Origin of the sequence: Algoriphagus sp. AK58, assembly GCF_014324365.1 — a bacterium.
GTDB lineage: Bacteria > Bacteroidota > Bacteroidia > Cytophagales > Cyclobacteriaceae > Algoriphagus.
Window position 1 is genome coordinate 634,385 of record NZ_QEIG01000008.1, and the last position, 220,693, is coordinate 855,077.

Consider the following 220,693-nt stretch of genomic DNA (forward strand, 5'->3'; position numbering starts at 1 on the left):
ACCAGAAGAATGACTCTTCGTATTCAGGCTGGTTCGGGTGTATGGTGGGACTTCAAATTGATCTCAGGTCCTCCTGCCACTGCAGCAATCGTAGGAAATTGGAAAATGGAGCCTGTAGAAGGAGCTCTTTCTGTAGGCCCAAGCGCTGGCAGCAGAGAGTGGTGGTTTAACACTGCGGCAGACGTAGCTACCAGAGCATGCTTCTTTGACGACGTTTACACATTTGCGGAAAATGGAACCTTCTCTATCAACATGGGCGAACAGACCTGGCTGGAAGGCTGGCAAGGTGTAGCTGCAGATGGATGTGGAGCTCCTAAAGCCCCTCACAACGGAGCTGGCTCCTATACCTACGCCTATGATGGTGCGACTCTTCGCCTGGTAGGTCAAGGTGCACATGTCGGCCTACCTAAGGCCGTTAATGCGGGTGAACTTCCAAACGTGGCTGTGCCAAGTGATGTGACCTATCAAGTCGTAAGTATCACCGAAACTGCCGGTGTAAAACGTATGACAGTCCAAATCCAAGCCGGAACTGGCGTGTGGTGGACGTTTAAATTGATTTCGGCGTAATTTTTCCAACCTTTCCCCAGTGTTTGAAAGCACTGGGGTAATTTTAATTCTATGAAAAATCTCTTTTTATATTCTTCTCTTACTCTGCTAGGATTGTTTGGATGTGTTTCGGATGAAAATCCGGGAGGAAACAATCAGGATTTGGTGCCTATTCCTACTCAGGGAGCTACTTCTCCCACTTCTTATCTTGGGATGACACTAGCATGGGCAGATGAGTTTGACGGCAATACGCTGAATGCTGCCAATTGGACGCATGAAACAGGGAATGGAACCAACGGTTGGGGAAACAATGAACTTCAGTTTTATCGATCCCAAAACACCAGTCTTCAAAATGGCCATTTGGTCATCACTGCAAAAAAGGAGGCATTTGGAGGAAAAGAGTATACATCCTCCCGTATCATCACCAAGGGAAAACAGCAATTCCGATATGGTCGTGTGGACATCCGTGCCGTGATGCCTAAGGGTCAAGGTATCTGGCCTGCACTTTGGATGCTTGGCTCTAACTTTGACACCGTCGGTTGGCCTGCATGTGGAGAAATTGACATCATGGAGATGGTGGGAGGAAATGGAAGAGAAAACACCGTACATGGAACGGTACACTGGGAACACGACGGCTCAAGAGCTGAATTCGGAGGAAAATACACCTTAGCTTCAGGCACACTAGCTGATCAATTCCATGTCTATTCCATCGTATGGGATGCCACTTCCATCAGATGGCTAATCGATAATAAGCAATACCACGTGATAGACACTACTCCATCTCAATTGGATGAATTCAGAAGAAATTTCTTCTTCATCTTTAACATTGCCGTTGGAGGGAATTGGCCTGGATCACCGGATGCAACGTCCACTTACCCACAACATATGATTGTGGATTATGTGAGAGTTTTCCAAAACAACTAAAAAAAAGCCCTTCGGGGCTTTTTTAGTTTTTATTATGAAGCCAGTCTGCCAGCAATTGGTTGACAATTTCAGGCTTTTCAATACAGCTGCTATGACCAGCACCAGTGATTACATGAAGCTTTGCTCGAGAAATACCCATTTGGATAAATTTCGCTTTTTCAGGCATGGTCGCCACATCCTCATCCCCGACGATCACTAAGGTAGGACAGGAAATCCTTCCTAATTCATCCTCCACTCCCTTTCGATAGATCACTCCTTCCACAGGTCCGGTAATGCTTCTTTTGTTGGCCATCAATTCTTTTTTCCACCTCTTGATTGATGCCTGATTGGTTTTATCTGAAAGCCAGGATTCAGCAAACATGATTGGCATGACTTTATTGGCCACAGGGGCAATCACTCCTACCCATTTTACAATACCGTTAAGCGTCTTGTATTTGGGGAGATTTTCCACCGGTTCTGCATTGGCAGAGGTCTCAAGCAGGACAAGACTTTTCACCAAATCAGGTCTTCTGGCGGCCAATCTCATTCCTACAAATCCTCCCATAGAAAGACCTACAAAATGTACCTTGCCCAGTTGAAGCGTTTCTATCAAGGCAATCGCATCATCAGCTACGGTATCCATATCAAAAGGTGCCTTAACCTCACTTTGACCCTGTCCTCTATGATCGTAGGCAATCACTCGATAATTCTTGGAAAGAGCGGAAACCTGGGCTTCAAACATCTTATGGCTCCACAGGAGACCATGGGAGAAAACGACGATTTCTTCTCCCTTCCCGTGATCTTCATAATAAAGGTTCACACCATTGACAAAAATAAAGGCCATAATAACAGGTTCTTTTGGTAATGAGGGAAGATAAAAAAAATGAGGATGGGTACCAATCATCCCATCCTCATTTTACGATCTTACTCGTATTAAGTCTTATTACCAATCTAAACCAGGCTGGGTAATTCGGGCATTTTCTCTTGCCTTATGCTGATCTACAATAGTTCTCACATCCTGAAGAAGCTTTTTCGCATCGTAAACAATACCATCTTTCACGGTATATTTTACACCGCCAACTCTTACGGGCTCATTCTGATCACTGATCCGGATAGCTCCAGTACCATACAAGACTTTAAGGTTTTGAAGTGGATTTTCCTCCAAAATCACAAAATCCGCCAATTTCCCAACCTCCACAGTTCCGATTTCTTTCTCCATTCCCAAAGCTTCTGCGCCATACATGGTTGCAGAGCGGATAACTTCCAGGGGATGGAAACCTGCTTCTCTGAGCATTTCTAGCTCTCTGATGTAAGCAAAGCCGTAAAGCTGATAAATAAATCCCGAATCTGAACCTGCGGTCACACGGCCACCTCGGTTTTTGTATTCATTGACAAAGGTCATCCACAGACGGTAATTCTCTTTCCACTGTACCTCCTGCTCGGTAGTCCAATCAAACCAGTAGGAACCATGAGACTGTCTGTTTGGCGCATAGAATCTCCACAGTGAAGGAAGCGTGTAGACATCATGCCATTCCTGAGTACGGGCTCTCATCAAGTCCCTATTGGCCTCATAGATGTTTAAGGTAGGATCAAGGGTAAAATCAAGTTCCAGGAGCTCATTCATGACCTTGTTCCAATGCTCGGAGTATGGAGGTGCAGCCTGCTTCCACAGGTTGCCTGCTTCTGCAAATCGGTGTTGCTCATTCTGATAATTGTAATCCAATCTAAAATCCTGGATCGTACGATCAGTAAACAATGCTTCAGGAAGTCCATACCAGTGCTCCATGGTAGTCAGGCCTGCTCTGGCAGAATGGAGCACATTCCATCGAGCCACATCCATCTGCTGATGATGCATAGCTGAACCCAGTCCAATTCGCTTATTTTCTGAAATAGCAGCCTGCATCACTTCAGGCTTGGCTCCGAAAAATTTGATACCATCTGCTCCTTTTGCCTTGTTTTCATTAACCCAAGCTTTTGCCTGTTCGGCATTAGTGATAGGTGAAGTTGCTCCCTGACCAAAAGCCGTATACGCCAAGATTCTTGGAGCAGTAATCTGATTAGCAGCGGATTTCTTCTTGTGATCCAACACCCAGTTCAGCCCATTACCGGCGGATGGGTCCCTTACTGTAGTGATCCCGTGAGCCATCCAAAGTTTGAATACATATTCAGCAGGAGTTCCTTGACCGTTACCTCCGATATGACCATGCATATCCACAAATCCCGGCAACAGGTAATGACCTTCCAAATCCATCACTTTGGTTTTATCATCTGCTTTTGGACGTCGGTTTTCATTGATATCCAATCCTGGGTACCCTACGATTTGAACTTGGGTAATGCGGTTCTTTTCAACCACAATATCCACTGGGCCGATCGGAGGTGCACCTGTGCCATCAATCAAGGTGACACCTCGAATAATCAGACGATCATAGGGCCCCTCTCCCTCGGCCCTATTGGGCGAAGGCATAATTTGTGAGATAGCGGCTGCTGCAAAGGAAAATACAGCAAAACCAATTAGCGTGATTTTTTTCAACATAAGGTAGGTGGTTCTTTGGTCGGATAAGTTAGGCGAAAATCGGAAATCAAAAAACCGATTTTAGAACGTCGGAAAATGAAAAAGCCCTGAATCTCTTCAGGGCTTGATAATAGTGAAGCGGTATTATAAATCTTTAAACTTCTCCATGATTTCTTCCGAAATCCCGGTAAAGGAATATCCTCCATCGTGGAAAAGATTCTGCATCGTCACCATTCTGGTCAAATCCGAGAATAGGGTCACAATGTAATCTGCACACGAGTCCGCCGAGGCATTACCCAGTGGAGAAAGGGCTTCGGCAAAGTTGAAAAAGGAATCAAAGCCTCCGATTCCAGTTCCAGCCGTAGTCTTGGTAGGTGACTGTGAAATCGTGTTTACTCTTACCTTTTTGGCCTTACCGAAACGGTATCCATATCCTCTGGCGATGCTTTCCAAAAGTGCCTTGGCATCAGCCATATCGGTGTAGAAAGGATAGACACGCTGGGCTGCGATGTAAGAAAGTCCAATGATAGAACCCCATTCTTTCATCACGTCCATCTTTTCTGCTACTTGCATCATTTTGTGGAATGAAATTGCAGAGACATCGTAGGACTTCATCGCCCATTCATAATTAAGGTCTCCATAGGATCTCCCTTTTCTGATGTTTGGAGACATTCCGATGGAATGCAAGAGAAAGTCAAAATCTGAACCCAAAAACTCCTTAGCCTCTGCATAGAGCTTTTCGATATCTTCTACCACAGTCGCGTCTGCAGGAACCACGATGGTGTTACATTCTTCAGCAAGTTCTTTAATGGCTCCCATTCTCATGGCGATGGGTGCATTGGTCAGTACAAATCGTCCTCCCTGCTCCTTCACTTTCAGTGCAGTCTTCCAAGCTATGGAGTTTTCATCAAGAGCGCCTGTGATGATTCCAACTTTTCCTTTCAGCAAATTTTCTGGCATATAGCTATTTGATTGATTTCAAAAATTCGGGTAAAAATAGACAAAATTTAGGAGTTCAGCCCTTAATTCTGCAACAGCTCTCTAGCACTTGCCAAAGCTGAGGCAGAGGGGTTAGCTCCAGCGATCATTTTGGCCAATTCCTGTACTCTTTCCTCCTGATTGAGGAGTTTGATTTTGGAGATGGTTTTATCTGCGGAGTTGTCCTTATAAACGAAATAGTGAGCTTCTCCCTTTGCCGCTACCTGAGGCAGGTGAGTGATGCAGATGACCTGGTGATTTTTGGAAATATCTTTCATCATTCGAACCATCTGTAATGCCACTTCGCCGGAAATCCCTGTGTCGATCTCGTCAAAAATCAAAGTCGGAAGGGCTATTTTATCCGCCATCAGGTATTTGATTGCAAAGAGCAATCGGGAAAACTCCCCTCCGGAAGCCACCTTCTTTAAGGCTTGAGGGATTCCTCCTTTATTGGCAGAAAAAAGTATTTCGATCTCATCCAAGCCGGAGGTAGAAGGTGGAGTGGATTGAAGGTCCATTTTGATCTTGGCATTTTCCATCCCCAATCCGGCAAGCAACTCCTGTAAAGCCTTTTCAAAAGAAGAGAAACAGGATTTTCTTTTATCGCTTAGAATTTCCCCACACTCCATCATGAAACGCTCGGAGTCTTTGAAAACTTTTTCAGCATCGGCTAGACTTTCATCCAGGTTTTGATATTGGAAGACTTTGTCGGCCAATTGGTTTTCGATCTCCATCAATTCCTCTACGGTTTGCACTCCGTGCTTCTTTTGCAACTGGTAAATTTTGCTGAGTCGATCGCGAATTTCTTCCAGTTTCCCAAAATCCACCTCTACTTTGCTCTCCTCATCAGAAAGGCTTTCAACGATATCCTTCAGCTCAATAAAAACAGTTTGAAATCGCTCCCTGTAACTACCGAATTTGTGTGCAAGGCGGTCCAAAGCATGCAGGCCCTGCTGGATTTGACTCAGTCCGTGAATCACTCCAAATTGCTCATCCTGAAAAACGGCCAGCAATTCATTGATCTTTAGCTTAATTTCTTCCGCATTTTCGAGAATTTCCTGGGTGGATTCCAATTCCTCTTGCTCTCCGGTCACTAAGGATAGCGCACTTAACTCATCTAGCTGAAACTGATTGAAGTCAGCTTCTTTTTGAAGCTCCAGAGCCTTGTACTTTAATTCCTCAAAATTCTTTTTGGCTTTTCTAAAAGCTTTGAAAGCTTGCTGGTAAGACGACAACTCATTTTGGGTGTGTGCAAAAGCATCCACCAAACTCAACTGATAAGCTCCCTCACCCAACAATAAGGTGTCGTGCTGGGAATGCACATCCATAAGCTTAGAGCCAAGCACTTTAAGGGTATCCAAAAGGACAGGTGTATCATTGATGAAAGAGCGCGATTTGCCTCCCGGACTGATTTCCCTGCGAATAATGCAGGTCTCCTCATAATCCAACTCCAATTCCTCGAAATAAGACTTAAGACCATATTCCCGGATTTCAAACACCCCTTCCACAACACATTTCTTGTCTTCGTGAAGCAAAACTTTAGTATCTGCCCGATTGCCTAACAAAAGTCCTACCGCTCCGAGCATAATAGACTTTCCTGCCCCTGTTTCACCGGTAATCATGCTGAGCTTTGAGCTCGGCTGCATCAATAGCTGATCAATCAGGGCATAGTTGGAAATACTTAGAGACTTAAGCATGGATTAGTTTGGCTTTAGGACAAAGCTAAAAAAACTGGGCTTAGCTTCGGAGAAGCTCGTTGTACTTTCTGGCATTATTTGGATCCACCTCGAGCAGAAGCTTGACTGCCTCCTCTCGGATCTCAAATGACGCGCTTTTCAGAATTTGCGCGATCTCATCACTTTTGGCATCTACAAAACTGATAGTGAAAATCCCATTAGGCTGTAATTTGTTGGCCTCATTGACTAGGCGGATGGCTTCTAAAATATTCTTGTAAGCCACTTCAGGATCTATCTGGATCATATCCATCCCCTGCCTGTGATATAGGTAATACGCATCACGAATCTGAGAATAGACAGTAGACACATATATATCATTGATCAACCAATATCGGCTTCTCCGGTCACTGGGGTTTTGTACCCAGCCGGGACGGCCTGACTGCTGCGCATTATTGACTATATCATTGGCTACTTCGAAATACGGATTCCCCCCTCTACTTGAGAAGGTATCATAATCGATCCCCAATGCGATATGTGCGTAAAAGGCAAGCAAAGAACTGATGTTGTTCAAAAAAGTGAACCGGTTAAATTCCAGTGGTTGAGATTCGATATACTCAAAAGTCCAGTTTCGATCCGCAAAATTTAAAATCAAAGACTCATAATTTGTCCCATAAACCGGACGAACGACCTGCACCTGAACAGTAGCACTGTAGACTCCCACTTGAGGAACTTCATTGATGGTAATGAGCAGATTACCCTTGATTCGCTCTTCTGGTCTGAATTCGTCATTTGTCCAAGACCTCCCATTAAGAAATTGCTCAAAACTGGTCTTCATTTGGTTGAAGACATCGGTATTTTGAAACCGGGATCGGTCGCTGTTGATGATGACTGTAAAATTGAGTTCCTGAGCGAATAGCGCCGAACAGCTTAATAAAAATAGAAATGACAGGATGCCTCTCTTCATGCCATTAAACTAACAAAAATCTTCGGGTCAAATCCAAACGGGTACATTTTTGACTTCTCGTAGGATCAATTCAGCTATTCTAGATTTTGGTAAGAGGTCTGATTGAACCTCTTTCCCATTTCGATGAAAAATCTTCACTTTATTGGTATCATGGCGAAATCCAGCACCTTCTTCTTTTGCAGAGTTAAGTACAACGAGGTCAAAGTTTTTCTTTTCCAACTTGCCCCGCGCGTTGGCTTCGCCGTTTTCGGTTTCCAAGGCAAATCCGACATGAATTTGATTGGGGGATTTGACTTTCCCCAGTTCCAAGGCGATATCCACGTTTTTTTTGAGATGAAGGGTGAGTTCTGATTCCTGTTTCTTGATCTTTTCCTTCGCCACTTCAGCTGGAGCATAATCGGCAACTGCTGCTGCAAAAACACAGATATCCATTTGGCCATGAATGGATTTTGCTGCCTGGTACATTTCACTGGCAGAATGAACGGGATACAGGTGAAAATTCTCTGATTTCAAATCCAGACTTACCGGTCCAGAAACCACAAACACCTCAGCTCCTTGGATCTGAAACGCCTTTGCGATAGCCATACCCATTTTACCGCTCGAATGGTTGCTGATGAAGCGAACAGGATCCAAGGCTTCTTGTGTAGGCCCTAGGGTGACCATTACTTTTTTGCCTTTGAAGTCCAGCTTTGGACTAAAAAAATGATAGACATGCTCAAGGATATGCTCAGGTTCCATCATTCTCCCCTGTCCGGACAGTCCACTGGCAAGCTCCCCAGATTCAGCATCCAAAATGATATTTCCAAATGATGCCACTTTATCCAGGTTTGATGTCACTGATGGATGCTGATACATGTCCAAGTCCATGGCCGGGGCGAGCATTACTGGGCATCTAGAAGAAAGATAAGTAGCGGTCAGGAGATTGTCACAAATCCCATTGGCAAACTTAGAAAGCGTATTGGCGCTGAGGGGAGCTAGAATGAAAAGATCTGCCCATAGCCCCAACTCCACATGATTATGCCACTCACCTGAATTTTTATTTGAAAAATCAGACATAACCGGCCGCTTGGAAAGGGTAGCCAAAGTCAGAGGGGTTATAAAATCAAGAGCAGAGGCGCTCATGATAACTTGCACCTCTGCTCCGGATTTGATCAGCAATCGGGTCAAAAGAGCCGACTTGTAGGCAGCAATACTGCCAGTGACTCCAAGTATGATCCGTTTGCCCGAAAGGTTCATGGAAAATTACTCGGTTACTTCCTGATCTGGAAATCTGTGGTAAACTTTCCCTTCAGTAAATTCTTCCATTGCCAAGGTAGATGGCTTCGGCATTCTTTCATAAAACTTGGAGATCTCAATTTGCTCTTTGTTTTCAAACACCTCTTCCAGATTGTCTACTGTAGAAGCAAATTCAGAAAGCTTATTATTCAACTCTTCCTTCAGATTGGTGGAAATCTGCTTTGCACGTTGTCCCACAATATGAATAGACTCGTAGATGTTGCCGGTTTGCTCAGCTATTTTATCCAGGTCTCTTGTAATGATGGATGGATTGACCGCCATATTTTTAGATTTAAATTGATTCTGTTTTAGTTTTCTTTTTGAGTAGTCACTTCCGCTGATTGGGCAGCTAGTCGGTCTGCATACTCCTTTTTGAGTTTGGCATGAGTCTCAATTTCTTCTTTGGTTTGATTCTCATACTTTTTTACCTCTGTAGTGAATCCACTGTTGGGATACTTTCTGTAGAAGTTATTTGCAAATTTAATGGCATCATTCAGACGCTCTTCCTTCTTGTCAAAACTGCTGTTCTTGGCGTAAGAATAGGCTACTTCCACAAGCTTGTAAGCTAACTCCTCATTATGCTTACTCTCTGGGTAATCCTTTGCAAAATTTTGAAAATTGATGATACAAGCTCTGTAAAAGTCCCCAGGGAACAGGCCATCTTTAAGTCTGTAATACATTTCAGCTTCGCTGTAAGCCTTTTGCTCGAACCTATCTTCTAGATCTTTGAGCATTTCCATCGCTCTCTCGTAGCTAGCCGATGCTGGAAATCTGGTCACAAATTGCTGAATAGCAGAAACGGCTTCTCTACTACTTTGCTGATCTAAATTATAATCCGGGGCATCAAGGTAAAGCGAGTAAGCGTGCATGAAAAGAGCCTCCTCCGCCAATGGACTTCGGTTGTAGGTTCTGTAGAAATTATTGAAATATCCGGCTGCCTCAATGTACCTTTTGGTCTTGAAATGGCAGTTTGCATAATTATATTCAGCCATTTCTGCCTTTTCAGAGCCTTTGATTACGGGAAGTACCTTGTCGTAAAGAATAATGGCTTTGTTGTATTCGCCTTCTTGGTAATACTTGTTAGCGCCGTTGTAGAGCTCCTCCCAGTTGGTGCTTTTTTCCAACTTGGAAAACGGCCCGCAGGAGCTAATCAGAGCAATAAGAAGGAATAATGTAATAGAAAGAAAGCGCATATTCATTTTCAAGACCGCAAATATACGGGATAATAATTCGTATTCAAATGGATTGAGGAGGCAGGGAGAGCACTACTTTTTGACCTGTAGTTTCTTGGTTACCACATTTTTATTATCTACAATGAGTGTGTAGAAATAAACCCCAGGCTGGAATTCAGAAACATTAATGACCAAAGAGCTTCTGTCCGGATCCAATTCATATTCAGCAATCGGATTTCCAATGAAACTGTTTATGGTGATTTTAGCTTTTGCTTTTGGGTTGACGAGTTCGTAATCCAATTGCGCAATCCTGTTGCTGGGATTAGGATAAATTTCGCTCAGCTTGACATCTTTATAGGAAAAGTCAGCTTTTACTACATTTTCGACTTCGTACCTAGCTTCAACGATAAAATTCTCCCTTATATTTTCCGCATTGACGAAAAATAAATCAAAACTACCTCGAGTCTCAGCTATACCGAGTTCAAATTCCAAATAAAAGTCGGTGTATATCTCTCCAGGGGACAGCTTGATCGAAATCTTAGCAAGTTCTTTTTTGGGATCGAAGCATTGATCACCAAAACAGATCCTCATTTTTTGCGAAGAACCTATATTTCCACGGATATTTTTTAAAATATAAGTCTTCTGCTGATTGGACTCGTTTTGAAGAATGATTGTCTTCCGCTGTGAGGCACCTATAGGACCAGAAAAATCCACCACTTCACTTAACACACGTACCTGCTGCGCCCCTGCAAAAACAGGAAAAATCAGCAAAAGGAACGTCCATTTTAGAAGCAATGATTTCATGTAAAAGTTTGATCAATAAGCCTAAGATGTTGGTTTTCTAGACAATTAATATACGGACAAATTTACCCAATTGGATATGCTTAACTAAAAAAAATGGGTTAATTGTTGTTAAGCTTTATAAAATTTTTGTTGAAAAATTTCGTTTGCTTCAATTCTGAATCAAAAGGATGGTAATAATCTACAAATTACCTGTTTTGAACACCTTTTTTAGTAAGGTTATTCTGGATTTCCGCATCTGTAGGCAGAGTCAATTTTACATCAGGATCATTGAAAAGATTTTTGGCACCGGGGTCAATTTCTATTACTTTTCTCCATTCATCAATATCATTTTTCTCAGGCCTTTCCTCTATTCTCCACTGGAAGCCTTCTAGCCTACTTATCTTTTCGTCGATCTTTTGCACCGGAGTAAACTTCCCGTCGGGGCGAATTCCAAAATTTGATTTGCGGATTGCACCATCCACAAAAGTCAGCTCTATAGTAGCACTTAATATCCGATTTACTCCCTGAGTCAATGTATCTGCCTCCAAGGCATAGTATAGAGATTCTCCATTACCTTCAATGTTCAACTTTTCGATTTGTCCTTCCTTAAAATGTCCCGTCATCTTTCTCCCCTTCATCTGATTAAAATTTAAAAGAGTGTCTGTCATGATCGCAAAAGCCTTGTCCTTCATGTAGACACGATCCAACTTTTCATTTGCGATAAAAAAGACCATACTATCAGCAGAAATCTGACTTTTTCGGTTCCACATTACCGGATCTTTGAAAAGTTGAATGGAAGAATCTGAATAGTTGTAAAAAAGAGAGTCTGCTTTTCCCGAGAGATCTGATTTAACCATTTTCACCGAATGGTAAGCGAGAAGGTATTTCGCCGAATCCGCCTCATTATCATGAGAAATCAAGGTGTCTGCAGCCAAGTAAAGGGTATCGGCCTCAAAATACCTTCGTACTAATGCCTTCCCATAAATCTCACTGTATTTTTTCTCCTCCCAGTATTTGCCAACATCCCCAAAAACTTCCAGTTTTCTTTCTTTATTCAGAACACGAACATCCTTTATGCCTTCATAATAACCTCTTTGCTCATCGTAATATAATTCTTCAGCCTTTACCCGACTATCCTCTGTTTCCACAATCCCATCAAAGAACCGAAACTGCTTTTGTTGGGTATCGTAGAAACTTCCCTTTTGAGCATCAAGAGTATATCCTTCTTTGGACAAAATATTTGTCAGCCCCTGAGTTTGGGCCGTTTTTGGTATAGTGAGGTAAATCAGATCATTTGTTTTGAGTGTGTAATCCGGATTGACCAAAACCACATTCTGTTGGAAATTGATCCGCTCATAGTTGATCTCATAAATCCCTGTCTCGCTGGTAAGCACATTTACTGAGTCTACTACCTTTCCATTATTGTAATAATTGGCAATGTTGGTTTCCCTATTGTAGTCAAGGTAATCGGTGTAGAGGCTAGTTTTTTGATTGGTAAATACCACCTTGTTTCTAAGCTTGGCGACCTTGGTGTTCCCATCGTATTCAGCATAAGAACTGGTGGTCGTGATGGGATCTTCGACATCTTCAATACGTACTCTTCCAAAAAGTTGGGCTCGGTTTTGATCTCTGAAAAAATGAGCTGAATCACAAAAAATCAGGGAGTTTTGATGCTTCATTTTTACACTTCCCAAGAGACGGTCAAATCCTTTAGCTCCACGAAGCAAATCTGCACTTAGAATTTCCAAAGTGGAGGATTGCTGGGCAAAACTTTCCGTCCCCCCGACAAGCGAAACCAGAAAAAGGAGAAGGAAGGTGTAAAAACGAAAGTTCATAATTCTTTGGACGTCGGCAAAATTAGCAGAAAAAGCTATTTTTGGTCAATGCAGGAAGCCTTTATTGCCCACATAAGAAAACGTCAGCTCTTAGACCCAAACAAGGTCTACTTGTTGGCCTGTAGCGGAGGCCTCGATAGCATGGCTTTGGCCAACTTGCTTTCGGCAGCAAAGATTTCTTTTGAAATCGCACATGTCAATTTCAATCTCCGAGGTGAGGATAGCGATGCAGACCAACAGTTTGTGCAATCTTGGGCCGAAGAACGTGCGATCAAATTTCATTTGAAAACCGCAGAGACCATCGTCTATGCTCAGCGCTTGGGGATCTCCACGCAAATGGCTGCAAGAGAGATCCGATATCAATTTTTTGAAGAAATACGCTCCAAATATGGTCTCGATGGAATCCTCTTGGCACACCACGAAGACGATCAGATCGAAACGATATTTCTTAATCTACTAAGGGGAACCGGCATCGAAGGAATATACGGAATGAGCGAAAGGAAAGGTTGGCTCATTCGTCCTCTTCTTACTTTCTCCAGAGAAGAAATTGCCGATTACATGCAAACCAATAGCCATGAATGGAGAGAGGATCTGTCCAATCAAAAATCTGACTACAAGAGAAATAACCTTAGAATCAATGGCTTACCTCATATTTTTAAGCTAGAAACTGATGCAAGAAAAAACCTTCTGACTAGCTTCAATCGACTAAAAGATACAGGAAAAGCTTTTTCCGGGCTTTTTGATTTTTGGAAAGCAGAAAAAATCAGGGAAGAAGAAGGAATTCAGTATTTGGCTTATTCCGATATTTCACATCTGCCGGGCGGGGCTTCCTTACTTTATTTTTGGCTTAGACCTTACGGCTTCAATTCCGAACAAGCACTAACCATTTGGGAAAGCCTGAGTGAAATCCAGTCAGGCTCAGTATTTCACGGAAATGGCTATCAGCTTTGGTTTGATCGAAAAGAGATGATGCTCTGCCCCAAACCATCACCATTTCAAGGGTATATCCTCCAGGAACATGAAAATGAACTTATCCTTCCTGAAGGATCCTATGAAATCCGCCGTTCTTTTGAAAAATCAAATATTGATCCCAATCCCCAGAATGCCGTACTCGACCTAAGCCAGCTGGAATTTCCTCTTGAGATAAGGACTTGGAAAGATGGAGATCGATTCATACCCCTTGGAATGAATACAGAGAAAAAAATTTCCGACTTTTTGATAGACCTTAAAGTGCCTTTGGCTAAAAAACAAGACGTAAAAGTCCTAGTTTCAGGTGGGAAAATTGCTTGGGTAATTGGAATTAGAATTGCCGATTGGGCAAAACTGACTCCAGCTACCCGTCATACTTTACATTTCAAAAAACGCTAAGCCATGCGAAACCCTTTTTCAAAGACCTTCGAACCGCACGAGTTGCAAATGTTTGATTTTATGCAAGGTATTAAGTTTTTTGAAAGGCTGAGACAAAAGGAACTTTCGAGGTTTCTACCGGCTATGCATGAAAGAAAATACGTCAGGGATGAGGTGGTTTTCTTCAGCAAGGATCCCAGCCAAGCTTTATATCTTATCCGAAGGGGTCAAATAGATTTAACAATTGATGTCAGAGAAAACTTTGAAACCATCATGCAACTCAAGAGAGGAGAGGCTTTTGGGGAAAATTCGCTCTTAGAAAATGCAAAAAGAACCTACACTGCATTGGTCACTTCTGATGAGGCTGATTTGATAGTTATTCCACATTTTGCCATTCAGGAGATTTTTGACAGCAACCCAAAGATCAAGGCTAAAATGATGACCTCATTGGCCGAATATTACAACACAAACAATCAGCGTCTTTTTAGATCTTATCGAGAATCGTTTGGATTTTTCAGCCTTCGGCAAATGTTTGAATAATACATTACTCCGGTTGAAGGATTCACTTATCAAAAATCCAAAAAAGAGCAACAAACTAATCCATGGCAGGTTTCTATTCGTAAGCATTGCTTATTAACTTAGCGCCGCTTTTTAAGGCAGTTCACATAAAAAAATATAAAAAACATGAGCAAAGTAACCGTAGTTGGTGCAGGTAACGTAGGTGCCACCTGTGCCGATGTTTTAGCTTATCGCGAAGTAGCAGAAGAAATCGTATTGGTTGACATCAAGGAAGGTATCGCTGAAGGTAAAGCCCTTGACATCTGGCAAAAGGCTCCCATTAATCAGTACGATAGCCGTACCGTGGGCAGCACCAACGATTACAGCAAAACTGCCAATTCTGACGTGGTAGTCATCACTTCAGGCCTTCCAAGAAAGCCCGGCATGACCCGGGACGACCTGATCGAAACCAATGCCGGTATCGTAAAGTCAGTGACTGAAAACGTAATCAAATATTCTCCAAACGCCATCATTATTGTTGTTTCCAATCCATTGGACGTAATGACCTACCAAGCTCATTTGACTTCCGGATTGCCAAGAACCAAAGTAATGGGTATGGCTGGTATTCTGGACACCGCTAGATACAGAGCATTTCTGGCAGAAGAACTGAATGTATCCGGAAAAGAAATTCAGGCTATCCTAATGGGTGGACATGGTGATACCATGGTGCCGCTTCCAAGATACACTACCGTTGCCGGTATTCCTGTGACCGAACTGGTAGAGAAAGACAAATTGGATGCGATCATCGAAAGAACTAAGTTTGGTGGTGGGGAATTGGTGAAATTAATGGGTACTTCTGCATGGTATGCTCCAGGATCTGCAGCTGCACAAATGGTAGAAGCTATCTTGAAAAATCAGAGAAGAGTGTTCCCTGTATGTATCAAGCTGGACGGTGAATACGGAATCGATGACTGCTACCTCGGAGTTCCTGTGATCTTGGGTAAAAACGGCATCGAAAAAGTGATTGAACTGGATTTGAATGCTGAAGAAAAAGCACTATTGGAGACCTCAAGAGGTCACGTGAAGGAAGTAATGAATGTGCTGGACCGTTTGGGTAAATAATCAGTTATTCTAACTATTCTTGACCTAAGATTCTTCCGGATTGACCGGAGTTTCTTAGGTCTTTTTTTTGTATACTCAAGTTCGAATCACCTCCACTACCCCGTGAAAATCTGGAAAAGTCTTTTGGTCATTCTTCTGCTTTCCCTTTTGGGATGGGGAGGGTATGAGCTATACCAAAAGTTTATTTTATCCAGAAAAATCAACAGTCTGGAACTTATATCCAGTGACGCTGTCTTCATTTTTGAAACCGAACGGGCTGATCAAACTTGGAATGAGTTTGTTAATCAACCTGCCTGGGGAGTCTTTTCAAAGTTTCCTGCATTCCAATCCTTAGCTTCCCAACTAACCAGCTTGGACAGTATTTCAGGAGGAAACGGATTTATATCCAAAACCTTAAGAAATAAACAGGTCACAGTGAGCTATCACGCTACTGGAGTAGATAATTTCAGCCTGCTTTACACCATTAATTTTGGTTCTAGCTCACCTGCAGAACTTCTCGAAGAGCTAAAATCAAAAGTTCCATCTCAAGCCAAGTTCCAATCAAGAAAATACAGCGACCAGGAAATTCTGGAATATGTTGATGCATCCAATGCCAAACAATGGAGTATTACCGTGCTCAACAATGTGTTGCTGATTTCTTCCTCTTCCTTTGTCATCGAGGAAGCAATTCGTTTCTTCTTAAGCGACAATCCAAACCGACTTTCGGATAAACTTGGAGATCAGCTGTCGGCTGATTACGAATTTGGAAGGCTTATCCTGACTTCCAAAGGAATAGGAAAGCTGCTTAGCGGAGTGAGTTCGTCCAGAGAATCTCTTTCCATTCAGGAATTCAATCTGTCAGAGCAGATAGCCATCATGGAGCTTTCGTTTGAGGAAAATCAACTTGTTTTCAAAGGACCACTTGTTTGGGAAGAAGAAGTGAACTTTTTACCCTCAGTAAAAGCCCAATTTCCGGAATTTGAAAAACTGATTTCCAACCGCACCCAAGCGATTACACAAATCAATTTGGGAGGAATTTTTGAAGCGCAAAAACTTCAAAATCCCGGATTCGTTTCCAAGTCCACTATCAGCGGCGAAATCCAATCCCGACTGATTGATCGGGGATTTTTGGACAACTTTTCTGGAGAAATGTATTTCTTGGAGTTGGAACCCTTGGGAAATCAGCTCAAAAACCTTGCTTTACTCATCCAAACCACTCAGCCGGAGCAAACTTGGGCTTTCCTGAAAGAGTTTAGAAGCAATACAGAAATTCAGGCTGGAGATTTTTACAGGGAAAATGAAATCCTCTTTTTCCCGGAAGAAGAATTCCCTGCGCATATTTTCAATGGGAAATTTACCGGATTTGAACAGACCCATATCAGCCTAATCGGTGATATCCTCATTCTGACCAACAACGCCCCAGGGATGAAAATGGTCCTTGATGACTATTTTCAGGGAAATACCTGGAGCAGAAAATCTCCGGAAAATGGTTCAAAAGCAGTCTCTCCTTCATCCGGATTTAGTAAAACCTTCTTTATCCCTAAAATCTGGGGTAAATGGATTCAATCTTCCAACCCAACATGGAGTACCTTTCTACAAAAATATGCTTCAGAATTCCAGCATTTTCAATGGTTGAAACTTGCTATCCATCAGCAATCCTCCGGTCCTGTAGTGAGCTTAACGCTCAACTTCTTTGGAGACAAATCCCCTGAAAAAGCCGAAAAAAAATCATTTGAACTGATCGCTGGCAAGCAATTTTTGCTTCCGGAAGCTCTGGTTTACGGACCTAAATCAGTCAAAAACTTCAACGATAATTCCGAAGATCTTATCCTCCAGGATTTAAACCACCACCTTTATCTGATCAATTCTGCTGGAGAACAAGTCTTCAGCCAAACCCTTTCGGGTCCAATCATTTCTGATGTTTTCCAAATTGACTTTTATAAAAACGGGAAACTCCAGATTCTTTTTGCGACCTCAGATCGACTCTATGCGATCGATCGATTGGGCAATTTTATTCCAGGCTTTCCCTTGTCCATACCCGGTGAAAAAATTTCCCAACTCAACTTGGTCGACTATGAACAAAGCCGGGAATACCGATATTTTATCTCCACTGAAAAAGGCAACCTTTGGCTTTTGGATAAAACGGGCAAACAGTTGGAAGGATGGAACCCTCTTTCTCTTGGTGAGTCCACCCTAGGAGCTCCGTTTCATATACGGGTGCCAGGGAAAGGAGACTTTATGGTTGCCCAAGGAAATTCAGGAAAAGTGTTCTTTTTCAACCGTAGAGGAGAACATCAGCCAGGCTCTCCTTTGAGTTTAGGGGGCGCAATAACTACTCCACTGCGTATCACACAGGGAAACTCTACCTTTATCTCCGCTGTGACTCAAAATGGAGAAGTAATCGGTGCTTCTTTTTCAGGGGAAATTCTTTATCGAAATCAGTTGGTAAAAAACAACCGGGACGACCGATTTGATCTGATTTCCGACCAACTGAGACAGTCTTTTTTGATACTCGTCCGTCAATTCAACAAAACCATTGTTTTAAATGACAAAGAGGAGACTTTGATCTCGCTGCCCATCTCTGATGAGAAAGCTTGGTTTGGCTATTTTGACTTTGGTTCCAATCGAAAAATTCTTGCCGTGACCGACCCTGAACAGGGCTTTGGATATTTATATGATTTGGCAGGAAATCTTCTCACCAATACTCCCCTGGAAAGCGAAGGTGAAATTCAAATCACCCATCGACCAAGTCTCAGTCAATTGATTATTCGCACACGGTCAGGAAGCAAGGTTTTTGAATACGTCATTCCAGACTAATCCAGTTACTTGGCTACCCATTGGGTATTAGTTAACTTTGTCTGCCTAACGGCTAAAGAAACTCATGCTCAAAAAATACCTTTTTGCTTTTCTTTTTCTTCTCCTCCCCTGTTTACCTCTTTTTGCCCAGCTGATTGTTGACGAACAGGACTCTAAACCACTTCCAGAGGGAGTCAACCTGAATTCCCCCTATCATACCACGTTAAGTTTTTTTATCAATCTAGAACCCGGGAATTTTAAACCGAGCAGAGCTGCCCGAACACTCGACCGAAGAGGGGTCTCGGGAGACCCGGAAGATCTTGCTGTCAAACTGCAGCAAATCTTTGAAGGGAAAGGGGTGATCATACGAACAAGTGAGATTCCAAACGAACCAAACTATGTGGATTCCACCGCAAACCTTGAACACAAGTATTATTTTGACAAAAGCCGGCTACCTGGAATTTACCTTGAAAAACGGGGAAGCCTTTGGAGGTTTTCCTCCTTTTCAGTAAGTCAAATCAACCAACTCCATGCCGAAACCTACCCTTTTGGGACAGACCAACTGCTGAACTTGCTGCCAAAAATCGGTACCGATCAATATTTTGGACTTCAGCTTTGGCAAATTTTCGGAATGATGATTCTTATTTTGCTCACTTTTTTATCCCATTTGGTTTTCACTTTTCTGGTAGATAAAGTTCTACTCTATCTGATAAAAAGACTTGGCTATGGGTATATCGGTGAAAACTACCTTTTACCCATTGCAAAAATCACGAGCTTCTACCTTATTGTCCTTTTACTCTCCCTATTGATTCGGGTGCTACAGCTTCCTGTGGAGATATGGGCTTGGATAGTTTTGGTGTTCAATACGCTGAAGCCGTTTTTGATTACCATCATTTTCTACAAAATTGTAGATGTCGTCGCAGCCTATTTTGCAAGTCTTGCAGCCAAGACTGCCTCTACCCTCGATGACCAATTGGTTCCATTGCTTCGCAAAACACTAAAAGCATTGGTGATCATTGTGGGAACCCTTTTTATTCTCAAAGACGGGCTAGATTTAGACATCATCCCATTCTTGACAGGCTTGTCTATTGGTGGTGTAGCGATAGCTCTCGCTGCTCAGGACACGATCAAAAATTTCTTCGGATCAATCATGATCTTTATCGACAAACCTTTCCAAGTAGGTGACTGGGTAACTTCCGGAGAAATAGACGGTACTGTCGAAGAGGTAGGGTTCCGATCCACAAGAATCCGAACATTCCGAAATTCTTTGATGTATGTGCCAAACGGAAAGATTGCAGATGCAGTGGTCGACAATCATGGCCTTCGACAATACCGAAGGTTTACTACGACCCTCACCCTCACTTACTTCACACCTCCTGCTTTGATTGAGCAATTTGTGGTGGGGCTTAGAGAGATCGTCAAAAACCATCCCAAAACCCGGAAGGATCTGTATCACATCTATTTCAATAACCTATCAACCTATAGCCAAGATGTGATGTTTTACATCTTTTTTGAAGTACCAACTATTCAGGAAGAGCTACATGCCCGACACGAAATCCTAATTCAAATCGTCAAATTGGCCCAAGCGCTGGGAGTCAGGTTTGCCTTCCCAACTCAAACCTTGCATATGGAAACATTCCCCGAAAAAAAAGGAATAGTTCAAGAGCAAATGGATAGGGGAGGGTATGAAAACCTGCTAAAGGAATTTTTACGAAATGATCTGGGCCAAAAGCTGGATTGATCAGGGATTCACTTCAAAATAGGTACGCTTAATCACCGGTTTCCCCCCTTGCATGACACGTTCCCAATACACAAATACACCTTCTAAGTCAGGAGTCACTGTGTATGTCTGATTTTCACCCTTCCCCCAAAAAAGGACTGTCCGCCAATCTGGAAACCGGATGCCATCCGAAGGTTGAGTAAATTGTGTCTTATCCAATATCATCCAAGGCTGTAAACCTGAATAATCAAAAAACCTTGCCGAGGGGGCCAATGGGAAAAGGCCAAAATTATTCGAGTAACTGGAAAAGCTCAACACCCCGGGATAAGTCCGGTCATTGAGGTAAAACTCACGGTTGAGCACTTCTAACTTTTGAATAAACTTGGGGTTGAACGAAGCCAAAAGATCGGAATCAAAAACCGGCATTGCATCCACCAAAATCAGTGGATTGGCATCAAAAACACTTTTATTTGCCTCATTGAGCAGGCGAAACTCCTTCCTCTTCTCCCTAGTGCGAACTGAAGCAGTGGGCACATATTCACGGATGACCGTTTCAATATCTTCAAACCGGGTATAGTCATCCAAATTGTACGTATAATCTGCAACAAATCCGGTAACCACCTCCAAGGAGTCACGTTTGAGGTCTTCAAAATAATAGGTTTGCATTAAAGAGGCTTTGAGCAGGCGGCTTAAGAACTCTAAATCCCGCTCTTGGATGGCCAACTCCGGAAAGGCAAAGTCTTTCTTGAAGACAGTTTTGATCACAGGAGGCACCACTTCAAGACCAGGCATTTCCTGCCCATTTTCAAGCTGAAGAATCAACCGATCCCAATGCCTTAGTCCTCCGATATCGAAAATCAAAAACCCATTCTCATTGGCATGGTCAGTATAAAGTGCACTTTGTGTTCCATGTACAGAAAGAAAATAGGTCAAAGTTGAATCTGAATGAGGAACTTTAGCTTTGACCACATGTCCAAAAAGCTCCGGCAACAAATCATCTTTTACAAGTTCTTCATAAATCTCTTCTGACATCCATTGCATTTGCTCCTCGGGAAGAAACGGATTCGCAATCGAAATTCCAGAGGCAACTACGGCATTTTCCCCAGTTACCATCGAAGGAAATTCAATCTTAGAACCTTTGTTGAAAGATTTTTCAACCACCAACTCGGTTTTTGGAATATTCTGAGGAGCTCTTGGCGGTATTCTGGGATTGATCACCGTAACCAATTGCTGTGCTATTCCGCTATTCCAATCCAAATAGGGGCTGATCCTACTATAAACTCTCAATAGATAATGGTCAGAAGGAATCTGGTCCGGCAGTTTCAAAAAGTTAATCGCCTTACCTTCTCGAAGAGGTACTTTTACGTGCACAACCGAAACCGAATTACGATTCACCAACTCCGCATAAAGCACTTGAGAGGCAGCTGGCTGGTTTCCCATTAGAACCGTAGCATCAAACCATATTTTCTCCCCCGAGAAATAGAGTGTTTTAGGAGTTTGAAAACTTACGAGTTCGGGCATCTTGGAGGAAGATTGGGCATAGGCCCTCCCAAACACGAATCCAACCAAAAAGATGGAAAAAATCCACCTCAACCGAATTACCGACCTTGTTACTCTCATTTCCCTGTTCATATCCGATCAATTATCCTCCCAAAAATCAGGACGCACCGGCGAAGCATACAGGGTGCAGTCTGTGCATCTTCGCGTAGATGGGAAAAAGCCAATTATGGTAGTTCCCTCCATCAGTTCCCGTGCAGGAACTACATCCCCGTTACCAAAACTGGCCTGGTAATCCGTCCTCTGAACTGCTACTTCCCCTATCACACAATCATTAAACTCCGGATCGATAAAATTCCAAGGACTTACTTCCGAACGATTGATGTAGATTCTGATCTGGCGGATCACCCCCAGGCTTACCTGCCCAATGACGGGATTCTGATTATTGTCGAGACTTTTGATGTTGCCTCCGATTAGCGAAGGCAAAGGACTAAATATCGAACCAATATCTTCCGTATTCTTCTTCAAGATCTCCCAAAATTGCACATCCTTGGAAGCTATCCCTTTTTGTGAGATCAAAATACTGTACCGTTCCATGATCCGTTCATCCCCTTCAGGAATTTCTGTGACTGTTTTTTGAAAAATCACCTGATCCTGAAACCTCGAGCTCGTTTCCAGAACAATATCAGGGCTTGGTTCCGTCTTGAAGCAAAGTGAATTTTGTTCTGCAGCGGTTCTAAACCTCACGTCTCTCAATTGTGGGTCATAGATGTAGGAAGTCCTGATTCTAGGTCTGTAGATCCACGTTTCTTCAAAAGTCCAAAGAAAATCATCTGCATCTGAATTGCCTTGAGTAGACACAAAAACCTCCACTCCCTCCGAATCCCTTCTGAATCCTCCATCTATAATCTCAGGTGTGACAATAGGCTTCAATTCCTCTGAAGCATACCGCTCACCGGATTTAAGCACGATTTCCAAGACATAGATTTGGTTTTCATCCAAATTCCGTTCAAAAACATAAATACCATTCCCTTTTTCTGATAGGGGATAGGGTTGCCCACTCTGCCCCCGAAGAAGCACGGTAGCCCCAAGTTCAGGTACCAAAGACTCCTCCGCAGACAGAGGAACTGTCCGGCTGAGCTTTAATTCACTTTTCTTTCCATCGGTGTCCAAATAGCCTTCCACCACCAAAATCCGAAGCTCTGTGGCGGGAATTTCGGGGTCATAAGGCGTCCTACACCCACCAAAAATTCCTATCAGGAGAAAAAACCATATCCAACCTTTACCCATCAGAATCTAAAATTATATGTAATAAAAGGAATAGGTTCGGCAAAAATCGCTAACTGATAGCCCTGCAACTTGCCACCTTCCGGCACATAGTATACCGAATACGCATTATCTCTGCCCAACACATTGTATACTCCAAAAGACCAGGAAGCATGGGCGAGCTTTTTGACTTTGTGATTCCCTTCCAGATTGATGGAGAAGTCCATGCGGAAATAATCGGGCACACGGAAGGAGTTTCGGTCAGAGAAATACACCCGCTCAGCTCCTCCGTACTCAAATTTTGCGATTGGCAAAGTGACTGGCCTGCCGGTACTATACTTACTGGCCAAGGTCATATTTAACCTTCGGCTAAGCTCGTAATTCAACACCAGATTGGCATTATGCGGCTGATCAAAGTTGCTCGGATACCATTCAGACCGGTTGATCTGTTCTTTTCTTTCTGTTTGATCAGTTTGCAAAAGCGATCGGCTGTAAGTATAAGCTATGGAACCGTTGAGTTTACCTTCCAATTTTCTTAAATAAAATTCTGCCCCATATGCCTTGCCTTGCGTGACTAAAACTTCTTGCTCAATTCGGTCATTGAGTACAATTTGGGCTCCTGACCTATAATCGAGTAAGTTTTGCATGGTACGATAGTAGACCTCAGTAGAAAATTCATACATGCCTTGTTTCATATTTCGGAAGTATCCCAGAGCATATTGAATTCCCCGCTGAGGCTTAAGGAAAGGATCGCTAAGCTTCCAAGTATCGGTAGGTGTGATCACTGAAGAGTTGCTCAGCAAGTGAATGTTCTGTCGCATGGAGTTTACCCCTGCTTTGATCGAAGACCAATTGGATAACGCATAACGGGCAGAGAAGCGAAACTCAGGTCCATGGTAGGTTTGGACATTCTTACCGTTGCCGAAAGAAGTCTCTCCGGTAATATTTTCTGGCAAAAAGGGTTCTCCGGGAGCATAGACCGGCAAGGTCTGAGGACCAAGGAAGCGGTACAGATTATACCTCAATCCTCCACTCACTGTCCATTGTTCATTGACTTCAAATTCATCGCCTATGAAAACCGACCAATCCATGGCCTTTTCAGAAGCTACCTGGTCCGGAATGACAATGCTCTCCGAACCAAATGGATTGATTTTCCCTGGATTCAACTGATAATAGATCCCATGAATACCATAGGACAAAATATGCCGATCACCCTTCTCCTGACGAAACTCTGCTTTCAGGAACTGTTGTTGGATATCGAAGCGATATTGATATGCATTTAGAGGATTATCTTCACCCTCCACCAAAAAATCATAGGCATCCTGTCCGGCAGAAAAAGTGGCCTCCAAGTCTTCATTGAAATAATGGGTCCAGGATACCGCAAAATTTCTATTCGAATAACTGTAAACCGTATCCGGATCAAATTGGAATTCATCCTTACTAAAATAGCCTGATACACGAATCGCATCTTTCTCACTGAATCGATGCTCTACAGCCCCATTGAAATCCGCAAAAAATGCACGGCTCGCCCCCAAGTCAATCCGATCTTCCAAAAAATCCAGCAACCAATCCGAATAGGTCAATCGCGTGCCCAAGATAAAGGTAGTATTCGATCCTATCGGTCCATCAATACTCAATCTGCTCGTCATCGGTCCGATACCACCTGAGCCTCCGATTTTATCCGTCCTTCCTTTTTTTGGAGTCACCTGCAAGACAGAGGAAAGCCTTCCACCCAAACTGGCTGGAATTCCGGCCTTGTAAAGCTCCACCCCCTGCACCATATCGGAATTGACTGCGGAGAAAAATCCAAACAAGTGCGATGGGTTAAACAAGGTGTTTTGATCCAACAGAATCAGGTTTTGATCCGCAGCGCCTCCTCGTACATTAAAGCCTACGCTAGCCTCTCCTGCTGTATTCACACCGGGCATAGTCAAAATTCCTTTGATAATATCTACCTCTCCCATGACCGCTGGCAGTTTTCGCATTTGCTGGACAGAAAGCGACTGTACTCCCATTTCAGGACGAGACACATTCGTCAAAGCACCGGAGCGCACGACCACTTCATTGAGTGAAAAAATTCCCTCACCGATATTCAGATCAAGCGTCCCATCTCCCTGAAGGTCTAAAAGTCGCTGCTCTGTGTAGCCACCTATGTTCTGCACCAGAAGGGTTTTGTATCCTTTGGGAATACTGAGTTCATACTTCCCTTCCTGATCGGTGATGGTCTGCCGCATCGACTCTTTTTCATAGACGATCGCCCCTTGGATAGGCTGGTTGTTTTCCAGGCTTCTTACCACGCCGACCAGTTTGGCTTCAGCACCAGCGCCGGGAATTCCGATGACGTAGCGTCGATTACGCACAAATTCATCCTGGGCCACAGAACCGGTCCCCACAGACGTGGGCGCTTGGAAATAATTGGGAAGAAAATCAACTTGAAGCTTCTCACTTTTGGAAACAAATACTTCTTTCCTAGAGGAAATAGAAAACTTAAGATCTGTTTTCAGAAAAATCACACCCAACACATCTTCCAACTTATCGTTGTTCGCCTGCAGATTGACCGTCAGTCCAGTCACCTCGCTTTCTTTGAAATAGAACCGGTAGGAGGTCTCTTTCTCGACCAATTCCGTGAAGCGCTCAAAGGAAACCCCCGGAAAAAATCCTGTGATCCGATTTTCCTCCTGGGCAAACCCAATTTGAACGCACAGAAAGGAAGTAAAAAGAAAAATCAACTCTTTTGTAAATCTCTTCATCATCAATCCAGACTAGGGTGAGAAACTAGATAACTTAAAAAACCCTCTGGATTTTGTTTGAATTGAATTCCTTTGGCTTTCAGCTCTTTTTTAAAGACTTTTGGCTCCAAGCCTAAAGCCATATAAGCATCTGAAGGTCTTTTCACGGACGTAAATACGTTGTCCTTCAGAATAAAAAATTCTCCCTTTTCCAGATATTCTTCATCAAATCGAGACAGTTCTCTTAATGCCTTCGTAGTCTTGTAGCGCTTAGCAAGTGCAAATGCTTTTCCTTCTCCCACTACTTGGTAAATTCCGTTTCCATGACGGAAATAGGATTCATTGCCGGAAAAGTGCCTGAACATTTGTCCATTTGAAAGAGAGAAGCCATCGATCTTTTCAGGCTTGATCAGTATTTTCTGGTTGAAAATCGGGTGAAATGTAACTAATTGGTCCCGATAGCAGTCGTAAATCAAAGGAACTTCGGGATAGGTAATTCCATTAATCTTCAGCGTGCCGCGCTCAAATTGACGGGAGGCATAATACGGGTCTCCTTTGATCAAGGAAGAAGGCTCTGCATATTGGCCTCCCGTGATAAGTTCCTGGAAATAGGGAATCTGCTCCCGATATTCAGGAATGTAGGGTAAATTTTCACCTGCTACCTGGCCAGATAATCCGTTACTCATAAAAAAGAAAGCGGAACTCAGGAAAAATAGTATTTTTCGCATGTCGTAAAATACGATTGAAAATTCTTATTGAAACCATTTATTCAAAATATGTTTAAATGGATTCTTGAAGTTTTTAACGGATAAAAATGATGCTCTTATGACCTCACGAAGACAACTCCTCAAAACCCTGGCCCTCGCTCCGCTTGCTACTATGGCTCACACAGTACAGGCAGCTCCAGCTCCTAAGGCACCGACCCAGTTTAAATTCTCGCTCAATACCAGCACTATCCGAGGTCAAAAACTGAGTCTCCCTCAAATCATCGAATTGGCAGCCCGGGCAGGTTACGATGGATTTGAGCCCTGGATGATGGAGATCGAAGCCTATGTGAAGGAGGGGAAGACTATTGCTTCTCTGAAAAAACTTGCATCTGACGCCGGACTGGAGTTTTTTGACTGTATCGGATTTCCAACTTGGATGGCACAGGACGAAGAGAAAAGTAAAGCCGGATTTGCCCAAATGGAAAAGGAAATGGGAATCCTGGCCGAACTGGGCTGTACCCGAGTAGCAGCACCCGCCATTGGGACAGATGCGCCCTTGGATCTGTTAAAGGCTGGTGAACGCTATAAAAAGCTTTTGGAACTGGGAAGAAAAACCGGTGTCATGCCGCAGCTGGAGTTTTGGGGAGCATTTCCTTCGTTCTTTCACCTAGGTCAGGCGATGGCTGTAGCCGCCGCTGCTGACGATCCCGATGCCAAAATCCTGGCAGACGTCTATCACCTATTCCGAGGAGGTTCTGGGTTTGAAGGGATGAAATTACTGGACGGACATGCGATCGATATTTTTCACATGAATGACTTCCCCGCCGACATTCCCCGTACCGAGCAGCAGGACAAAGATCGGGTAATGCCCGGAGACGGTGCCGCTCCGATGAAAGAACTGGCAGATACATTGAAGTCGAAAGGCGGACAAATCATCCTTTCCCTTGAGCTCTTCAATCCTACCTACTATGCGATGGATGCAGGTGTGGTGGTCAAGGAAGGATTGGAAAAGATGAAGCGATTTTTTTAGAGACTGGACCAAAATCAAAAATAGCCTGAGAACATTTCCTTGTCCTCCAGCATGAGCTGGAGGCAAGACCTTGGCTGTAACCAGATTGAATAGGAATGTGGCTTTAGCCCATTCCAAAAAGTCGAACCTCAAGAGTCATCTGGCTTTCACCCAGTTTTCTCCTTACCCATCACCCGAATAAATCCGAGCTCAAATATCGGTCTCCCCGATCGCAAGTGATGCAGACGATCAGGCCTTCTTCGAGTTCTTTGGAAAGCTCGATGGCTGCATGAAGTGCTCCTCCACTGCTCATTCCGGCAAGGATTCCTTCTTCTTTGGCCATGCGTCGGGTCATCTCGGTGGCTTGTTGCTGGCTGACGTCGATCACACGATCTACCCGTTCTTTTTCAAAGATTGCCGGTAAAAATTCGGGAGACCAGCGACGGATTCCCGGAATGCTAGACCCGTCCGTCGGTTGAGTACCGACAATCTGAATAGCCGGATTCATTTCCTTCAAATACCGGGACACTCCCATGATCGTACCTGTAGTACCCATAGCAGAAACAAAGTGAGTGACCTTACCATCGGTATCTCTCCAGATTTCCGGGCCAGTAGTCTTGTAGTGTGCGAGGTAATTGTCCGGATTGCCAAACTGGTTGAGCATAAAATAACCATCCTCCTCACGCATTTGCTCTGCAAGGACACGGGAATATTCGATGGTCTTGGCAGCAGGAGTGAGAATTACTTTGGCCCCATACGCTTCCATGGAGAGCACTCGCTCCTTGGTAGAATTGTCCGGCATGATCAGGGTCATTTCCAGTTCAAGCACTTTAGCTACCATAGCCAAGGCAATCCCCGTATTTCCGCTCGTGGCTTCGACAAGTTTGTCACCAGGTTTGATTTCTCCTCGATCCAAGGCAGATCTTAGCATATTAAAAGCAGCTCGATCTTTCACACTTCCTCCCGGGTTTTGACCTTCCATTTTGCAGAGGATTTTCACCTTGGGATTGGTGGGTATGTGCTCCAACTCCACCAGAGGAGTATTGCCAATTAGTTCAAAGAGTCTCATGCCTAGGATTTGAATTTTATAGTCGCTTGGAATTCGCACACTAGAATTGTATTCACCCATTATAGCGGTGAATACAATTCTAGTGGCTCATTTCATCGAAGTCATTTTTGAATACATATCGGTCTGTCACCAAACCGTCTTCATGATGGATCTGAGTCTGATAATAGACCTTGGAATTAGCAGGAACAGACCTGGTGAGCCACACATTACCCCCAATCACGGAGTTTTTCCCGATCACGGTTTTTCCGCCCAGAATCGTGGCCCCTGCATAGATGACTACATTGTCTTCAATGGTCGGGTGACGCTTTTGGTCTGCATCAGCCTTGTCCACGCTAAGTGCTCCCAAGGTGACTCCCTGATAGATTTTGACGTGATTGCCGATGACAGTAGTCTCCCCGATCACTACTCCGGTACCATGGTCAATGCAAAAATATTGACCGATCGTAGCTCCAGGATGGATATCCACCCCTGTTCGGCTATGAGCGATCTCTGTTATCATTCTTGGAATCAATTTGATCCCTAACTCATGAAGGAGATTGGCTATCCTGTAGGCTGCAATGGCATAGAATCCGGGATAGCTTCGTAATATTTCCGTTTTGGATTTGGCGGCAGGATCACCTTCATACATGGCATCAACGTCCTGGTGAACCCAATCAAAAATTCTCTCCAATCGATCAAAAAACTCTTTTGCGAGAACTGGGCCAACTCCCGTGTGAAGATGGTGATTTCGTGAGAGTATGCTTGCCAACTGCTCTCTCAAAAGTATTAATCGGGCAGTTACTTCTTCTTCGCTTTTGGCCTTTTGTAAGGCATATTCGGGAAAAAGAAGCCCCAATAGCTCTTCAAAAAACTGCTGAATAACCTTCGGAGATGGACAATCAGAGCACTCTTGGTGAGTGCGGAATATTTTTGAGACTAGGGAGTTCATATAGGCAAGTTGGAGCTGTTATAGCACAAAACCAACCCGAATTACATAAGGTTCTGCATAGTAGGAATTTTCTCGGTCATAAAGGACATTATACAGAAAAGTAAAGTTTGCGCCTCCTCTGGATCCGAAGGGAGCGAAGTAACCTGCCCCTAAAAACAATGCGTTGGTCCAAGTCCTGCGAAAATCCTCTACGTTGAAATCATACGTTTCCCAATTGATAGATTCGTATTCTGAATGAAGGAAAATATTTGGCAGGACATTGAATCTCCCAAATAGCCTGCCCCCATAGGAACTTCCTTCAGAACCCTGAAACCTACTATCGTCATAATATTGAAAGGTAGCTCCTACCCCGCCTGATAATCGAGGGGTAATCATCACTCCTACCAAGGGAGACACATCGACAAAAGTAACTGTACCGAATTGGAGCCCAAGATTACCTCCAAAGTACATTCTATCCTTCAAGGGAGGCTTGGCTTCAGGGTCTATCTCACGCTGAGCAAAGGACTGTGTGGTTGCAAAAAACAGCCCTAACAAGAAAATGGCTAAAAACTTACTTTTCGACAACGACATAAAGATCTTCAGTTGGTTTTTTCATTAGGTATCGTTCACGGGCAAATTTTTCCAAAAGCTCCGCATTACTCATCAACTCCTCTCTCTCAGCTTTGATTTGAACTTTCTTCTGCTGGTAATATTCCTTCTGATCTTCCAAATCCCATAATTTTTGGGTCAAACGAAAATGGATAATCAAACTGTTGGAATCGATAAAGACCATCCAAAAAAGGAAGAAGAGAATAGATATCACATAAAAATTGCCCGTATACTTCAGGATTTTCTTCATAGGTAGACTACACATCCATGGTGAAGGTACAAAAATGATGCAAAAAAAAGACAGCCCACTTTTTGGGGCTGTCTATGATTTTTAGCTTTAAATCAACTTACTTAAGTCTGCCTTTGAATACGGCAGCATCACCTAATTGCTCCTCGATGCGAAGCAACTGATTATACTTAGCCATACGGTCTGAACGGGACGCAGAACCGGTCTTGATCTGTCCGCAGTTTACAGCTACTGCCAAATCGGCAATTGTGGAATCCTCTGTTTCACCGGATCTGTGAGACATTACAGCAGTAAATCCAGCCTTATGAGCCATACTGATGGCATTCAACGTTTCGGTGAGGGTTCCGATCTGATTTACTTTTACCAAAATAGAGTTAGCCGCCTTTTCTTCAATACCTCTTTTTAGAAATTTCACGTTGGTCACGAAAAGGTCATCACCTACCAACTGAACTTTATCACCTATTTTAGCAGTCAGCATCTTCCATCCTTCCCAATCTTCTTCCGCACAACCATCTTCGATCGAGTCGATTGGATATTTCTCGGTCAATTCAGCCAAATAAGCTACTTGCTCCTCACGAGATCTAACTTTTCCGGTAGGACCTTCAAACTTGGAATAGTCGTATTTTTCATCCTTGTAGAATTCGGAGGATGCGCAATCCAAGGCAATAGTCACGTCATCACCCGCCTTGTAGCCTGCTTTTGCAATAGCTTCCAAAATACAAGCCAACGCCTCCTCAGTACCTCCGGAGAAATTTGGTGCAAATCCACCTTCATCACCCACAGAGGTATTCAAGCCTTTGTCATGAAGGATTTTCTTGAGATTATGGAAAATCTCAGCTCCCATACGGATTGCTTCAGAGAAACTGCCAGCACCCACCGGGCGAACCATGAATTCCTGGAATGCAATAGGAGCATCAGAGTGAGAACCACCATTGATGATGTTGAGCATGGGAACAGGAAGTGTATTGGCATTTACTCCACCGATGTATCGATATAGCGGCTGACCAGATTCCATAGCTGCAGCCTTAGCTACAGCGAGTGATACTCCAAGGATAGCATTTGCACCCAACTTGCTTTTGGTTGGAGTACCATCCAAGTCGATCATGATCTGATCGATAGTGTTTTGTTCAAATACGTCCATTCCCACCAATTCAGGTGCGATGATGTCATTTACATTGGATACGGCTTTCAAAACGCCTTTTCCCAAATATTTGCTTTTGTCTCCGTCGCGGAGTTCTACTGCTTCATTTACACCTGTAGATGCGCCGCTTGGTACTGCCGCACGTCCAAACGCACCATTTTCAGTTACTACATCGACTTCTACAGTTGGGTTTCCTCTTGAATCGAGGATTTGTCTTGCATGAATTGATTGAATCAACGTCATAGTTTTAAAAGGTTTATTAGAATTAGTTTTGGTTAATCAGAGCAATAAAATCGTCAAACAGGTATCTCGAATCATGTGGACCAGGGGATGATTCAGGATGATATTGAACTGAGAATGCGGGCTTGTTTTTTAGACGGATACCAGCAACAGTATTATCATTTAGGTGGACATGGGTAATTTCCACGTGGGGATTCTTTTCAGTGTCCTCTCTCACTACGTTGAAACCGTGATTTTGGGAAGTAATCTCACTTTTTCCGGTAAGTAGATTTTTGATCGGATGGTTGAGACCACGGTGGCCATGGTGCATTTTATAGGTTTTAATTCCTACGGCTTCTGCTAATAGTTGATGACCAAGGCAAATTCCAAACACCGGCTTACCTGTATCAAGGATGTCTTTCACCGTATCAACGGCATATTCCATCACCGCAGGATCTCCGGGACCGTTTGAAAGAAAATAAGCCTGTGGTCCCCACTCTTCCATTTCTTTCAGTTTGGTTTTGGCCGGATACACTTTGCAGTAAACGCCACGGGAAGCAAGGTTTCTGAGAATATTTTTCTTAATCCCAAAATCTAGGCAAGCGACTTTTAAAGTGGAGTTTTCATCTCCGAAGAAATAAGGCTCTTGGGTACAAACAGTAGAAGAAAGCTCCAGTCCATTCATATCAGGGACTTTTGCCAGTTCAGCTTTAAGTCCCTCTAGGTTACCTTCATATTCAGAACTGATAATGGCGTTCATTGCACCTTTGGACCGGAGGTGTCTGACTAACTTTCTGGTGTCTATGTCGGCTATCCCGGTGATACCATACTTCACTAAGTAGTCTTGAAGAGAACCTGAAGCATCTAATCTGGAATAGACTTCAGAAAAACTATTGACTACGATTCCTGCCACACAAGGGTGATCAGACTCGATTTCATCAGGATGTACACCATAGTTACCGATATGGGAAGTGGTAGTCACTACAATTTGCCCGGTATAAGATGGGTCAGTGTATATTTCCTGATAACCTGTCATACCTGTATTGAAGCAGATTTCTCCACCGTTGGTGCCGGATTTACCGATTAGGGAGCCGTGGAATACTGTCCCGTCAGCAAGAAGAAGGGTAGCTTTTTGTTTAATCATTTCTTTGAAGATTGCCCAAAGTTAATAATTCTTGGGAAGGAGGGTATTAAGCATGGATATAAAAAAAGGATTGAACGGCTGTCCAATCCTTTTGATATTTAAGGTACTCTTTCAATTTATTTTTCTTCGTTGTCGCTTTCAGCACTAGCTTCTGAAGATGCAGAAGCAGCAGGGGCTTCAGCTGCTTTTCCTGAAGATCTTCTGGATCTTCTGGTAGTTTTCTTAGCAGGCTTCGCGTCCTTCAACATTAATTCATTGAAATCTACCAATTCGATGATACACATCTCAGCGTTGTCACCTAGTCGGAAACCAGTTTTGATAATTCTGGTATATCCACCTGGACGGGTACCTACTTTTTCAATTACCTCTCCGAAAAGTGCTTTGATAGCCTCTTTGCTTTTCAAGTAAGAGAAAGCGATACGTCTATTGTGTGTAGAATCTTCTTTAGCTCTGGTCACCAGAGGCTCAACAAACTTCTTCAATTCTTTAGCCTTGGCAAGCGTAGTGGAAATACGCTTGTGAAGAATCAGGGAAGTTGCCATGTTGGAAAGCATTGCCTTCCTGTGAGAGGCAGTCCTACCAAGGTGGTTAATTTTCTTACCGTGTCTCATTGTTTATTATTCTTCATCAAGTTTGTACTTAGAAATGTCCATCCCAAAGGTTAGACCTTTCTCTTGGATCAATTGCTCAAGCTCGGCCAAAGACTTCTTTCCGAAGTTTCGGAATTTCATCATATCTGAAATTTCAAGTTTGGCAAGGTCGCCAAGAGTTCTCACATCAGCAGCTTTAAGACAGTTGAATGCTCGAACCGAAAGGTCGAGATCACTCAAAGAAGTCTTCAACAGCTTACGCATGTGTAGGAATTCCTCATCGATAGGCTCTGGCTCTGCAACACCGGTAGAATCAAGGACCATGGTCTGGTCAGAGAACAACATAAAGTGCTGAATCAAAATTTTGGCTGATTCCTGGAGCGCCTTTTCAGGATGGATAGAACCATCTGTAGTCACTTCCAAGATCAATTTTTCGAAGTCAGTTTTCTGCTCTACTCGGGTATTTTCTACGCTATATTTCACATTTTTAATGGGCGTGAAGATAGCGTCAATAGCGATTTGTCCAAATACCTGCTCTTTTGGTTTGGATTCTTCAGCCGGCAAATAACCTCTTCCCTTTTCGATGGTCAGCTCGATCTCGAAATTCTTGGTTTCGTCAATATGACAGATTACCAATTCAGGATTCAAAACCTCAAAGGAAGAAGTGAACTTAGCAATGTCCCCTGCGGTGAAAACAGACTGATTTTTGATCTCAACAGTGATTTTTCCGTCAAATGCTTCATGCACTTTCTTGAATCGAACTTGTTTAAGGTTCAAAATGATGTCAGTCACGTCTTCTACTACACCTTCAATGGTAGAGAACTCGTGAACCACTCCCGGGATTTTGATAGAAGTGATGGCGTATCCCTCCAAAGAAGAAAGCAATATTCTTCTCAGGGCGTTACCGATGGTAACTCCATAGCCTTTTTCAAGTGGTTTGAAGGTGAACAAGCCATGAAAGTCGTCGGCTTTCTCCATCACCACTTTCTCGGGCATTTGAAATGCTAGTATGGACATATATCTCGTTCTGTTTTTTTTTAGCTGAAAATAGTAAAATATTACTTAGAGTAAAGTTCGACAATGAGCTGCTCTTTGATATTCTCAGGAATATCATCTCTGCCTGGTACACTGACGAATTTTCCTGTCAAAGAAGCATTATCCCACTCTAACCAAGGATATCTGTTTGCTCCTCTTCCAGCCAAGCTGCTAGTAATCGCCTCAAGAGATTTAGAACGTTCTCTTACGGAAATCACATCACCTGGCTTTAGGGTGTAAGAAGGAATGTTTACTACTTCACCATTTACCAGGATATGCTTGTGACCCACAAGCTGTCTAGCTCCACGACGAGTAGGAGAAATTCCCAATCTATACACGGTGTTGTCCAAACGAGCTTCTAGGAGCTGAAGGAGGTTTTCACCGGTAATACCTGACTTTCTGGAAGCAATGTCAAACATTTTAGCGAATTGTCTTTCCAATACGCCATAGATGTATTTAGCTTTCTGCTTCTCAGCAAGCTGAACAGCATATTCAGACTGCTTCTTTCTTCTACCACGTCCATGCATGCCTGGAGGGTAGTTTTTCTTTTGAAGTGCCTTGCTATGCCCTTCGATAGCTTCTCCAAATCTTCTGGAGATTTTCGCTTTAGGACCTGTATATCTTGCCATTCTGTTACTTTTTTAAAATTAAACTCTTCTACGCTTAGGAGGACGACAACCGTTGTGCGGTAGTGGAGTAACATCAATAATTGTAGTCACATCCAAACCTACATTTTGCAAAGTTCTGATCGCGGATTCACGACCAGCGCCTGGACCTTTTACGAATACTTCGATTTTTCTCAAACCGAGATCATAAGCTACCTGACCGCAATTTTGAGCAGCCATCTGAGCAGCGTAAGGAGTATTTTTCTTTGAACCTCTGAAACCCATTTTACCGGCAGAAGCCCAAGAGATCACTTGACCTGCATTATTGGTAATGGAGATAATGATATTGTTGAAGGAGGCTTTGATGTGCGCCTGACCTACAGCTTCTACCTTAACTACTCGCTTTTTACCTTTTGCTTTATCGTTTCTTTTCTGAGCCATAATCTAAATCAGGTTTTATTTAGTTGCCTTCTTCTTGTTAGCAACAGTTTTTCTCTTACCCTTCCTTGTTCTGGCGTTGTTTTTAGTGCCTTGACCACGCACAGGAAGTCCTTTTCTGTGTCTCAAACCTCTGTAACATCCGATATCCATCAGACGCTTGATGTTCAATTGGATCTCTGACTTCAATACACCTTCAGTTCTGTATTCTTCAGCGATGATGTTACGGATTGCGGTAGACTCTTCGTCATTCCACTCCCCGGCTTTTTTGTCAAAAGAGATACCGGCCTTGCTCAGGATCGCTCTGGCGGCGCTTCTACCAATACCGAAGATATAGGTAAGTCCAATTTCGCCGCGCTTATTGTCTGGTATGTCTACACCTGCAATTCTAGCCATGATTAACCTTGTCTTTGTTTATACTTAGGATTTTTCTTATTGATGACGTAAAGTTTTCCTTTTCTTCTGATCACCTTACAGTCAGCACTTCTCTTTTTAATAGATGCCTTTACTTTCATATGATTATTATTTTACTTTTCGGCCACATGTTATCTCGCATTGTAGCGTATCAGCTTCATGACAGATATCTTTTACTTGATTTCGTGTCAATCTATTTATATCGATACACTATTCTGCCTTTTGTTAAATCATAGGGAGACAATTCCAATTTGACTTTATCCCCGGGCAGGATTTTAATGTAGTTCATCCTCATTTTACCGGAAATATGTGCAATCAACTGATGCCCATTTTCCAGTTCCACTTTAAACATCGCGTTTGACAACGCTTCCGTGATGGTACCGTCTTGCTCGATTGATGTTTGTTTGGCCATATTAGAATTTAACGATCTCTTCTATGAATTTATGGGTCGTCAAGACCTCTGTTCTATCTTCAAATATTGCAACTGTATGCTCATAATGAGCTGAAGGTTTCCGATCTGCAGTTCGGATAGTCCAGCCGTCTCTTTCTTGGACAATATTTCGTGATCCAAGATTGATCATGGGCTCAATTGCAATCACCATTCCTTGCTTCAACAAGGGGCCACTGCCTTTTTTGCCATAATTAGGAACCTCAGGAGCTTCATGAAGCTTTCGACCCAAACCGTGTCCGACTAACTCTCGAACAACTGTATAGCCTTTAGCTTCAACAAATTTTTGGATCGCATGGCCAATATCACCAATACGATTGCCAGATTTAGCCTGCTCAATTCCTAAATAGAGTGAATCGCGGGTGGCTTTAAGTAATGCTAAGACAGAAGGGGCAACCTCACCGATAGGGTATGTATAAGCGGAATCGCTATGAAAACCTTGGTGAAAGACTCCACAATCTACTGAGATTATATCGCCATCTTTCAATTCATAATCACTTGGAAAACCGTGAACCACAACTTCATTCACAGAAATACAAAGTGAGGAGGGAAAACCGTTGTAACCTTTAAAGGAAGGCACTGCACCGTGATCCCTGATAAACTCTTCAGCAATTTTATCTAAGAAAGAGGTCTTTACCCCTTCTTTAACATGCTTGGCTATTTCTCCATGAGCACGGCCAAGTATGTCGGCACTTTCTTTAATTTTTAAAACTTCTTCAGAAGTCTTGTAATGAATCATGTTTAAGCTACCTGGTAATTCGAAGGATTATTCTTCACATTACCACTTTTCATCATTCCTTCGTAATGTCTCATCAACAAATAGCTCTCTATCTGCCTCAAAGTATCCATGATGACACCTACCATGATAAGCAAGGAAGTACCACCATAAAACTGAGCGAATTCACTCCCAACTCCAGCAATAATGGCCAAAGCAGGTAAAATCGCTACGCCAGCTAACAATACGGAACCTGGAAGGGTAATTTTAGAAATGATACTATCAATGAATTCAGAGGTTGGAGCACCAGGCTTGATGCCAGGTACAAATCCACCGTTTCTCTTCATGTCTTCCGCGATCTGCTCAGGATTAACCGTAATAGCGGTATAGAAGAAAGTGAAAATGATAATTAATGCAGCAAACAGGAGATTGTATTGCCAAGAAGTGAAATCGGAGAAAGTAGTTCCAATGTAATTGGCAATATCACTTTCACCGGCCCAAATCTGTGCAATCAGGGCAGGAACAAACATTAATGACTGAGCAAAAATGATAGGCATAACACCTGAAGCATTCACTTTAATCGGAATGTACTGTCGCTGTCCTCCGTATACTTTACCTCCTACAACCTGTTTTGCATATTGAACAGGAATTCTTCTGGTAGCTTCAGTCAGAGCAATCACTCCAACAACCACAAAGAAAAGAACCACTGCTTCAATAATCAGGAGTAACATCCCTGAAGAGCCTTTTTCCAAACCTTCAGCGATGATGGCGCCAGGAAATCTGGATATGATCCCGATCATGATCAGCATAGAGATACCGTTACCGATACCCTTCTCTGTAATTTTCTCGCCCAACCACATACAAAACATGGTACCGGCAGAGAGAAGAACTAGAGAGCTAAACATGAAAAGAGAGGTACTGACCATAACAGCTCCTGTAGGAAGAATAGTTGCCGTTACGTAACCGATGCCTTGCGCTACCGTGATGGCTATGGTCAATACACGAGTAATCTGATTGATTCTTTTTCTACCAGATTCACCCTCTTTTTGCATCTTTTGAAAATAGGGTACCCCGACAGTCAACAACTGCAACACGATGGAGGCAGAAATGTAAGGCATAATACCTAAACCGAAGATAGAGGCGTTGCTGAACGCTCCACCCAGAAAAGTATCAATCAATCCGAAGATCCCTTCTGGAGCACCACCAAGTTTGGATGGATCCACGCCGGGAAGTACGATGAATGAACCTAATCTGAAGATGATCAAAAACCCTATGGTATTCAGGATTCTTACTCTCAAGTCTTCGATTGAGAAAATATTCTTTACTGTCGAAATAAACTTTTTCATTTACTTAAATCTTGTTTACAGTACCACCGAGGTTTTCGATTGCTGCTACCGCAGAAGCAGAAAACTGGTGTGCAGTCACGTCTAGTTTGGCTTTCAATTCACCTCCACCAAGAATTTTTATTTTATCATTCTTTGAAGCCAATCCATGAGAAACTAAAGCTTCCATGTTGATCGCTGAAAGATTGAACTCTTCGGCAAGGGACTGCAAGGTATCCAAATTTACCGGTTTGAACTCAACCTTGTTTAAGGATTTGAAACCAAATTTAGGAACTCGTCTTTGAAGTGGCATCTGACCGCCTTCAAACCCGATTTTAGTCTTATAGCCAGATCTTGATTTGGCTCCCTTGTGACCTCTAGTAGAAGTCCCCCCTCTACCTGAACCGGTACCACGACCAATTCTCTTTCGATTTTTGGTCGAACCTTCGGCTGGAGTTAATGTATATAGTTTCATATTAAGCTTCCTCCACTTTTACAAGGTGATTCACTTTATTTACCATTCCAGCAATCTGTGGTGTATTTTCAACTACCACTGATTTGCTGATACGACCTAGGCCAAGCGCTACAATAGTAGCTTTTTGATCTTTTGGTCTATCAATCGTACTTTTTACCTGTGTGATCTTAATCTTCGCCATGATGATTATCCGTTAAAGACTTTAGACATTTTCACACCTCTCTGCTGAGAAACAGAGATTGCATCTCTTAGTTGAACCAAAGCGTCAATGGTAGCTTTTACCACATTGTGCGGGTTGGAAGAACCTTTAGATTTTGCCAAAACATCGGTAACACCTGCAGATTCCAAAACAGCACGCATTGCACCACCAGCAATAACACCGGTACCTGCAGCGGCTGGTTTGATCAATACCAAACCTCCACCAAATTTTCCAATTTGCTCGTGTGGAATAGTACCTTTCAATACCGGTACCTTCACCAAGTTCTTCTTGGCGTCTTCGATGCCCTTAGTAATAGCGTCTGTTACTTCATTGGCTTTACCCAAACCATAACCTACTACTCCTTGGCCATCACCAACCACGACAATTGCAGAGAAAGAAAATCTTCTACCACCTTTTACCACTTTGGCTACTCGGTTGATAGCAACTACTTTCTCTTTCAATTCTGTATCTGTAGCCCTAATGGGTTTTCTTCTTACTTGAGACATATTGATTAGAATTTAAGGCCTCCTTCTCTGGCACCGTCAGCCAAAGCTTTTACATTACCATGATACAAGTAGCCATTACGGTCAAATACTACTTCAGACACTCCGTTGGCAACTGCTCTTTCGGCAAGTTTCTTACCTACTTCTTTGGATACAGTTACATTCGTATTAGCCTTGGATCCAAGCTCCTTAGAAGAAGCCTGAGCCAAAGTGATGCCTTTAAGATCATCAACCAACTGTGCATAGATGCCAGTATTACTTTTGAAAACTGACAAACGAGGTCTGGAATCTGTACCAGAAATCTTTCTTCTGATACCCTGCTTGATTCTAAGTCTTCTGGAATTCTTATTAAATGCCATAACCTATTATTTTTTACCGGCAGTTTTACCAGCCTTACGTCTAACATTTTCACCAGTAAAGCGCACCCCTTTACCTTTGTAAGGTTCAACCTTACGCAAGGAACGGATCTTTGCAGCGACTTGACCGATCAATTCTTTATCGATACCTTCCAAAGTGATAACTGGGTTTTTACCTTTTGGAGTCTCTGTTTTAAGAGAGATCTCGTTAGGCAAAGCCATAAAAATGCTGTGAGAATAACCTAAACTAAGCTCAAGCACTTGACCTTGGTTGGAAGCCTTGTAACCAACACCGACCAATTCCAAGTCCTTCTTGTATCCCTGAGAAACACCGATGACCATATTGTTGATCAATGCTCTGTAGAGACCATGCATAGACTTGTGTCTTTTTGAATCAGTGGGTCTAGAGAGGACAACATCCTTGCCCTCCACTTTTACCTGAATATCGGGATTCACATCCTGAGTCAGTGTACCCTTTGGACCTTTAACAGTGACAGTTCCATGAGCTGACACGTCTACAGTAACACCGCTGGGTAGATTTATTGGTTTTTTACCTATTCTAGACATGATAGTAAATTAATATACGTAGCAAAGTACTTCGCCTCCGATACCTTCAGTACGGGCTTCTTTGTCTGTCATCACACCTTTGGAGGTGGATACGATAGCAATACCAAGGCCATTGATCACTCTTGGGAGTTCATCATGCTTGGCATACTTTCTTAAACCTGGAGTACTAACTCTTTCCAGACTCACGATGGCATTTTGCTTGGTGGTTGGGTTGTACTTCAAAGCAATTTTGATAGTGCCTTGAGGTCCATTATCTTCAAACTTATAGTTTTGAATATACCCTTTGTCGTGCAAAACTTTTGTGATCTCCTTCTTGATGTTAGAAGCAGGTATCTCAACGATTCTATGAGAGGCCTTTATGGCATTTCTCAATCTGGTCAGATAATCAGCTATTGGATCAGTCATATTAGTATAGTCTAGCACCACCCGAATTGGGCGTGCAAAGTTACGAATTGATTTTTAGAATAAAAACTACTGTCGTTATTTTACCAGCTAGACTTTGTCAGACCAGGAATCTTACCAGCAGACGCCATTTCTCTGAAGGTTACCCTGTTGATACCGAACTTTCTCATGTATCCTTTAGGACGACCGGTCAGCTTGCATCTGTTGTGAAGTCTTACCGGAGAAGCATTCTTTGGTAATTTGTCAAGGGCTTCGTAGTCACCGGCTGCCTTGAGCTCGGCTCTTTTCTTGGCATACTTGGCTACCAGTCTTTCTCTTTTTCTCTCGCGAGCTTTGATGGACTCTTTTGCCATGATTATTCTTGATTATTTTTATTTACGAATGGCATTCCGAAAGCTTTCAACAAAGCAAAAGCTTCTTCATCTGTACCGGCTGTGGTCACAAAAGTGATATCCATACCTGAAATTCTGTTTACCTTTTCGATAGAGATCTCAGGGAAAATGATCTGCTCTGTGACGCCCAAAGTGTAATTACCTCTGCCGTCAAATCCTTTATCGGAAATTCCTTTGAAGTCACGAACACGTGGAAGTGCTACAGTCATCAAACGGTCAAGGAATTCGTACATTCTTTCACCTCTCAAAGTAACTTTTGCTCCGATAGGCATTCCTTCTCTAAGCTTGAAGTTAGACACTGCAATCTTAGCCTTAGTGGCGACAGCTTTCTGACCTGTGATCAAAGAGAGCTCTTCTACACCCTGGTCAACCAATTTTTTGTCAGCTACAGCAGCTCCGATACCTTTATTAAGGACGATCTTAGTCAATTTCGGAACTTGCATTACAGAGGAGTACTGAAACTTCTCTTTCAAAGCAGGAACGATATCGTTCAAATACTTTTCTTTAATTCTTGGATTAGCCATTGATCACCTCCCCAGTTTTCTTTGAGAATCTCACTAGTTTACCATTTTCATTTACCTTACGGCCTGTTCTGGTTGCTTCACCGGTTTTTGGATCTACCAGCATCAGATTACTGATATGAAGTGAAGCTTCTTTCTTTTCGATACCTCCCTGAGGCTTAGCTGCAGTTGGTTTCACATGTTTCGTAATCATGTTGATACCTTCTACAATCGCTCTTCTCTTTTCAGTATCTACTGACAGTACCTTTCCGGTTTTTCCTTTGTCATCACCAGAGATCACTTTTACAGTGTCACCAGTTTTAATATGCAGCTTTGGCTGCTTATTGAATTTTCTTTCCATGATTAAAGTACTTCAGGTGCCAAGGAAATGATTTTCATAAACTGCTTCTCTCTGAGCTCTCTGGCAACAGGTCCGAAAATACGGGTACCTCTTGGCTCGTCGTTGTTGTTCAACAACACGGCAGCATTGTCTTCGAATCTGATATAAGAACCATCCTTTCTTCGGATTTCTTTTTTGGTTCTCACGATTACCGCTTTAGAAACGGTACCCTTTTTCATGTTGCTGGAAGATAGGGCTGACTTTACAGTCACGACTACTTTATCACCGATAGAAGCGTAACGCTTCTTAGTTCCTCCCAACACGCGGATGACCAATACCTCTTTGGCACCGGAATTATCTGCAACGCTTAGTCTGGATTCTTGCTGTATCATGATTACTTAGCCCTTTCAATAATTTCAACTAATCTCCAACGCTTGTTCTTGCTCAGCGGACGAGTTTCGCTGATTCTAACCACATCACCTGGGTTACATTCATTCTTCTCGTCATGAACCATAAATTTGGTAGTCTTGGCAACAAACTTACCGTAGATTGGATGTTTCACCTTACGTTCTACAGCTACAGTGATGGACTTGTCCATTTTGTTGCTTACGACCTTCCCAACTCTTTCTTTGCGAAGATTTCTCTCAATCGTAGCCATTTTCTTTTCTGTTAGCTAGTTATTTGGAGTGTAATGCAGTCTTCAATCTTGCGATCAGACGCTTAGACTCTCTGATTCTGTTAGGATTCTCAATTGGAGAAATCGAATGGGCAAATTTCAATTTGCCAAGATTCTCCTGCTCAGCGACAAGTCGCTCGGCGATTTCACTTGCTGAAAGTGATCTGATTTCAGTGTTTTTCATAGTTCCTGATTATTCAGCGTAGTCTCTTCTTACAACAAATCTTGTACTTACGGGTAGCTTCTGCTGCGCAAGTCTCAACGCCTCTTGAGCGGTCTCTAGGCTCACGCCTGTAGCTTCGAAAAGGATAGTACCTGGCTTGATAACGGCCACCCAATATTCAGGAGCACCTTTACCTTTACCCATACGTACCTCTGCGGGCTTCTTAGTGATAGGCTTATCAGGGAAAATTCTGATCCAAACCTGTCCTTCTCTCTTCATCGCTCTTGTCATGGCAATACGAGCTGCCTCGATCTGGCGAGAAGTAATCCATCCTGGCTCAAGGGATTTGATGCCAAAGTTGCCAAAAGAAAGCTCAGCGCCTCTCGTAGCAAGACCTTTGACACGGCCCTTGTGCATCTTCCTATATTTAGTTCTTTTCGGCTGTAACATGATTTCTCACTTAGAAAGGTGAAAATTAGTTATTTCTTTTTCTGCGTCTTGGACCATCTTTCTCCCTTCCTTTAGGAGCAGGAGTGCGCTGACCTTTTGGTTCGTTTGCTGCACCTTGGTTTGGAGAAAGGTCTCTCTTACCATAAACTTCACCTTTGAAGATCCACACTTTGATTCCGATGATTCCGTACACAGTCAGTGCCTCGGAGATCGCATAATCAATGTCGGCTCTTAGGGTATGAAGAGGAATTCTTCCCTCTTTGTACATTTCAGAACGAGCCATTTCAGCACCGCCCAGACGACCAGAAAGTTTAACTTTGATTCCTTCTGCACCTACTCTCATGGTAGCTGCAATCGCCTGCTTCATGGCACGACGGAAGGAAATTCTAGCTTGAAGCTGCTGTGCGATAGACTCACCTACCAATTTTGCATCCAGTTCAGGACGTTTGATTTCAAAGATATTGATTTGAATATCCTTGTTGGTGATCTTCTTAAGTTCTTCTTTAAGCTTGTCTACTTCGGCTCCACCTTTACCAATCACAACACCTGGTCTGGCAGTATGAATTGTTAAGGTGATTCTCTTAAGCGTACGCTCAATGATCACTTTGGCAATTCCGCCTTTTGGTATTCTGGCAAGGACGTACTTACGGATTTGTTGATCTTCGTATAATTTATCAGCAAAGTCTTTTCCACCATACCAGTTGGAATCCCAGCCTTTAATAACACCAAGTCTAAATCCTATTGGGTTAATCTTTTGTCCCATAGTCTTTTCTTAATTTGCCTTTTCGTTTGTTTCTACTACATCAGCGGTAACATCTCCGGAATTGAACGCATCAATTACCAAGGTTACATGATTGGATCTCTTGCGGATTCTATGACCGCGACCTTGAGGTGCAGGTCTTAGTCTCTTCAGTGAGCGACCCTCGTCAACCATAATGGTTTTTACATAAAGGTCAGCATCTTCGAGTTTGGCATCCGGATTTTTTGCCTGCCAGTTGGCCACAGCTGAAAGGAGAAGCTTCTCCAATTTGATTGCTCCATGGTTAGGAGTGAATTTCAAAATGCTAAGGGCCAATCCTACTCTCTTACCTCTCACGAGGTCAGCCACAAGGCGCATTTTGCGCGGGGAAGTAGGAACGTTTCTTAATCTTGCTATTGCTTCCATGATTATCTCTTTCCTTTATCTTTTTTAGCAATGTGGCCACGGAAGTTTCTGGTTGGGGCAAATTCACCCAATTTGTGACCTACCATGTTGTCAGTTACAAATACCGGGATAAACTTGTTTCCGTTATGCACAGCGAAGGTATGTCCCACGAAATCCGGAGAAATCATGGATCTTCTTGACCAAGTCTTGATGACAGATTTCTTGCCTGACTCGTTCATGGCATCTACTTTCTTCACCAGGTGGTGTTCGATATAAGGACCTTTTTTTAATGAACGTGCCATAATTACTTAGATCTTTTGCTGATGATGAATTTGTTTGAATACTTCTTAGGCGTTCTGGTTTTCTTTCCTTTCGCAAGAAGACCTTTACGTGATCTTGGATGACCACCTGAAGAACGACCTTCACCACCACCCATTGGGTGATCTACTGGGTTCATCGCCACACCTCTTGTACGAGGTCTGATACCGAGCCATCTCTTACGACCGGCCTTACCCAGCACCACGTTCATATGGTCTGCATTGGATACAGTACCTACTGTAGCCATACATGCCCCAAGGATAAGTCGCATTTCACCAGAAGGAAGTTTTACGGTCACGTATCTAGAATCTCTAGCCACGATCTGAGCGTATCCACCCGCACTTCTAGCCAATGCACCACCTTTACCTGGCTTCAATTCCACATTGTGTACGATTGTACCCATTGGGATATTTGCCATAGGCATGGCGTTGCCCACTTCTGGAGCAACTTGCTCACCGGAAATCACTGTTTGTCCTACTTGCAAACCTTCCGGAGCGATAATGTAGGCCTTAGCACCATCTGCATAGTAAAGTAGGGCAAGACGGGCTGTTCTGTTTGGATCGTACTCGATTGCCTTTACGGTAGCAGGTACACCAAACTTATTTCTTTGGAAGTCTACTATTCTGAGTCTTCTCTTATGACCGCCGCCGATGTAGCGAGCTGTCATTTTGCCTTCATTATTTCTACCGCCTGATTTCTTCGCAGGAGCGAGGAGTGACTTCTCTGGTTTTGACTTGGTAATCTCGTCAAACGCAGGAGCTACTCTGAATCGTGTTCCCGGAGTTACAGGCTTTAATTTTTTAATTGCCATGATATTGATTCAATTAAATTTCTCCGTAAAAATCAATTACTTCACCATCAGCTACTTGTACGATTGCTTTTTTATAAGCATTGGTAAAGCCTGATACGATTTTATTCTTGGTGTATCTTGTCTTATGCTTCGCAGCATATCTCATGGTACGAACAGACACTACTTTTACACCATACTTTTTCTCCACAGTGGATTTGATCTGCTCCTTGTCGGCAGTCTTTTCGACGATAAAGCCGTAAACTCCCTTTTCATTAAGTGCAGAGATCTTTTCTGTGATCAAAGGCTGCTTCAGAATATCCATTGTCTTATTTCGATAAAATGGTTTCTAACTTACTTACAGATCCTTCGCACAGTACCAAATGGTCAGCATTGAGGAGTTGGTAAGTATTCACATCATTTACAGTCACAACTTTCGCCTTTGGAAGGTTTCTGCTGGATAGAAATACATTTTTGTTGTCCTCTGGAAGTACCAACAAAGTCTTTTTATCTGACAGTGAAAGTCCATTGAGCAAAGCGATATAGTTCTTAGTCTTTGGAGCATCAAAAGCAAGATCTTCCAATACCAAGAGACTGTTTTCTTTTGCTTTATAAGAAAGCGCAGACTTACGAGCTAATTGCTTTACTTTTTTATTCAACTTGAAGGAGTAGTCTCTTGGCTTAGGACCAAATACTCTACCACCACCACGGAAGTTAGGAGCCTTCAAAGACCCAGCACGAGCACCACCGGTACCTTTTTGCTTCTTGATCTTTTTAGTAGAACCCGCTACTTCGTTTCTTTCTTTTGATTTGTGAGTACCCTGTCTCTGATTAGCCAGGTATTGCTTCACATCCAGGTAGATCGCATTGTCGTTTGGCTCGATTGCGAAAATCTCGTCAGAAAGAGTCACCTTTCTACCTGTTTCTTGTCCTTTATGATTGATTACTGCTAATTCCATGGCTTACTTCTCCAGAATAACAAATGAATTTTTAGGACCAGGCACTGAACCGGAAACCAATAGAAGGTTTTGCTCAGGGTAAACTTTCAACACTCTTAGGTTGATCACTTTCACTCTGTCTCCTCCAGTTCTTCCAGCCATTCTCATACCTTTGAATACTCTGGATGGCCAAGAACAAGCACCAATGGAACCTGGGTGTCTTTGTCTGTTGTGCTGACCGTGAGTTTGTCCACCCACACCACCAAAACCATGACGCTTCACAACACCTTGGAAGCCTTTACCTTTTGAAGTACCGATGGCATCTACGAAGTCACCTTCTACGAAAACCTCTCCTGCACTTACTGTCTTTCCGAGCTCCACTTGGCCTTCAAATTCGACCCTGAAGTCACGGAACTCAACAACTTTCTGCTTTGGCGTGGTGCCGGCCTTTTTAAAATGACCGATCAATGGCTTAGGAGTATTTTTCTCCTTTCGCTCACCGAATGCCAACTGCACTGCGTTGTACCCGTCTGTTTCAACGTTTTTTACTTGCGTCACTACGCAAGGACCAGCTTCTATTAGCGTGCATGCGACATTACGTCCATCGGCACTGAAGATGCTAGTCATTCCGACTTTTTTACCTATAATACCAGACATCTTAAATAAGATAATTTGATAATCCACAAGTGTTTATGCACTTGGGCCCTTTTTAAGGACTGCAAAGTTACTGAAATAAAATTTGGCAGCAAATCCCAACTCTAATATTTTCAAACATTTAGGAAAAAACTGAACGGTTGAGGTAAGTCCGCCTTAAATTCTCCTGATCAAATCCATCAAAAAGAAAAGACCTGCATTGAATGCAGGTCTTTTTTAATTAAGATTTATGGTCCTGTCAGACTTTGATTTCAACGTCCACTCCACTTGGAAGCTCAATTTTCATCAAAGCATCAACAGTTTTGGAAGAGTTGGAGTAGATGTCAACCAGTCTCTTGTAAGTACAAAGCTGATATTGATCTCTAGCCTTCTTATTTACGTGTGGAGATTTCAACACCGTAAATTTTTCCTTCTTAGTAGGCAAAGGAATAGGACCAACTACTACAGCGCCAGTTGCCTTTACTGCCTTCACGATCTTTTCTGATGACTTATCCACCAGGCTGTGATCGTATGATTTCAATTTTATTCTGATTTTCTGATTCATTTTGTTTTCGATTAGGCTTTATCACCTTTTACTTTAGCAATTACCGCTTCGGCAATGTTGCTTGGAACTGGCTCATAGTGAGAGAACGTCAAAGAGGCCGTTGCTCTACCTGAGGTGATGGTTCTCAAGTCCGTCACATAACCGAACAATTCGGACAAAGGAACGCTGGCCTTGACAACGGTAGAGGTACCTTTAGTATCCATACCTTTCATCAATCCTCTTCTTCTGTTCAAATCACCTGTAATAGGACCAGTATATTCATCTGGAGTTACTACGTCCACCGACATGATTGGCTCTAGCAACTGAGGCTTACACTTTTTAGCAGCTTCTTTGAAACCAATTCTTGCTGCCAATTCGAAAGAAAGTGCGTCAGAGTCCACATCGTGGTAAGAACCATGGAACAATTTCACTTTCATTGATTCGATTGGGTAACCTGCCAAAGGACCATTTTTCATAGCTTCTTGGAAACCTTTCTGAACAGGCTGGATAAATTCCTTAGGAATTACACCACCTACGATCGCATTGACAAAGTCAAGTCCAGGTTTAATTTCACCTGTTTCAGGATCTGGATCTTTAGGTCCCAATTCGAATACGATATCAGCAAATTTACCTTTACCACCCGTCTGCTTCTTGTAAACCTCTTTGTGTTCTACTGAACCAAACAAAGCTTCTTTGTAAGCCACCTGAGGAGCACCTTGGTTGATTTCAACCTTAAATTCTCTCTTCAGACGGTCAATGATGATTTCAAGGTGAAGTTCACCCATACCTCTTAAGATAGTCTGACCAGTCTCGTGGTCTGTATTAACCTGAAGGGTAGGATCTTCTTCTACAAGCTTAGAAATCGCCATTCCAAGTTTATCCACATCCGCCTGAGTTTTAGGCTCGATTGCATAACCGATAACAGGCTCAGGGAACACCATGGATTCCATTACCACTTTACGCTTTTCGTCGCAAAGGGTATCACCCGTTTTGATGTCTTTGAAACCTACCACTGCACCGATGTCACCTGCCTCCAGTCTTTCAATTTGGTTCTGCTTGTTGGCATGCATCTGGAACACTCGAGAAATACGCTCTTTATTTCCAGAACGGCTGTTGAATACATAAGAACCGGATTCCAAAGTACCTGAGTAAGCTCTTACGAAGCAAAGACGGCCCACAAATGGATCGGTAGCAATCTTGAATGCCAAGCCAACAAATGGCTCATTGAACTCAGGCTTGATCAGAATTTGCTCTTCCGTATCAAGGGTAGTGGCATACAAGTCATCCTTGTCCAATGGAGAAGGAAGCAATTCCATCACCAAGTCAAGCATGGTCTGTACACCTTTGTTTTTGAAAGAAGATCCGCACACCATAGGCACAATCTTCATGTCAATTACGGCTTGTCTCAATGCATCCAAGATCTCACGCTCAGTAATAGAGTTTGGATCATCGAAGAATTTTTCCATGAGGGACTCATCATACTCCGCAACAGCCTCGAGAAGGTATTCTCTCCACTGAGCTACGTCTTCCTTCATGTCATCAGGAATTGGAACCACTTCATAGGTCATACCCATATCTGATTCGTTCCAAACCATTCCTCTGTTGTTGATCAAGTCAACAACACCTTTGAATTTGTCTTCAGCGCCAATTGGAAGCTGCAATGGAACTGCTTTGCTTCCCAACATTTCTCTAACCTGCTTGCACACGTTAAGGAAATCAGCACCTGCACGGTCCATTTTGTTAACAAAACCGATACGCGCTACTTTATAATTATCAGCCAAACGCCAGTTGGTCTCAGACTGTGGCTCAACACCATCCACAGCACTGAACAGGAAAACAAGTCCATCAAGGATCCTCAATGAACGGTTAACTTCTACGGTGAAGTCAACGTGCCCTGGGGTGTCGATGATGTTAATTTGATATTGATTATTTCTGTAAGGCCAGAAAACGGTAGTAGCTGCAGATGTAATGGTGATACCTCTTTCCTGCTCTTGAGCCATCCAGTCCATTGTGGCGGCACCTTCGTGTACCTCTCCGATTTTATGGGACTTTCCGGAATAAAAAAGGATACGCTCCGTGGTAGTAGTCTTACCCGCATCAATGTGCGCTGCAATACCAATGTTTCTGGTAAATCTTAAATCTCTTGCCATCCTAATTAAAATCTAAAGTGTGAGAACGCTTTGTTGGCTTCGGCCATTCTGTGGGTATCATCTTTCTTCTTCACTGCGGCTCCTTCGCCTTTTGCAGCAGCGATGATCTCACCTGCAAGTCTGTCCATCATGGTTTTCTCACCTCTTTTACGAGCATAGGTGATCATCCACTTGATCCCAAGGGACATCTTTCGTTCAGGTCTTACTTCCATAGGAACCTGGAATGTAGCACCACCAACTCTACGACTCTTCACCTCTACGGATGGAGCAATATTGTTAAGCGCTTTTTTCCAAACTTCAAGACCATTCTCACCTACTTTGGATTCTACCTTTGCTACCGCATCGTAGAAAATGTTGTAAGCAATACTCTTCTTCCCGTCGATCATCAGACAGTTTACAAACTTGGTTACCAAAGTATCATTGAACTTTGGGTCAGGAAGAATATATCTCTTCTTTGGTTTCGCTTTTCTCATTTCTTCTTAAAGTGTTTTGTTATTTCTTCTTGCCTGGAGCTGCAGCAGGGGCACCCTTACCAGCTTTAGGTCTTTTAGCACCGTACTTGGAGCGACCTTGCTTACGGTCTTTAACTCCGGCAGTATCCAATGCACCGCGGATGATGTGATATCTCACACCTGGAAGATCCTTCACACGACCACCTCTGATCAATACGATGGAGTGTTCTTGAAGATTGTGACCTTCACCTGGAATGTAAGCGTTCACTTCTTTTCCATTAGTCAATCTTACCCTTGCCACCTTTCTCATAGCAGAGTTAGGCTTCTTAGGGGTCGTAGTGTATACTCTGGTACAAACTCCTCTACGCTGTGGACATGCATCCAATGCTCTAGATTTCGATTTGATTTCCAGTGTATTTCTACCTTTTCTTACTAGCTGTTGAATAGTAGGCATTAACTGATAAAATTTAGTTTTCCTGTAAACTGTTAATTTTTGGACTGCAAAGGTACAAGAAGTAATAAGAGTAACAAAATTAAGCAGTTATATTTTTGTTAGGCCTCACCGGGAGTACCGAATGAAATAGGGAAGGTAGGTGCCCCCCCGCCTTGGCTTATTTTTCCAAAAGCAGCCTCATACTTTTCAATGTTATCCTTTAATGCTGCAAGTAATCGCTTGGCATGATCTGGAGTTATGATAACTCTTGATTTAACCTTTGCCTTTGGCACTCCGGGCATTAATCGGATAAAGTCAATGACAAACTCCGAATTGGAGTGTGCAATCATGGCTAAATTTGAATAAACTCCTTCGGCGATTTCCTCAGAAAGTTCCACATTGATTTGTTGGTCGTTTTTATTTGGATCTTGCATGGTTGAGTAAGATTAAAAAAGGCCTGTACATGACATACAGGCCTTTCATTTAATATAGATTTCTACTTAGAGAATTGCCTCACTAGACTTCCTGGAAGAAGTTCTTTCCATGTTTTCAGAAAGCTTCTCATATTCTTCCTTAGAGCCTACGATCATGCTTTGGAATCTTCTCTGTCCGGTACCGGCAGGAATTAAGTGCCCAACGATAACGTTTTCTTTCAATCCCAATAGCTCATCACGCTTACCTCTGATTGCCGCTTCAGAAAGCACCTTGGTTGTTTCCTGGAAGGAGGCTGCAGAAATAAAGCTTTCAGTACCCAAAGAAGCTGCCGTGATACCTTGCAGAGTTGGAGCAGAAACAGCTGTTTCGGCATCTCTTACCTGAACAAGTTTCAAATCCTTACGCTTTAAGCTGGAATTTTCATCTCTCAGTCTTCTTGCAGAAATGATCATACCTGGCTTAAGAGTGGAAGAATCTCCTGCATCCATGACCACTTTCTTATCAAGGATGTTGTCGTTTTCCTCACGGAATGCCCACTTATCGACTACTTGGCCCTGCAAGAAGTTTGTATCACCTGCATCAAGGATCTCCACTTTTTGCATCATCTGGGATACAATTACCTCGATGTGCTTGTCGTTGATTTTTACACCCTGAAGTCGATAAACTTCCTGAATTTCGTTAACCAAGTACTCCTGAACGGCCGTCGGTCCTTTGATCGCCAGAATATCGCTTGGAGTGATGGCACCGTCGGACAATGGCTCACCGGCACGTATAAAGTCATTTTCCTGAACCAAAATGTGCTTGGACAAGGAAACCATGTATTTCTTGATCACTCCGTCCTTAGATTCGATGATGATTTCACGGTTACCTCGCTTGATACCACCATAGGTTACCACACCATCGATCTCAGAAACCACCGCAGGGTTGGATGGATTTCTGGCTTCGAACAATTCAGTAACTCGTGGAAGACCTCCAGTAATGTCTCTTGTTTTACCAACAGATCTAGGGATTTTTACCAAGATTTGTCCGGCTTTCACTTTCTCACCAGCTTCTACAGCCAGGTGCGCACCAACTGGAATATTGTATCCCTTTGAATCTTCACCATAGTTGATAACGATTGCCGGGTTTTTGGTTCTGTCCTTGGTTTCAATGATTACTTTTTCACGGAAACCAGTCTGATCATCGGCCACTTCTTTGTAGGTAATTCCTTCTACAATTGCCTCAAATTCGACCGTACCGTCAAATTCGGAAAGAATGACCGCGTTGTATGGATCCCAAGTACAGAGTGATTCACCTTTGGAAATCTTCTGTCCATCTTTCACATTAAGGATAGCACCATAAGGCACGTGGTTTGAAACCAATGTCTTTCCTGTCTTTGGATCGTTGATTTTGATTTCACCCGAACGGCCCATTACCACAGTTACAGGTTCACCATCTCTATTGGTAGTCTCGATGTACCTTAATTCTTCTTCAAACTCAACCACACCATCAAACTTAGCATTGATGCTGGCATCTACCGCCATGTTGGAAGCAGTACCACCCACGTGGAAAGTTCTCAAAGTCAACTGAGTACCAGGTTCACCGATGGATTGTGCTGCAATAACACCTACTGCCTCACCTGCCTGAACCATTTTACCAGTTGCAAGATTTCGCCCGTAACACTTAGAACAAACTCCTCTTCGAGTTTCGCAGGTCAATACAGATCTGATTTCTACCTCTTCGATGGAGGATTCATCGACACGCTTTGCGATCTCGTCTGTGATTTCTACACCGGCTGGTATGATCAACTCATCCGTAGCTAAATCATAGACATCATGCACAGAAACTCTTCCAAGGATTCTTTCAGAAAGAGGCTCAACGATTTCGTCATTGTCTTTCAATGGCTGAACAACTAAGCCTCTCAAAGTACCGCAATCCTCTTCGGTCACGATCATATCTTGGGCTACGTCAACCAGACGACGAGTCAAATAACCGGCGTCAGCAGTTTTAAGCGCAGTATCGGCAAGACCTTTACGTGCACCATGCGTAGAAATGAAGTACTCCAATACATCCAGACCTTCTTTGAAGTTGGAAAGGATTGGGTTTTCAATGATTTCACCTACTGAGCCTTGAAGGTTTTTCTGAGGCTTGGCCATCAGACCTCTCATACCACCCAGCTGTCTGATTTGCTCTCTAGAACCTCGAGCTCCTGAGTGCATCATCATGTAGATGGCATTGAATCCTTGCTTGTCCTCTTCCATCTTCTTCATCAGATTGTTAGTCAAATGAGAGTTGGTACGAGTCCAAATATCAATTACCTGATTGTAACGCTCGTTATCGGTGATCAGACCCATGAGGTAGTTATTCCAAACTTGGTCTACTTCCTCTTTCGCTTTAGCGATCATCGGCTCTTTTTCCTCAGGAATGATTACGTCATTCAAGCCCATGGAAAGTCCACCTTGGTATGCCATCTGGAAACCTAGATGCTTGATATCATCGAGGAATTGTGCAGTTCTGGCAATGCCACACACTTTTACTACCTCAGCGATGATTTGCTGAAGTTTTTTCTTGGTCAAAAGCTCGTTTACGTAACCAACCTCCTCAGGAACAAACTGATTGAAAATCAATCGACCAGCAACTGTCTCAATAATTTGTTCTTTTATCTCGCCTTCGGAAGTTCTTACTTTTACTTTACACTTGATGTTGGCATGCTTAGAAATCTTACCTTCATTCAGTGCAATTATCACTTCTTCAGTGCTGTAGAAAGTCATTCCTTCACCAGCTACTGGTTCTTCAGGTGTAGACTTCTTGCCTTTGGTCACATAATAAAGACCCAAAACCATGTCCTGAGAAGGCACCGTAATAGGAGCACCGTTGGCAGGGTTGAGGATATTATGTGCAGAAAGCATCAACGTTGAAGCTTCCAAAATCGCTTCATGACCCAGTGGTACGTGTACCGCCATCTGGTCACCGTCAAAGTCAGCGTTGAACGCGGTACATACCAACGGGTGAAGCTGAATCGCTTTTCCTTCGATCAATTTTGGCTGGAAAGCTTGGATACCCAACCTGTGAAGAGTTGGGGCACGGTTAAGGAGAACAGGGTGTCCTTTCAATACGTTTTCCAAAATATCCCAAACCACAGGATCTTTGCGATCCACAATTTTCTTGGCAGACTTTACCGTCTTTACAATGCCTCTTTCAATCAGTTTTCTGATGATAAATGGCTTGAAAAGTTCGGCTGCCATATTTTTAGGAAGACCACACTCGTGAAGCTTCAATTCAGGACCCACGACGATTACAGATCGACCGGAGTAATCCACACGCTTACCGAGCAAGTTTTGACGGAATCGACCTTGCTTACCTTTCAACATGTCCGAAAGGGACTTCAAGGCACGGTTACCATCGGATCTTACCGCATTTACTTTTCTGGAGTTATCAAAAAGTGAATCCACAGCTTCCTGCAACATTCGCTTTTCGTTTCTCAAGATCACCTCAGGAGCTTTGATATCGATCAATCTCTTAAGACGGTTATTTCTGATGATTACTCTTCTGTAGAGATCATTCAAATCGGAAGTTGCAAAACGACCTCCGTCCAAAGGAACCAATGGACGCAATTCCGGTGGAATAACAGGAACCATTCGGACTACCATCCACTCCGGACGGTTTTCGATACGGGTTCTTGCATCACGGAATGCTTCTACTACTTTCAGACGTTTTAAGGCTTCTGCCTTACGCTGCTGAGAAGTATCGGTAGCTGCTTGGTGACGTAGGGAGTACGAAAGATCATCCAAATCCAATCTTGCCAACAACATTTCCAAAGCTTCAGCGCCCATTTTGGCGATGAATTTATTTGGATCGTCATCATCAAGCATGTGGTTTTCCTTAGGAAGCTTGTCCATGATGTCCAAGTACTCATCTTCAGTCAAGAAATCGAGGTATTGAACACCTTCTTCTGCCTTGATACCTGCCTGAACTACCACATAGCGCTCATAGTACACGATCTGATCCAACTTCTTGGTAGGAAGACCTAGGAGGTAACCAATTTTATTAGGAAGAGACTTGAAGTACCAGATATGAGCTACAGGAACCACCAATTCAATGTGGCCCATACGCTCACGGCGTACTTTTTTCTCGGTCACTTCCACGCCACAACGGTCGCAGATGATGCCTTTATATCTGATTCGCTTGTACTTACCACAATGACATTCCCAATCTTTCACAGGACCGAAGATTCGCTCACAGAACAATCCACCCATTTCAGGCTTGTATGTTCGGTAGTTGATGGTCTCTGGCTGGGTTACCTCACCATTTGAGCTATCCAAAATAGATTCTGGAGAGGCCAAGCTGATGGTAACTCGGGAGAAATCGTTGTTGAGTTTTTTATTTTTTCTAAACGACATAATTTTTTGAGATATGTTCAGGGCGGTTGCCCGCCCTATGAGCCAAATTAATCGAGGGTAATTTCAAGAGCCAAGCCTCTCAACTCATGAACCAATACATTGAATGATTCAGGGATGTTTGGCTTAGGAAGGTTTTCACCTTTCACGATTGCTTCGTAAGCTTTCGCTCTACCGATTACGTCATCAGACTTCACAGTCAAGATTTCCTGAAGGACATGAGATGCACCGAATGCTTCAAGTGCCCAAACTTCCATTTCTCCGAATCGCTGACCACCAAACTGTGCTTTACCACCGAGTGGTTGCTGAGTGATGAGAGAGTATGGACCAATGGAACGAGCGTGCATCTTGTCGTCTACCAAGTGGCCAAGTTTCAACATATAAGCAACACCTACTGTCACTGGCTGATCGAATCTGTTTCCAGAAAGTCCATCATATAGGTAAGTTCTTCCATAAGCCGGAAGGCCTGCCGCTTCTAGTTCTGCTGAAACCTCTTCAAGAGACGCTCCATCAAAGATTGGAGTTGCATATTTCTTACCAAGCTTTTGACCTGCCCATGCAAGAACGGTCTCGAAAATCTGACCTATGTTCATTCGGGAAGGTACACCCAGCGGGTTCAATACAATATCCATAGGGGTACCGTCTTCAAGGAATGGCATATCCTCGTCTCTTACAATACGAGCTACGATACCTTTGTTACCGTGACGACCCGCCATTTTATCACCTACTTTAAGCTTACGCTTCTTAGCAATGTAAACTTTGGCAAGCTGAACAATACCTGCAGGCAATTCATCCCCAACTTCCAAAGTGAAGCGGTCACGCTTGAATCTACCGGAGATCTCATTTCTGGAATTGGTGTAGTTTTTCACCAACTTCACGATAAGTCCATTGGTATGTGCATCCTCTGTCCAGTCATCCAACACGATGTCTGAAATCAGGTTTGCTTCCTCAGGTACATTGTAATTTGACTCGTCTCTGTATGGGTTCTTAGCAGGGAAGAGGTTATTCTCAATGTTTTTGGCATTGAACTTCACTCCTTTGCTGATAATCTCATCACCGAACTTGTGCTTTACACCTTGTGAAGTTTTACCATCAAGCAAAGTCACCAACTTGTTGATCATTCGGGCACGGATACCCAACAAATCCTTGGAATATTTCGCCTTTAATTTCTCCACTTCAGCCTTGGACTTGGCTCTGTTGTCCTTGTCTTTCTTAGGTCTGGAGAAAAGTTTGGTTTCGATCACCACACCATTTAGAGACGGAGAAGCTTTCAAAGAAGCGTCTTTCACATCACCTGCTTTGTCACCGAAGATCGCTCTGAGGAGTTTTTCTTCAGGGGTTGGATCCGTTTCACCTTTTGGAGTGATTTTACCGATGATGATATCACCTTCTTTCACTTCAGCACCTACTCGGATAATACCGTTTTCGTCAAGGTGTTTAACAGCTTCTTCAGAAACGTTTGGAATTTCAGAAGTCAATTCTTCTTCACCACGCTTGGTGTCCCGAACTTCCAACTGGAATTCCTCTACGTGGATAGATGTAAAGATATCCTCACGAACCACTCGCTCAGAGATTACAATCGCATCCTCGAAGTTATATCCTTGCCATGGCATGTAGGCCACTTTGAGATTTTTACCGAGAGCAAGCTCACCTTTGTTAGTAGAATATCCTTCCACAAGTACCTGGCCTTTTTGAACTCGTTCTCCTTTCAGAACTAGAGGAGTCAAGTTAATGGTGGTATCTTGGTTAGTTCTTCTGAATTTAATCAAGTCGTAGGTTCTGTATTCGTCAGAGAAGTTGACCAGAAGCTCATCTGAAGTCAAGTCATACTTGATTCTGATTTTCTTCGCGTCCACATAATCTACGACACCATCAGCCTCTGCGATAATCAACGCTCGGGAATCAATAGCCGCTTTACCTTCCAGACCCGTACCAACGATTGGTGCCTCTGGCTTTAACAGAGGAACAGCCTGACGCTGCATGTTAGATCCCATCAAAGCCCGGTTAGCATCATCATGCTCCAAGAAAGGAATCAAAGAAGCTGCAACGGACACGATTTGATTTGGAGCAACGTCCATGTAAGAAATCTCACTTGGTTCCAATACCGGGAAATCACCTTCAAATCTTGCCTTTACTTTTTCATTTATAAAGGATCCACTTTCATCCAGTGGCGCGTTAGCCTGAGCAATATTGTTATTGTCTTCCTCCTCAGCGGTCAAAAACACAATATCTTCAGACTTCATACCCACTTTGCCGTTTTCCACTTTTCGATAAGGAGTCTCAAGGAATCCCATGGAATTGACTTTGGCATGGACACAAAGTGACGAAATCAGACCAATGTTTGGACCTTCGGGTGTTTCAATGGTGCAAAGACGACCATAGTGGGTATAGTGTACGTCTCGAACTTCGAAACCAGCTCTTTCTCGAGAGAGACCACCTGGACCCAAAGCTGAAAGCCTTCTCTTGTGAGTAAGTTCAGCCAGAGGGTTAGTCTGATCCATGAACTGAGAAAGCTGGTTTGTACCAAAGAATGAATTGATCACCGAAGAAAGGGTACGAGCATTGATCAAATCGACCGGCTTGAAATCTTCGTTGTCTCGAACGTTCATTCTTTCCCGGATTGTTCTTGCCATTCTGGCCAGACCCACTCCAAATTGGCTGTAGAGCTGCTCTCCTACTGTTCGAACTCGTCTGTTGGACAAGTGATCAATATCATCAACTACAGCTTTGGAGTTTATCAAACCGATCAGATATTTTACGATCGAGATGATATCTTCTTTCGTCAATACAATCTTGTCAGGCTCGATATCCAGTCCCAATTTTTTATTGATCCGATATCTACCTACCTCACCTAAATCATAACGCTTGTCTGAGAAGAACAAGCTTTGGATTACTTCACGTGCAGTAGCTTCATCCGGAGCTTCCGTATTTCGGAGTTGGCGATAGATTACTTCAACCGCCTCTTTCTCCGAATTTGAATTGTCTTTTTGTAATGTATTATAGATGATAGAGAAATCAGCCACATTCACATCTTCTCTATGGAGAATGATGGATTTGGAGCCTGAATCCAAAATCATTTCGATATCTTCTTCAGTAAGAACAGTATCACGCTCAAGCAAAACCTCATTTCTGTCGATAGACACTACCTCACCGGTATCCTCATCCACAAAGTCCTCCACCCAAGTTCTCAAAACTCTTGCGGCAAGTTTTCGCCCAGCAGCTTTTTTCAAAGCAGCTTTTGTAGCAGGAACTTCTTCTGATAGTCCAAATAGATCCAGGATATCTTTATCAGAACCATAACCAATTGCTCTTAAAAGGGTAGTAACTGGGAACTTTTTCTTACGATCGATGTAGGCATACATGACATTGTTGATATCAGTAGCAAATTCGATCCAAGAACCTTTGAAAGGAATAATTCTCGCAGAATAAAGCTTTGTACCATTTGTGTGCTTGCTTTGAGCAAAAAATACACCCGGTGAACGGTGCAACTGGGAAACAATAACTCTCTCAGCCCCATTGATCACAAATGAGCCTTTCTCGGTCATGTATGGCAGATTGCCAAGAAACACTTCTTGTTCGATAGTTTCGAAATCCTCATTGTCCTCATCATGACAAAGCAATCTCAATTTAGCCTTGAGAGGTACAGAATAGGTCAATCCACGATCGATGCACTCCTCAACACTGTATTTTGGAGGATCGACAGCATAATCAATAAATTCCAAAGTAAAGTTTTCTCTGGAATCACTGATTGGGAAGTTTTCAGCAAAAACCTTAAATAACCCGTCTGCCCGGCGCTTCTCAGCAGGAGTATCCAGCTGGAAAAAGTCTTTAAAAGACTGTAGCTGAATATCGAGAAAATCGGGATAGTCTTTGACCACCTTAATGGAGGAGAAACTTTTCCTTTCGGTTTGATTCTTGATAGCCAAGGTAGTGTATAGTTTAATAGTGAAATTAAATATTGGAAAGCGACAATTGTTGCTTGAAATAATGCAATTTTAAACCTGTGCATAAACAGGAAAAGACCTGACTAAAATAGTCAGGTCTTCGGGCTAATCCCTAACCTAAAGGCCAGAGATCAGCAAATTATTTGATCTCTACTTCAGCACCAGCTTCTTCAAGAGACTTCTTCAAAGCCTCAGCTTCGTCCTTAGCAACACCTTCTTTCAAAGGCTTTGGAGCAGCATCAACAAGATCTTTGGCTTCTTTCAGACCAAGACCAGTCAATTCTTTAACCAATTTAACTACAGCAAGCTTCTGAGCACCAGCTGATTTCAAGATAACGTCGAAAGAAGTCTTTTCCTCTTCAGCAGGAGCTTCACCAGCACCAGCACCACCAGCAGCAACTACTACAGCACCAGCTGCAGCAGGCTCGATGCCATACTGATCCTTAAGGATATCCGTCAATTCTTTAACTTCTTTTACAGTCAAGTTTACCAACTGTTCTGCAAGTTGTGTAAGATCTGCCATTGTATTAATTATTTAATTGTTTTTTGAATGATTTGATAAGATTATTTTGCCTCTCGATCAGCAAGAGTCTTAAGAACACCCGTGATGTTATTTTGACCTGACTGCAATGCAGACACGAGATTTTTAGCAGGAGACTGAAGCAATCCGATAAGATCACCCAGCAATTCTTGCTTAGATTTGAGATTAGAAAGCATCTCAAGGTTGTTCTCACCCAGAATTACATCTGAATCAATACCTGCTCCCTTGAATACTGGTCTAGTCTCTTTTTTGCCCATTTTCTTTCTGAAGTCCAAAAGGACTTTAGCAGGCAAATTGCTTGTCTCTTTAGAGAAAATAATTCCGGAGAAACCTTTCAATGCACCACCCACCAGTTTAGAGTAATCCGCATCAAGATTTTCAAGCGCCTTCGCGATCAAGGTGTTTTTGTACACTTTGTACTCCACACCTCTCTCAAAACAGGTTCTTCTAAATGCGTTAACCTCTGCTACTGTGAAACCAGATGCGTCTGTGATGTAGAAGAAAGGGTTATCTTTCAATTTCTCAGTCAGACTGTCGATAATAACTTTTTTCTCGTCTCTAGTCATGATTAAATTCCTTGAATGCTACCCTTGTCCACCGCGATACCTGGAGACATAGTACTGGATATATGAATACTTTTGAAATAAGTTCCCTTTGATGAAGAGGGCTTCAGCTTAGAGATTGTCATGATAAGTTCTTTCACATTGTCCTGAATTTGTTCAGGTGTAAAAGAAACTTTACCAACACCAGCGTGAATGATACCGAATTTATCAACTTTGAAGTCAATTTTACCGGCCTTCACTTCTCTTACTGCTTTCCCTACTTCCAGGGTAACTGTTCCGGATTTAGGATTCGGCATCAAGCCACGAGGACCCAATACTCTACCTAACCTACCAACTTTTGCCATAACGTTTGGCATGGTGATGATAACATCCACATCTGTCCAACCGCCTTCAATCTTGGCAATATAATCGTCCAAACCTACGTAGTCTGCACCTGCTTCGGTGGCTTCTGCGACTTTATCGGGAGTACAAAGCACCAATACTTTGATGTCTTTGCCTGTACCATGCGGAAGGGCTACTACCCCTCTTACCATTTGATCTGCCTTGCGAGGATCAACGCCCAAACGAACGTCTACATCAACAGAAGCATCAAACTTAGTCATGGTAATTTCCTTCACCAGTGAAGAAGCTGCCTCCAGGGAGTACACTTGGCTTGGGTCGTACTTAGAAAGAGCTTCTTTTTGCTTTTTTGTTAACTTAGCCATTGTTGTTTATTTATACTTCCCAAGGGGCTTTACCAGATACTGTGATACCCATGCTTCGTGCAGTACCAGCTACCATTTTCATGGCAGATTCTACTTTGAAAGCATTAAGGTCAGGCATTTTCGTCTCAGCAATCACTCTTACCTGATCCCAGGTAACAGATCCTACTTTCTTTCTGTTTGGTTCCGCAGAACCGCTTTTCACTTTTGCAGCTTCCAACAGCATGTTTGCAGCTGGAGGAGTTTTTACTACAAAATCAAAAGACTTGTCAGAATAAACTGTAATCAGTACAGGCAATACGGTACCCATTTTATCTTGAGTACGTGCATTGAACTGCTTACAGAACTCCATAATGTTCAAACCCTTGGAACCAAGAGCTGGACCTACTGGAGGCGACGGGTTAGCCTGGCCACCTTTCACCTGTAGTTTTACATAACCAGTGATTTCCTTAGCCATTGCTTAGTCTTGTTTTTCTACTTGTATAAAGTTTAATTCAACAGGAGTATTTCGGCCGAAAATCTTAACCATAACATTAAGCTTTTTCTTCTCCTCAAATATCTCCTCAATTGTTCCGGTAAATCCACTGAAAGGTCCGTCCATTACTTTTACGGCCTCTCCGACTATAAATGGTGTATCCTGCTTCTCGGCAAACTCATCAATCTCTTCAACCTTACCTAAAATACGGTTGACTTCAGACTGTCGTAATGGTTCAGGGGTTTTGGAAGCTCCCCCCTGGTTTGATCCAAGAAAACCGATTACTCCCGGAATACTCGTTATTACGTGATTGGCTTCACCATTGGAAAGATCTGCGTTGACCAAAACATATCCGGGGAAGAAATTCCTTTCACGCACACGCTTTTTGCCATTACGCATCTCATATACCTTCTCAGAAGGAATCAACACTTCAGGAATAAACTCATCCAACTTCTGTCTGAAGATTTCATTCTCCAGATAGGTTTTAGTCTTTTTTTCCTGACCTGCGACTACTCTGAGTACGTACCACTTATGTTCAGCCATTCTGTAATTTCAATTAGAATAAATCATAAAACCATGTCATGATGTTTTCAAATCCAAGATCCACCACACCAATGAATAGGGCGAAAATCAAGGACGCTACCAACACCAATACGGCACTGTTCTGAAGAAAAGAAAACTTAGGCCAAGTGACCTTGTTCTTCATTTCATCATAAGACTCTAGGACAAAGTTTTTAAGATTCATAGTCTATCTTCTTACTGCACGGGCAGAGAGATTCGAACTCCCATCAACGGTTTTGGAGACCGCTATTCTGCCATTGAACTATGCCCGTGTATCTAACGCTCCAAAACGGAACGCAAAATTAGGAATAAAGTCTTTAGAAACAAATGCGATCCCAAAATATTCTTCGGGATCGCATTGTATATTCTTATTTAAGGAAATTAGTCAAGAATTTCAGTAACCTGACCGGCACCTACTGTACGACCGCCTTCACGGATCGCAAATCTAAGACCTTTCTCAAGAGCTACTGCTGACAACAATGTAACTTCGATAGTTACGTTATCACCTGGCATAACCATCTCTACGTTAGCAGGAAGCTTGATTTCACCAGTTACGTCAGTTGTTCTCAAATAGAACTGAGGTCTGTACTTGTTGAAGAACGGAGTATGACGTCCACCTTCTTCCTTAGAAAGCACGTAAACTTCAGCTTTGAAGTGAGCGTGAGGCTTCACAGAACCTGGCTTACAAATGATCATACCGCGCTTGATTTGAGATTTTTCAATACCTCTCAACAACAAACCTACGTTATCACCAGCTTCACCTCTGTCAAGGATCTTACGGAACATTTCCACACCAGTAACGGTAGACTTCAGACCCTCTGCACCCATACCAATGATTTCTACTGCATCACCAGTATTAACTACACCTCTTTCAATACGTCCAGTAGCTACTGTACCACGACCAGTGATAGAGAATACGTCTTCAACAGGCATCAAGAAGTCTTTGTCGATAAGACGCTCAGGAAGCGGAATGTAAGAATCAACTGCATCCATCAATTGCATAACAGTATCAACCCACTTCTCCTCGCCGTTCAATGCACCAAGTGCAGAACCTGCGATAACTGGGATGTTGTCACCGTCGAACTCATAGAACGAAAGCAATTCTCTTACTTCCATTTCAACAAGCTCTAACAATTCAGGATCATCCACCATGTCAACCTTGTTCAAGAAAACAACAAGAGCTGGAACACCTACCTGACGAGCCAAAAGGATGTGCTCTCTGGTTTGCGGCATAGGTCCGTCAGTTGCAGCAACAACAAGGATAGCACCGTCCATTTGAGCAGCACCAGTAACCATGTTCTTCACATAGTCAGCGTGACCTGGACAGTCTACGTGAGCGTAGTGTCTTTTTTCAGTCTGATATTCTACGTGAGAGGTGTTAATGGTGATACCTCTTTCCTTCTCTTCAGGAGCGTTGTCGATAGAAGAGAAGTCTCTCAATTCAGAAAGACCTTTTTTAGCCAATACAGTAGTGATGGCGGCAGTCAAGGTAGTTTTGCCATGGTCTACGTGTCCAATCGTACCGATGTTAACGTGCGGCTTGGAACGGTCGAAGGTTGCTTTTGCCATGCGTGAAAATCCTCAGTTTAAGTTTAAAGATATGTTTAGATAATAATTTCTGTATTGAGCCAACGACGGGAATTGAACCCGTGACCCCTTCCTTACCAAGGAAGTACTCTACCCCTGAGCTACGTCGGCTTTCACTACGCAGTGTGCTTATAAAAGCACAGAGCGGGAGACGAGGCTCGAACCCGCGACCTGCAGCTTGGAAGGCTGCCGCTCTACCAACTGAGCTACTCCCGCTTGTGTCCGGCGTACCGGATTTTTTTTTGCCCTGCAAAACTAGAAAAAAATTTTACAATAAGGCAAGTATGTGGGGGAAACAGGATTCGAACCTGTGAAGACATAAGTCAACGGATTTACAGTCCGTCCCAGTTGGCCGCTTTGGTATTCCCCCAACTGCGTCAAAATCTCAGGATTTCATCCCCTAGTGACCTTAACGGATGGCAAAATTATAGCCTTTTATCAAAGTATCAAAGGTTGGTTCTGAAATTTGAAAACTTTTTCCTCTATTCACTTTCAATGTTTTCAAAATCAACCGATTAATTTTCATCTTTCAACATTTCAAGAAAATAACCAAAGTAATTTTGAAGCTGGATGGACTTTTCTCCTTGGATGGACTTTTCAATTTTTTCAAGAGTTTCTTTTTGATCGGCAAACCCCATCAAAGCCTGAAACGCTCCCATCCGGATATAATCCTTGGAACTAGTCTGCAGGAGATGAATCAAACTTTCTATTGCTCCTTCTTTGCCTTCGTTGGGAAAACGGGTGAAGTATTCGCCGTAATAGCCCAAGAAATAGTAAAGGCCCTCACCATTCAACTCATTCAATTTTGTTGCAAACCAATTCCCTTTCCCAAGAACACTCTCCATAATAAAATATTCAGCTACCGGGATCACCATTCGGTAATTTTTCTCTCCAGAATAATTTTCAACAGTACTTACATCTAACTTGGACTCACTTGCCCTAACTAAACCCATTAAAGCAGACCCTGCAATCAAATAGGATGGATGATTCGCCAATCTCTTAAAGGCATTTTGATATTTATCAGGATCCCATTCACCCAGAAGGTCAATGGCTGCTGACCTAACAGAATTTTTAGGGTCATTTTCAGCCAAATCATAAACTACCTCCTCCAAGCCTTCTATTTCGTTCCTCCATTCAGAGTCTGACTGCAAAAATCCCAAGGCATTTTCTCTCACAGACCAAAACGAATCTTTCAAAGCAAGAGGAAGAATTCTTGACAGCTCAGTCTTTGCCTCTCTGGAAATTAAACTATCCAAGGCCTCATACCGAGCTACCCCCAACTGAGATTCAATGAATTGCTGAGCGAACTCTTCATTACTTATCCCTTGAGTTCTTCTGGCCAGGAGATTTTTTCCTTCATCCACGTATACCTGACTCACAGGTTTTTCGTTTTCCAGAGCAAAAGACTGATTCGCTGAGGTTAAATGGAAGATTTTGGATCTCCGATCTTTCCCTTCATACCAACTCACCTCTACAGGCAATTGATACAATGGATTTTCTTCCAAATCCTGCAGCTGTGTCAAGGATATCAACACATTATCCGGCTGTGAATAATCCACTTCAATTTTCAATTCAGGATGCCCTTTCTCCAAAAACCACTGATTGAAAAACCAGTTCAAATCTTTTCCACTCACCTGCTCAAAAGCAAGTCTCAAATCATGAACTTCAACAGACTGAAAAGCATGCCTTTTTAGGTATTGGTTCAAACCTTGAAAAAAGGCTTCATCTCCAAGATAGGTTCTTAGCATGTGAAGAATGACACCGCCCTTATTGTAACTGTGTGCATCAAACATGTCTTCCGAATCCTGATAGTCAAATCGAATGAGATTCTCCTGCTTTACTTCGGCTTCAGCGAAATACCCTTCCATTTCAGACACCAATTTCAATGCTGCCTGATCATTACCGTAATAGAATTCATTCCATAAATACTCACTATAGTTGGCGAAGGCCTCATTAAGAGTAAGATTAGCCCATGACTCTGTAGTCACTAAGTCACCAAACCACTGATGAAAAAGCTCATGGGCTATGATGTAATCCCATTCCGAATCGATTGCCTCCCGCTCATCCATTCTCAATTCTTCCATAAAAATTGACGCCGTTGTATTTTCCATCGCACCGGAAACAAAATCTCTGACCACTATTTGATCATATTTTTGCCAGGGGAAAGGGATACCTAGCCTTTCTTCAAAAAAGGCCATCATTTTAGGAGTATTTTCAAAAACCTTTGCTGCTCCTTTTTCAAAACCCTTTTCGACAAAATAGCCCAAAGGAATTTTTCCATGGCTGGCATCCACCTTCCCGAAGTTACCCACGGCAATAGCAACCAAATATGGGGCATGGGGAAGATCCATTTCCCAGTGATCTTTTCTGAAGCCATTACCCAAACTCTCCTGCTTGACGAGTTTCCCGTTGCTGACAGACACCATGGTATCCGGCACGGTTAATTTTATCGTATGGGTAAATCGCTCGTTTGGCCGGTCAATCGTCGGAAACCACTTGCTGTTATGTTCGGTCTCCCCCTGTGTCCAAATCATGCTGGGCTTATCAGGGACAGTGTCCAAAGGGTCTATGAAATACAAACCTTTGGTATCCGTGATTGCCTTACTCCCATCACCCGAATTACGCTCTGGAAATGCTTTGTAATTAACCTCTAGCTCTACAGTATCTTTTACGGTGAGCTCTTTAGGCAAAAAAACACTTAACTCCCTTTCATTATATCTGTAGGACAATTTCTGAAGACTGTCACCGACTACCACACCTACGGTTCCCACTTCAAAATCCTTGGCATCCAATACCAGCACTTTCTGAGGATAAAAAAAAGGCTTAATCGTCAATCTTGCTTTTCCGGTTACCGTCTGGTTTTCCCAATCAAACTGAAGGTCCAAATCTGTATGGAGGATGTCAAACTCCCTTGAAGCGCTTGGTTTATAGCGCTGTATTTTCAGTTCTTTTTGCTTTCTGAGCAAATCTTGACTTTCAACAGAAAAGTTGGCCGCTTGATCTAGGGATGAATCTGAAGATGATGAATCAGTCACTACGGGTTGACCGGATTTACAGGCAATCATCAAAACAAGAAACAATAAAGCAAAAGAAATTCTTGAGAATGATTTAAAATTTCTTTTTGGGCAAGTAGGTTTTTGACTCATATTTGGGGAAATCTTTGCGGTCGTTTTTGACCCTATTTGATAAAACAAAGCCAAATTAGCAGGAATGTTTTCAGTAAACCTTCAAAATACCACATACTCAGTCGAAAAATCCAAAGACCAGACTAGAGTTAACCACAATCCTTTGAACTGGGATATCAAATGGATCGATGAAAGAAAAGTTCATCTGATTAAAGGCTCAGAGTCAATGGAAGCCGAACTGATTTCGTTGGATCATGAGACCAAAACCCTTCATATCCGCCTTGGATATCAGACTGCTACGCTTCAGCTCAAAGATCGCTTTGATCTTCTTCTGGAAAAAATGGGGATGAGTTCCTCCGGTGCAGGAAATCTGAAAGACATCAAAGCGCCCATGCCGGGACTTATTCTGGATCTAAAAGTGAAGCCTGGAGACGAGGTAAAAAAAGGAGATGTCGTCCTCATCCTTGAAGCCATGAAAATGGAAAACATCATCAAATCGCCAGGTGATGGAATCGTAAAAGACGTCAAAGTCAATCTCAAACAGAGCGTTGAAAAAAACCAGGTTTTAATCCAATTTTAAAATTAAGCGGCTTTAGGTCGCTTTTTTTCTTCCCATACAAGGAAAAACGGAGGTTCAATTTGAAAAAGCGAAAATTCAGTCCAAAAGAATAGAAGGGCATTTTTGCCAAGGATTCTGGCATTCTGAACTGAAGAAATTATATTTGTCGGATTGTTTAGACTTTACCGAGTCCATTCGATCAGGTTTTATCGGAATACTATCCCCCTTTTTTCTCCAAAAGCGGAGAAAATGACTTTAGAAACAATACACCAATCCATGAAATACAAACGCATCCTGCTCAAACTCAGTGGGGAAGCCCTCATGGGCGAAAAAAAATACGGTATTGACCCGGCCAGACTTCAGCAATACGCTGACGAAATCAAGAAAGTAAAAGAAATGGGCGTAGAAATCGCCATTGTGATCGGAGGAGGAAATATCTTCCGTGGAGTGCAGGCAGAAAAATCAGGAATTGATCGTGTGCAAGGTGATTATATGGGCATGCTCGCCACCCTGATCAATGCCATGGCTTTGCAAAGTGCTCTTGAGCAAAACGGAATGTATACACGTCTGATGTCTGGGATCAAAATCGAAAGCGTTTGTGAACCATTTATACGCAGAAGAGCCATCCGCCACCTTGAAAAAGGAAGAATCGTGATTTTCGGGGCAGGTATCGGTAATCCATACTTTACCACAGACTCCACAGCTGCTCTCCGTGCCATAGAAATCGAATCAGACGTAGTGCTGAAAGGAACAAGAGTAGATGGAGTGTACACTGCTGACCCGGAAAAAGATGCTTCTGCTACCAAATACCAGAACATTTCTTTCGACGAGGTTTACAAAAAAAATCTCAACGTCATGGATATGACAGCCTTTACCCTCTGCCAGGAAAACAACCTACCCATCATCGTATTTGACATGAATAAGGAAGGTAACCTTTCCAAATTGGTACAAGGCCAAGAAATTGGAACATTGATTACTGCATAAACTGGAATATACTCATGGAAGAAATCGAATTATTCTTAGACGAAGCTAAAGAACTGATGCAAAAAGCAGTGGACCACACTGCTGCAGAATTGGTGAAAATCCGGGCCGGTAAAGCTATGCCAAACCTACTGGATGGTATTTATGTCCAGTATTATGGATCTCCCACCCCATTGAATCAGGTCTCTTCAGTAACTACACCGGACGCTAGAACGCTTGCCATCAAGCCGTTTGAGCGAAATCTGATTTCTGAAATCGAAAAGGCCATCATCAATTCAGATTTGGGACTTGCTCCTCAAAACAACGGAGAGATTATCATCCTTACCATCCCTGCTTTAACTGAGGAGCGCCGAGTTCAGCTGGTAAAGCAGGCAAAATCTGAATGTGAAACCGGCAAAATTTCTATCCGCTCTGTCAGAAAAGACACCAATGAATCCCTGAGAAAACTTCAAAAAGAGGGCGCTTCTGAAGACGCGATCAAACGTGCCGAAGAACAGGTTCAAAAATTCACGGACAGCTACTCCGCAAAAATCGATGAGCTTCTGGTGAAAAAAGAAGCCGACATCATGAAAGTCTGATCTAGAAAGCTCTGGAGATATCCAGAGCTTTTTTCTTACAAAAGGGTCAAGGAACCAACCATTGACCTTTCCAGTCATTTGCTTTTTCAAACTGGATTCGAAGATGACCTTCTTTACTCAGTTGGAGGGCTTCGATTCGTTGAGGGCTGATTTTTAGGACGGTGAAGAATGATTTTTTCCCCAAGTCCCAGCCCGAATCCGGACTAGAAATCACCTTTCCAGGAGGAAGTGTTCCCGTGTATTCTGACCTGCGAACTTCAGGAATCCCTTTCCAATAGCGGTCTGCTAACTCATCCTGAAAATGAACCTCTGCCATTGCCTCCACTCGGACTTGAAGCATTTTTTTGGGATGATAAAATTGAAGAGCCACAAAGGGAGAATTCTGAATTTCTTTCACTTTTTCAGAACGGAAATCCGTAAAGACCAAAAAATCCAAACTCTGCGTCACCTCCCGCAAAACCACCGTGCGAACCTGCGGAAACCCTTTTCCCCTAGTTCCCAAATTCACAAACCGAAACGGATGCTTGGGATCCAAAGCTCCGCGATGGAGTTCATGCTTGATGGAATGCCAAATTTCGGATGGATTGTCTGAATGGAAAAAAAGCATTTCTGGTAGATTTTCTCTCTTAACTCCAGTAAAGTAATAGAGTTCATCAAAGTGAAAACTGACTCAATTATTGTTAATTACGCCACCTGACTAAGGGAATCAATATTAATTAAGTCAACTAGCTGACCGAATTTGCAATAATTCCGTCAGTCACTTTGTTTTTAGAGAATCGATTTGAAATTTCCCTTTGTCGAAATTAGGTCAAAAAATATTCAGGTTGACTCCCAACAACCAAAGGCTAGGATCATTCTTTGTCCCAATAAAGGTTTCTGATTTTAAACTGATCAAGGGATTGACCACAACGCTTATCCCAAATTTCGTCCTGTTATTTTCAAAATACCCCTGAATAGTATTCTTGGAAAGATACCTGCCGAAATAAGCCCTAACCGGTGTTTTCATTGTTCCAAGGTGCATTCCGGCATTGAGAAAAAAGTTTGTGTTCTCAATAAATCTCCCTTCTTCTGACCTTGAGAGAAAGGTGTAGGTTTCACCTGAAATAAAAAAACCCTTCTTTTCTTGAGTCCACTTGTTGTATCTTTTCACCCAAAAATTTACGGATAACTCCTGATTGATTGGAAAAAGATTCCCCAAGAAATTAACCCCTAAACTATAGTCAAAGCCAATTATTTTGGTTCGCTCAATATTCCGATAAGTGATTACCTGAGGACTTCCTGTTGGACTAATTTTCAGGTCTTTGTTGAAAATATTATCCTCATAATTTTCGTACCAGGCAAATTCCCTTCCTTGCTGATTGATAAGATCTGTGATGCCAGCATCTTTCAAAACAAGTAGTTCATCCATTTCTCCCAAAAAAAATCGGATTTCAAGCATTTTATTGATGTAGGTAAAAACCACCTCATGCCGTTGAACAGGAATCAACAATCCATCTATAAACTTCAACTTGGCGTCAGCACGCTCCGAAATCATAATTTCCTTGGTTCCGGGTCTATATCGGATCATGTATCCTTTGTTTTGATGATCTAGGTTTAGCCTATTGAAGATTTCAAAGAAACCATCAATTTCTTTTTCGAAGCCTTCAAACTCGGCAAGGGTCGCAATATTTAAGGCTGTATAGGTGATTTTTTTCTGCTCATTGACAAATAGATTTAAGGTATCGTTTACCCGCCTGAGCCGATTATTCTCCTCATCATAGGATCTGTCAAAAAATTTATTCTCCGCCTTTTCTTTTCGGACGAGAACCCCATCGGGAGTGACCTGAGCAAATCCTGTGTTTCCCCAAAACAACAGACAAATCATCCCTATCAATTGCTTAATTCTTCGCATAGCTATTTTTTTTAAGTGATTCAAAAACGGATCCTGTAGCATTGCCACTTGATTTGTCCAATCCTAACAGGGTTAGTTCGTTTTTTAGATTAAATTTTTCCTGAATCAAAATCTGATCGGCGATCATCTCATTTTTTGTATTAGTCAGACTTCTTTTGAGTAAAAGGGCAGCTGGACTAAGGGATTTTGCGGAAGTAACTTCTTCCGGTTTTAAAATCTTCAAAGGCTCAACGGGTAGCTTTGGTGTAGATTCAGCAATAACAGATGGAGGCGCTGGTTTTTCCAAAACTGAAGGTTCAACTTCTAGGACTTCTATTATTTTGGGAGAAACTTTCGATTTCACTTTGGGAAGTTCTTGTTTTGCAGGTGTCAAACTGCTTAAATCCAACTTAGGATCAGCAGGCACTCTAGTCAAACCAGTCACTAAATTCCGGTCATTAATTTTGACCTCTTCGGTTTTTGGTATCCAAAGAATAAGTGCCAAACAAGCCGCCACAGTAGCAATTGCTCCAAGAACCCATGGAAGAAAGATGCGTTTGGAATTCTTCTTGTCGATTTTGGACCAGACTTTTTCTTGCCGAAACTCGAGACCAGCTGGAAGATGGACCTCTTTATCGATATTTTTCCCTTTATTAAGACGCATGATGTATTCCGCTTATTGATAATTGAGATTTGATATAAGCCTTGGCTTTGCTCAGTTGAGATTTCGAGGTTCCTACCGAAATCCCCAGCTTTTCTGCTATTTCGGAATGAGAAAAACCTTCGATTTCATAGAGATTGAAAACGGTTCTATATCCCTCGGGAAGCTTTAAAATCACTTCAAACAGCTCATCCGCGCTGAGTTTTTCGAATGGGTTTTCTTCAACTGAAGGAATCAGCTCATCAGGTTCCACCATCATGGGCGCTCTGTTTTGCTTTCGCAAAAACATGAGGCACTCGTTGATCAGGATGCGCTTGAGCCAAGATTCAAAGGAAAATTGGCCCCGGACTTCAAATGAAGATAAATTTTCAAATGCCTTGATGAAACCATTACTCAACAGCTCCTCCGCGTCCTCCTGAACCCTTACATACCGCAGACAAAGTACATACATCCGTTTCCCGAATAAGTCAAAAATCGCCCGCTGCGCCTTTTGACTCCCTTTTTTTGCCTGATATATAAGTTGTTCGTCCAAAAATGATTTCGTTAAAAGCCTCTTCAATCTAATAAATGACTAAAGAATAAGAAGGGTTGTCTGGGTCTTGAAAAAAAATATTGTTTCATTTTCTAAAACTAAAAAGCCCCCGAGAATTAACTCGAGGGCTCAATTATCAATCAACCTTCAAACTTTTAAACCTCCACCGTCGCATCAATATTCTTGAAATAAACCTGCTTTTCAGCATCCAAGTCTACCAAAACAGCTGAATCATTTTTGATATAGCCTGCCAAGATCTGCTTGGAAAGTTCATTCAAGATCAACCGCTGCATGGTTCGCTTCAGCGGTCTGGCACCGAAGTTTGGATCAAAGCCCACTTCGCCCAAGTAATCCAAAACTTCTGTGGTTGCTTCAATCTCAATGTTGGATTCAGAAAGACGCTTCTGAATTTCTCTCCATTGAATATCCACGATCTTGCGAATCACCTGCTTATTCAGCGGCTCAAACATGATTGTTTCGTCGATACGGTTCAGGAATTCTGGACGGACTGATTTTTTGAGCAACTCAAATACTTCTGCTTTGGTCTTTTCCAAAATCTCCTCCTTATTCCACTCTTCCATCTCGGCAAATCGCTCCTGAATCAGGTGCGAACCGATATTGGTAGTCAATATGATGATAGTATTCTTGAAGTTGGCAATTCGGCCTTTGTTATCAGTCAAACGACCATCATCCAAGACTTGAAGAAGAATGTTGAACACGTCAGGGTGAGCCTTTTCAATTTCATCCAAAAGGATCACTGAATATGGCTTTCTTCTCACGGCCTCGGTCAACTGACCACCTTCATCATATCCCACGTAACCGGGAGGCGCTCCCACCAATCGGCTGACGGAGTGTCGCTCTTGGTACTCGGACATATCGATCCGTACCATGGCGTTATCGTCATTGAAGAGGTATTCGGCAAGGGCTTTAGCCAATTCGGTTTTACCCACACCGGTAGTACCCATGAAGATAAAGCTTCCGATAGGACGCTTGGGATCCTGTAGTCCAGCACGGCTTCGTCTCACCGCATCCGAAAGTGCGGCAATCGCTTCCCGTTGACCCGCTACTCTTCGGCCCAACTCATCTTCGAGATGCAGCAATTTTTCCCGCTCGGATTGGATCATCTTGATGACCGGAATACCTGTCCACTTGGAGACTACTGCAGCGATGTCTTCATTGTCCACTTCCTCTTTGAGAAGCGGCGAACCAGCCTGCATTTCTGCCAACTGGGATTTGAAGGATTCCAGCTTCTTCTCAGATTCCCCGATTTTTCCATATCGGATCTCAGCTACTTTCCCAAAGTCGCCTGCACGTTCTGCCTGTTCAGCTTCAAGTTTCAGCTTTTCGATGGCTTCTTTTTCCCGCTGAATGCCCATGATCACCGCTTTTTCGCTTTCCCATTTGGCTTTGACGGACTGTCTTTTTTCACCCAATTCTGCAATCTCTTTGCTCAGAATCGCTTCCTTGTCTTTGTTATTTTCTCTGCGAATCGCTTCCCGTTCGATCTCGAGCTGCATGATTCTACGATTCAGCTCGTCTAGTTCCTGAGGAAGAGAGTCGATCTCCATTCTCAGTTTGGCGGCTGCCTCATCCATCAAGTCAATGGCCTTATCCGGCAAAAAGCGGTCAGAAATGTACCGCTGCGAAAGCTCAACAGCCGCAATGACCGCATCGTCCTTGATCCGCACGCCATGGTGGAGCTCGTATTTGTCCTTGATTCCCCGAAGGATGGAAATCGCATCGGCAGCATCAGGTTCGTCCACAATAACCGCCTGGAATCGACGCTCAAGCGCCTTATCCTTCTCAATGTATTTTTGGTATTCCTTCAGCGTAGTCGCACCTATAGCATGGAGTTCACCTCTGGCCAAAGCAGGCTTCAGCAAATTAGCCGCATCCATAGCCCCTTCTCCTCCACCTCCGGCGCCGATCAAGGTGTGAATCTCATCGATAAAGAGGATGATCTCCCCATCCGAATCCGTCACTTCCTTGATTACGGCTTTCAATCGCTCCTCAAACTCCCCCTTGTACTTGGCGCCTGCCACGAGCAAGCCCATATCCAGGGAAATCAAAGTTTTTGACTTTAAGTTTTCCGGCACGTCACCGGAGACGATGCGCTGTGCCAAGCCTTCGACAATGGCAGTTTTACCCACTCCCGGTTCTCCAAGGAGAATAGGATTGTTTTTGGTACGCCTGGCGAGGATCTGTAGCACCCGTCTGATTTCTTCATCACGGCCGATGACCGGGTCGATTTTACCCTTTTTGGCCAAGTCGTTCAGGTTTTTGGAATACTTTTCCAAAGCCCTGTACTTGCTTTCTGCGTTGGGATCAGTCACTTTATTTCCTTTTCTTAGTTCCTTGATAGCTTCGATCAGTGGCTTCTCGGCCAATCGCTGATCTTTCAACAGCTGGGCAATCGAATCACTGCCAGCTAAAATCCCCAAGAGCAAATGCTCAATGGCGACGTATTCATCCCCAAAAGTCTTGAGGTAATCTTTAGCTTTTGTCAAAGCTTGATTGGTAGCTCCCGAGAGGTAAGGCTGCTGATTGGCCCCACTTACTTTCGGAAACTTGGCAAGTTGTTCATCCAACTTTTGCTCGATCAACTGCTTGTTTGCTCCGAGTTTCTTGAAGATAAAGTCGGTTACATTTTCATCTTCAGCGAAAATACCTTTGAGCAAGTGAGCCGTCTCAATGTTAGGTTGGCCTGCACTCATGGCAAGCTCAGCAGCTTTTTGGATGGCTTCTTGAGATTTGACAGTGAACTGCTTGAAGTCCATAGATAGTTGGTTAGTTAGTGGTTAAATGATCAGAAAAGAGAAGCACTTCCTCATCTATGCTCCGCGATTAAGGGCTTTCATTTTTCTTCTTTTCCTCTTTGAACAAATTAAACTCCAAGTTGAATTTTCAGCCAGAATGGCCGAATCACCGGAAAAAAACTTGGAAAAAAGGAAAATCTGTCAGGCATAAGCTTGAAAAAAGACAAAAAACAACCCCGTCAAATGACGGGGTCTTCTTCAATTTCCTTTTTTAATCCACTCACTGGCCGGAGGCGCCTTTTTGTTTTGAATTGAATTGGTATTGATGAGAGAGGGGAAAAAGATTCTCACACGATATTGCTCCTGAGAAACAAACAATGCACTCATTCCATCGGTGACTTCAAAAACAGTTTTCGGATCCTGCTGGGCAAGCCAAGCCTGATCAAAGTCATTAAACATTCTTTTCAATGTAGAGAAGGACCCATCCGTTTTTTGAATATATACCGGCTGGGTAAGTTTACCTCCTGTGACTGTAACTTTCCCCATATAACACTCACTCTGGTTGTTGTACAGAACGGAGATGACTACCTCATATTCTCCATCTTTGGGTTGAGCAGCACCTCGGTTATGGAACTCAATGTAGTAATCTGAGTAGCATCCTTGGACACCCTGCTTAAAAATACTTAACTCTTGTTGCGCTTGAACTTGATACAGGAAAAGGAACATCCCAATCAGTGTTAAATAGATTTTCATAAGTCAGCTTTTGTTTGTGATAGATTTTAAAAGTTTTGAGAAAACTCGGAAATCTATTCAAGTAAAAACATGACAAAAGTCTGTTTAGAAAATTTTTCTTCGGCTCAAAAAATCAGAATAGCCCGATTTAAATCAAACCGGACTATTCTGTTTCAACTTAATTTGATGCAGCAAAGTCCTCCACGGCTTTCCAGACTCGGAATACATTTTTGTAACAGATCTTCTCAATATCTTCTCGAGAATAACCCCTCTTTAGCAATTCTGCGATTAGGTTTGGAAACATTGAAACGTCTTTCAAGCCTGTAGGAAGGGAATCCCCTACCCCGTCGAAGTCCGACCCCAGCCCCACATAATCGATCCCAACCAATTTGACTACATGGTCAAAGTGGTCAGCCACTCGTTGAACGGTTGGAAAGGGATTGTTTTTCTCAGAATAATCTTTGATATAGGCCTGTGCAGCTGAATCAGTCCGGGAAAGATTGTTTTCGGCTAACCAATTCACGATGTGTTCCCGGACTTTGGCAGAACCCGCAGCATACGCTGAATCAATAAAAGATCCTCCGAAATTGATCATCATGACTCCCCCGTTTTTGGCCATTGCCTGAATCAGTTCATCGCTCATATTTCGTTCAAAACCCGGAGTGAATTTTCGGACAGAGGAATGAGAAGCTATGACCGGAACTTTGGTAATCGCCAAAGCATCACGGAAGGTATTGTCCGAAACGTGGCTCAAATCAACCATAATGCCCACCCGATTCATTTCAGCCACCACTTTTTCTCCAAATTCACTTAATCCTCCATGAGTAGCCGTGGTATCATAGCTTGCATCCCCGATGAGGTTGTCCTTGCCATGAGTAAGCGTGATGTATCGTATTCCTCTTTTGTAGAAATATTCCACATTGGCCAAATCATCCTCGATCCCCGCCCCGTTTTCCATTCCCATTGGGAGAGAAATCAAACCTTTAGCAAAGTTGGCCTCAATATCCGCCGGGCTGTAAGCCATCGCAAACTTATCTGGAAAAGTACTTGCCAATCGTTCAGTCATTAAAATCAAAGAATCAGCCAAAGCTTTGGATGCACCGGGAATTGCCTGATTGCCGGCAGGAATGTAAATGGACATAAAAGGAGCATCCAGTCCACCTTCTTTGGATCGGGGATAATCAAAATTACCATCCGGTGTCCTGACAGAGACATCCAAAATCTCCCGTTGAAGCGTAAATCCTCCGACTTTCATCCGATATGGCAGATCCACGTGACCATCGACCATGATGGTGGACTGGGCGATTTCTATGGCTGCTTTAAGGCGTTCTTCATCGGACATTTGAGTGTAATCCACGGCAGCTTCTGGAGCAGCACAAGCTAAAAACAACCAAACAGGTACTGAGGCAAAAAGGAGTTTCTTCATGAAATGGGCTAAATTTTATTTGGCTTAAGTTAAGGTCTATTTCGGATTTGATTCGCAAAAATCCATCAATGGCAAATGGAGTCCCTAAACTCAAAAATATCAATCGACAAAATTTTTAATGGAAAGCACCTGTTAAAAAAAATGATAAGCCTGTTTTCGGTAAACAATTCCTCAAAAAACAGATTTTATTTGGAAAGGAAAAATAACCAACTTTAATGTCAGATTATAAACCAAAACAATTCCTTTATCAACTATGAAAAATCTACTCAAGTATTCCCTTTTTGGGATCTCGGCCACCTTTCTTTTTACCAACTGCGGACCTCAAAAGACCGAGGAGGTCGTAGAAGAAGTCGTGGAAGTAAAAACCCCAACTTTAACATTGCTTTGGGAGACGTCCGACTCTTTGATGACCAACGAATCTGTTCTGTTTGATGACGCTACAGGCACCCTCTATGTGTCCAATATCGAAGGCCAAGATCCACTTCAAAAGGATGGAAAAGGATCAATTGCAATTATCTCAAAAGAGGGAAAAATCCTTAATCCAGCTTGGGTAACCGGCTTGAACGCTCCAAAAGGAATGGCTATCTCCAACGGAAAGCTTTATGTCACCGATATCGATGAACTGGTAGAAATCGACATTGCCACTGCAAAAGTTTCCAACAAATGGAAAGTGGAGGGAGCACAGTTTCTAAATGATGTAGCTGCACATGAGGGTACGGTGTATTTTACAGATATGAATACAGGTAAAGTCCATGTCTATGCAGAAGGAAAGATTTCCACAATTTCTGAAGGCAACACCAGCATCAATGGAATCGCGATTGCTGATGACGGCACCGTTTATGGGTTAGATGGATCCGGATTGAAAAAATGGAACTGGGATGGAGGAACAGAAATAATCAACTCCACTATCACAGGCGGTGATGGTTTGGTCATTTTAGGTGACGGTAACTTTATTGCTTCAAGATGGCAGGGTGAGATCTATTTTGCTAACGATTCTACCCAAACTCTGATGCTGGACACTAAATCAGCAGAATCCAACACCGCCGACATCGGATACAATGCTGCCGAGAAAATCGTATACGTTCCCACCTTCTTTAAAAACAAGGTGGCCGCCTACAAGCTAGATTACTAAAAACAACTGTTACTCAGAGCCTCCTTCGGGAGGCTTATTTGTTTCGATCAATCACACCACTCATGGAAAGTCACATGTGAATTAGAGTTTTTCTATCACATATCCGCGGATTTGTCCGTACCTTTCCAGATATTAAACAATCAACCATCCAAGAGTTTAAACCTTGGATAAATCAGTACCCTAATGAAATCAGGCGAAATCAATTACGAATTAGAAAAAAACATGGAGGTCATCTCCCAGTTGGATGATCTAGTTGGTCATGCCGTAGACAATGTGCTGGTAGATCCAGACGATTGTTGGCAGCCTTCTGATTTTTTACCAGACCTTTCCAATCCTGAGGCGTTGGAAGACATTAAACTCCTTCAACAAAGAGCGGAAGGTATTCCCGATACCGTTTTGACTTCATTGGTGGGCAATATGATAACCGAAGAGGCCTTACCATCCTACCAAACCTATTTCAACCTTTTGGAAGGAATCAATGAAGAGCGAAGCCTTCTTTCCCCTTCGGGATGGGTTCGTTGGTCAAAAGCGTGGACAGCAGAAGAAAACCGCCATGGTGACCTATTGAACAAATACCTTTACCTAACGGGTCGCGTGGACATGCGTGCAGTAGAACAAACGATTCATCGACTGATTTCCAATGGATTTGATCCAAAATCCGAATCAGATCCTTATCAGGCGATGATTTATACCTCTTTCCAAGAAAGAGCCACTAAAATTTCCCACGTCAATACTGGCAAACTGGCTGACAAAGCAGGCGATCACGTGCTTTCAAAAATCTGCAAAACCATCGCAGGAGACGAAGCCAGACACGAAAAGGCCTATAAAAGCTTTATGGCCAGAATTTTCGAAATAGATCCTAATGGTGCAATTACGGCATTTGAAAAAATGATGCGAAAACAAATAGTCATGCCTGCCGTGCTCATGGGTGAAGGTGGAAGCAGACCAAACCTTTACAAGGACTTTTCAGAAATCACCCAGAAAGTCGGGATTTACACCGGTTGGGATTATGCCAGAATAATTGAGCATTTGGTGGAGTTTTGGAAAATTGAAACTCTCACCGGATTGGACTCTATGGCAGCCAAAGCTCAGGAGTACCTCTCTAACCTGGCAGATCGCTATATGCGACTGGCTGACCGCATGAAAGCCCCTGACGAGGTCAAACTTGCCTGGTTGAAATGAAACTTTCTAAGTCCTTCCCATACGGAAGGACTTTTTTGATTACCAACAGACGATCAACTCCATGTTTGCCAAATGAAAAACTTCCTATTACCTGCTTTTCTTCTTCTCCACGTCTTTATTCTACCTGCCCAGGATATAAAAATTAACGGTGACCGACTTCATGAGACTCTTTTAACTTTGGCCACCTACGGAAAAAATGAAAAAGGAGGATCGGACCGAGTGGCTTTCTCCAAACACGACATAGAGGCAAGGAAATACATCAAAGAATTAATGGAGAAGGCAGGACTAGAGATTTCCGTTGATTTTGCAGGGAACATTATCGGGAGAAAAGCTGGAAAAAATCCTTCCCTAAAGCCTATTTCTTTTGGGTCCCATATAGATGAAGTCCCAAATGGCGGAGATTATGATGGTCCAGTAGGTTCATTGGGAGCAATTGAAGTTATTCGATCCTTATCTGAGCATGGTTACATCACCAACCATCCTCTGGAAGTGATCATTTTTACCAATGAAGAAGGGGGAGTGGTAGGAAGTAGGGCCATCGTAGGGGCTTTAACCCAAGAAGCACTTCAAGTGATGAGCAATGCCGGAGTAACTCAAGCCGAAGGAATCAAATTGCTGGGAGGAAATCCGGAGAGGATTGCTGAAATGAAAAGAAATCCCGGAGACATAGCTGCTTTCCTTGAACTTCATATCGAGCAGGGCGGAAATCTCTACAATGAAAAATTGGATATCGGTGTGGTCGAAGGTATTGTAGCTATCGAGTGGTGGGAAATTACTTTTAAGGGGAAAGCCAATCATGCCGGAACTACACCCATGAATCTGCGAAAAGATCCCATGCTGCCCGCTGCGGAATTGGTCTTGGAGGTCAATCGAATTGTAAATTCCTATGACGGAAGACAGGTAGGAACGGTAGGGAAAATTCAAGCTTTCCCTGGAGCTGGAAACGTCATTCCTGGCGAAGTCAAACTAAACCTTGAAATCCGGGATCTTTCTTCAGAAAAAATCTGGAAAATCTACAAAGAAATAGAAAGTAAGGCCAAAGAACTGGCGGAAAAGAGTGGGACAGAACTGGAGGTAAAACATATTGAAGTAGCCAGTAAACCCGCTTTAGCTGACCCTATGATCCGAGGAATCATAAAAAATCAAGCGGATAAACTGGGGCTTTCAACCAAAAGCCTACCTAGCGGAGCCGGACATGACGCCCAAGAAATGGCTCGAATCGCCCCGATGGGGATGATTTTTATCCCAAGCAAAGACGGAATCAGCCATGCCCCGGAGGAATTTTCAACCAAGGAAGATATCGCCAATGGAGCAAATGTTCTGCTACAGACAATTCTAGAACTGGATAAACGACTGAAGTAAAAAACTACTTCTCTGTAAACTTTTTTGACTGAATTTGTATTTAATGTATATACAAATAATTTGAGTTATGCGAACAATTAAACGAATCCATAAAGCCGAATACCGCCCCATTGCGGATTTGGTCACCTATAGCCCCATGCCCACCCGATCCCTCCAGCAGATCGATCCGTTTATATTCCTCAACCATCACGGCTTCCAAACCTATCCAGAACGAAATCAAGGCCTTCCCTTTGGTCCCCATCCACACCGAGGAATGGAAACGGTGACTTTCATCTTGGAAGGAGACATTATGCACAAGGACTCTTCCGGCCACGAATCGGTAATCGGTCCAGGCGGAGTACAGTATATGACTGCAGGCAGTGGATTAATCCATGCAGAAGTATCTAGCAGTGAATTCAAGAGAAAAGGCGGAGACTTGGAAATTCTGCAACTTTGGTTAAATCTGCCCGCTGCCAAAAAAATGATCACTCCAAACTATATAGGATTGCAAAAAGAGGAGATTCCGGCGTTTGAAATGGATGGAGGAAAAATTGAAGTTCAACAACTTTTTGGAGAATGGAATGGCGTCAAAGGTGCGTTTGAAGGATCTTTTCCATTGACCATGAGCACGATACACTTGAAAAAAGGCGGAAAGTTTGAAAAGGAAATCCCTTCCGAAGAGAATATTTTTTTCTATATCGTCAGAGGAGAACTAAAGGTAAACGGAGAGGAAATCCTATTCCGAAACCTGGTAGAATTCACCAATACCGGAGAAAAAATCAAAGTGGAAGCTTCAGAAAATACCATCTTAATCCTAGGACACGCCAGGCCTTTCAATGAACCGATGGTAGCACAAGGTCCTTTTGTGATGAATACCCAACAACAGATTTACGAAGCTTATCAGGATTACCAAGCCGGAAAATTCGGTTCTTGGGATCATTAACTGTCAATAATATCCTGAGAAATCAGGCGATAGATCTCAGCGAGTTGGTCATTGTATGCCAAAAATCGATGATGCTCCTCAAGAGTCTCGTAATCCTCACGAATAGCAGGCCCGGTTTGGGCCTTTTTTGCTCCTATTTGAAGACTCTTGGAGATCGTCTCGATAATCAGGGGTTTGAGCATTTCGAAATCAAGACCTTGCCTCTTCATGATTTCCTCAGCAATCCGGATCATGTGATTGGTGAAGTTACTGGCAAACACAGCCGCTACATGAACGGCCTTTCGATCCTTGGAACGAACCTGATAAACCAGCGGAGAAATGCTTTTGGCGAGTTTCTTTAGCTTTTGAAAGGTTTCTTCATCCTCTGCCTCCACCAGAAAAGGCACCTCATCCATATCCATTTTTTTGCCTTTAGTAAAAGATTGAAGCGGATAAAGAATTCCTGTATAACTGGCAGAGCTATACCCTAAAATATCCAATGGCATTGCTCCTGAGGTGTGTACCAAAATACTCTCCTCCGGCAAAATCACCTGATCCGCCAACTCAGAAATTGCCGAATCTTTGACTGCCAAAATAAAAACCTGGGCTTTACTTTCAGAAAAGTCCAAGTCGTCTTTTGGTTCTGCCGCATAGACCCTTTCTGTTATTTCCATGGCCTTTTGTATATCTCTGGAATAAACTTCCGTGATCTCATGCCCCGCGTCTTCCAAGGCTGGGGCTAGGTGCCAAGCTACATTTCCGGCACCCAAGATGGCAATTTTTAACTTCATAAGGGAATTAAGCTATTTTTCAAAGAAAAAGAAAAGCCATTCTCTCGGTGAGAATGGCTTTCTGATTTTTATCCAAAAGATTTGATTAAACGTGCAGGGCACGATTATCGGTAGCTGCCAGGCAGGCTTCCTTAAACGCCTCCGTATAGGTTGGGTGGGCATGGGACATTCTCGCGATATCTTCAGCAGAAGCTCGGAATTCCATAGCCACTACTGCTTCAGCAATCATGTCAGCGGTACGAGGACCGATCATGTGAACTCCAAGAATTTCATCCGTCTCCGCATCAGCCAATACTTTCACCAACCCATCGGTATCCATGGATGCACGAGCACGGCCGGAAGCCAAGAATGGAAATTTACCAGCTTTATATTTTCTGCCTTGCTCCTTCAGTTGCTCTTCGGTATAACCTACTGCAGCGACTTCGGGCCAAGTGTAAACCACTCCAGGAATGAGCAGGTAATTGATATGTGGTTTTTGTCCTGCAATAGTTTCAGCCACGAAAACTCCTTCTTCCTCTGCTTTGTGAGCCAACATGGCACCTTTGACCACGTCACCAATTGCATAGATATGAGAAACAGATGTTTGCAGATGGTCATTGACTTCGATCTGACCTCTCTCTGTGATCTTCACGCCAGCAGCTTCTGCATTAAGGCCATCTGTATATGGCTTACGGCCAATAGAAACCAAGACATAGTCACCTTTAATTTCTACTACTTCACCTTTTCCATTGTCTGCTTTTACAACTACTTCTTCTCCAAGATTTTCTACTGCGGTAACCTTGTGCTTGAGGTAAAACTCAAAACCCAGCTTCTTCAAGGATTTCTGAAGCTCTTTGCCCATAGTCTTGTCCATGGTCGGGATGATGGAATCCATAAATTCCACCACTGAAACTTTAGCTCCTAATCGACCATAAACCGATCCCAACTCCATTCCGATTACACCGCCGCCAATAACGATGAGGTGTTTTGGAATTTCTTTCATTTTCAGGGCTTCGGTAGAGGTAATTACTCTCTGCTTATCCAGTTTGATAAACGGCAAAGAAGCCGGCTTGGAACCTGTAGCGATGATGATGTTTTTACCTTGAATATCTGTGGTAGAGCCGTCTTCCTTGGTCACTTTCACCGTATGGGCATCCACAAAAGAACCCAATCCATGGTGCACATCGATTTTGTTCTTTTTCATCAAAAACTGAATTCCGTCCACGTTTTGCTTCACTACATCATCTTTTCGGGCAATCATTTGTGGTAAATCCACTTTCAAATCGCTCAAATTGATCCCGTGGGTTTTGAAAGTGTGAGCAGCATTGTGATAGTGCTCAGAAGAATCCAAAAGAGCCTTTGAAGGGATACAGCCCACATTGAGACAAGTTCCCCCAAGGGTTGAATATTTTTCAATGATCGCGGTTTTCATCCCGAGTTGAGCAGCGCGGATAGCTGCCACATACCCACCTGGACCAGAACCGATTACTATGACGTCGTACATGTTTTTAGATTTTAGAAGCTAGACGCAAGACAAAAGACTTGGGCCAAATTTGTTAAAAAAGGGACCGGTTCTACCCAGCCCCTCGTAAATCGTAATTCTTAAATCGAACTTATTTATACGCCAAACAACAGACGTGTTGGATCCTCAAGCAGCTGCTTTACACGGACCAAGAAGCTCACGGATTCTCTTCCATCGATGATTCTATGGTCATAAGAAAGCGCAATGTACATCATCGGACGGATGACTACCTGACCATTCTCCGCAATTGGACGCTCTACGATGTTATGCATTCCAAGGATAGCAGACTGAGGAGCATTGATGATCGGAGTGGACATCATGGATCCAAAAACCCCGCCATTGGTGATGGTAAATGTACCTCCAGTCATCTCTTCGATCGAAAGCTTGTTGTCTCTTGCCTTGCCAGCCAGTCTTACGATTTCCTTTTCGATTTGATCAAATGACATGGATTCGGCATTTCGGATCACAGGAACAACCAAACCTTTTGGAGCAGATACAGCTACTGAAATATCGCAGAAATCATGAAATACGATTTCGTTTCCATCGATCATGGCATTGACAGCAGGCCATTCTTTCAAGGCTACACAAACCGCCTTAGTAAAGAAGGACATAAAGCCCAATCCCACTCCATGCTTCTCTTTAAATTGGTCTTTGAATTTGGCTCTCAAATCCATGATTGGCTTCATGTTCACTTCATTGAAGGTGGTGAGCATGGCTGTTTCATTTTTCACAGCTACCAATCGTCGGGAAACCGTTTTTCTCAAAGAAGACATTTTCTCTCTTCTAACGTTTCTCGACCCTGGAATACTTGGAGCAGGAGCAGCTTCAGCAGGCTTTGCAGCAACTGGAGCAGGAGCAGGTGCCGGGGCTGGCTTTTGAGCACTCATAGCGTCTTCTTTTGTGATTCTACCGTCTTTTCCGGTTCCTGAAACAGCGCCAGGTTGAATTCCTTTTTCGGCTAAAATTTTGGAGGCAGCAGGAGAAGCATGTCCTGATGCATAGGTTGAAGCGCTAGATGGCGCAGATGCTACTGCAGCCGGTGCAGAAACTGGTGCTTGTGTAGCCCCACCCTCCGTGACTTCAATTCTGCATATCAGTCCGCCAATCTCCAACACATCGCCTTCCTTGGCCACATGCCTAAGGATGCCGGTTGCTTCTGCCGGAAGTTCAAAAGTAGCCTTGTCTGAATCCACTTCTGCGATGATTTCATCAAGCGTTACAAAGTCACCATCCTTTTTGATCCAATTGGCCAAGGTCACTTCTGTGATCGATTCACCAACAGTAGGGACTATCATTTCTTTTACCCCTCCAGTAGCTGCTGGCTGAGATGCTTGTGCGTTGGGCTTGGCAGATGGGGCAGGAGCTTCTGCAGATTCTTCGATCACACAGATCAGGCCACCGATTTCGACGGTATCGCCTGCTTGCGCCTTAATTCTCAATATTCCGCTTGCCTCGGCAGGAAATTCGAATGTCGCTTTATCGGATTCCAATTCGCAGAGTACTTCATCCAGCTGAACGAGATCTCCGTCTTTTTTAAACCATTGTCCTACAGTCACTTCAGAGATAGACTCTCCTACTGTAGGTACTCTCATTTCTTTGCTCATGGTTATCTATTTTTTCCCTTCGGGTTATTTTGGAAGGATGTTTTGATACTGAATTTTTCAAAAACTACTCCGAGTATTCACCCGGAGCAATATAAGATTAAAGTTTCAACGCCTGAGAAACAATAGTTTTTTGTTCTTCTACGTGTACTTTATTGTATCCGGTGGCTGGAGAAGCACTAGGTTTTCTTGCGATAACACTCATAGAAAGATCCTTGTATAACAGTCTCAACAGATAATTCCAATAACCCATATTCTCCGGTTCTTCCTGTACCCACACGACTTCAGCACCTTTGTACTGTTTGAGAGCCTCCAAAATCTGATTTTTTGGAAGTGGGTGAAGTTGTTCAACACGGATAATCGCCACATTTTTAATCTTCTCTCTTTCTCTCACTTCCTCGAGATCATAGTACACTTTACCGGTACATAAGATGACTCTCTTTACCTCTTTTGCATCTACCGTAGTATCCGGTAAAACCTCTCTGAATCTTCCTGAAGTAAACTCGGATATCGGAGAAACCACTTTAGGATGTCTCAAGAGTGATTTTGGAGACATGACCACACATGGCTTTCTGAATTCCCAAGTCAATTGTCTTCTCAAAAGATGGAAGAAGTTGGAAGGCTCGGTGATATTTGCCACCACCATATTGTATTCGGCTGATAGCTGAAGGAAACGCTCCGGACGGGCGTTGGAGTGCTCCGGTCCTTGACCTTCGTAGCCATGAGGTAACAGCATCACGATGCCGTTCATTTTCTGCCACTTGGATTCTCCGGAGGAAATAAACTGATCAATCATGGTTTGCGCACCATTGGCAAAGTCGCCGAACTGACCTTCCCAAATGGTCAACGAGTTAGGATTGGCCATGGCGTACCCATATTCAAAACCCAACACAGCATACTCAGAAAGCAGGGAGTTGTAGATATGGAATTGGCCCTTTCGGTCTTTCATCTCACGGAGAGAATTGAAAGGCTGATTGGTGTTTGCATCATGGATCACAGCGTGTCTGTGAGAGAAAGTTCCTCTTTGCACGTCCTGACCGGTAATTCGGACTGTCTTACCTTCCAAAAGTAAAGACCCATAAGCAAGCAACTCCGCAGAAGCCCAGTTCAGCTCTTTGGTCTCAAAGAACATCTCTTTTCTTTGCTTCATCTGAGCCTCGATCTGCTTGATAGGCTTGAACCCTTTTGGAATAAAAGTGATTGCCTCTGCGACTTTTTCGATCTGATCCTGTGATATAAATGTCTCAGGAGACTGTTCAAAATCTTCAGGCTTAGACCTTCTCAAGCTTCCCCATTCCCTTTCAAACTTGGTAGCCTGATAAGGAAGTGGCTTTTCTTTGACCATATTGAGACGATCCTGAAGCAATTGCCTAAACTCCTCATCCATCTGTGCAGCGATTTTCGCATCAAAATCACCACGCTCTGTCAGGCGCTTTACGTAGATTTCTCTTGGGTTAGGATGCTTGGAAATGATGTTATAGAGCTCGGGTTGAGTGAACTTTGGTTCGTCAGATTCATTGTGACCGTGTCTTCTGTAGCACACCATGTCCACAAAGATGTCCTTGCTGAATTTCTGACGGAACTCTGCCGCTAGCTTAGCTGCAAATACGACCGCCTCCGCATTGTCACCATTGACGTGAATAACTGGGGCATCGATGATTTTAGCAACATCTGTACAGTAAATAGATGTACGGGCATCGTCAAAATCAGTGGTGAAGCCTACTTGATTGTTGATCACAAAATGGATAGTACCTCCGGTGTTATATCCTTTCAGCCCTGCCATTTGGGTCACTTCATACACAATCCCCTGACCTGCCACAGCCGCGTCGCCATGGATAAGAATAGGAAGGGCCTTCTTGGCATCACCTTTATGCTCATGATCAATTTTCGCTCTTACAAATCCTTCTACCACAGGATTCACTGCCTCTAGGTGAGAAGGGTTAGGAGCAAGTTTGAGGTGAACCTTATTATTGTCAGGAGTGACGATATCAGAGGAATATCCCATGTGGTACTTCACGTCACCATCACCCATGGTCAAATCTGGCTTAGCTGTACCTTCAAATTCAGAGAAGATTTGCTCATAGGTTTTCCCCATGATGTTTGCCAAGACATTTAGACGGCCCCGGTGAGCCATACCGATCATCACTTCTTCCACTCCATTCAGCGCTGCCGTATTGATTACCGCATCCAGGAATGGGATCGTACTTTCTCCCCCTTCCAGTGAGAACCGTTTTTGACCAAGGTATTTGGTATGCAAAAAGTTTTCAAAAACTACCGCTTGGTTTAGCTTAAAAAGAATTCTTTTCTTTTCTTCAGTGGATGGGTTAAAAGCAAGCGCCTCTTTCTCAACTTTGGTCTTAAACCAATCCAGCATTTCAGGATCCCTAATATAGAGATACTCAAAGCCCATAGGGCCTTCATAGATGGTCTTTAGGGCAGCAAGGATGTCGGATAGCTTCGCATTGCCAATACCAATCTCATTACCGGCTTGAAAAACCGTATTCATATCATCCTGGCCCAATCCGAAATTTTCAGGATCGATCAAGGCTTTACGATCTCTTCTTTCTCTAACAGGGTTGGTTTTGGATCTGAGGTGAGCTCTAGAACGATGAGCATGTATCAAGGCGCGAACCTTTATCTCCTTAGGCAATTGCTCCATATCCATGATGGTGCCTGGGGTAGCTAAGGATCCACTAGGCGCAGCTTGTGAAGAAACTTTAACGGGAGCAGCCCCATTTTCTTCCTGACCATAATTTGCCAAAGCAAAGTCAAAACCGTCAAAAAACTCTTTCCAGCTTGGGTCTATTGAGGCAGGGTCGTTTTTGTAAGATGCGTAAAGCTCATCGATGTAAGACACATGAGCGTTAGCAATGTAAGAGAATTTATCCATGGTTAGTTTTTGAAAGCAAAGCAAAGCTAACAGGTTATTCCCTTAATAAAAAACCGCTTATTTGCTTTTACAAATATCTGCTTAAAATCAATATAAAAGAAAAAAGCAACGCCTAATGGCGTTGCTTTAAACTTATGATTATTATCCTTCCGGATACTATCTCAAATTAGGCCAAGGCTTACCCGCGTTGGATTTAACAGCCACTGTACCAAATTCACCATAGGTATTTACCCACTCGAAAGTCAGTACCTGAGGAGTTGAACTCTTCACGGTCATTGAATAACTATCACCGTATTTGTCAGTTCCCGACATGGTCAATCTGTTACATGCGTCATTGATTCTCACATTGCCACTACCCCATGTGTCTGGATAGCAAGCCTGCCAAGCACCAAAGGTACCGTCAGATACAGTGTAAGAACCTGGAGAAGCCGCAACTGCCGTCCAAGTAGTACTACCGGAGAAAGTTTTACCACAGAAGGTTTCCAAAGCATCAAACTGATAGGTGCCTGCCAAATCAGAAGGACATACCACAGAAACTGGATACTGGAATGGTGAAGCGTAGAATGGCGCACCTGCTACGTTAGTAGTCACATTGTTGGAAGAGAAGGTTCTTCCAAACTTATCATTCAATACCAGCCTAAATTCAAACACATCGCCCCCTTGGATTTGCGCTTGAGTCAACCCAACCGCTGCAATTGCTTCAGCAGCTGTAACTTCAAAGGAAGTTCTCAAGAATCGCGAATCCGAGTTAGGCTTGAAATCAGAGGCCTGAAGGGTCTTCACCAACACATCATTCTGTGGAGTATAACGCAAACCGACTCCTGGGATCAACCTTCTGTGACGCACACGGATTTCCACTGTCTGCACAGTTTTACCGTCTTCAATGTCAACCGCCTCAAGAGTCAGAGCAAACTTAGAGTTCGCCAAATTGAAGAAGTTGAACGAGGTGCTCGTACGTGCTATGGTTCTCAAATAAGCACCTGTGTCGAAATCCTTGTATGGAACGTTAGGTTCCACAAAATCCCTACAAGAGCTTAGAAAGATGAGCGCACTCGCCAACAAGCCGAAACTATATCTTAGCATTTTCATTTTTTCTAAATTAATTGGTTAATAAATCCAAGGTGAAGCAGGATTTTTATCCCAGAACACTTGTACCGCAAGATTTTGTTTCTGAACCGCATTGGTGTTAGTCACGATGTAGTTGTTTGGATACAAGAATGATCTAACAAACGGACCTGGATTTTCTTCCAAAGCAGGCTGAAGTCTGACAGGCTTACCAGTTCTTCTGTACAGGTTGTATGCTTCCATACCGTTCCCGAACAAGGACAACCAATATTCCCTACCAACCACATTCATTCTTGTATCATTATTCACTTGAGCGTCATATTGATTACCAACGAATGCAATGTAATTATCTCTGTTTCGCTCAAATACGGTATTAGGTTCAAAGGTAGTAATGGTAGCTCCTTCAGCACCTGCCACAGCGAATGCTCTGACATAGTTCATATGCTTACGGATACCGGAAAGAAGCAACGCCTTAGCATCACCAGTGACACCCAGCGTCAACACTGCTTCAGCCAACATAAAGTCCACATAAGCCGCCAACATAATTGGGTGAATACCTGCACCTCTCATACCCAAGTTGATGTTATTCACTGGGAGACCGGAGTTGTTATCAAAACGTCCACCGGATGGGAAAGTACCATAAGCAGTTCTTTTCAAACCATCTGGTGGAATACCGTCTGGATCCAAGTGATCTCTACCCCAAAAACCTCTGTTACCGGCAGGGTTACAATAAGGGTAGTTACCTACCAAATAGTGAGGAGGAGCAATCTGAGATATACACTCCTGCTCGTCAACACTGGTCGTATTGGTCAAAACCTGACGATAGATGTAGTATTTAGTACGAGGATCGTCAAAACCTTTTTCTACAGTCAAATGATGCATGAAATCAGTGGACTGATAGTCACCACCACCGTTGGTGTACTGACCTGCAAACTTGGGATGTCTGGAATCCGGGTCAGCATTGGTAGTACCAAATCTGAACACGAAATCATCGCCAGTTCCCAAAAGAGCATTACCAGAAACCAAGGCATTGATGGCTGTTCGAGAAGCAGCTGCATCAACCAGCTTGGTGTTCAGATAATACTTCAGCTTTAAGGTATTCACCAATCTTCCCCAACGACCGTAGTTACCACCATAATAGTAATCATTAGGAGCACCCGCGGTAGTAGTAGCAGAGAAATGAGCTGCAGCTTCATCAAGAAGAGCTAATGCCGCAGCATATACTGCCTGACCATTATCCACTTTAGGATTAAAGTTGGCAGCATCAATGGCTTCAGAGTAGGGCACATCACCATAAGTGTCTACCAAGTCCATCAAAACCATCGCCTTAATAGTCTTGGCAATTCCCATATGTCTTTGGAAGTTAGAACTTTCAGCCAAAGGCAAAAGGAAGTCAATATCAGCCAAGATATTAGCGTAAGCATTTGACCAAGTACCGTTTGTGGAAACTGGAGTATAGGCAGCTTCATACAAGGCAGAACCTTGGTTGATAATACGCGTCAATCTCGCACCACGGTCCGCAACACCGAACCACAAATCCTTGTAATCCAATTGGATTCTGTTTAAGAGGAAATCCGGAGATGCAGTCTGCGCGTTAACTGCATTTGGGTTTTCCAACAGTTCATCCAATTTATCAGCACAAGACGTAGCTAATACCATTCCGGCAGCCATCGTCAAGCCATATATAAATTTTTTCATTGTCATTTCTGTTTGGGGTTAGAAGGCAAGAGTCAACGTTCCACCCAATCTCTTAGAGCTAGGTCCTGTTACGAAATCAAATCCTAGACCGTTTCCTACCCCAGTACCCAACACGTCAACATCGAAGTTCATGTTTGGAGGGAAGTTAAGAGCCAAGAACCACAAGTTGGTACCGCTGATTGCCAAAGAAGCTCTCTTGAAAGGAGTCTTAGACATCAGTGAATTTGGCAAGGCATACGACAAGGATACTTCTCTCAAACGTACCATGGAACCATCGAATACGTTAGGCTCATCGGTTGCACCCTGATATCCAGAGAAGAAGTAATCTGATGCAGTGATTTGATAATCGTTAGGAATATATCTTGGAGTACCATCGGCATTCGTACCATCTTGTCTTACACCTGGCATGATAAAGGTCAGTTCTCTATCAGCTACTGGGTCTTTGGTCACACCACGGGCCAAAGTAGCTGTTACCGTGTTGGAGAATACTACACCCTTGTGTCTGTATTCCAACATAGCACTGAGAGTAAATCCTTTGTAAGTGAAGCTGTTTATCCAAGAACCAGTCCAAGCAGGGTTAGGATCACCAAGAACTACGGGTTCATTGGTAGGCTTGTGAACACCATTGGAAAGGATGATGGGTTGTCCATCAGGAGCACGGTCAAATCCAATACCTTTGATCACGTTAAATGGCTGACCAGGAATAGCAAAGTTACCTAGATCGGTAAAGCCGGCAACCACTACTTCTTCAAGTCCGCCTCCCAACTCAATCACCTCAGTTCTGTACTTACCCCAGTTCAAAGTGGAATTCCACTCAAAACCGGAAGCAGTTGATACTGGAGTTACAGTTGCCTGGAATTCAGCACCACGGGTTCTGATCTTACCGATGTTGATAGCCGTAGAAGTAAAACCTGTTGATGGGTCAATAGGAGCTTGAGTGATCAGGTCTCTGGTGTTTTTCTCATACAAAGAGAGATCAAATCTCAATTTGTTATTGAACATTACGCCTTCCAAACCAAACTCCAATTCGCCATGAAGCTCAGGCTTCAAGTTTGGATTTCCCAACACGTTAGATACAGAGTGAGTCGTAGTCACAGTACCATCTCGGTCGAATGCACGTGCATTTTGTACCAATACATTTCGGGTTCTATAAGGCTGAGGATAACCTGCTGAAGTACCATAACCCAATCTAATTTTCAAGTCATTCAAGGTAGATGACCTCCAATCAAATGCTGTGGTAGGAATGAAGGAAACTGAACCACCTGGGTAAAGGATGCTTCTGTTTTCCTGTTCTACGGTAGAAGTCCAGTCATTACGTGCCGAAAGGTTCAAGAACAAGTAATCGGAATAATCCAAGGTGATGTTGGTGTATACCCCATATCTTCTTTCTTCCTGAATGTAGTTAAGAGAAGCACCAGAATAGGCGTCGGAACTTGCCGAAGTTCTAAAGTTAGAATGTCTGAACAATCCAAAAGCCAACTGACCTTGAGAAGCAATACCTGACTGCTCGTAAGAGTCATATCTGGAGTTAGCTCCCAACAGGGCACTCATTCCGATTTTTTCAGAGAAATCCTTCTTCCAGTTCAAGATCAAATCCTGATTCCAGATGGTGTTGTTGATGTTTACTGTTCTGTAATAACCATTTCTCGTAGCCAAATCAGATGTAGCACCACCTCTGTTGTACATCACTTCCTGAATCTCTGAATAAGTATCCAAACCTAAACGGTAGGTCATGGAGAAGTTATCGTTGAAGTCGTAATTCAACGAAGTTGAGTTGAAGAAACGATTTACATCAGATGTATTCTTGTAATATCTCACCAACCAGTTAGGGTTAGTAATATCGTTACCACCTCTGAAATACACTGAGCTTCTGTCTACGGGATTTTCAAATGGAAGATTTTCCAAATCGATGGATCGTGGGGTAAACAGTACGTGACCAAAAACAGAAGGGATAGCACTACCAGATCCATAGGAAGCGTTGGCAGGAGGAGACTGCAAGTTGGTGATAGCGAAGGTAAAGGACGAGTTGACAGACAACTTATCGGTGATGGCTGAATTCATACCCAATCCGAAGTTGTACTTCTGAAGCTCGTTACCTGGCACAAAGCCTTCTTCGTCGGTATATCCAAAGCTTGCATTAAATCCGGTACGGTCTGAACCTCCCGACACTTGTACGGAGGTATTGGAAATCAAACCTGTTCTGAAGAATATTTCAGAAGGATCTTTGTAAGCTTTGTATTCATACTGAACTGGAGTACCACCTACAATACCATTCACCCAAAACTGAGGGAATGAATTTCGGATGGAAGCAACAGAAGAGGTTGCATACGGGTGTGCAATGGTCAATCCCTGATCCATTCTCGGACCGAAGTTAGAGAAGAAGAATCCAGGAGCCTGCTGGAAACCATTACCATAGATCTGACCATACGTCGGCAATGATGCTGCCTCATTGGTAAAGACTGACTGGTTGATGGTTACTTCAGCTGCTTTTCTCTTGGATGCACCGGACTTGGTGGTGATCAAGATTACCCCGTTTCTACCTTGGTCACCGTAAAGTACGGTTGCAGAAAGACCCTTCAACACGGACATACTCTCGATGTTGTTTGGATCGATATCCAAGAAACGGGAAGAAGTAGTAGCACCACCGGCAGTAAAGTCGTTTTGGCTGTTAGTAGAGGTGTTGAAAGGCACACCATCCACAACGAACAGCGGCTGGTTAGAACCGGTAGCCGAGGAATAACCTCTGATAACCATGTTGGTACCGGAACCAGACATACCGTTGGTTGAAGTAATGTTCACACCTGGAACCTTGCCCTGCAATACGCGAGCAACGTCAGTTTCCGGACGGTTTTCCAGCTGTGAGTTGTCCACTGAAGTTACTGCGTAACCCAGTGCTTTTTTCTCCCTTTCGATACCGATCGCTGTTACTACCACTTCGGATAGTTGTGAAGCGTCAGTTGTCAGGGTGACATTGACTACGGACCGGTTACCGATTGCCTCTTCTATGGTCTTCAGACCCACAAAAGAGAAAATCAGCACATCGGATCCCGCCGGTACGCTAATGGAGTAATTACCATCCAAATCGGTGGTAGTACCCACTGTCGTACCTTTCACGAGAACCGTTGCACCTGGCAACCCTAGACCGTCTTCCTCGGAAATTACCTTGCCGGTAATTACCCGTTGCTGCGCCGACACCTCATAACTGAGGGCCATGGTGAAAAGCGCAACAACAAAGAGTAAAGCTTTTCTCATAAGGTATTTAGTTTAGTTGATTCGTAAAGAAAATTTATTTGCCAGTAATTTCAAAAGCGGTAAAAAAATCGTTTCAATGGCTCCAAAAGCTTATTATTTGGCACAAACCGACTTTATTAACAAATATTAACTCAATGACGTGCATTTTTTAACTTTATCAAAACAATATTTTGAAAAAAGGGCAAAAATCAAAAGATCAAAAAAATTTATATTCTGAAAAAAATATTGAAATAGCCTTCAAAAGGGGATTTTTTTGCCATTTTTGATATAATTTCTAAGCTTTTTCCGATTTTACATTATAAAATTTTATAGAATTTGATTTTTCTAGAATCTGAAATCAGAAAATTTAAAAAATCAAAATATTCCCTTTCATTTTGACACGAATTCAGTCCATTTTTTGCAAAAAATCAAAAAACCGGTTGATTTTTTAACCGGTTTTTCAAAATTAGAAGGAATATCTTAATGTAAAGGATGCCTCATCCCACCAGAGCTTTGTGAAGTCCACAAAATTATAAGCCGGCTTCCAATCTAAACTTAAATAAACATTTGTGTTGTAAAAATTATATTCTAAACCTACAATAAAATCTACTCCATAAACCTTGTAATCCTCGGTTCCTTTATAAACCCAAGGGGGTTCGGCCTGAGGTTCTCTCCAAATCCCATAATGTCCTCCTCCTCCAAGGTACCATTCCATTCCTCGGAATTCACGGATCTCCATGTGATGCTCATACAACAAAGTACCACTCCAACCCTTCCATCGATTGAAAACCATCAGTTCTACCGCAGAGTGATCCGTCACAAACCTTTTTACCGATCCCCCAATCGACGTCCCTGCACGAAATCCCACCATAGTGTTGTACTCTCGCATTTGAAATTGGGCCTTGGCCTCGTTTAAAAACAAAAAGCCAATAAAAAATCCCGCCAACTTGATCCAATTCTTCATAGATGAGATTCAGGTAATTGATCTCAAAAAGTAAGAACTTTTTTGGGAGTTATACAAAAATCAAGCGCAACATCATGAGCTTCTGCATTCACCTTCTCTTCGGGCTCAAAGAAGCTTAAGCCAATTTTGATTACGTCCGGTCCAAGCTTAGCCAGAAAATGATCATAATATCCTTTGCCAAATCCAACTCGATTTCCTTGACGGTCATACGCCAATAGAGGAACAAAAATCACCTGGATTTTGCTTGGAGATACCATTATGGATTCCTGTGGCACAGGAATTCCCCACTCATCCAGAAAAAAGGCAGCATCCTTTGGCAGCTTGAGAGTATCCATATCCAAAGAATCTTTGCTTACCTGAGAAGTATAGATCACTTTGTCTTTTTGCTCCAACAGCTCCATGATGTAAAAAGTATTAACCTCATTGAAACGATCAATTGGAAAAAACAGATGGAAGTGAGTGAGGGGTTCTCTTTCCGAAAGCCATCCTTCAAACTGACTACGGATAGCGATTGACTTTTCTTTGACCTGCTCTGGGTTAAGTTTTTTTCTCAACTGCCTATAAGCTGAGCGGAGTTCCTGTTTGGTTTTCATGCAATTTCAAGCACCATCATTTGATAATCGAACGGATCAAAACAGCCCAACAGCTCTTCCAACAAGTCAGGGTGGGACAGATAAAACTGCATCATATTGACCACCCTTTCCTGAGGACTTCCCCCTGGAGCAGCATATTCCATAACTGATTGGGCTCTATTAAGCTCAATCTGTAATCTTCGCTCCTCCGCTTTTCTCAATTTTGTCCCCATCTGGTCCAGCACTTTCAAACTGCGGACTTTCCCCGCCTCAAAAGCATTGGCCAAACTCGGATCCAAAGATGATGCATCTTTTGCTTTTCTGTCAAATAAGTCATTGATAATATTTCGTTCGTCTTCCAAAGTGAAATCAAATTTGGATTCCTTTTGAACAAACTCCCTTTTCCACTTTTCAAAGTCTCTAAACAAATCCTCTCGGGTCCACCCTAACTGGGCAATTTTTTTCAAAACCGGACCATCCAAAAGCAATGCGAAGTTTCTGGGCATCAATACCGGAAAGGGAGTTTCAAACTGGTCAAACACCCCCTTAAGCTGAAGCCAATAGACCACCTCTGCCGGACCGCCCAAGTAGGCAAGATTGGGAAGTATTATTTCCTGATATAAAGGTCGAAGAACCACATTGGGACTGAATCTCTCCGGTTTAGCATCCACCAATTTCCTCATCTCCTCTTCGGTGAAGCTTAGCTCCGTATTCACTACCTGGAAACCTTGGGCGGTACGCTCAATCCGCTCCCTGACTCCTCGGTCTAAGTAGAACAAATTGATTTCTCGAGGAAAGATCTGGCTTTTGTAGCCAAAACTTTCTAACTTCTGGGTAGCCTCCTGGGCTTTTTTATAGGGGAGGTGCTCAAATAAATCAGATAGAATCACCTCCTTTAACAAACTTTTCAAAGAGGCACCATTTCCATCCACTACCACCAACCCATAGGAACCAAAAAAGTGATTTACATATTTTCTCACCGCTTCTGCCAAGGTTTTGCTAGAAGAGTAGGCCTCTTTGAAAAATGACGGAGCAAAGCTTACCGACTTTAGAAATTCTTTAAAAGATGCGTCCAATTCAAAATCCCCTACTGCGCCTGTTTGATTACACTGCCACTGATACTTCTTACCATCCAACTTGAAGTAATTGATTTCTTCAAAGTCGTGATCTTCCGTCGCCATCCAATAGACAGGGACAAACCTATATTCAGGATAAGACACCTGAAGCTTTTTTGCAAGATTGATGGTGGAGACGATTTTATAGATAAAGTAGAGGGGGCCGGTAAACAAGTTGAGCTGATGACCGGTGGTCACCGTGAAGGTCTTCTCATCCTTAAGTGCCTCAATATTCATCTCCACTTCCTCTCCAACTACAATTCCTTCATATTGCTGCTGCAAGGCACGATGTAAAACCTGCCTTTTCTCTGCTGAAAACCCTTTGGCATCGATCGCTTCCCGAAAGCTCTCCACCTTTGGCAAATGGGAGTAAAATGGTTTTAACTCTTCCTTACCTTGTATATAGTCTAAAAAAAAGGAGGAAAACTGGCCTGTTTTGCTCAGATCTACGCAGTGTTTTTTCATTGGGATGGGTGAGAAGTCTGTTTGGGAACTCTAACTTAGCGATCTGAACCAAAGTTCGGTTTTTTTTGTAAAAATCAGGACTTCTTACATCAATGGCAGGCAGACCAATTCCAAAAGAAATATCAGAGTTTGGGATCTTGGACCCTAAACAAATCCCTGCCATTTGAACTTCCTAAGAAAACAAAGCTATGCTCGACTATCACCGGTTTTTTCTTGACAACGGCATGGAAGTAATTGTCCATGAAGACCACAGCTCAAAGATTGTGGTGTTCAACCTATTATATAAGGTGGGATCACGGTTTGAGGAAAAAGGCAAGACAGGCTTGGCTCACTTCTTTGAGCACTTGATGTTTGGAAGCTCCGCCAATGTACCAGTATTTGACAGGGAACTTGAGCGAGTAGGCGGTTCCTGCAACGCCTTTACCAGCCCGGATATCACTAATTATTACATGACACTGCCCGCATCCAACATCGAAACGGCCTTCTGGCTGGAGTCGGACCGGATGCTGCAACTGACACTGAGCGAAAAAACCATCGAAACTCAACGCAAGGTCGTCATGGAGGAGTTTAAGCAGCGCTACCTCAATCAGCCTTACGGTGATGTATGGCACCAGCTGAGAGAAATAGCCTTTGAAATTCACCCTTATCAATGGCCGACCATAGGAAAAGATCTCGGAGATATCGAAGGATATACCCGTGAGGATGTATGGGATTTTTACAAAAAGCACTATCACCCTGGCAATGCAATTCTGGTTGTGGCCGGTGATGTGACCCGCTCTCAGATAGAGGCTTTGTCAAAAAGATGGTTTGAACCAATACCTGCACAAAAAGAGCGTGCCCATCTGATTCCAAGAGAACTCCCTCAAGAGGGAAAACGACTTAAAAAGGTCCAGGCCAAAGTGCCCACAGACGCACTGTATAAAACCTACAAAATGCCCGGAAAAGGTGAGCTAGGATATTTGGAGGCGGATTTGATCAGTGATTTGCTTGGATTTGGAAAGTCTTCCATCCTCGAACAGCGCCTGGTCAAAAATGGAAAGATATTTGCGTCTGTCGGCGCTTATATTACCGGCTCTGTTGACCCTGGTTTGCTGGTATTTTCGGGAAAAATGGAACAGGGTGTATCAGCCCAAGAAGCTGAAAAAGCTTTGGATGAGGTAATTGATGACTTCTTGAAGATGGAGATTTCCGAGCAAGCCCTACAAAAAATCAAAAATCAGGGAGAGGCCATGAAAACCTACGAATCGGTGCAGCTTCTCAATCGTGCCATGAACCTGGCCTACTTTGCCCATTTGGGTGATCCTGCTTTATATTGGCAGGAGTTTGACCAAAAATCACAACTCAGCCCGGACCAGATTAAATCCTGGGCAAATCGACTCTTAAAAGAAGATCAATCTTCTGTACTTTATTACCAATCCAACCACGCATGACCCCATTTAGAATAGGTTTTGGATACGATGTGCATCAGCTGAAAGAAGGCTATGACTTTTGGCTGGGAGGCATCAAAGTAGAACACTCCAAGGGAGCCGTTGGGCATTCCGATGCCGATGTTCTTATCCATGTGATCTGCGATGCACTGCTCGGTGCCGCCAATATGCGAAATATCGGCTATCACTTTTCGGACAAAGACCCCAAATACAAAGGAATTGACAGCAAGATTCTCTTAAAGGAAGTCATGAAAATGATCCGGGAGGGAGGCTATGAAGTGGGGAACCTTGATTCCACCGTCTGCCTTCAGGTCCCCAAACTCAATCCCCACATCCCCGCCATGAAATCCTGCCTGGCCGAAGTAATGAATGTAGCTGAAGAGGCTATTTCCATCAAAGCCACCACTTCGGAATGGCTGGGATTCGTGGGAAGAGAAGAAGGTGTGTCAGCTTATTGCACTGCATTGATATATAAAGTATGAGCAACCATCCAGTAAAAATCATTACTACCGAGGACGGTTCACATTCCCTCTACCACGAAGGTCTTCAGGAAACCTACCATAGTTTTCATGGGGCATATCGGGAATCGATCCATGTGTTTATGATCTATGGGTTGGATTCTTGGTTGGCGAGAAATCCGAGAAAATACCCGATACGGATTTTTGAAGTCGGGTTTGGTACCGGACTCAATGCCTGGTTGACCTTAGTATGGGCAGAGCAGAACCAGATCCCTGTCCTTTATCACACGATTGAGCCTTTTCCATTGGAAAAGGAGATTTACTCCCAGCTCAACTACATCGAACACGACCACAGCATTTGGCATTACCATAAATACTTCGAGGCTTTGCATCAGTTCCCCTGGAATGAAGGAGGACCGGTTTCGGAATATTTCAATATGAAAAAAGACAAGACTACCTTGGAGGAAGCACAGCTTTACCCTTCTGACGTGGTATTTTTTGATGCTTTTGCACCGAGCAAGCAACCGGAACTCTGGAAAAAAGAGGTCTTGAAAAAAGTGACGGATGCCATGAGACCCGGAGGAGTTTTCACCACCTATTGTGCCATGGGCCAGCTGAAGCGAGATCTCAAAGAACTTGGACTCGAAGTAGAAACTCTTCCCGGACCTCCCGGAAAAAAGGAAATGACAAGAGCCTGGAAAAACAGTGGTCAGTAGGTAGTGATCAGTAAACAGTGGTGAAAACCGTGACTGAACACTGACCACTCCTTACTGAATTGGCTTGTATTTTGCAAAAGTCAGCATAAATCGAACAGATATGCTGACTTTTATTTTTACCCTTTGGCTAAGTGTGTTCCAAGCCGACAGTACAGAGAGCGCCAAACTCCAACGGCTGATTCAGGAGCGCGACCAACTCCACTCCCAATGGAAGTCCTCTGAAAGCAAAAAAACGGGGATTTTTGGCAATCGAACCAAAAAAGACATGATCGAAACCAACGAGTGGCTGGAGCGCATTCTGGTAAAAGACAATCAGATTATGGATGAGCTGAGGATGCAGGGATCTATTGAAAAAGTCACTATTTCCCAAGAAAAAGAAGATTACAAATCCATTACCATGAAGCTCGAGAGGGAAGTACAGATTCTCAAGCGAACACTTGCTGAAAAGGAAGCCGAAGTGGAAAAGAAAATAACCGAAAGAAGAACTTTTGAATGGACGACTCTGATATTTTTTCTTAGTACCGCATTTCTAGCTTGGTGGGTCTATAGATCAAAAAAAGCCTCTTTTTAATCGAAAGAGGCTTTTTTAAATTAATTTACTCGAATATATTCTTCCAGAGGAAATGGTACGCAATCCCGATCTTCGTTAAAAACAAAGCAGTTTGGTTGAAATTGAAAGATCCTTCGATCAGAAGAAAAGGTCAAGAGACCTTCCGGTTTTCTAAAAAAATCAATTACCCCTGGCCTTAATTCCGACTTAGGAACATAGAGTGGAGCTTTTCCATCCAAATGACCAAAATAAAATAATCCATCAGAATAATAATAGGTGAAGGTATTCCCATCTAAATTATACCAAGAAGTTGTCACCAAACGATAACCTAAAGTTGGGCCAGTTTCCGTCTCTCGGACGATACTGGAAAGATCAAAAATGCTGTCATTTTTAAATTCCATGACATCTACAAACCAGAGATCTAAGGAATCTACAAACTGCCTTTTTTCCCAAGTCCCAATTAGTGGGCTGGCTGGATTTTCACTCTCAGTGCAGGAGAAAAGCGTGGAAAATACTGCCGCAATCGCTAATGGAAAAATCTTTTTCATGGGATTAAAATTTGGTTGAAGTTACAACCATTACGGATTGACTAGTCTAAATGATACATTCACATACCTTTTATTTCAATCTCGCAATCGGAGTCCTTGCACCTTTGGTCACTTGATCCATGTGGCATAGAATCTCAGCATCAAGAGGGAGATAAAGGTCTACTCGCGAACCAAACTTGATAAACCCAAACTCACCCCCTTGCTCAAGCGGAGTGCCTTCTTTGACATACCATTTGATCCGTCTTGCCAAAGCACCCGCGATCTGTCTCACCATGATTTTGTTGCCTTTGGTATCGCGGATCACCATAGAAGTACGCTCATTTTCCGTGCTTGACTTTGGATGCCATGCTACCAGGTATTTTCCGGGATGATATTTGAAGTATTCCACTATGCCTTTGACGGGAGAGCGATTCACATGCACATTGATCGGAGACATGAAGATGGAAACCTGCTTTCGCTTTTCTTTCAAATACTCATCCTCCACGGCCTCTTCAATCACGACCACTTTTCCGTCAGCAGGTGCAAAGACAATCCCATCTTCCTGAGGAGGATTAAAAACCGGATTTCTAAAAAACTGAAGCACGATGAGATAAAGTATCACACTTACCATGATAGCCACGTTCATCAACAGCCTCTCATCCGGCAAATAATAGTAAAGCAAATAATTGAGCGCCACCAGAATGATCATCATCCAGAACAAAAGCACTCTTCCTTCTTTATGAATTGTCATCATATTTTTATCAATAAAAAGGCGTGGAGAAACTCTCCCCACGCCCAAAGTTAAAATTTTTAGCCTGAACTTGTCTTAGAAACCTCCACGGAAGGTGTAGGTCTTTGCCACTTTGTCTATAGCCACGATGTATGCAGCAATTCTCATAGGTACATTGTATTTAACCGAAGCTTCATATACATGGTCGAAAGCATCTTTCATAATGCGGTCAGATCGTCTGTTGACCCGGTCAGCAGTCCACTTGTAGCCGAGTCGGTTTTGAACCCACTCAAAGTAGGAAACGGTCACCCCGCCTGCATTGGCCAAAATGTCCGGCACAGCCATAATTCCTTTTTCATTCAAAATCGCATCCGCCTTGGCTGAAGTAGGTCCATTCGCCCCTTCTACGATGAGCTTAGCCTTGATTTTATCGGCATTGGCGATTGTAATCACGTCTTCCACCGCAGCAGGCACGAGTACATCTACTTCCAAGGTCAGGAGATCGCCGGCATTTTCCATTTTATCGCCACCGGTGAAGCCTTCCAGGGTTCCGTTATTGGAATCCCTATAGGCAATAGCCTCCACAATGTTGATTCCTTTTTCATTGTAAAATGCTCCGGTATGGTCCGAAATCGCCACTACTTTCAATCCTCTCTCTTCGAGAAGTCTGGCTGCCCAGCTTCCTACGTTTCCGAAACCCTGAACAGCACAGGTAGCTTGGAATGGATTGATTTTCAGCTTTTGCATGGCAGCCAATGCCGAAACCATTACCCCACGACCGGTAGCCTCCGTTCTTCCAAGTGATCCTCCCAATACCAATGGCTTGCCTGTTACCACAGCAGGAACTGTCATTCCGTGCGCTTTGGAATATTCGTCCATCAACCAAGCCATTTCTCTTGGTCCTGTACCCATATCCGGTGCAGGAATATCTTTATCCGGGCCGAAGACGTCGATCATCGCCATGGTATAGGCACGCATCAATCGCTCGATTTCGCCTTTGGACATCTCCCTTGGGTTACATCTCACACCTCCTTTACCCCCTCCGTAAGGAATGTCCACTACTGCGCACTTCCAAGTCATCCAAGCGGCAAGTGCTCTTACTTCATCCAGGTGCACGTCCGGAGCAAATCTGATACCGCCCTTGGCTGGTCCCAGAATATTGGAATGAATCACACGAATTCCTTCGAACACTTGGATTTTGCCGTTGTCCATGGTGATCGGTAAGGAAACGATTACTTGCTTGGCAGGATTTTTAAGTACGTTGTACACCTCATCAGACAAGCCGAGTTTTTCAGCCGCGATGTTGAATCTCTCCATCATTGACTCCAATGGATTTTCTTTATCCTTGATCGGAGCCGGTTCAATGTAAGCCATATTGGGTTTTTTAATAAAGTGAAATGCGATACAAACTTAAGCAGTTTTTCAAACTGCCCGCCCTTGAATTAAAAGATTTTCAAAAAGGCGGTAATAAAGGGAGCGGAAAGTAACAATCCGTCAAAACGGTCCATAAAACCTCCATGACCGGGAAGCCCATTTCCGGAGTCTTTGATCTCAATCGAACGCTTAAACAAGGACTCGACCAAATCTCCATACGTACCCGCGATGATAATGATGCCTGCAATGACCAGCCACTTCCAATCCTCTAGAACGGTAAAATACTGAGAAATGATAAAGGCTATGGCAATGGCAGAAAAAGCCCCGCCCAAAAAGCCCTCCCAAGACTTCTTGGGAGACACACGCTCAAAAAGTTTTGTCTTGCCAAACTTGGTACCCGCAAAATAAGCCCCGGTATCGCTTGCCCATAGGATCAACAGGCACCCGATCAAAATCTCATAATGATATACCGCATCCACGGAGAATACTGCCAAATTCAAAAGAGAAAAGGGAACCGCCACATAGAAAATCCCCAAATAGGTAAAAGCCACTCCGGTAAAGGGTTTTTTGTCTGTCTTTTTATAAAGCTTAATGAAAAAAGTCAGCGAAACCAGAGGGAAAATCAAATAAAGATACTCATGAGACAGTCTTTCCTTCTCGATCATGAAGGTCAAAGTGAAAATCATCAGGCCTAGGAAAGTCCCAAAACTTTTCAACGGTAACATCCCATCCAGGCCGGAAAGCTTGTAAAACTCCATTTGAGAAAAACCCAAAATCCCAGCAAAAATCAAAAAATAGGTCCAATCGGAATAGATCGAGCCCAAAACCACGACCAAGCCACCTACCAGTGCAGTGATCGCACGCTGTGCCAGATTGCTATAATTATTGATATTAAAACTCGATCTCATTCTGTATCAATTGGAGTGCAAAAAGGGCTTGTTCGTTGGGAACCAAGACTTGGTAGGTACCATGGAGTTGGTACACCGATTCTTTTTTATTTAATACTACAGCAGGAACACCCTTCTCTTCCAACACACCTTTGACAATCTCTGCCCTAATCTGATTTTGATCCTCAAATACCCTGATCCAATTTTCCATGCTCAGTCAAGTTGACTTTTTTAAAGTAAAGGAATCCAAGTATAAGAACCAAAAGTCCAAGAATGCCTGCCGGATAAGACACCGCATCAGTGGACTCCAAATCGAAATCCACATGGCCTTGATTGGCCAAATAAACCATCAAAACTGTGAGCGAGTTATTAAAAATGTGTGCCAAAATCGGGTAAATCAAACTCCCGGAATAATGGTACATATATCCAAACAGAGCCCCTAGAAATACCCTTGGCAAAAAGCCATAAAACTGCACATGGATGGCCGAGAATACAATCGCAGTAATCCAAATCCCCCAATGGGCGGATTTGAAATAGCCCTGCATTTTGGGCTGGATCAAGCCTCTGAAAAACATCTCCTCTCCTATCCCAGCAAATACACCGATTACCAAAATACCGGTCAGAAGTTCAGGAATTGACTGGAAATCGGTCAAAAACTTGGTCAACTCCATGAGCTGGGTTTCCATCTCCTTCATCCAGTTTTCCAAACTCGACATAGAATCCGGCAGGTCCAATTGCGCGTTCCAATAAACCAAAAGACCATTGAAAAACATTCCGGCGAGGGTCATTCCCAGTACCAAACCTAAATTTTTACCATTGACTCTGGAATTTTGAATATCCCAATGCAAATCTGCCTTTTCGATAAATCGGATGATTATCCAAGCTGCCACCCAAAAGCCAATACCCGATCCTATACCCTGAACAAAAAGCATAGCCATTCGACCGTTAGGAACGTCATAGTTCCCATTGATGAGACTCATCAGGTCTTCGATAGATATCTTAAAAAGAAACGGGATAAATGCGACAGCTAAAGCTTGGAGAAGAACCAAAGCCCCAAAGGTGACTAAAACAATGACTACCAGGGACAAAAGCCAGTTCTTACGTTTGGCTATTTCGGATTGGGTTTCGTAAATCTCCATATTTGGGCTAAATTTACGCCAAATTTAGAATTGAGAAGTGGTTAAGATTGGAAATATAGAGTTGGGAGAGTTTCCGCTCCTGCTCGCCCCCATGGAAGATGTGAGTGATCCGCCCTTCCGAGCGGTATGTAAGCAAAATGGGGCAGACCTCATGTACACTGAATTCATCAGCTCCGAAGGATTGATTCGAGACGCTGCCAAAAGTGTCCAAAAGCTGGATGTGTACGACTACGAAAGACCCGTGGGAATTCAGATTTTCGGAGCAGAAATAGAATCCATGCGAGAGGCTGCTGCCATCGCTGAAGCAGCCGGGCCGGATATTTTGGACATCAACTACGGCTGCCCTGTGCACAAAGTCGCTTGTAAAGGTGCCGGAGCAGGCATTCTCCTGGATATCGACAAAATGGTCTCCATGACTGCCGAGATCGTCAAACGGGTAAATATTCCCGTCACTGTCAAGACCCGACTGGGCTGGAGTCACGACACGATCCGCATTGTGGAAGTAGCCGAAAGGCTTCAGGACGTGGGAATCCAGGCCATTTCCATTCATGCACGTACCCGTCAGCAGATGTACAAAGGCGAAGCCGACTGGTCCTACCTCAATCTGGTCAAAGATAATCCCAGACTCCATATTCCTGTCTTTGGAAACGGAGACATTGATTCGCCAGAAAAAGCTGCAGAATACCGGTCCAAATACAACGTGGATGGGATGATGATCGGACGGGCTTCGATCGGCTATCCGTGGATATTCAATGAGATCAAGCATTATTTCCAGACGGGGGAAAAACTTACCGCTCCGGATTTGGCGGAACGAATCGCTGTTACTAAAAAGCATCTGGATTTTTCCATTGAGTGGAAAGGGGAAAAGCAGGGAATTCTGGAAATGCGAAGACACTACACCAATTATTTCCGCGGAATGCCCAACTTCAAGACCTACCGGACCGAAATGGTCACCGCAGAAACTTATGCTCAGGTTTCGGAAATTCTAGACAGGGTAGCCGAAGCTTACGCTGATTATGAATTCCAAAACTGAAAATAACCGAACCTCAGAATTTTGACCTCTGAGGTTCTTTTTTTTAGCCGATTCTCTTTCAGAATTGTTTCCTTTGCACGCGAAATCACCAAGTACCCCATGAATTCAGCCACTTCCGAAAACAGTCTTAAAAATTGGGCACTCCTCGTGGTACTGACATTAATCTGGGGAAGTTCTTTTATCTTGATCAAACGGGGTCTGGAGGTCTTTTCCCCAGGTGAGGTAGGCGCGTACCGTATGGTAGCTGCAGCCAGTTTACTTTTGCCTTTGTCTCTTCCGAGAATCAAGCACCTGAACCGAACCCAAGTTAAAAACCTCCTTTTGGCAGGTTTGCTGGGAAGTTTTATTCCAGCTTTTCTTTTCCCTTTGGCACAAACCCAACTTAGCAGTTCGCTCACGGGCGTATTGAATGCGCTCACTCCTCTCTTTGTCGTATTGGTAGGAGCCATTTTCTTTAATACCCAAATTACCCGAAGAAATGCCTTCGGACTAGTGATTGCCTTTGTAGGCGTGATCATTTTGGTGACTTACAAAGAAGGCGGGGGCTGGGACTCTTTAGCAGGAATCAATGCCTACGCGCTGTTTGTAATTGCCGCCTGTATCTGCTACAGCTTCAATCTGCATGTGATCAAAACCCGATTTACAAAACTCAAATCCATCGAGATCTCCTCCATCTCACTTTTGATGATCTTGCCATTGGCTTTGATCTATTTATTTGCGGGCACCCAATTTTCTTACAAACTTGTCACCCATCCTAGGGCGTGGGAAGCTTTAGGCTATGTCACGCTCTTGGGAATGGTCGGTACAGCCACTGCCCTTATTCTATTCAACATCATGGTCAAAAGCGCCAGTCCTTTCTTTGCCAGTCTGGTCACCTACACCATTCCGATTGTGGCGATCATGTGGGGAGTGTTGGACGGGGAAGTTCTGCTTTTAGGACATTACCTGGGAATCGCTGCAGTAATTCTTGGCGTGTGGGTTGGAAATCGGAAATAGCCTATCCCAATTTTACTTGCCTTCTTGGTAAGTTTTCAATTCTTTTTTGCTCATCTCCAGCATCTTCACCTCTTCTGGATGTACTACTGAAAAAGTCACGTACTGTTTGATTTCCAAATCTCCTTTATCGCTGACAAAACTGACCGGAAATGGCTGATAGATCAATCGATCATTGTCTTTTACAGTCCTGATGTTGATCATTCGTACATGGGGGCCTTGGGAGTAATTTTCACCTCCTGAGTCCGCTAAGACATCTCCTGGGAAGACTTGTTGACCGACTTTCACTTTTTCCGAACCAGCCTTCATCACTGTCAGCTTGGTGAAGGTTCCATCCTCATGGTAGATCTCGATGAAGTTTTCCTCGGCTGCATAACTCAGGTTATTTCCCGATACATTGGCATCCATCTTCATATCGGCTATAATCCCTTTCCTCGGTGCTACAATCTGCACAGGCTGATCAAACATAAAGGAAACGCCCACATAAGAACCTTTGGCCGTTTCATCTCCTACAGTAGAAGCTAGAGGATTATTCAATACTGCCTTTACCACAGTACCCTCAGATACAGGCACGAGATAGGAAGGGTTCACTTTGGACTTGGCGTAGACATTTCCTTTTGCAAAAGTGAAGGAATACCGATAGCTAGTGCCCTGCCCTGCCAAGGTGGGTCTAAGGGTGGCTACCTTCGTCCGTCCTGGAGTAGCTACAGCTGTGGTGTTTCCTCCCGCAGGCGTAGTCATATTTTGGAGCTGGGAAAAGTTCAGAATGACTGAATAGGGAATCTCCGTGGGGTTATTGGCATAAAAATTCACGTTGTTTTCCTTGTCACGCTCGGTGTCAATGGTAATTTGTGCCTGAAGTGAAGTGAAAGATAGAAGAGAAAAGAGTGAAAAGAATGTAAAGCGAATCATTGGGTAAAGAAATTAATTTTTTAAAACTAATCTCCTTTGAGCAAAAACCAAATAATTAATCTTCCAAATTCATTCTTTTTCTCCAAGCATAGGCAAGCATGGGCAGCTGCTGATAGGAGTTGACTCCTGCTTTTACCCCTTGAGTCTTTAGGAAAATATCATTGGATTTTCTACTAAGCTCCAAGGAAAAAGGTTTAACCGCTTCACTGGCTTCCCGGATTGAATTGAGATCATTTCGGACTCCTTTGGAGAGAGTTTTCACCCAAGTCCTAAACTCATCCGGAGCCATACGGTAGTAGTCACGCATCTGGTACTGAAGCAGACGCAAATGCCCTGAATACCTCAAAAGAGGGGCCTCTGAATTGGTACAGATCACCCAAGCTATAAAATTGGCTTCCCCCTCGTCAGTCACTCCATAGCTGTGAGCCATTTCGTGTGCGATGGTGAAAGGTTGCTCCAAAGGATGTAAGGTGGGATCAATATAGCTTTCTCCGGTAAAGGGGAAATAGATCCCCAAAATTCCCATTTTACGCATAAATCCAGGAGGAGGGAACTGCTTGGTACGAGGTCTTCCAGTAAAGTTCAGACCCAAAATTTCCAAATTCTCACTCATGTTAGACCTGACCAAATGTTCCAGCTCAGGATATTCGAGAATCTCTGTTATCGCCAAGGTATCTTCTTTGATCCGACTTCGGTACTGCTCTACGAGACGTTGAGTGATTTTTATTTCAGATTCAAGCTGCTCTAGATTTAGGGATTTGGGCTTTAGTGTCAGCTGCTGAAAAATGGGGGTTCGCTGATAATTGAATCCCCAAAGGATCAAAAAGAAAAAGACCAGCGCTCCAACTCCATTGGAAGTGGCTTGAATGGTATAAACTGTTTTGGATTTCCAGCCTTGCTTTCTGACAAACCTGATTCCAAAAACTCCTATTACCAAAAACACGATCAAAACAAAAAGATAAACACTGGGGAAAGGTAAATGCCCCAGTGTCATATCAATTACGTTTCGGATTCCCGGAAAAAACTTCCTGGAATACAGCTCGTCTGTAGCTTCGGGATTTTGAATGGCAAAATACCGGATGACCAAAGCCAATATTCCAAGGAAGGCCCAGGACCAGTCTCTTTTGCCCATGATATAATCGATTTTTAAATACCTTCAGCCTGCACTTCCTTAACCTCGGGAAGCATGCGGGTGAGGAGATTTTGAATGCCGGCTTTCAGCGTGATGGTGCTGGAAGGACATCCGGAACAGGAACCCTGCAAAAGCACTTTCACTACCCCATCGGTAAAGGAATGAAATACTATGGCTCCCCCATCCTGCTCTACGGCAGGGCGGATGTATTCGTCTAAAATCCCTTTTATTTTTTTGACAATCTCTGAGTCATTCTCATCAAAAAGAGGATCCTTATCATAAGAGACCTGAACCGCTTTATGACCAGACTCCAGATATTGTTTGATATGATCGCGGATGATATTCTGGATTTCCGGCCATTCCACTTCCTCAGATTTGGTCACAGTGACAAAATTGGATGCGATAAACACCCGCTGAACTGCTGCAAAATTAAATAGTTCTTTGGCCAATTGGCTGTTGCCGGCACTTTCTGCATCTGGAAAATCAAAACTTACACCCTCATCGACCAACATAAAGTTGGCCACAAATTTCAAAGAATTGGGATTTGGATTGGCCTCCATGTAGAGGTGAACAGGACGGGCTTGAGCTTTAAGCATGGGATAATTCAATTAGGTATGCAAAGAAAAACCAAAAAAGGCCCCGGAAGTTCCGAGGCCTCTCTATTTTAGCCAATTACTTTGGTAATTTTCCTTTGGCGGCATACCAAATGCCTCCGTAGACATGCTTTAGGAAATCCGGGTCTTCCCAAACTGCATCTACGTGGCCGAGCGCAGTGTAAAACACTCGCCCCCCATCAAACTCATGATACCAAGCCATAGGGTGATTGGCTCCCATTGCTTTAGCTGGCTCATAGGTGGATTCATCTGCATTCAAGAGAACCTTGATATTGGAATTGACATTTCTGAACTCATAGAGTTCGTCCGTCCAAAGCCAGTTTTCCGGCAGATGCCAAGTTGCCGGATGGTTTTTGTCGACCACTTGAAGCCGAAGGGTCTGCTGACGTGGGTGAGCCAAAAAGTAAGCCCCGATCAGCTGATTGTACCAAGGCCATTCGTATTCGGTATCCGTGGCGGAATGAATGCCTACTACCCCTTTCCCGCTTTGAACAAACTTTTGGAATGCAGCTTTCTGCGCATCATTGAAGATCGTCCCTGTAGTGCTCATGAGTACAATAACGTCGTATTTAGCCAAATTTTCATCGGTAAAATGATTGGCATCCTCCGTGGTATGCACTGAAAAGACATGTTTCTCTCCCAATTTTTTAATGGCCATGACACCATTTGGAATAGACTGATGTCGGAATCCAGCCGTCTTGGAGAATACAAGAACTCGGAACTGTCCTCCCTGCTGAGCAAAAGAGGCAACACTGACTATCAATGCCAGAATTAAAGTAAGGAAGGTGGATTTGAGATTCATAGGTTATTGGGATTTTTGATTTCGGATTTGGAATATCGGATTTCGGATTGAAAGAAACTTATACTGACCTCCAAAATCCAGTGATGGAGTTATTTGATAAGTTGGAATTTTTCACCGGCTTCTTTTCGTGAAAATGCATTGAAATGCCACCATTCGCTACCGATTCCTGTAAATCCTGCTCCTTTCATCACTTTTCTGAGGATTTCCCGGTTGGCTACATGGGTTCTGGTGATTTTTCCTTCAGCAAGCATCTGTAGCTCCCGGTCAGGATAGGCAGGATAGCCAAAGTAATCGTAGGTTGTCCCCATATCCAATGGCTTTCCAGACTCTGTATCAAAAATGGTCAGGTCTACTGCTACGCCGAAGTTATGCAACCCTCCGATCTTCGGATCTGAGACATACAAAGGCTTGATGCTGTCCGGCTTGTCCAAGCTATCCCAAAGAATCTGCTGCACGCTAAGGGGACGAACGCCATCATACACCAACAGTGTCAAATTAGGATATTCTTTTTGTAAAGAAGCTTGGGCTTTACCCAGCATCTCAGCAACGATCGGCTGCAAGTAGCATCGCACATGGTCTCCGTACACATCCTTTCCGAAAAAATTATCGGTTGTAGAGTATTTCAGTTCTACTTTGATGCCTGGAATCACTTTTTCAATATCCACCAAACCCTGATCAATCAGCGTTTTTTCGAGTTGGGGTAACTCGTCCTTTGACTGCTCAGACTGATTTTGTTCCTTTTCAAAAAAAGACTCGCGCTGCTGCTCCGAAAAAGTCTCCTGATCACTCTTTGGTGAAGAACAGGCAAATGACAAGGAGAATACTACCAATAAGACTTTTCTCATGACTGCAGGTTCTTCTTAACCAAAGTTGCAGCAGCCTGGGCCGTTGGAAGCACCACGATATCTGCCAACACGACATGAGGAGGTCGATTCACCACAAACTCGATAATGTCTGCAATATCCTGAGCAACTAATGGCTCGTAGCCTTGATACACTGTCTCGGCACGTTTCTCATCTCCTTTGAATCTCACTAGGGAAAACTCTGTCTCCACCAATCCGGGATGAATACCGATCACTTTGATCCCAAAGGGATTCAGGTCCATCCGCATGCCCTTGGTGATCGCATCCACGGCGTGCTTGGAGCCGCAGTACACATTTCCGTTGGGATACACTTCCTTTCCTGCGATCGAACCGATATTGATGATAATCCCGGATTTGCGCTCGGTCATACCAGGGATAATCGCTTTAGAAACATACAAAAGGCCTTTCACATTGATGTCCATCATAGCATCCCAGTCGTCGAGATTTCCAGTCTGGATAGGATCTAGTCCATGGGCATTTCCGGCGTTGTTGATCAGTACACCGACTGCTGACCAATCGGCAGGAAGATTTCCGAGAATTTCCCCGACTTTTTCCCGGTCACGGACATCAAACACCAATGGGAAATAGCGGACTCCCGAGGGTAATTCCTTCTCCAATTCGTCCAATCGTTCTTTTCTTCGGCCGGTAGCGATGATATCAAAGCCCATTTTTGCCAAGGTGATGGCAGAGGCTTTTCCGATCCCGGAGGTCGCTCCCGTGATTAAGGCAATTTTATTCTTCATGGTTTAAAGATAGAAGGATTGATAAAAATAGTCACCTTGAGCGGAGTTGAAGGATTGAAAAATTGAATAGCTCTAAGGATCAATAAAAGATAGGCATTGCGAGATATTTATTTAAAATAGGCTAAAGCCATATAGGGTTCTGAGACAAATTCAAAGAATGAAGTTCTTCAGTCCCTTGTAAATCGTCAATCAAAAACTTGTGCTAAGCAAAGTCGAAGTATCGTAAATCCCCTCAGCTTCTCCACAGATAGGGAAATAAAATATAAGCGGTCACTGCGACGATGGCATTGATTGCTAAAAGGCTGAGTAGTTTATCCGCACTCACGCTCCAGTCCAATCCGTCAAGGGCATTTTTTGAAATACGAATCGCCATCAGAAGAATCGGAATAATCACCGGGAAACTCAAAATCGCCATCAATGTGGCGTTATTTCCTGCCTTGGAAGCTATCCCGCTCACCATGGTCAAGCTGGCCGAAAAACCCACCGAACCCAACACCAAATTGAGCAAAAACAAACTTTGATCCTGGACAGGATTACCCAGAATCACAGAGAACACCCCGTAGCCCAACAATGCCAAAATCAAAGTCAGCCCGGTATTGTAAAAAATCTTCGAAAGAATAATCGATTCCGGAGAAGCGATCATGTAGTAGTACAATTGGCGGCCTTGGTGCTCCTGCACAAAGCTTTTTGCTACGGCATTCACCGCCGAGAAAAGGATAATAATCCAGTACAAAGAATTCCAAGTAGGGATAGAAAGGTTGCCCATTTTGGCGCCCACACTCAGATACGTGATGAAAACTGCCGAAACCACATAAAGCAAAATCCCATTCAAGGCGTATTTCTGCCTCCACTCGAGAGTGATTTCCTTTCGGACCAAAACCGAGATTTCCTTCCACATGGCCCAAAGGTAGGTACTTTTTTTTGCCACAAAGACCCTAAGGCTCAAAAGGATTTTTTGGGATGGATTTAGAAAGTGAAAGCTTCAAAGTACTGAAAGATATTCCTAAGTCTTTGAATAGTCGTTTCCTCTAGGAGACCAAATGCATCATTTGGTTTGGAAAGGATTCTCTGATTAACTTGAGAGTCTTCAAGGCTAGATTATGATTTGGGATGATTTCTTGATTAGATGGACTAGGATTGCCAGCAATGTCACCTTTCGCTATTTCCTGATTGCAGGCACAGTATTCTTTCTTTTCTACTTTATTCTACATGGTATTTTGGCTAGCCGAAAGATGCAGGCCAAATTCCCCAAGCTCAAAGATTATTCAAGAGACATCACTTATTCCTTGATCACCATTCTGATTTTTGCCACCATGGCGGCGGTGGTTTTTGTTCTTTTAGATCCCTACACCTTGTATTACCGCGATGTGGAAAAATACGGTTGGGTCTACTTTTACCTCAGTTTTCCCTTGATGTTTTTGATCCACGATGCCTACTTCTATTGGGCTCACCGAATGATGCACCATCCCCGATTGTTCAAAGCCATCCACAAAGTTCACCACCAATCCACCAACCCTTCCCCTTGGACAGCGTATGCCTTCCATCCCTTTGAGGCTGTGGTCGAGGCCGGGATTATTCTGGTTTTGGGATTTGTGCTGCCGGTTCATCAGGCCGCATTTGGTTTATTCATGCTGTTTCAGTTTTCCTACAATGTCTATGGACACTTGGGGTATGAGCTTTATCCCAAAAACTTCCAGCGAACCCGGATCGGAAAATGGATCAATACCGGCACTGCACACAACCAACACCATCAGTATTTCCATGGCAACTACGGGCTTTACACCCTGATTTGGGATCGACTTTTCGGTACACTCCGAGAAGATTATGAAAAAAAGTTTGATCAGGTGACCCAGGCTAAAACAGACTCGAAAGCCCAAAACATGGAAAAGCACCTCGCCTGAGTTTATCGAACCTCAAAATTCACCCAAATGACCTTCCCCAAACCTCTTTATACCGTAGCCTGCCTTTTGGCTTTTGCCTGCGCTGAAAAAGCACCGGAAATCGACTACACCAATTGGTCGCATTACGGTGGCCCGGAGGACGGATCGAGGTATTCTGCCTTGACCCAAATCAACAAAGAAAACGTCGCTCAACTTGAAGTCGCTTGGACCTACCACACGGGTGACGCGACGGAGCGAAGTCAGATTCAGTGCCAACCCATCGTGGTCAATGGATTATTGTATGCCACGACACCCAAGCTGAATGTCTTTGCCTTGGATGCGGCCACCGGTGCGGAAGTCTGGAGATTTGACCCGTTTCAGATTTTGGGTGGAGAAAATTCCTGGGCCGGAACCAACCGTGGCGTCAGCTATTGGGAGGAAGGCAAAGACAAACGGATTTTGTTCACGGCAGGCAATTGGCTGATGGCGGTAAATGCCCTGACCGGAGAGCCGATTTTGAGTTTTGGGGATCAGGGAAAAGTGGATCTGAGAAAGGATCTGGATACGGACTTGGCCGATTTTCTGATCGTCTCCAATTCTCCCGGAGTCGTCTTTGAAGACAAATTGATTTTGGGGATGCGTCTTTCCGAAGGTCTGGATGCCGCTCCCGGGCATATTCGAGCTTACAATATCAAAACCGGCAAACGGGATTGGATTTTTCACACCATTCCGCAGGAAGGTCAAGCAGGCTATGAAACCTGGGACCCAAAACATATCCGACAAATCGGCGGAGCCAACAACTGGGCAGGAATGACCGTGGACTATTCCCGAGGAATTGTATATGTACCGACGGGTTCGGCAACTTATGACTTTTGGGGTGGCTTTCGCACGGGAGATAACCTGTACGCCAATTCGCTTTTGGCGCTGGATGCACGAACAGGCAAGCGGATTTGGCATTTTCAGGCGGTACACCACGATGTTTGGGATCGGGATTTTCCCGCCAATCCCAATCTGATCCGAATCCAAAAGGACGGCAAATGGATCGATGCAGTAGCTCAGATTTCCAAGCAAGGCTATACCTATGTGTTTGAGCGGGAATCGGGAAAACCCATTTGGCCAATCACTGAAACACCCGTCACTCAAAGCGTGATGCCGGGAGAGGTCAGTTCCAAAACCCAGCCGATTCCCTCTCTTCCTGAACCGTTTATGAATATGGTTTTTGAGGAGAAAGATATCCTCAATCTGACTCCAGCATGGGAAAATGACATCCGAAATCAACTCAGCAACGCCATCATCGGCGATACTTGGGCACCTCCGCATCCGGAGAAACCCATTGTGCTCTTCCCTGGAATGGACGGCGGCGGAGAATGGGGCGGAGCTTCCTTTGATCCCGAAACTCAAACGATGTACATCAATGCCAATCAAATTCCTTGGCTGATTGCCATGACACCCAATGCGAGTTTCGGCAATGTGGGCCTGTCCATTTACAGCAACTACTGTGGCAATTGCCATGGCTTGGATCGAAAAGGCAATCCTCCTGCTTTGCCGAGTTTGCTGGGCTTAAAAGACAAATACACAGCTGACTCCCTGGATCAATTGCTTCGCAAAGGTCGTGGTGCCATGCCTGCCTTTTCCCATATTTCGGCTGAGGAAAGAGGAATTCTGATCGACTACCTTCTTGGAAAAGCCGATGCCGGAGACAAAAAGGAACTGGAAGCCGAAAGCTCCAAACTTTATCCCCGCTACTACATGAAAGGCTATCAGCGACTCACTACCAAGGAAGGAATCTACGGTTCCAATCCTCCTTGGGGGCTCTTGACCGCTATCGATATGAATACGGGATTGAAAAAATGGCAAATTCCGCTAGGAACCATCGATTCCCTGAAAACGATGGGATTTGAAAATACAGGAATTGAAAACTACGGAGGCCCGGTGGCGACAGCCGGTGGAGTACTTTTCATTGCTGCCACCAAGGATGAGAAAATCCGTGCTTTCAATAAAGAAACCGGAAAACTCCTTTGGGAAGCCCAACTCCCCGCTGCTGGACATGCTACTCCGGCGGTCTATGAGAAAAATGGCAAGCAATTCCTTGTCATTGCCTGCGGTGGTGGCAAGGGCACCAAAAGCGGAGATGCTTACGTAGCTTTTGCTTTGCCTGATTAATTCAAATCATTGCGCATGAAACTGCTATACCCTATCCTTTTGCTACTTTCAACCTTTCTGATAGCCGGAGACCAGCAAAATGAAAGGGAAATCCTTGAAGACTTTAACTCCAAAAAATTGAACCATTTCCGGTATGGTTCTACTGGACGAAAATCAAAATTCAAATGGAAATCAGGGGTAAAAAGCAAGACCGGAAACGAGGTCCTTTCCCTTAAACTTGACCCCAAAGAAAGTGTGGGCCCTGGAAAAGGTCCAGAAATTATCTCCGAGTACTTTACTCACTTTGGCACTTATTCTACCCGGCTAAAAGTCCCCGACCCAAGAAAAACCCAACCCAATGAGGTGCTGTAGTTGGATACTTTACCTACCACGATGATCCTGAGCTTGGACTCAGTGAAATCGACTTTGAATGGTTGATCGCCGATCCTGAAGTTATTTATGTGGGCACTTGGACCGGTAAAAATGGAGCGTTAAAACGCGTGGGAAGGACTATCAACCTTGCCAAAGGGATTATTTACACCACAGAATATCGGGAAGACAAAACCAAAAAAAGAGAAAAACTCACCGGAGCTGAAAATTTACCTGAACAAATCCAACCCATTCCCGGATTTGATGCCTCGGCTGATTTTCACACCTACGGTTTTGATTGGGCTGCTGAGCGTATCAGGTGGTGGATGATTCATCCGATCACACAGGATACAGTGGTTCTTTGGTACTATTCAGGTGAAAGAGGCATCCCCACACATCCAAGCAAATACAGGATGAATTTTTGGCATTCAGACAATTGGTCTGTGGAGACAAATCCCAATTCTTTGGAGAGACCCAAGCATAGATTTGAACTGCAGGTAGATTGGATGAAATTCACTCCTAAAACGAAAAGTTAGCCTCCCTTTTCCCCCTTCTTCAAAGCTTCTAATTGAAGTTTGATCAGATCAAGTTTTTCCTGAGTTTCCTCCTTTTGTTTGCTCAAAATTTCCACATTACCGGCAAATTTCTTGGAGCGCTCCAGCTCCAAATCCACCAGCTTTTGTAGATCGATCAATCGGATTTGGTGAAGCATCTCTTCATTTCGATACGCTCGAAAAAGCAATAAATGGAGGATACATACTCCCAGGATTGCTGCTGAGGCCAAAATCACCACGAGGATATCGAAAGGAACAGAATCTGCCATGATCAAGGAAACCATCAAAGCTAGGAATTGGTATCTCCTCAAGGAATACGGCAAAAAACCTATTTGATCAGCAAAGCTTCATCCATTCCTCGTTGGCTTCAACCCAGAGGCCACTCCAGTTTTACCTTAGTTCCTTGTCCGAGTCCTGACTTGATTTCCACAGTTCCTCCTAATTCCTCGGCGCGCTTCTGCATGTTGTAAAGCCCATTTCCCAAAATAATTGTTCCTTGGTCAAAACCGCGTCCATTGTCATGGATGATTACCACATGGTCTTTCTTGGTGGAATGAAACTTAATCTCTACCCTGGATGCATCAGAGTATTTGACTGCATTCTGGACAGCTTCCTGAACTATTCGGAGGACCTGAATACTGTCTGAAGAATTCAAAAGTGACTGGGGATCGAGATTTTCCGAGATCACACAGTCAAAATGCATGGAAGATTTAGACTCACGGGCTTTTTGTAAATAATCCTGAATCCTCAAAATCAGGGAATCCCAAGTGACTTGACCGCTGTTCATCGCCCAAATGGTATCTCGAAGTTCGGTGATAGTCTGCTTGGTAAAATTAGCGATGCTGTCATAGCGGGCAGTCAGTTGTTCTTTGATGGGCTCGAAGTACTTCAGGTTTTCGATTGCCGAAATGATAAAAGTGAGCTGCGCACCTATATTGTCATGCAAGTCTCTGGAGATGAGCATGCGCTGTTCTTGAAGTTTGTTTTGGGTTTCCAGTTGTGCCAAAGCCGCTTTAAGTTCGCTCTCCTGCTGGAGTTGTCGGTTTTTAAGTTTTTGTTGGCTGTAGAGCAGGTATCCCACCACACCCAGAATAAAAGCCAATCCCAGGGACCCAAAAATCAACAGGTTTTGGTTTCGGATTTGGAGCTGCTGCTCAGCAATTTGCAGGTCTTTCAGCTCAGTTTGATATTTAGTTTCGAGCTCGGCGACAACCTCTCTGGACTCTTTTTCCACCTTACTTCGGAGGGTTTGTTGGTACAGGTTGGAATAATACCTCGAACTGTCAGGTTGACCCATGGAAGCATAGGCAGAGATCAATTCGAAATAAGGAAAAAGGACATCTTCTTCAGAGCCTTGTTCCTGGAAATTTTTAGCGGCAGAAAGCAAAAGCGGTTTGGCTTCACGGAACTTTCCCTGCGCATTGAGTGATGTACCCAAAGCCGTTTCTAAGGCAGCCACCTCGTACTGTGTATTAACTTTTTTTGCTACTTCTAGTCCCCTTCTAGCGATTCCTTCAAGCTGCTTCATTTCCCCCTTTTCCATCAGGAAAAAAGAATAAATCCGATAGGAAATAGCCTGATTCATCGGATCCTCGAGTTCTACGGATTTAGCAATAGCCTTTTGGAAATAAGACTCTGCCTGATCAAACTCTCCCAGGTATTTGTAGACTGTTCCCAGATTATTGTAACTACCAATCACCGAGCGAAAATCTCCTAAACGTTCCCTTATGGAAATGGCCTCTTCGTATGCTTTTTTGGCTTTTTGGTAGTCCGGTAGATTTTGATAAATCACCCCAAGGTTATTGAGCACCGCAGCAGCATTTAGCTCGGCATTTTCTTTTTGGAAGATGGGGAGTGCCTTCAGGAAATAGCTGATGGCCGAGTCTGTCTCATATTTTCTCTGGTGGATAAATCCCAGTGCATTGTATGATTTGGCCATACCCAGAGAATCCTGAATCTGAATTCGAAGTTGAAGTGATTTCAGATATAATTTTTTAGACTCATCCAAATCCCCCTTTTGCAAAATTCCGCTGCCCAAATCTGAATAGGCTTGAGCCAAAATCTTAAGATCCTTGGCTTCCTCCGCTTTTTCCACGGCCATCTTTCCAAAAAATATAGCTGAATCTAGATTGATGGCAGCATATTGCCAGCCCAGTTCTCCATACATATTGGCAAGCTGATCAGGTGGAAGTTTTTCCTGAACCCGCAACTTCAAACTATCAATAATTTGTCTTGGTGTCTGGCAAAATACAGTTGAGCCATTGCAGAACAGAACTAATAAAGCCAAAACAAATGTCAAATTCTTCACGGGCAGGAAATATTTAAGGAGCTAACAAAAACAAATATTATGAAAACCATAGAGAAAATCTAAACCAAAATATTCAGAAAAATCCTGATCCAATCAAATAATAATTGGTTTGTTCTGCATCTTGATCCCATCATCTATGGAATCGTTCGGTTTGCTCAAACCAAACTTATTCGGAATCTTACAGTTTGAATTATCAGAAATAAACCCAACTAGTAACTCATGTTTGATTTTGCACTGAATGAAAATCAGCGGATGATCGCCCAGATGATCCGTGATTTCGGAGCCAAAGAGATTACCCCTTTCCGGAAGGAATGGGATGACCAATCCCACTTCCCCATTGAAGTTTTCAAAAAACTCGGCGACCTAGGCCTGATGGGCGTACTCGTCCCCACCGAATATGGAGGTTCCGGCTTTGGCTATTTTGAGTATGTGACGGCTATCGCTGAGCTCGCCAAGCTTGATCCCTCTGTAGGCCTCTCCATGGCCGCGCATAATTCACTTTGCACCGGGCACATCCTAATGTTTGGCAATGAAGAGCAAAAGCGAAAATACCTGCCTAAACTTGCTACCTGCGAATGGCTGGGTGCATGGGGCTTGACCGAGCCTAATACAGGTTCGGATGCCGGAAATATGCGAACCGTCGCCAAAAAGGACGGGGAGTACTATGTCATCAACGGTGCCAAAAACTTTATCACGCATGGCTATTCAGGAGATGTGGCGGTAGTGATCGCTCGAACCGGAGAAGTGGGAGACAGCCATGGCATGACTGCATTTATTGTAGAGAGAGGAACTCCAGGCTTCAAAGGTGGACGGAAAGAAGACAAACTCGGCATGCGCGCTTCGGAGACAGCTGAAATGATCTTCGAAGATTGCCGAATCCACGAAAGTCAGGTGCTTGGCGAGGTCGGAGAGGGATTTATCCAATCCATGAAAATCCTCGATGGTGGTCGAATCTCCATCGCCGCGCTATCTCTAGGCATTGCAGAAGGAGCGCTTGAAGCAGCCATTCAATATTCCAAAGAGCGTCATCAGTTCAACAAACCGATCTCCAGCTTTCAGGGAATTTCCTTCAAGTTAGCAGATATGGCCACTCAGGTCGAGGCAGCAAGCCTATTGACTTTCAAGGCAGCTGACTTGAAAAACAAGGGCCAAAAAGTAACCCTAACGGGAGCGAAAGCCAAACTTTACGCTTCGGAAGTAGCTGTTTCTGTTGCCAATGAGGCAGTGCAGATTTTTGGAGGCTATGGCTTTACCAAGGATTATCCGGTGGAAAAATACTACCGTGATGCCAAGCTATGTACCATCGGAGAAGGGACTTCAGAGATTCAGAAGCTGGTAATTTCCAGAGAATTGCTTCGCTGATTTGCTTTCCTGCCAAATGACAAAAGCCCTGCAAGAACCTTTTTCTTGCAGGGCTTTTTGTTGGTTTTATTATTTAAAGCTGAGCTTGGAGTTCGATTACTCTGGCTTCGGATGCATCGCCTGCATCTTTGGTTTTGAAGCCGAATAATTTCAAAATTTCCTTAGCCTCCGCTTTCGCGCTGGCTTCATTGCCACAAATGAACATTTCCTGCTTTGAATTACGCTTGGTATTAATCATTGCGTCACTTTTGATCGTGCTAAAAGCCTTAACAAAATGAGCTTCGGGGGCAGCTTCCTGTAATAATTCCATCAGTGAAGTCTCTGGGTTGGTGAAAAAAGCAGGAAAACCAACGTTTGGCTGTTCATCAGAAAGCGGGTTCGTGGCATCTAGGATCGTTTTGCCACTAAAGCTTCGTTTTACCTGCTCTGTGACTGAAAGTGCAGCAGATCCTTTCACCGCTAATACAATCAAATCTCCAAAATCAGCTGCTTTTTCGAAACTCCCTACTCGTCCATTTACTCCTGATTGCCAATTAGCAAGCTTGGCTGGATGTCCTGTTCCCAGCATGACCGAAAACCCGAGTTTTTCGAAACCTTCAGCCAATGTCCTACCTACTGCACCTGAGCCTAATACGCCAATTTTTATCATGATTTGGGAGATTTAATGTTTAGAATTCCGATTTCGAAAAACTTTAGATACTAGTAGGACATACTTAATTGAAAATCAGTTCAATTCTCGGGATTTAAAAAATTAATATTTTTAAAAATTTCGGTTTTTGTTAATCCACTTGTGAAAAATTGAGATAATTACTTAGAAGATTTTAAGAAAGCTTTGATTAAAAACCGGAAAATTCCAGTCAAATGAACTAGTAAATGCCAATTTTTGGGATTCTTCTGTCTTCCGTCTTCGGTCTCCCAGCCCCAAATCAGGGGAATATTCGACTACTGGCAGAATAGCGTATAATCAGAATAATTTTTGAAGTCGATAAATATTCAAGTCTTTGATCCCAGTATCCACTTCCAAACTGGCATCACCTCGACTTTGACTCCATCAAACTCCAAGGAGTCGGATTCCTCGAGTGTCAGGATCAGTCCTTTTTTGACTTTTGCATAAGCGCAGGTTTTTAGAACACCTTTGATCTCTCGATCTCGGGTATGCAGCTGTTCCAAGGACCAAGCAACCTGTATGGGAAGCGGTTCTTCATTTTCTTTTAGGACCACAAAGTCACATTCGTGCGATTGATCCGAATAGTAAAATATCCGCTGCTGATAGATCGAACCGTAGAGTCTGTATAGCTGTTGGAAAACCAAATTCTCGAGCATTACCCCGTTTCTTTCCGGCTGTATCCCTATCAAGGCATTCAAGAGTCCATTGTCCAGCCAATAGGTTTTCTTGTCAGACTTCTCTGACTTTCCCGCAGAGTGATCAAATCGGCCGATTCGCTTGAAGAGATAGGCGTCCTCGGCGTGATTGAGTACATCATACAGCGTGTTTAAGCCCACGGAATAGCCCATAGACTTGAGTTGGCTGAAGTACCTTCTGACCGATACGGGCTGTCCCACGCTGCCTGCGACCAAACGGAAGAGTGATCTCAAATACTGGAAATTCGAAAGCTGATGATATTCGATGATGTCCCTCAGCAGCATGGTATTGTAGTATTCTTGGAGATAAGCGATCTGCAGGCTTGGCTCGGTCAAGCGAGTGAGTTCCGGATAGCCCCCCTGGAAAAGGTACTTTTTGAAATAGGCTTCGGTAGTGCTTTTCCCTGGGCCATACACCACAGGCTGATGATCATAAAACCGGCAAAACTCCTGAAACGAAAGTGGCAATAGTTCCAATGCGATACTTCTTCCCCGAAGTACGGTATTGACTTCGGTATGCAGAAGCCGGCTATTGCTCCCTGTAAAGCAGATTTTCTTGGTGTACATCTCGCTGATACGGTTGAGAAACTTTTCCCATCCCATAGCAGCTTGAACCTCATCAAAGAAAAAGTAACAATCTGCCAAATGAACTTCTGGATGCAATTCCTTCCAAGACTGAAGGATCAAATCGAGCTGTTCCGGTAAAAAGTGAACCCTTTCGTCCTCAAAGTTGAAATAGACGAGTCGGGAAGGGCTTATTTCTTTGGATTTTGAAAGTTCCTGCATGTACAGGTTCATAGCGGATGTTTTTCCTACCCTGCGAGGCCCCAGGACCGCTTGCATTTTGGGCAAGTCCACATACAACTTGGTATCTCTTAGCACTAATTCCTCTCGGAGTTGCCGGGTTGAATTTTCAGTAAGGATATCTTTCAGGATCTCTTTCATACTCCAAAGGTAGAAAAAGTATTTTCAGAAATGACAAATATTATAAAATTGTCTTTTTCAAAAAGACAAGTGCTTAAAAGTTGTCACTAAAAAATCCCCGACAGTGGCTCTCGGGGATTGGAATGATTAGCTCGGGTCCGCTGGCGGAGATTTTTTGGGCTCGGCTGGCTTTTCGGGATCCTCGCCTTTCAGGTAAGTAGGAAGATTCAATCCTGCCATGTTGAAAAGGTCATTCAGAGGAGGGACTGTCTTCATCATGCCGGAGACAAAGTTGGCGGTGGAATTATTCCCACCTTCATTTTGCCCGGAATCCCACACCGTGATTTTGTCGATTTTGATGTTCTTCACCGCTTCCACCTGTGTTTTCACCAATTCAGGCAGCTTTTCGATAAGAAGAAGCTGGAAAGCCTTGGTTGGATCTCCTCCGGCTGCACTGACCACATCCCGGTAACCTTCCGCCTGCTTGGTCAAGATTTCATAAAGACCTTTGGCTTCAGCTTCCATTTTGGCATAGATGGCGTCTGCTTCCCCTTTGGCCTGGACGCGGATTCGCTCGGCTTCGGCTTGTGCTTCGATGATGGCACGCTGCTTGGCGATTTCTGCCGGGATGACGATGTTGGCATTTTGAGTCGAGCGTTCTCGCTCCGCACGGGCGGTTTCGGCTTTTTGCTCGGCAAGGTATGCTTCTTCTAGAGCCTTGGCTTGTTGTACCTTTTCAGAGGCAAGCGCAATACGCAGCGCTTCGGCTTCTTTTTCTCTTCGGAGGGCATCGGATTGAGCAATGGAGATCTTGGCTTCGTTTTCTCCTTTGATCGCGATGGCATTGGCTTCGGAGGTTTTCACCCGGGTATCCCGCTGGGCTTCAGCTTTTCCGATGCTCTCTTCCTTTTGTGCTTCGGCGATGCTCACTTCCCGGTCTTTGAGCGTAATGGCGATCTTCACATCCCGATCTCGCTGCGTATCTGCGATCTGCACGTCCTTTTCCCGATCGGCGAGAGCCTTTCCGGTTTCCCCGATTTTCTCCTGCTCTGCTACGGAGATTTTTGCTTCATTGATGGCTTTTGCGGCAGCTTCTTTACCCAAAGCTTCGATGTAGCCCGATTCATCCTTGATGTCAGTGACGTTGACGTTGATGAGTTTCAGACCGATTTTCTTGAGCTCGGTGTCCACATTTTTGGAGATATTGTCCAAAAACTTATCCCGATCAGAGTTGATTTCCTCAATGGTCATCGTCGCAATTACGAGGCGAAGCTGTCCAAAAAGGATATCCTTGGCCAACTCCTGAATCTGCTCATGGGCCAATCCCAATAGACGCTCAGCGGCAGTATTCATGCTGTCTATATCTGTAGAGATGGCAATCGTAAATCGGCAGGGCACATCCACACGGATATTTTGTCGGGAGAGCGCATTGGTCAGGTTGGCCTCGATGGAGATCGGCTTCAAATCCAGGTAAGCATAATCTTGGATGACGGGCCAAATAAAGGCACCGCCGCCATGGATACACTTAGCGGAACTGCCGCCTGTTTTGCCATAGACGACGAGGATTTTGTCCGAAGGACAGCGCTTGTAACGCGATACCAAGGCGATGATGGTCACAAAAATGACAAAAGCACCGGCCAGGATTAGAATTAAAGGATCCATAAAAGAATTAGGGTTTAGATTTTTTCAACAATGAGGAGGTTACCGCCTTCCACTCCGACTACCTTGATGGCAGCGCCGGTTTCGATCCGGTCACCGGGGGTAATGGCGTTGAGTTCTTTTTGGGAACCCTTGACGCTGATGGATATTTTGCCTGTTCCGGATTTGTGAGCGGGAATGGAAAGATAAACCGAGCCGGTTTTGTGAATGGCCTGCTCCAGTTTGAAGGTATTGTCTTCAGCGAGTTTGGTGATCTGCTTGATGATGATAAAAAAGAGCCAAACAAAGCCCAAGCCCACCAAAGTGGAAAGCAGAATCAACACCGTGTAGTTAGGAATCGCACCATAAAAGGTGATTCCCGTCCAGCTGAAGCCGAGGAGGAAATTAATCAGGTTACGAAGCGTGAAAAGTTGAAAGGGGGCTTCCGCGCCTTCCAGATTTCCGTCAAAGTCCGCATTGACTCCATCTCCGGAGTCCGAACCCATAAAGGTCAGGATGGTCTGCAGCAAAAAAATCATGGATGTAGGCAAGGCGATGTACCAGAGTGCTCTGAGCGAAGGCTCCATTTCGGCTAAAAATTCCATACTGATTATAAATTAAGATTTAATTATTTCTGTTTAATAATATCCTTAATTCTTAAGAATTGCAATGTAAAAATCAGGCTGCCCATAAAAAAGATGCCTTTGATTGAAAAGTCTTTCTAAAACAAAAATCCCCCGATGAACCAACACCGAGGGATTTCGCTTTTTTTAAACTTCTGACTTCATCCTTCTCACTTTTTAGAAAGCTCTTTCTTCTAAATGTTCTCCCAATTGAAGTCTGGGAACTCCCTTGCTCATCCAATCCGGAGCAGGAAGCCCTTTCAGATGGTGATCGAAGAATTCCATCATTCGAACGCTGTAGTCTTTCCTGTTTTCGAGTTTACCGAGGCCGTGATTTTCGCCTAAATACTGAACCATGATCACCGGTTTTTTCAAACGTCGAAGGGCATTGTAGTATTCCACACCTTGCGTGAAGTCCACTGCACCGTCTTTGTCATTGTGCAATAAGAGCAGTGGTGTCTGTACATTTTTCACATGGTAGATCGGGCTGTTTCGCTCATAAGCCTCCCAATTTTCCCAGGGACCTCCAAGGAATCTGCCCTGAGAAGCTTCAAAGATGGACATATTTCCACCTCCCGTATTCCAATAGATCAAGTCATACATGGAGATCATATTGGTCAGTGGAGCTCCAGCTGCCGCTGCTTTGAAGCGGTTGGTTTGGGTGATCAGGAAGGAAGTCTGGTACCCACCCCAGCTGTGACCATGAAGTCCCATTTTGCTTTCATCGATTACCCCAGTTTTGATCGCGGCATCGACAGCTGGAAGTACTGCCCATACAGCAGACATGCCCGGATCATCCATTTTGTACACGATATCCGGGATCAGGACCGCATACCCATTGCTGGTGTAGAGCGATGGACTCCAGCCCGTACCGCTGTAGCCTGGATTGGACCAGTTGTGTAAAGTCTGAGAAAGCTTTTCGTAGTAATATACCACTGTCGGGTACTTTTGGCCTTCCACATATCCTGCGGGAAGAAATAGTGCGGCCTGCAAAGAATCACCTTTGGCAGTGACGTAATCGATCAGTTTTACTCCCGAAGACCAAGCGAATTTGCCTGCATCGGGAGCGTTTTCGGTGACTTGCTTAGCATTGGCCAAGGTGGCATCAGCCAAGAATACTTGCGTGGGCTGGTTGAATTTTTCTTTGGTAAAGGTATAGACTCCGGCTTTTTTGGCTTTGGTCAAGCCTTGGATATTGGCATCTTCCCAAAGTAAAACCCTAGCTCCTGCGGTTAAGCCCATTTTGGCTGGCGCTAAAGTAGCGATTCCGCTTTTCTTGGTGTTTTCGCCATAGGTCCGTAGGTACACCGTTTTGGTCAGGTCAATTCCCTTTTCTTCAGGATCCAGGCTGATCCGGTATTGATAGCGGATTTTATCCTTCTTGCCGTTTTGGGTCAAATTGAGCGGAATTTCTTTGGAAGACATGGGGATTTGCCAGATATCCCAGCCGTCACGCACGAGTACATAGCGGCTATCGCTGCTCCAGCCAAGTGGGTTATAGAGTGGCTTGATCACATTGTGGTCATCTTCCACATCCACCACACTCACAGGAAGCTTTTCGGTGATGTTGGTATGAGTTCTAGTTGTAATGTCATAGACATAAAAGTGACCGTCTTTGCCATACAGGAGTTTCTTTCCATCGGTAGAAGGACGAGGCATGGAGGCAAAAGAAGGCTGGTAAAACTTCTCAAAAAGCGGTGTTTTGGCTCCTGATTTCAGGTCAATGATAAAATAATCCCGATAATTTTGACCATTGAGGTTGATGTCCAATTCGTAGGTTTGTTGATCAGAACCAAGGGCAAAATGTTGGAATGGAAGAATGTTCAGATCCCTCATACTGCTGTCTTGAAGGGCGATGTGCTTTTTACCCGCTACATCGTACATGGCCCAGAAACTATAGTTTTTATCCATATTTTCCATCACCTGTTGACGGGATTGAAGGCGGTCGTCATTCCAATGCCAGATGGTCATTTCCGGCTTTTTGGCATCATTGGATTTTTTGTCGTCTGACTTGCCGGAGTTGAGTTTTCCGATTGCTTTTTGCAAATCCGAAATAGATTTAATGGTCGTATCCCCCATGATTTTAGCCAAGTTTTCAGATTCTGCTTTATTCAGGGAATCAGTATTGACTTCCTTTTTTGGGCTTTCTTTTTCCGCTAAAACCAAAGGATGAATCCCGTAGAAGAGTCGTGTCAAATCTTCGGACCACATCGGGCGGCGATTAGGGCTTATGGTATACTTCTGGTCAAAGCCGGTAGAGTCTTTTGCCGGTTCGTAGAGAGTGACTTGCGGATTAGAAAGGTTTTTCACTCCTAACACTGCCCCTTTGTCCTGCTTGTACTTTTTGTCTTTTTTCATTTTCAGGACGGCAAAGGCATCCCCTTTTTCGGTCCAGTTGATGCTCTGATAGCCTGCTTCGTCCGAATCAAGGACTTGGATGGAATTGCTCGCCATGTTCAGGAGGTAAAGACCATTTCCTTGAGAATTGGCAGCATCTACAGTGTAAGCAAGGTGAGTTCCGGCTTTGTTTACCGCTTGTTCACGCACATTGCCGAGGTTCTGGGATTTGCCGTTGGCAAGGTGATAAATCAAAAGGTCAGCACCTTTGGCTTCCCCATTTCCTTCTTTGGGCAAGTTGATAACCAAGTGAGAGGCCGCTTCTCCATTGAAAGAAAATCCTCCGACTCCTTCAAACGTCTTTTTGTCTTCGGTGCCGAGTTTGATCAGGTGGAGTTTTTCCTTTAGAGGTTTTCCCTTTGCCTTTTCGTTGGCTTGCTTTTCGGCAAACTTGGGGTATTCCTTGAAGGCGATCCACTGACTGTTGTCACTGAATTCGAAGCTCGCGAAATTGGCATTTCCTATCGGGAAAGACTTTTTGCTGGCCGGATCAGCGGTCTTTTGGAGGATCAGTTCACCATCCACTTCGATTCCGGTAAGGACATAAGCCATCCATTGACCGTCGGGAGATAGTTTATATCCCCCATTGGGCATGGATTTCCAGGTAGCCACGTCTTTCCAGGACATGGGTTTGGGTGCATCTTGGGCAATTACGACCTGAACGGTCAGGGCAAATAACCAAAGAAGGAGTAGGTGTTTTCTCATAGTGTAATGTGTTTTTTGAATTGCGATGATGACAGGGCATAAGAAATCGCAGTTTGAAAATTAGGCGATTTTTTCAGTATGAGTTTAAAATTGTGTTGAAAGGGAGTTAAATACTTGCAATAATGTTGCTTTTCTGAAATTAATGCCTTATTTACTTAAAATTTTAATCCATGAGAATCCATATTTTGCTTTTTATGTTGATTGCAACAGGGATTTTAAGTTCCTGTTGGGTTAAGTATCCCAATGGGGAATTTCCAAAAAGTCCTCAAGCTTTACCTGCAGTGAATTCCGAGTTTGATGACTACAATTCTGACCTCCGGATCATTTTTCATGAGATGTTTATCACTTTTTCCTCCAATCGAGAATCAAGAGGAAGGGAATTTGATCTTTACACCCCGCTTTTTGTCTTTTCTTGGGATCAGGAGGAAGGTGTTTTTGGTGTTTCGGAAATCAAGGATGGGAATTACATGGATGCAAAAATGACCAAAGAATGGTTTTCAAGTACAAAAACCGAATTTGATGAACTGGGCCCCTATTCCTTTGATACCGGTCAAAAAGAAGCAGGGCTCTTTTTCTCAAGAAATACAAACGGGAAGTTTTCTATTCATTACAAAAACCATTGGACAGGGACGGCCTCTTTGGAAGGTGAAAATCCAATTCGCTTGTTGGATGGGAATTCTAATGAAATGTATCCCAGTTTCTTGGATCCAAATTATTTAAGAAAAGACTGGGATCGAGTTTTGAATCCAGAAAAACTAATTTTCACTTCAGACAAGGATGGAAGGTTTGATTTGTACGAAGTGGATCTTCCAACCAAGAATGTTGTATCATTTTTAACTCAAAAGGAACTGAAGCAAGCCAAGAAAATCTCAATTAGTTCTTCTTCGAATGACCATGCCTCTTTTGTCTATGGAAACGTGTTGGTATTTGCTTCGGATAGAGCCGGAGGATTGGGTGGGTATGATTTGTACTATTCGGTTTATTCAAATGGAAACTGGTCAACTCCTCAGAATTTCGGTCCGACGATCAATTCTCCTCAAGACGAGTTCCGCCCTATTCTTTCTGACCATCCTCAATTTAAAAACAGGTTGATGATTTTCTCTTCCAATCGTCCCGGAGGAATGGGAGGATTTGATCTGTATTATGTTGGAATTCCAAAGTTTTGAGACAAAAAAACCTGTCCGATTTCGAAAACCGAACAGGTCAAATAGGGTCATTTACCAACCAAATGAGACTTGTAACCGCCTACTTATCTTATTGCCTACTGAACACTACCTTTCCCCCTACCACAGTCATCTGCACCTTGGTCCGAAGAATCTCATCCTCGGGGATTTCCATGATGTTTTTGTCGAAAACAGTGAAATCAGCTGCTTTTCCCACCTCGATAGATCCCTTGAAATTTTCCTCAAACTCGGCAAAAGCTCCATCCAAGGTGTAGGACTTCAAGGCCTGCTCACGGGTCATTTTTTGATCGCCTTCATAACCTCCCTCCGGAAGTCCCTGAAGGGTTTTTCGGGTCACCGAGGCATAGAAAGAAGGAATCGGATCTACGGGTTCCACCGGCGCGTCGGTACCGTTGGCGATGCGGGCACCGGTCTTGAACAGGCTCTGCCACACATAGGCACCATCGATGATGCGCTTTTCGCCCAAGCGATCGATCGCCCAAGGCCGGTCTGAACTCAAGTGTATCGCCTGCATCGCTGCAATTACCCCCAACTGACCAAATCTCGGAATATCATCCGGATGCAAATGCTGCGCATGCTCGATGCGGAATCGGTGGTCTTTGGCCTCGGGATTTTTGGCGAAAGCCGCTTCGTAACGATCCAGAATCTCTTGGTTCGCACGGTCCCCGATGGCATGGGAACAAACCTGAAAACCGAGCGGCAGGGCCTTTTCGGATACCTCCGTCACCACCGACATCGGAAGCGTCTCATGTCCACGATGGCCAGGCTTATCAGAATAATCTTCCAGCAACCAAGCTCCCCAAGGACCAAGAGCCCCATCGCAGTTCAGCTTGATGGAGCGCACAGTAAGGAAATGATCAGGGTCAATCATCGGGCCCTTTTTGTACCAAGCTTCTAGCAACTCCGGCTGACGACCCGTAAGCATGATGTACATGCGGGAGGTGAGTTTGCCTTCGTTTTTGAACTTTTGCACCAAGTCGATCACATCCTGACCCGAACCCGCATCGTGGAAGGAAGTAATTCCCTTCTCTGCCAATTCCTGAAGTGCCAGGGTCAAGGCTTCCTCATTTTTCTCTGGGGTAGTCTCAGGGATCAGTTTAGCCACCAAAGTCGAGGCTCGCTCCACCAAAACTCCGGTAGGATTGCCGAGTTCGTCGCGAAGGACTTCGCCTCCCTCGACTTCCTGTGTGGGTTTTTCGCTGCGCAAAGGGGTGATGCCTGCGAGTTCCATGGCCTTCTGATTGACAAAAGAAGCATGACCAGAAGCATGGGCGAGGTACACCGGATTGTTTGGTGTAACGGCGCTAAGGGCATCGTGGGTTTGGAATCCTTTGACCGTTTTCTCAGGCATTTGCAGCCATTTGTCCTGATGCCAACCACGACCGGTGATCCAGTCACCCGGCTTGGCGGTCGCAGCGGCCTCGGCTACTTTTTGGATGAGTTCATCGTAGGTTTTAACCCCCATGAGGTCGATCTCTAGCTTGTTGTACCCGATTCCCATCAGGTGAGCATGGGATTCAATAAATCCAGGAGTCATGGTTTTTCCCTGTAAGTCGATTACTTCGGTAGACTCGCCTACATAAGCTTGAATTTCTTCGGTCGAGCCTAAAGCTAAAATCAACCCATCTTTGACGGCCACGGCTTGGACTTGCGGATTAGCTTCGTCCACCGTGTAGATCGTTCCGTTGATGAAAACTTTGTCGGCGGGATTTTCAGGGCCGGATTTACATGCCCAGGCGAAAAGTGCCAAGAAAATGAGAGTGTAGATATTCTTCATGGATTGATAAATTCTGAACCGAAGCTAGATGTTTTGGGGGAGGTGGGCAAATGGGATTTTTTGGAAGGCAAAAAGATTAAATTATAAGAATGAAAAAATTCACTAAGGTTTCTTCGGTCTTCCGTCATCGGTCTTCGGTCCGAAAGCCATGTTCGTTTTCGGCAACATTAGTTTTCTTTGAGGTCAGTAGGAAAACCTAGAAGACTACCGCACCAGCACCTTCTTCACCACCACTTTCCGATCCTCGGTTTCCAAGTGCAAAAAGTAAATTCCCGGCAGAAGGGCTTGGGTTTGGATTTCGATTTCCCGGTTGGCCGGAATGGTAATTTGATCCAAAAGGATTTGTCCCAAAGAGGTGATCAGCCTTGCTTTCGCAACGGTATTGGAGACCACTTTGAACGAACCTGATGTCGGATTGGGATAGACTTTGACCAAGAGTTCTCCATCGGTTGGATTTTCTGATTTTACGGATTTCAGATAGGTAATTCCTCCGCCTCGGCTCCCCAATATCAGGTCCACATTTTCATCAAATCCCGGATTAATTACCGAGATCCACGTGTTTCTTCCCAGTCGGAATGGCAGATTTAGATCCCCGATTTTGACCAAGACCTCCTCTCGTACCTCCGAGTTCATCATGTCTTTGACCAAAAAAATCCTCCCAGTCTGATCTATGGTGTACAGATTCGGTTTGTCTTGAAACCGCACGGCTACGTTGAGATTTCGGTTGGCGGGATTGTCCTGAAAACCCAGAAAATTGGCCATTTTCAAATTAGCCGTACGAGCCTCCAAATCCACCTCGTACAGCGTCAGGCTTCCATTTTGCGCAGCGACGAGCAGATGATCTTTCCCTTGGTACGGAAAAAGGGTCAGCTGATCCCCTACCCGAAGCGCCAAGCCGGAAAATTGAAAATCTACCCAGCCGGCTCCTTGACTTCGTAAAAGCACCTGACTCGGAACACCATTGGTAGTCCTCACCCCAGAGACCAAGAGATAAGATTGGTTTTTAACACTGCCGTATTCGATCAGTTGGATCTCCAGCAGGTTTAAATTAGATAAACCGAGGTAGTCTTTATTCAACAGCTCAAATCGGTCTCCGGAGTAGCTCAGGCGATAAGCTTGGCCTTGGACAGTATTTCCATTTTTGACATTTGCAGTCAGCCAAAGTTCCCCTGCAAAGACATTTCCCTTGAAATAAGGACGGACATTTTCGCCTAAATCGAACAATTGATCTTGAAGGACGGGGCTGAATACTCCTGTACTTTTCTCCAGCTTCACTACCGAATTGGCAAAATCGATCCTAAAAGGGGCGGCGGTCTCGTTGGTATTCAGACTCACAATCAGATCCTCTTCGATCACTTGCCCCACATGAAATCGGGGAAACACAGGAAGATTTCCAAACCCTGGTACTTCGGTGGAAAATGAATTGAATTTTGGATTGCCTGAAGTACCCAAGTTGGGCATAAAATAGAGCGTATTGCACTCATCCCTTCCCAACAGCAGGTCAGGAACACCGTCTCCAGTAAAATCGCGGTACAAAATACTATGCCCACCGGCATGTAGGATTCGGGCACCCTCATCAATTCGGATGTTGGGGCTGAGTGGCCGACCATCACAGGTTTGGCTAAAACTGACCTGTGCGCAGGCGCAAAATTCAAAATTCCCCCAATGCCGAATAGGGAATGCAAAGCCATCGATATCCGGTGTTCCTTTTCGCTCCACGGAAGTATTGCGGTAAAACTCCAGAAAATCACCCACAGCAAAGTTGAAAATCACCAAATCCAAGTCCCCGTCTCCGTCCACATCCTGAAGAAGAGGAGTGTCCAAATTGTTGGCAGGTATGTTATTCGCACCTTCGAGTCTTAGGAAATTTTGAGCTATGGTCCATGAAACTTGAATCCCTGAGGAAGTATTACGAAATGCCTGGATCCCAAGTGGAGTAGAAGTAAAAAGGTCTTTTTTTCCATCTCCATCAAAATCCGCCAAGACTAAAAATCCACTGATTTCAGTCGGGAGTAAATAGGCAAGATCCGGTCTTAACCTGAAATTTTCTCCATTTTTTTCAAAAACCTGGAGCTGACGGGAGTTGATATCCCACACGACCCACTCTTCCACTCCATCTCCCGTGAGGTCGATCGTTTGGATTTGTGCGGAATTGATGCCTTGTGAAAAGCCGATGGGAACAGACTGCCCATTTACCCTAACCGATTTGCTTTGGTCCCATTCAAATACTGCCTGGGCGAATGCCTGAGAGGAGATCAACAGAAAAATCAGGACAAATATTTTTTGCATGGCCAGGGAAAATGAAACTCTAAAATAAAACGAAACGAGCTCTACAAAGATGTGGCCTTTGCGTTATTTTGTGGCAAATTTTCCCGAAAAATGAACCTCGACATCCTATACCAACTCTTTCTGAAAAGTACAGGCGTAAGCATCGATACCCGCAAGATTGATCCGGGCAACCTCTTTTTTGCATTGAAGGGACCGAATTTTAATGCGAATGACTTTGCCGCCAAAGCTTTGGAAATGGGGGCATCCGCTGTAGTGATCGATGAGGTAAAGTACTTCGTGGAGGATGATGAACGCTATTTTATCTGTGAGGATGTGTTGACCACTTTACAACATCTGGCTACGCATCATCGTCGAAAATTCACCATTCCGGTAATCGGATTGACCGGATCGAATGGAAAAACGACTTCCAAGGAACTTTTGCATGCTGTCTTGAAGCAAAAGTTTAACACCTTAGCTACCATTGGAAATCTGAACAATCATATAGGAGTGCCTTTGACTTTGCTCAGATTAAAGCCCGAACACGAAATCGCCATCATCGAAATGGGAGCCAATAAGCAGGGCGATATCGAGGAGCTCTGCGATATTGCCGAGCCAACTCATGGCTTTATCACCAATATCGGAAAGGCGCATTTGGAAGGAATGGGCGGTCCAGAAGGCGTGCTCAAAACCAAAACTGAATTGTACCAGCACTTGAGGGAAAATAAAGGGACGGTCTTCATCAACACTCAAGACCCGATCCTATCGAATATGATCAAGCGATTTGAGAATCCGGTGCTCTATCCGGCGAAAGGAGATTTCTGTGAAGTTCAGTTTCTGGGTGCGAATCCGTTTGTAAAGTTTTCGGTTGAAGGAGTCTCGGGTGAGCACTTGACCTCGCTGATTGGGGCTTATAATTTTGGAAATATCGCCAATGCCTTGACGATTGGGAAGTTTTTTGGAGTGCCCGTGGAAAAAGCGGTGGAGGGAATTGTCAATTACAAACCCGAAAACATGCGCTCTCAACTCATCGAGAAGCGCAGCAATCTGATTATCCTCGATGCTTACAATGCCAACCCATCGAGTATGGAAGTGGCGATCCGAACTTTTGGTCAGATGACCGGAAAAAAGCATAAAATGATCATCCTTGGCGACATGTTTGAGCTTGGAGAGCATGCCGAAGAAGAGCACCGAAAGTTGGGGGAAATCGTCAGTGAGTACCCGATTGACAAGGTGTGTTTTACAGGTAAGCTGATTGTCTCAGCACTGGAAAAAGCTCCTAAAGCACTTTATTTCCCTGATCCTTTTTCCTTTAGAAACTGGCTGGAAGACAGCAAGCTGGAAGATTACCTAATCCTGATCAAAGGCAGCCGCGGGATGAAGCTGGAGACGCTGGTGGATTTTATTTGAAAAGAGACAAAAATTCTTTTGGACTCACTACAGGGATCTTTGAGAGAATGTAGTCCTTTTTATTTCTTGTAATTATTGCTCGAATTTCCGGCTTTCCAATGGCTACGTGGTATTGAATCGAATCTTCAAAATCTGAAAAATCACTTTGATAGGCATTGCGGATTTCTCTTTCTCCAACTGGAAGAATCCCACAAAAAATTAAAAGACTCCCTATACTTTCAACTGCTTTCTCCTTTCCGAAAGTCTTTCGGATTATGTAAAAGACGTTAGTAACTATTATTGAGCTACAATAAAGCTTAATTTGATCAGCTCCAGAAAGTTGAAAAATCACTTTTGAATCTTCAGAATATGGGGTTCTGTCCATCAACAAATCCAATATGATGTCAGAATCCAAAAAGTATTCAGATACCATGCTTCTCTTTCAAATACTCCCAGCGGATATTTTCAACTTCTTTATCAGTCACATCTTTCAAAACACCAACTAAGCCCTCCAATCCTGGAGCTAGGGGTTCATTCCTTTCTAGGATCTTTTTAACAAGCTCGGGATTCTTGATTTTTGGCTTTTCTATAGTTGACTCAGGAATTTGATTCAATAGGGATTCAACCAGAGTTGAAAGACTTTCTCCTCGTTCCTCAGCATATTTTTTTGCCTTTTCGGCAAGTTTATCATTGATATCTAAAACCAACTTGGTTGTCATTTGAAGTGTTATTATTGAGCTAAATCTAATCAAAATTCATATTAATGAAATGAAAATCAATTCAATAAAGTTTGAGACTTGCGATATTTTTGTTTCGATCAAAAACAATGGAGGAATTATAAACCTTGAGAAGCAAATGGGTTTTATATGAAAGTCGAAAGAAAGACCTCGGGCGTAAAAACAGGGATCTGAGATTTTCGGTAATCCGCCAGATTTCGGGTTATAATTCCTTCAATTTCTGGATTTTGAATCGCTGTAAAATACTGGATAGCGTCCTCAAAGTCAGAAAATCCACTTTTCATCGCTGCAAAGATTTCCTTCTCTGTGACAGGAAGTATTTTACAAAAGCTGACTAATTCGGTTATTTTATCCAAAGCGCCCTCATTACTATAAAGCTTTCGGAAGAGATAATGAATGTTAGCCACAGTTAGAGTGGAAAAGTAAATCTGGATTTTTTTATTAAAAGCCAATCCAAAAATCCCCCTTGCAGGTATATTGAATGGTTCTCGCCTCAACAAATAATCCAGGATGACATCTGAATCCAAAAAGTAACTAGAGGCCATATTTTTCCTCTAAAGCCTTGGTAATTTCCGCTTTGTAATCAAATTCACCTTCATGCTTAAGGCAACCTTCCAACTTCAAGAAGCTTTCTGGAAGGGACTTATTTTCATTTTTCTTAGGGTCTCCCTTTTTTTCAAGAAGGAGAAGTTTAAAATAATTTTCGACCAAAGAAGATAAACTTTGCCCTTGCTTGGCTGCATATTCCTTGGCTTGTTCGATCACACCTTTTTCGATGGTGAGTGTTAATTTTGTATTCATTGCACGTGTGGATTTTCAGTTTTGAACACGTGTAATTTACTGAAAAGTTCACTCTTTCCAAACCCAAAAACCACTTCTGAGTTACCCTTTAAGATTTTCAATTTCTACCTTTAGCTTTCAAAATTCTACTTTCCTATGCGTCCTTACCTCGAGTTTCTTGCTACCCTTGCCCAAAACAACCACAAAGACTGGATGGATGCCAATAAAAAGTGGTATACGGATACGAGGGCTAAGCTGCTAGAGGATGTGGAGATTATGCTGAAAGAAATGACTGAGATCGAACCGGAACTCTCGGCTTTCAAACCCAAGGATTGTGTCTTTCGGCAAAATCGAGACGTTCGATTTTCCAACAATAAGGATCCGTATAAAACCAATTTCGGGGTTTACTTTTCTCCAGGTGGAAAAAAATCACCCGGTCCGGGGTATTACCTGCAAATCCAACCCGGAAACTCTTTTCTTGCTGGTGGTATCTGGATGCCGGAAGCTGATACACTGAAGAAAATCCGGAAAGAAATCGACTACAGCGGAGCCGAACTCGAGCGAATAGAAAATGATCCTGAATTCAAAAAACTCTTCAAAGGTATCGAAGGCGAAAAGCTCAAAACCAGTCCTCGGGATTACGAAGCAGACCATCCCTATATCGAATACCTGAAGCTGAAAAGCTTCACCGTTTCCCATCCCATTTCAGACAAGGCCGTCGATTCAGGGGCTTTTTTGACTTTTGCTTTGGATGGCTTTCGCAGAATGAAGCCTTTCAATGACTTTCTTACACAGGCGATAGAAGAAGTGGAAGATGGCTCGGGTTTACTTTGAGACTTCACCTTGAATTAATCTCTCAAACCAATCTGCTGCGCAAAATCCCCTTACCTTTGCGCCATGGTTGATTTCAAACAAATCCTTTCCGTTTCACTCATTCTGTTTTCGGTGATTGATATTCTAGGTTCCATCCCAATCATCATCAATCTCCGCAAAAATGTAGGTCACATCCAATCCGAAAAAGCTACCTTGGCAGCAGGTGTGTTGATGATTGCTTTTTTGCTGGTGGGAAAATCCATCCTGAGTCTTTTTGGCATCGGTGTGGAGGATTTTGCCATCGCAGGGGCATTGATCATTTTTGCTTTGGGTGCTGAGATGATTTTGGGAATTGAGCTATTCAAACCCGATCCTGAGGCGACTTCCAGTGCTTCCATCGTCCCAATTGCTTTTCCGTTGATTGCCGGCGCAGGTACTTTGACTACCATTCTGACGCTGAAAGCGGAATTTGAGCAGGTCAATATTGCCATCGGCATATTGCTCAACTTGATTTTTGTCTACATCGTGCTTAAAAGTACCACTTGGCTGGAGCGCAAACTAGGAAAGACAGGTGTCGATGTACTTCGAAGAATCTTCGGAATCATTCTCCTTTCCATCGCAGTGAAAATCTTCAAATCAAACGCCTTCCCAATTACCGTTGGGTAAACCTAAAGCCGGAGTCCCCGGCTTTTTTCATTTCTTTGCGTTATGATTATCATTTTTACTGACGGTGCGGCCAAAGGAAATCCAGGTCCGGGAGGCTACGGTGTAGTGCTGAAATTTGGTCAACATCGCAAAGAACTCTCTGAGGGCTTTCGACTGACGACCAACAACCGCATGGAATTGCTCGCGGTGATACGAGCGCTTCAGGAGCTCAAAACCACCGAATTCCCGGTTCAAATCTACTCAGACAGCAAGTATGTGGTCGATGCGATCGAGAAAGGCTGGCTGTGGGGCTGGCAGAAAAAGGGCTTCAAGGACAAGAAAAATCCCGATCTCTGGCTACGCTACATTCCCCTTCACCTAAAGTACAAACCCAAGTTTGTATGGGTTAAAGGCCATGCTGGCCATCCTGAAAACGAGCGCTGCGATCAGCTGGCGGTGGCAGCCTCAATGGGGCCTAATCTTCCAGCTGATACAGGATACGAGGCTAGTTTGCAGTGATCAGTCGCAGTAAGCAGACTACTTTTGCCAAATTTGAACACTAATCACAAATCATCCATAGTCACCAAAGGAACATCAGTCCTGCGAAGATCCTTTAAGGGAGTGTATTCTCGGGAAGGATAGGTCCAACCTTCGTCGGATAACTCCCAAAGCAAAGGTGCCAGGTTTTGAACAGCCGCTTTGCAGCCTTGGACGATGGCTCCCATTTTTCCGGTCTGCTTGGAAAGTACCGCTTCATTCTCAATTTCAAAGGGACCTGAAAACCCTTTTTCCTTCAAAACATTCACAAAAGCCCTCCAATCCATAGAGTCGCCAAGTCCAAATCCGGGAAGGGTAGCTTCATAATGGTGTCGATCCCAAGGATTTTTGCTGGAGCTGATACCCAGTTTTTCGGCCCATTCGGAACGGATTTGCTGCATAGGGTACATATTGCCCCAAAATGGATCCGGTATGTTTCGGGTAGATTTTACGTGAATACGCTTAAGACGCGACATATCCGTAAGCTTCATCACCTCCACCGGATCAGTATGCTGCCATACGTCATGGGAAGGGTCGTAAATTTCCCCGTGATTTTTTTCAGGGACTAGTTCGTACATGAGTTTGCGTGCAGCAAGTACACCGGTCAGGTTATTGAACGTGCCAGTAAAACCCGAACTTCTCCAGCCTTCCATGGGGCAGTTTTCGTAGAGTACAGTCACCCCAAGGCTGTTGGCATAGCGGATAATCGGTCCAAAAATCCGCTGGTATTCCAGCAGGTTTTTTTCAAAACCTCCCTCCTGATTGCCCAGTTCGTGATTGTATCCTACGAAGGTTCCAACTTTTACATCATTTTCATCACCTCCAAGCAGATAAGCCATTCGGATGAGACGCAGCAGGTGGTTTTGATTTTTGACTCTATGGATAGGATCGCCTCCAATCAGATTTTCAAACGCTCCGATAGAAAGTCGAAGTTTTGCTCCGTTGAATTGATCAATCAGTGCTTTCGCTTGGTCAGGGCCGAAGTTTTCATAATCTAGATGTGTAGCTACAAAGTCATCTCGGGTACCGTCTTTTCTAAACACGCAGAGATCTAATCCTTGAACGCCGATTTCAATTGCTTTCTCGACGGTCTGATCCAGATTAAGCTGATCAAACGCCGAAGTCATGATCCAGATAGGGTTTGCCATGATTTTTGGGTTTTTGCTAAAATAAAGGAAAGTGCTTTCCTGAGGAAACCAGACATGGATTAGCGGTAAAAAAGAATTCCAAGATTTATTTAGGCTATCTTTGAAAAATGCGAGGCGGAAAAAAAACGATTCAGGGAAGAAAATTGGAAATCATCAAAGGAATCGTAGAAATCGAGGATGTGGAGTCGATCGAATTCCTGGAGGCTTTTCTCAGGAACAAGATCAGAAGGATTTCTAAAGAGGATTTATTGGAAGGAGGTTCTTCTGCAGAAAAAGACCTCACATAAACCCAAAGAAAAGGGATTCATGATTTTCCCTCCGAATATTTTCTCCTGATTTCCACTTTTTGCTTTTGACGGTCCCAAAGGGCTTTTGCCAAATCGACAGCAACCCGGTCAGGCTCCGATTCGTGGAGGATTTGCTTCAACTTGTTTTCCGAAAGGTCTATACGGTAGCAAATTTGCAATAGACGCTCCAGGTTACGATCCATCAATTGGCTGATGGCTTTAGCCAAAATTTCAATAGCTTTTTCCTCCGAAAACGCCTCTTTGACTTCCGGAAGCTGAAAGTCCTTGGTGATAAGAGAATAAGTTTCCTGTGATATGGGTAGCTCCATGTACAAGGTTAATGAAAAAGCCCCGATTGCTCAGGGCTTCATATTATGCTTCTTTTTCAGTTTCGTTGCTTTCTTCTAGCACCTCAGGAATGTTTTTGCGAATGATCTGATACCAAGCATTTAATTTCTTGATATCGGATACATATACTCGATCTTGATCGAATTCAGGAAGAACAGACTTCAGAAAGGCTCTTAACTCCGCATCAGATGAGGATGCGTCCACACCGGTATCGCCTTTATATTCAGCCTCGATTTTCTTCATCACCGACTCTAGAGGCTCAGCACCTTCTTCTGTCATGGTATAAATGGAAATGTCACTAAGGATGGAAACTCTCATGGACATCCCTGCCACTAATTTGGCTTTTTTCTCATCCAAAGATTCCAGAATCACACCCGAACGGGTTGGTTTCAGGATTTTATACAAACCCGGCTTGCCGGCTACTGTAGCAATGTCTTTAAAATTCATAATCTTCTTAATTCAGGCTGCAAATATAGGACTCTCACTCAATTTCTACCCTCGGCTTCAAATTCGGACACTAACTCATTAAGAAATCCGCTCAGTTCCTCTTTTCCTTGAGCTTTTTCAGCAGAGGTCACAAAGTAGTCAGGAGTTTCGCCGAAGATTTCTACCAGTTTATTCAGAAAAGTTCTGACGTTTTTTTCAGTTTGGGTTTTGGATTGCTTGTCAGCTTTGGTAAAAGCAACTGCAAATGGTACTCCTTCTTCCCCGCACCAATTCAAAAATTCCAAATCGATCGTCTGAGGTTCTAGTCTACTGTCGATTAATACAATTACCCCACAAAGATTGGCTCGGGTAGTCAGGTAATCACTGATCATTTTTTCCCATTTCACCTTCTTGTCCTTGCTCACCTTGGCAAATCCATATCCAGGCAAATCCACCAAATACCAGCGATCGTCAATGGTGAAGTGGTTAATCAACTGAGTTTTACCGGGTTTTTGGGAGGTTTTGGCAAGTTCCTTGACTCCGGTCAGCATATTGATCAGTGAGCTCTTGCCCACATTTGATCGACCTATGAAAGCGATTTCGGCCCGATCAGGTTTTGGACACTTTTTTGGGTCAGTATTGCTTACTAAAAAGGCTGCTTTTCGAATCATAACTTTTCTGTTCGGGGCAAAAATACGCTTTTATTTCGGATGGGCTTTTAGCCTTTGATTTCAACAATTTTCGATTCCTCGGGTTTGTGTAGTAATATTGCGCCACCAAAGAAGATTCGTGATGTCCGTCGTACCCTACAAAGATAAGCAAGACCCCAAGAAGGCACAGGTAGCTGAAATGTTTAACAACATCAGCCCCAAATACGATTTACTCAACCATGTGCTCAGTTTGGGTATTGATATCATCTGGAGAAAAAAGGCGGTGAAAATGCTCAAAAGAGATCAACCTAAGCTCATTTTGGACATTGCTACGGGCACGGGGGATTTTGCTATCGAAGCACTTGCCTTAAATCCGGATAAAATCATCGGAGTGGATATTTCCGAGGGTATGCTTGCAGAAGGACGTAAGAAAATGATCAAACGTGGTCTTCAAGACAAAATCGAAATGCACCTCGGAGACTCAGAAGGTTTGCAGTTTGAGGATAATAAGTTTGATGCGGTCATCGTTTCATTTGGAGTCAGAAACTTCGAAAACTTGGAAAAAGGACTGGCAGATATGTATCGGGTACTAAAGCCGGGTGGGAAAACTGTAATTTTGGAGTTCAGCAAGCCTAAGGCTTTCCCCATGAAGCAGGCCTATGCGTTTTATTCCAATGCAATTCTCCCTCAGATTGGTAAGATTGTATCCAAAGACAATTCTGCCTATACTTACCTGCCAGAGTCAGTTCAGGCCTTTCCCGATGGAGAGGATTTTCTGGCAGTCTTGAAAAAAGTCGGATTTCACAGCACCGTATGCAAACCACTCACTTTTGGAATCAGCTCCATCTACGTAGGACAAAAGTAATTTTACTTTTTGTTTTCCTTCTTTGCTCGGGACTCAATGGACGTGCACAGGGGTTATTTGGGTTGACTAGCACCTCTGGGTCTGATGACAAGTTGCTATCTTATGGTTTTTTCCTTGCTCCCCATACAGCAACCTACCAGATTAAATACTCTGATCAGTACTTCAATCCCGCATCCAACCCAAATGATCAGATTTATTCAATTTACCCCAAATACAGTCCGGGGTTTTCCTTAGGATTTACAGGCATTCTTCGAATTCATGACCAGGTAAATCTCATGTTTACTCCGGGTATCTCTTTTTATGAATACAGGGTAGACATCAACTATATCAATACCCCGTCTAACACAGTGCCCTTACCCGGCTCCGGTAATACTACTGGCAACACAAACACAGATCCGGCAAACAATTTAGGGTATCGAACCGAAGAGTTGGTCAATGAGTCGACCATTGTTGCCCTACCTTTATTGTTCAAGTATCGTTCCCAGCGATTCAATAACACCAGAATGTATTTCATTGGCGGAGGTAGCTATCAGTTCAGAACTAAAACCCAAGACGAGGCAAATCTAGACCCTCTTGTTACATCGGGACAGGATTTCACTGTTGAGGCAGGGATAGGCTTCGAAGTTTATTTTAAATATTTCAAATTCGCTCCTGAGATTAGATTTTCACATGGATTGAACAATCTCTATCTACCGGAAAAAAATGATGCTCAATTCAAAGACGCGCTCTCTTCTGTCAAAAGAAAAGGGATTACGCTTTACCTGAACTTCCAATAATCTCCGAAATTGATTTCGTAAAAACTTGAAGGCATTAGCCATGTAGAACCCAACAAGGACTGGCCAAACCCTGGATATTTACTATTTTAAGCCGAACATGTTGAAAGCCTGTTCGGCTTTTCTTTTCCCAAATAACCCCAGGACCTGACTATGAATTTTAAATTATGGCATTTTCTTTCGAGCGCAGTTTTTCTGCTTTCGGTCGTCTCATTTTTGTGGATTTTCCAAGAGGGAAAAACCACTCCCGCACTGGGTTCAGTGCCTTATGTTTTTTGGATAAGCTTTGCCATCACCCTCCTGATCGTGATAGCCACATTCGCCGGCTCCAGGTTATTCCCACACAAAGAGACAACAAAACCATGACAGGCTGGCTGATCTTCTTCTTCACGCTATTCCTGGCTTCGTTGGCCTATGCTTCATACAGATCTTACAGCAAAAACCGAAGCTCAGATGATTTTATGCTCGCTGGATCCAACATCGGGGCGATTTTAGGTTTTCTCACCTTTTCGGCAGCATTGTTTAGTGCATTTACCTTCATGGGCATGCCGGATTTCTTCCGTGTTCACGGAGTAGGCGCCTGGATTTTTCTGGGCCTATCCGATGCCTTAATGGTATTCTTTCTGCTATGGTTTGGATATAAGCTTCGCAAAAGAGCCGCGGAAGTAGGATACAAAGGGGTTGCAGGATTTGTCCAAAAATGCTTTCAAAACAAGTGGGCTGGCTACCTGCTGTTTGTCAGTTCTTTCCTGTTTTTGATTCCTTATGTAGCGATTCAGATCCGTGGGATTTCGATTTTCTTGGATGCCGCTTTTCCTGATTTGATTCCAGGCTGGGGATGGTCTTCTTTATTGGTTGTTTTAATGCTGGTATACTCCGAAATAGGCGGACTTAAGGCAATCATGTACAGTGACGCCATCCAAGGATTGATCATGCTGGTAGTGATTTGGATTATTGGCTACACCTGTCTTCAAATGGCCGGTGGCTTGGAAGCTGGAATTGCGAAAGTGACGGAGTCCAATGCAGGTCTACTCAGTTTGCCGGGCCCAAAAGGATTGTTCAGCAGCCCTTTTCTGATCGCGTCAGCAATTGCGATTGTGATGATTCCGGTCTCTCAGCCTCAATTTACCACGCGACTGGTGGTGATGAAAGACCTCAAGTCAGTGCATAAAATGGCCTATGCAGTGGGCTTTTTTGCCATTTTGGTTATCCTTCCAACCGCATTTATCGGATTGTATGGTGCTGTAAAATATCCCGAGAGCTCGACCGCTGAGTTTCTTTCAGCCGCCTTGCTCTTTGATCAGGCAAGCCCGGTTGCTGCACTTGCTGTAGTCGGTCTTTTTGCGGCATGTCTCTCTACCACTAATGCTCAAATCTTTGCCTTGGGCACAGAATTGAGATCATTGCTGACAGGTTCGGACAAAAAGGTTATGCGTATTACTCAGGTTGCCATCTTTGTTTTTTCCATCATCGTATTGGTGTTTTCCACTTACATGAGCGATGAATTGGTGCTTTTGGCAAGGGTAAGTTTTGCGGGCACTTCCATGATTGCTCCGGTGGTTTTGGGAGCGGTAATGTTTAAGCATCCTCCCAAGTCGCTCCTTTTTCTATCAGCATTTGCGCTCATTTATTTTGTGCTTTCCCTAGCCGAATTGGTGCCAGCCGGATTTGCGGGATTGCCCACAGATGCGGCTATGTACCTGATCTTGATTCCTGCCACTGCGATTCTTATGCTTATTCATCATTTCAGTTCAAAATCTTCCCATGAAGCTTGATTTCAATAGTTCTTTAGAAAAAGTAAGCCAACAACTCCCCCGATTCTGGGAGCTTTCGGGTCAAAAAATCCGATCCATCGAATCCACTTTTGATACGGGCAAAGGGGCTCCTGTCTTTACCGAAAAAGGAACCTATGTCACCCGAGGCTGGACTGAATGGACACAGGGTTTTCAGTTTGGATCAGCGATTCTGCAATTTGACGCGACGGGTGAGGCAGATTTTTTGGAAATAGGGAGGAAAAATACGGTAGCCAAAATGGCCCCTCACCTGACTCACATCGGGGTACATGATCATGGATTTAACAATGTCAGTACGTATGGTAATCTTCTTCGCTTGATCTTGGAAGGGAAAATCGAGGGTTCTGACTGGGAGAAAGAATTTTATACCCTCGCGCTCAAAGTAACCGGAGCCGTGCAGGCTACCCGCTGGACCACAATTCCAAGTGGAGGATTTATTTATTCCTTCAATGGACCGCATTCCTTGTTTGTGGATACGATCCGCAGCTGTCGGGCATTAGTCGTTTCGCATCAGCTGGGCCATGTACTTCAGGCAGAAAATGACAAACGAATTTCACTCATTCAGCGTGCTGTTCAGCATTTGTTGAGTACGGTTCGCTATTCCATTTTCTATGGAAAGGGCCGCGACAGCTACGACATTTCTGGTCGAACTGCTCACGAAATTATTTTCAACACCAATGACGGCAATTACCGCTGTCCCAATTCCCAACAAGGCTATACCGGCTTCAGTACTTGGACGAGGGGCTTGGCATGGGCTATCTGTGGTTTGGGAGAGACTTTGGAGATTTTGGATCAGATCAAAGAGTCGGATTATTCCGATGTCATTTCCAAAAAAGATCTGATCGCCGAGCTTTCCCAGGCTGCCATCGCAACATCTGAGTTCTACTTGGCTAATACTCCTGTCGATGGCATTCCCTATTGGGATACCGGAGCGCCAAATCTTCACCGATTGGGGGACTACCTCAATCGACCTGCTGATCCATTCAATGAGTTCGAACCCGTGGACAGTTCTGCGGCCTGCATCGCAGCACAAGGATTGATCCGCATCGGCAACTGGCTAAAAGCTTCTGACCCTGAGCGTGCCAAAACCTATCAGCAAGCAGGGATTCAACTGGCCAGTGTTCTCTTTTCCGAACCTTATCTTTCCACTCAAGCATCTCATCAGGGTTTGATTTTGCATTCGATCTACCATCAGCCGAACGGCTGGGATTATGTCCCTGAAAAGGGCAAAGTGGCCCATGGCGAGTCCAGTATGTGGGGCGATTACCATGCCCGGGAATTAGCATTGCTCCTTCAGCGAATGGCTAATAAGGAACCTTATTACACTTACTTAAACTGCGTGCCGGCATGAGCGGAAAGTACAAACCTCAATATCCTCGAGTGGCGCAGTTGAAAACGGCTGAGCAGTTTGGGCAGTATCTGGAAAAAGAAGGAATTCAGCTGGGTTTTGACTCAGAATTGATCTCGGGGAAAAGTTCTCCTTTCGGAAAAGCACATGCCCTAAGGTCTGGTAGAACCATCGGAAATGCGATGTGCATTCTGCCGATGGAAGGTTGGGATGGCACGGAAGACGGTAGACCAACCGATCTGACCAAAAGGCGCTGGAAAAACTTTGCCCTCAGTGGTGCCAAGCTCCTCTGGGGCTGTGAAGCGGTGGCAGTCCGACACGAAGGACGCGCCAATCCCAATCAGCTCTTGCTCAATGAAGATACGTTCTCCGAGTTTGTAGAATTGTTTGACTTGGTTCAAACTACCCATCAGGAGCATTTTGGAGATACCTCAGACTTGGTAGTCGGACTTCAGCTTACCCATTCGGGGCGCTTTTGCAAACCGAATGACAAAAAGCACATGGAGCCGAGGATCCTGTATCCTCATCCGGTTTTAAATAAAAAGTTTGGACTGTCGGAAGATTATCCGCTCATGACCGATGAGGAGATCGATTCGATTATAGCGGATTACATCAAGGCTGCGGTGTTGGCACAAAAGGCCGGATTTCATTTTGTAGATATCAAGCATTGCCATGGCTACTTGGGACATGAGTTTCTCAGTGCCTATGATCGGGAAGGGAAATACGGAGGAAGCTTTGAGAACCGTACCCAATTTTTGCGGGACATCGTCAGTGGGATTCGAACGGCTGCTCCTAGTCTAGAAATTGGGGTTCGGCTGAGCATTTTTGACTGGGTTCCTTTCCAAAAAGGCCCGGAAGAAAAGGGAGTTCCGGCTATGGAAAGCCCTTATCGCTACGCTTTTGGGGGGTCGGAAAGCGGCATTGGAGAGGATTTTGAGGAATCTTCGGCTTTCTTGAACGTCTTACAGGAACTGGATATCGAGCTCCTTTGTACTACAGCTGGTAGTCCGTATTACAATCCCCATATTCAGCGCCCTGCTTTGTTTCCACCATCGGATGGCTACCTTCCACCCGAAGATCCCCTCCATGGCGTTGCCCGTCAGATCGCAGCTACGGCTCAGTTGAAAAAAGCTTTCCCGGAATTTTACGTAGTAGGTTCGGCGTATTCCTATTTGCAGGAATGGCTACCGAATGTTGGTCAAGAAGTATTGAAAACAGGAAAAGCCGATTCTATTGGTTTTGGCCGGATGGTCTTGAGCTATCCGGATATGCCTGCGGACATCCTTTCGGGTCAGGGTCTCAAGCGAGGCAAAATCTGCCGAACTTTCTCCGACTGCACTACTGCGCCGAGAAACGGCATGATTTCAGGCTGTTTTCCTTTGGATCCTTTTTACAAATCCATGCCCGAGTACGACCAACTTAAATCTCTGAAAGGCGAATGAGAAAGATTGCATTGATCACCGGAGGCACGCGGGGAATTGGGCTTGGAATTGCCAAAAAGCTGGCCCAAGAAGGAATCGACTTGGCCTTGAATGGAGTCAGGCCTGAGTCTGACGTGGAGGATATCTTAGAAGAGCTTCGCAAAACTGGAGTTCGGGTGGAGTATTTTCCTGGGAACATTGGCGAAAAGGCTGATCGGGAAATGATTCTAACTGGGATAAAGGAAAAGTTTGGATCCCTGAATTTCCTTGTCAACAATGCCGGAGTGGCTCCTCGTGTAAGGGCAGATGTACTCGAAGTAGCTGAAGAGGACTTTGACCACCTGATGGATATCAATTTACGAGGGACTTTTTTCTTGACACAGGCTATTGCCAAGTGGATGGTGGAATTGAAAAAAGCAGGTGATTCCTCTGATTTCTCCATTGTCACCATCACTTCCGTGTCTGCAAAGCTGGCTTCGACCAACCGTGCCGCTTATTGCATGGCCAAGTCTGGACTTTCGATGATGAGCCAGGTTTTTGCGGTGAGATTGGCAGAGTTCGGAATTCCGGTTTTTGAGATTCAGCCGGGAGTGATCGAGACAGACATGACCGAAAAGGTGAAGGAAATCTATCAGGAGCGAATTCAAAAAGGCTTGACGCTTGAGCCCAGATTGGGTAAACCCGAAGATATCGGTAGGATCGTGGCAGCGCTTCTCCGGGGAGATTTGAGTTATGCGACCGGACAAATCATTGCCGTGGACGGGGGAATGATGGTGGGGAGGCTTTGAGGAACTTTATTTGGGCTGAGCCGATTAAATCAATATTCTTCCTAAATTGGGTTATGCAAATCGAACGTACTGAAAAAGAAATCATTATCAGGGTTTCCTCAAAAACTGATCTCAGCGGATTGCAACGGATTCTAGATTTTATCCGAGTGAAAGAAATGGGCTCAGAAAATATGGTTTCTGACGTAGAAATTGAAGAATTGGCAAGAGAATCCAAATCGACTTGGTGGAAGGAAAATAAATCCAGATTCATGAAGTGAATATTCTCGTAGATACGAATATCATTTTTAGCGCAATACTTAATCCCAATGGGAAAATCGGAGATTTACTTCTCGATCCTCTTGACCGATTTGCTTTTTTTGCTCCAGATTTTTTGACCACGGAATTAGACCGACATCACAAAAAACAGATTTCTCTATCCAAGCTTTCCGAAAGCGATATTTTGTTTTTGAAGAAGCTGGTTTTGTCTAAAGTGAATTAGGTTGATTTGGATACCATCAGTGAAAAATCATGGATGAAGGCGTTCCAACTAGTCAAACAAATCGATGAATTTGATGCTCCTTTTGTTGCTTTGAGCTTAAACTTGAATACCTATCTCTGGTCGGGCGACAAAAGATTGAAGAACGGGCTAAAGGATTTGGGTTATGACAAAGTCATTGAGACGGATTCTCTTTTGGAAATCAGAAATGCTTTAGATTAGTGTTCATCCTTAATTTACTGATGCATCCGAAATCCCACCATCTCAAAACCGAAATCCTTGCAGGAATCTCCACTTTTCTAGCCTGCTTTTACATCATCATCGTCAATCCGGCAATTTTGGCTGAGGCGGGAATGCCGTTCTCAGCAGTGCTTACTGCTACCGTTTTGGTGTCTGCGTTTGGCAGTTTGATGATGGGATTATATGCCAAAAATCCGATTGTCGTGGCGCCTGGCATGGGAATCAATGCTTTTTTTACCTACACTGCTGTAAAAGGCTTCGGATTGAGTTTCGAAGAGGCCTTGGGAACCGTGTTTTGGTCTGGAGTGATCTTTTTGCTGCTTTCAGTTTTCAAGACCCGTGAAAAAATCATTCAGGCAATTCCTTCCGCTATCCGACACGCAGTTTCGGCAGGGATCGGATTGTTCATTTGCTTTATCGGTTTCCAAAATGCCCACTTCATCGTAGACAATCCTGCTACCTTGGTCGGGATGGCGATGTTCAAAGATCCGATTACCCTGACTTTTTTGGCTGGACTGCTGATTACAGGAGCATTAATCATCAGAAAGGTTTCAGGAGCGATCATTTTTGGAATTCTGATCACCACAGCTTTGGCCTGGCCGATCGGACGCTGGTGGGGAGATGCGTCAGCGGTCAATTTCGGGGTTTCCACCTTGGTCAATTTCACCGGATTCTTTGCTTGGCCTGACTTCAGTTTGGTGGGCAAAGCCGACATTCTGGGTTCGCTCAAGTACAGCTACATCCCCGTGATCTTTGTATTCACTTTCACCATTCTTTTTGACGGGATCAGCACCTTTGTTGGGCTGGCAGAAGCTTCAGGACTAAAAGATCCTGATGGCAATCCCCAAAACATGCGCAAATCGCTGTTGACTGATTCCTTTGCCACCTTGTTTGCAGGATTGGTGGGGAGCAGTTCGGGGACGGCTTACATTGAATCGGCAGTAGGAATCGAGGAAGGCGGACGAACTGGGGCAACTGCGGTGACAGCTGGCCTGCTGTTTCTGCCCTTTATGTTTTTTTCTCCGCTGCTGTCTATTATTCCATCGATCGCGAGCTCGATTGCTTTGGTCCTGGTCGGTTCATTTATGGTCATTCCCTTGACCAAGATCAACTGGAAAAATCCGGAGGAAGCCTTGCCTTCTTTTCTGACGATCGTTTTGATTCCCTTTACTTACAGTTTATCCATTGGAATTTCTTTTGGATTTATTTCCTGGACCGTGTTGAAGTTGGCTACGGGAAAAATAGCTGAAGTCAACCCTATTTTAGCCCTGATCAGCGTACTTTCGCTTTTCTTTTTGTGGCTATGATCAAAAAACTTCTGCTCGCCTACTTTCTGGTTTGTTCGTTTTCAGCAAATGCACAACGCATTGCCATCATGGGAGCCTTAGATCAGGAAATCGCCATTTTGCTCGACTCCATGAAGGGGAAAAAAGAGGTGGAAAGATCCGGTCTGATTTTTTACAAGGGAAAGCTGAAAGGCCAAAAAGTTGTCGTGATGAAATCGGGAGTGGGAAAAGTCAATGCCTCTTACAGCACGGCAATCTTATTGGATCGATTTCAACCCTCCCAACTGATTTTTACCGGGGTTGCAGGAGGATTACATCCAGAGACTCTACCTGGAGATATGGTTATCGGGACCGAACTGATACAGTTTGATTTTGGACAGATTGATTCGACTGGATTCCAAGTTTCTCCATTCAGAAAACTGGCGGGCGGACATCATGATGAGCTCCATATTGCAGCGGACCCCGGTTTGATATTCAAAGCGAAAAAAGCATCTGAAGAGGTTGAATTTTTACCGATCTCGGGCAGACAGCCCAAAGTCTTTTCTGGGGTAATCGTAACTGGAGACGTATTTGTAAGTCATCAGGAAACAGCCGAAAGCCTCTATCAAAATCATCAGGCGTTAGCCACCGAAATGGAAGGTGCGGCGGTAGCTCACATTTGCCGTTCATTGGGAGTTCCGTTTATAGTCATCCGTAGCCTAAGCGACAATGCCAACCAAAATGCCCGAGTGAATTTCAATCAGTTTGTGGGGCCTGCCTCCATTAATTCAGCAGGATTGGTGCTAAAACTTCTCGAAGATCTGAGGTGAAATTCCAAAGAATTAATCCTAGTTTTGAAGAATTTATCAATTGGTAAATTTCTCAAAACTTAAGAAACTCACTTCTCAAAACAACCTATGGTACTCCAACTCATTCTTCTCGCGATCGGTCTTGTTTTGTTGGTCAAAGGAGCCGATTGGCTAGTGGACGGTGCTTCTGTGCTTGCCAAGAAAAATAACGTGTCCGATTTGGCTATTGGGCTTACCATTGTGGCCTTCGGAACCTCTGCTCCTGAACTGGTGGTGAATGTGGTAGCCGCCTCAGGAAATTATCCTGATATCGTTTTTGGCAATGTAATCGGGTCCAATAATTTCAACCTGTTTGTGATTCTCGGAATTGCGGGTTTGATCGTGCCTCTTTCTGTGCAATCCAGCACCGTTTGGAAAGAAATTCCATTTTCCCTCCTGGCAGCCATTATTCTTTTCTTCTTAGCCAACAATTATTTCCTCACCCAATCAGAGGAACTCTCCCGATATGATGCAATCATCCTTTTGGTTTTGTTCTGTGCCTTTTTGTATTATGTGGCAACCCAACTGAAAAGCGATCCCGAAGCAGAAGTCGTCGCCGCCAAAGATTATTCTACCATGAAAATCTGGGGCTTGATCATCATAGGATTGGCAGGTTTGGTAGGAGGTGGAAAACTGGTCGTGGACAACGCCGTAGCGATGGCACAATCACTGGGTGTCAGTGAAAAAATCATTGGGCTCACCATCGTGGCAGCGGGAACTTCCCTCCCTGAATTGGCTACTTCCGTGGTAGCGGCCATGAAAAGAAATGCAGATATCGCAATTGGAAACATTGTCGGCTCCAATATATTCAACATCCTGCTTATCCTCGGGGCAAGTGGATTAATCAGACCACTGGCCTACACCACTTCCTTCAATACGGATATTTACATTCTTTGTGTGGGCACCATTTTCTTGTTTATGGCCATGTTTATTGGCAAAAAACACAGACTCGACAGATGGCAAGCCTTTGCCTTATTGAGTTCTTATCTCTTGTATACAGGGTATTTGGTGGGCTTGGAAATGTGATTTTGACGAAAAAATCTGATTGTTCGGATCATTGAGAAGTTCTGAATAGCCAATAAAGAAAAAAACTAAAACGGGGTTCTGACGATAAGTTAGAACCCTGTTTTTTTCCACTTGTAAAAATCAGTAGGGTAAAAAGTCATATTCATTCTAATTTACAGGAGTTTAATAAGGATTTATTCTGAATTAATCCTGCTCAGCCAAACCTATGAAGCTTCTTTTTCAAAAATACTTACTCCTATTCGGACTGGTTTCACTGACTTTTGCAGTGCTCAACCCCGTTTTTTCCCAACAAAGGGGAAGAATCAAAGGAACGATTTTGGATAAAACCAGCTCAGAACCGCTACCCTTCGCCACCATTGGAGTGTATACGGAAAAAGACAGCCTAGTGGGTGGAGGAATCTCCGATGAAAACGGGAAGTATCAAGTTGATCTCCCCTTGGGAAAATTTTACGCATTGGTGGAATTTATGGGCTATGAAGCACTCAAAACTTCATTTTTCTCCCTTACCAGGGAAAACTCAAACCTTGATCTTGGCTCCCAAAGTCTTTCAACCACTGCCTCAGATCTCAATGAAGTCGTCGTCCAAGGAGAAAAAACCATCATGGAGCTTTCACTGGACAAGCGGATTTTCAATGTGGGAAAAGACCTCGCCAATGCCGGAGGAAATGCTTCTGACATCCTGATGAACCTGCCCTCAGTGGCCGTAGATCCTGAAGGAAATGTGCGATTGAGAGGATCGAGCAACGTACGAATCCTGATCGATGGCAAACCATCGGGATTGGTCAGCTTCAAAGGCAGCAGCGGACTGAGGCAGCTTCCGGCCAATATGGTCGAACGCGTGGAGGTCATTACCAATCCCTCCGCCAGGTATGAAGCAGAAGGGATGGCTGGAGTCATCAACATCATTCTCAAAAAAGACAGCAAGCAAGGATTCAACGGATCCTTTGAGGTCATCACCGGATACCCGCTCAATTTGGGATTCACTACCAACCTAAACTACCGACATAAAAGAATCAACTGGTTTATCAACTACGGGCTGGCAACACGAAGACAACCCGGAATCAGCGAATTATACCAAGAAGTGTACAATGAAGACGGGAGCACCTCTATCCTTCTGCAAAACAACTCCTTGGATCTCAAAACACTCAATAACAACCTGAGGGGTGGTCTGGACTATTATTTCAACGAAAACAGCATCCTGACCCTTTCCTATCTCTGGAGAAGAAGTGATGCCCACCGTATTTTGGACATTCGATACGAAGATTACCTCAATTCCACTGATGATTTCCTCGGATACAGTCTGAGGAGACAGGACGAAACAGAAGACGAACCCAACAAAGAAGCCATTATCAACTACAAGCGAAACTTTGGCAAAAAAGGGCACGAGCTGACTGCCTCCTTCACCTATTTGAACTATTGGGAGCGATCAGATCAGATCTACACCGAATATTCCTTCACTCCTCAAGGCACCGCTGTTCCGGCAAAAGATCTGGTTCAAACTTCCTTGAATGATGAATATGAAAATCAATATCTACTCCAAATGGACTATGTCAAACCCTTTGCGAGTAAAGGTAAATTCGAAACCGGCTTGAGAACCAGCTTCCGTGAGATGGAAAACGATTACCTCGTGCAGGAAAAAAATGAGTCGGGGGACTTTGTGACCATTCCTGGTTTGGACAATATTTTTCTCTATGATGAAAATATCCTGGCAGCCTACGGGATTGTTGGCAACGAAACCGGCAAATGGAGCTACCAGGCCGGCTTGAGAGCAGAGCATACCGATGTCAATACCATCTTGGTAGAAACCAATGAGCAAAACCCCAGAAAGTACACCAATCTTTTTCCAAGCGCCCATCTGACCTACAATGTGACCGAGGAAAACGCCTTCCAACTGAGCTACAGCCGCAGAGTAAGAAGACCGGTTTACAATGACTTGAGCCCATACGTTACTTTTTCAGACCAGCGGAATTTCTTCAGTGGAAATCCTGATTTGGATCCGGAATTCACCGATGCTTTCGAGTTGGGACATATCAAATACTTTGAAAAGGCTACACTTTTTTCTACCGTTTACTTCCGAAACACCGTGGATAAAATCGAACGTATCCGACAGGTCAACGACGATGGATTTTCTACCACTGCACCTTATAATCTGACCGGAGAAAAATCTTATGGCGTCGAATTCAGTGGAGATTACCGGCCTACCAACTGGTGGAAACTTGACTTCAATGCCAACTTCTTCCATGCGCGTATCGACGCCAGCAACATTGGACAAACTGAATTGAGGACCACTTATTCTTGGTTATTTCGTCAGACTTCCCGCTTCACAGTCGGAGAGGGTTGGGATATCCAGGTAAGGGCCAATTACGAAGCACGTCAAAAAACGGCTCAAGGCGTTAGAAAAGGGATTTTCTTCGTGGACCTTTCTGCAAGTAAACGGATCCTCCAAGACCGGGGGACTCTGGTATTAAACATTACAGATTTGTTTAATTCGAGAATTAGCCGATACATCACAGAGGGTTATAATTTCTATACCGAAGGCGAGTCCCAGATGATCCGAAGACAAACCAATCTGACCTTTGCTTACCGAATCAAGCAATAATCACCCCATTAGAGGACTGATGCATCTCAGCCCTCTGATTTATATTTCACCCAGTATGCGTTTTCCTTTAGGCCTGATTGCCTTCTTATTCCTGTTCGGACCTGACGGTTTGGCTCAAAAAATCAATGCCGACTACCGCCTTCATATCAAAAAAGCCAGTTCCGAAATCGTAATTGACGGAGTCCTGGATGAAAAAGCCTGGGAAGAGTCAGAGGTGGCGACAGATTTTTATATGATCACTCCGATGGACACCAGTTTTGCAAAAGTCAAAACAGATGTGCGGATGACATACGACGATCAGCATCTGTACCTGATGGTCGTCAACCACCATGCGGTCGAAGGTCCTTACATGGTCGAATCGCTAAGAAGAGATTTCTCTTTTGGAAAAAATGACAACTTCCTGCTCTTTATGGATCCTTTTGATGACCTGACCAATGGCTTTTCTTTTGGGGCAAATGCGGCAGGGGCACAATGGGACGGACAGATGTACAATGGGGGCCAGGTGGATTTAAGTTGGGATAATAAGTGGGTATCCAAAGTCAAAAACTATGAGGATAAATGGGTCTTTGAGGCGGCTATCCCCTTCAAATCAATTCGTTACAAAAAAGGAATCACCGAGTGGGGGATCAACTTTTCGAGGCTAGATCTAAAAACCACTGAAAAATCAGGTTGGGCACCTGTCCCAAGACAGTTTCCTTCGGCTTCCCTAGCCTACACCGGCATCCTTGTTTGGGACAACCCTCCTCCTGATCCTGGCGCAAATATTTCCGTAATTCCCTATTTATTGGGAGGAGTAAGTAAGGACTTCCAGCAGGAAGGATCCACAATCTATAGGAAAGAGGTGGGGGTGGATGCAAAAATCGCACTTACCTCCTCCCTCAACTTGGATTTAACCGTAAATCCGGACTTTTCACAGGTAGAGGTGGACCGGCAGGTGACCAATTTAGATCGGTTTGAACTCTTTTTCCCAGAGCGAAGACAGTTCTTTTTGGAAAACGGAGACCTGTTTGCAAGCTTTGGCTACAGCACCATTCGCCCTTTCTTCTCCAGAAGAATAGGACTCAATGCTCCGATTCTGTTTGGCGCTCGACTCAGCGGAAAAATCAATAAAGATTGGAGAGTAGGAGCCATGAACATGCAAACAGGTGAAGTCTCCGAAACAGCCCTTCCCTCACAGAACTTCACCGTTATGGCACTTCAGCGTCAAGTAGGAGCGAGATCCAATATCGGAGCCATGTTTGTCAACAAACAGTCTTTGAATTATAATCCTGACCCCAATTCTGAGAATCCGGTTTATTCCCAGTTTAACCGTAACCTGGGCTTGGAATACAACCTGGCATCCCGAAATAATCTTTGGACAGGAAAAGCGCTTGTGCTAAAAAGCTTCGGCCCCGACAATTCCTCTCAAGGATTTGTACAAGCCGCCAACCTTAAATATGCCAGTGGCAACCTGACTTGGAGCTGGCAACACGAGTATGTCTCTGAGAATTATACAGCCGAAGTGGGTTATGTGCCTAGAAAAGGATTTTTCAAGATAAATCCTTTTGTGGGCTACCGCTGGTTTCCCAAAAGCCAAAAAATCCTGAGCCATGGACCGGACATCAGCACCACCCTTTTCTACAACACAAAAGGCGTTCAAACAGACAACAATTCATTCTTTTCTTACAATGTACGATTCCGAAGCCAAAGCAATCTCAGCACTTTCTTGATCTATGATTTTGTGAAACTTCAGGCTCCATTTGATCCCACCAATTCAGGTAACGAAAAACTACCCGTCGGTTCGGATCATTACGCCTACAGTTGGAGAACAGAGTATGTATCCAAACCACAAAGTCTTTTTACCTATGGCTTTATTACCAGATTTGGGGGATACTATGCAAATGGAGAATTATACACTCTGAGCACTGACCTAGGTTACCGTTTCCAGCCTTATGTCAGCTTGGCATTAAATACCACGTTTAACAAAATTATCCTTCCGGAACCTTGGGGCAATACGGACTACTGGTTGGTAGGTCCAAGAGTAGATGTCACCATGACAAACACCGTATTCTTTACCGCTTTTGTTCAGTACAACGAGCAGATCAATAATATTAACTTGAATACCCGGTTTCAATGGCGGTTCAAGCCAGCCTCTGACTTGTTCTTGGTGTACACGGACAATTACCTGCCCGCTCCATTCAATGTGAAGAATCGCTCAGTGGTGCTGAAATTTACTTATTGGTGGAATGTGTAGGCTGGGGTTTCCAATTTTATACTTTCTTCTCGCGACTAAGTAATGACTTACCCTTGGGGTGGTTGAAAGGCCAAAGTTTACTGGAAAGAGCTGATTGTTAAAAAATTGCTGACTAAATCATATATAGCCCACGATCAAAATTCACACATAAAACTACATTTCACCGATCTTCCTGATCATTTCCTTCAGGTATTTTAGCTCTTTTTCGACCTCAACTAGTTTCTTTAGGAAAATGTCAAATCGCTCCTCAGTTTGCGAGGCTTATGCTGCTGGAATTCCCGAAAAAGCCTAATATTTAGATTGTAATCTAAAAAATAGGCCTAAAATTTAGAATGTAATCAAAAAATTAGGCATTTTTGACAAAAAATTTATGGAAATGATCAAACGCAAACTTTCAGAAAAGCTAGTCCAAAGCTGCTTCAGAGGTAAAGTGATTATCCTTTTGGGAGCTCGGCAGGTCGGCAAAACCACCCTCTTGAAAGAATTGGTAAAAGTGGTCAATTCACCTTACACTTGGTTTAACGCAGATGAAGCTGATATTTTGGAAGCTTTTACTTCTGCGGTGACAAGTACCCAATTAATCCACCTGATTGGTAAAGACTCGAGATTGGTAATCATTGATGAAGCACAGCAAATTACTGATGTCGGAAAGAAATTAAAGCTAATTCATGATAGTCGGCCTGATATTCAATTAATTGTCACCGGATCTTCGGCATTTGATCTTCTAGATCAAACCTCCGAGCCGCTTACTGGTAGAAAGAGAACCTTCCATCTTTTTCCAATAAGTTATTTCGAAACAGAAAATCACACTTCTCCTTTGGAAGCCAAACGCTTACTGGACACGCGTCTGTCTTTTGGACTCTATCCTGATGTGATCAATAATCCTGGGCATGAGAAGGAAATATTAATTGAAATTGCCCAAAGTTATCTCTATAAAGATGTATTGAAAATGGATGGTATCCGCAAGCCAAGCCATCTGGAAAAACTATTAAAGGCTTTGGCATTTCAAGTGGGCAGTGAGGTAAGTTATCATGAATTAGCCCAAATCATCGGAAACATTGATACCTCAACTGTGGAGAAGTACCTAGATTTATTGGAGAAGGCATTCGTGGTTTTCAAACTTCCTGCCTTCAACCGGAATTTGAGAAATGAAATCAAGAAAGGGAAGAAATATTACTTCTATGACAATGGCATTCGTAACGTGCTGATCAATAATTTCACCTTTCCGGAGATGAGGATGGATAAAGGTGCACTTTGGGAAAATTTCCTGATCTCAGAGCGGTTGAAAGCTAATTCTTATGCTGGAAGGTTTGTCAACAGTTACTTTTGGCGGACCCACGATCAGGCTGAGATTGACTACCTTGAGGAAACTGATGGAATTATCCATGCATTTGAATTAAAATGGCAAGAAAAAAAGGTCAGATTTCCGGCCTCCTTCCTGGAGACCTATCCCAATCATCAAACCCATGTGGTAAGTCGGGGTACATTTGAGGAATTTGTCAGGTAATTTTATTTTTTGTATATCCGCAATTTTACCAGCCTAAAGTGAAAGTAGAATAAGATGTATGAAGGCGATAGTATTACAAAATTTCAAATCTCTTTCTTAAGTAGCTCCGAAGGAGCCAAACGATTCATGACCCTGTACGAAGTGCAGGGTAACTATTGAAATTTCCCTCCTTTGAGCCCTACAAGGGTGAAACTTTAACGTGTCACCCTTGCAGGCCTCCTTTTCAATTTCATTGACTTTGCCCCCGGCTACACCGAGGGCTATGAAATGTTACGATCCTTCGGATCTAAGGCTATCAAAGATTGACCTTCATTTCTACTAATTAAATTTGCCTTGTGGTTTCAATGCGGATATATATATTTTATTTTAATTGATTATTCGCTATTCTGCCAGTTGACGAATATTCCACTGATTTTGGGCTGGAAGACCGATGACCGAAGACCGAAGATTCCCAAAAATATGGCGTTAACTTGGCCTTCTGACCTTTAGAAATGCTACTGGCAAGATTCCGTATATTCATTTTTATTTTTTTGAAACTTGTTTTAGTTAAAAATATTGCCAGAAAAAGAAGGTGGAATTAAAAAATCTTACCCTAATCGTTTTAATGATCATATTTCTACAGAGTTGTGGGGAAAAAGAGAAAGCTTTTTCCTATGATTCTACTAAGATAATAGAAGTCAAGTCAGACTTTTTGAAGGGCGATTCACCAGAATTTGATTTTGAATTACTCGACTCTATAAACCTTGAGGTTCCTGGAAACCCTCCCCTTACATTAATCCAAGACTTGGTTTTTTCGCAAAACTTCTTCCTTCTTTTAGATAGAAAACAAGGCCTATTAAAATTTGACAACAATGGTATGTTTCTCTTGAAAATCGGTGAGTTTGGCGAGGGGCCAGATGAATATATTATGCCCTATGCGATTCACTTGGATGAAAAGGAAGATGTTGTCTTTGTGGCAGATTGGCAAAAAATGGTTATTCTGACATATAGCCTTGACGGAAAATTTGAATCAACAAGCAGGAAGCTTCCGGGACATCCAATCTCTTTTTATAGCGATAATGATACCCTACTCATTGTTCAGGAGACAATAAATGGGACAAAAGAGTATCCTAGAGAGGTGATGATAAGCTCAATTGAACCCAATATTCTTGAAGTTAAAAACTGGGAAAGACCACTTTACAGCTACCATTCTAATTTCACAAATATCCATCCAATCCCCAGGATAATAAGTCGGGTAGGCAGTGTTCCCCTTTTTTATATGCCAATCATTCGGGGAGATATATCATCGCATAGTGACACGGATACGATTTTTAGAAAACAGGAGGGTCGATTGACCCCAGAATACCTACTTCATTTCATTGGATTTGACACCACACTTCAATTGGGAATGTGGCAAGTGGTGATGTCAAATAGCCATGCGTTTTTACGAATTGTATATGATAATTCTTCCTATTTTATAGTAATTGATTTAGAAACCAATCGTCCCCTAATTCATTTAAGGAAATTATTTGATCAGGCGATGACAGATGAAATGATTCCAAGGCCTATTAAAGGAGATCGGTATTATTCCATTCTTAGGGATAGGGCGAATGGTTTGGAGAGAAATCCACGAATAGTGTTTTATCGTTTTCCGTTGGAAATCAATCAAAATTCACATTGAGGAAAGTGGCTATTCCAAACAAGGGAGAAGCCCTTAGAAAATCCCCATTCTCGAAGCCCGCAGCAAATTCCACCCGGAAAAAACGGAACAGATTATCCAAAGAATACCCGATCTCTGTATAATGTGGAGAGTATTCGGTTTTTAGGTAATTGATGAAAATATTTTCCCTAACCCCCGAAAACCGCAACATGGGCAATTGGGTAAACAAGAACTTTCTGAACTGATAATGCGCGATTGCAGACACATATGCTCCAGAGGTGCTGTAGCGGTAGTAGTCCATCACCCGATAATTGGAAGCTGCTCCCATATTGGAAAAAATGGTCCGGTTACCCCCAAAGTGCTTGAAATCCTGAAAATAAACCTGATCGCTGTTTAAAAATGTACCCCCAGTCACGTTGAAATCCAACTTTCCGCTGACACCAAACTTCACCGCATGCTGAATCGAGGTTTCTAATTGATCAAAATCTGCAGCAGGTCCTGAACCCACCAGGTTTGGTAATGCTTTTTGATAGGTAAATGTGACTAGTGGCGAGCGCTCGTAATTGGGTGATTTGCGCCCATTCCGAATGGTATAGGACAAGCCTGGTCGCCATTCCACCGAACCGTGAATTTTGGCAATTCGGTGATTGGAAAATGCCTCATCCCCTGCTTCCACATTTTCAGGACGGTTGGAGGTATATACTCTTTCCGGCTTATTATAAAAACTGTAGTCAGAGGTATTTTCCAAAGTCCTTCTCTCCGCATAGGTGAAATTGACCCGATAGGTCAATCCATAATTGACGCGATGAGACCAATAGGCGCGGGCAAAATCCTGCTCATAGAGTTTCATGTAATTTCTTCGAACCAAGAGCGAATAAGCAGCATTGACCTGTTCCTGAATAGGTTCCTCTGAATTGAACTGATAAATAAACCTTCCACCCTCTACTCCCCAAGTTTGCCCCGAGGTGGGCTGGGTATGAGACCACCGGAAATTGACCTTGCTGTAAAACCGCTTACTGGAGAAGCCATACCGGAGTTCCGGCTCGATATTGAAGCTCTTGCGCAGGCGATTGACTGAATCGGCAAGTTTGACTTCTTCATACTTTCGGTAGAAAAGTGCCATCCCCACCTTCCAACCTTCCACCGTATTAAACGAAAACTTGGTCCAGTTTTGCCGGAAGCCTACGGAAACCCCTTTGCCAAAACTGTAGGATGCGCCATTGAGGAAATCTAATGGTTTGTATTTACTTCTGGCTTTCTTAGCGACCGAATCCACTTCACTTACTTTGGCAACTTCGATCGTCGCCAGACTGTCGTCTCTTCGGTAACCTTCGATTTCTTTGAGGGTGAGGGGCACAGGCCTGATGCTGTCCCAATAGCTCAGATTTCTTTTTCGGGCCAAGGTATCCACACTGTAACTTCTTTCGGATACCACATCCCTTTTATCTTCTTCTATCTGTTCTTTAAGTACCTCTTTTTCATATTCATTAAGGAGCTTGCGATATTCCTTTGGGGTTTTGGGCTCCTCGCTTGCCAATTGCTCCAAAGCCGATACTGACTTTGAAAACTTCGCAGCATTATCCGGCACCTCCTGGATTTTTTCATCGATAATCTGAGGCTTGTACGCTAGATCAGGATTGAGGGTGACGTCATATTCTCTGGTAGAAGCCAAATATTGAAACTCCCCAGCGAAGCCAAAAATTTTCCCTCCAAAGGTGTACGTATGGGTCAAGGGCATCCACACGTTATCTGCTACTGGGGCATATTGTTGCTTGGCTGTAATCTGAAAGCCCAACAGTGAAGTCTTCAAATCCAGGCTGTGAATTGCCCACAGGTCTTCGATAATGTATAGGTATCCCTCAAAGACCCTTTCCCCTCGTGATCTTGGAGTCACCCGGATCTTACTCACCATGACGTTTTGGTCAAAAAAGCTTCCCTCATACTTAAATTGATAGTATTGAAAGGCATACCTGGAAAGTGGGGAGACAATCTCGTTGATCTGATCCTGATAAAATGAGGTTTGAATATAAGGTGCAGGAGAAGTCCCTTGATTATCTCCGTTGGTGCGGATGGAAATCACTTTTTCCTCCACCTTGTCAGGAAGAGTAAATGTAATTCTCGATACAGATTCTGAGGTATACGCCTCATTTAGTTTAAGCCCCTCCTCTTCTAATTTTTTCTTAAGGAAAAAAGGAGCATCGGTGAGTTGACCGGTTCCTTTGAGATAGACAGTCATAGAATACTTCTGAAGCTGAAGCCGATGGTATTTTGCTTTTGCAATAGCCTTTCTCATAATGGTGAGGGCAGGGTCTTCTGCCCCGGCACGCACCTCTACCTGACTGAGGTTATAGATTTGGGTTTCAAGAGAAAAATCCAGGTCAACCCAATCAGAACCAATTTCCACCGTTTTTATTTGGGACTTATAACCCAAATACTGGACTACCACATCATAAAATCCCGGCTTCAGTCTGAATTCATACAATCCGTTTTCATTGGTGGGCACGCCATCCTCGAGGTTTCGGATAAAAACAGAGGCAAAAGCCAAAGGTTCTCCCTCCTGGGAACTTACCTTGCCACGAATACCTTGCCCCACCGCCTGAAAGCCATTAGCGAAAAAAATCAGCAAGGAAACAAAATGTAACAGTCGGTTCATAAAAGAAAGAAATTGTTTACTTAAAGATGCGGAAAGTAACGACAAGGTTGCCTCTCTTGTTTTTAAAAAATGTTACCATCAAGAATATATAAGATATAGTAATACATATAATAAATTAAGACAAGACCTTGAACACCCAAAGGATTCAGCTTTTGGCTTTTTAGAGAAAAATCCTAAAGACAGAAGACTTTTTTAATTTTTTCATAGATGTCGAAAATGACTCAAAATCCCACTTATTTTTTTCCTCTTAATTTTCATATAATTAATAAAAATTGATTTTTTTAAGTATCAGCAAATGGAAAACGTTTTCCATTGAATTATTGATTGCATTTGGTTAGTTTACTTAGATTTTTATTAAAATATACATTATTCTGTTGGAAATAGAAATTTTCAAGGGGAAGAGAGGCAATTGTTAAGATTTGCAAAATCAAATTCCTTGAGTCACATTAGACTTGAAATTAAGTACTCATACCTATTTCGCTTTTTTAAAAACAACAAACCCTATGAGAAATTATTTACCAAAGCTCAAGTCATTGATGCTTGCAATGGCGCTCTTTATGGGCGCAATCATTGGCGTCAATGCCCAAAGTCGTACGATCACAGGAACTGTCCTGGATGCGTCGCTTGGAGACCCTGTTCCGGGTGCAACGGTACTTGTAAAAGGTACTACCCGAGGTGCTGCCACTGATTTGGACGGTAAGTTTACCCTTCAACTTCAGCCTGGAGATCAAGTGCTCGTGGTTTCATTTGTGGGATATATCACCCAAGAAATTGAAATCGGAAACCAATCTACCTTCACTATCAATCTCCAAGAGGATATTAAAAGCCTCCAGGAAGCAGTAGTAATCGGTTATGGATCTCAGGACAAAAAGGAAATCACCTCTGCGGTAGTCGGCGTAAAGCCTGAAGATTTCAACCGAGGAAACGTGGTTAACCCCGCCCAGTTGCTTCAAGGTAAGGTAGCGGGTCTTTCGATCACCAGACCGGGAGGTAACCCAAACAATGGCTTTAATATCCGCTTGAGAGGTCTTTCTACCTTCGGTGCCAACTCCCAGCCTCTGATCGTATTGGATGGTGTAATCGGTGCTTCTTTGGAAAACGTTGACCCCAACGATATCCAGTCTATTGACGTATTGAAGGACGGTTCTGCGGCCGCGATCTACGGTGCTAGAGGTTCTTCAGGTGTAATTTTGATTACTACTACCAAACAAGGTAAAAAAGAAGGCGTTACCAATGTGACCATCAACTCTTTTGGAACCTTAGATCAGGCAACCAATTTGATTCCCGTACTTTCCCCTGAGGAATTTGTGGCAAGAGGCGGTACTGACTTCGGAAGCAGAACAGACTGGAGAGAAGAATTGATCAGCGATGCACTTTCATTCACGACCAACGCTAGTGTTTCCGGCAGCTTCAACAACACTTCTTACATGGCTTCGGTCAATTATCGAGATAACAACGGTATCGTAAACGGAGTAGGAAATGAACGACTAAACACCCGCTTGAACTTGTCTCAGGGAGCATTGAACAACAAATTGAGATTCAATATCAACTTGTCATTTACCAATGTAGATTCTGAGTCTATTAATGACGCTGCTTTCCGTTACGCAACTATCTATAACCCTACAGCTCCAATCTTTGAGAACACTGAAGTTGCAAATCAAAGATTCGGCGGCTATTTCCAAAGAGACTTGTTTGACTTTTTCAACCCAGTCGCATTGGCAAGACAGCAAAAATTTGTGGGTGAAACGAAAACTGCACTTGTTTCCTACAGAGCAGAGTATGACATCCTTCCAAACCTGACTTTCTCCGCTCAATATTCTCAGGACCGTAGAAATACACTTTCAGGCGCTTTCTGGTCACTTCAGGATTACCAGGTTGGTTTCGGAGCTCAGGGTTCTGCTGAACGAACCACTTTCGACAGATCTCAAAGAATTTTCGAATCTACTTTGCGATATGAAACAGATCTTTCTGACAAATTGAATTTAACCCTCTTGGGTGGTATTGGTACTCAGTTTACTACTACTCAAGGATTCAATGCACGTGTAAGACAATTTCTTTTTGATTCAGGCTGGAACAACTTGGGCGCAGGCGCTATCCGATTGGGTAACAACACCGATTTGTTTTCTTATGCAAACCAAGATCAGTTGAACTCTGCCTTCGGTAGAGCTAATTTCAACTGGGACAATACCTTCTTCTTGTCGGCTTCTGTAAGAGCGGAAACCTATTCCGGCTTCGGTGAAAACAATCAAACAGGTTATTTCCCTGCCGTATCTTTTGGTTCGGACTTCACCCAGATTTTTGACATGGGTATTTTCAATCAGTTCAAGCCAAGAGTATCTTACGGTGTGACCGGTAACTTGCCTCCATCTCCAACCTTGGCTTTGGGTGTGTATGGTAACGGAAACCGCATTGACTTGGATGGTGATCCATTGACTCAGAATGACATTTTCGTGGGTATCGTACAGAACTCCAACCCTAACAAAGACCTCAAATGGGAAACCAAGAAAGAGTTTAACGTGGGTCTCGACTTTGGTATTTGGGATGGTAAAGTAACCGGTAGCATCGACTACTACACCAGAAATATTTCTGACCTCTTGTTCAACGTACCGGTAGCAACAGGTGCTCCTAACCCATTTGATCCGGGGCGCTTCAACACTGCGTCCTCAACTTGGGTAAACCTCGCTGATTTGAGAGCTGCAGGTTTTGAATTCGTAACCACCGTAAATCAGATCGGTAAAGGAACCTTGAAGTGGACTCCAACTTTCAACTTTACTATCTATGACAAGACTAGAATTGAGAGCTTGTCAGCAGGTGAACTTGGCTTTGAGGAATTGAGATTTGCTACCCCTGGTTCTCCGGGACAAAACAACAACCCAATCATCTACAACCGAGTTGGACAGACATTGGGTGACTTCTATGGTCCAAGATTGTTAGGTTACACCGAAGGCGGTCAGTACATCCTTTCTACCACTGACCCTAACGAATTTGAAAGATTGGGTAATGGTCTTCCAAAAGGTGAATTTGGATTTGCAAACAGCTTGACTTATGGACAGTGGTCTATGAACATCTTCCTGAGAGGTGCATGGGGACATGATCTTTACAACTCTTACAGAGGCTTCTATGAAAATGCCGACGCACCTTCCAATACTTGGAATTCTGTAATCACAGATAAGACTCCTAGCAATCCATTGGTAACCTCAACTCCAACTTTCAACAGTTCTTACATTGAGGATGCTTCTTTCATCCGATTGGACAACATGGAAGTGGGATACAACGTAAAAACAAAGTCTCCAAACCTTTCTTCTTTGAGAGTGTATTTGGCAGCACAAAACCTGTTTACACTTACCAACTATACAGGTATCGATCCTGAAGTGAGAATCAATGACTCTGAAAACACAAATGCTTTCACCACGTCACTTTCTCCAGGTATCGAGCGTAGAAATACGTACTTCCAGACTCGTTCATTCACTCTGGGTGTAACTGTAAACTTTAAATAACCAATCAAATTCTACAGATATGTTTAAATCTTTTCGTAAAATCGGTTTGATGCTACCTTTGGTATTTGCCATGGGAGCATGTCAAGAGCTGGAGCAGGAGGTGTTGGATGGAGTTACGGCCGAGGATATTGCAAATAGCAAAAATCCGAATTTGATTAATGTCCTTAAAGCATCTGCTTACTCCCGAATCGTAGGTTCATGGGGTGGCCACAATAGTATTTGGTCTATCCACGAAGTGTCCTCTGATGAGATGGCAATTCCTCAAAAAGGTGCTGACTGGGAAGACGGTGGGATGTGGCTAAGAATGCACAGACACACTTGGCAACCATCTGACGAAGCTTTCAATAACTCTTGGAACTACTGCTTCTCTGCCATCGGTGAAATCAACAACTTGTTGATCCAATATCCGGATGTTGCGGCTTTGAATGCTGAATTGAAGGTATTGAGAGCCTTGATTTATCTTTGGTTGATCGACTCTTTCGGTAATGTTCCCATCATCGAAGAAACCTCTACTGGAGGTAACCCAACCAACAATTCGAGAGCTGAGGTATTTGCATTCATCGAGAAGTCTATAAAAGACAATGCGGACCTTCTTCCTAAGGAAGACACTAAAACTACATTGAACTATTACAGCGCTCACGCTATTCTTGCCAAGCTTTACCTCAATGCTCAGGTGTACATTGGCACACCAAAGTGGGCTGAAGCAGAAGCAGCGGCGGATGTGATTATCAACAGCGGTAAATATTCTTTGACAAACAACTTCTTCGCAAACTTTGCTGAAAGAAATAACGGCTCTACCGAGAATATCCTTACCCTGCCATATGATCAGAACAATGCGCAAGGTTTCAACTTGCCTCAAATGACGCTTCACTACTCCAGCCAGGCAACTTATAACCTGCAGGAGCAGCCTTGGAATGGTTATGCTTCCCTGGAAGAGTTCTACAACAAGTTTTCTGATGCAGACGTAAGAAAGAATTCTTTCTTGGTAGGACCTCAGTTTGCAGCAGACGGTAGAAGACTTAATGATATCTCAGCTGAACCAAACGATCCAGACGGACAGCCTTTGACTTTCACACCAAACATCAACATGTTGGCTCCAAATGCCTTCAGACAGGCCGGTGTAAGAGTGGGTAAATTTGAATTTGCAAACGGTGCAGGTTCCAGCTTGAACAATGATTATCCCTTGTTCAGACTTGGTGAGATTATCCTTACCAAAGCAGAAGCTGCTTTCCGTCAGGGAAAAACTGCTGTTGCTTTGACTGCTTTCAATCAGATCAGAAGAAGAGCAGGTGTTCCTGAATTGACAACTTTGACATTGGATAATCTATACGATGAAAGAGGTTTTGAAATGTTTGCCGAAGCAAGCCGAAGAACTGACGCCATCCGTTTTGGAAAGTGGAATCTTCCTTGGTGGGAAAAGCAGGCTTCTCAGCCTTTCAGAGCCTTGTTCCCTATCCCTCAGCAAGCGATCAACGCCAATCCTAACTTGAGACAAAATCCAGGTTATTAATCTGCTTTGATTCATTCAGTAAAAGGAAGTGTGCCTTGGTACACTTCCTTTTTTTCTGAAAGGTCCACTATAGAGTTGACGTTAAACTGTGTCAAACCTGTCAGGTCTTGAAGACCTGACAGGTTTTTTCTACATCACCAGTGAAAATCAGTAACCTATTCCTCCTCGGCTTTTTAATTCTTTTTTCCTGTGGTAAAAAGGAACAGGAAACCTCTACGCTTTTTACACTTCTTGACGAAAGCCGCACGGGAATCGGATTCAGAAACGATCTTTCCTATACTGAAAAAATAAATCCCTACACCTTCCGCAACTTTTACAACGGTGCAGGAGTGGCCATCGGAGACATTAATCAAGATGGATTACCCGACCTTTTTTTCGCAGGCAATCAAACCTCAAATAAACTCTATCTCAACGAAGGCAACCTCAAATTCAAAGACATTACCGATCAGGCTGGACTCAATTCAGCCGGCTACTGGTCAACAGGTGTAAGCATGGCAGATATCAACGGTGACGGACTGTTGGACATCTATGTCTGCAAATCAGGTCCCTTGGAAGGTGAGCACAGACACAATGAACTTTTCATCAACAACGGTGACCTGACCTTTTCCGAAAAGTCCAAAGAATATGGAATTGCCGAAGAAGGTCTCAGCCAACATGCCGTATTTTTTGATTATGACAAAGACGGAGATCTGGACATGTATCTTCTGAGTAACTCAGGCCGGTCGGTCGGCTTGTATGATCTTCGTGAAGGACAACGGGAAATCCGCGATCCGGAAGGAGGAAATAAGCTCTTTAGAAATGATGGTGCCCGCTTCACGGATGTATCCGAAGAGGCGGGAATTTATGGCAGCGCCATAGGCTATGGACTAGGTGTCACGGTTGCGGATGTGAACCAGGACTCTTGGCCTGATTTGTATGTGTCCAATGACTTTTTCGAGAGGGATTACCTGTATCTAAATAAAAAGGACGGGACTTTTTCAGAAGTTCTGACTCAGGCCATGCCCGAAATCAGCATGGGTTCCATGGGAGCAGACATCGCCGACCTAGATAATGACCTTCTCCCGGATGTGATGGTAACGGAAATGCTTCCCAAGGATCTCTCCAGAGTCAAAACCAAAACCCCATTTGAAGAATGGGATAAATTTCAAGCCAACCAAAAGGCTGGTTACCATCGTCAGTTTACACGGAATACGCTTCAGAGAAATTTAGGCCTTAATCCTCTAGATAGCCTTCCTGTCTTTGTCGAGATCTCCCGATTTGCCGGAATAGAAGCTACCGACTGGAGTTGGGGAGCTTTGATTTTTGATGCAGATCTGGATGGGAAAAAGGATATTTTCATCGCTAACGGAATCGTCAAGGACCTAACTGACTTCGACTTTGTAGACTTTTATGCAAACAATCAGGAGAAAGTCGCAGGCTATCGGAAAGACTCAATACTTGTAACCAAAATGATCGATGAGTTTCCGTCCGTGCCTCAGATGAACTACTTTTTCAAAAACAGGGGAGAAATGTCCTTCGACAATATAGCAGAAACCGAGGGTTTGTCTCAACTCACGTTCAGTACCGGTGCTGCCTATGCAGACTTAGACAACGATGGTGACCTTGACTTGGTGGTCAACAATCTGAATGACCGAGCTTTTGTCTATCAAAACAATACCATTTCACCCAGTCAAGGAACTTTTCTAAAGATGGATCTGGGCAGCGCATTTGGCACCAAAGTGGAAGTTTTTGCAGGCGATCTAAAACAACAGCAGGAGTACCAGCCCGTAAAAGGATACATGTCATCCGTCGATCCAAGACTGCATTTTGGATTGGGAGGAAAGAATAAAGTAGACTCCGTTTTGATACATTGGAATTCAGGAAAAATAACGAAGCTTCAAAACTTAGCCTCCAATCAAATATTACAGGCCAAGGAATCCGATGGATCTGCGGTGCAGTACTTGACCAAAAAGACGGAACAGATTTTTACTTCAGAGCCAACAGAAAGAATTTCATTCCATCATATAGAAAGTGATTTTGTGGATTTTGACCGGGACAGGCTTCGCTTCTGGTCCATCAGCAATGAAGGTCCAAGGGCTGCTCAAGCGGATGTGAATGGAGATGGACGAATGGATTTGTTTATTCCGGCTGCAAAAGGAAAAACTTCTGCTTTACTTCTTCAACCTTCAGATGGAAAATGGGAGCAAAGTCAGCGCCCTCTCTTTGAAAAAGACAGTCTGGCAGAGGACGTGGTTGCACACTTTTTTGATGCCAATGGCGATGGTATGGCAGACTTGCTGGTAGGAAGTGGAGGAATAGAATTTTCAGATTACTCTCCATTTTACATGGACAGATTATACCTGAATGACGGTAAAGGTAAGTTTTCACACACGGCTCAACAGTTCGCTCCAACACCTACCTCTTTTATCCTCAGTCATGATCTCGATCAGGACGGAGATCTAGATCTGATTATCGGACAGCGTGTACAGCCTTTCGCTTATGGCGTTCCAGTGGGAGTTCAGTTTTGGGAAAATGACGGCAAAGCGAATTTCACCCAAATCACCTCCCGTTGGGAGGAGCTGTTTTCCCATTTGGGGATGCTGACTGACGGAGCATTGGCAGATTTGAACGGGGATGGAAATATAGAGCTAATCCTTGTCGGAGAATGGATGCCCGTAACGGTCTTTACCTTTTCAAAAGGATCTTGGACCAATTCAACCTCAGAATTTGGCTTGGAAAATACCCGCGGTTTTTGGAAGAGGATCTTGGTCAAAGACCTTAATGGAGATGGACTGCTTGATATTTTGGCAGGCAATCAAGGGCTTAACTCCCGATTGAGGACTTCCCCCAATCAGCCTTTGAAAATGGTGGTGAATGACTTTGACCAAAATGGAGCCATCGAACAGATCCTGTTCCAGACTGTGCAAAACAGAAGTATTCCATGGGTCCTTAAAAACCCGCTTCTTCGTCAAATACCTATCCTCAAAAAACAACTGCTCACCTATGATTCCTACAAGGATAAATCCTTGGAAGAACTCTTTCCTCAGTCAGTATGGGCAAATTCCCTATTTTTGCAGGCGGATGTTTTGGAGACCTCTCTTTGGATCAACCAACCTATTGGCTCATTCAAAAAGGAGTCTCTTCCGGCAGAAATTCAATACGCCCCCATTCATGCCATTACCTTGATGGAAAGACGAGGGCAGTCCCCTCTTCTCATTTTGGGAGGAAATGAAAGCCGGATCAAACCTGAAATGGGCACTCATCTTGGGAGTTACGGATGGGTGCTATCCTTTGAAAATCACAAATGGAGCATTCAAAAGCCCCAGGAAAGCGGACTCTTTATCACAGGAGAAATCAGGGATTTTCAATGGATCAATCAAGAAAACAAAACCAGCTTACTCATCTTAAGAAACAATGAAAAACCATTGGTATTTAACTATCGCTAGTATTCTTTTACTTTCCTTTACTTCCTGCCAAAGCGAGTATGAAAAAATGGAAAAGCGCGAACTGGCCTCAGGAAAGGTGGTCAACGACTTGTTTTTTGGTCTTGAGCTTGGGATGACGCAAAAGCAATTTTTTGAAACCTGCTGGAACCTAAACAAAGAGGGTGTATTGACCAATGGTCCCACAGAGCTTTCTGTGCAACACAGCTTGGTATTTCCATCCGGAAACCCCGGCAAAATGCGTTTTTATCCGAAGTTTGATGAAGGTAAAATTTATCTAATGCCAGTGGAATTTATTTACGACGGCTGGTCACCTTGGAATGAAGACCTAGCCGTTGAAAAGCTTCGTGAAGATGTAGTCAAGCTATTTGAGAAATGGTACGGAGAGGGCTTTATCGAAGTGTCCAATGAAGATAAATCCCAGATCGCCTATGTAAAAATGGACGGAAACCGACGAATACGGATTTTCAAAAAACATATTTCAGCAGTAAGAGCAGAGATCACGGATCTGCCCATTCAGCGAAAAATCAGCCAGAAAGCATCATGAAAAAACTCTTCGTCGGCCTGATACTCCTTTCTGCCCTTGCATCGTGCTCCAAGCCCGAAAAAAAGGATCCTACACTTTTTGAAGAAATCCTGCCCAATGTATCCGGGGTGGACTTCGAGAACGACCTTACTTTTGACGAAAAGTTCAACATCTTCACCTACCGCAATTACTACAATGGAGGCGGAGTAGCCATCGGAGATGTCAATAATGACGGTTTGGTGGATTTGTATTTCACTGCAAACCTTGGCCCCAATAAGCTTTACCTCAACAAGGGAGACTTCAAGTTTGAGGATGTGACCGAAAAAGCCGGAGTGGCAGGCACGCGCGCATGGAGTACGGGGGTGGCTATGGCCGATGTCAATGGGGATGGTTTCCTGGATATCTATGTCTGCAACTCAGGGGATATTTCAGGGGACAACAAGCAGAACGAACTCTTTATCAACCAAGGCGACGGCACCTTCAAGGAAATGGCCGAGGCTTATGGCTTGGCAGATCAGGGATTTTCCACCCATGCGGTCTTCTTCGATTACGATAAGGACGGAGATCTGGATGTCTACCTGCTTAATAATTCCTATCAGGCGATCGGAACCTTTAATAAAATGCAAAACGAGCGCCCTAAGCGAGACCCTGTGGGCGGTGATAAGCTGTTTAGAAATGATGGGGAAACCTTTACCGATGTCAGCGAGGAAGCTGGGATTTATGGTTCTGTGATCGGTTTTGGCTTGGGGATCACCATCGGAGACGTCAATCAAGATACTTGGCCGGATATTTTTATTTCCAATGACTTTTTTGAAAAGGACTACCTATACATCAACAATCAGGACGGAACCTTTACCGAATCACTGGAATCCTACATGCGTTCTATCAGCGCAGCTTCTATGGGTGCGGACATTGCCGACCTCAACGGGGATGGGCTCTTGGATATTTTTGTGACCGACATGCTTCCAGAACCATCAAGCAGACTGAAGCAGGTGACGACCTTTGAAAATTGGGACAAATTCCAGTTTAACAAGACGCACGGCTACCACTACCAATTCTCGCGTAACATGCTCCATGTGAACAATGGAGATGGGACGTTTAGTGAAATGGGCCGTCTGGCTAATGTAGAAGCGACCGACTGGAGCTGGGGCGCCCTTTTGTTTGACATGGACAATGATGGTAAGCGGGACATCTTCGTGGCTAACGGCATCTATCAGGACATCACAGACCTCGATTACCTCAATTTTATCGACGATGAGGAGACCAAAATCAAAATCATCTCCCAAGACGGAGTGGATTACAAGGCCCTTATCGACCCGATTCCGGTCAATCCTGTACCAAACTATGCCTACCGAAATTTGGGTGATTTGCAATTTGAAAATATGGCAAATCAATGGGGACTGGGTACTCCGATCCACTCCAACGGCTCAGCTTATGGAGATTTGAATAATGATGGCACCTTGGATTTGGTCATCAGCAATGTGAATAAACCTGCTCAGATTTTCAGGAATCAAGGGAAAACCCTACAGCCGGAAAATCACAGCATTCAGTTTCAGCTGGTCGGAAAAGGAAAGAATACTGCTGCGATCGGGACTCAGATCCAGGTGAAGGCAGGAGATCAGCTGTTCTACACCGAGCAGATGCCCAACCGAGGGTTTCAATCCAGCGTCGATCCCAAAATCACGATCGGTTTGGGGGCAATCACTACCTTGGATGAGATTCGGGTACTTTGGCCTGATGGTAGCTATACCGAACTGAGAAATCAGCCAACTGATCAATTAGTGACCCTGAAATGGGAAGAGGCGAAAGCGCTACCAGAAGGAGTTTCCTTTTTCGATGCTCCGGCGTCACCTCGTTTCGCAAAAGTTCAAAACCAAAACTTAGATTTCATCCATGGCGAAAATGAGTTTGTGGATTTCGACCGAGACCGATTGACCTATCACATGTTTTCCACCGAAGGACCTGCTTTTGCCAAAGCCGATCTTAATGGGGATGGCTTGGAGGATCTGTTTTTCGGCGGCGCTAAAACCTTTCCCGGAAAAATCTACCTTGCTCAGGCCAAAGGCGGTTTTGTAGAAAAGCCACAACCGGATTTGATGGCCGATGCATTGTCTGAAGATACCGATGCAGTCTTTTTTGATGCGGATGGGGATGGTGATATAGACCTGTTTGTGACTTCCGGAGGGAATGAATCGGGCTTTGGTAGCCCAGACCTTGCTGATCGCCTGTATCTCAATGATGGCAAAGGCAACTTCACCAAAGGCTTCCATACCGGTATCTTGGGAGTATTGGGCAGTAGTTCAGTAGTGGAAGTACTCGATCTCAATGGAGACGGTGCCCTGGATTTGTTTGTGGGTGGTCGTTTGGTTCCATTTACGTATGGTGCTCCCGCGGATAGCCAGCTTTGGATCAATGATGGCAAAGGCAATTTTTCTGAGCAGTCAGCTACGTTTGCTCCGGATTTGAAAGCACTAGGCCTGGTGACCGATGCCAAAGTCTTGGACTATGATGGCGACGGAAAACAAGACCTTGTCATCGTGGGTGAGTGGATGGAGCCGACATTTTTCAAAAACGCAGGAGGAAAGCTGGAAAAAGCTCCAATCTCCGGCATGGAGCAGCTGAAAGGCTGGTACCGATCCCTCGAATTCGGTGATTTCAATGGGGATGGAAAACCCGACTTGGCTCTTGGAAATCAAGGCTTGAATACCCGAATGAAAGGTTCAGTCGCCCATCCGGTCAGAATGTATCTCAATGACTTTGACCAAAACGGAGCCATCGAGCAGATCTATACCCAGCAGGTGGGAGAGATTCAGGTGCCTTACACCTTGAAGCATGAGTTGGAAAAACAGGTGCCAAGCATCAAGAAAAAATACATTCGCTATGCGGATTACAACAATCAAAGCTTGAGCGACATCTTTCCAAAAGAGATCATCGACCGCTCTATTGTGCAAGAGATGAATCACCTCCAGTCAGGTGTGCTCCTCAATCAAGGCAATGGGAATTTCGACTGGAAAGCCTTTCCTGTAGAAGCACAAAAAACCTGGATTTTCGCCATCCAATTGATGGACCTGAATGGAGACGGGATCGAGGACCTGCTCTTGGGAGGAAATCTTTCTCATGTCAAACCCGAAATCGGCAAGTACGATGCAGGATATGGTGAGATTCTCATTGGAAAAGGAGATGGCACCTTTACCTTTTGGCCCAATCGAGTTCACGGATTGAAATTAGAGGGTGATGTCAGGGCTTTTTCCACACTTGGGAAAAATCAATTGTTGGTTGTGAAAAACAGCGCTCCTGCTGAAATCTGGACATATTGATGCGCAAGTATTTCTTTCGTTGGGCGATACTCGGGGTAGGGCTTTTGGGAATCATTTCCTGTGGAAAAAAGGAACACGAACCTGCTGCCGAGCCTATTTTTGAATTGAAAAATCCGGCGCAAACCGGACTCCTCTTTGAAAATCGACTGATCTCCAATCCCGAAACCAACATCCTCGAATACCTTTATTTCTACAACGGAGGAGGAGTGGCCGCCGGAGACATCGACAACGATGGGTTGATTGATTTGTACTTTACCGGAAATCAGGTCCCCAATAAGCTTTTTCGAAACAAAGGAAACTTCCAGTTTGAGGACATCACTCAATCTGCCAGAGTTAGTGGGGACGGCGGTTGGTCGACTGGCGTGACCATGGCCGATGTCAATGGTGACGGGCTCTTGGACATTTATGTCTGCCAAGTGGGGGATTATGGCGCCATCAAGGGCCAAAACAAGCTGTATATCAATCAAGGTGAAGGCAAGTTCAAAGAATCGGCTGCTGAATATGGCTTGGATTTTAAAGGCTTTTCCACTCATGCCGTATTTTTTGATTACGATCGGGATGGAGATTTGGACCTTTACCTACTCAATCACAACGTGAAGTCCCCGGAGGTTTTTGCCAAGTCAGAAAACCGCTCCAAATGCGATCCAAGTGGGGATAAACTCTATAAAAACCTACTTTCCGAAGGAAAAACAGGCTTTCAGGATGTGACTGAAGCCTCCGGCATTTATTCCAGCATCTTGGGTTTTGGTTTGGGAGTAGCCGTTGAAGATTTTAATAATGATGGCTGGTTGGACCTTTACATCTCTAATGACTTCACCGAAAACGACTACCTCTACCTCAACAATCAGGACGGCACCTTTCGCGAGGCATTGGATGAAATGATTTCCTCGACCAGCCGATATAGCATGGGCAATGATGCCGCAGATCTGAATGGAGATGGCTTACCCGAAATTTTTACCACGGACATGCTCCCCGAGGATCCGGAGATCTGGATGAAATCGGTGGGCGAGGACAAGGCAGAAGTCTACCAAATCAAAAAGCAGTTTGGCTATCAGGATCAGTACGTGCGCAATCACCTTCAAGTCAATCAGGGAAATGGCAGCTTTGCCGAAGTGGCACTTTTTGCCGGAGTATATGCCTCCGATTGGAGTTGGTCTCCGCTGATCTTTGACATGGACAATGACGGCTTGGCAGACATTCACGTGAGCAACGGCATTGTGAAGCGTCCGAATGATTTGGATTTTATCCAGTACTCACAGGAGGCTGATGCCAGCACGCCTTTGGTGGAGCTTCGCAAAAAACAGATCGACATGTTGCCAAGCCTGAAGATCTCCAATTTTGCCTGGAAAAATCTGGGTGATCTGCGCTTTGAAAATCAGGCTAAAACTTTGGGCTTGGATCAGGAGTCCTATTCCAACGGCTCGGTGTATGCCGATTTGGACAATGATGGAGACTTGGACCTAGTGCTGAATAACCTTGATCAAGAAGCCTTTGTCTACCAAAACCGAAGTGAGCGATTGGAAAATTCTTACCTGAAAGTGGCCCTTTCTCAGGAGGACTTTAATCGGCAGGCGATCGGTGCTCAGGTTAAGGTTTTTGCTCAAAATCAAACTTGGACCCAGCGCATCAGTACGAGCAGAGGGTTCCAGTCAGGACCTGCCGCTGAACTCTTGTTTGGCTTGGGAAAAACCCAGCAAATCGATTCCATCCAAGTTGCTTGGCCAAATGGTGACCGTGAGATCTTCCCTGGTGGTGCTTCCAAACAATCCTTGAAACTTGTAAAAGGAAGCGGTAAAGTAATGGAACCGATTCCATCTGAAACCCCTGCTTCTGTTGCCTTTCCTCAAATCTCCTGGACTCATCTGGAAAAAGACGAAGTGGACGAACTCAAACGTGAGTATTTGGCTCCCAAAAGCTTTGCCCGAATGGGACCAGCCTTGGCGGTAGGGGATGTCAATGGTGACGGCATGGAGGATGTGTATTTGGGAGGAGCAAAAGATCAACCGGGGGCCATTTTCCTGCAGCAATCCGATGGAGGTTTCAAGGAAAATCCTCAACCCATCTTTACCCAATTAGCCAAAGCAGAAGATACCGTAGCCGAATTTGCAGACTTGAATGGGGATGGACTGATGGATCTCTACGTGGGCAGCGGGGGTTCGGAGTACGAGACGGGGAGTCTATTTTATTTCGACCGGGTTTTCTTTGGTGACGGCAAGGGGAATTTCTTTTTTTCCATGAATTCACTTCCTCCCATCGGGGAAAATACGTCGGCTATTGCGATTCATGATGTGGATGGAGACGGGGATTTGGATATTTTTGCGGCCTCCAGCCATCGGGCAGGAGACTATGGAGCGAGTCCAAAAAGCAGCCTGCTGATCAACCAGGGCCGAGGGCAGTTTAAGGACGAGACCGAAGCATGGTTTGGGAAAGGCGCTGAACTGGGAATGCTGAATGCCGCTTCCTTTGCGGATTTGGATGGAAATGGGAAAGCTGAACTGATCTTGGCCGGAGACTGGACTGGAATTCGGGTTTTTGATTTATCCGGAGGAAAAGCCGTGGAAAAGATGCCGAAAGGCCTTGCTTTATCTTCAGGCTGGATCAATTCCCTGAGCGTAGCCGACTTGGACAAAAACGGCAAAACCGACCTGATTGTGGGTAATCTGGGACTGAACTCCAAGCTAAAAGCGAGTGCTGAAAAACCCGTATGGCTTTACCACCACGACTTTGATGGCAATGGACAAGCCGATCCTATCCTCTTTCATTACCTGGGAGAGAAACTCGTTCCTTTTCCCACTCGAGATGATCTGATCCGTCAGATTCCGGGCGTGAAGCGTACGCATGCTTCCTATGCCGACTATGCCAAAATCAGCGCGCCAGCTGACCTTTTCCCGAAGGATCAACTCGAAAAAGCCCGCAAGCTTCCGGCCTATGTGTTTCGATCCGGTGTCTATTTTCAGGATGAAAAAGGAGAATTTTCCTTTGTTCCTTTTCCGGATGAAGCCCAGTGGGGACCGATCTTAGCACTTGAGATGGACACCCAAACAGGACAGATTTGGCTGGGAGGGAATTTTTCCGGGTTCCGCGCCGACTTGGGCAAGTCCATGAACTTGCCTCCTCTCTCTTACCGATGGGAGAATGGGAAATGGGTAAAAATACCGGTGATTTCCAGTTTTTCTCAAAAGCTGGAGCTCAGAAATCTCAAAACTATCCGGGTAAAAAACCAAGAATGGATAATTGGATTGCCAAATGCCGGAACGCCGATTTGGCTGCACTAAAAACCTGCCACAAATCATTTGGGATTGATTCCCTTATACTTAGATTTGACCCTACATGTAAGGTGGTAAAATTCTCACAGACCCAATCCAGAGAATCGATTTATCACACTTAATTCAAAACCCTATATGCGTACGATTAGAATTCTGATCATTCCTGTGCTTTTATCCCTGATGATCTTTTCCTGTCAGGAGAAAAAGGACTACTCCCAAGCCATCACCGATGGCAGCTATTTTACCAAAGCCCAAAACCGGGTGACGGAGACAATTATCCACGACATCTTTTCCCCTCCCGTGGCCGCCCGGATTTATTCCTACTCTTCCTTGGCTGCGTATGAAGTAGCTGCAGCCACTGACCCGACCAATTATGCTCCCCTAATGGGGCAACTGAATGGTTCGGAGCCCTTGGATGTCAAAGTTCCTGAAAAAATCTATGCCCCGCTTGCTGCCTTGGCGGCATATTACCATGTGGGTACGGCTTTGATCTTTTCTGAGGAGAAAATGAACGAGCATCGTGACGCGGTTTTTGCCGAACTCCAGGAGAAAGGAATTCCCGAAGATGTATTTGAGTCCTCTGTCAACTATGGTCAAGAAGTGGGTAAAAAAATCATTGAATACGCCAAAAAGGACAACTACCACCAAAGCCGTTCTTTTCCTAAGTACACCGTGACCAACGAACCGGGCACCTGGCAACCCACTCCTCCTGCTTACATGGAGGCAGTCGAACCGCATTGGAACAAGATCCGAACCTTTGTTTTGGATTCAGCGGCACAGTTTAAAGTGTCTCCTCCGCCGGCATTTTCTTCTGATCCCGACTCTGACTTTTACAAGAGAGCCCTGGAAGTGTATGAGGCACAAAAAAATATGACCCCGGAGCAAAAAGACATCGCGATGTTTTGGGACTGCAATCCCTACAAAATGAATGTCAAAGGTCACGTGATGTTTGCTGAGAAAAAGATCACTCCGGGAGGACACTGGATGGGCATTGCATCGATTGCATCCGCTGCCGCGGGCAAAGACTGGAGAGGGACTGTCGAGGCTTTGGCCATGACCGCCATTTCTCTCAACGAGGCCTTTATCGCCTGCTGGGACGAAAAATACCGCAGTCGCACCATCCGTCCCGAGACCTACATCAATCAGCACATCGACGAGAATTGGGTTCCGCTGCTTCAGACACCGCCTTTCCCCGAGCACACTTCCGGCCACAGCGTGGCTTCCACGGCTGCTTCGTACACCTTAGCCCAACTTTTCGGGGATCAACTTCATATCGTGGACAGCACCGAAGTAGCCTATGGACTTCCGATTCGGGAGTTTGACTCCTTCTCACAGGCAGCTGCCGAGGCTGCCATCAGCCGATTCTACGGAGGCATCCACTACATGCCTGCCATCGAGGAAGGAAGCAAGCAGGGCAAAAAAGTAGGCGAGCTGATCTGGCAAAAAATCTCCACCAAGCCGGAGAGGGTGGCGATGAAGAAGTAACTTCGAAGACGTAAGACAGTAGACGCAAGACACAAGAATTGAGAAATTCAAATCTTGGTTTTATAAACAAATAAATCCCGGGCGAGGAGCTCGGGATTTTTTGTTCGTGAATTTGGAGTCCGACTTTGGCTTTACTCTTTCAAAAACTCATCCAAGCGCAGCTTGTAAAGCTCGGGAACACCAATCTCGGGGGAGGAATGAAACACATCATCTTTTGTGAAAAAGGTTTTAATGCTGCTTTTGGGATTGATTCCCGGTTTGAGCACCTCATCTCACGCCTTCGCTCCTTGATTGAACATCAGAACTGATCCCAAAAACGCCAGTCCGAAGAATACTTTTTTCATGTTGTGGAGCCATTTGTGGGGACACAAACGGCGGCAATTTGATTATAAAGCTTTTGGCCAAAAACGGCTTCATTTTGAAGCTGAAACTAAATTAAGTTGAACTCCATTCCGAGGCAATACCTAGTTTGTTAATTTAATAACAATTACAGGAAGGTTTTTTTTGCAAACGGTAAGATTAGGAGATTAGTCTTTTAGCGGTAAAGCTTTTTGTCCCGGATATACGCTTCCACAGGATCGGGCAGGAGGTAGCGAACCGAGTACCCGGACTGAATCGCCTGACGGATAAAAGTCGCAGAAATATCCAACAAAGGGGCTTCCACCAGCTTGACTTGAGGATAGTGGGCGTTTTTGGGTTCTCCGGGACGGGGATAGACAAGTACTTCGTACTGATCGAGGATGGCCTGATGGTTTTTCCACTTGTGAAAATGACTCAAATTGTCCGATCCCATAAACAGGAAAAACTGATGCTGAGGATACTTGTCGCTGAGGTAAGTGAGGGTATCTATGGTATAGCTGGGCCGGGGCATGCGAAACTCTACATCACTCGCCCGAAAATGAAAATTGTCTTCAATGGCCAGCTCAACCATACGAAGGCGGTCAAGCTCGTGAGCGAGGGATTCTTGTCTTTTGAAAGGATTCTGAGGACTGACTACAAACCAGACCTGATCCAGTCCACCCCGCTCACGTATCGTCTGCGCGATAATCAAATGCCCGATATGGATGGGGTTGAAGCTTCCAAAGTACAGCCCGACCTTCATGCTTACTTAGCCAGAAAATCGTTCACCAGCTTCACTGTCTCCTCCGAGGAGCGCTCAAAGTCATCATTGAGCACACTTACATCAAACTGGGGCTCAAAGGTCATCTCAAACTTCGCTTTGTAGATGCGCCGGGAAAGGGATTCGGGTGTTTCGGTCCCGCGGTCATTGAGTCGGGAAGCGAGGGTCTCCAACGAGGGCACTTTGACAAAAATAGCAAGGGCCTGATCTCCGAAATACTTTTTCAGAGCCAATCCCCCTTTTACATCCACATCAAAAATGACGGCTTTGCCACTGTCCCAGATGCGTTGCACTTCTTCTTTGAGGGTACCGTAAAAATTTCCTTCGTAGACTTCTTCCCACTCTACAAAGGCATCCTCATCGATTTTCTGTTTGAATTCTTCAATACTCAAAAAGTAATAATCTCTGCCATGCACCTCATGTCTTCCTCTTTTGTCCCGGGTACAGGCCGAGATCGAAAAGCCCAAATTGGGCACATGCTGGATCAGATGCTTGACAAGGGAAGTTTTTCCGGATCCGGAGGGAGCGGAGAAAATGATGGCTTTGCCGGAAGGGTTACTCATCGGACGTCGTGGATCATCTGACGGATCGAGTCCGCCAATTTTTCAGGTAAAGGTTGCTTGGTGCATTTGGTTTTCAGCACTTCCCGGATGGCTTGCTCTAGGTGAAAATGTTCGAAACAAGGCTGGCATTTATCCAACTTTTGCTTCAAAAGCTCCTTTCCCTCCTCTCCCAGCTCTCCGTCCAGGATACTTTCCAGTAGCTGAAAACACTTGCTCACATCGCTGCACTGCAGCTTTCGCTCACCGGATGATAAATTGTTGTTTTCCATAGGTAATCGTTTATTCCTCCTCTTCGTCCGTATTGTAGCCCATCGACTGGGCATATCCTCTTAATTTGTCTTTCAAAAGATTCCTGGCCCGGTGGAGCCTGGATCTTACCGTCCCGATCGGGATGTCCAGAATTTTGGCCATCTCCTCGTAGGTAAACCCCTCCAGATCGGCCAAAATGATCACCGTACGGAAATCCACTGCAAGGGCATTGAGTGCATTAGAGATCTCATCTCCGAGCATATCTTTGACGGATTCAGCCCTGAGATCTGTGGTGCTTTGGTAATCAACGTCATCCGAGTTGTAGAAAGTTTCCACCTCCTGATAATCGACCTTCGCAGGCTGCTTGCTTTTCTTTCGGTATTCGTTGATGAAGCTGTTTTTAAGGATCCGGAAAAGCCAGGCTTTGGCATTGGTCCCCTGCTCAAAGGAATTGATAAATCGGAACGCCTTCATGTAGGTATCCTGCACCAGATCTTTGGCATCGTCCTCATCGAAGGTGAGTCGAAACGCAAAGTTGTACATCGAATCGATGTGCGGCATAAACTCCCCATCAAAGATGGCCGTCTTTTCTTCCTGAGTATATTTCCTTCGCTGTACTTCAGACATAAGCCTCAAAAGTAATCAAAGGCCTAATTTATACCTAGATTCCCACACCTTTTCCTTGGTTTTCCTTTATTTTGTAGCAGATATCGCCTCCACTTCGGGGCAAATTTCCCAATCCGCATCACAAACATGCTTTTCTTCAAGCTTTTGTCCCGTCTACCACTCGGGGTGCTGTATCTTTTTTCTGATTTTCTTTACCTCCTCGCCAGGTATATTATCCGCTATCGCAAAAAAGTGATCGACGAAAACCTGCTGTATGCCTTTCCGGAAAAATCGGAAAAGGAGAGAAAAGTGATCCGAAACCGGTTCTACAGGAACTTCACTGATTCCATTGCCGAAACAGTGAAAACGCTTACCATCTCCAAAGAAGAATTGGCTCAAAGGTTTACGATCACCAATCAGGAGCTGCTCGACCAGGAGGTGAAAAATGGGAAAAGCGTATTATTGCTGGCCGGGCACTTTTTCAATTGGGAATTAGGCTTGCAACGTGCTGCAGTGCTAAGCCAAGTTCCCTCGGAAGGAGTGTATTTGAAAATCAACAATCCTTTCTTTGACAAACTGATGTACCAAATCAGAACCCGATTTGGGAATACTATCACAGAGAAGAGGGATTTTCGAAATACCGTAAAAACATTGACCTCCCAGCACAGGGTGGTTCAGCTAGCCGCGGATCAACGACCAAATAATCGAACCGTCCGGTATCAGAGACCCTTTCTCAACCGACCTGCCTATTTCTTTGAAGGTGCTGAAAACATCGCCAAAAGCATGGACCTCCCGGTTTATTTCGGAGAAATCACCAAAAAGGGCAGAGGACGCTATCAGGCTACTTACGAACTGCTATCCAGGGGCCCATACGCTTCTCATGAGGAGCATAGTATCACGGATGCTTTCTGCGAAAGACTGGAAGCAAATATCCGCCTCCAACCAGACTTGTATCTGTGGAGCCATAAGCGATGGAAGGTTTGAGTGAGGAGGATGGAAAGTAGGGTGGTTGGGATTTATTAATTTGACCTTAATAGCCCCTACTTGTTACACCTGGCGCTGAAATGAAGCTGAATCTCAATACCTTAATAAAGGAAATAAATTCTGGGCGAGACACCCGAACAAAACCTCTTGTGTCTTGCTTCTTTTGTCTAGTATCTTAAAAAATGGATTACCTAAAGGAACTCAATCCCCCCCAGCGTCAGGCTGTAGAACATACCGATGGTCCAGTAATGATCATTGCCGGTGCTGGTTCGGGCAAAACCAGAGTGCTTACCTACCGAATTGCCCACCTGATCTATGCCAAAGGAGTAGATCCATTCAACATTCTTTCCCTGACCTTTACCAACAAAGCGGCCAGTGAAATGAAGCACCGGATCGAAAAACTGGTGGGACTGGAGGCGAGAAATACCTGGATGGGTACCTTTCACTCGATTTTTGCCAAGATCCTGAGAGTGGAATCTGACAAAATAGGCTATCCCTCCAACTTCACCATTTACGATACGGATGATTCCAAATCGCTCATCCGGACTTTGGTCAAGGAAATGCGCTTGGATGACAAAGTCTACAAGCCCAGCGTGGTACTTTCACGGATTTCCGGAGCAAAAAACCGACTGATTTCCTGGCAAATGTATCAGAATGACCCATTTGTCAAGGCAGACGATGAAGCGGCACAAAAGCCTCGCATGGGCGAAATCTACCAAAAGTATCAGGAGCGCCTGTTCAAAGCCGGAGCGATGGACTTTGACGACCTGCTTTTCAACACCAACGTCCTGTTTCGCGACCATTTGGACGTGCTCAACAAGTACCAACAGCGCTTCAAGTACGTGATGGTGGACGAGTTTCAGGACACCAATATTTCCCAGTACCTCATCACCAAGAAGCTTGCCGCCGTCCACCAAAATATCTGTGTGGTTGGTGACGATGCCCAAAGTATCTACGCCTTTCGCGGGGCGGATATTCAGAACATTCTCAACTTCGAAAAGGACTACCCCGATCTCTTTGTGGTCAAACTTGAGCAAAACTACCGCTCCACCAAGACCATCGTCGAGGCGGCCAACTCCATCATTGACAAAAACAAAGCCCAGCTCAAAAAGACCGTGTGGACCTCCAATCCCGATGGAGATTTGATCGAACTGATCAAAGCAACCTCAGACAATGAAGAGGGAAGGATCGTGGCCACGACCATTTTCGAAGAAAAAAACAACAAGAAGCTCAACAACAGCGACTTTGCCATCCTCTACCGCACCAACTCCCAGTCACGTGCGATCGAAGAGGCACTTCGCAAAATGAACCTGACCTACAAGATCGTCGGAGGCCTCTCATTTTATCAGCGAAAGGAAATCAAAGACCTGATGGCCTACCTCCGTTTTGCGGTCAATCCTGCCGATGAAGAGGCCTTCAAGCGGATCATCAATTATCCAAAACGGGGAATTGGAGACAGCTCGGTGGAGAAAATCCTCGTCTCAGCCTACGAGCACGACATTCCGCTTTGGGATGTGGTACAAAATGCCCACAGTTTTTTGGGGGGACGTGCCGGGAGTGCAGTAGATGATTTTGCAACCATGATCAAAGCCTTCCAGATCGAAATCGAGCGAAAAGATGCCTACGAAGCAGCAAGCTCGGTAGCTAAGCAGAGCGGACTTTTGCGCGAGCTCTACGAAGACAAAACCATAGAAGGTCTCAATCGCTACGAAAACGTCCAGGAATTGCTCAATGCCATCAAGGAGTATGTGGACAATCCCGAAAATGAGGACAAAAGTCTTGGTGCCTTCCTTCAGGAAATCGCCCTGCTTACAGATAATGATCAGGACAAAGACCAGACAGATGCGATTACCCTTATGACCATTCACTCCTCCAAGGGCTTGGAATTCAAACAGGTATTCGTGGTCGGAATGGAAGAAGATCTTTTTCCTTCTCAGATGATGATGCAAAGTCGGGAGGATTTGGAGGAAGAGCGAAGACTTTTCTATGTGGCCACTACCCGAGCCATGGAAAAGCTGTACCTGACTTATGCCTTGACTCGATATCGATTTGGACGATTGCTGAATTGCGAACCGAGTCGGTTTTTGGAGGAAGTACATCCTGCTACAATCAAGGTAAACAAGCGCATGTCTGCCACCAAGGAAATGCCGGGAGCCTTGAGAAGAGAAGGCCTTCCTGGTTCTCAGGGCTTTATCGGTATCAAAAAGCAACCTGAGGCCAGACCGGTATCGACGATGAAAATCCATACCCCTAGCCCTGATTTCAAGCCCAGCAATACCAATAATCTACAGGCAGGTCAACTGGTAGAGCATCCCAAATTCGGTTATGGAAAAGTCCAAAAAATTGAAACCGAAGGGCTTAACAAAAAAGCTACGATCGATTTTGAGCATTTTGGGGAGAAAACATTATTGCTTAGCTTTGCCAAGCTCAGGATCATAGACTAAACCCCTGCTTCCCTGCCTTTTGGTGATTTTTTGTACCTTACTTGTGGCAAAAATGGAAGCGATAGAGCGCAACTGAATAAAGAAAAACTACACTCATTTTGAAAGAATACGGAAAGAACATTCAAATGCTGGTGAATCACATCACCGGAATTGAAGATCGCGAAAAGCGCACCCAAAGTGCCTATACCGTCATAGAAATCATCAAACAGCTTTTTCCTGCCATGAAGCAGGAAAACGACCAAAAGCTTTGGGATGACATCTACATCATGTCTGACTTCAAGTTGGACGTGGATGGGCCATTCCCCATGCCGGAAAAGGAATTGCTAGGCAAAAAACCGCTACCTATCGGCTATCCAAAGGGCGAGGTGAAATTCAAACACTATGGTCGAAACATCGAAAAACTGATCGAAAAAGCGATCGAGATCGAAAATGATGAGGAACAGGAAAATGCCATCATCTACATTGGTCAGTTGATGCGAAGCTTCCATTCCACCTGGAACAGAGACAATTTCGACGATGGCATCATCATTGACGACATCAAAACTCTATCCAAAGGTCGCTTGCATATCGATTTGGAGAAGGTAAGGGAAAACGCTTTGTTTGAGTCCAACACCCGACGAGACTTTAAAATCCCTCATATCGAGGAAGAGCAGACTCACAAAAAGAAGCATCAAAATCACGGTAAAAAGCACCGTAACGGCCACAAAAAACGCAGATAAATTAAATGGCATCTTTCAGAGTAGAAGGGGGACATCGCCTCAAAGGAGAAATCATCCCTCAAGGAGCTAAAAACGAAGCACTCCAAATCCTTTGTGCAGTTTTGTTGACTTCTGAAAAAGTCAACGTCCATAAAGTCCCCAACATCCGGGATGTCAATAAACTGATCGAACTCCTCTCTGACATGGGAGTGAAGGTTCAGAATCTCGGACCGGAATCCTACAGCTTTCAAGCAGACGACGTCAATCTGGACTACTTGGAGACTGAAGATTTCCTGAAAAAGGCCTCCGCACTGAGAGGCTCGGTAATGATCTTAGGCCCACTATTGGCCCGATTTGGGAAAGGCAAGCTTTCCAAACCGGGAGGAGACAAAATCGGTCGCCGCCGAATGGATACCCACTTTTTTGGATTCCAGAAGCTTGGAGCTCAATTTCACTACGATGCCAAAAATGAGATTTTCCACATAGACGGAAAAAATCTCAAAGGTACCTACATGCTTCTCGATGAAGCCTCCGTCACCGGTACGGCCAACATCGTGATGGCAGCGGTCATGGCAGAAGGAAAGACCACAATCTACAATGCTGCCTGTGAACCTTACCTACAACAGCTTTGTGACATGCTCAACCGCATGGGAGCAAAAATCACCGGAGTAGGCTCCAATCTCTTAAACATCGAAGGGGTAAAGCAACTGGGTGGTACAGATCATACTATGCTACCCGATATGATCGAAATCGGCTCCTTCATCGGCATGGCTGCCATGACTCAGTCAGAGATTACGATCAAAGATTGTCAGATCCATCGCTTGGGAATCATCCCTGAGACGTTCAGGAGAATGGGCATCAAGATGGAATTCCGCGGGGATGACATTTTTATCCCAGCTCAAAAACATTATGAAATCGAAACCTTCATTGACGGCTCGATTTTGACAGTGGCAGACCAGATTTGGCCGGGATTTACACCGGACCTACTCTCCATAGTATTAGTCACTGCCACTCAGGCAAAAGGAACTGTTTTGGTTCATCAAAAGATGTTTGAATCGCGCCTGTTCTTTGTAGACAAGCTGATCGATATGGGTGCACAGATCATCCTTTGCGATCCGCACCGTGCCACAGTCATAGGTTTGGATAGAAAATACCCATTGAGAGGTATCCGAATGACTTCTCCGGATATCCGTGCAGGAGTTGCTTTGTTGATCGCGGCGATGTCTGCCAATGGCACTTCCATTATTGATAATATTGAACAAATCGACCGAGGTTATCAAAATATTGATCAGCGGCTCAATGCCTTAGGAGCCAAAATCGAGCGAATCAATTGAAAGACCTAGAATCCTTTTCTTCCATTGGCCACCTTATTCATGAGGTGGCTTTTTTGTTTCTCAATTTTTCTTTTCCATTTCACCTCCCCTAATTGCCCCGATTTCTTATTTTTTGGTAACTTCTTGGCCAATTACCTCAACCCTCTTTAACCTATGTCTAAGAAAAAACTCCGTAGCCAAGAATGGTACGGACGCACCGGCAAAGATGGAATCATCTACCGATCCTGGATGAAAAACCAGGGACTTCCTCATCATCTTTTTACAGGAGAAAAGCCCGTCATCGGTATCTGTAACACCTGGTCCGAACTCACCCCCTGCAATGCACATTTTAGGGATCTGGCAGAAGCACTCAAAAGAGGCATCTGGGAAGCAGGCGGTTTTCCGCTTGAGTTTCCTGTAATGTCTTTGGGCGAATGCTCGATCAAACCCACCGCCATGCTTTTCCGAAATCTGGCATCTATGGACGTGGAAGAAAGCATACGGGCTAATCCCATGGACGGCGTGGTGCTGATGTGCGGTTGCGACAAAACCACCCCATCCCTTGTCATGGGCGCAGCTTCTGTAAACCTTCCTACTTTGGTTTTATCAGGTGGCCCCATGCTGATTGGACGATTCCGTGGAAAAAAAATCGGCACCTCCGACATTTGGAGGTTTGCTGAAGACTACAAAGTAGGCAAACTGACCCAAGAAGACATGATCGAAGTGGAATCTTCCATGTCCAGATCTGTCGGCCATTGTGCGCCTATGGGCACCGCTTCAACCATGGCCGCCATGGTAGAGGCCCTTGGTCTGGCCCTGCCGGACAATGCAACGATTCCTGCTGCGGACTCGAGAAGGAAAGTCCTTGCTCACCTGGCGGGTATGCGCATCGTCGAAATGGTCAAAGAAGACCTTACCATGGATAAAATCCTGACCAGAAAGGCGTTTGAAAACTCCATCATGGTAAATGCTGCCATCGGAGGATCCACCAATTACATCCTGCACCTGACTGCCATTGCCAAACGGATCGGGGTAGAGCTTGACTTGACCGACTTTGATCATTTCTCCTCAAAAATCCCTCTGATTGCCAATGTGCAGCCCTCAGGTGAACATTGGGTAGAGGACCTCTTTTACGCGGGTGGAATGCCTGCAGTCATGAAAGAAATCCAAAAGCACCTCCATACCGATGCTCTGACAGTCAATGGCAAAACCATTGGAGAAAATATCGCCAATGCCCAATGCTGGGACCGTAACCTTATCGGAACCCTGGAAAACCCCATCAAACCAGAGTCAGGCATTGCCGTGCTCAAAGGCAATCTATGCCCCAACGGCGCCGTACTCAAGCCATCCGCTGCCACCCCAAGTCTCTTGAAGCATACGGGCAGAGCTGTCGTCTTCGAAAATATCGATGATTACAAAGCCAAGGTGGATGACCCTGACTTGGACATTGATGAGACCTGCGTGATGGTGTTGAAAAATGTAGGACCAAAAGGCTATCCGGGCATGCCCGAAGTCGGAAATATGGGACTGCCCAAAAAACTACTGGAAAAAGGGGTCAAAGATATGGTCCGAATTTCTGACGGTCGCATGAGCGGAACAGGCTTTGGCACGGTAGTACTTCACGTGTCCCCTGAATCGGCCATTGGAGGACCTTTGGCTTTTGTCCAAAATGGGGATCTAATCGAACTCGATGTGCCCAACCGGACATTGAACTTGTTGATTTCGGAGGAAGAATTTGAAAAAAGAAGAAAAGATTTTGTACCTACTCAACTCCCCTATGAAAGAGGTTATGTGAATTTGTTTTTGGACAAAGTCAATCAGGCACATGAGGGAGTGGATTTTGATTTCCTTCAGGGAAGCTCTGGTTCGGAAGTGAAAAGAGATTCGCATTGATTTGATGACAAACCTGACAGGTTTTGAAAACCTGTCAGGTCTAATTTTATAAAAATGAGAAACCCAAAAGTAGCCATCGTCACCGGGGCAGGTCAGGGAATAGGCCTGGCCATTGCAAGGAAACTTGTCGAAAATGGCTCCCATGTCATTCTCAATGATTTGGAAAAAAGCCTTACTGAGGAGGCAGTTGCACATCTTTTGCGTTTGGAAAAAGGAAAAGTGCTGGGATACTCCGGAGACTCCTCAAGTAAAGGAGTGATTGAAGACCTCTTAAGCCTCGCCTTGAATGAATTCGGGTCGGTAGACCAAGTGGTTTGCAATGCTGGAATCACCCTGTTTGGAGGATTCTTGGATTATTCATGGGAAGACTTCACTGAGGTAACCCGTGTCAATCAGGCTGGGACTTTTTTCCTTACCCAAGCGGCATCGAGAATAATGAAAGACCAAGAGTCAGGGGGGGCAATCCTTTTTACCTCATCTGTCACCGCTCACCAAAGCCACGAAAATCTTGCTGCCTATGCCATGAGCAAAGCTGCCATTGAAATGCTGGCCAAAAATCTGGTCTTGGAACTTGCCCCATTTGGAATCAGAATCAATACCATTGCACCCGGTGCTACCCTTACGGAGCGAACTACCTCAGATCCGGATTATGCCAAGACTTGGTCCAAACTTACCCCTCTTGGAAGGCCTGCCAGCCCGGAAGATATTGCAGAAGCAGCGGCATTTTTGTTGTCTGATGCGGCCCGTCACATTACCGGACAAACACTGATCATTGATGGAGGATGGACCTCTATAAGCCCCTCTCCTTATGCATGAGAATCCACACATCCTTCAAGACCTCCATTTGGTCCTTCAGGCTCCTCCTCCATGGAAATTAAGAGGTGAAGGAATCATTTTGGTGTTCAAGTTCAAAAAGGATTGGGTCGAGGAACACTCGCATCTCCCTGCCCATCTCAAAGGCAAGTTCAAAGGAGGACTTGGTTATGTGATGCTCGTGGATTACGAAACCTCCCCGGTAGGACCTTATCACGAATTATTGATCATTCCAGGAAAATTCCGGAAAACAAAAATGCAGGCCATTACCAAGATTTATGTGGACTCGGAAGCCAGCACACAAAATGGAAGAAACAACTGGGGAATCCCAAAAGAAACACTTCCGATAAAGTGGAAAAAAGAACCAGAAAAAGACATCATATCTGTTTCTTCAGGAAGCAAAGAGGTTTTTTATGCTGAAATCACAAACGGTGGCCTATCATTCCCTGTTACCACTTCTTTTCTTCCTATCCGACTGTGCCAGACCTTAAATAAGGTCAAGTATTATACAAGTCCTTATGGCAGCGGCTGGGGTAAGCTGGCAAAAATCCAAAGGCTTGACCTAGATCCTAATTTTTTCCCTGACATCCGAGGAATCAAACCTCTCCTGGCTATCAAGGTCAATCCATTCCAAATTAAATTCCCTAAGCCCACCTATGGGGATGAAGTCATTTAGCAATGCTAAGATCATCGTGACCGGTGCTGGATCTGGTATAGGGATGGAGTTGGTAAGAAGCCTGTATCCTTTTTCCAAAAGAATCTTAGCAGTAGATGTTTCCGAAGAAAAAATAAGGAATCTAAAGTCTGACTTTCCTGATCTCGAAGGATACCTGATCACAGATTTGAGCAAAAAAGAGGGAAATGAAAAGATTCTTTGTTGGGTGCAAAATGTTTGGCAAGACGTGGATTATTGCTTTGCCAATGCCGGCAGGGCAGAATACCAAGCCGCAGAAAAACAAAACTGGAAAGAGGCAGAGAGCCTTTTCCAGCTCAATGTTCTATCTCCCATCCAACTTGCCATGGAACTGAAAACCCTTTTTCCCAAATCAGCTTTTCAGTATGTCATCACCTGTTCGGCTATGGCCTTTTGGCCAGTGCCGGGTTATAGCTTGTATGGTGCCACCAAAGCAGCACTTTTGCAATGGGCGAAGACCGTTTGGTCCGAAAAATCCGGAGATTGGCTTAGCTTGGTTTTTCCGATTGCTACTTCCACAGGATTCTTTGCGGCAGCGGGAAATCAAATTCCCAGAGCTTTTCCCGTTCAAAAACCTGAATTGGTTGCGAATAAGATTCTCCTTGGAGCACAGAAAAGGAAAAGAAAAATCTTCCCATCTCCCATGTTTAAGACCATGCTTTTATTGGATCGTTTCCTTTTTATGGTTCAGCCATTTTACAAAAGACTAGAATACCATAAATTGAAGAACTGGCTTTCCAAACAAACCGAAAGCTGAACAGTTTTATCTCTTCACCACCCTTTGATCATGAAAAAATACCTGTTTTTCCTCCTTACACTGGTGTTGGCTAATGCATGCCAGCAAAAACCTGAGCTTCCCGATACCTTACCTTTCAGGGTCGCGAAAGCCTATGGATTCGAAAACTTTGACCAAATTAAGTCCATTGCCTACACGTGGAATGTACAACGCGATTCCGTGAATGTGGTCTCCAGAGACTGGAAGTGGAACATCAAAGACAGCACAGTCTATTACTCGGGTCCAGACACTACATTCACTTACAGCCTCACTGCTGATTCTCTTCCAAAACAAGACGGGGCCTTTATTAATGATAAATACTGGGCGATGATGCCATTTCAGCTGGCTTGGGATTCAGGGTATACCCATGAAATTTCCGAAAATGTTCCGTCTCCGATTAAGGGTACAAATTCAACCAAGCTGACCATCGTTTACAATTCGGGTGAACCCAAAGCGCCGGGAATGGGCTATACTCCCGGGGATGCCTATGATTTGTACATCGATGAAAACAATATGATTCTTGAGTGGACCTTTAGAAGAGGAAATGGTGCTGAAGGCCGCACCTGGACTTGGGAAAATGTAGGTCAGTTTGGTCCTATCAAGCTCGCTCAGGATCACATGGGGCAAGATGGAAATCGCTTCATCTGGCTGACCAACGTCAAAGTAGAATAGTTTCTTTTGAGAGAAAAGGAATTCTGGCCGTGGGTATTTATTGCTCACGGCTTTTTTTACTTTTAATCCTAGTCAAATCTCCCCAACATGAACAGAAGAAAATTTATCCACTCATCTGGAGCACTGATTGGAGCAGGAATGCTTGCCAATCCTTTGGACACCTTTTCATTCTCCCCAAAAAAATCCTGGACGGTGGGAGAAATCATGGACACCTTTATTGCTCAGGTTCCGAACGCTCCCTTTGCACAAACGGTAGATACCATCAAGGTAGGTTCTAGAGACACCGTAGTGACCGGGGTGGTGACCACGATGTTTACGACCATGGAAATCATCCACAAAGCCATCGAAGTCAAAGCCAATCTGATCATTCCACATGAACCTACTTTCTTTTCTGGACAAGATGACACAGATTATCTGCAAAATGACCCCGTGTTTCGTGCAAAGTATGACTTGATGGAGAAAAACGGCATAACTTTGTGGAGAAATCACGACTATGTTCACCGAATGCAAGATGACGGAGTGCGTGTCGGAGTGGTAGGAGATTTGGGATGGAATGAGTATTACACCCCTGGAAGCCGGATTTTGACTATCCCCAAGACAGATCTTCGGAGCCTGATCAATCACATCAAAACTAAACTGGGTGTACCGGCCATGCGCTACGTGGGAGACTTGAATCAGTCTTGTGAAAAAGTTCTCTTGTTACCCGGCGCAGTTGGTGGACGATTGCAGATCACTCAAATCATGGAGCATAGACCAGACGTATTGGTCTGCGGAGAGTCCAACGAATGGGAAACTCCCGAGTACGTAAGGGCTGCCAACGAAATCGGGATGAAGCTTTCTATGATCGAGATCGGGCACTCTGCCAGCGAAGAAGGCGGATCTGAATTTTTGAAAAACTGGCTCAATCAACACATGCCCGGATTGCCGGTGTTTCATATTCCCTCAGGAAATTCATTGCAGACCTTGTGAAACATAAAAATGCCCCCATAAAGTGTCTAACTTTTTGGGGGCAAATCATCAGATCGGCTTTTTGGTCCAAATCGTTTTGGATCAGTTCTTTTTGAAAAGATCTTCTACGTTGGATTTCAGGTCATTCCATTCTTTTTCGATGTCTTTGGAGGTCTTTTTTGCTGCGGATTTGACATCCTTCCAAGTGTTTTCGGTAGCCTTTTCTACGTCTTTCAATGCCTTTTCCACTTCAGACTTTTCATCTTTGAGTTCCTTTTCTGCCTGTTCGAGTTCAGCTTTCATTTCTTCAGTAGCTTCTTCCTTTTTGGCTTTCAACTCTTCGATTTTCTGGTCGATCTCGGATTGCAGGTCCTCCAGTTCAGACTTGAGTTCCTTTCGCTCGTTTTCAAATTCGGCTTCGATAGTTTCCACTTGATCAGATTCTTTTTGAGTTCCTTCGCAGGAAAAAAGAAAGGTCGCCAAAAAGGCAAGTCCTAAAATGCTGATTGATTTGATGTTCATAAGTAAAGTGATTTGGTAAAACAGTTTTTGCCTTAAAGGGCAATCCCTGTGCCATTGGTGGGAATTGGTTGGTATTTGGAGAAATACGAGATGGGAAATAGGTTTGGGATTGTTCAGGGAATCAAATAAAGGAATTAAATACAGCCCCCCCCTTTGGGGCTCTGGTTCGATTTTTTTCCTCAAAGCCCCAAATTCAATTTGGGGCTAGAACAGTTCGCACCTTTGGGGCTCTGCTTTGAAGAATGGGTTTTTAAAATTAATGACAAAGGCATTTTTTGTATTAGCCCAGAATTCAATTCTGGGTTTTAAAATCAAATTTGTATTTTCAAGAGTGCCAAAGGCCTGCCTGTCCGGCAAAGGCAGGCACGATCTGTAATCCATTTTTCAATCCTAAATTTTTCAAATCATGCCTCAGTCCCTAGCCAAAGTGTACCTCCACATCGTTTTTTCGACCAAAAACAGAATTTCGATAATCCAAGATGAAGTCAGACCCCATGCGCAAGCCTATTTTGTCCAAGTCGGCGCCAACCTTGGAAGCTTTACAGAAGAAATATTTATGATGCCGGATCACATTCACTGGCTTTGTACCCTGCCGAGAACAATCACTATTGCGGATTTGGTTAAGAATGTGAAAATCTCCAGTTCAATCAAATACAAAGAATTGATCCACCGAGATTTCGAATGGCAAAAGGGTTATGGCGCATTTTCAGTCAGCCAATCCAAATTGCAAACCGTCAAAAGGTATATCCAAAATCAGAAACAGCATCATCAAAAATTAGATTTCCAGGCCGAGTATCGAAGAGTATCGAAGGTTTTTGGAGGAATGTCAAATTGAATATGATGAAAAATTTGTTTGGGATTGATTGGTGAATAAAACACAGATCGCCCCGTTGGGGCTCTGGATTCTATCATACATTCAATTCCCCAAATTGAATTTGGGGCTGTAACAGATTGCGCCTTCAGCGCAATTGGTAATTCAATCGGATTTTGGAAAAGTGCCAAAGGCACGTCCTTTAAATGCCCAGAATTCAATTCTGGGTTTAAAATCAATTTTGTATTTTCAACGAGTGCCAACGGCACGATCTGTATCTGATTTTATTTCCAATATCCTTGGATTAAAAATAACCAACCTTGCCCCCTCCCGCTTTTTCCGCTATTTTCCATCCATGAAAAAAATCACCTTCTTCCTGATTTTAGCGATAGCGCCTCTTTTCTCTTTTGCCCAGCAAAAACTCAACAAAGACGAACAAAAACTGATCGAACTGATCGATAAAAACTACAAGGAAACCCTAGCCATCCTTGAGGAAGTCATCAATATCAACTCAGGTTCTTTGAACAAAGAAGGCGTACGGGAAGTCGGCCGGGTCTTCGAACGGGAATTTCAAAAAATCGGCTTCCAAACCGAATGGATCGAGCTCCCAGCCGAGGTAAACCGTGCCGGGCATTTTGTGGCTACCCGCAAAGGAACCAAAGGCAAAAAACTTTTCCTGATCGGGCATTTGGATACGGTTTTTGAGAAGGATATGCCCTTCACTCCTTTTTCCTACCTCAATGACAGCACGGCCACAGGCCAAGGTGCCAATGACATGAAAGGCGGCGATGTATTGGTGTTGGCCAGCTTGAAAGCCATGCACCAATTGGGACTGCTTGATGACCGTACGATTACCGTGTATTTCAATGGGGACGAAGAAAGCTCAGGCAACGCCGAACTCTCCAGAAAGGACTTTATCGAGCGCGCCAAGCAGCACGATATCGCTTTGGGCTATGAGACTGCTCAAGGATTCTCTACGGCAACCGTTGCCCGACGAGGGGCTGGAGGCTGGACTCTGAAAACCAGCGGAAAGCAAGGCCATTCCAGTGGGGTTTTTGGTCAAAATGCAGGTTATGGAGCGATCTATGAAGCCGCTCGAATCCTGAATGAGTTCCGCGAAGCCTTAGCAGGTGAAAAATACCTGACCTTCAATCCGGGACAATTTATAGGAGGATCGGATGTGATTTTGGATCAAACCTCCGGAGCAGGAACAGCATTGGGTAAAACCAATATCGTAGCCCGAGAAGCTGTAGTTACCGGCGATTTGAGATTTTTGGGAGAAGCCCAGAAAGAAGCCGCACGAGCCAAAATGCGGGAAATAGTTGCTAAAAACCTCCATCAAACTGACGCGGAAATCACCTTCTACGACTACATCCCTTCCATGGAGCCAACGGAAGGGAATTATGTCTTGGCGGAATTCCTAAGCCAAGTCAGTCAGGATATGGGGTATGGCCCTGTGAAGCCCGGAGATCCGGGAAGCCGAGGTGCCGGAGACATTTCCTTTGTGGCTGAGTTTATGGATTGTCTGGATGGCTTGGGGGCTTCGGGCACAGGTGCACACGCTCCGGGAGAAACCATCAACATGAAGCAATTCCCCGATTTGATCAAAAGAAACACCATCTTCTTATACCGATTGACCCGATAACCTTTTAGCATGAAGAAATTTTTAACGACAGCGGTTTTGGTGGCAGCAGCACTTTCCTGCCAAGCACCAAAGCCTCAAGAATCCGAACCTATGAAACCCCAAAAAATCGTCGTTTATCAGGTCTTTACCCGTCTTTTTGGCAATACGAATACTACCAACAAACCTTGGGGAACCAAGGAAGAAAACGGTGTCGGCAAGTTCAACGATTTTACGGATACCGCTTTGGAGGAGATCAAGAAGCTCGGGGTATCACACATCTGGTACACGGGTGTACCTCACCATGGAGTGATTGGGGATTTTCCAGAAATCGGGGTGAGTTCAGACGATCCGGATGTGATCAAAGGTCGGGCAGGTTCGCCCTATGCCGTTCGGGATTACTATCAGGTCAATCCCGACTTGGCGGTGGATGTGACCAAACGAATGGAGGAATTCGAAGCGCTGATCGCCCGCACGCACAAGCACGACATGAAGGTGATTATTGACATCGTACCCAATCACGTGTCTCGCTTTTATGAGGGGAAAAACAATCCCGCCGGAGTTCGTGACTTTGGGGCAGACGATGACCAAACGGTCGAATACACCAAAAACAATAATTTCTACTACATCCCCGGAAAGGCCTTTTCAGTACCCGAACCCAAAAATGGCTATCAGCCTTTAGGTGGAGAAAAGCATCCCTTGGCCGATGGAAAATTTGACGAAAACCCAGCCAAATGGACGGGCAACGGTTCCCGATTGGCTCAACCTGACTTCTACGACTGGTACGAGACGGTCAAGATCAATTATGGAGTAAGTCCTGATGGGAAAAAGGATTTTGACGAGTTGCCTTCTGGAGCTGAAAAATTAGATTGGAAAGCGCATTATGACTTTTGGCAGGGCAAAGACGTGCCGGATTCCTGGAAAAAATTCAAGGACATCACCCAATTTTGGCTGGGCAAAGGCGTGGACGGCTTCCGATTTGACATGGCCGAGATGGTTCCGGTGGAGTTTTGGTCCTACCTCAATTCCCATATCAAAATGACCAATCCGGAGGCTTTCTTATTGGCGGAAGTTTACAACCCGAGTTTGTATCGGGATTACATCCACAAGGGAAAAATGGATTACCTCTACGATAAGGTAGAGCTATACGATACGCTGAAGCATATTATTCAGGGTCATGGATCTACGGATAATCTGGTGCCGATTCTGGAAGGACTGAAAGACATTGAGCACCACATGCTCCACTTCCTGGAAAACCACGACGAGCAGCGAATTGCCAGCCCAGAGTTTGCGGGAAATCCCTGGAAAGCCATGCCTGCGATGGTGGTTTCTGCTACAGTTTCGACTTCCCCAACCATGATTTATTTCGGACAGGAAGTGGGTGAGCCTGGGGCTGAGGATGCGGGTTTTGGCGACCCTAGCCGCACTTCCATCTTTGATTACATCGGGGTACCGCAGCATCAGAAATGGATGAATGGAGGCAAATTTGACGGAGGACAGCTGTCGGAAAATGAAAAGGCGCTGAGAAACTATTATTCCGAAGTACTCAACTTCACCCGCAACAGTTCGGCACTGATGGGAGAGTATATAGAATTACATTCCTTCAACCGATCTCAAAACCCAGCCTATACCAACAAATCCTTCGCTTTTGCCCGATGGGATGAAAGCCAAAAGCTGATCGTAGTGACCAACTTCGATGAATTCCAAACGGTGAAAACGACGCTCAAACTTTCTCCGGAACTGCTCAAGACATGGAACTTGGCAATTGGCGAAAGGGAGATCAGAGAGGTCATGTTTGGGAAGAAAAAGACCAAGCTTCGGGTCACCGACACTGGGGCAGAGATCGATTTGGATTTTGGTCCTTGGGAATCGGCGGTGTTTGAGGTGAGGTAGTTTAAATGCTTGGAGGTTGGGAAGTATGGAAGTTTGAATGAAAAGATGTCAATTTTCTGTTTCTCCCAAAGTCAATCTTAGAATGCTTAGAATTTTAGAAACCGAATAATGCCCCGAAAGAGAAAGTCCGGTCCTTGGATTGGGATCAGCTTGTTGATTATTGCTGTGGCTTTGGGTTCGGGTTATTTGGTGACAAAATTCCGTCGGCAACTCGATCAGCGATGGAGCGATTACACCCGAAAAGCGCCTCCATTTACCGAAGCCTTGAAGTTTGATCACGTGTTTTCCAATTTTCAGGATGGAATTCTTGGAATCGATGTGTCTGAATATCAAGGAAGGATTGACTTTGCCGGTTTGCAACTCCAACTTCAAAATCGGCAAATTGAGTTTGTATTCGTACGGGCCACCATGGGAAAGGATGGAAAAGATTCCCGCTTTAAGCAAAATTGGGAGGGTTTTCGGCCCCTTCCCATCAAGCGAGGAGCTTATCACTATTATCGCCCCAATGAAAACAGTACGCTCCAGGCTCAGAATTTCATCAAAACTGCCCAACTCAAATCAGGGGACCTAATCCCTGTCTTGGACATCGAAAAGCACAGCACCATCCAGTCTCGGGACAAACTTCGGGAGGGGCTCAAAAACTGGCTGAAGATTATTGAAGAACACTATGGTGTCAAGCCGATGATCTACACCGGAGATCGGTTTTTCTGGGAAGTGCTGCACAACCGTGGATTCGATGCGTACCCGATATGGGTGGCCAATTACAACCCGATCATGGAACCTGAAACTGAAGACTGGACCATCTGGCAATTTTCTGAAAAGGGAAGCTTACCCGGAATCGGGGAGAAAATCGATTTGAATTTGTTGGTAGGGGGAAAAGGCAGGTTGGAAGAGTTAGTGATTCCATAGCTTCTCAAATCGGAAAAGCCAATTTGGATGACTGATACGCGGAAAAAAACCGAGCTAGGAAGCAAAATCAGGATCTGGCCCTAAAATATTGAAAAATTAATCTCAATAATGTTTTTCGACCTTAACAGAAAGGTCTAATAAAGAGATTGACCTTAAAAAATTTTGATTTTCAGGTGAAATTTTTCATTTCCTTTTTGTCCCCTTTCAGGTATTTTGATTCTCTTATCAAAAAGTCCTGTCATGAATCCTATTGGTCTTATCCTACTTTTGGCTTTGTCCTTTTTTCAAAAACCTGTATCAGATAAAAAACCTAATATTCTTTTCCTCATTGCAGACGACTGGTCTTTTCCACATGCTGGAATTTATGGAGATCTGGTGGTAAGAACTCCGACTTTCGACCAAATGGCTAGAGAAGGCGCTCTTTTTCTAAATGCCTATACCGCATCACCCTCTTGTTCCCCAGCTCGGGCCAGTATTCTCACCGGCAGATATCCTCATGAAAATGAAGCCGGAGCCAATCTTTGGCCAGAATGGCCGGCCCAATACGACACCTACGTAGCCCTGCTGGAAAAGGCAGGATATTTCACTGGATCCACCCGAAAAGGCTGGGGACCGGGAGATTTCAAAATCTCAGGTCTAGATCATAATCCTGCAGGAAAAGGCTTCACTGACTTTGAATCATTTCTCAAGGAAAGACCCAAAGGACAGCCATTTACCTTTTGGTTTGGGAGCTCAGATCCCCATCGGGATTATGTGGCTAATACCGGTATTCAAGCGGGGATGAAATTGGAAGAGGTGGTGGTTCCAGGTTTTTTCCCGGATACTGACTGCGTAAGAAATGATATCCTGGACTACTACTATGAGATCGAGCGATTTGACCGGGAATGCGGGCAACTGATCGGAAAATTGAAAGATATCGGAGAACTGGACAATACCATCATTGTGATCACGAGCGACAACGGGATGCCATTCCCTCGAGCCAAGGCAAATTTATATGATTATGGAACCCGAATGCCACTCCTCATCCGTTGGCCTGAAAAGATCAAACCAGGCACTATAGTGAACGATTTTGTGAATTTTGTAGATTTTGCTCCGAGCTTTTTGGAGGTAGCTGGATTAAGTCCAAAAAACATGAGCGGGCAGTCTCTTTGGCCACTTTTGGCAGGAGAAAAACAGAAAAGAAATCAGGTTTATCTCGAAAGAGAGCGCCATGCCAACGTACGGAAGGGTGATCAAAGTTACCCCATGAGAGGAATCCGAAATCATCGCTATCTCTACATCTGGAATCCCATGCCGGAAAGGAATCCTGCTGGAGATCCGACCGTACATCAGTCCGTTGGGCAATTCGGAGATGTGGATCATTCCATCACCAAGTTTTTGATTATGGCCATGGAAGGAAAAAGTGTGACCGGACAACCGGATTATTTTGCCCTTTCCTTTGGACCAAGGCCTGAGGAAGAGCTCTATGATGTAGAGAAAGACCCTTATCAGCTTTACAATCTGGCATCAGATCCCAAATTAACCCAAGTAAAAGAAGAAATGAGAAAGGACTTGCTCAATTGGATGAAAAGGACCCATGACCTTCGGTTTGAAAATCCAAGATCTACCTATTGGGATGAACTCAGATTCACTCCGGATTATCAGATGAAGGATATCGATTGGAAAAAGCAAATTGAAGAATATCGGATTCTTCCGCCTTTTGGTGCGGTAAAGGAAATTCCCTGCCTACCAGTTCAGTAGTAAGGAATCGAAACTTATTATCCTGCTTTCGGAAAAGCAGGATAACAAGTCTCTCTCGAAGCACTCCCTTTTTCTGGAGAGGCAGAAAAGCAGTCGAAAGCAAACTGAGGAGTACTGGATTCTGCCACCTTTTGGACCCAAAATCCAAAAAGAGATTCCAAGTATAGAACAGGGAAGTTAAGGTTATTTCAATCTCAAGAAATCTAGTACGGCCTCATCCCCTTTGAACGCACGCTCCGGCATGGGATTTTTTTCATTGAACACCCTGAGTTCATCCGCAGAAAGCAGGGTCACAAAGCTTTCATCGAATCCATCCTGATAGGGAATCCGACCGGCATTGAGCCCGAGGTAATGTCCAAAGAAATTATAGACCGCAGCCCGTTTATTTTTCCCATAGTCGTGTCGCTCGCCTGCTAAGTGGACATTATCTACACGACTCTCTGCCTCATAAGTGGAATAGACTTTTTGCACATAGGGAAACTCGATTCGGGGATTGTTTTTGGTCCAGTCTCCTCCGTCTGAAACCAGCAACATGGGTCGAGGCGCAGCCAAAGCTGCAATCTCCACATTGTTGGTTTGGTGATCTGCACTTTTGTGAATCGGCATCCCACTTTCGCAGGTGCAGCCGCCGAAGAAATAGGCAGAAACCATCACCACAGGTGCTGAAACTTTAATCCTCGAATCCAAAGCAGTAATCAAAATCGTCTGAGTGCCTCCACCGGACTCGCCCGTCACACCGATTCGCTCAGGGTCCACATCCGAACGGGAAATCAGGTAATCGATCACCCGTTGGGAATTGTAGGTTTGAAGGGTGAGTGCAATCGGAATTTTGTGATCCACTTGCTTGGAATCGCCATAGCCAATCATGTCATAGGCAAATACCACCGCACCCATTCGTGCGAATGCTGCACTTCGGGTTTGCATGCTTTCTCCAAATCGTAAATCCGGCCCATGGCCATGAACGCTAAGAATTGCAGGACTTTTGGCAAAAGGGGCTGGATTAAGCGGACGGTAAAGGTTTCCCGTAATGAAAAATCCGGGGAAGCTTTCGATGGCGATGTTTTCCACGATATAGCCATCCATCTCGCGGGTGCTGTGAATGATGGTATTGAACGAAGTAGTTCGGGCAGGCATTTGCTCAAGCTTCATTCCCTCGATAATTCCTTTTCTGATTACTTCGGCTCGCTTTTCCCAATCCGCTTGGGTGCTCCATTCCGAGGCGGACTTTTTCATAAAAATAGCTGCCTCATCTTCTGTCCAATGAGCCCCTTGGCAAAGCATGTTTTCTTGGGCAAAAACCCTAGTAAACTGAAAAAGAAGGAATATCGAAATAGGAATGATTGCTTTCTTCATAGGTGCGAGCGCTTATTGGATGAGCAGGGAAATTTCTGTGGGTTCATATCCGATTCGGTGGGAATTGACATGGATAGTGTCTCCTTTCTGAGCTTCAAAAGGAGCAGTGTACACCTTCCAACCTTCTTTTTCAGAAAAACGGTAGCCAATCGAAGCGCTTGGATTGGAGCAGGTCAGATGAACTTTTCCATTTTCAAAAGTAAGCCGGGCGGCAGGAGTCACCGGAGGAGTGTCCTTTCCTTTCCACCAAGTACGGATCATTTCCATCTCATTGACCGTACCCAGATCCCCAAAATCTGCGATCCAATCCTCATGGGCTTTGCGCAGCTCGACCAACTTCTCCGAAAAAGCAGGGTCGGAGGCAAGATTTTTGAATTCATAGGGATCGGACTGGGTATCGTACAATTCCTCCACGGGTTTGGATGGTGCAAACCAACGGGCTTGATTTTCATTCAGCTTTCCTTCTTGGTGCAGCTTCAATAAATGCGGCATCAGAGGATTTTGCAGCCGAAATCGGATATTCTGGTAGTTGGGCTTCTCGGGCATGTAGTTGCGGATGTATTTGAATCGCCCGTCAAAAACAGCCCTCACCCGATCGTATTCACTATCCATTCGATCCCGTGCGGCATAGATGTATTTCCTTGGGGCTGATTTTTGAGCTCCTAAAAAGGCTTGACCTTGTATGCTCTCCGGAATAGGTATTCCCGCCAAAGAAAGAAGCGTAGGTGCAAAATCCACAAAACTGACCAGCTCTTCATTTCGGGTTCCAGCTTGCAGAAATGGAGCCTTGATCAGCAAGGGTACACGCAATCCCCGATCGTAGAGCTCACGCTTGACATAGGGTAATCCGTCTCCATGATCCGAATAGAAAAAGATGATCGTGTTGTCATATAGTCCATCTTCTTTCAGCTGCCGGATCACCTCACCCACCTGATCATCCATGGTCATCACATTGGTGATAAATCGAGCCATTACATACCTGCTGATCGAATCATCCGGATAATAAGGTGGGATTTTCACCTTGGATGGATCGACCTTCAGGGGTTCTTTTTCCCTCACCCACACCTGAGATTCATGGGGGGTGGTGAAGTTGAAAATGGAGAAAAAAGGCTGGCTTTTATCTATTCTGTTGCGGTAATGTGCTCTGGGGCTGCTTTCATCCCACATGGTCACGGGACTTCGGAATTGGTAATCTTCCTTGGAGTTGTTGGAGGTGTAATAGCCGGCTTCCCGTAAAATCAAAGGGTAAGGCTTCATTCCTTCAGGCAAAACCGCAGAATAGCCTTTGAATCCTGGAGGATAATCATCCGAAGCAACTGCAGAAGCTGCCAAAGTTCGCATGTGCATGGCGCCGATAGACGTTTGATAAGCACCAGTAATCAAGGCTGCCCGACTTGGAGCACATACGCCTGCAGTAGAGAAAGCATTCATGTACTGCACAGATTCCTTGGCTAAGGCATTGAGATGAGGTGTCTTTCCACCCGTGCCTCCATACACTTCCAAATGCTCCGGAGACATGTCCTCCACCACGATCCAGACGATATTGGGGCGATTTTGCTGAGCAAGTCCTACGGAATAGAAGAAAGAAATTCCGATCAGGAAGATTAAAAGCTTTTTCATAGCCAAGGTTGCTTTGGGTGGATTTTCAAAAGATAAGATTTTATCAGAATAAAGCTGAAGGGTACTGTCCTTTTCCAATTGAATATCAGTCCAAAATGGGCTTGGCCAATAATTTTTTATGGCTAACTTTCTTTCACCCAAAACCTCATCTCTTATGACCAATAGAAGAAATTTCCTGAAAACCACTGGCCTAGCCACAGCTGCGCTGGGTTTGGGATTGCCCCAAGTAAATTTTGCTATGAACAACGCAAACCCTCCATTCAAAATTTCATTGGCCGAGTGGTCACTGAATAAACTCCTATTTGGAGGAAAAATGAACCATTTAGACTTTGCACGTGACGCCAAAAAGAACGGAATTGAAGCCATCGAATATGTCAATCAGTTCTTCATGGATAAAGCCCAAGACAAGGCTTACCTTCAAGAAATGAAAAACCGAGCTGATGGAGAGGGAGTAACCTCGGTTCTCATCATGATCGATCGCGAAGGGCAATTAGGAGCCGCTACCTCAGAGGAAAGGCAACAAACCGTAGAAAACCACAAAAAATGGGTAGAGGCCGCCAAATTCTTGGGTTGTCATTCTATCCGAATCAATGCTTACACCGCTGTACCGTTCAGCCAAGATCCCAAAGCAGAACAAGAAGCCATAAATGTCTGTAGTTCGACCTTCAGAAGAATCTGTGAATTTGCGGATGACTTTGACATCAATGTAATTATCGAAAACCACGGAGGCTTTTCTTCCAACGGCAAGTGGCTAGCAGAACTGATCAAACAAACCGCACACCCCAGAGCAGGAACTTTACCTGATTTTGGCAACTTTGCCATGAAACGGGATGCTTCAGGAATCCTTAGCTATGACTCCTATCGGGGTGTAGATGAGTTAATGCCCTTTGCTAAGGGTGTCAGTTTGAAACCTGTGGTTTGGGATGAGAGAGGAAAGGAGCACCCTTTGGATTATGAGCGAATGATGAAATTAGTCGTCGGACACGGATTTCATGGATATGTGGGGATTGAGCATGGCTCGGAAGGCCGTGAATGGGAAAGCATCAACGAAATCAGGGTGAATCTGGAAACCATTCAACGGACTTTGGCAAATGCTTAAAAGAGAAGAGGCTGTCTCATAAGTACTGTTTGTCACATCGAGCACCGGACCATCGATAGTTGGGCAGATCGAAATGTGGTCTGGATCACTAGAATCGGCCTTCGACTCCAATCACCCTGAGCGAAGTCGAAGGGTGGGGCTGACCTTAATGCCCCTTGATGAGACAGCCTCTTTGTTTTTATTTTTCCTCCAACCTGATCAATTCAAATTGAAATTGGTCCTCCACATTATTGGGATTTTCGGGATGATTGATGGAGAGGTAAAGGCCTTTCTCTCCCACAAAATAATTGCTGGGATAATAGATTCCTGCTTCAAATTTCCGCTCGGTGAGCACCATACCTTTCTCATCTAAAACCATCACCACGAAAGCGCCCGGAGTAGCACGAAGTGCTCTCAGCTGATCATCATTTTCGATGGTGACCGTCGGAAAAGCAAAGCGGTAGTACACCTTTCGAAAAGGATCAAAAATCAGTGATTCATATCGGGACTTCGCTGAAGAATATTCGGCAAATCCACGGCTGTCTGTATCCTTGGCAAAACTAGGCATCACTTCATCCAAAAATTGGCTCTTGGCTTCGGTGGAGGTAGCTTCGGCGGAATTGGCAGAATAATAATAGATGCGATGGTCTCCTAAAAATGACACCATCATTTGATCCTCATCCTGGTGAAAACTGTATTCGAGTTGCTTCTGTCCAGTGGAAAGGTAGTCTTTGGGGAATCTCTGTGGCAAAAGGCGAACCGATCCTGTTTCCAAGTTAATCGCAGCTGCCAGTGAAATCGTATCCAATTGGGTTTGTGTAAAATCCGAAACTCTTCCATCCGCTCTTAGCTTTGCCACCAATTCATTACCCATCACTTTGGGAGGAGAGACATAGTAACTATTGTGAACAAAAAGGGTGGCGTACCCATCGGGCAAGTCAAATCGGATTCGATTTTTCACTTTTCCGGAAGTGTCTGTAAGGATAAACTGATTGCCAAAGGGAGGAAAAACGAAAATGCTATCCAAGCTTTGTACATGAAAATAGGCTAGTTCAATTCCTTGGTCTCCCTCCCTTTCAAAAATCAATTCCTTCACCAAGGATTGACTGCCAAGATCATAGATTTGGATGGCATTGGTATTCCAGTTGGCACTAAAGAGGTAAGGTTTGTCCTCAAGAAAATACTGCAAACCTACACTGATATTGGGAGTTTGATCATTCAGAGGAAGTGAAAGAATTTCGTTGCCGGGAGCCAATTCATAGGTTTTGGCCTTTTGAGTATCTGGGGTTTGACAGGAAAAGATCCATCCGAAGAAAAGGCTGAGAAAAGCGATTTTTAAAGTATTCTTGTGCATGAGAAAAAAGGTTTAGCGTCTAAACTAAACCTTATCTGGATATTCTGAAAGAATTATTTTACAAAATGACCCAACAACTCGGACAACTCTCCTTGCTCGTCAGAGACTATGACGAAGCCATTCGCTACTATACCGAAGTCTTGGATTTTGAACTCTTGGAAGATACTCGAATGAGTGAAACCAAGCGGTGGGTAAGAGTTTCACCGCCCGGTTCGACCTGTCACCTGCTTCTTGCCAAAGCAGCCAACGAAACGCAGGAAAAGCAAATCGGCTTTCAGGCAGGTGGCCGGGTGTTTCTTTTTCTCTACACGGATGACTTTTGGAGAGATTATCGGAAATATACCTCCCGTGGGGTGGAGTTTATCCGCGAACCTGCCGAGGAGACTTATGGTATCGTGTCGGTCTTCAAGGATTTGTATGGAAATCTTTGGGATCTAATTCAGCCGAAGCAATGAGCATTTTTCAATGCCCAACTATACTGGAAGCAGATCAATAGGAAAGGTTAAGCTTAATTTAAGGTCTCGGTACGGAATTACTTCGGTCTTCGGCCTACCGTCTTCTGTCTTATTGAATAAAAGCAGACAAGTCTAATTCTGGCCCTGCACTTCTTGCCATTCCATCCTCATTCCCTATTTTTGCCATGACCTGACCAAAGGGGACTTTGCCCCTGCCATGCGGGTGATTTTCCTTTTGGTCCTTCCTTTTATGTCACTCCAAGTCTCTCGTCTTACCAAGATTTACGGTTCTCAAAAAGCACTCGATGAGGTGAGCTTTTCAGCTTCGCCTGGGAGAATTTTGGGCTTTCTGGGACCCAACGGTGCCGGTAAATCCACCACGATGAAAATCATCACGGGGTACCTTTCCGCAGATTCAGGCGAAGTGAGTATCCTCGGTGAAGACGCTTTGGCCCAACCGAAAAAAGTTAGCCCAAAAATCGGCTACCTCCCGGAACACAACCCCCTCTACCTGGATTTGTATGTTCGTGAATTTCTGGAATTTTCCGGAGGTCTGTACGGACTCAAGTCTGGTGAAATCCGTAGACGAACCGACGAACTGATCCGCAAAACCGGACTCTTGCCCGAGCAACATAAAAAAATCGGACAGCTTTCCAAGGGGTACCGTCAGCGGGTGGGTCTAGCCAGGGCCCTGATTCATGATCCTCAAGTGGTGATCTTGGACGAGCCCACGACCGGTCTTGACCCCAATCAGCTGGTGGACATCCGCAATCTGATTTTGGAGGTAGCGGAAAACAAAACCCTGATCTTTTCCACTCACATCATGCAGGAAGTGGAAGCGATCTGCCAAGATGTGGTGATCATCAATCGGGGAAAAATCCTTGCCGCGAGCCCCCTTTCCGAACTCAAAGCAGCATCCTCGCAGACTGAACTAGTCCTAGAAACTGAAGAAGCGATGGAATTGGTGTGGTTTGAAGGCATCGGAGCAGTTCGTTTTGGACAAAAAGGCAATCGGGAGATCATCCTTCAAACCGAAGATCCTTCCGAAGCCCGAAAAGCTTTAATGCAAGTCGTGGCCCAACACCAATTGAATCTAATCAGCCTTAACCAAGGCAAGAAAAATCTGGAAACCCTCTTCCGCGAAATCACCAACGCCCAATGAAAAGCCTTTTTCTAAAAGAGATCAATGCCTTTTTCGGGAGCCTCACCGGCTACCTGGTTTTGGCTTTATTTCTCGTGGCTTTGGGCTTGATCGTATGGGTTTTTCCGGAGAGTTCTGTACTAGACTACGGCTATGCTGACCTTGAGTCCCTGTTTGCCTACACCCCATACGTATTCACTTTCCTGATTCCTGCGATTGCCATGCGGGCGATTGCGGAGGAACGCAAAAACGGAACTTGGGAATTGCTTCGCACTTCTCCGCTTTCTTTGGTACAAATCATTATCGCCAAATACTTGGCACTCCTTGCCTTGGTGGTGTTAGCCGTTTTACCAACGCTCTTGTACGGGTACACTATTTCTACGCTCGGTAATCCTCCGGGCAATCTAGATTGGGCAGGCTTTTTCGGAAGCTGGGCAGGCTTGCTGATGATCGGAGCCACTTTTGCCGCAGTGGGATTGTTTGCAAGTTCGCTGACCTCACAGCAAGTGGTAGCATTTGTCTTGGGTGTGTTTCTTTGCTTTGTGCTGTACTTTGGATTCACGGCCTTGGCAGAAATGCTCAGTGGTGATGCAGCCTATTGGGTAGAGGAACTGAGCTTGAGTTATCATTACAACAGTCTCAGCCGGGGCGTCATTGACAGCCGGGATGTGTTTTTCTTATTGGGCATGATTTGGGTGTTTTTGGGTGGTTCTGTTTTGATCTTGAGAAACAAATGAAAAAGTCCTTAGCCTCAAACTTGACCCCTTACCTGATCCTGATTGCAGGAGTACTTGTACTTTTCGGGTTGGGACAATTTCTCCGTTTTCGGGTGGATTTGACGGAGGAAAAGCGCTTTTCCCTTCATCCATCTACCAAAGCCCTCTTGGAAAATCTGGATCGCCCGATCTACGTCGACATTCTTTTGACCGGAGAAAACCTTCCCGGTGGGATGCGTCGATTACAGAAGTCCATCGAAGAGACTGTCCGTACCTTCAATGCTTATTCATCAGAAAAAATCACCGTTTCTTACTTTGATCCTTTAAGTGTGGCCGACTCACTTCAGGAAGAGTTTATCCTCAGTCTGGCGGATTACGGCATCAATCCCACCAATCTCTTTGTCAATCAAACTACCGGTCAGCAAGCTCAGTTGATTTTCCCCGGTATTTTGGTAAGTGATGAGGAATTTGAGACAGGGGCCTTGGTGCTCAAAGGAGAAACAGGCATGTCGGCAGATCAGAAACTGAACGCCTCCATTGAAAATCTGGAATTTGAGCTGAGCCAAGCCATCCAAAAGCTCATCAATCCGGAAAAAGGTGCTGTGGCCATGATTATCGGCCACGGGGAACTTTCAGAGGACGATGGTTTTGGAATGGTGGAAGCCTTGGACGGGCAGTTTGAGCTTTTCAAAGTGCCCTTGGAACAAGCCAAAAAACCCGAAGACCTGAATTCCTTTTCAAGCATTTTTATCCTTGGCCCAAAGACGACTTACACTGAGCGAGAGCTTTTTCTCCTCGATCAATACGTTATGAACGGGGGTAATCTCGTGGTGGCTGCAGAGGGAATTGACGTAGATATGACCCAAGCCGGAGGCGAAGGCACCTTGGCAATTCCGCTCGAAAATGAACTTGACCGGTTGCTATTCCGCTACGGTATCCGCGTGAACAAAGACGTGATTCAAGACCTGAATTTCTCCATGATCCCGGTCATGGGTGGTAATTTCGGAAATGAAGAGCAGCTCGTTCCCCTACCTTGGCTATTCCATTTCAACGCCGGTCGGGTACAAACTCATCCGATCACCAAGGCCTTGGATCAGGTAAATTTCCGCTTTGCCAGTAGTCTGGATACTGTAAAGGCAGACGGAGTGACCAAAACCCCATTGATCTTCGGTTCGGACAATTCCCGAATACTTCCAGCCCCTGCGCGGGTGGCTTTTGCAGATATGCAACAGGCTCCGAAGGAGGAAGAATTTGCGCTTCAGCGACTGCCTTTAGCCTATTTGCTGGAAGGGGAGTTTACTTCGTTGTTCAAAAACAGGTTTGTTCCGGAAGAATTTGCCCAAGTGCCTTTCAAAGAATCCGGAAAAGGAAAAGTGGTCGTATTCGGTGATGGTTCGGTTTTCCAAAGTCAGCTTAGCCTACAGGGAAAACAGCCTTTGGCACTCGGAGAAGATCCTTTTGCACAGACTACGTATGCCAATAAGCAACTCCTTCAAAATCTGGTCAAATACCTGAGCGATCCGGAAGGAATCATTTCCACCAGATCAAAAACGCTTCAGATTCGACCTTTGGACAAGGTAAAAGTGGCTGAGCAAAAGTCCTTTTGGCAGCTCATCAATGTGGGCTTGCCTGTTGGAATTATCCTGATTTTGGGTGGTTTGATCCTTTTGATTAGGAAGAACCGGTTTGCGAAAAAAGCTTAAAAAGGCAATCGATTGAGGTTTAGAAGATTTTTACTTCAAAAAAATCTCTAACCCATCGAATTAGCATTTTATTTATAAATTTACCCCTCCAGAAATAAAAAATCACTAAGCCCGAACATATGAAATTTATTGTTTCCTCTTCTGCATTGCTTAAGCAGCTATCGGCCATCAACGGTGTCGTGACTACCAACCCGGTAGTGCCCATTCTTGAAAACTTCTTGTTCGAAATCAAGGATTCCGTCTTGACCATCACTGCTTCCGATTTGCAGACTTCCATGATGACGCAGATCCAAGTGGAAGCAAAAGAGGACGGAAATATTGCGGTTCCTGCCCGTATCCTGATCGAAACTTTGAAAAACCTACCTGAGCAGCCGGTAACGTTCAGCATCGATCATGATACCTACGCGGTAGAAATCAGCTCTGACAACGGTCGATACAGACTGGCTGGAGAAAACGCGACGGATTTCCCAAAAATCCCAACCGTAAACAATGCTACTACCGTGGATATGTCCACCGAGGTGCTTTCTTCTGCGATTTCCAACACCATTTTCGCGACTTCTTCCGACGAGCTTCGTCCTGCGATGACCGGTGTGTACATCAACTTGAGCCCGACCAACACCACCTTCGTGGCAACTGACGGTCACCGATTGATCCGCTACAGAAGAGTAGACGTGGCCTCTGCCAACGGCGCAAGCTTGATCATCCCAAGAAAAGCGCTCAACCTCTTGAAGTCTACCTTACCTTCTGAAAATGTACCGGTAACGGTAGAGTTTAATCAGTCCAACGCTTACTTCAAGTTTAACAACATCAAGATGATCTGCCGTCTGATCGACGAGCGATTCCCTGATTATGAAAACGTGATTCCGGTAGACAATCCAAACCGTATGAACATCGATCGCTTGGAATTGCTTGGATCTTTGAGACGTATCGCGATCTACGCCAACAAGACTACTCATCAGGTGCGATTGAAGTTGACAGGAAGTGAATTGATGATCTCTGCGGAAGACTTGGACTTCTCCAATGAAGCAAATGAGAGACTATCCTGCGATCACGACGGAGAGGATATCGAAATCGGGTTCAATGCGAAATTCCTGGTGGAAATGCTCAACAACCTTTCCTGCAAGGAGGTCAGCTTGAAATTCTCCGCACCAAACCGTGCCGGTCTGATCCTTCCTGCTGAGCAGGATGCCAATGAAGACATCCTGATGCTCGTGATGCCAGTGATGCTCAACAACTACGTATAATCTTAACCACAACCATAAATCAAAAGTCCTGGTCGATGATCAGGGCTTTTTTTTGTAACCTTTGAGGTTTTTCAAACCTCGAAGGTTTTTAATTTTTCACCGCGGAGACGCAGAGGACGCAAAGGTTATTTAGATAAGTTTCGAAAGTTATTTACGAGTACCCTTGAGTTGGAATTATGCCGATAAAACTTGGCTTTGAAGTTCCGAATAGGGCAATTCCCCCTTCATAAGGGGGCTAGGGGGATTTAATTATCTTGACTCGCTGCTCCGCTGCTCAAGATTTGTAATCATGAGCTGATATCTCTAGGATTTGAAGTCCGGGTGGCCTAATTCAGCAAACCAATTTTAATCCGGTTTAAAACCTTCGATCCCGAATTTTCGGGATCAAAGGTTATCCGATGGCTTTTTTCTATCCCTCAGCATCTTCAGATACAAGCCCTCCACTCGCTCGCGCGCCCAGGGAGTTTTGCGGAGAAACTTTAGGCTGGAACTAATCGAAGGATCATGGGTAAAGCAACGGATGGTGATGCGCTCCCCGAGTTCCTTCCAACCATAAAACGAGACCAACTCGGCGAGCATATCAGCCAAAGTGACCCCGTGAAGCGGATTGTTGGGTTGAGATTCCAAGTGTTTCCTGATTAATAAGAGAACGCTAAAGTAGTGATTCAGGGGAATTAAACTTTGATTCTCCTTTTAGCAAAAAGAAGGAAAAGTTATACTTAGGTATCCGTTTTCGAGTTGGTGGGCAGTTATCGTACAATTTGACTGAAGAAAGAAACAGACTAGGTAAAGACGGCATTGTTGTTCTTTTACCGTTGAAGCGGTCGTCATTGCGAGGGGCATATTTCCAGTTCTAAATTTCAATTCCGGCTTTGCTGCCCCAAAGCAATCTCCTTTGAAATTGGGAGACTGCTTCGTCGTACCTCCTCTCAGTGACGTTTCCTGCCAGCTACCTCCTACTTCTTCCCCTTTGGCCGTAGCGGTCTGCACTCCACATCCGCCACGAAATAATTTGGATGAGTTTCCAGCGTCTGCACAATCGTCTGGGCGACATCGATCGGACGCATCATGTGTTCATGGGCTTGCATTCCCGGGATGGCATCAAAGAAATTGGTCTGGATCGAGCCCGGATAAATCGTGGAGACCTTAATTCCAAAATCCCTCAATTCCATGTACATCGAGTGAGAAATGCCTCGCACGGCATGTTTGGTACCCACATAGCCCGCAAAATTGGCGACTCCATTCAATCCTGCAATCGAGGCAACATTGAGAATGTGCCCTTCATCAGCTGCTTTCATGGCGGGGACGAGTCGTTTACTCACGTAAAAAATCCCGTGAACATTGGTGTCAAACATGGATTTCCAGTCTTCCGAGCTCATGGTTTCAAAAGGTCCGGCTACACCAAAACCTGCATTGTTGACTAAGATTCGGATATCCGAACCCAGCTTGGCCAAGGTGGCTTGGTAGGCATTTTCCACTTGTTCTTCCACCGCTACATCACAGGTGAAAAAATGAAAATTGGGATGATCGAAAACAGGCTTGTTTCTTCCCCAACCTGCCACGATGGTTCCTTTTTCTACCAATAATTTAACGACTTCCAGTCCCACACCTTTGCTGACTCCGGTGACGACTGCGATTTTATTGTTCAATTCCATAAGTTCAGTTTTGTGGATAAATCCATTTCCTGCCGAAAAGTTCTGGGAAAGCATTTTTTATCCCAAATCACAAGGTTTTTAAATTCAATGGTTCTAATTTTCCTTCTCACCCAAAAAACCGCCAATCTGATCATTCACCAAATTACCTTATGAGAAAATTAATTTTACCCTTGGTTCTGCTCAGCGGAACTGTCTTTGGCCAAAGTAAACTACGGCCTGAAATCGACAAGAAAGCCACGGCCATCGAAACCAAAGTCATCGAGTGGAGGCGAGACATTCACCAGAATCCTGAGCTGGGAAATCAGGAAAAGCGAACCGCCAAGTTGATTGCGGATCACTTGCGCTCCTTGGGCATCGAGGTGACTGAAAACGTTGCTGTAACCGGTGTAGTAGGAGTCCTTCGTGGAGCCAAGCCCGGCCCGATGGTCGCCCTTCGTGCAGATATGGATGCCCTTCCGGTGACCGAGCGTGTAGACCTCCCTTTCAAATCTACCGTGACCACCACCTACAATGGTCAGCAAACCGGGGTGATGCATGCCTGCGGACATGACTCTCACGTGGCCATCCTGATGGGTGTGGCAGAAGTACTCGCCGGAATGAAAAACCAACTCGAGGGTTCCGTCAAATTCATCTTCCAACCTGCTGAAGAAGGCATCTACGAACCCGGAGTCAATACATGGGGAGCCAAACAGATGGTGGAAGAAGGGGTGATGAAAGACGTGGACGCTATTTTTGGCTTGCATATCTCCGCCCAAACCGAAGTAGGTACTATCGGCTACCGATCCGGACCTGCCCAAGCAGCCGTGGACAATCTCGAAATCATCGTACATGGTACCCAAGCACATGGCGCGTCCCCTTGGTCAGGCGTAGACCCTATCGTGACGGCTTCCCAAATCGTGACAGGCTTGCAGACCATTCTTTCCCGAAGTGTCAACATCACCCAAAACCCTGCAGTAGTTACTGTCGGAGCGATTCATGGAGGTATCCGTCACAACATCATTCCTGAAAAAGTGGAGATGATCGGGACCATCCGAACTTTCGGAGATGAGCAGCAGGAATTGGTCCACCGACGAATCATGGAAATTGCAACCAATATTGCCGAAAGTGCGGGCGCCAAAGCAGAAGTCAACATCACCAAGCTTTACCCATCTACCGTCAATGACCCTAATCTGACTTCGAAAATGGTAGCCACCTTGGAGGCTGCCGCAGGAAAAGAAAACGTAAAAGTAAATCCTCCGGTGACCGGTGCAGAAGACTTCAGCTTCTATCAGCGGGAAAAACCGGGCTTGTTCATTGGACTTGGCGGCATGAAAAAGGGTGGCGATCCTACCAAGACCCCTTCTCACCATACTCCTGATTTCTATCTGGATGAAAGCGGGTTCGTGCTGGGCGTGCGAGTGATGAGCTACTTTGTGGTGGATTATATGGGAATGAAGAAGTAGACGTCAACAGTCGACAGACCACAGTACACAGAGAAATCAAATTTAAAAACCCCTTCCAGAGTTGATTTGGAAGGGGTTTTGTGATTTTAACGCAACAAAAGAAGAACTTTTACCACATAGGCACATAGAGCCGCATAGTCTTATAAAATGGAAAGCTCTTCGCTATGTTTTCTATGTGGCTGTGTGGTTTTACTTATTCTATCAGCAAGAGGAAAGTATGAAAAAGTCCCGGATTGTTCTGGAAAGGATTTTCAAGTTTTATTCAAGCAATCTTATCCTTTTTTTACCACATAGACACATAGTCTTATAAAATGGAAAGTTCTTCGCTATGTTTTCTATGTGGCTATGTGGTTTTACTTATTCTATCAGCAAGAGGAAAGGATAAATAAGTCCTGGATTGCTCCGGAAAGGATTTTCAAGTTTTATTCAAGCAATCTTATCCTTTTTTTTACCACATAGACACATAGTCTACAAAAAGGAAAGCTCTTCGCCATGTTTTATAAATGGCTAGGTGGTTTTCATTTTTCACACTCAAAGATTCAAGCCACAATCCTACTCATTCGCAATATGGATCACTTGGCCCTGCTTATCAAAAGAGATGTAGATTCCGTCTGAGGAGGCAAAGGGAGCGCGGTACTGATAAGTGGTATCAGCATCCACCCTTCCAGGAAAAAGAATACTTTTTTTGTCCGGCTGTCCCATGAGTTGGATCACTTCTTCTGAAGTCATGCTAAGGCGGACTTGCTTTGCATTATCATGGTTTCGTTTGGGTTGAAACTGATCATACTGAAACCAGCCCACTCCAAGAATCACCAGGATCAAAACGATATATCGGATTTTCATTTTGCTAAAAGATTAATAGTAAAATCTTGCACAAAAACTCAGCTCACTTCCTTTTCCGCCTTCCGCCTTTAGCACCATAGGATCAGCATACCAATCTCCCTTGTAAATCAATGTGTCATACTTCCCGGGCAAAAGCTCCACCTGAAAAAATGACCCAACCCCCACCTTCAGGGTATCTTTTACTTCTCCGGAAAGTTGGAGCTCGGCGTGATGGATGCTGTTCCGATTGGAGGAATCGATCATCAAGGTATCGATGATGGGGCGATCAGCACCCAAGGTGATGGAGATACATTTTTCTTCGGCCCTCATTCCACAAGAGGTAAAAACTGAAAGAAGAAGCATCAAGCTCAAACCTTGAGCAGCCACTTTTTCAAAGGATAAATTCAGGAACAATAAACTCATTTTCAAAATCTTTATAAACCTGCTGGTGCACCTGCACCCAGATTTTATCTTTTTTCTCAATTACCAGATAACCTTCATTTACTGAGAACTTGGAGTAATTGATTAACGCAAAATTTCCATTCCCGAAAAAAAACGGCTTGGAAAATCGGTAGATCACTTTGCTATTGATCATTCTAAAGGCATCCCTTCTGATCGAATCACCAAGCATCTTGTTATCCACGACTTTTTGCAAACTATCCAAGTAATCCTGAGAGACTAGCTCTACCCCTTCCGGAAAATGCTCCTCAGTAAATCGAAATGACTTGGACTCATTCAGACAAGTAGAAATACAATCCCAAATCGTCATCTTGGCCTCCCGACCGTCGAAGATCATCCGGTTTTTTCCCAAGAGACTTCTTTGGAAGAATTCAGTCGAGCAGATGTCCATCCCAAACATCGTCCGATTGGAGGCCGAGTCCGACTCGGCAATGACCCAAATGGAACTTCCCTCGGGCAAAACCGAAGGAAGTACTGAATGGAACAGAGATTTCATCTCCTGATTTTTTTCGGAAGTACAAGCCAATCCCAAGAAAAGTACCAGTAAAATCCCTGTAACTCTCTTCATCTTTCTCCTAATCCTATTCTAATATTTCTACTATATAAGCATCAAAGTACTGGTAAAGTAATGAACCCACTTATTATTCTGCTTTTTATATATTAAAAGCCCGGTTCCTCCACTAAAAACATATAGAAATGCATATTGGTAATCTTGCAAAAACACAGGTTTGGAAATCGTCTTATAGCTCATGTATTTCTTCAATTCCATATCAAGTTCGACTACTTCCGGCTTACCTAAAGCATTATAATAGGCATTTGACAAACTGTCGTACCTCCCCTTTTCAGAAGAGACTTTCACTCCTACCGGAAACATATCCTGTTGGAATCGGAAAGCTTGCCTTCCTTCCCTGCAAATCTTTTCTGCGTCTGCTTCTGTGAACACATCCTTGAACAAAACTTTATAACGGAAGTCACTTTGCAAACTCAGTATGCCTTCTACCGAACAAGAGTCTAGCCAAGGGATTTCCCAATTCTCCTCCGCTTCCGCAAACACGATGACTTCTTCGCCTCGGTTGAGTTCCCATTCAAATACGGCATTCATCAACTCCTTGATCTCGTTTTCTTCTCTTGAGGTACAGCTAAAGCAGACCAAGGAGAACACCAGAAGCTTGAGAACAATGCTTATTACCTTTACCACTTGGTGACCGCTGAGATCCGGATTTGACATCGTTGAATTCATTTTGACCTTTTTAGGCGGGTTATTCTCTTGGCAAAGGCTAAACTCAATAGTGGGTATAGATCTCTCTAAATACCTCTTCCCATTTTCCTGACTTCTTTTCCATCACAACATAGCCTGAGTTGTCGCTAAAAAAGGTGTAATACAGTAAAGCAAAATTTCCTCCACCAAAGAATAACGGCTTAGAAAATCTGAACCTAGTTTGAAAATGTAGTTTATTCATGGCCTCTGATTTCAGAGAATCTACGACCACTTTGGAATCCACAAGTGCCTGCAAACTATCCAAGTGACTTTGGGAAATCAACTCCACGCCTTCCGGAAAATGCTCCTCAGTAAATCGAAATGCCTTGGACTCATTCAGACAAGTAGAAATACAATCCCAAATCGTCATCTTGGCCTCCCGACCGTCGAAGATCATCCGGTTTTTTCCCACGAGACCTCTTTGGAGGAATTCCGCTGAGCAGATGTCCATCCCAAACATGGTCCGATTGGAGGCCGAGTCCGACTCGGCAATGACCCAAACCGTATTTCCACCCTCCAGTAGATAGGCTGGAATAAGGGCTTCAAATAGAGGCTTTAGCTGCTGATCGGTTTTTGGCGTGCAGGCGAAACCAATAACTGACATCAAAAGAAGTACACACCTGCCAGTCTTAACCATAGATTTTTTTTAAGTCCTAACCCCCTTTAAATAGGTCACGATGGGAACTTCGACCCTGACTTCTTTGGATGAAGGAAAATTCCAGCCTTGATCGTACATTATTTCAAAAACTTCTGAAAGGTTATCCTCTCTTTCTATTCCATCATCCCAGATATGAAGAATGGTGTAGAGTACGGTTTTGTCTGAATCAAATTGAATTCCCTTTTCTTCTATAAATTTTCTAAGACTTTCTTCAGGGTTAAAAACCTCGTATTTGTCCAGAATAGATTTTGGTGTTTCCTCAGAAAACTGGACCGTTATTGAATCTCCGTAAGTTATCTGAAAAGAGTAGGCAAAGTAGTTAACAGAGTCTGCCTCTCTTGGATGTCTTAAGATAACTCGAGCTACTTCCCTTCTAAGCAAGGAGAAATATTCATCCTCTTTTTTATTTACCTCTTGGCCAAATGTTTGGATACAAAGAGCAAAAAATAATAAGACAAGGATTCCATTTATAATTATTCTTTTCACTGACATTTTACACCCTTTTCAGAATTTCTATATTTTTGATTGGTTGCAATTATTTGGTTTTTTTGATGTGTAGATAATTTTTCCCATTTGGATGTTTTATGCAATCCACCCCAAGCCAAATGAGTTGCTTCTGTAGAACTTATGCTATAGTGTTCCATTAATGCTTGACTTAATAAGTTAAGATAAGAATTCGCCATATTTTCATGGTCTAAGGATTCAGTTGACATGTTTATATTCAAATAACCCATATAAGCATGTAACAATTCATGAAAAACCGTAACCATAACATACTCTTTTGAACTGTTACTTAGAACATTTCTGTTCAGATCAATAGTAAAAAGTAATCGATCTAACTGTGGCATCCACATCGTTGACCCATCTACAGTATCTGCCAACGTAGTAATATCATATATTTCGATATTAAATTTTTCGCTTTGTCCAAAAGCATTATATATCAAACTGGTTATCTGATTTTTAAATTGGGAATCAACAGCTTTATCCACTTGTCCTTATATACAAGGATTCTGAACTTTGTTTTCAATCTTGTAAACAATTCCGCCATCTCCTCCTCCACCATTCGTTCCATCATCCAAGCAGGCATCATTTTGATTGGTTACGCGCAATCCTCCTGTACCACATCCTTCTCCTCCACAGGTGGTATGGCTATACTCCTCATAGATTACTACCCCGCCTATGCTGTACACCCAGTACCAATCGATGCAGTTCTCGGTACTGAAGTTCTCCAATCCCCTTCGGGAATTAAGCAATCGGTCCAGAGATCGTTCTACTGTCTGCCCATTGGCCTGCACCGCATCTAAGGGTCTGGAACCAAAATCAGACCATAAATAGGTCAGTTGGGAAGACTTCACGCCGGAGAGGAATCCTTCGATCAGCACTCCTTCGTTATCGAGAAGAAAGTCCCCATCCTTGCCGGCCATTTCCAAAATTCCTCCACGGATGACTTTACCGCCTGCATTAAGCTCAAAGACCAGTCTACGCAGGTACCCTTGTGCATAGGTCGCCTTGACCTTCCGATGAGCCGGGACGATCAGGATTTTCCCATCAGAATAGCTCTTCGCTCCCTCCCATTAAGGAAACACTTCCAGATCCGACTGGATTCGACCATATAGATTCCCCTGCTTGGGCTTTTCCAGGTCGTAATACGACCGAGCCACCGGTAGGGGATCCACCAAAACTGCTTGCTGAGGAGACGCTATCTCCTCCAAAGTACATGACCAAAAGATCATCAGGGCTAAGGTTCCCAGCCCCAGGGAGTAAAAAGGTTTGTTCATACTAAAAAATTTAACTTCTTTAGTATAACCCCTCCCCGACCAAAAAGTCAATAGTTGACTAAAATTAATTTTCAAGGTATTGAAAATCAGCAACTTTGATTTTGGTTTTAAAAAATGCTGACTTTAAGGTCTTTACAGCCTATTTGGAAGGCCATTTTGAAAGGGCAAATGCAAAATTTGTTGGAAAAAGGAAAGACCTGTAAGGTTTTGGAAACCTGACAGGTGGGGTGTAAAATATTTGATTTAAAATTCAATATTTTACACCCCATTTTATTATATTCCATTGTCTAAATTTATTGACCTATGGAAGATGACAGTACAAGTTGGAAAGAAAGAGCTATTTCAAGAAGACTGGAGAACAAAGAATTAAATAAGCGACGCAAGGAACTCATTAAGAGCAGAGATGGATGGAAAGAAAAGTACATGGTTCAAAAGGAAAAAGCGGACAAACTCGAGCATGATCTGGAGTTAATCAAAAAAAAACTGATCGAGATTCTGTCGTATTAAAGGTTAATCTTTCACGTCCCAAAA

At 44.2% G+C, this 220,693-nt stretch carries 207 protein-coding genes, 4 tRNA genes and 1 pseudogene (1 of these 212 only partly in view); 77 read left to right on the top strand and 135 right to left on the bottom strand.

The window, feature by feature from the left end:
* Together DDT91_RS09500 and DDT91_RS09505 are read left to right on the top strand one after the other, a co-directional pair.
* Positions 1–567, top strand: partial view of a hypothetical protein gene (locus tag DDT91_RS09500; protein WP_187175936.1) — the 3' portion only. Its footprint begins 834 nt before the window's first position; only the last 567 of its 1,401 coding nucleotides appear in the window; its start codon lies beyond the left edge, outside the window; its stop codon occupies positions 565–567.
* Between the two features lie 51 nt (positions 568–618).
* Positions 619–1,470 carry a glycoside hydrolase family 16 protein gene (locus DDT91_RS09505; RefSeq protein WP_187175937.1) on the top strand — a complete coding sequence of 284 codons (852 nt, stop codon included), beginning with the start codon at positions 619–621 and terminating at the stop codon, positions 1,468–1,470.
* A 22-nt stretch (positions 1,471–1,492) separates the two neighbouring features.
* On the opposite strand, the gene DDT91_RS09510 is transcribed toward DDT91_RS09505, so the two are convergent.
* The 10 genes from DDT91_RS09510 to DDT91_RS09555 form a co-directional block, all read right to left on the bottom strand.
* Positions 1,493–2,293, bottom strand: a complete 801-nt coding sequence (locus DDT91_RS09510; protein ID WP_187175938.1) for an alpha/beta fold hydrolase — start codon at positions 2,291–2,293, stop codon at positions 1,493–1,495.
* A 99-nt stretch (positions 2,294–2,392) separates the two neighbouring features.
* Positions 2,393–3,982, bottom strand: a complete 1,590-nt coding sequence (locus DDT91_RS09515) for an amidohydrolase family protein (RefSeq protein ID WP_187175939.1) — start codon at positions 3,980–3,982, stop codon at positions 2,393–2,395.
* Between the two features lie 123 nt (positions 3,983–4,105).
* Positions 4,106–4,921 carry an enoyl-ACP reductase gene (locus DDT91_RS09520; RefSeq protein ID WP_187175940.1) on the bottom strand — a complete coding sequence of 272 codons (816 nt, stop codon included), beginning with the start codon at positions 4,919–4,921 and terminating at the stop codon, positions 4,106–4,108.
* Positions 4,922–4,983: 62 nt separating this feature from the next.
* Positions 4,984–6,636: a DNA repair protein RecN gene (gene recN, locus DDT91_RS09525; RefSeq protein ID WP_187175941.1), complete on the bottom strand. Its 1,653-nt coding sequence runs from the start codon at positions 6,634–6,636 to the stop codon at positions 4,984–4,986.
* Between the two features lie 40 nt (positions 6,637–6,676).
* Positions 6,677–7,579 carry a DUF4835 family protein gene (locus DDT91_RS09530; protein ID WP_187175942.1) on the bottom strand — a complete coding sequence of 301 codons (903 nt, stop codon included), beginning with the start codon at positions 7,577–7,579 and terminating at the stop codon, positions 6,677–6,679.
* 27 nt (positions 7,580–7,606) lie between these two features.
* Positions 7,607–8,815, bottom strand: a complete 1,209-nt coding sequence (gene coaBC / locus DDT91_RS09535) for a bifunctional phosphopantothenoylcysteine decarboxylase/phosphopantothenate--cysteine ligase CoaBC (protein WP_187175943.1) — start codon at positions 8,813–8,815, stop codon at positions 7,607–7,609.
* 6 nt (positions 8,816–8,821) lie between these two features.
* Positions 8,822–9,136: a DNA-directed RNA polymerase subunit omega gene (locus DDT91_RS09540; RefSeq protein WP_187175944.1), complete on the bottom strand. Its 315-nt coding sequence runs from the start codon at positions 9,134–9,136 to the stop codon at positions 8,822–8,824.
* 26 nt (positions 9,137–9,162) lie between these two features.
* Positions 9,163–10,053 (bottom strand): outer membrane protein assembly factor BamD, encoded by an 891-nt coding sequence (locus tag DDT91_RS09545; protein ID WP_187175945.1) that lies wholly within the window; start codon positions 10,051–10,053, stop codon positions 9,163–9,165.
* A gap of 66 nt (positions 10,054–10,119) precedes the next feature.
* Positions 10,120–10,830, bottom strand: a complete 711-nt coding sequence (locus tag DDT91_RS09550) for a T9SS type A sorting domain-containing protein (protein WP_187175946.1) — start codon at positions 10,828–10,830, stop codon at positions 10,120–10,122.
* Between the two features lie 185 nt (positions 10,831–11,015).
* Complete coding sequence (locus tag DDT91_RS09555; protein ID WP_187175947.1) at positions 11,016–12,644, bottom strand: OstA-like protein; 1,629 nt, start codon at positions 12,642–12,644, stop codon at positions 11,016–11,018.
* A gap of 48 nt (positions 12,645–12,692) precedes the next feature.
* On the opposite strand from DDT91_RS09555, the gene tilS reads away from it, so the two are divergent.
* The 5 genes from tilS (at position 12,693) to DDT91_RS09580 (ending at position 20,127) form a co-directional block, all read left to right on the top strand.
* A complete protein-coding gene (gene tilS, locus DDT91_RS09560) occupies positions 12,693–14,012 on the top strand; it encodes a tRNA lysidine(34) synthetase TilS (RefSeq protein WP_187175948.1) in 1,320 nt (439 codons plus the stop codon).
* Between the two features lie 3 nt (positions 14,013–14,015).
* The gene (locus tag DDT91_RS09565; protein WP_187175949.1) at positions 14,016–14,531 is read left to right on the top strand and encodes a Crp/Fnr family transcriptional regulator; all 516 of its coding nucleotides are present in this window, start codon (positions 14,016–14,018) and stop codon (positions 14,529–14,531) included.
* Between the two features lie 144 nt (positions 14,532–14,675).
* Entirely contained in the window at positions 14,676–15,611 is a 936-nt protein-coding gene (mdh, locus tag DDT91_RS09570; protein ID WP_187175950.1) for a malate dehydrogenase, read from the top strand.
* A gap of 102 nt (positions 15,612–15,713) precedes the next feature.
* Complete coding sequence (locus tag DDT91_RS09575; RefSeq protein ID WP_187175951.1) at positions 15,714–18,407, top strand: hypothetical protein; 2,694 nt, start codon at positions 15,714–15,716, stop codon at positions 18,405–18,407.
* A gap of 64 nt (positions 18,408–18,471) precedes the next feature.
* The gene (locus DDT91_RS09580; protein ID WP_187175952.1) at positions 18,472–20,127 is read left to right on the top strand and encodes a mechanosensitive ion channel family protein; all 1,656 of its coding nucleotides are present in this window, start codon (positions 18,472–18,474) and stop codon (positions 20,125–20,127) included.
* Here DDT91_RS09580 and DDT91_RS09585 read toward each other — a convergent pair whose 3' ends face one another.
* From DDT91_RS09585 to DDT91_RS09600, 4 genes are all read right to left on the bottom strand, one after another.
* Entirely contained in the window at positions 20,128–21,627 is a 1,500-nt protein-coding gene (locus DDT91_RS09585; RefSeq protein WP_187175953.1) for a hypothetical protein, read from the bottom strand.
* 117 nt (positions 21,628–21,744) lie between these two features.
* Positions 21,745–22,893 carry a DUF4249 domain-containing protein gene (locus DDT91_RS09590; protein WP_187175954.1) on the bottom strand — a complete coding sequence of 383 codons (1,149 nt, stop codon included), beginning with the start codon at positions 22,891–22,893 and terminating at the stop codon, positions 21,745–21,747.
* Positions 22,893–25,619 (bottom strand): TonB-dependent receptor domain-containing protein, encoded by a 2,727-nt coding sequence (locus DDT91_RS09595; RefSeq protein WP_187175955.1) that lies wholly within the window; start codon positions 25,617–25,619, stop codon positions 22,893–22,895. The genes DDT91_RS09590 and DDT91_RS09595 overlap by 1 nt, the downstream gene beginning before the upstream one ends.
* A gap of 2 nt (positions 25,620–25,621) precedes the next feature.
* The gene (locus tag DDT91_RS09600; RefSeq protein ID WP_187175956.1) at positions 25,622–26,326 is read right to left on the bottom strand and encodes a hypothetical protein; all 705 of its coding nucleotides are present in this window, start codon (positions 26,324–26,326) and stop codon (positions 25,622–25,624) included.
* Positions 26,327–26,423: 97 nt separating this feature from the next.
* On the opposite strand from DDT91_RS09600, the gene DDT91_RS09605 reads away from it, so the two are divergent.
* Entirely contained in the window at positions 26,424–27,335 is a 912-nt protein-coding gene (locus DDT91_RS09605; RefSeq protein ID WP_187175957.1) for a sugar phosphate isomerase/epimerase, read from the top strand.
* Positions 27,336–27,504: 169 nt separating this feature from the next.
* Here the strand turns inward: DDT91_RS09605 and cysM are convergent, their stop codons facing one another.
* The 54 genes from cysM to DDT91_RS09875 all read right to left on the bottom strand — a co-directional run bounded on the left by cysM (position 27,505) and on the right by DDT91_RS09875 (position 66,857).
* Entirely contained in the window at positions 27,505–28,383 is an 879-nt protein-coding gene (cysM, locus tag DDT91_RS09610) for a cysteine synthase CysM (protein ID WP_187175958.1), read from the bottom strand.
* A 79-nt stretch (positions 28,384–28,462) separates the two neighbouring features.
* Positions 28,463–29,311, bottom strand: a complete 849-nt coding sequence (gene epsC, locus DDT91_RS09615; protein ID WP_187175959.1) for a serine O-acetyltransferase EpsC — start codon at positions 29,309–29,311, stop codon at positions 28,463–28,465.
* Between the two features lie 18 nt (positions 29,312–29,329).
* Positions 29,330–29,881, bottom strand: a complete 552-nt coding sequence (locus DDT91_RS09620) for a hypothetical protein (RefSeq protein ID WP_187175960.1) — start codon at positions 29,879–29,881, stop codon at positions 29,330–29,332.
* On the bottom strand, positions 29,862–30,149 hold the full coding sequence (locus tag DDT91_RS09625; RefSeq protein WP_187175961.1) for a septum formation initiator family protein: 288 nt from the start codon (positions 30,147–30,149) through the stop codon (positions 29,862–29,864). Before DDT91_RS09625 ends, DDT91_RS09620 begins: the two co-directional genes overlap by 20 nt.
* 97 nt (positions 30,150–30,246) lie before the next feature.
* Positions 30,247–31,530: a phosphopyruvate hydratase gene (gene eno, locus DDT91_RS09630; protein ID WP_187175962.1), complete on the bottom strand. Its 1,284-nt coding sequence runs from the start codon at positions 31,528–31,530 to the stop codon at positions 30,247–30,249.
* A 22-nt stretch (positions 31,531–31,552) separates the two neighbouring features.
* The gene (carA, locus tag DDT91_RS09635; RefSeq protein ID WP_187175963.1) at positions 31,553–32,650 is read right to left on the bottom strand and encodes a glutamine-hydrolyzing carbamoyl-phosphate synthase small subunit; all 1,098 of its coding nucleotides are present in this window, start codon (positions 32,648–32,650) and stop codon (positions 31,553–31,555) included.
* 116 nt (positions 32,651–32,766) lie between these two features.
* Complete coding sequence (gene rplQ / locus DDT91_RS09640; protein WP_187175964.1) at positions 32,767–33,261, bottom strand: 50S ribosomal protein L17; 495 nt, start codon at positions 33,259–33,261, stop codon at positions 32,767–32,769.
* Positions 33,262–33,267: 6 nt separating this feature from the next.
* Entirely contained in the window at positions 33,268–34,257 is a 990-nt protein-coding gene (locus tag DDT91_RS09645) for a DNA-directed RNA polymerase subunit alpha (protein WP_187175965.1), read from the bottom strand.
* Between the two features lie 41 nt (positions 34,258–34,298).
* Positions 34,299–34,904 (bottom strand): 30S ribosomal protein S4, encoded by a 606-nt coding sequence (rpsD, locus tag DDT91_RS09650; RefSeq protein ID WP_187175966.1) that lies wholly within the window; start codon positions 34,902–34,904, stop codon positions 34,299–34,301.
* A gap of 18 nt (positions 34,905–34,922) precedes the next feature.
* Positions 34,923–35,321, bottom strand: coding sequence for a 30S ribosomal protein S11 (gene rpsK / locus DDT91_RS09655; protein ID WP_133557860.1), 399 nt, complete (start codon positions 35,319–35,321; stop codon positions 34,923–34,925).
* Between the two features lie 15 nt (positions 35,322–35,336).
* The gene (gene rpsM / locus DDT91_RS09660) at positions 35,337–35,714 is read right to left on the bottom strand and encodes a 30S ribosomal protein S13 (protein ID WP_187175967.1); all 378 of its coding nucleotides are present in this window, start codon (positions 35,712–35,714) and stop codon (positions 35,337–35,339) included.
* A gap of 2 nt (positions 35,715–35,716) precedes the next feature.
* A complete protein-coding gene (gene rpmJ / locus DDT91_RS09665) occupies positions 35,717–35,833 on the bottom strand; it encodes a 50S ribosomal protein L36 (RefSeq protein ID WP_013927415.1) in 117 nt (38 codons plus the stop codon).
* 92 nt (positions 35,834–35,925) lie between these two features.
* Complete coding sequence (gene infA, locus DDT91_RS09670; protein WP_077346329.1) at positions 35,926–36,144, bottom strand: translation initiation factor IF-1; 219 nt, start codon at positions 36,142–36,144, stop codon at positions 35,926–35,928.
* 1 nt (position 36,145) lies between these two features.
* Positions 36,146–36,919: a type I methionyl aminopeptidase gene (gene map / locus DDT91_RS09675; protein ID WP_187175968.1), complete on the bottom strand. Its 774-nt coding sequence runs from the start codon at positions 36,917–36,919 to the stop codon at positions 36,146–36,148.
* Positions 36,920–36,921: 2 nt separating this feature from the next.
* Positions 36,922–38,241, bottom strand: coding sequence for a preprotein translocase subunit SecY (gene secY, locus DDT91_RS09680; protein WP_187175969.1), 1,320 nt, complete (start codon positions 38,239–38,241; stop codon positions 36,922–36,924).
* A 4-nt stretch (positions 38,242–38,245) separates the two neighbouring features.
* On the bottom strand, positions 38,246–38,692 hold the full coding sequence (gene rplO / locus DDT91_RS09685; RefSeq protein WP_187175970.1) for a 50S ribosomal protein L15: 447 nt from the start codon (positions 38,690–38,692) through the stop codon (positions 38,246–38,248).
* 1 nt (position 38,693) lies between these two features.
* Positions 38,694–38,873, bottom strand: a complete 180-nt coding sequence (gene rpmD / locus DDT91_RS09690; protein ID WP_067544602.1) for a 50S ribosomal protein L30 — start codon at positions 38,871–38,873, stop codon at positions 38,694–38,696.
* A 5-nt stretch (positions 38,874–38,878) separates the two neighbouring features.
* A complete protein-coding gene (gene rpsE / locus DDT91_RS09695) occupies positions 38,879–39,397 on the bottom strand; it encodes a 30S ribosomal protein S5 (RefSeq protein ID WP_067544600.1) in 519 nt (172 codons plus the stop codon).
* A 5-nt stretch (positions 39,398–39,402) separates the two neighbouring features.
* The gene (gene rplR / locus DDT91_RS09700; RefSeq protein ID WP_187175971.1) at positions 39,403–39,753 is read right to left on the bottom strand and encodes a 50S ribosomal protein L18; all 351 of its coding nucleotides are present in this window, start codon (positions 39,751–39,753) and stop codon (positions 39,403–39,405) included.
* A 6-nt stretch (positions 39,754–39,759) separates the two neighbouring features.
* Positions 39,760–40,317, bottom strand: coding sequence for a 50S ribosomal protein L6 (gene rplF, locus DDT91_RS09705; RefSeq protein ID WP_187175972.1), 558 nt, complete (start codon positions 40,315–40,317; stop codon positions 39,760–39,762).
* A gap of 9 nt (positions 40,318–40,326) precedes the next feature.
* Positions 40,327–40,722, bottom strand: coding sequence for a 30S ribosomal protein S8 (rpsH, locus tag DDT91_RS09710; protein ID WP_187175973.1), 396 nt, complete (start codon positions 40,720–40,722; stop codon positions 40,327–40,329).
* A gap of 80 nt (positions 40,723–40,802) precedes the next feature.
* Positions 40,803–41,072, bottom strand: a complete 270-nt coding sequence (rpsN, locus tag DDT91_RS09715; RefSeq protein WP_111392757.1) for a 30S ribosomal protein S14 — start codon at positions 41,070–41,072, stop codon at positions 40,803–40,805.
* Between the two features lie 2 nt (positions 41,073–41,074).
* Entirely contained in the window at positions 41,075–41,635 is a 561-nt protein-coding gene (rplE, locus tag DDT91_RS09720; RefSeq protein ID WP_187175974.1) for a 50S ribosomal protein L5, read from the bottom strand.
* Positions 41,628–41,972 carry a 50S ribosomal protein L24 gene (gene rplX / locus DDT91_RS09725; RefSeq protein ID WP_222718622.1) on the bottom strand — a complete coding sequence of 115 codons (345 nt, stop codon included), beginning with the start codon at positions 41,970–41,972 and terminating at the stop codon, positions 41,628–41,630. Before rplX ends, rplE begins: the two co-directional genes overlap by 8 nt.
* A 2-nt stretch (positions 41,973–41,974) precedes the next feature.
* Entirely contained in the window at positions 41,975–42,343 is a 369-nt protein-coding gene (gene rplN / locus DDT91_RS09730) for a 50S ribosomal protein L14 (RefSeq protein WP_067544585.1), read from the bottom strand.
* A gap of 2 nt (positions 42,344–42,345) precedes the next feature.
* The gene (rpsQ, locus tag DDT91_RS09735) at positions 42,346–42,609 is read right to left on the bottom strand and encodes a 30S ribosomal protein S17 (protein WP_187175975.1); all 264 of its coding nucleotides are present in this window, start codon (positions 42,607–42,609) and stop codon (positions 42,346–42,348) included.
* A gap of 19 nt (positions 42,610–42,628) precedes the next feature.
* Entirely contained in the window at positions 42,629–42,811 is a 183-nt protein-coding gene (gene rpmC, locus DDT91_RS09740; protein WP_187175976.1) for a 50S ribosomal protein L29, read from the bottom strand.
* Positions 42,812–42,820: 9 nt separating this feature from the next.
* A complete protein-coding gene (gene rplP / locus DDT91_RS09745) occupies positions 42,821–43,240 on the bottom strand; it encodes a 50S ribosomal protein L16 (RefSeq protein ID WP_111392751.1) in 420 nt (139 codons plus the stop codon).
* 25 nt (positions 43,241–43,265) lie between these two features.
* Complete coding sequence (gene rpsC, locus DDT91_RS09750; RefSeq protein WP_187175977.1) at positions 43,266–44,003, bottom strand: 30S ribosomal protein S3; 738 nt, start codon at positions 44,001–44,003, stop codon at positions 43,266–43,268.
* A gap of 9 nt (positions 44,004–44,012) precedes the next feature.
* On the bottom strand, positions 44,013–44,405 hold the full coding sequence (rplV, locus tag DDT91_RS09755; protein WP_187175978.1) for a 50S ribosomal protein L22: 393 nt from the start codon (positions 44,403–44,405) through the stop codon (positions 44,013–44,015).
* A 2-nt stretch (positions 44,406–44,407) separates the two neighbouring features.
* Positions 44,408–44,686, bottom strand: a complete 279-nt coding sequence (gene rpsS / locus DDT91_RS09760; RefSeq protein ID WP_010856292.1) for a 30S ribosomal protein S19 — start codon at positions 44,684–44,686, stop codon at positions 44,408–44,410.
* A 2-nt stretch (positions 44,687–44,688) separates the two neighbouring features.
* Complete coding sequence (gene rplB, locus DDT91_RS09765) at positions 44,689–45,513, bottom strand: 50S ribosomal protein L2 (RefSeq protein WP_187175979.1); 825 nt, start codon at positions 45,511–45,513, stop codon at positions 44,689–44,691.
* Positions 45,514–45,526: 13 nt separating this feature from the next.
* Positions 45,527–45,814 (bottom strand): 50S ribosomal protein L23, encoded by a 288-nt coding sequence (gene rplW / locus DDT91_RS09770; RefSeq protein ID WP_187175980.1) that lies wholly within the window; start codon positions 45,812–45,814, stop codon positions 45,527–45,529.
* 4 nt (positions 45,815–45,818) lie between these two features.
* The gene (gene rplD, locus DDT91_RS09775; RefSeq protein ID WP_187175981.1) at positions 45,819–46,448 is read right to left on the bottom strand and encodes a 50S ribosomal protein L4; all 630 of its coding nucleotides are present in this window, start codon (positions 46,446–46,448) and stop codon (positions 45,819–45,821) included.
* A gap of 3 nt (positions 46,449–46,451) precedes the next feature.
* Positions 46,452–47,084 carry a 50S ribosomal protein L3 gene (rplC, locus tag DDT91_RS09780; protein WP_187175982.1) on the bottom strand — a complete coding sequence of 211 codons (633 nt, stop codon included), beginning with the start codon at positions 47,082–47,084 and terminating at the stop codon, positions 46,452–46,454.
* 235 nt (positions 47,085–47,319) lie between these two features.
* Positions 47,320–47,625 carry a 30S ribosomal protein S10 gene (rpsJ, locus tag DDT91_RS09785; RefSeq protein ID WP_024284766.1) on the bottom strand — a complete coding sequence of 102 codons (306 nt, stop codon included), beginning with the start codon at positions 47,623–47,625 and terminating at the stop codon, positions 47,320–47,322.
* Positions 47,626–47,636: 11 nt separating this feature from the next.
* Positions 47,637–49,754, bottom strand: coding sequence for an elongation factor G (fusA, locus tag DDT91_RS09790; protein ID WP_187175983.1), 2,118 nt, complete (start codon positions 49,752–49,754; stop codon positions 47,637–47,639).
* A gap of 5 nt (positions 49,755–49,759) precedes the next feature.
* Complete coding sequence (gene rpsG / locus DDT91_RS09795) at positions 49,760–50,227, bottom strand: 30S ribosomal protein S7 (protein ID WP_067544568.1); 468 nt, start codon at positions 50,225–50,227, stop codon at positions 49,760–49,762.
* Between the two features lie 19 nt (positions 50,228–50,246).
* The gene (gene rpsL, locus DDT91_RS09800) at positions 50,247–50,660 is read right to left on the bottom strand and encodes a 30S ribosomal protein S12 (RefSeq protein WP_026953260.1); all 414 of its coding nucleotides are present in this window, start codon (positions 50,658–50,660) and stop codon (positions 50,247–50,249) included.
* Between the two features lie 98 nt (positions 50,661–50,758).
* The gene (locus tag DDT91_RS09805; protein ID WP_187175984.1) at positions 50,759–51,073 is read right to left on the bottom strand and encodes a DUF3467 domain-containing protein; all 315 of its coding nucleotides are present in this window, start codon (positions 51,071–51,073) and stop codon (positions 50,759–50,761) included.
* A 66-nt stretch (positions 51,074–51,139) separates the two neighbouring features.
* Entirely contained in the window at positions 51,140–55,453 is a 4,314-nt protein-coding gene (gene rpoC, locus DDT91_RS09810) for a DNA-directed RNA polymerase subunit beta' (RefSeq protein ID WP_187175985.1), read from the bottom strand.
* Positions 55,454–55,500: 47 nt separating this feature from the next.
* Complete coding sequence (gene rpoB / locus DDT91_RS09815; RefSeq protein WP_187175986.1) at positions 55,501–59,376, bottom strand: DNA-directed RNA polymerase subunit beta; 3,876 nt, start codon at positions 59,374–59,376, stop codon at positions 55,501–55,503.
* Between the two features lie 157 nt (positions 59,377–59,533).
* Complete coding sequence (gene rplL / locus DDT91_RS09820) at positions 59,534–59,917, bottom strand: 50S ribosomal protein L7/L12 (RefSeq protein ID WP_187175987.1); 384 nt, start codon at positions 59,915–59,917, stop codon at positions 59,534–59,536.
* 41 nt (positions 59,918–59,958) lie between these two features.
* Positions 59,959–60,501 carry a 50S ribosomal protein L10 gene (rplJ, locus tag DDT91_RS09825; RefSeq protein WP_187175988.1) on the bottom strand — a complete coding sequence of 181 codons (543 nt, stop codon included), beginning with the start codon at positions 60,499–60,501 and terminating at the stop codon, positions 59,959–59,961.
* 2 nt (positions 60,502–60,503) lie between these two features.
* Positions 60,504–61,202 (bottom strand): 50S ribosomal protein L1, encoded by a 699-nt coding sequence (gene rplA, locus DDT91_RS09830; RefSeq protein WP_187175989.1) that lies wholly within the window; start codon positions 61,200–61,202, stop codon positions 60,504–60,506.
* Positions 61,203–61,212: 10 nt separating this feature from the next.
* Entirely contained in the window at positions 61,213–61,656 is a 444-nt protein-coding gene (gene rplK / locus DDT91_RS09835) for a 50S ribosomal protein L11 (protein ID WP_111392737.1), read from the bottom strand.
* Between the two features lie 3 nt (positions 61,657–61,659).
* Positions 61,660–62,217 (bottom strand): transcription termination/antitermination protein NusG, encoded by a 558-nt coding sequence (nusG, locus tag DDT91_RS09840; protein ID WP_187175990.1) that lies wholly within the window; start codon positions 62,215–62,217, stop codon positions 61,660–61,662.
* Between the two features lie 13 nt (positions 62,218–62,230).
* A complete protein-coding gene (secE, locus tag DDT91_RS09845; protein ID WP_026966270.1) occupies positions 62,231–62,419 on the bottom strand; it encodes a preprotein translocase subunit SecE in 189 nt (62 codons plus the stop codon).
* A gap of 17 nt (positions 62,420–62,436) precedes the next feature.
* Positions 62,437–62,507, bottom strand: a tRNA-Trp gene (locus DDT91_RS09850).
* 109 nt (positions 62,508–62,616) lie between these two features.
* Complete coding sequence (gene tuf / locus DDT91_RS09855; protein ID WP_187175991.1) at positions 62,617–63,804, bottom strand: elongation factor Tu; 1,188 nt, start codon at positions 63,802–63,804, stop codon at positions 62,617–62,619.
* A 57-nt stretch (positions 63,805–63,861) separates the two neighbouring features.
* A tRNA-Thr gene (locus DDT91_RS09860) sits at positions 63,862–63,933 on the bottom strand.
* A gap of 32 nt (positions 63,934–63,965) precedes the next feature.
* Positions 63,966–64,038: transfer RNA gene (locus DDT91_RS09865), tRNA-Gly, on the bottom strand.
* 71 nt (positions 64,039–64,109) lie between these two features.
* Positions 64,110–64,192 (bottom strand) — tRNA-Tyr (locus DDT91_RS09870).
* A 145-nt stretch (positions 64,193–64,337) separates the two neighbouring features.
* On the bottom strand, positions 64,338–66,857 hold the full coding sequence (locus tag DDT91_RS09875; protein WP_370539306.1) for a M1 family aminopeptidase: 2,520 nt from the start codon (positions 66,855–66,857) through the stop codon (positions 64,338–64,340).
* Positions 66,858–67,032: 175 nt separating this feature from the next.
* Between DDT91_RS09875 and DDT91_RS09880 the strand changes: the two genes are divergently transcribed.
* The 3 genes from DDT91_RS09880 (at position 67,033) to frr (ending at position 69,065) form a co-directional block, all read left to right on the top strand.
* Entirely contained in the window at positions 67,033–67,527 is a 495-nt protein-coding gene (locus tag DDT91_RS09880) for an acetyl-CoA carboxylase biotin carboxyl carrier protein subunit (protein WP_187175993.1), read from the top strand.
* A gap of 255 nt (positions 67,528–67,782) precedes the next feature.
* The gene (gene pyrH / locus DDT91_RS09885; protein WP_187175994.1) at positions 67,783–68,490 is read left to right on the top strand and encodes a UMP kinase; all 708 of its coding nucleotides are present in this window, start codon (positions 67,783–67,785) and stop codon (positions 68,488–68,490) included.
* Positions 68,491–68,504: 14 nt separating this feature from the next.
* Positions 68,505–69,065 carry a ribosome recycling factor gene (gene frr, locus DDT91_RS09890; protein WP_187175995.1) on the top strand — a complete coding sequence of 187 codons (561 nt, stop codon included), beginning with the start codon at positions 68,505–68,507 and terminating at the stop codon, positions 69,063–69,065.
* A 46-nt stretch (positions 69,066–69,111) separates the two neighbouring features.
* Here the strand turns inward: frr and DDT91_RS09895 are convergent, their stop codons facing one another.
* The 7 genes from DDT91_RS09895 to DDT91_RS09925 form a co-directional block, all read right to left on the bottom strand.
* Entirely contained in the window at positions 69,112–69,672 is a 561-nt protein-coding gene (locus DDT91_RS09895; RefSeq protein WP_187175996.1) for a pyridoxamine 5'-phosphate oxidase family protein, read from the bottom strand.
* Between the two features lie 201 nt (positions 69,673–69,873).
* On the bottom strand, positions 69,874–70,956 hold the full coding sequence (locus tag DDT91_RS09900; protein ID WP_187175997.1) for a hypothetical protein: 1,083 nt from the start codon (positions 70,954–70,956) through the stop codon (positions 69,874–69,876).
* Positions 70,943–71,440, bottom strand: a complete 498-nt coding sequence (locus tag DDT91_RS09905; protein WP_187175998.1) for a hypothetical protein — start codon at positions 71,438–71,440, stop codon at positions 70,943–70,945. Before DDT91_RS09905 ends, DDT91_RS09900 begins: the two co-directional genes overlap by 14 nt.
* 148 nt (positions 71,441–71,588) lie before the next feature.
* Positions 71,589–72,128: an RNA polymerase sigma factor gene (locus DDT91_RS09910; protein WP_255502064.1), complete on the bottom strand. Its 540-nt coding sequence runs from the start codon at positions 72,126–72,128 to the stop codon at positions 71,589–71,591.
* 155 nt (positions 72,129–72,283) lie between these two features.
* Positions 72,284–74,905, bottom strand: coding sequence for an ATP-dependent chaperone ClpB (clpB, locus tag DDT91_RS09915; RefSeq protein WP_187175999.1), 2,622 nt, complete (start codon positions 74,903–74,905; stop codon positions 72,284–72,286).
* A gap of 237 nt (positions 74,906–75,142) precedes the next feature.
* Positions 75,143–75,637 carry a hypothetical protein gene (locus DDT91_RS09920; protein ID WP_187176000.1) on the bottom strand — a complete coding sequence of 165 codons (495 nt, stop codon included), beginning with the start codon at positions 75,635–75,637 and terminating at the stop codon, positions 75,143–75,145.
* Between the two features lie 157 nt (positions 75,638–75,794).
* Positions 75,795–77,042, bottom strand: a complete 1,248-nt coding sequence (locus tag DDT91_RS09925) for a dipeptidase (protein ID WP_187176001.1) — start codon at positions 77,040–77,042, stop codon at positions 75,795–75,797.
* 253 nt (positions 77,043–77,295) lie between these two features.
* Here DDT91_RS09925 and DDT91_RS09930 point away from each other — a divergent pair, with 253 nt between their 5' ends.
* The 4 genes from DDT91_RS09930 (at position 77,296) to DDT91_RS09945 (ending at position 81,640) form a co-directional block, all read left to right on the top strand.
* Positions 77,296–78,174 carry an SMP-30/gluconolactonase/LRE family protein gene (locus DDT91_RS09930; protein ID WP_187176002.1) on the top strand — a complete coding sequence of 293 codons (879 nt, stop codon included), beginning with the start codon at positions 77,296–77,298 and terminating at the stop codon, positions 78,172–78,174.
* A gap of 183 nt (positions 78,175–78,357) precedes the next feature.
* Positions 78,358–79,356 carry an acyl-ACP desaturase gene (locus DDT91_RS09935; protein WP_187176003.1) on the top strand — a complete coding sequence of 333 codons (999 nt, stop codon included), beginning with the start codon at positions 78,358–78,360 and terminating at the stop codon, positions 79,354–79,356.
* Between the two features lie 72 nt (positions 79,357–79,428).
* Positions 79,429–80,718: a Zn-dependent hydrolase gene (locus tag DDT91_RS09940; RefSeq protein ID WP_187176004.1), complete on the top strand. Its 1,290-nt coding sequence runs from the start codon at positions 79,429–79,431 to the stop codon at positions 80,716–80,718.
* Positions 80,719–80,785: 67 nt separating this feature from the next.
* Entirely contained in the window at positions 80,786–81,640 is an 855-nt protein-coding gene (locus DDT91_RS09945) for a pirin family protein (RefSeq protein ID WP_187176005.1), read from the top strand.
* Here DDT91_RS09945 and DDT91_RS09950 read toward each other — a convergent pair.
* From DDT91_RS09950 to bshC, 10 genes are all read right to left on the bottom strand, one after another.
* Positions 81,637–82,410 (bottom strand): Rossmann-like and DUF2520 domain-containing protein, encoded by a 774-nt coding sequence (locus DDT91_RS09950; RefSeq protein WP_187176006.1) that lies wholly within the window; start codon positions 82,408–82,410, stop codon positions 81,637–81,639. The genes DDT91_RS09945 and DDT91_RS09950 overlap by 4 nt on opposite strands.
* A gap of 85 nt (positions 82,411–82,495) precedes the next feature.
* A complete protein-coding gene (lpdA, locus tag DDT91_RS09955) occupies positions 82,496–83,893 on the bottom strand; it encodes a dihydrolipoyl dehydrogenase (RefSeq protein ID WP_187176007.1) in 1,398 nt (465 codons plus the stop codon).
* 113 nt (positions 83,894–84,006) lie between these two features.
* A complete protein-coding gene (odhB, locus tag DDT91_RS09960; protein WP_187176008.1) occupies positions 84,007–85,515 on the bottom strand; it encodes a 2-oxoglutarate dehydrogenase complex dihydrolipoyllysine-residue succinyltransferase in 1,509 nt (502 codons plus the stop codon).
* 97 nt (positions 85,516–85,612) lie between these two features.
* Entirely contained in the window at positions 85,613–88,402 is a 2,790-nt protein-coding gene (locus tag DDT91_RS09965) for a 2-oxoglutarate dehydrogenase E1 component (protein WP_187176009.1), read from the bottom strand.
* Positions 88,403–88,558: 156 nt separating this feature from the next.
* Entirely contained in the window at positions 88,559–89,491 is a 933-nt protein-coding gene (locus tag DDT91_RS09970) for a hypothetical protein (RefSeq protein ID WP_187176010.1), read from the bottom strand.
* An 18-nt stretch (positions 89,492–89,509) separates the two neighbouring features.
* Complete coding sequence (locus DDT91_RS09975; protein ID WP_187176011.1) at positions 89,510–91,165, bottom strand: SusD/RagB family nutrient-binding outer membrane lipoprotein; 1,656 nt, start codon at positions 91,163–91,165, stop codon at positions 89,510–89,512.
* 18 nt (positions 91,166–91,183) lie between these two features.
* Positions 91,184–94,417, bottom strand: a complete 3,234-nt coding sequence (locus tag DDT91_RS09980; protein WP_187176012.1) for a SusC/RagA family TonB-linked outer membrane protein — start codon at positions 94,415–94,417, stop codon at positions 91,184–91,186.
* Positions 94,418–94,862: 445 nt separating this feature from the next.
* Positions 94,863–95,360 (bottom strand): hypothetical protein, encoded by a 498-nt coding sequence (locus DDT91_RS09985; protein ID WP_187176013.1) that lies wholly within the window; start codon positions 95,358–95,360, stop codon positions 94,863–94,865.
* A gap of 23 nt (positions 95,361–95,383) precedes the next feature.
* A complete protein-coding gene (locus DDT91_RS09990) occupies positions 95,384–95,953 on the bottom strand; it encodes a 5-formyltetrahydrofolate cyclo-ligase (RefSeq protein ID WP_187176014.1) in 570 nt (189 codons plus the stop codon).
* Positions 95,950–97,512 carry a bacillithiol biosynthesis cysteine-adding enzyme BshC gene (gene bshC / locus DDT91_RS09995; RefSeq protein ID WP_187176015.1) on the bottom strand — a complete coding sequence of 521 codons (1,563 nt, stop codon included), beginning with the start codon at positions 97,510–97,512 and terminating at the stop codon, positions 95,950–95,952. Before bshC ends, DDT91_RS09990 begins: the two co-directional genes overlap by 4 nt.
* A gap of 188 nt (positions 97,513–97,700) precedes the next feature.
* On the opposite strand from bshC, the gene DDT91_RS10000 reads away from it, so the two are divergent.
* The 4 genes from DDT91_RS10000 (at position 97,701) to DDT91_RS10015 (ending at position 100,684) form a co-directional block, all read left to right on the top strand.
* A complete protein-coding gene (locus DDT91_RS10000) occupies positions 97,701–98,942 on the top strand; it encodes a pitrilysin family protein (protein ID WP_187176016.1) in 1,242 nt (413 codons plus the stop codon).
* Positions 98,939–99,421 carry a 2-C-methyl-D-erythritol 2,4-cyclodiphosphate synthase gene (gene ispF / locus DDT91_RS10005; protein ID WP_187176017.1) on the top strand — a complete coding sequence of 161 codons (483 nt, stop codon included), beginning with the start codon at positions 98,939–98,941 and terminating at the stop codon, positions 99,419–99,421. The genes DDT91_RS10000 and ispF overlap by 4 nt, the downstream gene beginning before the upstream one ends.
* Entirely contained in the window at positions 99,418–100,113 is a 696-nt protein-coding gene (gene mnmD, locus DDT91_RS10010; protein ID WP_187176018.1) for a tRNA (5-methylaminomethyl-2-thiouridine)(34)-methyltransferase MnmD, read from the top strand. The genes ispF and mnmD overlap by 4 nt, the downstream gene beginning before the upstream one ends.
* A 100-nt stretch (positions 100,114–100,213) precedes the next feature.
* The gene (locus tag DDT91_RS10015; RefSeq protein ID WP_187176019.1) at positions 100,214–100,684 is read left to right on the top strand and encodes a Clp protease ClpB; all 471 of its coding nucleotides are present in this window, start codon (positions 100,214–100,216) and stop codon (positions 100,682–100,684) included.
* 20 nt (positions 100,685–100,704) lie between these two features.
* On the opposite strand, the gene DDT91_RS10020 is transcribed toward DDT91_RS10015, so the two are convergent.
* From DDT91_RS10020 to DDT91_RS10045, 6 genes are all read right to left on the bottom strand, one after another.
* Entirely contained in the window at positions 100,705–101,211 is a 507-nt protein-coding gene (locus DDT91_RS10020; RefSeq protein WP_187176020.1) for a hypothetical protein, read from the bottom strand.
* Between the two features lie 70 nt (positions 101,212–101,281).
* The gene (locus DDT91_RS10025; protein ID WP_187176147.1) at positions 101,282–101,941 is read right to left on the bottom strand and encodes a phosphatidylserine decarboxylase family protein; all 660 of its coding nucleotides are present in this window, start codon (positions 101,939–101,941) and stop codon (positions 101,282–101,284) included.
* A gap of 75 nt (positions 101,942–102,016) precedes the next feature.
* Positions 102,017–103,294 (bottom strand): Glu/Leu/Phe/Val dehydrogenase, encoded by a 1,278-nt coding sequence (locus tag DDT91_RS10030; protein ID WP_187176021.1) that lies wholly within the window; start codon positions 103,292–103,294, stop codon positions 102,017–102,019.
* A gap of 68 nt (positions 103,295–103,362) precedes the next feature.
* Complete coding sequence (locus tag DDT91_RS10035) at positions 103,363–104,202, bottom strand: phosphatidate cytidylyltransferase (RefSeq protein WP_187176022.1); 840 nt, start codon at positions 104,200–104,202, stop codon at positions 103,363–103,365.
* A complete protein-coding gene (locus DDT91_RS10040; protein ID WP_187176023.1) occupies positions 104,186–104,392 on the bottom strand; it encodes a putative signal transducing protein in 207 nt (68 codons plus the stop codon). Before DDT91_RS10040 ends, DDT91_RS10035 begins: the two co-directional genes overlap by 17 nt.
* The gene (locus DDT91_RS10045) at positions 104,367–105,320 is read right to left on the bottom strand and encodes a CPBP family intramembrane glutamic endopeptidase (RefSeq protein WP_187176024.1); all 954 of its coding nucleotides are present in this window, start codon (positions 105,318–105,320) and stop codon (positions 104,367–104,369) included. Before DDT91_RS10045 ends, DDT91_RS10040 begins: the two co-directional genes overlap by 26 nt.
* 37 nt (positions 105,321–105,357) lie before the next feature.
* On the opposite strand from DDT91_RS10045, the gene dusB reads away from it, so the two are divergent.
* Positions 105,358–106,353 carry a tRNA dihydrouridine synthase DusB gene (dusB, locus tag DDT91_RS10050; RefSeq protein ID WP_187176025.1) on the top strand — a complete coding sequence of 332 codons (996 nt, stop codon included), beginning with the start codon at positions 105,358–105,360 and terminating at the stop codon, positions 106,351–106,353.
* 99 nt (positions 106,354–106,452) lie between these two features.
* The gene (locus tag DDT91_RS10055; RefSeq protein WP_187176026.1) at positions 106,453–107,349 is read left to right on the top strand and encodes a DMT family transporter; all 897 of its coding nucleotides are present in this window, start codon (positions 106,453–106,455) and stop codon (positions 107,347–107,349) included.
* Positions 107,350–107,361: 12 nt separating this feature from the next.
* On the opposite strand, the gene DDT91_RS10060 is transcribed toward DDT91_RS10055, so the two are convergent.
* The 7 genes from DDT91_RS10060 to DDT91_RS10090 all read right to left on the bottom strand — a co-directional run bounded on the left by DDT91_RS10060 (position 107,362) and on the right by DDT91_RS10090 (position 113,310).
* Positions 107,362–108,258: a M23 family metallopeptidase gene (locus tag DDT91_RS10060; RefSeq protein ID WP_187176027.1), complete on the bottom strand. Its 897-nt coding sequence runs from the start codon at positions 108,256–108,258 to the stop codon at positions 107,362–107,364.
* 55 nt (positions 108,259–108,313) lie between these two features.
* Positions 108,314–109,390 carry a DUF3810 domain-containing protein gene (locus tag DDT91_RS10065; protein WP_187176028.1) on the bottom strand — a complete coding sequence of 359 codons (1,077 nt, stop codon included), beginning with the start codon at positions 109,388–109,390 and terminating at the stop codon, positions 108,314–108,316.
* A gap of 14 nt (positions 109,391–109,404) precedes the next feature.
* On the bottom strand, positions 109,405–109,986 hold the full coding sequence (locus tag DDT91_RS10070) for a NifU family protein (protein WP_187176029.1): 582 nt from the start codon (positions 109,984–109,986) through the stop codon (positions 109,405–109,407).
* A 76-nt stretch (positions 109,987–110,062) separates the two neighbouring features.
* Positions 110,063–110,806: a ThuA domain-containing protein gene (locus DDT91_RS10075; protein ID WP_187176030.1), complete on the bottom strand. Its 744-nt coding sequence runs from the start codon at positions 110,804–110,806 to the stop codon at positions 110,063–110,065.
* Between the two features lie 89 nt (positions 110,807–110,895).
* Entirely contained in the window at positions 110,896–111,651 is a 756-nt protein-coding gene (locus tag DDT91_RS10080) for a M15 family metallopeptidase (protein ID WP_187176031.1), read from the bottom strand.
* Positions 111,648–112,412: an SDR family NAD(P)-dependent oxidoreductase gene (locus tag DDT91_RS10085; protein WP_187176032.1), complete on the bottom strand. Its 765-nt coding sequence runs from the start codon at positions 112,410–112,412 to the stop codon at positions 111,648–111,650. The genes DDT91_RS10080 and DDT91_RS10085 overlap by 4 nt, the downstream gene beginning before the upstream one ends.
* 232 nt (positions 112,413–112,644) lie before the next feature.
* On the bottom strand, positions 112,645–113,310 hold the full coding sequence (locus tag DDT91_RS10090) for a heme exporter protein CcmB (protein WP_187176033.1): 666 nt from the start codon (positions 113,308–113,310) through the stop codon (positions 112,645–112,647).
* Positions 113,311–113,512: 202 nt separating this feature from the next.
* Here DDT91_RS10090 and DDT91_RS10095 point away from each other — a divergent pair, with 202 nt between their 5' ends.
* The 4 genes from DDT91_RS10095 (at position 113,513) to DDT91_RS20615 (ending at position 117,339) form a co-directional block, all read left to right on the top strand.
* Positions 113,513–114,313: a sterol desaturase family protein gene (locus DDT91_RS10095; protein WP_222718623.1), complete on the top strand. Its 801-nt coding sequence runs from the start codon at positions 113,513–113,515 to the stop codon at positions 114,311–114,313.
* Between the two features lie 27 nt (positions 114,314–114,340).
* Positions 114,341–116,455: a PQQ-binding-like beta-propeller repeat protein gene (locus DDT91_RS10100; RefSeq protein ID WP_187176034.1), complete on the top strand. Its 2,115-nt coding sequence runs from the start codon at positions 114,341–114,343 to the stop codon at positions 116,453–116,455.
* Between the two features lie 15 nt (positions 116,456–116,470).
* On the top strand, positions 116,471–116,806 hold the full coding sequence (locus DDT91_RS20610) for a hypothetical protein (RefSeq protein ID WP_255502065.1): 336 nt from the start codon (positions 116,471–116,473) through the stop codon (positions 116,804–116,806).
* Positions 116,807–116,868: 62 nt separating this feature from the next.
* Positions 116,869–117,339, top strand: coding sequence for a family 16 glycosylhydrolase (locus tag DDT91_RS20615; protein WP_255502066.1), 471 nt, complete (start codon positions 116,869–116,871; stop codon positions 117,337–117,339).
* Here DDT91_RS20615 and DDT91_RS10110 read toward each other — a convergent pair.
* Both DDT91_RS10110 and DDT91_RS10115 read right to left on the bottom strand, forming a co-directional pair.
* Entirely contained in the window at positions 117,336–117,641 is a 306-nt protein-coding gene (locus DDT91_RS10110; RefSeq protein WP_187176035.1) for a hypothetical protein, read from the bottom strand. The genes DDT91_RS20615 and DDT91_RS10110 overlap by 4 nt on opposite strands.
* A gap of 83 nt (positions 117,642–117,724) precedes the next feature.
* Positions 117,725–119,572, bottom strand: a complete 1,848-nt coding sequence (locus DDT91_RS10115) for a tetratricopeptide repeat protein (RefSeq protein ID WP_187176036.1) — start codon at positions 119,570–119,572, stop codon at positions 117,725–117,727.
* A gap of 312 nt (positions 119,573–119,884) precedes the next feature.
* Here DDT91_RS10115 and DDT91_RS10120 point away from each other — a divergent pair, with 312 nt between their 5' ends.
* Entirely contained in the window at positions 119,885–121,027 is a 1,143-nt protein-coding gene (locus DDT91_RS10120) for an acyl-CoA dehydrogenase family protein (protein ID WP_187176037.1), read from the top strand.
* Between the two features lie 73 nt (positions 121,028–121,100).
* On the opposite strand, the gene DDT91_RS10125 is transcribed toward DDT91_RS10120, so the two are convergent.
* The 5 genes from DDT91_RS10125 to DDT91_RS10145 form a co-directional block, all read right to left on the bottom strand.
* Positions 121,101–121,676 carry an NADPH-dependent F420 reductase gene (locus DDT91_RS10125; RefSeq protein ID WP_187176038.1) on the bottom strand — a complete coding sequence of 192 codons (576 nt, stop codon included), beginning with the start codon at positions 121,674–121,676 and terminating at the stop codon, positions 121,101–121,103.
* A gap of 344 nt (positions 121,677–122,020) precedes the next feature.
* Positions 122,021–123,334 carry an ATP-binding protein gene (locus DDT91_RS10130; protein WP_187176039.1) on the bottom strand — a complete coding sequence of 438 codons (1,314 nt, stop codon included), beginning with the start codon at positions 123,332–123,334 and terminating at the stop codon, positions 122,021–122,023.
* Positions 123,335–123,460: 126 nt separating this feature from the next.
* Positions 123,461–124,975, bottom strand: coding sequence for a flotillin family protein (locus DDT91_RS10135; protein ID WP_187176040.1), 1,515 nt, complete (start codon positions 124,973–124,975; stop codon positions 123,461–123,463).
* A 14-nt stretch (positions 124,976–124,989) separates the two neighbouring features.
* Positions 124,990–125,556 carry an NfeD family protein gene (locus DDT91_RS10140; RefSeq protein ID WP_187176041.1) on the bottom strand — a complete coding sequence of 189 codons (567 nt, stop codon included), beginning with the start codon at positions 125,554–125,556 and terminating at the stop codon, positions 124,990–124,992.
* A 195-nt stretch (positions 125,557–125,751) separates the two neighbouring features.
* Entirely contained in the window at positions 125,752–128,676 is a 2,925-nt protein-coding gene (locus DDT91_RS10145) for a prolyl oligopeptidase family serine peptidase (RefSeq protein WP_187176042.1), read from the bottom strand.
* Between the two features lie 170 nt (positions 128,677–128,846).
* Here DDT91_RS10145 and DDT91_RS10150 point away from each other — a divergent pair, with 170 nt between their 5' ends.
* The gene (locus DDT91_RS10150; protein ID WP_187176043.1) at positions 128,847–129,842 is read left to right on the top strand and encodes a PD40 domain-containing protein; all 996 of its coding nucleotides are present in this window, start codon (positions 128,847–128,849) and stop codon (positions 129,840–129,842) included.
* 88 nt (positions 129,843–129,930) lie between these two features.
* Here the strand turns inward: DDT91_RS10150 and DDT91_RS10155 are convergent, their stop codons facing one another.
* Both DDT91_RS10155 and DDT91_RS10160 read right to left on the bottom strand, forming a co-directional pair.
* Positions 129,931–131,637 (bottom strand): amidohydrolase, encoded by a 1,707-nt coding sequence (locus tag DDT91_RS10155; RefSeq protein WP_187176044.1) that lies wholly within the window; start codon positions 131,635–131,637, stop codon positions 129,931–129,933.
* A gap of 204 nt (positions 131,638–131,841) precedes the next feature.
* Entirely contained in the window at positions 131,842–133,926 is a 2,085-nt protein-coding gene (locus DDT91_RS10160) for a T9SS type A sorting domain-containing protein (protein WP_187176045.1), read from the bottom strand.
* 90 nt (positions 133,927–134,016) lie between these two features.
* Between DDT91_RS10160 and murF the strand changes: the two genes are divergently transcribed.
* Positions 134,017–135,312, top strand: a complete 1,296-nt coding sequence (gene murF, locus DDT91_RS10165) for a UDP-N-acetylmuramoyl-tripeptide--D-alanyl-D-alanine ligase (protein ID WP_187176046.1) — start codon at positions 134,017–134,019, stop codon at positions 135,310–135,312.
* Here the strand turns inward: murF and DDT91_RS10170 are convergent.
* The 4 genes from DDT91_RS10170 to DDT91_RS10185 form a co-directional block, all read right to left on the bottom strand.
* Positions 135,305–135,724, bottom strand: coding sequence for a PIN domain-containing protein (locus DDT91_RS10170; RefSeq protein ID WP_187176047.1), 420 nt, complete (start codon positions 135,722–135,724; stop codon positions 135,305–135,307). The genes murF and DDT91_RS10170 overlap by 8 nt on opposite strands.
* Entirely contained in the window at positions 135,714–135,998 is a 285-nt protein-coding gene (locus DDT91_RS10175) for a DUF6364 family protein (protein WP_187176048.1), read from the bottom strand. The genes DDT91_RS10170 and DDT91_RS10175 overlap by 11 nt, the downstream gene beginning before the upstream one ends.
* 155 nt (positions 135,999–136,153) lie before the next feature.
* Positions 136,154–136,573, bottom strand: coding sequence for a PIN domain-containing protein (locus DDT91_RS10180; RefSeq protein ID WP_187176049.1), 420 nt, complete (start codon positions 136,571–136,573; stop codon positions 136,154–136,156).
* Positions 136,563–136,829, bottom strand: coding sequence for a DUF6364 family protein (locus tag DDT91_RS10185; protein ID WP_187176050.1), 267 nt, complete (start codon positions 136,827–136,829; stop codon positions 136,563–136,565). Before DDT91_RS10185 ends, DDT91_RS10180 begins: the two co-directional genes overlap by 11 nt.
* 135 nt (positions 136,830–136,964) lie before the next feature.
* Here DDT91_RS10185 and DDT91_RS10190 point away from each other — a divergent pair, with 135 nt between their 5' ends.
* The 3 genes from DDT91_RS10190 to rnhA all read left to right on the top strand — a co-directional run bounded on the left by DDT91_RS10190 (position 136,965) and on the right by rnhA (position 138,785).
* Complete coding sequence (locus tag DDT91_RS10190; RefSeq protein WP_187176051.1) at positions 136,965–137,642, top strand: DUF2461 domain-containing protein; 678 nt, start codon at positions 136,965–136,967, stop codon at positions 137,640–137,642.
* 63 nt (positions 137,643–137,705) lie between these two features.
* Entirely contained in the window at positions 137,706–138,287 is a 582-nt protein-coding gene (locus tag DDT91_RS10195; RefSeq protein ID WP_187176052.1) for a MarC family protein, read from the top strand.
* Positions 138,288–138,329: 42 nt separating this feature from the next.
* A complete protein-coding gene (gene rnhA / locus DDT91_RS10200; protein ID WP_187176053.1) occupies positions 138,330–138,785 on the top strand; it encodes a ribonuclease HI in 456 nt (151 codons plus the stop codon).
* Between the two features lie 44 nt (positions 138,786–138,829).
* On the opposite strand, the gene DDT91_RS10205 is transcribed toward rnhA, so the two are convergent.
* Positions 138,830–139,951: a sugar phosphate isomerase/epimerase gene (locus DDT91_RS10205; protein ID WP_187176054.1), complete on the bottom strand. Its 1,122-nt coding sequence runs from the start codon at positions 139,949–139,951 to the stop codon at positions 138,830–138,832.
* A 107-nt stretch (positions 139,952–140,058) separates the two neighbouring features.
* On the opposite strand from DDT91_RS10205, the gene DDT91_RS10210 reads away from it, so the two are divergent.
* A complete protein-coding gene (locus DDT91_RS10210) occupies positions 140,059–140,238 on the top strand; it encodes a hypothetical protein (RefSeq protein ID WP_187176055.1) in 180 nt (59 codons plus the stop codon).
* A gap of 17 nt (positions 140,239–140,255) precedes the next feature.
* Here the strand turns inward: DDT91_RS10210 and DDT91_RS10215 are convergent, their stop codons facing one another.
* Genes DDT91_RS10215 through yihA form a run of 3 tightly spaced genes read right to left on the bottom strand, consistent with a single transcriptional unit; the run spans position 140,256 to position 141,683 of the window.
* A complete protein-coding gene (locus tag DDT91_RS10215; RefSeq protein ID WP_187176056.1) occupies positions 140,256–140,567 on the bottom strand; it encodes a hypothetical protein in 312 nt (103 codons plus the stop codon).
* Positions 140,568–140,610: 43 nt separating this feature from the next.
* On the bottom strand, positions 140,611–141,033 hold the full coding sequence (locus DDT91_RS10220) for a DUF5606 domain-containing protein (protein WP_187176057.1): 423 nt from the start codon (positions 141,031–141,033) through the stop codon (positions 140,611–140,613).
* Positions 141,034–141,071: 38 nt separating this feature from the next.
* Entirely contained in the window at positions 141,072–141,683 is a 612-nt protein-coding gene (gene yihA, locus DDT91_RS10225; RefSeq protein ID WP_187176058.1) for a ribosome biogenesis GTP-binding protein YihA/YsxC, read from the bottom strand.
* Positions 141,684–141,804: 121 nt separating this feature from the next.
* Here yihA and ubiE point away from each other — a divergent pair, with 121 nt between their 5' ends.
* The 15 genes and pseudogenes from ubiE (at position 141,805) to DDT91_RS10305 (ending at position 160,503) form a co-directional block, all read left to right on the top strand.
* The gene (ubiE, locus tag DDT91_RS10230; protein WP_187176059.1) at positions 141,805–142,527 is read left to right on the top strand and encodes a bifunctional demethylmenaquinone methyltransferase/2-methoxy-6-polyprenyl-1,4-benzoquinol methylase UbiE; all 723 of its coding nucleotides are present in this window, start codon (positions 141,805–141,807) and stop codon (positions 142,525–142,527) included.
* Positions 142,476–143,303 (top strand): outer membrane beta-barrel protein, encoded by an 828-nt coding sequence (locus tag DDT91_RS10235; RefSeq protein WP_187176060.1) that lies wholly within the window; start codon positions 142,476–142,478, stop codon positions 143,301–143,303. Before ubiE ends, DDT91_RS10235 begins: the two co-directional genes overlap by 52 nt.
* Positions 143,304–143,467: 164 nt before the next feature.
* Entirely contained in the window at positions 143,468–145,075 is a 1,608-nt protein-coding gene (locus DDT91_RS10240) for a sodium:solute symporter family protein (protein WP_255502067.1), read from the top strand.
* Positions 145,065–146,444, top strand: a complete 1,380-nt coding sequence (locus DDT91_RS10245) for a glycoside hydrolase family 88 protein (protein ID WP_187176061.1) — start codon at positions 145,065–145,067, stop codon at positions 146,442–146,444. The genes DDT91_RS10240 and DDT91_RS10245 overlap by 11 nt, the downstream gene beginning before the upstream one ends.
* Complete coding sequence (locus DDT91_RS10250) at positions 146,441–147,883, top strand: NADH:flavin oxidoreductase (RefSeq protein WP_187176062.1); 1,443 nt, start codon at positions 146,441–146,443, stop codon at positions 147,881–147,883. The genes DDT91_RS10245 and DDT91_RS10250 overlap by 4 nt, the downstream gene beginning before the upstream one ends.
* The gene (locus DDT91_RS10255; RefSeq protein ID WP_187176063.1) at positions 147,880–148,650 is read left to right on the top strand and encodes a 3-ketoacyl-ACP reductase; all 771 of its coding nucleotides are present in this window, start codon (positions 147,880–147,882) and stop codon (positions 148,648–148,650) included. Before DDT91_RS10250 ends, DDT91_RS10255 begins: the two co-directional genes overlap by 4 nt.
* Before the next feature lie 53 nt (positions 148,651–148,703).
* Positions 148,704–148,907 carry a hypothetical protein gene (locus DDT91_RS10260; RefSeq protein WP_187176064.1) on the top strand — a complete coding sequence of 68 codons (204 nt, stop codon included), beginning with the start codon at positions 148,704–148,706 and terminating at the stop codon, positions 148,905–148,907.
* Positions 148,904–149,347: pseudogene (locus DDT91_RS20620) on the top strand (PIN domain-containing protein). The gene DDT91_RS10260 and the pseudogene DDT91_RS20620 overlap by 4 nt, the downstream one beginning before the upstream one ends.
* A 20-nt stretch (positions 149,348–149,367) precedes the next feature.
* Positions 149,368–150,672 (top strand): NCS2 family permease, encoded by a 1,305-nt coding sequence (locus tag DDT91_RS10275; RefSeq protein ID WP_187176067.1) that lies wholly within the window; start codon positions 149,368–149,370, stop codon positions 150,670–150,672.
* On the top strand, positions 150,669–151,460 hold the full coding sequence (locus tag DDT91_RS10280) for a 5'-methylthioadenosine/adenosylhomocysteine nucleosidase (protein ID WP_187176068.1): 792 nt from the start codon (positions 150,669–150,671) through the stop codon (positions 151,458–151,460). The genes DDT91_RS10275 and DDT91_RS10280 overlap by 4 nt, the downstream gene beginning before the upstream one ends.
* A gap of 87 nt (positions 151,461–151,547) precedes the next feature.
* The gene (locus DDT91_RS10285; RefSeq protein WP_187176069.1) at positions 151,548–152,504 is read left to right on the top strand and encodes a calcium/sodium antiporter; all 957 of its coding nucleotides are present in this window, start codon (positions 151,548–151,550) and stop codon (positions 152,502–152,504) included.
* A 205-nt stretch (positions 152,505–152,709) separates the two neighbouring features.
* Positions 152,710–155,103, top strand: a complete 2,394-nt coding sequence (locus DDT91_RS10290) for an outer membrane beta-barrel family protein (RefSeq protein WP_187176070.1) — start codon at positions 152,710–152,712, stop codon at positions 155,101–155,103.
* Between the two features lie 55 nt (positions 155,104–155,158).
* Positions 155,159–157,336: a DUF5916 domain-containing protein gene (locus tag DDT91_RS10295; protein WP_187176150.1), complete on the top strand. Its 2,178-nt coding sequence runs from the start codon at positions 155,159–155,161 to the stop codon at positions 157,334–157,336.
* A 376-nt stretch (positions 157,337–157,712) separates the two neighbouring features.
* Positions 157,713–158,843 carry an ATP-binding protein gene (locus DDT91_RS10300; RefSeq protein ID WP_187176071.1) on the top strand — a complete coding sequence of 377 codons (1,131 nt, stop codon included), beginning with the start codon at positions 157,713–157,715 and terminating at the stop codon, positions 158,841–158,843.
* Between the two features lie 604 nt (positions 158,844–159,447).
* Positions 159,448–160,503 carry a 6-bladed beta-propeller gene (locus tag DDT91_RS10305; RefSeq protein WP_187176072.1) on the top strand — a complete coding sequence of 352 codons (1,056 nt, stop codon included), beginning with the start codon at positions 159,448–159,450 and terminating at the stop codon, positions 160,501–160,503.
* On the opposite strand, the gene DDT91_RS10310 is transcribed toward DDT91_RS10305, so the two are convergent.
* On the bottom strand, positions 160,484–163,135 hold the full coding sequence (locus DDT91_RS10310; protein ID WP_187176073.1) for a DUF5686 and carboxypeptidase regulatory-like domain-containing protein: 2,652 nt from the start codon (positions 163,133–163,135) through the stop codon (positions 160,484–160,486). The two genes, DDT91_RS10305 and DDT91_RS10310, sit on opposite strands and share 20 nt — an antisense overlap.
* A 503-nt stretch (positions 163,136–163,638) precedes the next feature.
* On the opposite strand from DDT91_RS10310, the gene DDT91_RS10315 reads away from it, so the two are divergent.
* The 7 genes from DDT91_RS10315 to DDT91_RS10345 all read left to right on the top strand — a co-directional run bounded on the left by DDT91_RS10315 (position 163,639) and on the right by DDT91_RS10345 (position 180,158).
* Positions 163,639–166,632 (top strand): TonB-dependent receptor domain-containing protein, encoded by a 2,994-nt coding sequence (locus DDT91_RS10315; protein WP_187176074.1) that lies wholly within the window; start codon positions 163,639–163,641, stop codon positions 166,630–166,632.
* A gap of 19 nt (positions 166,633–166,651) precedes the next feature.
* The gene (locus DDT91_RS10320; protein ID WP_222718624.1) at positions 166,652–168,142 is read left to right on the top strand and encodes a RagB/SusD family nutrient uptake outer membrane protein; all 1,491 of its coding nucleotides are present in this window, start codon (positions 166,652–166,654) and stop codon (positions 168,140–168,142) included.
* A gap of 140 nt (positions 168,143–168,282) precedes the next feature.
* Positions 168,283–171,567, top strand: coding sequence for a VCBS repeat-containing protein (locus DDT91_RS20810; protein ID WP_187176075.1), 3,285 nt, complete (start codon positions 168,283–168,285; stop codon positions 171,565–171,567).
* 46 nt (positions 171,568–171,613) lie between these two features.
* On the top strand, positions 171,614–172,111 hold the full coding sequence (locus DDT91_RS10330; protein WP_255502068.1) for a hypothetical protein: 498 nt from the start codon (positions 171,614–171,616) through the stop codon (positions 172,109–172,111).
* Entirely contained in the window at positions 172,108–175,407 is a 3,300-nt protein-coding gene (locus DDT91_RS10335) for a VCBS repeat-containing protein (RefSeq protein ID WP_187176077.1), read from the top strand. Before DDT91_RS10330 ends, DDT91_RS10335 begins: the two co-directional genes overlap by 4 nt.
* The gene (locus DDT91_RS10340) at positions 175,407–178,682 is read left to right on the top strand and encodes a VCBS repeat-containing protein (RefSeq protein ID WP_187176078.1); all 3,276 of its coding nucleotides are present in this window, start codon (positions 175,407–175,409) and stop codon (positions 178,680–178,682) included. The genes DDT91_RS10335 and DDT91_RS10340 overlap by 1 nt, the downstream gene beginning before the upstream one ends.
* Positions 178,683–178,808: 126 nt before the next feature.
* The gene (locus tag DDT91_RS10345) at positions 178,809–180,158 is read left to right on the top strand and encodes a vanadium-dependent haloperoxidase (protein ID WP_187176079.1); all 1,350 of its coding nucleotides are present in this window, start codon (positions 178,809–178,811) and stop codon (positions 180,156–180,158) included.
* A gap of 535 nt (positions 180,159–180,693) precedes the next feature.
* Here the strand turns inward: DDT91_RS10345 and nadD are convergent.
* The 4 genes from nadD to DDT91_RS10365 are packed head-to-tail and all read right to left on the bottom strand — an operon-like array spanning position 180,694 to position 182,717.
* Positions 180,694–181,260, bottom strand: a complete 567-nt coding sequence (gene nadD / locus DDT91_RS10350; RefSeq protein WP_187176080.1) for a nicotinate (nicotinamide) nucleotide adenylyltransferase — start codon at positions 181,258–181,260, stop codon at positions 180,694–180,696.
* A 2-nt stretch (positions 181,261–181,262) separates the two neighbouring features.
* A complete protein-coding gene (gene gmk, locus DDT91_RS10355; RefSeq protein ID WP_187176081.1) occupies positions 181,263–181,841 on the bottom strand; it encodes a guanylate kinase in 579 nt (192 codons plus the stop codon).
* Positions 181,838–182,110, bottom strand: coding sequence for a mycothiol system anti-sigma-R factor (locus tag DDT91_RS10360; protein WP_187176082.1), 273 nt, complete (start codon positions 182,108–182,110; stop codon positions 181,838–181,840). The genes gmk and DDT91_RS10360 overlap by 4 nt, the downstream gene beginning before the upstream one ends.
* Positions 182,111–182,120: 10 nt before the next feature.
* Entirely contained in the window at positions 182,121–182,717 is a 597-nt protein-coding gene (locus DDT91_RS10365; protein WP_187176083.1) for a sigma-70 family RNA polymerase sigma factor, read from the bottom strand.
* 126 nt (positions 182,718–182,843) lie between these two features.
* On the opposite strand from DDT91_RS10365, the gene DDT91_RS10370 reads away from it, so the two are divergent.
* From DDT91_RS10370 to DDT91_RS10415, 10 genes are all read left to right on the top strand, one after another.
* Entirely contained in the window at positions 182,844–183,680 is an 837-nt protein-coding gene (locus tag DDT91_RS10370; RefSeq protein ID WP_187176084.1) for a lysophospholipid acyltransferase family protein, read from the top strand.
* 182 nt (positions 183,681–183,862) lie between these two features.
* Positions 183,863–186,124 carry an ATP-dependent helicase gene (locus DDT91_RS10375; protein WP_187176085.1) on the top strand — a complete coding sequence of 754 codons (2,262 nt, stop codon included), beginning with the start codon at positions 183,863–183,865 and terminating at the stop codon, positions 186,122–186,124.
* A gap of 125 nt (positions 186,125–186,249) precedes the next feature.
* On the top strand, positions 186,250–186,843 hold the full coding sequence (locus DDT91_RS10380) for a DUF4290 domain-containing protein (protein ID WP_187176152.1): 594 nt from the start codon (positions 186,250–186,252) through the stop codon (positions 186,841–186,843).
* A gap of 5 nt (positions 186,844–186,848) precedes the next feature.
* Positions 186,849–188,156 carry a UDP-N-acetylglucosamine 1-carboxyvinyltransferase gene (murA, locus tag DDT91_RS10385; protein ID WP_187176086.1) on the top strand — a complete coding sequence of 436 codons (1,308 nt, stop codon included), beginning with the start codon at positions 186,849–186,851 and terminating at the stop codon, positions 188,154–188,156.
* 153 nt (positions 188,157–188,309) lie between these two features.
* Positions 188,310–190,028 carry an IlvD/Edd family dehydratase gene (locus DDT91_RS10390; protein WP_187176087.1) on the top strand — a complete coding sequence of 573 codons (1,719 nt, stop codon included), beginning with the start codon at positions 188,310–188,312 and terminating at the stop codon, positions 190,026–190,028.
* 54 nt (positions 190,029–190,082) lie between these two features.
* Entirely contained in the window at positions 190,083–190,844 is a 762-nt protein-coding gene (locus DDT91_RS10395) for an SDR family NAD(P)-dependent oxidoreductase (protein ID WP_187176088.1), read from the top strand.
* A complete protein-coding gene (locus tag DDT91_RS10400; protein ID WP_187176089.1) occupies positions 190,837–191,517 on the top strand; it encodes an acetoacetate decarboxylase family protein in 681 nt (226 codons plus the stop codon). Before DDT91_RS10395 ends, DDT91_RS10400 begins: the two co-directional genes overlap by 8 nt.
* Positions 191,504–192,292 (top strand): SDR family oxidoreductase, encoded by a 789-nt coding sequence (locus tag DDT91_RS10405; protein ID WP_187176090.1) that lies wholly within the window; start codon positions 191,504–191,506, stop codon positions 192,290–192,292. Before DDT91_RS10400 ends, DDT91_RS10405 begins: the two co-directional genes overlap by 14 nt.
* A 30-nt stretch (positions 192,293–192,322) precedes the next feature.
* Positions 192,323–192,982: a hypothetical protein gene (locus DDT91_RS10410; protein ID WP_187176091.1), complete on the top strand. Its 660-nt coding sequence runs from the start codon at positions 192,323–192,325 to the stop codon at positions 192,980–192,982.
* An 87-nt stretch (positions 192,983–193,069) separates the two neighbouring features.
* Entirely contained in the window at positions 193,070–193,951 is an 882-nt protein-coding gene (locus tag DDT91_RS10415; RefSeq protein ID WP_222718625.1) for a Nif3-like dinuclear metal center hexameric protein, read from the top strand.
* 81 nt (positions 193,952–194,032) lie between these two features.
* Here DDT91_RS10415 and DDT91_RS10420 read toward each other — a convergent pair whose 3' ends face one another.
* The gene (locus DDT91_RS10420; RefSeq protein WP_187176092.1) at positions 194,033–194,452 is read right to left on the bottom strand and encodes a hypothetical protein; all 420 of its coding nucleotides are present in this window, start codon (positions 194,450–194,452) and stop codon (positions 194,033–194,035) included.
* 406 nt (positions 194,453–194,858) lie between these two features.
* Here DDT91_RS10420 and tnpA point away from each other — a divergent pair, with 406 nt between their 5' ends.
* The 5 genes from tnpA to DDT91_RS10445 all read left to right on the top strand — a co-directional run bounded on the left by tnpA (position 194,859) and on the right by DDT91_RS10445 (position 201,426).
* Positions 194,859–195,287 carry an IS200/IS605 family transposase gene (gene tnpA / locus DDT91_RS20635; RefSeq protein WP_255502070.1) on the top strand — a complete coding sequence of 143 codons (429 nt, stop codon included), beginning with the start codon at positions 194,859–194,861 and terminating at the stop codon, positions 195,285–195,287.
* 331 nt (positions 195,288–195,618) lie between these two features.
* Positions 195,619–196,908, top strand: a complete 1,290-nt coding sequence (locus tag DDT91_RS10430) for a M20/M25/M40 family metallo-hydrolase (RefSeq protein WP_187176093.1) — start codon at positions 195,619–195,621, stop codon at positions 196,906–196,908.
* A gap of 9 nt (positions 196,909–196,917) precedes the next feature.
* On the top strand, positions 196,918–198,777 hold the full coding sequence (locus DDT91_RS10435; protein WP_187176094.1) for an alpha-amylase family protein: 1,860 nt from the start codon (positions 196,918–196,920) through the stop codon (positions 198,775–198,777).
* Between the two features lie 108 nt (positions 198,778–198,885).
* The gene (locus tag DDT91_RS10440; protein WP_187176095.1) at positions 198,886–199,686 is read left to right on the top strand and encodes a GH25 family lysozyme; all 801 of its coding nucleotides are present in this window, start codon (positions 198,886–198,888) and stop codon (positions 199,684–199,686) included.
* A gap of 240 nt (positions 199,687–199,926) precedes the next feature.
* Positions 199,927–201,426, top strand: coding sequence for a sulfatase (locus DDT91_RS10445; RefSeq protein ID WP_187176096.1), 1,500 nt, complete (start codon positions 199,927–199,929; stop codon positions 201,424–201,426).
* Positions 201,427–201,609: 183 nt separating this feature from the next.
* Here DDT91_RS10445 and DDT91_RS10450 read toward each other — a convergent pair whose 3' ends face one another.
* Positions 201,610–202,779, bottom strand: coding sequence for a S9 family peptidase (locus tag DDT91_RS10450; protein WP_187176097.1), 1,170 nt, complete (start codon positions 202,777–202,779; stop codon positions 201,610–201,612).
* A 12-nt stretch (positions 202,780–202,791) separates the two neighbouring features.
* Positions 202,792–204,399 carry a sulfatase gene (locus tag DDT91_RS10455; RefSeq protein WP_187176098.1) on the bottom strand — a complete coding sequence of 536 codons (1,608 nt, stop codon included), beginning with the start codon at positions 204,397–204,399 and terminating at the stop codon, positions 202,792–202,794.
* 154 nt (positions 204,400–204,553) lie between these two features.
* On the opposite strand from DDT91_RS10455, the gene DDT91_RS10460 reads away from it, so the two are divergent.
* On the top strand, positions 204,554–205,498 hold the full coding sequence (locus tag DDT91_RS10460; RefSeq protein WP_187176099.1) for a TIM barrel protein: 945 nt from the start codon (positions 204,554–204,556) through the stop codon (positions 205,496–205,498).
* 178 nt (positions 205,499–205,676) lie between these two features.
* Here DDT91_RS10460 and DDT91_RS10465 read toward each other — a convergent pair whose 3' ends face one another.
* Positions 205,677–206,831, bottom strand: coding sequence for a DUF4221 family protein (locus tag DDT91_RS10465; protein ID WP_187176100.1), 1,155 nt, complete (start codon positions 206,829–206,831; stop codon positions 205,677–205,679).
* 65 nt (positions 206,832–206,896) lie between these two features.
* On the opposite strand from DDT91_RS10465, the gene DDT91_RS10470 reads away from it, so the two are divergent.
* The 5 genes from DDT91_RS10470 to dnaN all read left to right on the top strand — a co-directional run bounded on the left by DDT91_RS10470 (position 206,897) and on the right by dnaN (position 212,090).
* A complete protein-coding gene (locus DDT91_RS10470) occupies positions 206,897–207,286 on the top strand; it encodes a VOC family protein (protein ID WP_187176101.1) in 390 nt (129 codons plus the stop codon).
* Between the two features lie 250 nt (positions 207,287–207,536).
* The gene (gene gldA, locus DDT91_RS10475; RefSeq protein WP_187176102.1) at positions 207,537–208,448 is read left to right on the top strand and encodes a gliding motility-associated ABC transporter ATP-binding subunit GldA; all 912 of its coding nucleotides are present in this window, start codon (positions 207,537–207,539) and stop codon (positions 208,446–208,448) included.
* Positions 208,445–209,164 carry a gliding motility-associated ABC transporter permease subunit GldF gene (gene gldF / locus DDT91_RS10480; protein ID WP_187176103.1) on the top strand — a complete coding sequence of 240 codons (720 nt, stop codon included), beginning with the start codon at positions 208,445–208,447 and terminating at the stop codon, positions 209,162–209,164. Before gldA ends, gldF begins: the two co-directional genes overlap by 4 nt.
* Entirely contained in the window at positions 209,161–210,846 is a 1,686-nt protein-coding gene (gldG, locus tag DDT91_RS10485; RefSeq protein ID WP_187176104.1) for a gliding motility-associated ABC transporter substrate-binding protein GldG, read from the top strand. The genes gldF and gldG overlap by 4 nt, the downstream gene beginning before the upstream one ends.
* Before the next feature lie 119 nt (positions 210,847–210,965).
* Positions 210,966–212,090 carry a DNA polymerase III subunit beta gene (gene dnaN / locus DDT91_RS10490; protein WP_111394678.1) on the top strand — a complete coding sequence of 375 codons (1,125 nt, stop codon included), beginning with the start codon at positions 210,966–210,968 and terminating at the stop codon, positions 212,088–212,090.
* A 384-nt stretch (positions 212,091–212,474) separates the two neighbouring features.
* Here dnaN and DDT91_RS10495 read toward each other — a convergent pair whose 3' ends face one another.
* Both DDT91_RS10495 and DDT91_RS10500 read right to left on the bottom strand, forming a co-directional pair.
* Entirely contained in the window at positions 212,475–212,717 is a 243-nt protein-coding gene (locus DDT91_RS10495; RefSeq protein WP_187176105.1) for a VF530 family DNA-binding protein, read from the bottom strand.
* 329 nt (positions 212,718–213,046) lie between these two features.
* Positions 213,047–213,745 carry an SDR family oxidoreductase gene (locus DDT91_RS10500; protein ID WP_187176106.1) on the bottom strand — a complete coding sequence of 233 codons (699 nt, stop codon included), beginning with the start codon at positions 213,743–213,745 and terminating at the stop codon, positions 213,047–213,049.
* A gap of 149 nt (positions 213,746–213,894) precedes the next feature.
* On the opposite strand from DDT91_RS10500, the gene DDT91_RS10505 reads away from it, so the two are divergent.
* Positions 213,895–215,187 (top strand): amidohydrolase, encoded by a 1,293-nt coding sequence (locus DDT91_RS10505; RefSeq protein WP_187176107.1) that lies wholly within the window; start codon positions 213,895–213,897, stop codon positions 215,185–215,187.
* A gap of 552 nt (positions 215,188–215,739) precedes the next feature.
* Here the strand turns inward: DDT91_RS10505 and DDT91_RS10510 are convergent.
* The 9 genes from DDT91_RS10510 to DDT91_RS10550 all read right to left on the bottom strand — a co-directional run bounded on the left by DDT91_RS10510 (position 215,740) and on the right by DDT91_RS10550 (position 220,162).
* The gene (locus DDT91_RS10510) at positions 215,740–216,030 is read right to left on the bottom strand and encodes a hypothetical protein (RefSeq protein WP_187176108.1); all 291 of its coding nucleotides are present in this window, start codon (positions 216,028–216,030) and stop codon (positions 215,740–215,742) included.
* 12 nt (positions 216,031–216,042) lie between these two features.
* Positions 216,043–216,432 (bottom strand): hypothetical protein, encoded by a 390-nt coding sequence (locus DDT91_RS10515; protein ID WP_187176109.1) that lies wholly within the window; start codon positions 216,430–216,432, stop codon positions 216,043–216,045.
* On the bottom strand, positions 216,401–217,036 hold the full coding sequence (locus DDT91_RS10520; RefSeq protein ID WP_187176110.1) for a hypothetical protein: 636 nt from the start codon (positions 217,034–217,036) through the stop codon (positions 216,401–216,403). The genes DDT91_RS10515 and DDT91_RS10520 overlap by 32 nt, the downstream gene beginning before the upstream one ends.
* A 30-nt stretch (positions 217,037–217,066) precedes the next feature.
* The gene (locus DDT91_RS10525; RefSeq protein WP_187176111.1) at positions 217,067–217,708 is read right to left on the bottom strand and encodes a hypothetical protein; all 642 of its coding nucleotides are present in this window, start codon (positions 217,706–217,708) and stop codon (positions 217,067–217,069) included.
* Positions 217,709–217,751: 43 nt separating this feature from the next.
* Positions 217,752–218,363 carry a hypothetical protein gene (locus DDT91_RS10530; protein WP_187176112.1) on the bottom strand — a complete coding sequence of 204 codons (612 nt, stop codon included), beginning with the start codon at positions 218,361–218,363 and terminating at the stop codon, positions 217,752–217,754.
* A gap of 9 nt (positions 218,364–218,372) precedes the next feature.
* Positions 218,373–218,876, bottom strand: a complete 504-nt coding sequence (locus DDT91_RS10535; RefSeq protein WP_187176113.1) for a hypothetical protein — start codon at positions 218,874–218,876, stop codon at positions 218,373–218,375.
* The gene (locus DDT91_RS10540) at positions 218,867–219,373 is read right to left on the bottom strand and encodes a hypothetical protein (protein ID WP_187176114.1); all 507 of its coding nucleotides are present in this window, start codon (positions 219,371–219,373) and stop codon (positions 218,867–218,869) included. Before DDT91_RS10540 ends, DDT91_RS10535 begins: the two co-directional genes overlap by 10 nt.
* A gap of 6 nt (positions 219,374–219,379) precedes the next feature.
* A complete protein-coding gene (locus DDT91_RS10545) occupies positions 219,380–219,808 on the bottom strand; it encodes a hypothetical protein (RefSeq protein WP_187176115.1) in 429 nt (142 codons plus the stop codon).
* A 150-nt stretch (positions 219,809–219,958) separates the two neighbouring features.
* Positions 219,959–220,162 carry a hypothetical protein gene (locus tag DDT91_RS10550; protein ID WP_187176116.1) on the bottom strand — a complete coding sequence of 68 codons (204 nt, stop codon included), beginning with the start codon at positions 220,160–220,162 and terminating at the stop codon, positions 219,959–219,961.
* 303 nt (positions 220,163–220,465) lie between these two features.
* Here DDT91_RS10550 and DDT91_RS10555 point away from each other — a divergent pair, with 303 nt between their 5' ends.
* Positions 220,466–220,669, top strand: a complete 204-nt coding sequence (locus DDT91_RS10555; protein WP_187176117.1) for a hypothetical protein — start codon at positions 220,466–220,468, stop codon at positions 220,667–220,669.
* Positions 220,670–220,693: the final 24 nt, after the last annotated feature.

Coding starts and splice junctions, on each gene's coding strand:
- rplV (WP_187175978.1), bottom strand. CDS start 44,405: ATGGAAGCAATAGCAAGATTAAGAAACGTTCCTACTTCCCCGCGCAAA.
- DDT91_RS09645 (WP_187175965.1), bottom strand. CDS start 34,257: ATGTCCATACTAGCATTTCAAATGCCCGAGAAAGTGGTGATGGAGAAA.
- murF (WP_187176046.1), top strand. CDS start 134,017: ATGAACCTCGACATCCTATACCAACTCTTTCTGAAAAGTACAGGCGTA.
- DDT91_RS10320 (WP_222718624.1), top strand. CDS start 166,652: ATGTTTAAATCTTTTCGTAAAATCGGTTTGATGCTACCTTTGGTATTT.
- DDT91_RS10155 (WP_187176044.1), bottom strand. CDS start 131,637: ATGAAGAATATCTACACTCTCATTTTCTTGGCACTTTTCGCCTGGGCA.
- DDT91_RS09950 (WP_187176006.1), bottom strand. CDS start 82,410: ATGAAGTTAAAAATTGCCATCTTGGGTGCCGGAAATGTAGCTTGGCAC.
- frr (WP_187175995.1), top strand. CDS start 68,505: ATGGAAGAAATCGAATTATTCTTAGACGAAGCTAAAGAACTGATGCAA.
- DDT91_RS10220 (WP_187176057.1), bottom strand. CDS start 141,033: ATGAATTTTAAAGACATTGCTACAGTAGCCGGCAAGCCGGGTTTGTAT.
- yihA (WP_187176058.1), bottom strand. CDS start 141,683: ATGATTCGAAAAGCAGCCTTTTTAGTAAGCAATACTGACCCAAAAAAG.
- DDT91_RS10505 (WP_187176107.1), top strand. CDS start 213,895: ATGAGAAAATTAATTTTACCCTTGGTTCTGCTCAGCGGAACTGTCTTT.
- rpsQ (WP_187175975.1), bottom strand. CDS start 42,609: ATGGCTACGATTGAGAGAAATCTTCGCAAAGAAAGAGTTGGGAAGGTC.
- DDT91_RS10365 (WP_187176083.1), bottom strand. CDS start 182,717: ATGTCTGAAGTACAGCGAAGGAAATATACTCAGGAAGAAAAGACGGCC.
- nusG (WP_187175990.1), bottom strand. CDS start 62,217: ATGGCTGAACATAAGTGGTACGTACTCAGAGTAGTCGCAGGTCAGGAA.
- rplX (WP_222718622.1), bottom strand. CDS start 41,972: ATGGAAAGAAAATTCAATAAGCAGCCAAAGCTGCATATTAAAACTGGT.
- DDT91_RS10410 (WP_187176091.1), top strand. CDS start 192,323: ATGAAAAAATACCTGTTTTTCCTCCTTACACTGGTGTTGGCTAATGCA.
- rplD (WP_187175981.1), bottom strand. CDS start 46,448: ATGGAATTAGCAGTAATCAATCATAAAGGACAAGAAACAGGTAGAAAG.
- DDT91_RS10330 (WP_255502068.1), top strand. CDS start 171,614: ATGGAAAAGCGCGAACTGGCCTCAGGAAAGGTGGTCAACGACTTGTTT.
- DDT91_RS10530 (WP_187176112.1), bottom strand. CDS start 218,363: ATGGTTAAGACTGGCAGGTGTGTACTTCTTTTGATGTCAGTTATTGGT.
- rpsM (WP_187175967.1), bottom strand. CDS start 35,714: ATGGCTAGAATTGCAGGTGTAGACATACCAGACAATAAGCGCGGCGAA.
- DDT91_RS09520 (WP_187175940.1), bottom strand. CDS start 4,921: ATGCCAGAAAATTTGCTGAAAGGAAAAGTTGGAATCATCACAGGCGCT.
- DDT91_RS10405 (WP_187176090.1), top strand. CDS start 191,504: ATGAAGTCATTTAGCAATGCTAAGATCATCGTGACCGGTGCTGGATCT.
- DDT91_RS10080 (WP_187176031.1), bottom strand. CDS start 111,651: ATGAGAAAAGTCTTATTGGTAGTATTCTCCTTGTCATTTGCCTGTTCT.
- DDT91_RS10515 (WP_187176109.1), bottom strand. CDS start 216,432: ATGAGTTTATTGTTCCTGAATTTATCCTTTGAAAAAGTGGCTGCTCAA.
- DDT91_RS10335 (WP_187176077.1), top strand. CDS start 172,108: ATGAAAAAACTCTTCGTCGGCCTGATACTCCTTTCTGCCCTTGCATCG.
- DDT91_RS09510 (WP_187175938.1), bottom strand. CDS start 2,293: ATGGCCTTTATTTTTGTCAATGGTGTGAACCTTTATTATGAAGATCAC.
- rpsE (WP_067544600.1), bottom strand. CDS start 39,397: ATGTCTCAAGTAAGAAGAAAACCCATTAGGGCTACAGATACAGAATTG.
- DDT91_RS10065 (WP_187176028.1), bottom strand. CDS start 109,390: ATGGGCAAAAGAGACTGGTCCTGGGCCTTCCTTGGAATATTGGCTTTG.
- tnpA (WP_255502070.1), top strand. CDS start 194,859: ATGCCTCAGTCCCTAGCCAAAGTGTACCTCCACATCGTTTTTTCGACC.
- lpdA (WP_187176007.1), bottom strand. CDS start 83,893: ATGTACGACGTCATAGTAATCGGTTCTGGTCCAGGTGGGTATGTGGCA.
- rplW (WP_187175980.1), bottom strand. CDS start 45,814: ATGGATATTCTGAAGCAGCCTTTGATCACAGAAAAGATCTCTGCACTT.
- gmk (WP_187176081.1), bottom strand. CDS start 181,841: ATGAGTAACCCTTCCGGCAAAGCCATCATTTTCTCCGCTCCCTCCGGA.
- DDT91_RS10430 (WP_187176093.1), top strand. CDS start 195,619: ATGAAAAAAATCACCTTCTTCCTGATTTTAGCGATAGCGCCTCTTTTC.
- mdh (WP_187175950.1), top strand. CDS start 14,676: ATGAGCAAAGTAACCGTAGTTGGTGCAGGTAACGTAGGTGCCACCTGT.
- DDT91_RS09620 (WP_187175960.1), bottom strand. CDS start 29,881: ATGTCGTTGTCGAAAAGTAAGTTTTTAGCCATTTTCTTGTTAGGGCTG.
- DDT91_RS10160 (WP_187176045.1), bottom strand. CDS start 133,926: ATGCAAAAAATATTTGTCCTGATTTTTCTGTTGATCTCCTCTCAGGCA.
- DDT91_RS10340 (WP_187176078.1), top strand. CDS start 175,407: ATGCGCAAGTATTTCTTTCGTTGGGCGATACTCGGGGTAGGGCTTTTG.
- odhB (WP_187176008.1), bottom strand. CDS start 85,515: ATGAGCAAAGAAATGAGAGTACCTACAGTAGGAGAGTCTATCTCTGAA.
- DDT91_RS10140 (WP_187176041.1), bottom strand. CDS start 125,556: ATGGAATTTTTAGCCGAAATGGAGCCTTCGCTCAGAGCACTCTGGTAC.
- DDT91_RS09970 (WP_187176010.1), bottom strand. CDS start 89,491: ATGAAAATGCTAAGATATAGTTTCGGCTTGTTGGCGAGTGCGCTCATC.
- DDT91_RS09945 (WP_187176005.1), top strand. CDS start 80,786: ATGCGAACAATTAAACGAATCCATAAAGCCGAATACCGCCCCATTGCG.
- DDT91_RS10030 (WP_187176021.1), bottom strand. CDS start 103,294: ATGGCTTACATTGAACCGGCTCCGATCAAGGATAAAGAAAATCCATTG.
- DDT91_RS10000 (WP_187176016.1), top strand. CDS start 97,701: ATGCTCGACTATCACCGGTTTTTTCTTGACAACGGCATGGAAGTAATT.
- DDT91_RS10260 (WP_187176064.1), top strand. CDS start 148,704: ATGCAAATCGAACGTACTGAAAAAGAAATCATTATCAGGGTTTCCTCA.
- secY (WP_187175969.1), bottom strand. CDS start 38,241: ATGAAAAAGTTTATTTCGACAGTAAAGAATATTTTCTCAATCGAAGAC.
- DDT91_RS09805 (WP_187175984.1), bottom strand. CDS start 51,073: ATGCAAGATCCAAATAAAAACGACCAACAAATCAATGTGGAACTTTCT.
- rplC (WP_187175982.1), bottom strand. CDS start 47,084: ATGTCTGGTATTATAGGTAAAAAAGTCGGAATGACTAGCATCTTCAGT.
- secE (WP_026966270.1), bottom strand. CDS start 62,419: ATGAATCTTAAAAACTTTGTCCTAGAGTCTTATGATGAAATGAAGAAC.
- DDT91_RS10025 (WP_187176147.1), bottom strand. CDS start 101,941: ATGACAATTCATAAAGAAGGAAGAGTGCTTTTGTTCTGGATGATGATC.
- DDT91_RS10135 (WP_187176040.1), bottom strand. CDS start 124,975: ATGGATCCTTTAATTCTAATCCTGGCCGGTGCTTTTGTCATTTTTGTG.
- DDT91_RS10525 (WP_187176111.1), bottom strand. CDS start 217,708: ATGAATTCAACGATGTCAAATCCGGATCTCAGCGGTCACCAAGTGGTA.
- DDT91_RS09595 (WP_187175955.1), bottom strand. CDS start 25,619: ATGAAGAGATTTACAAAAGAGTTGATTTTTCTTTTTACTTCCTTTCTG.
- DDT91_RS10195 (WP_187176052.1), top strand. CDS start 137,706: ATGGTTGATTTCAAACAAATCCTTTCCGTTTCACTCATTCTGTTTTCG.
- DDT91_RS10235 (WP_187176060.1), top strand. CDS start 142,476: ATGCAAACCACTCACTTTTGGAATCAGCTCCATCTACGTAGGACAAAA.
- DDT91_RS09580 (WP_187175952.1), top strand. CDS start 18,472: ATGCTCAAAAAATACCTTTTTGCTTTTCTTTTTCTTCTCCTCCCCTGT.
- DDT91_RS09930 (WP_187176002.1), top strand. CDS start 77,296: ATGAAAAATCTACTCAAGTATTCCCTTTTTGGGATCTCGGCCACCTTT.
- DDT91_RS10100 (WP_187176034.1), top strand. CDS start 114,341: ATGACCTTCCCCAAACCTCTTTATACCGTAGCCTGCCTTTTGGCTTTT.
- DDT91_RS09940 (WP_187176004.1), top strand. CDS start 79,429: ATGAAAAACTTCCTATTACCTGCTTTTCTTCTTCTCCACGTCTTTATT.
- DDT91_RS10210 (WP_187176055.1), top strand. CDS start 140,059: ATGCGAGGCGGAAAAAAAACGATTCAGGGAAGAAAATTGGAAATCATC.
- gldF (WP_187176103.1), top strand. CDS start 208,445: ATGAAAAGCCTTTTTCTAAAAGAGATCAATGCCTTTTTCGGGAGCCTC.
- DDT91_RS09590 (WP_187175954.1), bottom strand. CDS start 22,893: ATGGGTAAAGGTTGGATATGGTTTTTTCTCCTGATAGGAATTTTTGGT.
- DDT91_RS10315 (WP_187176074.1), top strand. CDS start 163,639: ATGAGAAATTATTTACCAAAGCTCAAGTCATTGATGCTTGCAATGGCG.
- eno (WP_187175962.1), bottom strand. CDS start 31,530: ATGACGTTGATTCAATCAATTCATGCAAGACAAATCCTCGATTCAAGA.
- DDT91_RS10380 (WP_187176152.1), top strand. CDS start 186,250: ATGCTGGTGAATCACATCACCGGAATTGAAGATCGCGAAAAGCGCACC.
- DDT91_RS10215 (WP_187176056.1), bottom strand. CDS start 140,567: ATGGAGCTACCCATATCACAGGAAACTTATTCTCTTATCACCAAGGAC.
- DDT91_RS09565 (WP_187175949.1), top strand. CDS start 14,016: ATGCGAAACCCTTTTTCAAAGACCTTCGAACCGCACGAGTTGCAAATG.
- DDT91_RS09545 (WP_187175945.1), bottom strand. CDS start 10,053: ATGAATATGCGCTTTCTTTCTATTACATTATTCCTTCTTATTGCTCTG.
- DDT91_RS10275 (WP_187176067.1), top strand. CDS start 149,368: ATGCATCCGAAATCCCACCATCTCAAAACCGAAATCCTTGCAGGAATC.
- nadD (WP_187176080.1), bottom strand. CDS start 181,260: ATGAAGGTCGGGCTGTACTTTGGAAGCTTCAACCCCATCCATATCGGG.
- DDT91_RS10445 (WP_187176096.1), top strand. CDS start 199,927: ATGAATCCTATTGGTCTTATCCTACTTTTGGCTTTGTCCTTTTTTCAA.
- DDT91_RS10110 (WP_187176035.1), bottom strand. CDS start 117,641: ATGGTTTCCTTGATCATGGCAGATTCTGTTCCTTTCGATATCCTCGTG.
- DDT91_RS09530 (WP_187175942.1), bottom strand. CDS start 7,579: ATGAAGAGAGGCATCCTGTCATTTCTATTTTTATTAAGCTGTTCGGCG.
- DDT91_RS10170 (WP_187176047.1), bottom strand. CDS start 135,724: ATGGTATCTGAATACTTTTTGGATTCTGACATCATATTGGATTTGTTG.
- rpsS (WP_010856292.1), bottom strand. CDS start 44,686: ATGGCACGTTCATTAAAAAAAGGTCCTTATATCGAACACCACCTGGTG.
- fusA (WP_187175983.1), bottom strand. CDS start 49,754: ATGGCAAGAGATTTAAGATTTACCAGAAACATTGGTATTGCAGCGCAC.
- DDT91_RS09555 (WP_187175947.1), bottom strand. CDS start 12,644: ATGAACTTTCGTTTTTACACCTTCCTTCTCCTTTTTCTGGTTTCGCTT.
- tuf (WP_187175991.1), bottom strand. CDS start 63,804: ATGGCAAAAGCAACCTTCGACCGTTCCAAGCCGCACGTTAACATCGGT.
- DDT91_RS10305 (WP_187176072.1), top strand. CDS start 159,448: ATGATCATATTTCTACAGAGTTGTGGGGAAAAAGAGAAAGCTTTTTCC.
- DDT91_RS10255 (WP_187176063.1), top strand. CDS start 147,880: ATGAGAAAGATTGCATTGATCACCGGAGGCACGCGGGGAATTGGGCTT.
- rplO (WP_187175970.1), bottom strand. CDS start 38,692: ATGAAACTATATACATTAACTCCAGCCGAAGGTTCGACCAAAAATCGA.
- DDT91_RS10290 (WP_187176070.1), top strand. CDS start 152,710: ATGAAGCTTCTTTTTCAAAAATACTTACTCCTATTCGGACTGGTTTCA.
- DDT91_RS10130 (WP_187176039.1), bottom strand. CDS start 123,334: ATGAAAGAGATCCTGAAAGATATCCTTACTGAAAATTCAACCCGGCAA.
- DDT91_RS10455 (WP_187176098.1), bottom strand. CDS start 204,399: ATGAAAAAGCTTTTAATCTTCCTGATCGGAATTTCTTTCTTCTATTCC.
- DDT91_RS10300 (WP_187176071.1), top strand. CDS start 157,713: ATGATCAAACGCAAACTTTCAGAAAAGCTAGTCCAAAGCTGCTTCAGA.
- tilS (WP_187175948.1), top strand. CDS start 12,693: ATGCAGGAAGCCTTTATTGCCCACATAAGAAAACGTCAGCTCTTAGAC.
- rplE (WP_187175974.1), bottom strand. CDS start 41,635: ATGGCTAATCCAAGAATTAAAGAAAAGTATTTGAACGATATCGTTCCT.
- DDT91_RS09505 (WP_187175937.1), top strand. CDS start 619: ATGAAAAATCTCTTTTTATATTCTTCTCTTACTCTGCTAGGATTGTTT.
- DDT91_RS10040 (WP_187176023.1), bottom strand. CDS start 104,392: ATGGAAAATTGGATCAGGGTATTTGAGGATCAAAATCAGATTAGGGCA.
- cysM (WP_187175958.1), bottom strand. CDS start 28,383: ATGAGACTCTTTGAACTAATTGGCAATACTCCTCTGGTGGAGTTGGAG.
- rpmJ (WP_013927415.1), bottom strand. CDS start 35,833: ATGAAAGTAAAGGCATCTATTAAAAAGAGAAGTGCTGACTGTAAGGTG.
- rplR (WP_187175971.1), bottom strand. CDS start 39,753: ATGGCATTTAATAAGAATTCCAGAAGACTTAGAATCAAGCAGGGTATC.
- DDT91_RS09900 (WP_187175997.1), bottom strand. CDS start 70,956: ATGCGAAGAATTAAGCAATTGATAGGGATGATTTGTCTGTTGTTTTGG.
- DDT91_RS10395 (WP_187176088.1), top strand. CDS start 190,083: ATGAGAAACCCAAAAGTAGCCATCGTCACCGGGGCAGGTCAGGGAATA.
- rpsG (WP_067544568.1), bottom strand. CDS start 50,227: ATGAGAAAAGCGAAACCAAAGAAGAGATATATTCTTCCTGACCCAAAG.
- DDT91_RS10240 (WP_255502067.1), top strand. CDS start 143,468: ATGGCATTTTCTTTCGAGCGCAGTTTTTCTGCTTTCGGTCGTCTCATT.
- DDT91_RS10465 (WP_187176100.1), bottom strand. CDS start 206,831: ATGCACAAGAATACTTTAAAAATCGCTTTTCTCAGCCTTTTCTTCGGA.
- rplP (WP_111392751.1), bottom strand. CDS start 43,240: ATGTTACAGCCGAAAAGAACTAAATATAGGAAGATGCACAAGGGCCGT.
- DDT91_RS10185 (WP_187176050.1), bottom strand. CDS start 136,829: ATGAATACAAAATTAACACTCACCATCGAAAAAGGTGTGATCGAACAA.
- mnmD (WP_187176018.1), top strand. CDS start 99,418: ATGAGCAACCATCCAGTAAAAATCATTACTACCGAGGACGGTTCACAT.
- recN (WP_187175941.1), bottom strand. CDS start 6,636: ATGCTTAAGTCTCTAAGTATTTCCAACTATGCCCTGATTGATCAGCTA.
- rpsJ (WP_024284766.1), bottom strand. CDS start 47,625: ATGAATCAGAAAATCAGAATAAAATTGAAATCATACGATCACAGCCTG.
- DDT91_RS09540 (WP_187175944.1), bottom strand. CDS start 9,136: ATGGCGGTCAATCCATCCATCATTACAAGAGACCTGGATAAAATAGCT.
- ubiE (WP_187176059.1), top strand. CDS start 141,805: ATGTCCGTCGTACCCTACAAAGATAAGCAAGACCCCAAGAAGGCACAG.
- DDT91_RS10520 (WP_187176110.1), bottom strand. CDS start 217,036: ATGAAGAGAGTTACAGGGATTTTACTGGTACTTTTCTTGGGATTGGCT.
- DDT91_RS10310 (WP_187176073.1), bottom strand. CDS start 163,135: ATGAACCGACTGTTACATTTTGTTTCCTTGCTGATTTTTTTCGCTAAT.
- DDT91_RS10090 (WP_187176033.1), bottom strand. CDS start 113,310: ATGTGGAAGGAAATCTCGGTTTTGGTCCGAAAGGAAATCACTCTCGAG.
- DDT91_RS09925 (WP_187176001.1), bottom strand. CDS start 77,042: ATGAAGAAACTCCTTTTTGCCTCAGTACCTGTTTGGTTGTTTTTAGCT.
- DDT91_RS10245 (WP_187176061.1), top strand. CDS start 145,065: ATGAAGCTTGATTTCAATAGTTCTTTAGAAAAAGTAAGCCAACAACTC.
- DDT91_RS10055 (WP_187176026.1), top strand. CDS start 106,453: ATGAATTCAGCCACTTCCGAAAACAGTCTTAAAAATTGGGCACTCCTC.
- clpB (WP_187175999.1), bottom strand. CDS start 74,905: ATGGACTTCAAGCAGTTCACTGTCAAATCTCAAGAAGCCATCCAAAAA.
- DDT91_RS09975 (WP_187176011.1), bottom strand. CDS start 91,165: ATGAAAAAATTTATATATGGCTTGACGATGGCTGCCGGAATGGTATTA.
- DDT91_RS10085 (WP_187176032.1), bottom strand. CDS start 112,412: ATGAAGAATAAAATTGCCTTAATCACGGGAGCGACCTCCGGGATCGGA.
- DDT91_RS10280 (WP_187176068.1), top strand. CDS start 150,669: ATGATCAAAAAACTTCTGCTCGCCTACTTTCTGGTTTGTTCGTTTTCA.
- rplQ (WP_187175964.1), bottom strand. CDS start 33,261: ATGAGACACGGTAAGAAAATTAACCACCTTGGTAGGACTGCCTCTCAC.
- DDT91_RS09965 (WP_187176009.1), bottom strand. CDS start 88,402: ATGGATAAATTCTCTTACATTGCTAACGCTCATGTGTCTTACATCGAT.
- rplJ (WP_187175988.1), bottom strand. CDS start 60,501: ATGACTAGAGACGAGAAAAAAGTTATTATCGACAGTCTGACTGAGAAA.
- DDT91_RS09515 (WP_187175939.1), bottom strand. CDS start 3,982: ATGTTGAAAAAAATCACGCTAATTGGTTTTGCTGTATTTTCCTTTGCA.
- rpsN (WP_111392757.1), bottom strand. CDS start 41,072: ATGGCAAAAGAGTCCATCAAAGCTCGCGAGAGAAAAAGAGAAAGACTG.
- DDT91_RS10360 (WP_187176082.1), bottom strand. CDS start 182,110: ATGGAAAACAACAATTTATCATCCGGTGAGCGAAAGCTGCAGTGCAGC.
- DDT91_RS09990 (WP_187176014.1), bottom strand. CDS start 95,953: ATGAAAACCAAACAGGAACTCCGCTCAGCTTATAGGCAGTTGAGAAAA.
- DDT91_RS10535 (WP_187176113.1), bottom strand. CDS start 218,876: ATGTCAGTGAAAAGAATAATTATAAATGGAATCCTTGTCTTATTATTT.
- DDT91_RS10420 (WP_187176092.1), bottom strand. CDS start 194,452: ATGAACATCAAATCAATCAGCATTTTAGGACTTGCCTTTTTGGCGACC.
- coaBC (WP_187175943.1), bottom strand. CDS start 8,815: ATGAACCTTTCGGGCAAACGGATCATACTTGGAGTCACTGGCAGTATT.
- dnaN (WP_111394678.1), top strand. CDS start 210,966: ATGAAATTTATTGTTTCCTCTTCTGCATTGCTTAAGCAGCTATCGGCC.
- DDT91_RS09935 (WP_187176003.1), top strand. CDS start 78,358: ATGAAATCAGGCGAAATCAATTACGAATTAGAAAAAAACATGGAGGTC.
- DDT91_RS10035 (WP_187176022.1), bottom strand. CDS start 104,202: ATGAGATCGAGTTTTAATATCAATAATTATAGCAATCTGGCACAGCGT.
- rpoC (WP_187175985.1), bottom strand. CDS start 55,453: ATGTCGTTTAGAAAAAATAAAAAACTCAACAACGATTTCTCCCGAGTT.
- rpsC (WP_187175977.1), bottom strand. CDS start 44,003: ATGGGACAAAAGATTAACCCAATAGGATTTAGACTTGGTGTTATTAAA.
- rpsD (WP_187175966.1), bottom strand. CDS start 34,904: ATGGCAAGATATACAGGTCCTAAAGCGAAAATCTCCAGAAGATTTGGA.
- DDT91_RS09985 (WP_187176013.1), bottom strand. CDS start 95,360: ATGAAGAATTGGATCAAGTTGGCGGGATTTTTTATTGGCTTTTTGTTT.
- DDT91_RS10015 (WP_187176019.1), top strand. CDS start 100,214: ATGCTGACTTTTATTTTTACCCTTTGGCTAAGTGTGTTCCAAGCCGAC.
- DDT91_RS10145 (WP_187176042.1), bottom strand. CDS start 128,676: ATGAGAAAACACCTACTCCTTCTTTGGTTATTTGCCCTGACCGTTCAG.
- DDT91_RS10440 (WP_187176095.1), top strand. CDS start 198,886: ATGCCCCGAAAGAGAAAGTCCGGTCCTTGGATTGGGATCAGCTTGTTG.
- DDT91_RS09600 (WP_187175956.1), bottom strand. CDS start 26,326: ATGCGAAAAATACTATTTTTCCTGAGTTCCGCTTTCTTTTTTATGAGT.
- rpsK (WP_133557860.1), bottom strand. CDS start 35,321: ATGGCTCAGAAAAGAAACGATAAAGCAAAAGGTAAAAAGCGAGTAGTT.
- DDT91_RS10060 (WP_187176027.1), bottom strand. CDS start 108,258: ATGATTCGCTTTACATTCTTTTCACTCTTTTCTCTTCTATCTTTCACT.
- DDT91_RS10190 (WP_187176051.1), top strand. CDS start 136,965: ATGCGTCCTTACCTCGAGTTTCTTGCTACCCTTGCCCAAAACAACCAC.
- rpsL (WP_026953260.1), bottom strand. CDS start 50,660: ATGCCTACTATTCAACAGCTAGTAAGAAAAGGTAGAAATACACTGGAA.
- DDT91_RS09895 (WP_187175996.1), bottom strand. CDS start 69,672: ATGCTTTTTTTCCATTCAGACAATCCATCCGAAATTTGGCATTCCATC.
- rplL (WP_187175987.1), bottom strand. CDS start 59,917: ATGGCAGATCTTACACAACTTGCAGAACAGTTGGTAAACTTGACTGTA.
- DDT91_RS09880 (WP_187175993.1), top strand. CDS start 67,033: ATGTTTTCAGTAAACCTTCAAAATACCACATACTCAGTCGAAAAATCC.
- DDT91_RS10250 (WP_187176062.1), top strand. CDS start 146,441: ATGAGCGGAAAGTACAAACCTCAATATCCTCGAGTGGCGCAGTTGAAA.
- DDT91_RS09625 (WP_187175961.1), bottom strand. CDS start 30,149: ATGAAGAAAATCCTGAAGTATACGGGCAATTTTTATGTGATATCTATT.
- DDT91_RS10435 (WP_187176094.1), top strand. CDS start 196,918: ATGAAGAAATTTTTAACGACAGCGGTTTTGGTGGCAGCAGCACTTTCC.
- rplK (WP_111392737.1), bottom strand. CDS start 61,656: ATGGCTAAGGAAATCACTGGTTATGTAAAACTACAGGTGAAAGGTGGC.
- DDT91_RS10510 (WP_187176108.1), bottom strand. CDS start 216,030: ATGAAAATCCGATATATCGTTTTGATCCTGGTGATTCTTGGAGTGGGC.
- DDT91_RS09585 (WP_187175953.1), bottom strand. CDS start 21,627: ATGCCCGAACTCGTAAGTTTTCAAACTCCTAAAACACTCTATTTCTCG.
- DDT91_RS10120 (WP_187176037.1), top strand. CDS start 119,885: ATGTTTGATTTTGCACTGAATGAAAATCAGCGGATGATCGCCCAGATG.
- DDT91_RS10550 (WP_187176116.1), bottom strand. CDS start 220,162: ATGAACAAACCTTTTTACTCCCTGGGGCTGGGAACCTTAGCCCTGATG.
- DDT91_RS10095 (WP_222718623.1), top strand. CDS start 113,513: ATGATTTGGGATGATTTCTTGATTAGATGGACTAGGATTGCCAGCAAT.
- pyrH (WP_187175994.1), top strand. CDS start 67,783: ATGAAATACAAACGCATCCTGCTCAAACTCAGTGGGGAAGCCCTCATG.
- infA (WP_077346329.1), bottom strand. CDS start 36,144: ATGGCCAAACAAACATCAATCGAGCAAGACGGTACCATCACGGAAGCG.
- DDT91_RS10295 (WP_187176150.1), top strand. CDS start 155,159: ATGCGTTTTCCTTTAGGCCTGATTGCCTTCTTATTCCTGTTCGGACCT.
- DDT91_RS10150 (WP_187176043.1), top strand. CDS start 128,847: ATGAGAATCCATATTTTGCTTTTTATGTTGATTGCAACAGGGATTTTA.
- DDT91_RS10390 (WP_187176087.1), top strand. CDS start 188,310: ATGTCTAAGAAAAAACTCCGTAGCCAAGAATGGTACGGACGCACCGGC.
- DDT91_RS09980 (WP_187176012.1), bottom strand. CDS start 94,417: ATGAGAAAAGCTTTACTCTTTGTTGTTGCGCTTTTCACCATGGCCCTC.
- DDT91_RS10375 (WP_187176085.1), top strand. CDS start 183,863: ATGGATTACCTAAAGGAACTCAATCCCCCCCAGCGTCAGGCTGTAGAA.
- ispF (WP_187176017.1), top strand. CDS start 98,939: ATGACCCCATTTAGAATAGGTTTTGGATACGATGTGCATCAGCTGAAA.
- gldG (WP_187176104.1), top strand. CDS start 209,161: ATGAAAAAGTCCTTAGCCTCAAACTTGACCCCTTACCTGATCCTGATT.
- DDT91_RS10460 (WP_187176099.1), top strand. CDS start 204,554: ATGACCAATAGAAGAAATTTCCTGAAAACCACTGGCCTAGCCACAGCT.
- rplB (WP_187175979.1), bottom strand. CDS start 45,513: ATGGCAATTAAAAAATTAAAGCCTGTAACTCCGGGAACACGATTCAGA.
- DDT91_RS10470 (WP_187176101.1), top strand. CDS start 206,897: ATGACCCAACAACTCGGACAACTCTCCTTGCTCGTCAGAGACTATGAC.
- DDT91_RS09550 (WP_187175946.1), bottom strand. CDS start 10,830: ATGAAATCATTGCTTCTAAAATGGACGTTCCTTTTGCTGATTTTTCCT.
- DDT91_RS10205 (WP_187176054.1), bottom strand. CDS start 139,951: ATGGCAAACCCTATCTGGATCATGACTTCGGCGTTTGATCAGCTTAAT.
- epsC (WP_187175959.1), bottom strand. CDS start 29,311: ATGAACTCCCTAGTCTCAAAAATATTCCGCACTCACCAAGAGTGCTCT.
- gldA (WP_187176102.1), top strand. CDS start 207,537: ATGTCACTCCAAGTCTCTCGTCTTACCAAGATTTACGGTTCTCAAAAA.
- DDT91_RS10400 (WP_187176089.1), top strand. CDS start 190,837: ATGCATGAGAATCCACACATCCTTCAAGACCTCCATTTGGTCCTTCAG.
- rpmD (WP_067544602.1), bottom strand. CDS start 38,873: ATGGCGAAGATTAAGATCACACAGGTAAAAAGTACGATTGATAGACCA.
- rnhA (WP_187176053.1), top strand. CDS start 138,330: ATGATTATCATTTTTACTGACGGTGCGGCCAAAGGAAATCCAGGTCCG.
- DDT91_RS10070 (WP_187176029.1), bottom strand. CDS start 109,986: ATGCTTAAAGCTCAAGCCCGTCCTGTTCACCTCTACATGGAGGCCAAT.
- DDT91_RS09920 (WP_187176000.1), bottom strand. CDS start 75,637: ATGAAAATCTATTTAACACTGATTGGGATGTTCCTTTTCCTGTATCAA.
- murA (WP_187176086.1), top strand. CDS start 186,849: ATGGCATCTTTCAGAGTAGAAGGGGGACATCGCCTCAAAGGAGAAATC.
- DDT91_RS20610 (WP_255502065.1), top strand. CDS start 116,471: ATGAAACTGCTATACCCTATCCTTTTGCTACTTTCAACCTTTCTGATA.
- rpmC (WP_187175976.1), bottom strand. CDS start 42,811: ATGAAAAACACTGAAATCAGATCACTTTCAGCAAGTGAAATCGCCGAG.
- DDT91_RS10500 (WP_187176106.1), bottom strand. CDS start 213,745: ATGGAATTGAACAATAAAATCGCAGTCGTCACCGGAGTCAGCAAAGGT.
- DDT91_RS10345 (WP_187176079.1), top strand. CDS start 178,809: ATGCGTACGATTAGAATTCTGATCATTCCTGTGCTTTTATCCCTGATG.
- bshC (WP_187176015.1), bottom strand. CDS start 97,512: ATGAAAAAACACTGCGTAGATCTGAGCAAAACAGGCCAGTTTTCCTCC.
- DDT91_RS10555 (WP_187176117.1), top strand. CDS start 220,466: ATGGAAGATGACAGTACAAGTTGGAAAGAAAGAGCTATTTCAAGAAGA.
- DDT91_RS10020 (WP_187176020.1), bottom strand. CDS start 101,211: ATGAAAAAGATTTTTCCATTAGCGATTGCGGCAGTATTTTCCACGCTT.
- map (WP_187175968.1), bottom strand. CDS start 36,919: ATGATTCATTACAAGACTTCTGAAGAAGTTTTAAAAATTAAAGAAAGT.
- carA (WP_187175963.1), bottom strand. CDS start 32,650: ATGATTAAACAAAAAGCTACCCTTCTTCTTGCTGACGGGACAGTATTC.
- DDT91_RS10450 (WP_187176097.1), bottom strand. CDS start 202,779: ATGAAGAAAGCAATCATTCCTATTTCGATATTCCTTCTTTTTCAGTTT.
- rplN (WP_067544585.1), bottom strand. CDS start 42,343: ATGATACAGCAAGAATCCAGACTAAGCGTTGCAGATAATTCCGGTGCC.
- DDT91_RS10370 (WP_187176084.1), top strand. CDS start 182,844: ATGCTTTTCTTCAAGCTTTTGTCCCGTCTACCACTCGGGGTGCTGTAT.
- rplF (WP_187175972.1), bottom strand. CDS start 40,317: ATGTCTAGAATAGGTAAAAAACCAATAAATCTACCCAGCGGTGTTACT.
- DDT91_RS10075 (WP_187176030.1), bottom strand. CDS start 110,806: ATGAATCTCAAATCCACCTTCCTTACTTTAATTCTGGCATTGATAGTC.
- DDT91_RS10125 (WP_187176038.1), bottom strand. CDS start 121,676: ATGATAAAAATTGGCGTATTAGGCTCAGGTGCAGTAGGTAGGACATTG.
- DDT91_RS10415 (WP_222718625.1), top strand. CDS start 193,070: ATGAACAGAAGAAAATTTATCCACTCATCTGGAGCACTGATTGGAGCA.
- rplA (WP_187175989.1), bottom strand. CDS start 61,202: ATGGCTAAGTTAACAAAAAAGCAAAAAGAAGCTCTTTCTAAGTACGAC.
- DDT91_RS10545 (WP_187176115.1), bottom strand. CDS start 219,808: ATGGCCGGCAAGGATGGGGACTTTCTTCTCGATAACGAAGGAGTGCTG.
- DDT91_RS09605 (WP_187175957.1), top strand. CDS start 26,424: ATGACCTCACGAAGACAACTCCTCAAAACCCTGGCCCTCGCTCCGCTT.
- DDT91_RS10285 (WP_187176069.1), top strand. CDS start 151,548: ATGGTACTCCAACTCATTCTTCTCGCGATCGGTCTTGTTTTGTTGGTC.
- rpsH (WP_187175973.1), bottom strand. CDS start 40,722: ATGACTGATCCAATAGCTGATTATCTGACCAGATTGAGAAATGCCATA.
- DDT91_RS10045 (WP_187176024.1), bottom strand. CDS start 105,320: ATGGAGATTTACGAAACCCAATCCGAAATAGCCAAACGTAAGAACTGG.
- DDT91_RS10180 (WP_187176049.1), bottom strand. CDS start 136,573: ATGGCCTCTAGTTACTTTTTGGATTCAGATGTCATCCTGGATTATTTG.